The sequence below is a fragment of the Oceanihabitans sp. 2_MG-2023 genome (assembly GCF_030547245.1).
Taxonomy (GTDB): Bacteria; Bacteroidota; Bacteroidia; order Flavobacteriales; family Flavobacteriaceae; genus Oceanihabitans.
The window spans coordinates 288,358-519,043 of record NZ_JAUOQT010000003.1; the positions used below are offsets into that span (position 1 = coordinate 288,358).

At 31.1% G+C, this 230,686-nt stretch carries 203 protein-coding genes, 1 tRNA gene, 1 other RNA gene, 1 pseudogene and 1 riboswitch (2 of these 207 running past the window's edge); of the genes and pseudogenes, 102 read left to right on the forward strand and 104 right to left on the reverse strand.

What is annotated here, in order from left to right:
• The 4 genes in view from Q4512_RS07990 to Q4512_RS08005 are tightly spaced (at most 21 nt apart) and all read left to right on the forward strand, a layout consistent with a single transcriptional unit that may run on beyond the window.
• On the forward strand, positions 1 to 888 hold the 3' portion of the coding sequence (locus tag Q4512_RS07990) for a nitrate/nitrite transporter (RefSeq protein ID WP_303423737.1). It extends 288 nt beyond the left edge of the window; only the last 888 of its 1,176 coding nucleotides appear in the window; its start codon lies off the left edge, out of view; its stop codon occupies positions 886 to 888.
• Positions 889 to 893: 5 nt separating this feature from the next.
• Positions 894 to 1,424, forward strand: coding sequence for a TrmH family RNA methyltransferase (locus tag Q4512_RS07995; RefSeq protein WP_368389413.1), 531 nt, complete (start codon positions 894 to 896; stop codon positions 1,422 to 1,424).
• A gap of 21 nt (positions 1,425 to 1,445) precedes the next feature.
• Positions 1,446 to 2,534 carry an AI-2E family transporter gene (locus Q4512_RS08000; protein ID WP_303423739.1) on the forward strand — a complete coding sequence of 363 codons (1,089 nt, stop codon included), beginning with the start codon at positions 1,446 to 1,448 and terminating at the stop codon, positions 2,532 to 2,534.
• Between the two features lie 7 nt (positions 2,535 to 2,541).
• Positions 2,542 to 3,723, forward strand: coding sequence for a THUMP-like domain-containing protein (locus Q4512_RS08005; RefSeq protein WP_303423740.1), 1,182 nt, complete (start codon positions 2,542 to 2,544; stop codon positions 3,721 to 3,723).
• Between the two features lie 35 nt (positions 3,724 to 3,758).
• On the opposite strand, the gene Q4512_RS08010 is transcribed toward Q4512_RS08005, so the two are convergent.
• The 3 genes from Q4512_RS08010 to Q4512_RS08020 all read right to left on the reverse strand — a co-directional run bounded on the left by Q4512_RS08010 (position 3,759) and on the right by Q4512_RS08020 (position 8,319).
• On the reverse strand, positions 3,759 to 5,018 hold the full coding sequence (locus Q4512_RS08010) for an aminotransferase class I/II-fold pyridoxal phosphate-dependent enzyme (protein WP_303423742.1): 1,260 nt from the start codon (positions 5,016 to 5,018) through the stop codon (positions 3,759 to 3,761).
• A gap of 136 nt (positions 5,019 to 5,154) precedes the next feature.
• Entirely contained in the window at positions 5,155 to 6,195 is a 1,041-nt protein-coding gene (locus Q4512_RS08015) for a PLP-dependent cysteine synthase family protein (RefSeq protein ID WP_303423744.1), read from the reverse strand.
• 63 nt (positions 6,196 to 6,258) lie between these two features.
• Complete coding sequence (locus Q4512_RS08020; protein ID WP_303423746.1) at positions 6,259 to 8,319, reverse strand: S9 family peptidase; 2,061 nt, start codon at positions 8,317 to 8,319, stop codon at positions 6,259 to 6,261.
• Positions 8,320 to 8,401: 82 nt separating this feature from the next.
• Between Q4512_RS08020 and Q4512_RS08025 the strand changes: the two genes are divergently transcribed.
• On the forward strand, positions 8,402 to 8,725 hold the full coding sequence (locus tag Q4512_RS08025) for a YbaB/EbfC family nucleoid-associated protein (protein WP_303423748.1): 324 nt from the start codon (positions 8,402 to 8,404) through the stop codon (positions 8,723 to 8,725).
• Between the two features lie 71 nt (positions 8,726 to 8,796).
• Here the strand turns inward: Q4512_RS08025 and Q4512_RS16395 are convergent, their stop codons facing one another.
• Together Q4512_RS16395 and Q4512_RS08035 are read right to left on the reverse strand one after the other, a co-directional pair.
• Positions 8,797 to 10,473 carry an OmpA family protein gene (locus Q4512_RS16395; protein WP_368389414.1) on the reverse strand — a complete coding sequence of 559 codons (1,677 nt, stop codon included), beginning with the start codon at positions 10,471 to 10,473 and terminating at the stop codon, positions 8,797 to 8,799.
• Between the two features lie 211 nt (positions 10,474 to 10,684).
• Positions 10,685 to 11,704: a low specificity L-threonine aldolase gene (locus tag Q4512_RS08035; RefSeq protein WP_303423750.1), complete on the reverse strand. Its 1,020-nt coding sequence runs from the start codon at positions 11,702 to 11,704 to the stop codon at positions 10,685 to 10,687.
• 91 nt (positions 11,705 to 11,795) lie between these two features.
• Between Q4512_RS08035 and prfB the strand changes: the two genes are divergently transcribed.
• The 4 genes from prfB to Q4512_RS08055 all read left to right on the forward strand — a co-directional run bounded on the left by prfB (position 11,796) and on the right by Q4512_RS08055 (position 16,200).
• A protein-coding gene (gene prfB / locus Q4512_RS08040; RefSeq protein ID WP_303423752.1) for a peptide chain release factor 2 occupies positions 11,796 to 12,906 on the forward strand; the annotation gives its coding sequence in 2 pieces (ribosomal slippage) (positions 11,796 to 11,858 and positions 11,860 to 12,906; 1,110 coding nt in all).
• A gap of 13 nt (positions 12,907 to 12,919) precedes the next feature.
• Entirely contained in the window at positions 12,920 to 13,264 is a 345-nt protein-coding gene (gene arsC / locus Q4512_RS08045) for an arsenate reductase (glutaredoxin) (RefSeq protein ID WP_303423754.1), read from the forward strand.
• A 51-nt stretch (positions 13,265 to 13,315) separates the two neighbouring features.
• Positions 13,316 to 13,678 carry an ArsC/Spx/MgsR family protein gene (locus Q4512_RS08050; protein WP_303423755.1) on the forward strand — a complete coding sequence of 121 codons (363 nt, stop codon included), beginning with the start codon at positions 13,316 to 13,318 and terminating at the stop codon, positions 13,676 to 13,678.
• 113 nt (positions 13,679 to 13,791) lie between these two features.
• Positions 13,792 to 16,200 (forward strand): TonB-dependent receptor domain-containing protein, encoded by a 2,409-nt coding sequence (locus Q4512_RS08055; RefSeq protein WP_303423757.1) that lies wholly within the window; start codon positions 13,792 to 13,794, stop codon positions 16,198 to 16,200.
• Positions 16,201 to 16,362: 162 nt separating this feature from the next.
• Here the strand turns inward: Q4512_RS08055 and Q4512_RS08060 are convergent, their stop codons facing one another.
• Positions 16,363 to 16,536 carry a hypothetical protein gene (locus tag Q4512_RS08060; protein WP_303423758.1) on the reverse strand — a complete coding sequence of 58 codons (174 nt, stop codon included), beginning with the start codon at positions 16,534 to 16,536 and terminating at the stop codon, positions 16,363 to 16,365.
• A gap of 309 nt (positions 16,537 to 16,845) precedes the next feature.
• Between Q4512_RS08060 and fumC the strand changes: the two genes are divergently transcribed.
• From fumC to Q4512_RS08080, 4 genes are all read left to right on the forward strand, one after another.
• Complete coding sequence (gene fumC / locus Q4512_RS08065) at positions 16,846 to 18,243, forward strand: class II fumarate hydratase (protein WP_303423759.1); 1,398 nt, start codon at positions 16,846 to 16,848, stop codon at positions 18,241 to 18,243.
• Positions 18,244 to 18,341: 98 nt separating this feature from the next.
• Entirely contained in the window at positions 18,342 to 19,769 is a 1,428-nt protein-coding gene (locus Q4512_RS08070) for a T9SS type A sorting domain-containing protein (RefSeq protein WP_303423760.1), read from the forward strand.
• 85 nt (positions 19,770 to 19,854) lie between these two features.
• Positions 19,855 to 21,090: an imidazolonepropionase gene (gene hutI / locus Q4512_RS08075; protein WP_303423762.1), complete on the forward strand. Its 1,236-nt coding sequence runs from the start codon at positions 19,855 to 19,857 to the stop codon at positions 21,088 to 21,090.
• Positions 21,074 to 21,643, forward strand: coding sequence for a hypothetical protein (locus tag Q4512_RS08080; protein ID WP_303423764.1), 570 nt, complete (start codon positions 21,074 to 21,076; stop codon positions 21,641 to 21,643). Before hutI ends, Q4512_RS08080 begins: the two co-directional genes overlap by 17 nt.
• 56 nt (positions 21,644 to 21,699) lie before the next feature.
• On the opposite strand, the gene Q4512_RS08085 is transcribed toward Q4512_RS08080, so the two are convergent.
• Complete coding sequence (locus Q4512_RS08085) at positions 21,700 to 22,584, reverse strand: chromosome partitioning protein ParA (RefSeq protein ID WP_303423765.1); 885 nt, start codon at positions 22,582 to 22,584, stop codon at positions 21,700 to 21,702.
• A 131-nt stretch (positions 22,585 to 22,715) separates the two neighbouring features.
• Here Q4512_RS08085 and Q4512_RS08090 point away from each other — a divergent pair, with 131 nt between their 5' ends.
• A complete protein-coding gene (locus Q4512_RS08090; protein WP_303423767.1) occupies positions 22,716 to 23,738 on the forward strand; it encodes a formimidoylglutamase in 1,023 nt (340 codons plus the stop codon).
• Between the two features lie 340 nt (positions 23,739 to 24,078).
• A complete protein-coding gene (locus Q4512_RS08095; RefSeq protein ID WP_303423769.1) occupies positions 24,079 to 24,555 on the forward strand; it encodes a GNAT family N-acetyltransferase in 477 nt (158 codons plus the stop codon).
• A 16-nt stretch (positions 24,556 to 24,571) separates the two neighbouring features.
• Here the strand turns inward: Q4512_RS08095 and Q4512_RS08100 are convergent, their stop codons facing one another.
• The 3 genes from Q4512_RS08100 to aceB all read right to left on the reverse strand — a co-directional run bounded on the left by Q4512_RS08100 (position 24,572) and on the right by aceB (position 29,113).
• Complete coding sequence (locus tag Q4512_RS08100; protein ID WP_303423771.1) at positions 24,572 to 25,747, reverse strand: alanine--glyoxylate aminotransferase family protein; 1,176 nt, start codon at positions 25,745 to 25,747, stop codon at positions 24,572 to 24,574.
• A gap of 58 nt (positions 25,748 to 25,805) precedes the next feature.
• On the reverse strand, positions 25,806 to 27,428 hold the full coding sequence (locus tag Q4512_RS08105; protein ID WP_303423773.1) for an isocitrate lyase: 1,623 nt from the start codon (positions 27,426 to 27,428) through the stop codon (positions 25,806 to 25,808).
• Positions 27,429 to 27,514: 86 nt separating this feature from the next.
• The gene (gene aceB / locus Q4512_RS08110; RefSeq protein WP_303423775.1) at positions 27,515 to 29,113 is read right to left on the reverse strand and encodes a malate synthase A; all 1,599 of its coding nucleotides are present in this window, start codon (positions 29,111 to 29,113) and stop codon (positions 27,515 to 27,517) included.
• 127 nt (positions 29,114 to 29,240) lie between these two features.
• On the opposite strand from aceB, the gene Q4512_RS08115 reads away from it, so the two are divergent.
• Positions 29,241 to 30,716 (forward strand): helix-turn-helix domain-containing protein, encoded by a 1,476-nt coding sequence (locus tag Q4512_RS08115; RefSeq protein ID WP_303423776.1) that lies wholly within the window; start codon positions 29,241 to 29,243, stop codon positions 30,714 to 30,716.
• A 17-nt stretch (positions 30,717 to 30,733) separates the two neighbouring features.
• On the opposite strand, the gene Q4512_RS08120 is transcribed toward Q4512_RS08115, so the two are convergent.
• The 14 genes from Q4512_RS08120 to Q4512_RS08185 form a co-directional block, all read right to left on the reverse strand.
• Positions 30,734 to 31,195 (reverse strand): VOC family protein, encoded by a 462-nt coding sequence (locus Q4512_RS08120; RefSeq protein ID WP_303423778.1) that lies wholly within the window; start codon positions 31,193 to 31,195, stop codon positions 30,734 to 30,736.
• 208 nt (positions 31,196 to 31,403) lie between these two features.
• The gene (locus tag Q4512_RS08125; RefSeq protein ID WP_303423780.1) at positions 31,404 to 32,054 is read right to left on the reverse strand and encodes a peroxiredoxin-like family protein; all 651 of its coding nucleotides are present in this window, start codon (positions 32,052 to 32,054) and stop codon (positions 31,404 to 31,406) included.
• Positions 32,055 to 32,258: 204 nt separating this feature from the next.
• Positions 32,259 to 32,735, reverse strand: a complete 477-nt coding sequence (locus Q4512_RS08130; protein ID WP_303423782.1) for a DinB family protein — start codon at positions 32,733 to 32,735, stop codon at positions 32,259 to 32,261.
• A gap of 170 nt (positions 32,736 to 32,905) precedes the next feature.
• Positions 32,906 to 35,203, reverse strand: a complete 2,298-nt coding sequence (locus Q4512_RS08135) for a S41 family peptidase (RefSeq protein ID WP_303423783.1) — start codon at positions 35,201 to 35,203, stop codon at positions 32,906 to 32,908.
• A 310-nt stretch (positions 35,204 to 35,513) separates the two neighbouring features.
• Positions 35,514 to 37,550 (reverse strand): AAA family ATPase, encoded by a 2,037-nt coding sequence (locus tag Q4512_RS08140; RefSeq protein WP_303423784.1) that lies wholly within the window; start codon positions 37,548 to 37,550, stop codon positions 35,514 to 35,516.
• Positions 37,543 to 38,016, reverse strand: a complete 474-nt coding sequence (locus Q4512_RS08145) for a hypothetical protein (protein WP_303423785.1) — start codon at positions 38,014 to 38,016, stop codon at positions 37,543 to 37,545. Before Q4512_RS08145 ends, Q4512_RS08140 begins: the two co-directional genes overlap by 8 nt.
• The gene (locus Q4512_RS08150; protein WP_303423786.1) at positions 38,017 to 38,946 is read right to left on the reverse strand and encodes a hypothetical protein; all 930 of its coding nucleotides are present in this window, start codon (positions 38,944 to 38,946) and stop codon (positions 38,017 to 38,019) included.
• A 55-nt stretch (positions 38,947 to 39,001) separates the two neighbouring features.
• On the reverse strand, positions 39,002 to 40,714 hold the full coding sequence (locus Q4512_RS08155) for a hypothetical protein (protein ID WP_303423787.1): 1,713 nt from the start codon (positions 40,712 to 40,714) through the stop codon (positions 39,002 to 39,004).
• 94 nt (positions 40,715 to 40,808) lie between these two features.
• Entirely contained in the window at positions 40,809 to 41,354 is a 546-nt protein-coding gene (locus tag Q4512_RS08160; protein WP_303423788.1) for a hypothetical protein, read from the reverse strand.
• A gap of 43 nt (positions 41,355 to 41,397) precedes the next feature.
• Entirely contained in the window at positions 41,398 to 42,633 is a 1,236-nt protein-coding gene (locus tag Q4512_RS08165; RefSeq protein ID WP_303423789.1) for a DUF6638 family protein, read from the reverse strand.
• A gap of 117 nt (positions 42,634 to 42,750) precedes the next feature.
• Positions 42,751 to 43,332: an NUDIX domain-containing protein gene (locus Q4512_RS08170; RefSeq protein WP_303423790.1), complete on the reverse strand. Its 582-nt coding sequence runs from the start codon at positions 43,330 to 43,332 to the stop codon at positions 42,751 to 42,753.
• A gap of 123 nt (positions 43,333 to 43,455) precedes the next feature.
• Positions 43,456 to 45,411, reverse strand: coding sequence for an AAA family ATPase (locus Q4512_RS08175; protein ID WP_303423791.1), 1,956 nt, complete (start codon positions 45,409 to 45,411; stop codon positions 43,456 to 43,458).
• A 244-nt stretch (positions 45,412 to 45,655) separates the two neighbouring features.
• Positions 45,656 to 46,693 (reverse strand): hypothetical protein, encoded by a 1,038-nt coding sequence (locus Q4512_RS08180; protein WP_303423792.1) that lies wholly within the window; start codon positions 46,691 to 46,693, stop codon positions 45,656 to 45,658.
• 205 nt (positions 46,694 to 46,898) lie between these two features.
• Positions 46,899 to 48,245: a microtubule-binding protein gene (locus tag Q4512_RS08185; protein ID WP_303423793.1), complete on the reverse strand. Its 1,347-nt coding sequence runs from the start codon at positions 48,243 to 48,245 to the stop codon at positions 46,899 to 46,901.
• A gap of 172 nt (positions 48,246 to 48,417) precedes the next feature.
• Between Q4512_RS08185 and Q4512_RS08190 the strand changes: the two genes are divergently transcribed.
• The 3 genes from Q4512_RS08190 (at position 48,418) to Q4512_RS08200 (ending at position 49,736) form a co-directional block, all read left to right on the forward strand.
• Complete coding sequence (locus Q4512_RS08190; RefSeq protein ID WP_303423794.1) at positions 48,418 to 49,203, forward strand: MBL fold metallo-hydrolase; 786 nt, start codon at positions 48,418 to 48,420, stop codon at positions 49,201 to 49,203.
• A gap of 80 nt (positions 49,204 to 49,283) precedes the next feature.
• Entirely contained in the window at positions 49,284 to 49,532 is a 249-nt protein-coding gene (locus Q4512_RS08195) for a hypothetical protein (protein ID WP_303423795.1), read from the forward strand.
• Positions 49,533 to 49,736, forward strand: a complete 204-nt coding sequence (locus tag Q4512_RS08200; RefSeq protein WP_303423796.1) for a hypothetical protein — start codon at positions 49,533 to 49,535, stop codon at positions 49,734 to 49,736. It begins immediately after the preceding gene.
• Positions 49,737 to 49,791: 55 nt separating this feature from the next.
• Here the strand turns inward: Q4512_RS08200 and ettA are convergent, their stop codons facing one another.
• The 6 genes from ettA to Q4512_RS08230 all read right to left on the reverse strand — a co-directional run bounded on the left by ettA (position 49,792) and on the right by Q4512_RS08230 (position 53,971).
• Positions 49,792 to 51,483, reverse strand: coding sequence for an energy-dependent translational throttle protein EttA (gene ettA / locus Q4512_RS08205; RefSeq protein WP_303423797.1), 1,692 nt, complete (start codon positions 51,481 to 51,483; stop codon positions 49,792 to 49,794).
• Positions 51,484 to 51,554: 71 nt separating this feature from the next.
• On the reverse strand, positions 51,555 to 51,737 hold the full coding sequence (locus tag Q4512_RS08210) for a CAL67264 family membrane protein (RefSeq protein WP_303423798.1): 183 nt from the start codon (positions 51,735 to 51,737) through the stop codon (positions 51,555 to 51,557).
• Between the two features lie 77 nt (positions 51,738 to 51,814).
• Entirely contained in the window at positions 51,815 to 52,537 is a 723-nt protein-coding gene (locus Q4512_RS08215) for a pirin family protein (protein ID WP_303423799.1), read from the reverse strand.
• Positions 52,538 to 52,553: 16 nt separating this feature from the next.
• Complete coding sequence (locus Q4512_RS08220) at positions 52,554 to 52,991, reverse strand: MarR family winged helix-turn-helix transcriptional regulator (protein WP_303423800.1); 438 nt, start codon at positions 52,989 to 52,991, stop codon at positions 52,554 to 52,556.
• A 2-nt stretch (positions 52,992 to 52,993) separates the two neighbouring features.
• Positions 52,994 to 53,524 carry an NADPH-dependent FMN reductase gene (locus tag Q4512_RS08225; RefSeq protein WP_303423801.1) on the reverse strand — a complete coding sequence of 177 codons (531 nt, stop codon included), beginning with the start codon at positions 53,522 to 53,524 and terminating at the stop codon, positions 52,994 to 52,996.
• A 90-nt stretch (positions 53,525 to 53,614) separates the two neighbouring features.
• Complete coding sequence (locus Q4512_RS08230; protein ID WP_303423802.1) at positions 53,615 to 53,971, reverse strand: DoxX family protein; 357 nt, start codon at positions 53,969 to 53,971, stop codon at positions 53,615 to 53,617.
• A gap of 145 nt (positions 53,972 to 54,116) precedes the next feature.
• Between Q4512_RS08230 and Q4512_RS08235 the strand changes: the two genes are divergently transcribed.
• Positions 54,117 to 55,745, forward strand: coding sequence for an acyl-CoA carboxylase subunit beta (locus tag Q4512_RS08235; protein ID WP_303423803.1), 1,629 nt, complete (start codon positions 54,117 to 54,119; stop codon positions 55,743 to 55,745).
• Positions 55,746 to 55,798: 53 nt separating this feature from the next.
• Here Q4512_RS08235 and Q4512_RS08240 read toward each other — a convergent pair whose 3' ends face one another.
• From Q4512_RS08240 to Q4512_RS08255, 4 genes are all read right to left on the reverse strand, one after another.
• The gene (locus Q4512_RS08240) at positions 55,799 to 57,997 is read right to left on the reverse strand and encodes a von Willebrand factor type A domain-containing protein (RefSeq protein WP_303423804.1); all 2,199 of its coding nucleotides are present in this window, start codon (positions 57,995 to 57,997) and stop codon (positions 55,799 to 55,801) included.
• Between the two features lie 95 nt (positions 57,998 to 58,092).
• Positions 58,093 to 59,166 carry an AMP-binding protein gene (locus Q4512_RS08245; RefSeq protein WP_303423805.1) on the reverse strand — a complete coding sequence of 358 codons (1,074 nt, stop codon included), beginning with the start codon at positions 59,164 to 59,166 and terminating at the stop codon, positions 58,093 to 58,095.
• Positions 59,166 to 60,131, reverse strand: coding sequence for a CPBP family intramembrane glutamic endopeptidase (locus Q4512_RS08250; protein WP_303423806.1), 966 nt, complete (start codon positions 60,129 to 60,131; stop codon positions 59,166 to 59,168). Before Q4512_RS08250 ends, Q4512_RS08245 begins: the two co-directional genes overlap by 1 nt.
• Positions 60,132 to 60,133: 2 nt before the next feature.
• A complete protein-coding gene (locus Q4512_RS08255) occupies positions 60,134 to 61,168 on the reverse strand; it encodes an o-succinylbenzoate synthase (protein ID WP_303423807.1) in 1,035 nt (344 codons plus the stop codon).
• An 81-nt stretch (positions 61,169 to 61,249) separates the two neighbouring features.
• On the opposite strand from Q4512_RS08255, the gene Q4512_RS08260 reads away from it, so the two are divergent.
• Together Q4512_RS08260 and Q4512_RS08265 are read left to right on the forward strand one after the other, a co-directional pair.
• Positions 61,250 to 62,167, forward strand: coding sequence for a sterol desaturase family protein (locus Q4512_RS08260; protein ID WP_303423808.1), 918 nt, complete (start codon positions 61,250 to 61,252; stop codon positions 62,165 to 62,167).
• A gap of 36 nt (positions 62,168 to 62,203) precedes the next feature.
• Positions 62,204 to 62,995: an SDR family oxidoreductase gene (locus Q4512_RS08265; RefSeq protein ID WP_303423809.1), complete on the forward strand. Its 792-nt coding sequence runs from the start codon at positions 62,204 to 62,206 to the stop codon at positions 62,993 to 62,995.
• On the opposite strand, the gene Q4512_RS08270 is transcribed toward Q4512_RS08265, so the two are convergent.
• The 3 genes from Q4512_RS08270 to holA form a co-directional block, all read right to left on the reverse strand.
• The gene (locus Q4512_RS08270; protein WP_303423810.1) at positions 62,996 to 63,760 is read right to left on the reverse strand and encodes a GIN domain-containing protein; all 765 of its coding nucleotides are present in this window, start codon (positions 63,758 to 63,760) and stop codon (positions 62,996 to 62,998) included. It abuts the gene before it with no gap.
• Between the two features lie 71 nt (positions 63,761 to 63,831).
• Positions 63,832 to 64,197, reverse strand: a complete 366-nt coding sequence (locus Q4512_RS08275; protein ID WP_303423811.1) for a cupin domain-containing protein — start codon at positions 64,195 to 64,197, stop codon at positions 63,832 to 63,834.
• A gap of 76 nt (positions 64,198 to 64,273) precedes the next feature.
• Positions 64,274 to 65,278: a DNA polymerase III subunit delta gene (holA, locus tag Q4512_RS08280; protein ID WP_303423812.1), complete on the reverse strand. Its 1,005-nt coding sequence runs from the start codon at positions 65,276 to 65,278 to the stop codon at positions 64,274 to 64,276.
• 123 nt (positions 65,279 to 65,401) lie between these two features.
• Between holA and Q4512_RS08285 the strand changes: the two genes are divergently transcribed.
• The 4 genes from Q4512_RS08285 to Q4512_RS08300 all read left to right on the forward strand — a co-directional run bounded on the left by Q4512_RS08285 (position 65,402) and on the right by Q4512_RS08300 (position 68,216).
• On the forward strand, positions 65,402 to 65,851 hold the full coding sequence (locus Q4512_RS08285; RefSeq protein WP_303423813.1) for a type I restriction enzyme HsdR N-terminal domain-containing protein: 450 nt from the start codon (positions 65,402 to 65,404) through the stop codon (positions 65,849 to 65,851).
• A gap of 51 nt (positions 65,852 to 65,902) precedes the next feature.
• Positions 65,903 to 66,223, forward strand: coding sequence for a hypothetical protein (locus tag Q4512_RS08290; RefSeq protein WP_303423814.1), 321 nt, complete (start codon positions 65,903 to 65,905; stop codon positions 66,221 to 66,223).
• A 49-nt stretch (positions 66,224 to 66,272) separates the two neighbouring features.
• Positions 66,273 to 67,250 (forward strand): glycosyltransferase family 2 protein, encoded by a 978-nt coding sequence (locus Q4512_RS08295; protein WP_303423815.1) that lies wholly within the window; start codon positions 66,273 to 66,275, stop codon positions 67,248 to 67,250.
• 105 nt (positions 67,251 to 67,355) lie between these two features.
• On the forward strand, positions 67,356 to 68,216 hold the full coding sequence (locus Q4512_RS08300; protein ID WP_303423816.1) for an OmpA family protein: 861 nt from the start codon (positions 67,356 to 67,358) through the stop codon (positions 68,214 to 68,216).
• A 152-nt stretch (positions 68,217 to 68,368) separates the two neighbouring features.
• Here Q4512_RS08300 and Q4512_RS08305 read toward each other — a convergent pair whose 3' ends face one another.
• Positions 68,369 to 68,719 (reverse strand): VOC family protein, encoded by a 351-nt coding sequence (locus tag Q4512_RS08305; protein ID WP_303423817.1) that lies wholly within the window; start codon positions 68,717 to 68,719, stop codon positions 68,369 to 68,371.
• Positions 68,720 to 68,817: 98 nt separating this feature from the next.
• Entirely contained in the window at positions 68,818 to 69,438 is a 621-nt protein-coding gene (locus Q4512_RS08310) for an L-threonylcarbamoyladenylate synthase (RefSeq protein ID WP_303423818.1), read from the reverse strand.
• A gap of 29 nt (positions 69,439 to 69,467) precedes the next feature.
• On the opposite strand from Q4512_RS08310, the pseudogene Q4512_RS08315 reads away from it, so the two are divergent.
• Positions 69,468 to 70,352 (forward strand): annotated as a pseudogene (locus Q4512_RS08315) (alpha/beta hydrolase fold domain-containing protein); the annotation flags it as partial.
• A gap of 38 nt (positions 70,353 to 70,390) precedes the next feature.
• Here Q4512_RS08315 and Q4512_RS08320 read toward each other — a convergent pair.
• A complete protein-coding gene (locus Q4512_RS08320; RefSeq protein ID WP_303423819.1) occupies positions 70,391 to 72,733 on the reverse strand; it encodes an ATP-dependent helicase in 2,343 nt (780 codons plus the stop codon).
• A gap of 151 nt (positions 72,734 to 72,884) precedes the next feature.
• Between Q4512_RS08320 and Q4512_RS08325 the strand changes: the two genes are divergently transcribed.
• Complete coding sequence (locus tag Q4512_RS08325) at positions 72,885 to 74,432, forward strand: FMN-binding glutamate synthase family protein (RefSeq protein WP_303423820.1); 1,548 nt, start codon at positions 72,885 to 72,887, stop codon at positions 74,430 to 74,432.
• Positions 74,433 to 74,612: 180 nt separating this feature from the next.
• The gene (locus Q4512_RS08330; RefSeq protein ID WP_303423821.1) at positions 74,613 to 75,641 is read left to right on the forward strand and encodes a T9SS type A sorting domain-containing protein; all 1,029 of its coding nucleotides are present in this window, start codon (positions 74,613 to 74,615) and stop codon (positions 75,639 to 75,641) included.
• Positions 75,642 to 75,718: 77 nt separating this feature from the next.
• Here Q4512_RS08330 and Q4512_RS08335 read toward each other — a convergent pair whose 3' ends face one another.
• From Q4512_RS08335 to Q4512_RS08370, 8 genes are all read right to left on the reverse strand, one after another.
• A complete protein-coding gene (locus Q4512_RS08335; protein WP_303423822.1) occupies positions 75,719 to 76,459 on the reverse strand; it encodes a LytTR family DNA-binding domain-containing protein in 741 nt (246 codons plus the stop codon).
• A 2-nt stretch (positions 76,460 to 76,461) separates the two neighbouring features.
• Positions 76,462 to 79,407, reverse strand: coding sequence for a sensor histidine kinase (locus Q4512_RS08340; protein ID WP_303423823.1), 2,946 nt, complete (start codon positions 79,405 to 79,407; stop codon positions 76,462 to 76,464).
• Positions 79,408 to 79,504: 97 nt separating this feature from the next.
• Positions 79,505 to 79,831: a hypothetical protein gene (locus tag Q4512_RS08345; protein ID WP_303423824.1), complete on the reverse strand. Its 327-nt coding sequence runs from the start codon at positions 79,829 to 79,831 to the stop codon at positions 79,505 to 79,507.
• A gap of 1 nt (position 79,832) precedes the next feature.
• On the reverse strand, positions 79,833 to 80,516 hold the full coding sequence (locus Q4512_RS08350; RefSeq protein WP_303423825.1) for a hypothetical protein: 684 nt from the start codon (positions 80,514 to 80,516) through the stop codon (positions 79,833 to 79,835).
• Positions 80,517 to 80,671: 155 nt separating this feature from the next.
• Positions 80,672 to 81,100, reverse strand: coding sequence for a hypothetical protein (locus Q4512_RS08355; RefSeq protein ID WP_303423826.1), 429 nt, complete (start codon positions 81,098 to 81,100; stop codon positions 80,672 to 80,674).
• A 116-nt stretch (positions 81,101 to 81,216) separates the two neighbouring features.
• Positions 81,217 to 84,024 (reverse strand): T9SS type A sorting domain-containing protein, encoded by a 2,808-nt coding sequence (locus Q4512_RS08360; protein WP_303423827.1) that lies wholly within the window; start codon positions 84,022 to 84,024, stop codon positions 81,217 to 81,219.
• A 274-nt stretch (positions 84,025 to 84,298) separates the two neighbouring features.
• Positions 84,299 to 86,974, reverse strand: coding sequence for a T9SS type A sorting domain-containing protein (locus Q4512_RS08365; RefSeq protein ID WP_303423828.1), 2,676 nt, complete (start codon positions 86,972 to 86,974; stop codon positions 84,299 to 84,301).
• A gap of 214 nt (positions 86,975 to 87,188) precedes the next feature.
• Positions 87,189 to 89,129, reverse strand: a complete 1,941-nt coding sequence (locus tag Q4512_RS08370; protein WP_303423829.1) for a T9SS type A sorting domain-containing protein — start codon at positions 89,127 to 89,129, stop codon at positions 87,189 to 87,191.
• Positions 89,130 to 89,382: 253 nt separating this feature from the next.
• On the opposite strand from Q4512_RS08370, the gene Q4512_RS08375 reads away from it, so the two are divergent.
• Positions 89,383 to 89,904, forward strand: a complete 522-nt coding sequence (locus Q4512_RS08375; RefSeq protein WP_303423830.1) for a hypothetical protein — start codon at positions 89,383 to 89,385, stop codon at positions 89,902 to 89,904.
• On the opposite strand, the gene Q4512_RS08380 is transcribed toward Q4512_RS08375, so the two are convergent.
• Together Q4512_RS08380 and Q4512_RS08385 are read right to left on the reverse strand one after the other, a co-directional pair.
• Complete coding sequence (locus tag Q4512_RS08380; protein ID WP_303423831.1) at positions 89,901 to 90,812, reverse strand: patatin family protein; 912 nt, start codon at positions 90,810 to 90,812, stop codon at positions 89,901 to 89,903. The genes Q4512_RS08375 and Q4512_RS08380 overlap by 4 nt on opposite strands.
• Positions 90,813 to 90,826: 14 nt before the next feature.
• Positions 90,827 to 92,806, reverse strand: coding sequence for a M1 family metallopeptidase (locus tag Q4512_RS08385; RefSeq protein ID WP_303423832.1), 1,980 nt, complete (start codon positions 92,804 to 92,806; stop codon positions 90,827 to 90,829).
• A 137-nt stretch (positions 92,807 to 92,943) separates the two neighbouring features.
• Here Q4512_RS08385 and recG point away from each other — a divergent pair, with 137 nt between their 5' ends.
• On the forward strand, positions 92,944 to 95,046 hold the full coding sequence (recG, locus tag Q4512_RS08390; protein WP_303423833.1) for an ATP-dependent DNA helicase RecG: 2,103 nt from the start codon (positions 92,944 to 92,946) through the stop codon (positions 95,044 to 95,046).
• A 132-nt stretch (positions 95,047 to 95,178) separates the two neighbouring features.
• On the opposite strand, the gene Q4512_RS08395 is transcribed toward recG, so the two are convergent.
• From Q4512_RS08395 to Q4512_RS08405, 3 genes are all read right to left on the reverse strand, one after another.
• Entirely contained in the window at positions 95,179 to 96,399 is a 1,221-nt protein-coding gene (locus tag Q4512_RS08395) for a TlpA disulfide reductase family protein (protein WP_303423834.1), read from the reverse strand.
• Between the two features lie 86 nt (positions 96,400 to 96,485).
• Complete coding sequence (locus Q4512_RS08400; RefSeq protein ID WP_303423835.1) at positions 96,486 to 96,983, reverse strand: hypothetical protein; 498 nt, start codon at positions 96,981 to 96,983, stop codon at positions 96,486 to 96,488.
• Positions 96,970 to 97,143, reverse strand: a complete 174-nt coding sequence (locus Q4512_RS08405; protein ID WP_303423836.1) for a hypothetical protein — start codon at positions 97,141 to 97,143, stop codon at positions 96,970 to 96,972. Before Q4512_RS08405 ends, Q4512_RS08400 begins: the two co-directional genes overlap by 14 nt.
• 140 nt (positions 97,144 to 97,283) lie before the next feature.
• Between Q4512_RS08405 and pheT the strand changes: the two genes are divergently transcribed.
• A complete protein-coding gene (gene pheT, locus Q4512_RS08410) occupies positions 97,284 to 99,710 on the forward strand; it encodes a phenylalanine--tRNA ligase subunit beta (RefSeq protein ID WP_303423837.1) in 2,427 nt (808 codons plus the stop codon).
• Positions 99,711 to 99,723: 13 nt separating this feature from the next.
• Positions 99,724 to 99,915, forward strand: a complete 192-nt coding sequence (locus tag Q4512_RS08415) for a hypothetical protein (RefSeq protein ID WP_303423838.1) — start codon at positions 99,724 to 99,726, stop codon at positions 99,913 to 99,915.
• Positions 99,916 to 100,006: 91 nt separating this feature from the next.
• Here the strand turns inward: Q4512_RS08415 and Q4512_RS08420 are convergent, their stop codons facing one another.
• Entirely contained in the window at positions 100,007 to 100,201 is a 195-nt protein-coding gene (locus tag Q4512_RS08420) for a cold-shock protein (protein WP_303423839.1), read from the reverse strand.
• 190 nt (positions 100,202 to 100,391) lie between these two features.
• Here Q4512_RS08420 and Q4512_RS08425 point away from each other — a divergent pair, with 190 nt between their 5' ends.
• On the forward strand, positions 100,392 to 100,646 hold the full coding sequence (locus tag Q4512_RS08425) for a DUF2007 domain-containing protein (RefSeq protein ID WP_303423840.1): 255 nt from the start codon (positions 100,392 to 100,394) through the stop codon (positions 100,644 to 100,646).
• 106 nt (positions 100,647 to 100,752) lie between these two features.
• On the opposite strand, the gene Q4512_RS08430 is transcribed toward Q4512_RS08425, so the two are convergent.
• Complete coding sequence (locus Q4512_RS08430) at positions 100,753 to 102,369, reverse strand: ABC-F family ATP-binding cassette domain-containing protein (RefSeq protein WP_303423841.1); 1,617 nt, start codon at positions 102,367 to 102,369, stop codon at positions 100,753 to 100,755.
• Between the two features lie 221 nt (positions 102,370 to 102,590).
• Here Q4512_RS08430 and Q4512_RS08435 point away from each other — a divergent pair, with 221 nt between their 5' ends.
• Positions 102,591 to 104,024 carry a redoxin domain-containing protein gene (locus Q4512_RS08435; protein WP_303423842.1) on the forward strand — a complete coding sequence of 478 codons (1,434 nt, stop codon included), beginning with the start codon at positions 102,591 to 102,593 and terminating at the stop codon, positions 104,022 to 104,024.
• 4 nt (positions 104,025 to 104,028) lie between these two features.
• Here Q4512_RS08435 and Q4512_RS08440 read toward each other — a convergent pair whose 3' ends face one another.
• The 3 genes from Q4512_RS08440 to ffs form a co-directional block, all read right to left on the reverse strand.
• Positions 104,029 to 106,461, reverse strand: coding sequence for a T9SS type B sorting domain-containing protein (locus Q4512_RS08440; protein ID WP_303423843.1), 2,433 nt, complete (start codon positions 106,459 to 106,461; stop codon positions 104,029 to 104,031).
• A gap of 36 nt (positions 106,462 to 106,497) precedes the next feature.
• On the reverse strand, positions 106,498 to 107,301 hold the full coding sequence (locus Q4512_RS08445) for an SDR family oxidoreductase (protein WP_303423844.1): 804 nt from the start codon (positions 107,299 to 107,301) through the stop codon (positions 106,498 to 106,500).
• A gap of 124 nt (positions 107,302 to 107,425) precedes the next feature.
• An RNA gene (ffs, locus tag Q4512_RS08450) (signal recognition particle sRNA small type) lies at positions 107,426 to 107,524 on the reverse strand.
• Between the two features lie 88 nt (positions 107,525 to 107,612).
• Between ffs and Q4512_RS08455 the strand changes: the two genes are divergently transcribed.
• The 4 genes from Q4512_RS08455 to Q4512_RS08470 all read left to right on the forward strand — a co-directional run bounded on the left by Q4512_RS08455 (position 107,613) and on the right by Q4512_RS08470 (position 111,279).
• Entirely contained in the window at positions 107,613 to 108,647 is a 1,035-nt protein-coding gene (locus tag Q4512_RS08455; RefSeq protein WP_303423845.1) for a glutaminyl-peptide cyclotransferase, read from the forward strand.
• Position 108,648: 1 nt separating this feature from the next.
• Complete coding sequence (locus Q4512_RS08460; protein ID WP_303423846.1) at positions 108,649 to 109,038, forward strand: thioesterase family protein; 390 nt, start codon at positions 108,649 to 108,651, stop codon at positions 109,036 to 109,038.
• 212 nt (positions 109,039 to 109,250) lie between these two features.
• Complete coding sequence (locus Q4512_RS08465; RefSeq protein ID WP_303423847.1) at positions 109,251 to 109,640, forward strand: thioesterase family protein; 390 nt, start codon at positions 109,251 to 109,253, stop codon at positions 109,638 to 109,640.
• Between the two features lie 85 nt (positions 109,641 to 109,725).
• Complete coding sequence (locus Q4512_RS08470) at positions 109,726 to 111,279, forward strand: hypothetical protein (RefSeq protein WP_303423848.1); 1,554 nt, start codon at positions 109,726 to 109,728, stop codon at positions 111,277 to 111,279.
• A gap of 85 nt (positions 111,280 to 111,364) precedes the next feature.
• On the opposite strand, the gene glyA is transcribed toward Q4512_RS08470, so the two are convergent.
• Positions 111,365 to 112,639 carry a serine hydroxymethyltransferase gene (gene glyA / locus Q4512_RS08475; protein ID WP_303423849.1) on the reverse strand — a complete coding sequence of 425 codons (1,275 nt, stop codon included), beginning with the start codon at positions 112,637 to 112,639 and terminating at the stop codon, positions 111,365 to 111,367.
• Positions 112,640 to 112,870: 231 nt separating this feature from the next.
• On the opposite strand from glyA, the gene fahA reads away from it, so the two are divergent.
• A complete protein-coding gene (gene fahA / locus Q4512_RS08480) occupies positions 112,871 to 114,163 on the forward strand; it encodes a fumarylacetoacetase (protein ID WP_303423850.1) in 1,293 nt (430 codons plus the stop codon).
• 66 nt (positions 114,164 to 114,229) lie between these two features.
• Here fahA and Q4512_RS08485 read toward each other — a convergent pair whose 3' ends face one another.
• Positions 114,230 to 115,075, reverse strand: a complete 846-nt coding sequence (locus Q4512_RS08485) for a DUF2911 domain-containing protein (RefSeq protein ID WP_303423851.1) — start codon at positions 115,073 to 115,075, stop codon at positions 114,230 to 114,232.
• Between the two features lie 285 nt (positions 115,076 to 115,360).
• Between Q4512_RS08485 and Q4512_RS08490 the strand changes: the two genes are divergently transcribed.
• The 13 genes from Q4512_RS08490 (at position 115,361) to Q4512_RS08550 (ending at position 124,157) form a co-directional block, all read left to right on the forward strand.
• A complete protein-coding gene (locus Q4512_RS08490; RefSeq protein WP_303423852.1) occupies positions 115,361 to 116,017 on the forward strand; it encodes a TetR family transcriptional regulator C-terminal domain-containing protein in 657 nt (218 codons plus the stop codon).
• Positions 116,017 to 117,327 carry an AarF/ABC1/UbiB kinase family protein gene (locus Q4512_RS08495; RefSeq protein WP_303423853.1) on the forward strand — a complete coding sequence of 437 codons (1,311 nt, stop codon included), beginning with the start codon at positions 116,017 to 116,019 and terminating at the stop codon, positions 117,325 to 117,327. The genes Q4512_RS08490 and Q4512_RS08495 overlap by 1 nt, the downstream gene beginning before the upstream one ends.
• A 5-nt stretch (positions 117,328 to 117,332) precedes the next feature.
• Entirely contained in the window at positions 117,333 to 118,757 is a 1,425-nt protein-coding gene (locus tag Q4512_RS08500; RefSeq protein WP_303423854.1) for an SDR family oxidoreductase, read from the forward strand.
• On the forward strand, positions 118,754 to 119,026 hold the full coding sequence (locus Q4512_RS08505) for a TIGR03643 family protein (RefSeq protein WP_303423855.1): 273 nt from the start codon (positions 118,754 to 118,756) through the stop codon (positions 119,024 to 119,026). Before Q4512_RS08500 ends, Q4512_RS08505 begins: the two co-directional genes overlap by 4 nt.
• 54 nt (positions 119,027 to 119,080) lie before the next feature.
• A complete protein-coding gene (gene folE / locus Q4512_RS08510; protein ID WP_303423856.1) occupies positions 119,081 to 119,773 on the forward strand; it encodes a GTP cyclohydrolase I FolE in 693 nt (230 codons plus the stop codon).
• Positions 119,774 to 119,776: 3 nt separating this feature from the next.
• Complete coding sequence (locus Q4512_RS08515) at positions 119,777 to 120,001, forward strand: hypothetical protein (RefSeq protein WP_303423857.1); 225 nt, start codon at positions 119,777 to 119,779, stop codon at positions 119,999 to 120,001.
• 2 nt (positions 120,002 to 120,003) lie between these two features.
• Positions 120,004 to 120,687 carry an SDR family NAD(P)-dependent oxidoreductase gene (locus Q4512_RS08520; RefSeq protein WP_303423858.1) on the forward strand — a complete coding sequence of 228 codons (684 nt, stop codon included), beginning with the start codon at positions 120,004 to 120,006 and terminating at the stop codon, positions 120,685 to 120,687.
• A gap of 117 nt (positions 120,688 to 120,804) precedes the next feature.
• Entirely contained in the window at positions 120,805 to 121,323 is a 519-nt protein-coding gene (locus tag Q4512_RS08525) for a glutathione peroxidase (RefSeq protein ID WP_303424034.1), read from the forward strand.
• 4 nt (positions 121,324 to 121,327) lie between these two features.
• Positions 121,328 to 121,498 (forward strand): Lacal_2735 family protein, encoded by a 171-nt coding sequence (locus Q4512_RS08530; protein WP_303423859.1) that lies wholly within the window; start codon positions 121,328 to 121,330, stop codon positions 121,496 to 121,498.
• Position 121,499: 1 nt separating this feature from the next.
• A complete protein-coding gene (locus tag Q4512_RS08535) occupies positions 121,500 to 121,955 on the forward strand; it encodes a TspO/MBR family protein (RefSeq protein ID WP_303423860.1) in 456 nt (151 codons plus the stop codon).
• Entirely contained in the window at positions 121,955 to 122,419 is a 465-nt protein-coding gene (locus Q4512_RS08540; RefSeq protein WP_303423861.1) for an SRPBCC family protein, read from the forward strand. The genes Q4512_RS08535 and Q4512_RS08540 overlap by 1 nt, the downstream gene beginning before the upstream one ends.
• Positions 122,419 to 123,729: a deoxyribodipyrimidine photo-lyase gene (locus Q4512_RS08545; RefSeq protein WP_303423862.1), complete on the forward strand. Its 1,311-nt coding sequence runs from the start codon at positions 122,419 to 122,421 to the stop codon at positions 123,727 to 123,729. The genes Q4512_RS08540 and Q4512_RS08545 overlap by 1 nt, the downstream gene beginning before the upstream one ends.
• 65 nt (positions 123,730 to 123,794) lie before the next feature.
• A complete protein-coding gene (locus Q4512_RS08550; protein ID WP_303423863.1) occupies positions 123,795 to 124,157 on the forward strand; it encodes a SnoaL-like domain-containing protein in 363 nt (120 codons plus the stop codon).
• A gap of 80 nt (positions 124,158 to 124,237) precedes the next feature.
• On the opposite strand, the gene murA is transcribed toward Q4512_RS08550, so the two are convergent.
• The 3 genes from murA to Q4512_RS08565 all read right to left on the reverse strand — a co-directional run bounded on the left by murA (position 124,238) and on the right by Q4512_RS08565 (position 126,573).
• Positions 124,238 to 125,554 (reverse strand): UDP-N-acetylglucosamine 1-carboxyvinyltransferase, encoded by a 1,317-nt coding sequence (gene murA, locus Q4512_RS08555; RefSeq protein WP_303423864.1) that lies wholly within the window; start codon positions 125,552 to 125,554, stop codon positions 124,238 to 124,240.
• A gap of 6 nt (positions 125,555 to 125,560) precedes the next feature.
• Positions 125,561 to 126,214 (reverse strand): DUF4290 domain-containing protein, encoded by a 654-nt coding sequence (locus Q4512_RS08560; RefSeq protein WP_303423865.1) that lies wholly within the window; start codon positions 126,212 to 126,214, stop codon positions 125,561 to 125,563.
• 65 nt (positions 126,215 to 126,279) lie between these two features.
• The gene (locus Q4512_RS08565; protein WP_303423866.1) at positions 126,280 to 126,573 is read right to left on the reverse strand and encodes a DUF493 family protein; all 294 of its coding nucleotides are present in this window, start codon (positions 126,571 to 126,573) and stop codon (positions 126,280 to 126,282) included.
• 91 nt (positions 126,574 to 126,664) lie between these two features.
• Here Q4512_RS08565 and Q4512_RS08570 point away from each other — a divergent pair, with 91 nt between their 5' ends.
• From Q4512_RS08570 to Q4512_RS08590, 5 genes are all read left to right on the forward strand, one after another.
• A complete protein-coding gene (locus tag Q4512_RS08570) occupies positions 126,665 to 127,207 on the forward strand; it encodes an ATP-binding protein (protein WP_303423867.1) in 543 nt (180 codons plus the stop codon).
• Entirely contained in the window at positions 127,207 to 129,108 is a 1,902-nt protein-coding gene (locus Q4512_RS08575) for an ATP-dependent DNA helicase RecQ (protein ID WP_303423868.1), read from the forward strand. The genes Q4512_RS08570 and Q4512_RS08575 overlap by 1 nt, the downstream gene beginning before the upstream one ends.
• Positions 129,108 to 130,055, forward strand: coding sequence for a methionyl-tRNA formyltransferase (gene fmt / locus Q4512_RS08580; protein ID WP_303423869.1), 948 nt, complete (start codon positions 129,108 to 129,110; stop codon positions 130,053 to 130,055). The genes Q4512_RS08575 and fmt overlap by 1 nt, the downstream gene beginning before the upstream one ends.
• Before the next feature lie 187 nt (positions 130,056 to 130,242).
• Positions 130,243 to 130,518, forward strand: a complete 276-nt coding sequence (locus Q4512_RS08585; RefSeq protein WP_303424035.1) for an HU family DNA-binding protein — start codon at positions 130,243 to 130,245, stop codon at positions 130,516 to 130,518.
• 122 nt (positions 130,519 to 130,640) lie between these two features.
• Positions 130,641 to 131,201: a YqgE/AlgH family protein gene (locus tag Q4512_RS08590; RefSeq protein WP_303423870.1), complete on the forward strand. Its 561-nt coding sequence runs from the start codon at positions 130,641 to 130,643 to the stop codon at positions 131,199 to 131,201.
• Here Q4512_RS08590 and Q4512_RS08595 read toward each other — a convergent pair.
• Together Q4512_RS08595 and Q4512_RS08600 are read right to left on the reverse strand one after the other, a co-directional pair.
• Positions 131,194 to 132,039, reverse strand: coding sequence for an aminotransferase class IV (locus Q4512_RS08595; protein ID WP_303423871.1), 846 nt, complete (start codon positions 132,037 to 132,039; stop codon positions 131,194 to 131,196). The two genes, Q4512_RS08590 and Q4512_RS08595, sit on opposite strands and share 8 nt — an antisense overlap.
• Positions 132,040 to 132,096: 57 nt before the next feature.
• Positions 132,097 to 132,483: an START-like domain-containing protein gene (locus tag Q4512_RS08600; protein ID WP_055442267.1), complete on the reverse strand. Its 387-nt coding sequence runs from the start codon at positions 132,481 to 132,483 to the stop codon at positions 132,097 to 132,099.
• A 126-nt stretch (positions 132,484 to 132,609) separates the two neighbouring features.
• Here Q4512_RS08600 and Q4512_RS08605 point away from each other — a divergent pair.
• From Q4512_RS08605 to Q4512_RS08630, 6 genes are all read left to right on the forward strand, one after another.
• Positions 132,610 to 132,683 (forward strand) — tRNA-Met (locus Q4512_RS08605).
• A gap of 190 nt (positions 132,684 to 132,873) precedes the next feature.
• Positions 132,874 to 134,409: a T9SS type A sorting domain-containing protein gene (locus Q4512_RS08610; RefSeq protein ID WP_303423872.1), complete on the forward strand. Its 1,536-nt coding sequence runs from the start codon at positions 132,874 to 132,876 to the stop codon at positions 134,407 to 134,409.
• Positions 134,410 to 134,484: 75 nt separating this feature from the next.
• Positions 134,485 to 138,597 carry a LamG-like jellyroll fold domain-containing protein gene (locus Q4512_RS08615; RefSeq protein WP_303423873.1) on the forward strand — a complete coding sequence of 1,371 codons (4,113 nt, stop codon included), beginning with the start codon at positions 134,485 to 134,487 and terminating at the stop codon, positions 138,595 to 138,597.
• 196 nt (positions 138,598 to 138,793) lie between these two features.
• Complete coding sequence (locus Q4512_RS08620; protein WP_303423874.1) at positions 138,794 to 141,373, forward strand: M14 family zinc carboxypeptidase; 2,580 nt, start codon at positions 138,794 to 138,796, stop codon at positions 141,371 to 141,373.
• 177 nt (positions 141,374 to 141,550) lie between these two features.
• Positions 141,551 to 147,664 carry a choice-of-anchor D domain-containing protein gene (locus Q4512_RS08625; RefSeq protein ID WP_303423875.1) on the forward strand — a complete coding sequence of 2,038 codons (6,114 nt, stop codon included), beginning with the start codon at positions 141,551 to 141,553 and terminating at the stop codon, positions 147,662 to 147,664.
• A gap of 339 nt (positions 147,665 to 148,003) precedes the next feature.
• The gene (locus Q4512_RS08630; RefSeq protein ID WP_303423876.1) at positions 148,004 to 148,858 is read left to right on the forward strand and encodes a T9SS type A sorting domain-containing protein; all 855 of its coding nucleotides are present in this window, start codon (positions 148,004 to 148,006) and stop codon (positions 148,856 to 148,858) included.
• 55 nt (positions 148,859 to 148,913) lie between these two features.
• Here the strand turns inward: Q4512_RS08630 and hisS are convergent, their stop codons facing one another.
• Positions 148,914 to 150,296, reverse strand: a complete 1,383-nt coding sequence (gene hisS, locus Q4512_RS08635) for a histidine--tRNA ligase (RefSeq protein WP_303423877.1) — start codon at positions 150,294 to 150,296, stop codon at positions 148,914 to 148,916.
• A gap of 195 nt (positions 150,297 to 150,491) precedes the next feature.
• On the opposite strand from hisS, the gene Q4512_RS08640 reads away from it, so the two are divergent.
• Complete coding sequence (locus Q4512_RS08640; protein ID WP_303423878.1) at positions 150,492 to 151,733, forward strand: ABC transporter permease; 1,242 nt, start codon at positions 150,492 to 150,494, stop codon at positions 151,731 to 151,733.
• Between the two features lie 26 nt (positions 151,734 to 151,759).
• On the forward strand, positions 151,760 to 152,116 hold the full coding sequence (locus Q4512_RS08645) for a VOC family protein (protein ID WP_303423879.1): 357 nt from the start codon (positions 151,760 to 151,762) through the stop codon (positions 152,114 to 152,116).
• A 13-nt stretch (positions 152,117 to 152,129) separates the two neighbouring features.
• Here the strand turns inward: Q4512_RS08645 and Q4512_RS08650 are convergent, their stop codons facing one another.
• The 5 genes from Q4512_RS08650 to rpsF all read right to left on the reverse strand — a co-directional run bounded on the left by Q4512_RS08650 (position 152,130) and on the right by rpsF (position 154,755).
• A complete protein-coding gene (locus Q4512_RS08650) occupies positions 152,130 to 152,597 on the reverse strand; it encodes a DUF6495 family protein (RefSeq protein ID WP_303423880.1) in 468 nt (155 codons plus the stop codon).
• A gap of 49 nt (positions 152,598 to 152,646) precedes the next feature.
• Complete coding sequence (locus Q4512_RS08655; protein WP_303423881.1) at positions 152,647 to 153,549, reverse strand: glycerophosphodiester phosphodiesterase family protein; 903 nt, start codon at positions 153,547 to 153,549, stop codon at positions 152,647 to 152,649.
• A gap of 109 nt (positions 153,550 to 153,658) precedes the next feature.
• Positions 153,659 to 154,102 (reverse strand): 50S ribosomal protein L9, encoded by a 444-nt coding sequence (rplI, locus tag Q4512_RS08660; RefSeq protein WP_303423882.1) that lies wholly within the window; start codon positions 154,100 to 154,102, stop codon positions 153,659 to 153,661.
• Positions 154,103 to 154,114: 12 nt separating this feature from the next.
• On the reverse strand, positions 154,115 to 154,414 hold the full coding sequence (gene rpsR / locus Q4512_RS08665; RefSeq protein WP_055442298.1) for a 30S ribosomal protein S18: 300 nt from the start codon (positions 154,412 to 154,414) through the stop codon (positions 154,115 to 154,117).
• A 2-nt stretch (positions 154,415 to 154,416) separates the two neighbouring features.
• Positions 154,417 to 154,755, reverse strand: coding sequence for a 30S ribosomal protein S6 (gene rpsF, locus Q4512_RS08670; RefSeq protein WP_303423883.1), 339 nt, complete (start codon positions 154,753 to 154,755; stop codon positions 154,417 to 154,419).
• Positions 154,756 to 154,963: 208 nt separating this feature from the next.
• Between rpsF and Q4512_RS08675 the strand changes: the two genes are divergently transcribed.
• Positions 154,964 to 155,659: a LytTR family DNA-binding domain-containing protein gene (locus tag Q4512_RS08675; protein ID WP_303423884.1), complete on the forward strand. Its 696-nt coding sequence runs from the start codon at positions 154,964 to 154,966 to the stop codon at positions 155,657 to 155,659.
• Positions 155,660 to 155,710: 51 nt separating this feature from the next.
• Here the strand turns inward: Q4512_RS08675 and priA are convergent, their stop codons facing one another.
• Genes priA through Q4512_RS08695 form a run of 4 tightly spaced genes read right to left on the reverse strand, consistent with a single transcriptional unit; the run spans position 155,711 to position 160,725 of the window.
• Entirely contained in the window at positions 155,711 to 158,164 is a 2,454-nt protein-coding gene (gene priA / locus Q4512_RS08680) for a primosomal protein N' (protein WP_303423885.1), read from the reverse strand.
• Positions 158,165 to 158,222: 58 nt separating this feature from the next.
• Positions 158,223 to 159,107: a hypothetical protein gene (locus tag Q4512_RS08685; protein ID WP_303423886.1), complete on the reverse strand. Its 885-nt coding sequence runs from the start codon at positions 159,105 to 159,107 to the stop codon at positions 158,223 to 158,225.
• Between the two features lie 20 nt (positions 159,108 to 159,127).
• Positions 159,128 to 159,559 (reverse strand): hypothetical protein, encoded by a 432-nt coding sequence (locus Q4512_RS08690; RefSeq protein WP_303423887.1) that lies wholly within the window; start codon positions 159,557 to 159,559, stop codon positions 159,128 to 159,130.
• A 29-nt stretch (positions 159,560 to 159,588) separates the two neighbouring features.
• Positions 159,589 to 160,725 (reverse strand): T9SS type A sorting domain-containing protein, encoded by a 1,137-nt coding sequence (locus Q4512_RS08695; protein WP_303423888.1) that lies wholly within the window; start codon positions 160,723 to 160,725, stop codon positions 159,589 to 159,591.
• Positions 160,726 to 160,887: 162 nt separating this feature from the next.
• On the opposite strand from Q4512_RS08695, the gene Q4512_RS08700 reads away from it, so the two are divergent.
• Positions 160,888 to 162,978 carry a tetratricopeptide repeat protein gene (locus Q4512_RS08700; protein WP_303423889.1) on the forward strand — a complete coding sequence of 697 codons (2,091 nt, stop codon included), beginning with the start codon at positions 160,888 to 160,890 and terminating at the stop codon, positions 162,976 to 162,978.
• Complete coding sequence (locus Q4512_RS08705) at positions 162,979 to 163,716, forward strand: LytTR family DNA-binding domain-containing protein (protein WP_303423890.1); 738 nt, start codon at positions 162,979 to 162,981, stop codon at positions 163,714 to 163,716. It abuts the gene before it with no gap.
• Here the strand turns inward: Q4512_RS08705 and Q4512_RS08710 are convergent.
• From Q4512_RS08710 to nadC, 3 genes are all read right to left on the reverse strand, one after another.
• Positions 163,713 to 164,141 (reverse strand): DUF2147 domain-containing protein, encoded by a 429-nt coding sequence (locus Q4512_RS08710; RefSeq protein ID WP_303423891.1) that lies wholly within the window; start codon positions 164,139 to 164,141, stop codon positions 163,713 to 163,715. The genes Q4512_RS08705 and Q4512_RS08710 overlap by 4 nt on opposite strands.
• The gene (locus Q4512_RS08715) at positions 164,134 to 165,081 is read right to left on the reverse strand and encodes a YihY/virulence factor BrkB family protein (RefSeq protein ID WP_303423892.1); all 948 of its coding nucleotides are present in this window, start codon (positions 165,079 to 165,081) and stop codon (positions 164,134 to 164,136) included. The genes Q4512_RS08710 and Q4512_RS08715 overlap by 8 nt, the downstream gene beginning before the upstream one ends.
• Before the next feature lie 85 nt (positions 165,082 to 165,166).
• The gene (nadC, locus tag Q4512_RS08720; RefSeq protein WP_303423893.1) at positions 165,167 to 166,027 is read right to left on the reverse strand and encodes a carboxylating nicotinate-nucleotide diphosphorylase; all 861 of its coding nucleotides are present in this window, start codon (positions 166,025 to 166,027) and stop codon (positions 165,167 to 165,169) included.
• Positions 166,028 to 166,119: 92 nt separating this feature from the next.
• On the opposite strand from nadC, the gene rlmH reads away from it, so the two are divergent.
• Positions 166,120 to 166,593, forward strand: coding sequence for a 23S rRNA (pseudouridine(1915)-N(3))-methyltransferase RlmH (gene rlmH, locus Q4512_RS08725; RefSeq protein ID WP_303423894.1), 474 nt, complete (start codon positions 166,120 to 166,122; stop codon positions 166,591 to 166,593).
• Between the two features lie 23 nt (positions 166,594 to 166,616).
• Here rlmH and hpf read toward each other — a convergent pair whose 3' ends face one another.
• Both hpf and Q4512_RS08735 read right to left on the reverse strand, forming a co-directional pair.
• Positions 166,617 to 166,916, reverse strand: coding sequence for a ribosome hibernation-promoting factor, HPF/YfiA family (gene hpf, locus Q4512_RS08730; protein WP_303423895.1), 300 nt, complete (start codon positions 166,914 to 166,916; stop codon positions 166,617 to 166,619).
• 164 nt (positions 166,917 to 167,080) lie between these two features.
• Positions 167,081 to 167,992 (reverse strand): DUF4421 family protein, encoded by a 912-nt coding sequence (locus Q4512_RS08735; protein WP_303423896.1) that lies wholly within the window; start codon positions 167,990 to 167,992, stop codon positions 167,081 to 167,083.
• 143 nt (positions 167,993 to 168,135) lie between these two features.
• On the opposite strand from Q4512_RS08735, the gene Q4512_RS08740 reads away from it, so the two are divergent.
• Entirely contained in the window at positions 168,136 to 168,714 is a 579-nt protein-coding gene (locus Q4512_RS08740; RefSeq protein ID WP_303423897.1) for a non-canonical purine NTP diphosphatase, read from the forward strand.
• Here the strand turns inward: Q4512_RS08740 and Q4512_RS08745 are convergent.
• Positions 168,711 to 169,754 (reverse strand): NAD(P)/FAD-dependent oxidoreductase, encoded by a 1,044-nt coding sequence (locus tag Q4512_RS08745; protein WP_303423898.1) that lies wholly within the window; start codon positions 169,752 to 169,754, stop codon positions 168,711 to 168,713. The two genes, Q4512_RS08740 and Q4512_RS08745, sit on opposite strands and share 4 nt — an antisense overlap.
• Before the next feature lie 377 nt (positions 169,755 to 170,131).
• On the opposite strand from Q4512_RS08745, the gene Q4512_RS08750 reads away from it, so the two are divergent.
• Positions 170,132 to 171,991, forward strand: coding sequence for a DEAD/DEAH box helicase (locus tag Q4512_RS08750; RefSeq protein WP_303423899.1), 1,860 nt, complete (start codon positions 170,132 to 170,134; stop codon positions 171,989 to 171,991).
• Positions 171,992 to 172,078: 87 nt separating this feature from the next.
• Positions 172,079 to 172,861 carry a carboxypeptidase-like regulatory domain-containing protein gene (locus Q4512_RS08755; protein WP_303423900.1) on the forward strand — a complete coding sequence of 261 codons (783 nt, stop codon included), beginning with the start codon at positions 172,079 to 172,081 and terminating at the stop codon, positions 172,859 to 172,861.
• A 66-nt stretch (positions 172,862 to 172,927) separates the two neighbouring features.
• On the opposite strand, the gene Q4512_RS08760 is transcribed toward Q4512_RS08755, so the two are convergent.
• The gene (locus tag Q4512_RS08760) at positions 172,928 to 173,587 is read right to left on the reverse strand and encodes an RNA methyltransferase (RefSeq protein ID WP_303423901.1); all 660 of its coding nucleotides are present in this window, start codon (positions 173,585 to 173,587) and stop codon (positions 172,928 to 172,930) included.
• Positions 173,588 to 173,669: 82 nt separating this feature from the next.
• On the opposite strand from Q4512_RS08760, the gene Q4512_RS08765 reads away from it, so the two are divergent.
• Entirely contained in the window at positions 173,670 to 174,347 is a 678-nt protein-coding gene (locus tag Q4512_RS08765; RefSeq protein ID WP_303423902.1) for an NAD-dependent deacylase, read from the forward strand.
• A gap of 15 nt (positions 174,348 to 174,362) precedes the next feature.
• Here Q4512_RS08765 and Q4512_RS08770 read toward each other — a convergent pair whose 3' ends face one another.
• Genes Q4512_RS08770 through Q4512_RS08785 form a run of 4 tightly spaced genes read right to left on the reverse strand, consistent with a single transcriptional unit; the run spans position 174,363 to position 178,146 of the window.
• On the reverse strand, positions 174,363 to 174,746 hold the full coding sequence (locus Q4512_RS08770; protein WP_303423903.1) for a VOC family protein: 384 nt from the start codon (positions 174,744 to 174,746) through the stop codon (positions 174,363 to 174,365).
• 40 nt (positions 174,747 to 174,786) lie between these two features.
• On the reverse strand, positions 174,787 to 176,355 hold the full coding sequence (locus tag Q4512_RS08775; RefSeq protein ID WP_303423904.1) for a serine hydrolase: 1,569 nt from the start codon (positions 176,353 to 176,355) through the stop codon (positions 174,787 to 174,789).
• 36 nt (positions 176,356 to 176,391) lie between these two features.
• Positions 176,392 to 177,627 (reverse strand): glycosyltransferase family 4 protein, encoded by a 1,236-nt coding sequence (locus tag Q4512_RS08780; RefSeq protein ID WP_303423905.1) that lies wholly within the window; start codon positions 177,625 to 177,627, stop codon positions 176,392 to 176,394.
• 45 nt (positions 177,628 to 177,672) lie between these two features.
• A complete protein-coding gene (locus Q4512_RS08785; RefSeq protein WP_303423906.1) occupies positions 177,673 to 178,146 on the reverse strand; it encodes a heme-binding domain-containing protein in 474 nt (157 codons plus the stop codon).
• 37 nt (positions 178,147 to 178,183) lie between these two features.
• Between Q4512_RS08785 and Q4512_RS08790 the strand changes: the two genes are divergently transcribed.
• Positions 178,184 to 178,744 carry an adenylosuccinate lyase gene (locus tag Q4512_RS08790; RefSeq protein ID WP_303423907.1) on the forward strand — a complete coding sequence of 187 codons (561 nt, stop codon included), beginning with the start codon at positions 178,184 to 178,186 and terminating at the stop codon, positions 178,742 to 178,744.
• Positions 178,745 to 178,919: 175 nt separating this feature from the next.
• Positions 178,920 to 180,263 (forward strand): adenylosuccinate lyase, encoded by a 1,344-nt coding sequence (purB, locus tag Q4512_RS08795; RefSeq protein ID WP_303423908.1) that lies wholly within the window; start codon positions 178,920 to 178,922, stop codon positions 180,261 to 180,263.
• Between the two features lie 75 nt (positions 180,264 to 180,338).
• On the opposite strand, the gene Q4512_RS08800 is transcribed toward purB, so the two are convergent.
• The 4 genes from Q4512_RS08800 to Q4512_RS08815 form a co-directional block, all read right to left on the reverse strand.
• The gene (locus tag Q4512_RS08800; protein ID WP_303423909.1) at positions 180,339 to 180,881 is read right to left on the reverse strand and encodes a DUF4252 domain-containing protein; all 543 of its coding nucleotides are present in this window, start codon (positions 180,879 to 180,881) and stop codon (positions 180,339 to 180,341) included.
• 13 nt (positions 180,882 to 180,894) lie between these two features.
• Positions 180,895 to 181,455 (reverse strand): DUF4252 domain-containing protein, encoded by a 561-nt coding sequence (locus tag Q4512_RS08805; protein WP_303423910.1) that lies wholly within the window; start codon positions 181,453 to 181,455, stop codon positions 180,895 to 180,897.
• A 131-nt stretch (positions 181,456 to 181,586) separates the two neighbouring features.
• Positions 181,587 to 182,024: a hypothetical protein gene (locus Q4512_RS08810; RefSeq protein ID WP_303423911.1), complete on the reverse strand. Its 438-nt coding sequence runs from the start codon at positions 182,022 to 182,024 to the stop codon at positions 181,587 to 181,589.
• Positions 182,011 to 182,520, reverse strand: a complete 510-nt coding sequence (locus Q4512_RS08815; RefSeq protein ID WP_303423912.1) for an RNA polymerase sigma factor — start codon at positions 182,518 to 182,520, stop codon at positions 182,011 to 182,013. The genes Q4512_RS08810 and Q4512_RS08815 overlap by 14 nt, the downstream gene beginning before the upstream one ends.
• Before the next feature lie 133 nt (positions 182,521 to 182,653).
• Here Q4512_RS08815 and Q4512_RS08820 point away from each other — a divergent pair, with 133 nt between their 5' ends.
• Positions 182,654 to 184,075 carry a S41 family peptidase gene (locus Q4512_RS08820; RefSeq protein ID WP_303423913.1) on the forward strand — a complete coding sequence of 474 codons (1,422 nt, stop codon included), beginning with the start codon at positions 182,654 to 182,656 and terminating at the stop codon, positions 184,073 to 184,075.
• A 65-nt stretch (positions 184,076 to 184,140) separates the two neighbouring features.
• Here Q4512_RS08820 and Q4512_RS08825 read toward each other — a convergent pair whose 3' ends face one another.
• Together Q4512_RS08825 and Q4512_RS08830 are read right to left on the reverse strand one after the other, a co-directional pair.
• The gene (locus tag Q4512_RS08825; protein WP_303423914.1) at positions 184,141 to 185,205 is read right to left on the reverse strand and encodes a YncE family protein; all 1,065 of its coding nucleotides are present in this window, start codon (positions 185,203 to 185,205) and stop codon (positions 184,141 to 184,143) included.
• Positions 185,206 to 185,208: 3 nt separating this feature from the next.
• Positions 185,209 to 187,044 (reverse strand): TonB-dependent siderophore receptor, encoded by a 1,836-nt coding sequence (locus Q4512_RS08830; RefSeq protein WP_303423915.1) that lies wholly within the window; start codon positions 187,042 to 187,044, stop codon positions 185,209 to 185,211.
• Between the two features lie 26 nt (positions 187,045 to 187,070).
• Positions 187,071 to 187,267, reverse strand: a riboswitch (cobalamin riboswitch).
• 192 nt (positions 187,268 to 187,459) lie between these two features.
• On the opposite strand from Q4512_RS08830, the gene Q4512_RS08835 reads away from it, so the two are divergent.
• The 9 genes from Q4512_RS08835 (at position 187,460) to Q4512_RS08875 (ending at position 196,178) form a co-directional block, all read left to right on the forward strand.
• Positions 187,460 to 188,617, forward strand: coding sequence for an ABC transporter substrate-binding protein (locus Q4512_RS08835; RefSeq protein WP_303423916.1), 1,158 nt, complete (start codon positions 187,460 to 187,462; stop codon positions 188,615 to 188,617).
• Positions 188,618 to 189,634, forward strand: coding sequence for an iron ABC transporter permease (locus Q4512_RS08840; RefSeq protein WP_303423917.1), 1,017 nt, complete (start codon positions 188,618 to 188,620; stop codon positions 189,632 to 189,634). It abuts the gene before it with no gap.
• The gene (locus Q4512_RS08845) at positions 189,634 to 190,428 is read left to right on the forward strand and encodes an ABC transporter ATP-binding protein (protein ID WP_303423918.1); all 795 of its coding nucleotides are present in this window, start codon (positions 189,634 to 189,636) and stop codon (positions 190,426 to 190,428) included. The genes Q4512_RS08840 and Q4512_RS08845 overlap by 1 nt, the downstream gene beginning before the upstream one ends.
• A 117-nt stretch (positions 190,429 to 190,545) precedes the next feature.
• Positions 190,546 to 192,273: a M48 family metallopeptidase gene (locus tag Q4512_RS08850; RefSeq protein ID WP_303423919.1), complete on the forward strand. Its 1,728-nt coding sequence runs from the start codon at positions 190,546 to 190,548 to the stop codon at positions 192,271 to 192,273.
• A gap of 81 nt (positions 192,274 to 192,354) precedes the next feature.
• Entirely contained in the window at positions 192,355 to 193,740 is a 1,386-nt protein-coding gene (gene rmuC, locus Q4512_RS08855) for a DNA recombination protein RmuC (RefSeq protein WP_303423920.1), read from the forward strand.
• A gap of 12 nt (positions 193,741 to 193,752) precedes the next feature.
• Complete coding sequence (locus tag Q4512_RS08860) at positions 193,753 to 194,118, forward strand: 6-phosphogluconate dehydrogenase (RefSeq protein ID WP_303423921.1); 366 nt, start codon at positions 193,753 to 193,755, stop codon at positions 194,116 to 194,118.
• Between the two features lies 1 nt (position 194,119).
• Positions 194,120 to 194,683, forward strand: coding sequence for an acyl-CoA thioesterase (locus tag Q4512_RS08865; protein WP_303423922.1), 564 nt, complete (start codon positions 194,120 to 194,122; stop codon positions 194,681 to 194,683).
• A gap of 179 nt (positions 194,684 to 194,862) precedes the next feature.
• A complete protein-coding gene (locus tag Q4512_RS08870; RefSeq protein ID WP_303423923.1) occupies positions 194,863 to 195,477 on the forward strand; it encodes a transcriptional regulator in 615 nt (204 codons plus the stop codon).
• A complete protein-coding gene (locus tag Q4512_RS08875) occupies positions 195,474 to 196,178 on the forward strand; it encodes a DUF3307 domain-containing protein (RefSeq protein WP_303423924.1) in 705 nt (234 codons plus the stop codon). Before Q4512_RS08870 ends, Q4512_RS08875 begins: the two co-directional genes overlap by 4 nt.
• A 55-nt stretch (positions 196,179 to 196,233) precedes the next feature.
• Here the strand turns inward: Q4512_RS08875 and carB are convergent, their stop codons facing one another.
• A complete protein-coding gene (carB, locus tag Q4512_RS08880) occupies positions 196,234 to 199,086 on the reverse strand; it encodes a carbamoyl-phosphate synthase large subunit (protein WP_303423925.1) in 2,853 nt (950 codons plus the stop codon).
• 100 nt (positions 199,087 to 199,186) lie between these two features.
• Positions 199,187 to 199,348, reverse strand: a complete 162-nt coding sequence (gene rpmH, locus Q4512_RS08885; protein ID WP_034059443.1) for a 50S ribosomal protein L34 — start codon at positions 199,346 to 199,348, stop codon at positions 199,187 to 199,189.
• 188 nt (positions 199,349 to 199,536) lie between these two features.
• Here rpmH and Q4512_RS08890 point away from each other — a divergent pair, with 188 nt between their 5' ends.
• Positions 199,537 to 200,115 carry a DUF2892 domain-containing protein gene (locus Q4512_RS08890; protein ID WP_303423926.1) on the forward strand — a complete coding sequence of 193 codons (579 nt, stop codon included), beginning with the start codon at positions 199,537 to 199,539 and terminating at the stop codon, positions 200,113 to 200,115.
• Positions 200,116 to 200,175: 60 nt separating this feature from the next.
• Here the strand turns inward: Q4512_RS08890 and Q4512_RS08895 are convergent, their stop codons facing one another.
• The gene (locus Q4512_RS08895; RefSeq protein ID WP_303423927.1) at positions 200,176 to 201,105 is read right to left on the reverse strand and encodes a lytic transglycosylase domain-containing protein; all 930 of its coding nucleotides are present in this window, start codon (positions 201,103 to 201,105) and stop codon (positions 200,176 to 200,178) included.
• Between the two features lie 55 nt (positions 201,106 to 201,160).
• Positions 201,161 to 201,823 carry an alpha/beta hydrolase gene (locus Q4512_RS08900; RefSeq protein WP_303423928.1) on the reverse strand — a complete coding sequence of 221 codons (663 nt, stop codon included), beginning with the start codon at positions 201,821 to 201,823 and terminating at the stop codon, positions 201,161 to 201,163.
• A gap of 116 nt (positions 201,824 to 201,939) precedes the next feature.
• Here Q4512_RS08900 and Q4512_RS08905 point away from each other — a divergent pair, with 116 nt between their 5' ends.
• Entirely contained in the window at positions 201,940 to 202,236 is a 297-nt protein-coding gene (locus tag Q4512_RS08905) for an N-acetyltransferase (RefSeq protein ID WP_303423929.1), read from the forward strand.
• A 50-nt stretch (positions 202,237 to 202,286) separates the two neighbouring features.
• Here the strand turns inward: Q4512_RS08905 and mtaB are convergent, their stop codons facing one another.
• Both mtaB and Q4512_RS08915 read right to left on the reverse strand, forming a co-directional pair.
• Entirely contained in the window at positions 202,287 to 203,612 is a 1,326-nt protein-coding gene (mtaB, locus tag Q4512_RS08910) for a tRNA (N(6)-L-threonylcarbamoyladenosine(37)-C(2))-methylthiotransferase MtaB (RefSeq protein ID WP_303423930.1), read from the reverse strand.
• A 90-nt stretch (positions 203,613 to 203,702) separates the two neighbouring features.
• Positions 203,703 to 204,563 carry a T9SS type A sorting domain-containing protein gene (locus tag Q4512_RS08915; protein ID WP_303423931.1) on the reverse strand — a complete coding sequence of 287 codons (861 nt, stop codon included), beginning with the start codon at positions 204,561 to 204,563 and terminating at the stop codon, positions 203,703 to 203,705.
• 53 nt (positions 204,564 to 204,616) lie between these two features.
• On the opposite strand from Q4512_RS08915, the gene Q4512_RS08920 reads away from it, so the two are divergent.
• On the forward strand, positions 204,617 to 206,200 hold the full coding sequence (locus Q4512_RS08920; RefSeq protein WP_303423932.1) for an ABC transporter substrate-binding protein: 1,584 nt from the start codon (positions 204,617 to 204,619) through the stop codon (positions 206,198 to 206,200).
• A 3-nt stretch (positions 206,201 to 206,203) separates the two neighbouring features.
• Here Q4512_RS08920 and Q4512_RS08925 read toward each other — a convergent pair whose 3' ends face one another.
• The 4 genes from Q4512_RS08925 to Q4512_RS08940 all read right to left on the reverse strand — a co-directional run bounded on the left by Q4512_RS08925 (position 206,204) and on the right by Q4512_RS08940 (position 209,580).
• Entirely contained in the window at positions 206,204 to 206,926 is a 723-nt protein-coding gene (locus Q4512_RS08925; RefSeq protein WP_303423933.1) for a lysoplasmalogenase family protein, read from the reverse strand.
• A 135-nt stretch (positions 206,927 to 207,061) separates the two neighbouring features.
• A complete protein-coding gene (locus Q4512_RS08930; RefSeq protein WP_303423934.1) occupies positions 207,062 to 207,979 on the reverse strand; it encodes a hypothetical protein in 918 nt (305 codons plus the stop codon).
• Positions 207,980 to 208,000: 21 nt separating this feature from the next.
• Complete coding sequence (locus Q4512_RS08935) at positions 208,001 to 209,179, reverse strand: GlmU family protein (RefSeq protein WP_303423935.1); 1,179 nt, start codon at positions 209,177 to 209,179, stop codon at positions 208,001 to 208,003.
• 149 nt (positions 209,180 to 209,328) lie between these two features.
• Positions 209,329 to 209,580 carry a type B 50S ribosomal protein L31 gene (locus tag Q4512_RS08940; RefSeq protein WP_303423936.1) on the reverse strand — a complete coding sequence of 84 codons (252 nt, stop codon included), beginning with the start codon at positions 209,578 to 209,580 and terminating at the stop codon, positions 209,329 to 209,331.
• Positions 209,581 to 209,832: 252 nt separating this feature from the next.
• Here Q4512_RS08940 and Q4512_RS08945 point away from each other — a divergent pair, with 252 nt between their 5' ends.
• The 7 genes from Q4512_RS08945 (at position 209,833) to Q4512_RS08975 (ending at position 216,765) form a co-directional block, all read left to right on the forward strand.
• Complete coding sequence (locus tag Q4512_RS08945) at positions 209,833 to 210,348, forward strand: DUF4199 domain-containing protein (protein ID WP_303423937.1); 516 nt, start codon at positions 209,833 to 209,835, stop codon at positions 210,346 to 210,348.
• A gap of 3 nt (positions 210,349 to 210,351) precedes the next feature.
• Complete coding sequence (locus Q4512_RS08950; protein ID WP_303423938.1) at positions 210,352 to 211,308, forward strand: glycosyltransferase family 2 protein; 957 nt, start codon at positions 210,352 to 210,354, stop codon at positions 211,306 to 211,308.
• Between the two features lie 51 nt (positions 211,309 to 211,359).
• Positions 211,360 to 213,090 (forward strand): phospho-sugar mutase, encoded by a 1,731-nt coding sequence (locus Q4512_RS08955; protein WP_303423939.1) that lies wholly within the window; start codon positions 211,360 to 211,362, stop codon positions 213,088 to 213,090.
• The gene (locus Q4512_RS08960) at positions 213,090 to 214,916 is read left to right on the forward strand and encodes an ABC transporter ATP-binding protein (RefSeq protein ID WP_303423940.1); all 1,827 of its coding nucleotides are present in this window, start codon (positions 213,090 to 213,092) and stop codon (positions 214,914 to 214,916) included. The genes Q4512_RS08955 and Q4512_RS08960 overlap by 1 nt, the downstream gene beginning before the upstream one ends.
• 313 nt (positions 214,917 to 215,229) lie before the next feature.
• The gene (locus Q4512_RS08965; RefSeq protein ID WP_303423941.1) at positions 215,230 to 215,772 is read left to right on the forward strand and encodes an RNA polymerase sigma factor; all 543 of its coding nucleotides are present in this window, start codon (positions 215,230 to 215,232) and stop codon (positions 215,770 to 215,772) included.
• Positions 215,773 to 215,816: 44 nt separating this feature from the next.
• Positions 215,817 to 216,311 (forward strand): hypothetical protein, encoded by a 495-nt coding sequence (locus tag Q4512_RS08970; protein ID WP_303423942.1) that lies wholly within the window; start codon positions 215,817 to 215,819, stop codon positions 216,309 to 216,311.
• 10 nt (positions 216,312 to 216,321) lie between these two features.
• A complete protein-coding gene (locus Q4512_RS08975) occupies positions 216,322 to 216,765 on the forward strand; it encodes a sensor of ECF-type sigma factor (protein WP_303423943.1) in 444 nt (147 codons plus the stop codon).
• Between the two features lie 66 nt (positions 216,766 to 216,831).
• On the opposite strand, the gene Q4512_RS08980 is transcribed toward Q4512_RS08975, so the two are convergent.
• Positions 216,832 to 217,905: an oxidoreductase gene (locus Q4512_RS08980; RefSeq protein WP_303423944.1), complete on the reverse strand. Its 1,074-nt coding sequence runs from the start codon at positions 217,903 to 217,905 to the stop codon at positions 216,832 to 216,834.
• Positions 217,906 to 218,018: 113 nt separating this feature from the next.
• Positions 218,019 to 220,811, reverse strand: a complete 2,793-nt coding sequence (locus Q4512_RS08985) for a CotH kinase family protein (RefSeq protein WP_303423945.1) — start codon at positions 220,809 to 220,811, stop codon at positions 218,019 to 218,021.
• A 225-nt stretch (positions 220,812 to 221,036) separates the two neighbouring features.
• Here Q4512_RS08985 and Q4512_RS08990 point away from each other — a divergent pair, with 225 nt between their 5' ends.
• The 6 genes from Q4512_RS08990 to Q4512_RS09015 all read left to right on the forward strand — a co-directional run.
• Positions 221,037 to 222,251 (forward strand): RsmB/NOP family class I SAM-dependent RNA methyltransferase, encoded by a 1,215-nt coding sequence (locus tag Q4512_RS08990; RefSeq protein ID WP_303423946.1) that lies wholly within the window; start codon positions 221,037 to 221,039, stop codon positions 222,249 to 222,251.
• A gap of 6 nt (positions 222,252 to 222,257) precedes the next feature.
• Positions 222,258 to 223,385: an endonuclease gene (locus Q4512_RS08995; protein ID WP_303423947.1), complete on the forward strand. Its 1,128-nt coding sequence runs from the start codon at positions 222,258 to 222,260 to the stop codon at positions 223,383 to 223,385.
• A gap of 169 nt (positions 223,386 to 223,554) precedes the next feature.
• Positions 223,555 to 227,226, forward strand: coding sequence for a phosphoribosylformylglycinamidine synthase (gene purL, locus Q4512_RS09000; RefSeq protein ID WP_303423948.1), 3,672 nt, complete (start codon positions 223,555 to 223,557; stop codon positions 227,224 to 227,226).
• A gap of 208 nt (positions 227,227 to 227,434) precedes the next feature.
• Positions 227,435 to 228,235, forward strand: coding sequence for an AraC family transcriptional regulator (locus tag Q4512_RS09005; protein WP_303423949.1), 801 nt, complete (start codon positions 227,435 to 227,437; stop codon positions 228,233 to 228,235).
• Positions 228,236 to 228,489: 254 nt separating this feature from the next.
• Entirely contained in the window at positions 228,490 to 230,262 is a 1,773-nt protein-coding gene (locus Q4512_RS09010; protein WP_303423950.1) for a long-chain fatty acid--CoA ligase, read from the forward strand.
• Between the two features lie 110 nt (positions 230,263 to 230,372).
• Positions 230,373 to 230,686, forward strand: the 5' portion of a protein-coding gene (locus tag Q4512_RS09015; RefSeq protein ID WP_303423951.1) for a MarR family winged helix-turn-helix transcriptional regulator. 142 nt of this gene lie beyond the right edge of the window; only the first 314 of its 456 coding nucleotides appear in the window; the start codon lies at positions 230,373 to 230,375; its stop codon lies beyond the right edge, outside the window.

The window sequence follows — 230,686 nt, forward strand, 5'->3', positions numbered from 1 at the left end:
CTAACTAGTTTGCTTTTTCTTCGATTTTTTACTGGCTTTTTTCTTGCCGGAATTTATCCTGTCGGAATGAAAATAGCCTCCGATTATTATGATAAAGGACTGGGTAAATCTCTTGGTTTTTTAGTTGGCGCATTAGTATTAGGAACTGCATTTCCGCATTTATTAAAAGAAATCACAGGCACTTTTCCTTGGAAATCTGTACTAATTGCAACTTCATCTTTAGCATTATTAGGAGGCTTATTAATGGGATTCCTGGTCCCAAATGGTCCTTATTGCAAACCAAATCTGCAAACAGATTTATCCGTTTGTTTTTCTGTATTTAAAAACAAAAAATTTCGATCTGTAGCTTTTGGTTATTTTGGACATATGTGGGAATTATATGCCTTTTGGACATTTGTTCCCATCCTATTAAAAAAATATAGTACAATACATACAGTAGATTATAATATCCATGTACTATCCTTTATAGTGATTGGAATTGGAGGATTAGCTTGTATAATTGCCGGGTACATTGCGCAAAGAAAAGGAACTCAAAAAATTGCTTTTATAGCTTTATTATTATCTTGTATATGCTGTTTAATTTCACCCTTACTTTTTACTATAGAAAATGAATATTTTTTTATTGGCTTCTTACTTTTTTGGGGAATGGTTGTTATTGCAGATTCCCCTTTATTATCTACACTTGTAGCGCAAAACGCCGAGCCTAAAATTAAAGGAGCTGCACTCACCATTGTAAATTGTATTGGTTTTGCAATTACTATTATTAGCATTCAAATTATTACAAAAATGCTAGAAATAACAGACTCGAATATTATTTTTATCATATTAGCTATTGGTCCTATTTTTGGTTTGCTCCTACTGAAAAAGAAAAATACATTTAAAATATAATATATTTGTCAAAATTATTTTTTGACACCAAGTACATGCAACTAAATCATTACAATACAAACTTTAAAAAACGAACTTTCCCAATTACTATTATTTGCGAAAACGTAACCAATGCACCAAATATTGGTAGCTTGTTTAGAACTGCTGATGCTTTTGGTATTGAAAAAATTGTGTTTTGTGGTGCACATATTCCGTTAGGAAGAAAAATGACAAAAACATCTCGTGCTACAGAAAAAGTAATTCCTTTTGAAGTGAAAGAAAATGCTTCAGAAGTTGTTTTACAATATAAAAAACAAGGATTTCATATTGTAGCTCTAGAAATAACTAGCAATAGTAAGCCAATTCATTCCTACTCCTTTTCCAAAGAAAAACCAATAGCTATAGTTATTGGAGATGAAAATTTTGGTGTGTCTCAAGATATTTTAAACCAATGCGACGCTTTACTTCATATAGATATGTTTGGACAAAATAGCAGTATGAATGTGGTACAAGCAACCACAATTGCCTTATATGAAATGACGAAGCAAATTATATAACTGTTTTTATATATTTACAGTATGACTTCAAACCAAATATCAAATGGCATTTTAAAAGCACTAGCAATCATTCTTGGTGTCTTTTTAATTCTTTATTTTCTATATCAAATTCAGTCTGTAATTGTTTACATAGCAATTGCAGCAGTAATTTCATTAATAGGAAGACCTATTATTTTATTTTTAAGAAGAAAACTAAAATTTAAAAATACGATTGCAGTTATAGTAACTATGGTATTTCTACTAGGTTTACTTTTTGGTTTGGTACTTTTATTTATTCCTTTAATTATAGAACAAGGTCATAATTTAGCGCTTTTAGATATTAATCAATTGCAAGATAATGTGGAAGGTTTATATCGAGAAGCAATTGCATATTTTCAAATAAATAATATTAATGTAGAGCAGTCTATTAAAGACTCAAACCTACTTTCTAAAATTGATTATTCCCTAATTCCAAACTTCTTAAACTCTTTAGTTAGTGGTCTTGGTAGTTTTAGTATTGGTTTATTTTCGGTGTTATTTATCTCTTTCTTCTTTTTAAAAGACAGCAAACTTTTTGAAAACGGAATCCTTACTTTTATTCCAGATGGAAACGAATCTCGTTGGAAAAACTCTTCCGTAAAGATTAAAGATTTACTATCTAGATATTTTATTGGATTGATTTTTCAAATATTAATTCTCTTTATTATTTACACTATTGGGTTGATGATTATTGGAATAGAAAACGCCATTGTTATTGCTTTTATGTGTGCATTGCTAAATTTAATTCCCTACGTTGGACCATTAATTGGTGCTTTTTTAATGCTAACATTAACGATGACGAGTAATCTTGGCGAAAGCTTTCAAGATGTAGTTTTACCTAAAACTTTCTGGGTTTTTATTGTCTTTTTAATTGGTCAATTAATAGATAATTTTGGTAGTCAGCCCATTATATTTTCAAAAAGTGTAAAATCGCATCCTCTAGAAATATTTTTAATTATTTTAATTGCTGGAATACTATTTGGCATTATAGGACTTATAGTTGCAGTACCAGCATACACGGCTATTAAAGTGATTTTAAAAGAGTTTTTATCGGAAAACAAAATAGTTAGAAAACTTACTAAAGGTTTATAGTTTTATTTTGAACAGCCATCTTTTACATAGAGAAATTCAAGAGTTTATAAACACCAATTTAGATACTAATATTACTTCTTTATTATTTAAGGGTATTACTTTTCCATCTATAGAGACAAAAGAAATGATAGAGCAAATAGAAGCTAAAAAGCGCTGTAAAACGAAGCTTCCTAGTTGGTTTTCTACTAAAGAAATATATTATCCTAACAAACTAAATATTGAGCAAACTTCTTCTGAAACTACAGCAAAGCACAAAGCAAGTTTACTAAAAGGAAATACAATAATAGATATTACAGGAGGTTTTGGTGTAGATTGCTACTATTTTTCGAAGCATTTTAAACAAGTATTCCATTGTGAAATTAATGAGCAACTATCGCAAATAGTAGCTCATAATTATAAACAATTACAGGTTGGTAATATTAAAACAATTGCTCAAGATGGTTTATCCTCTTTAAAAAATATGGAAGCTACTTTCGATTGGATTTATATCGATCCATCAAGAAGGCATGACAGTAAAGGTAAGGTCTTCTTTTTAAAAGATTGCTTACCAAATGTACCTGAGCATTTAAATTTGCTATTTAATAAAGCGAGTAATGTATTAATTAAAACTTCTCCTCTATTAGATATTAGTATTGGTTTAAAGGAATTAGAATACGTTAAAACGATCCATATTATTGCAGTAAATAATGAAGTAAAAGAATTGCTTTGGGTTTTAGAAAAAGATTACAAAGGCAATGTTAGTATAGAAACTTGTAATATTAAGAAAAAAAGTAAGCAAATATTTACGTTTTCTTTAAATGAAGAAGTTTCAGCAAACAGCAACTACTGTTTACCATTAGATTATTTATACGAACCTAATGCTGCAATAATGAAATCTGGAGCTTTTCATACTATTGCAAAAAAACTAGATGTTTTAAAATTACATCCAAATTCACATTTATACACAACCGAAACTTTAATAGATTTCCCTGGAAGGGTTTTCAACATTGAAAAAGTAATGCCTTACAACAAAAAAATATTAAAAAAAGAAGGGATTGCGAAAGCAAATATTGCGACTCGAAATTTCCCAGAAAGTGTAGAACAAATCAGAAAAAAACACAAAATTAAAGATGGTGGAGATGTGTATCTCTTTTTCACTACAGATTTAGATAATAATAAAATAGTTATTCAAACAAAAAAGGTTGCGTAAATACGCAACCTTTATATATATATTTTCCTTGTAATTTATTCTCCCATTGCTTTCATTAAAGCAGCAGACATACGTTTATACGTTCCGTTTACCAGTCTTTCTCTAATTGCATCAAAAGCATCTAGCGTTTCTGTAACATCTTGTAAAGTATGTGTTGCAGTAGGAATCATACGTAATAAAATTAATCCTTTTGGTATTACTGGATACACAACAATAGAACAGAAAATGCCATAGTTTTCTCTTAAATCTCTAACCAATGCCATTGCTTCCGGAATACTTCCATTTAAGTACACTGGAGTAACACAACTTTGTGTCGTACCAATATCGAAACCACGTTCTTTAAGACCAGATTGTAAAGCATTAACAATAGTCCATAAATTTTGCTTTAGTTCTGGCATTGTACGTAACATATCTAAACGTTTTAAAGCACCAACTACCAATTGCATTTGCAACGATTTTGCAAACATTTGAGAACGTAAGTTATATTTTAAATAATCGATTATCTCTTTATCTGCAGCAATAAATGCTCCAGTACTTGCCATAGACTTTGCAAAAGTTGCAAAATAGACATCTATATCATCTTGTACACCTTGCTCTTCTCCTGCTCCAGCTCCTGTTTTACCAAGCGTACCAAATCCATGAGCATCATCTACAAATAAACGGAAATTAAATTTTTCTTTTAGAGCAACAATTTCTTTTAATCGCCCTTGCTCACCACGCATTCCAAAAACACCTTCCGAAATAACAAGAATTCCTCCTCCTGTTTGTTCTGCCATTTTAGTGGCTCTTTCCAGGTTTTTTTCTAAACTTTCTACATCGTTGTGTTTGTATGTAAAACGTTTTCCCATATGTAAACGAACACCATCAATAATACATGCATGTGCATCAACATCGTAAACAATAATATCATCTTTAGATACTAAGGCGTCTATAGTAGAAACCATACCTTGGTATCCAAAATTTAATAAGTACGCTGCTTCTTTATTTACAAACTCAGCAAGTTCATTTTGTAATTGTTCGTGTAACTCTGTGTGTCCAGACATCATTCGTGCTCCCATAGGATACGCCGAACCATAGTCGGCAGCTGCTTGCGCATCTACTTTACGAACTTCTGGATGATTTGCTAAACCTAGATAATCATTAATACTCCAAGTAATTACATCTTTTCCTTGAAATTTCATTCGGTTAGAAATAACTCCTTCTAGTTTTGGAAAAACAAAATACCCTTCTGCTTGTGCTGCCCATTTTCCTAATGGCCCTTTATCTTTGTAAATTTTTTCAAATAAATCTTTCATCTGCTATCAATCTTAGTTTAGTTGTACAAAATTAAATATTTCTACTCACTAAACACAATATTTTTATGTACTATTTAACAACAAAAAGATAGAAAGCGTCTGTGTAGAGACTTTCTATCTTTAATTATGTTATATTTTATTTAACGTATTGAATACTTTCGGCAGCGACTTTGTTTTTACTATCAAAGAAGCCTTGATCTGTCATCCATTTATCGCTATAAATTTTACTCATATAACGGGAACCATGATCTGGAAATAATACAACTACTTTCGAATTTTCATGAAACTCACCTGCTTCATCTAATTGCTTTACAGCTTGCATTGCTGCTCCAGAAGTATAGCCTACAAATAAGCCTTCTGTTTTTGCAATTTGTCTTGCTGTATGTGCGCTTTCTTCATCTGTAACTTTTACAAAAGAATCTATTACATCAAAATCTGTTGCTGTAGGAATTAAATTTTTCCCTAATCCTTCAATTCTATAAGGGTAAATTTCTTTTTCATCAAACTCTCTAGTTTCATGGTATTTTTTAATTACCGATCCAAAAGCATCTACTCCTATTACTTTAACATTAGGGTTTTGTTCTTTTAAATATTTTGCTGTACCAGAAATTGTTCCTCCGGTACCACTACAAGCAACTAAGTGAGTGATTTCTCCTTCTGTTTGCTTCCAGATTTCTGGTCCAGTAGAATTATAGTGGGCATCGATATTTAGTTCATTAAAATACTGGTTAATGTATACCGAACCTTTTATTTCGTTATGTAGACGTTTTGCAACTTCATAATAAGACCTAGGGTCGTCTGCACTAACATTTGCTGGACAAACATAAACCTTTGCTCCCATTGTTTTTAGCATATCGATCTTATCTGCTGAAGATTTTGAACTAACAGCCAAAATACAATCGTATCCTTTAATAATACTAACCATAGCTATACTAAATCCTGTGTTACCAGAAGTAGTTTCTATAATAGTATCTCCAGGCTTTAGAATGCCTTTCTTTTCAGCTTGTTCAATAATATATAATGCAACTCTGTCTTTAGATGAGTGTCCTGGATTAAAAGCTTCTACTTTTGCGTAAAATTCACCTTTAAAAGGAGCTGTTATAGTATTTAGTTTAATTAATGGTGTATTACCTACTAAATCTAAAACGTTATCAAATACTTGATTTTTTTGTGCCATAAATACGTTTTATTCTGCTACAAGAAGTAACATAAACTTGGCAAAAATACGTAAAAATTTTTATTATTCATTAATTCCTTCTAAATCTAATAAAAATGCGTACTCTAAAGCCACTTCTTTTAAGCTTTCAAAACGTCCAGATGCACCACCATGACCAGAATCCATGTCAGTATGTAACAATAATTTTTTATTGTCCGTTTTTAACGCTCTAAGTTTTGCTACCCATTTTGCAGGTTCCCAATATTGTACCTGCGAGTCATGCAAACCAGTTGTAACTAACATATTTGGATATTCTTGTGCTTTAACATTATCATAAGGTGAATAGGAAAGCATATACTCATAATATTCTTTATCGTTAGGATTTCCCCATTCGTCATACTCTCCTGTAGTTAACGGAATTGTATCGTCTAACATAGTAGTTACAACATCTACAAAAGGTACTGCCGCTAGAATACCATGATATAGTTCTGGATTTAAATTTGCAATTACTCCCATTAATAAACCACCTGCAGATCCTCCATTTGCATATAAATGTTTATTAGAAGTGTATTTTTCTTCAATTAAAAATTTAGAACAGTCTATAAAATCATAAAAGGTATTCTTCTTTTGTTTTAATTTTCCTGTTTCATACCAATCTCTTCCTAAATATTCACCTCCTCGAATATGTGAGATAGCGAAAATAAAACCTCTATCTAATAAACTTAATCTAATCGTAGAAAAATATGGATCTATTGTAGAACCATACGAACCATAGGCATATTGTAACAATGGATTTGTACCATCTAATTGCAGTCCTTTTTTATAAACAATAGAAATTGGAATTTTTACCCCATCTCTAGCTGTTGCCCAAATTCGTTTAGAAGTATAATTTTCTTTATTAAATGTACCGCCTAAAACTTCCTGTTCTTTTTTTACTTCTTTCGTTTTTGTTTTAAAGTTATAGTCTATAACAGAACTTGGTGTGGTAAGCGCATTATAACTATAGCGTAATACATCACTATCAAAATCTGGATTATTACCCGTATTTGCAGTATATGTTTCGTTATCAAAAGGCAAATAATAATCTTCGTTACCATTCCAACTAATTATTCTAATTTTATTTAGGCCATTCTCTCTTTCACTTACGACTAAATAATCTTTAAAAATTTCGATATCTTCTAATAACACATCTTTTCTATGTGGAATTACATCTTGCCAATTTTCTTTTTCTGTATGATTTTCAGATGTTTTCTGAAGCTTAAAATTAGTTGCTTTATCTTTATTAGAAATTATAAAAAAACGGTCTTTATAATGTGCTATAGCATAATCTAATTCTCTTTCTCTTTTTTGAAAAATTTTAAACTCGTCATCTGGATTGTCTGCATTTAAAATTTGATACTCGGCAGTTAAAGTACTCGAAGAACCTATAATTAGGTACTTTTTAGATTTTGTTTTGTAGACAAAAGTATTGAAGGTTTCGTCTTTTTCGTGAAATACTTCTATGTCTTCTTGAACTTTAGTATGTAATTTATGTTTAAAAACTTTGAAAGAACGCAAGGTTACTTCATCTTTTCTCGTGTAAAACAACGTTTTATTATCGTTAGCCCAAGTAATACCTCCTGTTGTATTTTTTATTTCTTCGGAATAAATTTCACCAGTAATTAAATTTTTAATTTTTATAGTATATTGCCTTCTACTTACTATATCTGTTGAAAAAGCAGCCATAGTATTATCCGGACTAATAGAAACACCTCCTAATTTAAAGTAGTTAAAATCTTTTGCCATTTCATTACAATCAAACAGCAATTCTTCTGTAGCTTCTAAGGTTTTTTTTCTTCGTGTATAAATAGGATAATCTTTACCTTTTTCATATTTAGTAATGTACCAATATCCGTTTAATTTATAAGGTACAGATGAATCATCCTCTTTAATTCTAGCTTTCATTTCTTTAAAAAGATCTGCTTGAAAAGGTTCTGTATGCGCTAAAACTTCTTTAGTATGTTTATTTTCAGCATTTAAATAGTCGATTACTTCTTGGTCTTCTTTATTATTAAGCCAAAAATAATTGTCTATTCGTTCGTGTTTATGCGCTACAAGTTTTTCTTGAATTTGCTTCGCTTTTGGAGGAGTATGTGCTTTTTTCAAATGAAATAATTAATTCTAAAATTATATTCTTCAAAAATAGAAAAATTAAATAGTTTTGTATGAAATTATAAATTATAAAATTATGTTTGGAGACCTTGCAGGAATGATGGGTAAATTAAAAGAAACTCAGAAAAAAGTAGAAGAAACTAAAAAACGTTTAGATACCGTTTTAGTAGATGAACAAAGCAATGATGCCTTATTAAAGGTTACTATAACTGCTAATAGAGTGATAAAATCGATATCCATTGAGGATACTTTATTAGAAGATAAAGAACAGTTAGAAGATTATTTAATTCTTACTTTAAATAAAGCAATAGAAAAAGCAACACGTGTAAATGAGGCAGAAATTGCTGCCGTTGCTAAAGATGGCATGCCGAACATTCCAGGAATGGATATGTTTAAATAGCGTAAGTTTTATGCAAAAAAAAAAAAAAGGAAGCTAAATTAGCTTCCTTTTTTATTATTATGATACAGTAATTATTGTTGGTTAATTACTCTAAATTGAGTTCTTCTGTTTGCTAAGTGCTCTCTTTCAGTACAAGAAACACCATCAGCACATCTATTTACTAATCTAGTTTCACCATATCCATTAGATACAATTCTTGAAGAATTGATTCCTTTAGAGATTAAGTAGTTAGTCACAGCTTGTGCTCTTCTTTCAGATAAAGATCTGTTAGATGAAGCAGAACCTCTAGAATCTGTGTGAGATGCAATCTCTACAGATACACCATCAGCTAAAGTAGGTAATAATTTAGCGTCAATCTCTCTTTTAGCAGATTCCGTTAAAGTTGCAGAACCTAAGTTCCAGTTTATGTTAAGGTCGTTGTACTCTAATAAAGTACATTCAACTTCTTTCCAAGTAGTTAAACCACCTTTTGTTTGTAAAACTTCTTTAGATACCGTTTTAGTAACAGCAGGAACTGTACTTTCAACTATTTTAGAATCTTCAGCTAAAACTGTTTTCTTTAATGTAGCAGTTTGTTGAGGAATATCGATAGCTCTTGTAGTTGGAGGTGTTACCATTACAGTACGCTTCATCGTTTTAGTTACAGCAGGAATAGAAACAACTTTTGTAGTTTCTGGAATGATTACTGTTCTTGTAACTGTTTTAGTTTCTTGAGGAATATCAATTACTCTAGTTGTTGGAGGTGTTACCATTACAACTCTTTTCATTGTTCTTGTTTGTTGAGGAATCTCAATAACTCTTGTTGTTGGAGGAGTTACCATTACTGTTTTCTTCACGTTAGTTGTTACAGCAGGAATATCAATTACTCTAGTTGTAGCTGGTCTAACAACAGTTTTAACAGTATAAGTAGCCATACCACAATCATCGTTAGAAGAAGATGTATCACAATCTGGTGTTCTTACAAAAGAAGCATCAGCAGATAAATCTGTAGTGTTTATTGTAATGTTTTGAGCAGGAACTGCTTTATAACACCAGTATCTACAATCATTAGGATCAGCAGATTGACATTCAGCAGCTGGAGTATCACTCATTTGCCATTTAGCAGTAGCTGGTTTCGTTTCAATAACTTGGTAGTTAGGAGAAAAACTAGCTGGAACTACTCTTAACGAAGTACCATATTCTCTCTTTTTGTATGTTCTTGTTTCCGTACCATATTCAGCAGGAACAACTTCTAAACGTTGAGCAGCTTCTTGGCTTACAACAGTAAAGTCTTGAGTTTCATATACTGCAGGTACAATTTCTAATTTTTGACTAGCTGGTTGTGTTACTACTTCAAAAGTTTGCGTTTCGTAAACAGCAGGAACAACTTCTAAACGTTGAGAAGCTTCTTTTGTTACAACAGTTTCTGTTTGCGTTTCTGTTCTTGAAGGTATTTTCTCTAAACGTTGAGATGCTTCTTGTACAGTTACTTCAAAAGTTTGTGTCTCATATACTGCAGGTACAACTTCTAAACGTTGGCTTGCATTAGCAACAACTACTTCTTCATTAACTGTAGTATAAGTTGCTGGTACAGTACTTAACTTTTTGTATGCTGGTGACACTTGAATAGTTACATCTTGATTTACCCAAACGTCTGGTGTTACACATCGAACGTAGCATTTCCCTGGCTCGGGATTAGTTGGTAAATCTTGTGCAAATGCAGAAATGCAAACAACAAAAGATAAGATTGTTAGTAAGGTTTTTTTCATTTTTAAGTAATTTAAATGGTTAAATATTAATATAGTTCTAGTTTTAGATACTTTAAATTAAGTAACAACTACTAATTTCGTACAAAATTAAAACTTATCAAACTTTTAATTACTTAAAAGATTAAGAAGTCTTTAACATTTCGATAAAGTACCTATATATCCGACGAAACATACAATAAACTTGTAAGTTGCTGGTTTTGAGCAAAACACACTAAAAATCGCTTAACAAGTCTAAAACATAGGCATGCATAGTACTGGAATAGTCTAAATGAGTAACTAATCGGAGTTTATTTTCTCCCATACCTACAAGTTTTACTCCTTTGCTATCTAATTTTGAAATGAAAGCACTAGAATTAATATCTTCTTGTACTTCAAAGATTACGATATTCGTTTCTACAGGTTCTACTTTCTTAACATAACTAGATTTATTTAAAAGATAAGCCAGTTCTTTGGCCTTATAATGATCTACTTCTAATCTTAAGATATTATTACTTAAAGCATACATTCCTGCTGCAGCAAAATAGCCAACTTGTCGCATTCCTCCTCCAAAAATTTTACGTATTCGCATTGCTCCTTCCATTATAGCATCATCTCCAACTAAGACTGAGCCAATTGGGCAACCTAAACCTTTACTTAAACAAACAGAGATAGTATCAAATATTTCCCCATATTGTTCTGTTGTTTCTTTTTTTGCAACTAAAGCATTCCAAATTCTAGCCCCATCTAAATGAAAACCAAGAGTATTTGCATCACAAATCTTTCTAATTTTTTGCAATTCATTAAAATCCCAACAAGCTCCTCCTCCTTTGTTTGCTGTATTTTCTATTGCAACCAGACTAGTTAATGGACTATGGTAAAAATCTGGAGGATTAATATTATTTATTACATCTTGTGCAGTAAACATTCCTCTATTACCATCAATTAGCTTACAAGAGACACCACTATTAAAACTTGCTCCTCCTCCTTCGTAATTATATATGTGTGCATATTTATCGCAAATCACTTGTTCTCCAGGATTTGTATGTAATTTTATTGCTGCTTGATTTGCCATGCTTCCTGAAGGAAAAAATAATGCTTTGCGTTTACCAAACATTTCTGCTATGCGTTCTTCTAAAGCGTTAACTGTTGGGTCTTCTTTATACACATCATCACCAACAGATGCTTTCATCATGGCACTCAACATTTCTGTAGTAGGCTTGGTTACTGTATCACTCCTTAAATCTATTATCATTTGATTTATATTTAAAACTACCGTAAAATTAAATGAAAATATATTTTCTCACACAGTATTAAATTTTATTTTTGTTAAAAATATACTTCATATGATTACTACAGATCAAATTAAAGATCTTAATACCCGTCTTACTGCGCTAAGACAATATCTTTGACTTAGATGCTAAGTTAATTGAAATACAAAACGAAGAAGAACAAACTTTTGACCCTAATTTTTGGAACGACTCTAAAGCTGCTGAATTAATAATGAAATCCATTCGAGAAAAGAAGAAATGGGTTTTAGATTATGATACAGCCAAAACATTAGTTGAAGATTTAGAAGTAATTTATGAATTCTTTAAAGAAGATGAAGCTACTCTTGAAAATGTAGAAACTAGATTTGATAAAGCGACAACTGCGATTGAAGATTTAGAATTTAAAAACATGCTTTCTGAAGAAGGAGACAGTTTAAGTGCTGTACTTCAAATTACTGCTGGTGCTGGAGGAACAGAAAGTTGCGATTGGGCAAGTATGCTTATGCGTATGTATTTAATGTTTGCTGAAAAAAGTGGCTTTAAAGTAAAAGAGCTTAACTACCAAGAAGGAGATGTTGCAGGAATTAAAACTGTTAGCCTAGAAATCGAAGGAGACTTTGCTTTTGGTTGGCTTAAAGGGGAAAATGGTGTGCACAGATTAGTACGTATTTCTCCTTTCGATAGTAATGCAAAACGTCATACTAGTTTCGCTTCTGTATATGTATACCCTTTAGTAGATGATACTATTGAAATTGAAATTAACCCTGCAGACATAGAAATTGTTACAGCAAGATCTAGTGGTGCTGGTGGACAAAATGTAAATAAAGTAGAAACCAAAGTACAATTAACACACAAACCTACAGGCATTCAAATATCCTGTTCTGAAACACGTTCACAACATGATAACCGTGCAAGAGCGCTTCAAATGCTGAAATCGCAATTATACGAAATGGAACTACAAAAGCAATTAGCACAACGCGAAGATATTGAAGCCAGTAAAATGAAGATTGAATGGGGAAGCCAAATACGTAATTATGTAATGCACCCATATAAATTAGTAAAAGATGTTCGTTCTGGTCATGAAACTGGTAATGTAGATGCAGTTATGGATGGAGATATTGGTCGCTTTTTAAAAGCATACCTTATGATGATGGGGCAGCAATCTACAGAAACAAATAATTTATAAAATAAAACACTGAATGATAACGATATACCACAATAATAGATGCAGTAAATCTCGTAGTGGACTAGAAATATTAAAGAATTCTGGCAAAGAATTTAAAATAATTAATTATCTTGAAACCTTTCCGGATAAAGAAGAAATAATACGCATTATTAAACTACTAAATATCGAACCTATAGATTTAGTTAGAAAAAATGAAGTTATTTGGAAAGAAAATTACAAAAACAAAATATTAACAGGCTCGCAAGTCATAGATGCAATGGTTAAACACCCAAAACTAATAGAAAGACCTATTGTTATAAAAGGGAACAAAGCAGTTATTGGCAGACCTCCAGAATTAATACTAGATTTAATAACATAATACCTACATTATAACCCCAAAAAACAAAATCCCCAAATCCCTACCTACATTATGATTTTAATTTATCACAACCCAGAATCAATAGACTCTATTGAATGTCTCAATATTTTAAAAAAAATTAAAAAGAGACATAAAGTTATTAGACACATAGACCATCCTTTAACAGAAAGAAAACTTAAAAGAATTGTAAAACTTTTAAATATTAAACCCATTCATTTAATTAGAACTGAAGCTACTATATGGAAAGATCATTACCAAAAAGTAGTTTCCAATATGGATGATTTTGATGATATTGAATACATTAAAATGATGACCGAATTTCCTAGTCTAATAAAAATACCCATCGTTATTAACGGAGATAAAGCTGCAATTTGTAGACCTCCAGAAAAAATATTAAGTATCCTAGCTAGCTAATTTAAAAAGCTTCAAAATGATTACATTTTGAAGCTTTTTTTTATTTAACATACTTTTAACCAAACCCCTTTAAACCAAACTATATTTTTGCGGTCATAAGCTAAAAACTAATCATGACTAAACAACTTTTTGCATTTATTTGCATTTTATTTTTCTCCTTAAACACTTTTGCTCAAAAAGAAGTAAGAATTACTGGAAGTATTCTTGAGCAAGAAACGCTTCAGCCTTTAGAATATGCAACTGTTGCTTTTTTTAGCAAAAAAGAAAACAGAATGATAACTGGAGGTATTACAGACGAAAAAGGTAACTTCAATATTCCGGTTACTGCTGGTCTTTACGATGTATCTATTGAGTTCATTGGTTTTGGAACTAAAACAATTGCAAATCAAAAACTTTTAAAAGACACTAATTTAGGAGAACTGTTTCTTAGTGAAGATACAGAATCTTTAGGTGAAGTTTTAGTTATTGCAGAACGTACTACTGTTGAAATTAAATTAGATAAAAAAATATACAACGTTGGTAAAGACCTTACTGTTCGTGGTGGTACTGTTAGTGATGTACTAGACAATGTACCTTCCGTTTCTGTAGATGTAGAAGGAAATGTTTCGCTTCGTGGTCAAGAAAATGTGCGTATTTTAATTAACGGAAAACCTTCTGGTTTAGTAGGTTTAAACTCTACAGATGCACTACGTCAATTACCAGCAGAATCTATAGAAAAAGTAGAAGTTATCACTTCTCCTTCAGCTAGATATGATTCCGAAGGAACTGCAGGAATATTAAACATTATTTTAAGACGAAGTAAGTTACAAGGTTTAAATGGTGCTATAACTGCTAATGCTGGCTACAATCCTTCCGCTGGAATATCTGGAAATATAAACTATAGAACCGGAAACGTTAATATATTTAATACTTCTGGATATAGTTATAGAGAAAGTCCAGGTAATTCTTTCACAAACACTACCTATAAAGAATTTGGAAATAGTATTAATGAAACCAAAGACTATGATCGTAAAAGAAAAGGTTTTAATACCAATTTAGGTATTGAATGGTATATTAATGATTCTGCTTCTTTAACTACTTCTGTTTTTTATAGAGACAGTAATAACGAAAGTAATACTACTAATAGTTTATTACAATATGATATTAATAATGTGCTAACTAGTTCAAGTTCTCGTTTTGATCCAGAATTAGAAGATGATAAAACCATACAATATGCGGCTAATTTCACAAAAAACTTTGAAACTAGCGGGCACAAACTTACCTTCGATTTTCAATACGAAGACAGTACAGAAGACGAAAGCTCTCTAGTTGAAGTTAACGATGTATTAAACGAAAAAGTAGGAACTCTTGAAGATCAAGAACGTATCTTATTACAAGGTGATTATGTATTACCTATTGGTGAAAATGCACAATTTGAATTAGGGTATCGTGGTAATTTTAATACTATTTCTACAGATTATGTAGTTGAATTTTTAGATAATACAAATACTTTTTATGTAGACAATGATTTATCTAACATCTTAAACTATAAAGAATATGTAAATGCTGTCTATTCGCAATACGGAAGCAAACATGGTAAGTTTTCTTATTTATTGGGATTACGTTTAGAAAATACTAGAATTACTATCGATCAACCTTCTAGTGGAGATTTTACTAAAAAGGATTATACTGGTTTATTTCCAACGGTAAACTTAAATTACGAATTATCGGATGCAGAAAGCCTAACAATTGGTTACAGTAGACGTTTACGTAGACCGCGTTCTAGATATATAAACCCTTTTCCTTCACGCTCTAGTGTATCTAGCGTTTTTCAAGGAAATCCAGATTTAGACCCTAGTTATTCTGGTACTTTTGATCTTGGATATATAAACCGTTTTGGAAAAGTAACACTTAATACATCTGCTTACTACCAGCATGCTACAGATGTTTTTAATTTTGTGAGCTTTGATACTGGTGAAACCGTAGATGTAGATGGGGAAGAAGTTTCTGTAATACAACGTACTCCAATAAATTTAGCTAGTGAAGACAGATACGGTTTTGAATTTACAGTTATGTACAGACCATCTCGTAAATTTAATACAAGTGCGAACTTTAATGTCTTTAAATCTAAAAGTGAAGGTGTCGATCCTAATGGAGCAGATTTAGGAAATGAAAATACAAGTTGGTTTGCTAGATTAAATACAAAATATACATTACCAGCAGATATAGAATGGCAAACGAGTATGAACTATTCAGGACCTACTGCAGATGCGCAAAACAAAAGAAAAGGTGCCTTTTCAACAAATATGGCATTTAGTAAAGACTTGTTTAATGAAAAAGCATCTATAGCCTTCAGTGTTAGTGATTTATTTAACTCTAGAAAACGTATAATGGATACAGAAACAGATACTTTCTATAGCACTAGTGAATTTCAATGGAGAGAACGTAGTTTCAACTTATCTTTCACGTACAGGTTTAATCAACAAAAGAAAAGAGATCGTGGACAAAGAGGAAATGGTGGTGAAGAGGAATTTGAAGGGTAAATTTAAATTCTAGTTATATAAAGTAATTTTTAAAAAGCTCCTCTCCTATTTTTTATGAAGGAGCTTTTTTAGTTTTTAATAAATTAAAAAAAAACTACAAATAGATCACAAAAAAAAGGGAGACGCTATGCGTTTCCCTTTTTTTTATATTTAATATAAAGCTTATGCGTTACGCTCTGCTTTTTTCTCTTCTCTTTTTTCTTTTAAAAACTCCATTAAAGATCCACCAATCCAGTAAGGAATAACAAAAGTTAATAAAAATATCATTAGCCAAAAACCTATTGTTAAAATGGTTAAGAAAGCTAAAAATCCTAAATATTGGTCAAATTCAAACATAATTGTTGGTGTCTTATTTAATATAATACTGCAAATATAAACCAAAGTGTTTTTTTATGCAATATAAAATGTAGAATTATTAACAGAGTTATCAAAAGAGTTCATTAGCTATAAAAAAACGAATGAAATAGGGTAATGTTTTAATCGTCCGAAATTAAATATTACAATCTCCTTCAAAAAAATACGCAATTAACCAGTCTACAAGCAATTTATAATTATCAACAATATGCTAATAAATTATCAAAAAAAAACATCTGTATTTATGCCATAAATATGTAAATTTGTATTGTTAAAATCAGCATTAAAATTATGGAATATAGAATAGAAAAAGATACAATGGGTAATGTTAACGTTCCTGCAGATAAACTTTGGGGAGCACAAACAGAACGCTCACGTAACAACTTTAAAATTGGTGCTGCTGCATCTATGCCTTTAGAAATTGTTTATGGGTTTGCTTACTTAAAAAAAGCTGCAGCATTTACTAATTGTGAGTTAGGTGCCTTAGACATTGAAAAAAGAGATCTTATTGCTAAAGTATGTGATGAAATTTTAACTGGAATGCATGATGATCAGTTTCCGTTAGTTATATGGCAAACAGGTTCTGGTACGCAAAGTAACATGAACGTAAACGAAGTTATAGCCAATAGAGCACATCAAATTGCTGGAAAAGTTATTGGTGAAGGTGAAAAAACCATTCAACCAAATGACGATGTAAATAAATCACAATCCTCTAATGATACTTTCCCTACAGGAATGCATATTGCTGCTTATAAGAAAATAGTAGAAAACACTATTCCTGGTGTAACACAATTAAGGGATACTCTAAAAAAGAAATCAGAAGATTTTAAAGAAGTTGTAAAAATAGGTAGAACCCATTTAATGGATGCCACTCCGCTTACATTAGGACAAGAATTTTCTGGTTATGTATCGCAATTAGATCATGGTCTAAAAGCTTTAAATAATACTTTAGCACATTTAAGTGAACTTGCTCTTGGAGGTACAGCAGTTGGTACTGGATTAAACACCCCAAAAGGTTACGCAAAACGTGTTAGCGAATTTATTGCTGAATTTACTGGTCTTCCTTTTATCACTGCACCCAATAAATTTGAAGCTCTTGCTGCACATGATGCTTTGGTAGAAACACATGGTGCTTTAAAACAATTAGCTGTTTCTTTAAATAAAATTGCTAACGATATTCGTATGATGGCTTCTGGTCCACGTTCTGGTATTGGTGAAATTATTATACCTGCTAACGAACCAGGAAGTTCTATTATGCCTGGGAAAGTAAACCCTACACAATGTGAGGCTTTAACTATGGTTTGTGCACAAGTAATGGGTAATGATGTTGCTGTTACTGTTGGTGGTACACAAGGTCATTATGAACTAAATGTATTTAAACCTATGATGGCTGCAAACGTATTACAATCTGCACAATTAATAGGTGATGCATGTAGAAGTTTTGAAGAAAATTGTGCTGCTGGTATCGAACCAAACCACGCTGTTATTAAAGAGTTACTTAACAATTCACTAATGTTAGTTACTGCATTAAACACCAAAATCGGATATTATAAAGCTGCCGAAATCGCAAATACAGCTCATAAAAACGGAACTACTCTTAAAACCGAAGCTATTAACCTTGGCTATGTTACTGCCGAAGATTATGATGCTTGGGTAAAACCTGAAAACATGGTTGGTAGTTTGAAATAACGACAAAACGCTTAGTATTTCCGATAAAAAGCATAATCTCGAAATATTTTAATATATTTGTAAACAAATAGTTACAAAAAAAATAAAACCTCAAATACATGAAAAGAAAACTACTTACTGGTTTATCCTTACTTTTAATAAGTTCAATGGCATTGGCTCAAACAACTTTTGAACCGAAAGCTACAATAAATGCTTCTACAGGAGCAAATCCTTACACCATTGATTCTGGCTTACTAGATAACGACGCTTATGTAGATATTGTTATTGGTACTGATGGAGGAAATACTGTAGAATGGTATAAAAACAATGGAGATGGAACTTTTGCTGCTAGTGTTACTTTAGTAGCTACTGGAACTGAAGCCTTATTATATGTTGAAGGTGTGCATATTGCAGATGTTAATGGAGATGGTAATAATGATATTTTAGCAACTAGTTATGGTAATAGTAATTTAGTATGGTTCGCCAATAATGGAGATGGTACTTTTGCAGATGCTGTAACTATTGGAACTTCTCTTATTTCCGGTGCTGGTACAGTTACTACTGGTTATATTGATGCAGATTCAACATTAGATGTAGCTGTTGTTGCATATGGGTCTGGAGATGTATTTTGGTTTGCAAACAATGGCTCGGGAGTATTTACAGGACCTTACACTATTGCCTCTGTACCTACAAGCGGACCTGGGGATATTGAATTAACAGATTATGATAATGATGGAGATTTAGATGCAGTCATTGCATTTTCGGATGCTGGTACTATTGAAGTTTACGACAATAATTTACTACCTAGTGGAGCTGGTGTTGTATCCTTTACAAAATATGACAATACAGTAAGCTCAGGAAATGGATATTTATTTGACATCGATGTTAAAGATGTAAATGATGATGGAATTTTAGACATAATAAAAGCCGATAGCGAGCCTGTTGGCGGCATGGCAGGTGTTGCTTATTACACAAAAGACACAAGCGGTACAGCAACAACTTTCACTGAAACTACTATTACTACAACTACGATACATACTTCTAAAACTGCTGTTAATGATTTTGACAATGACACATATAATGATTTAATAGTCACTAATGGATACACTTCAGGTTTAGATGTTCTTTGGTTTGAAAGTAATACTACTGGTGGTTTTGAAACAGAATTTTCTCTTGATGATTCGCATCAATCCATTTTTGATATTACCGTTAATGATTTTGATAATGATGGCGATTTAGATTTTGCAACCGTAAGTTATTACCAAAGTGATTTAAACTGGTTTGAAAACAAATTAATTACGCTTGATGTAGAAGATAATACTTTACAAGAAATTACAATGTATCCTAATCCAACGAAAAACAATTTATATTTTAAAGGAAACATTAATGGAGATTTAAATGTATCTGTTTACAATGTTTTAGGAAAACGTGTTATTCATAGTGCTGTAAAAACAGGGCAAGCTTTAGATGTTTCTAAACTAAATAATGGGGTTTACATTATTAAATTTAATGACTATAACACAACATACAAGTTTGTAAAACAATAAACTTTTTACTCTTTATAAAATTTAAAGCGTTGGCAAATTGTCAACGCTTTTTTATTTTGCTAAATTTATACTTTAATACAAAGCTATGTCATTACTAATTACCAATATAAAAGAACTAATACAAGTAAGAGATACTAACCTACTAAAGGTTTCTGGAAGCGATATGAAAATACTTCCATCTATTAAAAATGCATATATCTATTTAGAACATGATACTATTGTAGCCTATGGTAGTATGCAGGACTTAACTTCTATTGAAGCAGATCAAATAATAGATGCTACAGGAAAAATCGTTTTACCAACTTGGTGCGACTCGCATACACACATTGTATACGCAGGAAATAGAGAACAAGAATTTGTAGATAGAATTAATGGTCTTAGCTATGAGGACATAGCAAATCGTGGTGGTGGAATTTTAAATTCCGCAGAAAAACTTCAAAACACAAGCGAAGAAGACTTATATCAACAATCTATACAACGAGTACACCAAGTCATGAAACTTGGCACTGGAGCTTTAGAAATTAAATCTGGCTATGGCTTAACTGTCGAAGCCGAATTAAAAATGCTTCGCGTAATTAAACGCATTAAAAAAGAATTTCCAATAAAAATAAAAGCCACTTTTTTAGGTGCACACGCACTTCCTAAAGCATATAAAGAAGATAAAAAAGGCTATCTAGATTTAATTATTAATGAAATGCTTCCTAAAATTGAAAAAGAAGAACTTGCACATTACATAGATGTTTTTTGCGAAAAAGGCTACTTTAGTTTAGAAGATACAGATCGATTACTATCCGCAGGAAAAAAACATGGGCTTATTCCCAAAATTCATGTAAATCAATTTAATGCATTTGGTGGTATTGCACTTGGTGTTAAACACAATGCGCTTTCTGTAGATCATCTCGAAGAATTAAAAACAGAAGATATAAAAGCATTAAAAGACAGCAGCACTATTCCTGTAGCACTTCCCTCCTGTTCCTACTTTTTAAGCATACCTTACACTCCTGCAAGAAAAATTATAGATGCTGGATTGCCTTTAGCTTTAGCTACAGATTACAACCCTGGTTCTACACCAAGTGGAAACATGAATTTTGTAGTAAGCACTGCTTGTATAAAAATGAAAATGACTCCAGAAGAAGCCATAAATGCAACAACTATAAATGGTGCATATGCCATGGGAATTTCTAACCAGTATGGAAGTATAACTAGAGGTAAAAAAGCGAACCTTATTATCACGAAACAAATACCTAGTTATAATTTTTTACCTTATGCTTTTGGAGAAAACCATATAGACTCAGTAATTATAAATGGAACCGTCTTATAATTTTAAATTAAATACTTTAAAACCTGTATCTAAATCCTGTATTGCATTAGGACTAACAGATTTTAATTCGGTTTGTAAGTTTGTAAAGCAATTACCTTACGGAAGAAACACAGACAGAAGCAACTACGAATCTATTTTACAAGAAAACAAAGGAACATGCGCTACAAAACACGCATTTTTAAAGGAAATTGCTATTGAAAATGAAGCAACACATATTCAGTTTTGTTTATGTATTTACAAAATGAATGAAGCCAATACTAAAGGTGTTGATGAAGTGTTATCAAAACTCCATTTAGAGTATATTCCTGAAGCTCACACGTATTTAAAAATGAATAATGAAATCTTCGATTTTACTAGAACTAAAGTAAGTACAACATCTTTTAAAGAAGCTATTTTATTTGAAGAAAAAATCCTTCCGAAGCAAATAGGAAATTATAAGTTAGAGTTTCATAAAAACTATATAAAAAAATGGATTATTTCGAACCATATATCATATTCTTTTGAAGAAATTTGGAGCTTTAGAGAAGCCTGCATCCAAAAACTAAGTAACTAAAAAAAGCCTGAAACTAATAGCTTCAGACTTTAAAAAATGGATTAATTTTTTAGGTACTACTTTAAAGTAAACTCATTACTTGAAATTAATTCTTTGTTATTAAAAACATTCACTACGTATCGCCCTTTTTCAAAATCTGCATCACCTCTAGCATTAACAAATTCGCAAACATCTAAAGAATTATTTTCATAATTAAACTTACTAATAACACTATAATTTAAGCTTTGTTCTTCAAATTGTACTTGTGCATTTTCTCCTAAAATATTATTGTTTGGGTCTATTAATTGCACATAGAATTCTTGATCACCGGCTTGTACCAATCTATTTTTAGCAACAGTATAACAAACTCTAATCTTATCTACACGTCTAGCCCTTTCTGTAGGAATTAGTTTTCCAGAACTTCGCTCTATAACACCATATCCTTTTAAACCAACTGTATTTAAAACTGCAGCAGTCTCTACAACTTCAGCTAAAGCGGTATTTTGTACCAATAAAGAATCTGTAAACATAGTACGCTCTTCTAATCTAACCTTAGTACTATCTAAAGAAGTTGCTAGCAATTGGTTTTCCACTTTTAATCTATCGTTTTCAACCAAAAGCACATCCATCTCTTTTTGCAGTGATAAATACTTTTGTTTGTATTTCCATAAACTACCAACATTTGCTTCAGACACTTTTAATGAGTCCATAAGTCCTTGAATTCGCTCTTTAGCATCAATTAATTTTTCATTAGCAATATCATTTTCACCAATAGCAATATCATATTGTTTTGCCATATTGCTTAAATCATTCATTACTAATTGCTTTTCTTTAGTAAGCTGTAATTCATTTTCTTTTTTCTCTTGGTATAAAGTAGAAGTGTAAAATCCAGTTCCTAAAAATAAAGCTAAAGCAATACCTAAAGCTACTTTTAATCCTATGTTATTCTTCTTTTCTGTCATAATTACTTGTTTTTAAGGTTAAAATTTAGAGCGTAATTTTTGTTTCAAATTTTTTGATTATTTAATATTATAATTCTTGTTTCGTTTAAAAATAATGTACTTTTATTTAATTTAAAAAACAGATTTTAATTATGGACAAATTGGTTTTATTTGATAATACAAAACTAAAAAGCGTACTTAACAAAAGACCCAAAGAATCTAAATTTGGCGAACACATTAAAGTATTAACCTCTGTTTCCAATATATACGAGCAACTTATAAATTTAGATGTTAGCTATGTTTTAATTGGCTTACCTGAAGATGTAGGAGTTTTCGCAAATTACGGAAAACCAGGCACTTCCACTACATTTGATGCCGTAATTAAAATTTTGTTAAATATACAAAGTAACACATATACACATGCCAATAAAGTGCTTGTTTTAGGACATTTAGATTTTGATTTCGAATTAAAAAAACTTAAAAAATTAGATCAAAATAAGAAGAAAGATATTGCCAAAGCAAGAAAAATGGTTGAGACAATAGATCAACAAGTGGCTAACTTAGTGCATACTATTGTTAAATCTGGTAAAAAACCAATTATTATTGGCGGTGGTCATAACAACGCTTATGGTAATATTAAAGGGAGCTCGCTAGCACTAAACACAGCTATAAATGTAGTCAATTTAGATGCGCATACCGATTTTAGAGAAGAAGAAGGAAGACATAGTGGCAATGGGTTTCGTTACGCTTTCGCGGAAGGTTTTTTGCATAATTACTTTATTTTTGGTTTACATGAAAATTATAACGCACAAAGTATTATAAACACTATTAAAAGTGAAAAACGAATAGGTTTTAATACCTATGAAGCTATATCTGTAAGGAAAGAACTGAAATTTAAAACAGAAATAGAACGTGCTTTAAAACATGTGTCTGCAAAGCCTTTTGGTATTGAAATAGATTGTGATGCTATAGCAAACACATCGAGTAGCGCAAAAACTCCTAGTGGATTTTCGGTAAACAAAACTAGAAATTTTGTAAATTATTTTGCTAAACACAAAAATGCAACGTACTTACACATATGCGAAGCTATTGCTACACCAGAAAACGAAGCACAAATTGGTAAATTAATAAGCTATTTAATAACAGATTTTATTCGAGCTAACACAAAAAAATAATGTCAAAACTTGTATTAGAATTCTTTCGGTTAGGACTTACCTTTTTAATTTTTTTATTTATAATAACATTATTATTTATGGAAATAAACCAAGTACAGTCTTCTTGGTTCGCGAAAATTTCCCAAACATTTTCCTTACCTGTTTTTATATTAAGCTTTATTATTCCTGTTTGGATGATTATAGACTTAGTACGCAAAAAGGTTATAGATAAATCTATTTTTAACCTTACATTCTTTATATCTACTATATCTATTTTACTCTTGTTTTTCGCCATAGTTTTTATAAAATAATAGTATAAATATGCACAGTAACTCTAAGATATAGCAATAAAAAAAGAAAAATGAACAAACCGGAAGCATTAGAGATTATAGATTTTAAAAATAAGTATGCTACAGATTTTTATACATTAAATATAGAATGGCTTGAAAATCATTTTGAAATAGAACCTTACGACAAAGAGGTTTTAAGCAAACCAAAAAACTATATTATTAATAAAGGCGGATTTATTTTTTTTGCAAAACTAAACAACCAAATTATTGGTACTGTTGCTTTAATGCCAATACAAGACAAAGGTACTTTCGAGTTAACAAAAATGGCTGTTTCCCCTAAATTTAGAGGACTAAAAATAGGACAAAAACTCATGCAATATTGTCTAGACTTTGCAAAGAAACAAGAATTCAACAGACTACTACTCTACTCTAGTCGGAAATTAGAAAACGCTATTTACATATATAGAAAATATGGCTTTATTGAAATTCCTGTAGAAGATAATTGCGTGTATCAACGTTGTGATATTAAAATGGAATATCCATTATAATTGCGTTTTTTTTAATTTATTCCTCAAATTTTAAAAGTTCGGTTTGAAAAGCATTTAAGCTTTTTCCAGTTTCAAAAGGATAATTCAATGCTAGTAAAGCTCGTTCTAAAGCACTTAATACCGCTATAAGATCATTTGGAGATACCGACCCCATATGACCTACTCTAAAATAGGAAGTTTTAATTTCTGAAAGTAAGCCTCCAGCAATAATGACATTGCTTCTTGCAATTTTAGAACGCAATGCAACACCATCTATTTCTTTAGGATAATAAACCGCTGTTAAACTGTTAGCGGCGATTTCGGTAGATCTTGGCAAGATTTCTAAATGTAAAGACGCTAATCCTTTTCTAAAAGCGTTAGCTAAAACTTGATGTCTTTCTATTCGCTTTTGCACTCCTTCTTTACAAATAATTTTTAAGCTCGTTTCTAAAGCTACAATTAAATTAACTGCTGGTGTGCCAAAATACGAAGGTTTGCGTGCTTCATAAGCTTTCATTATTGGCAACCAATTTTTCCAATTTGCATAGTAATTACAAACAGGTGTCTTTCTGTTTTCCCACACTTGTATTGCTTTTTCCGAAGCCATTAATAAAGCAAGTCCAGGAGGCACTCCAACTGCTTTTTGAGATGCTGTTAAAACAATATCTAATTCCCATTCGTCTTGATGAATCGTTTCAGCCGCAACAGAGCAAACACCATCTAAAATACTTAATACATGATACTTTTTAGCTAACTTCGCTATCGGTTCTGGATCTACTAATACTCCTGTAGAAGTATCGACATGTGTAATTGTTAAAGCTTTATAAGTTTTCGTTTTTAGTTCTTTTTCTATAACTTCAAGAGGCACAACTTCACCAACTGGTGCTTCTAAAATAGTAGTATTTGCGCCATAATGGGTTAAAATATCTTGAAAACGTTTACCAAAATACCCCGTTGAAATCACTAATACATTATCGTCTTTTTCTATAAGATTGGCTATAGCCATATCCATCGCTAATGTTCCTGTTCCAGCAACAATAAAAGGTTGTCCTTTTGGTGATTTCCATACTTCTCGCATGTGTTCTAGACTATTACCAAAAACCTCAATAAAATCTGGAGCAACATGACTTGTTGTTGCCATTGCCATTGCCTGCATCACATCTGGTTCAAATTCTATTGGACCAGGAATCATCAATAATTTTCTACCTTTCATTTGTAATCTTTTTATATAAAATAAAGGCAACATTTTAAAATGTTGCCTTTATTAATAATTATTTATCTAAAACAAGTTCTCTTTTTTGTTCTTCTTTAACTTCAAATTGATTAGAAGTATTATTTTCCCCTCCAGCTTTTAAAGCTTTATCTCCAGCAAAAAATGTTTTGTGATCATCACCAAGGTCCGATCCTGCCATTCTTTGGTGCTTTACACAAGAAACTCCTTTTCTAATTTCTTGACGTTGTACTCCTTTCACATAAGCTAACATACCCTCTTCTCCAAAATAACCTTCGGTTAAATCGTTCATATGTAATGCGGTTGTATGGTAAGTAGGTAGTGTAATTAAGTGGTGAAAAATTCCAGCTTCTCTAGATCCATCTATTTGGAAAGTTTTAATTTTTTGATCTGCTCTAAAGCATAATTCCGAACCATCATATTGCGCATTCATTAAATTATTTCTATCATAAGCTGTCATGTTTTCTCCTTCGGCAAGCATTTCTTCAAATACTTGTTTACGGAAATTTAATGTCCAATTAAAAGATGGAGAATTGTTGTACACTAATTTAGCATTAGGTACAATTTCTTTTACTCTGTTTACCATATGTGCGATTTGTTTAACGTTTGGAGTTGGTGTTTCAATCCAAAGTAAATCTGCTCCATTTTGAAGACTAGTAACACAATCTAAAACCACACGATCTATATTAGTACCATCTTTAAACTTATACAATCCATTTGGAAGTCTTACTGGACGAACCAGTTTACCTTCTCTTTTTAATAATACATCATCTTCTTTAGCTTCATGTATAGCAATTTCTTCAGCTTCTACAAATGCTAAATATTTAGAAGCTAAATCACCAGGTTCTTGACTTACTGGCAATTTTTGAGTTAAACCAGCTCCTTCTGAATCTGTTCTTGCCACAATAATACCATCCTCGATACCTAATTCAAGAAAAGCATATCGAATAGCATTTAATTTAGCAATAAAATCTTCATGCGGAACGGTTACTTTTCCATCTTGATGGCCACATTGTTTTGCATCAGACACTTGATTTTCAATTTGTATGGCGCAAGCACCTGCTTCAACCATCTTTTTTGTTAGTAGATACGTAGCTTCTTCATTTCCAAAACCAGCATCAATATCTGCTATTATAGGTACGATATGTGTTTCAAAATTATCAATTTGATCCTGAACGTCTTCACCATTTTCTAATCTTTTAAACAAATCGTTTAATTCGATAGCATCTGCTTGACGTAAAAAATCATAAATTTCTGCAATAAGACTAGGAACTGCTGTTTTTTCATGCATAGATTGATCAGGTAATGGTCCGAATTCAGAACGTAATGCAGCAACCATCCACCCCGAGAGGTATAAATATCTTTTGCTAGTGGTTTTATGATGTTTTTTAACCGCAATCATTTTTTGTTGCGCTACAAAACCGTGCCAGCAACCTAAGGATTGCGTATAATTTGAAGGATCTGCATCATATGCAGCCATATCTTCTCGCATAATAGCTGCGGTATATTTAGCTATATCTAAACCAGTTTTAAAACGATTTTGAGTCACCATTCTAGCAGCACTTTCTGGTCGTATTGCATTCCAAGTATTACCATACTTAGCTTTTAGGTTTCGTACTGTTTCTAAAGCAGAACTATAGTTGCTTTGTGCTAAATTTTTCATAATTTTGTTTTTAATTATTAAGGTTATTCTATAATTTGATAATTACGTCTCGCAAACTATTGCAGTAGTTGCGAGACATTTTTTTTTTAAATGTATTGGTATGCTGGAAGCGTTAAAAACTCTTCAAATTCTTCTTGTGTTACTAATTTTTCAAATAGCTGAATTGCAATTTCAAACTTGGTGTCTTCAATTTTATCACGACCAATTTCTGTAATAATTTTTTCAACTTCATTGTCAAAAATAGCATCAAATAAGTCTCTAGTAAATGGCCTACCATCTTCTAATTTCACTTCATTTTTTAGCCATTGCCATATTTGTGTTCTAGATATTTCGGCTGTTGCTGCATCTTCCATTAAATTATAAAGGGCAACAGCTCCATGACCTCTTAACCAAGCTTCGGTATACAAGATCCCAACGTTAATATTTTTTCTTATTCCTGTTTCTGAAACAGTTCCTTTTGGCATTGCAACTAAATCTTGTTCGGTAATATGTACATCTTCGCGTAATACATGTAATTGATTAGCTGTTGGCATGTGTTTATTAAACTCCATCATAGCAACTGCTACTAAATCTGGATGCGCTACCCAAGTACCATCATGGCCGTTTTTAACTTCACGTTCTTTGTCTTTGCGCACTTTTTCTAAAGCATTTATATTGGCTTGGTCATTATTTTTAATAGGAATTTGTGCTGCCATTCCTCCAATAGCAAGAATTCCTCTTTTATGGCAACGTTGTATAACAAGCTTTGAATATGCATCCATAAAAGGAGTTGTCATTGTCACTTGATCCCGATTAGGAACCACAAAATTGGAATGATTTCTAAACTTTTTGATATATGAAAAAATGTAATCCCAACGTCCACAATTTAAGCCAACAATATGTTCTTTAAGCTCGTAAATGATTTCATCCAACTGAAAACTTGCCGTAATAGTTTCGACTAAAACGGTTGCTTTAAAAGTTCCCTGTGGTACTTCTAAATAATCTTGAGCAAAAACAAAAACATCATTCCACCAACGCGCTTCTAAATAATGTTCTAATTTTGGAAGATAAAAATATGGAGCAGAACCATTTTCTATTCTAGTTTTTGTGTTATGAAAAACATATAAACCAAAATCTACCAAGCTACCAGAAGCCTCTTCTCCATTAATAAGTATATGCCTTTCATTTAAATGCAACCCTCTTGGCCTTACTAATAAAACCGCTGTTTTACTATTTAACTGATACGATTTTTCCTTTCTAGAATCATATAAAGAAATCGTTTTTTTATTCGCATCTATTAGGTTTTGTTGCCCTTCAATAGTATTAGACCAAGTTGGTGCATTACTATCTTCTAAATCTGCCATAAACGTTTTTGCACCAGAGTTTAAAGCATTAATAATCATTTTTCTATTTACAGGACCAGTAATTTCTACTCTTCGATCTTGCATATCCAAAGGAATTCTAGCAGCAGTCCACTCTGCTTCTCTAATGTTTTTAGTCTCTCTAGGGAATTCTGGAAATTTACCACTATCGAAAACTTTTTGCTCTTGTTCTCGTCTAGTTAACAACTCTAATCGTTTCGCATTAAATTTTTCGTGTAAAGCAGTAATAAACGCTAAGGCATCATCTGTTAATACTTCTGGATAATAGTTTTTTACGTTTTCGGCAAATTCTATTTTTGTTTGTTTTAAAAGTGTGTTTTCCATGTTGTTATGATTTTACTCTACAATATTAAAACAAACTTTTTTAAAAAACAAGCGAACGTTCGCTAAATTTATTATTTCCTCTTTTTTTAAGTTGTTCGCAATATTTTGTATCTTTGATTTAATAATTATGGAAGAAGAATATATAAAGCTCATATTTGGCTTGAAACTCAAGCAAATACGTACAGACAAGAATTTATCGTTATTTGGTTTATCTAAGCTTTCGGGGTTATCTAAATCGTATTTAAATGAAATTGAAAAAGGAAAAAAATATCCGAAACCAGATAAAATTGTAACACTTGCAGAAAAATTAGACATTCCTTATGATCAAATGGTGTCTTTAAAATTAGACAAAAATCTAGCTCCTATTGGAGAGATTTTGCAGTCTAAAATTTTAAAAGAAATTCCGTTAGAAGTATTCGGTATAAAAGAAAGTACTTTAATAGAAATTGTTGCCAATGCACCTGCAAAAGTAAATGCTTTTATTAGTACTATAATTGAAATTGCACAACATTACAACTTTAGCAAAGAAAGTTTTTACCTGGCTTCCCTTCGTTCTTTTCAAGAAGCAAATAACAATTATTTTGACGATTTAGAACAAAGCGTTCTTGCTTTTGCAAAAGCTTATCAAATAGACTTAGACAAACCAATAACCTCAAAAGAGCTCGAAGATATTTTAGTAGAAGAGTTTAATTATACTATTCATAATAAAGAACTAGACAAACACAAAAGCTTAGATAATTTACGTTCTGTTTTTGTACCAAAAAATAAAACACTACTCTTAGCTAGTGAGATAGATGATGCACAACGTACTTTTATTTATGCAAAAGAATTGGCTTATAACTATTTAGAATTAGAAGATAGATTATATACTTTTTCTTGGATTAAATTTGAAAGTTTTGATCAGGTTTTAAATAATTTTTATGCTTCCTATTTTGCTGGAGCATTAATATTACCTAAAGCCTTAATCACCAAAAAACTAAAAGAGGTTTTTGATAAAAAGACTTTTGATACTTCGCTTTTTCTAAAAACAATGGATTGTTTTAATGCTTCCCCAGAATCCTTTTACCAACGTTTAACGAATATTCTTCCAAAAGAATTTAATATTCAGAATTTATTCTTTTTACGATTTACGCACAAATCTGGTAGTGAGAGGTTTCATCTTAAAAAAGAGCTACATTTATCACATCAACATTCACCTCGTGCCAACGAAACCAACGAACATTATTGCAGACGTTGGGTTTCCTTACAAGTTTTAAAAGATAGTAGTAATACTAATGAAAATCATGTGTTTGATATGCAAATATCGAACTACCCAAGTGATAACATGAAATATTTAGTATTATCTTCTGCAACCAAAGATCCTTTTAAAGAAAAGCATTATAGAAGTATTAGTATTGGTTTATTAATTAACAAGCAATTACAACGAAAACTTGGATTTATTGAAGACCAAAAATTAGTTACTCAAGATGTTGGTGTTACTTGCGAAAGTTGTGCTATTCAAAATTGTAATGAAAGAAAAGCGTCTTCCCTTTTATTAGAAAGACGAGATAAAAACAATAAAATTGAAAGTGTTGTTGCTGCTTTAAATAAGAAGTTTAGTTGATTAAAGTTACCATTTTTTTATTGGTTATTTCCTTCTAATGCTTTCCATTTTTCAAAGGAAACGATTCCGTTTTCTGGTTTAGGTTTTCCATCTAAAACACCAATAAACTCTAATACATTTCCGTCTGGGTCGTCAAAATATATTGCTATTGCTGGCATCCATGCAAAAACCATTGGTCTTTCGGTTCCATCATTCAAAAAATTTCGAGGTTTAATATTTCGATTTTTTAAAAATGTAACCGATTCATTTAAAATCCAATCTGGCTCGCAGGTAAATGCAAAGTGTCTGCTTTGTATTTCTTTCTTTGGCTTTTCCCATAGTCCCAACATAGATTGTTTAGGCGCTCCTATCCAAAAAAAAGTGACGCTTCTTTCTGCCTCATAATGACATTGTTCTAATTCCATTTTATTAGAATAAAAATCTATAGAACGCTCCAAATTTTCTACAAATAAATGAGTTTCATAAAGTCCTTTAATCATATCTTTTACTTTTATTCCTTTAATGTACAATAAAACTTTTCTTTTGAAGCTCGAAAGATGGTACTATGTTGTTCGTTTGGCGCATCGAAATACTTCTTTATTAACCTACTACTGGGTCTTTTTTATTTTCATTTAATTCCTTATTAGGTATATAAATCTACTACATATGAACCTGCAAACCAAAGTTTCGATAATTATACAATTTTTTTTATGAAAGTTCTTTCAAAGCATCAATAATAGCATCCGGTTCTGCACGTGTTCTATAATCTACATCTACAAAACTCCATTTTACCATTCCATCGATGTCTAACACAAAAGTTGCTGGAATTGGTAATATGTTTCTATTTCCATTATTTATTGTTTCTAAATCTAAATTACGATCTACTCGCATATGCTCCATTAAAAATTCTGGCACTTCCCAAGCAACACCATATTGCGAAGCAACTTTTGCATCTTGATCTGACAATACCATAAAATCCATTTCACTAATCTCATTTTTGGTTAGCGAACCGTCTGGTACCTGAGGACTAATTGCAACTAATGAAGCTCCAAGCGCATGAATATCGTTTAATCGCGATTGTAAAGCTCTAAGTTGCAAATTGCAATACGGACACCAATCTCCTCGATAAAAGGTGACAACAACAGGACCTTCTTTTAGTATCGTATGAAGTGATATTGATTTTCCTACAGGATTAGGAAGTATGAAATCTGGTGCTTTTTCTCCCACTTTAATAGCATTTTTACCTTCTTGAAAGGTTTTTGCTTTTTCGATAATAGTATCGACACCTTTCATGAATTCAGGCTTCGCATTTCGACCAGCTGCAATTTTTGCGTCGGTTTGTTCTTTTAGGGTTTTCATTATAGTTATTTTAATTACATGTCGTTATATATCTATTTTATTTACATAATAAGTACGAAATAAATAGTACTCTAAGTATGTCCTTTAAAATATTAGAATAATTATAGACAAGGTTTATATATGTGATGTGTTGTTTATTTATTGTAGAATCCTCTTTTTCAAAACTTAAACCGAATAGAAAATCCTACCAAGTTTTCGTGTAAATTATAATATTCCGTGTTTGACAATCATTTTTTCAATTTGAAGCCTGTGTCTTAAAATATGAACAATCGCATGTTCGGTAATAGCTTCTAAATCGTAAGTTGTCCAAGATGTTTTGATTATTGTATTCATTAGTTCCTTATAAGTTAGTTGCCATTTATCTTCAAAAGTTTCAACAGTATATTCAAACATTTCATCAAGTTTAAGGATTCCATGCTCTGTTTTTACAATTTCAATTTTTGGAACTACATAACTATTTCCAAATCTTTTTCTAATATGATTGGCATAACCATATCCAGAATTAATTATATGTAGCACTATATTTCTTATGGATTGAAATTCTATATCCGTTTTTTCATTATATATCTTTTCAAATTTATTATCAGGAATCTGTAAAAGCAAATTCTTTAATTCGTTCAGAGCTTTTTCATATTCATCTGTTAAAGCTCCAATCGCACCTTTTCTATATAATTTTTCCATTTTACTTGAATTACTAACAATGCATTTGAATATGCTTTGTTTTTTAGTTAAGCGACTAATTTAGCAAATTGGAAACGAATCAAAGGATATTACGAAAGGGCTTTATCAAATTGGAGAAAACTAGCAATTGATTTTATACGGTGTTTGCAACTGGCTTTATTACCGATTGTTTATTTCTTCAAAATATAGTTCAATAAAGGAGCATCGTCGTTTATTATATCAAATAGCTGTAATTTAATTTCTTTATCTGGAATTATGCCTTTATCAAATTCCAATTTAGGAACATTGACAGATTCCCTTTCTGTACCTATTTGCAAACCAAGCTTTGTATTTTTTAATGCTGATGTTCCTCTGCCTGGATGCGTGCTGTAAGTGCCTCCCGTTTCTTCTCCTACTATGGTTGCTAACTTATTATGTTTTACAACTGCTAACATTTGGGCTGTTGCAGATGCACAACGACCATCTGTAAGCATATAAATATTTGCATTACTAATATTATCTTTTGTTTTTGGTTTTATTGCTATTGTTCTATTTCGTCTTTTATTCAAATCATTATTTTCATAAAAGTTAATTTCTTTATCAACTATATATGATAGAATATGGTTAGTGCATTCTGAGTTTCCACCTCTATTTCCTCTTAAATCAAAAGCCACTTTACTTATGTTTTCATCTTTTATCTGTTTCATATAAGTATCTATCTTCTCTTTAAAAAAACCTATATTTTCTCTACCTCTTGGGAAATAGTTAAAATTCTTAATCTTTATTATAGCAGTTTTACTTTTGTTATTAATCTCTATGCTTAATCTTGGCTTATTATTTATTTCTACTTTATAATTTGGTGCTGGTTCATCAATAAGAAACGATGTTGTAATTATTTTTTCAGAATTGTAAGGTTTAAATTTTATTTTGTATTCAGAATCAAAACCAAAATAACTGTGATAGTAATATAAAAAATTAACATTCAAATCCCCTCTGTAAAAGCTTTGATTATACGCGTCAGCAGAAATTGTAGATTTTAACGTTTTAAAGATTTCACTTGATGGAATTCCGTTAATTTCCAATATTTCAGAACCTGTATTCATTTCAATATTTTCTACACAATTGTTTACTGCATACATTTTTTCGTTATCAAACCATACAATTAATGGTAACCAATATTTTTGAGGTGTTCTAAAAAAGCGAGTATCTACTATACGTGTATGTAAACAGCCCAAACTTGCAACTATTGGCGATGTTATTTGATAGAATTCGGTAACAGACATAGAATCTTTTAATTTATCTCGTTGACTATTTACAAGCTTTTCATAAGAATCTTTACCAATAAATTCAAACTGTGATGGATGTTCTTTTAATGTTTCCAATAATTGATTCAAATCTTCAACTAACTTATCTTTTCCAATCTGGGTGTTGAAGTTTTTAAGAATTGAGTCCTCAACTTTTTTATTTGGTTTTGTATGGTGTAATTCTGTTTTTAAATGCTGTACAGGATTATCTTTATTATAAATGTATCTTACGCTTATAACTCCATTCCTAATCTGTATTTTGTTATCAATGTCATAATTACTTCGTTCAATCAAATTACCAATGCTATCAAACTTATATTTTGAATAAGCATCATTACTTCTTTTACTGATTTTATAGTTTCCATCTAAACCAACTGTCCCATATTTTAAGCAATTTCCATTTTTGTCATAAGTCGCAAAACCGCCAGCTGTTCCAAGAAATGAACCTACTACAGGTTCATTTTCTGCATTAATAAACTTAAAATTAATGAAGTTTTTATTTTTGTCATAAGTAGCTTTATCTGTGGCAATACCAGTTTCATCATTTATTAATTTCAACTTATTATCTACATTATTCATTGAAAGTAATAATCCTTTATCATTGAATTTGTATAGCACGTTATAAAACTTATAATATGGTCGCATAGTTACAGGTACTCCTTTTTCATCTTTTCTTGTTTCTAATACAGAATTATTATTAATGTGTTTCCAAGTGTATTCAAAAATATTCCAACTATTATTTATAGGCTTATCATTTTTGTCGTAAAACTTTAAACCAACTCTTTTTCCTTTTTTATTATAGGAATACACTTCCTTAAATACACCCATTCCATTCGTTGTTGGTTTATTATTCACATCAAAAAATAAACGTGTTTCTGTATTTTCTGTGTATCTTATTTGAGTTTTTGGTGCTAATGCTCTTTTACCATCAAGAATACCACTTCTATTTAATTCGATGAGACTTTGATTGTATTTGTATTCAACTAGCGTTAAACTATTTAGTGAATCATAGTGTAATTTATAATGATTAACATTTTGGACTTCTCTTTCTGTTAGTGGTATTCTTCCTTCTGTTTTAGAAAATGGGGTTTCACGAAAAACGAGATGTTTAAAATATTTTGTTGTTTGAGCTTCAGTATGTAAGCTACACGATAAAAAAACTATAATTAAAAGGAAATACTTCATAGAATGGAATATTAAGTGAACTACAAATATAACTAAATATTTAGTTTAAACTAAATATTTAGTTATATTGATAATTATTCAATATTATCATCTGCGAATGCTTTGTTTAAGAAAGTATTTTTTTTGTTGCCTTGTCTTAATTTTAAGTTCGGAAGTTTATTTAGCTTGTTGCCAACGGTCTAGTATAAGAATAGTAGCGGATTTGCACACACTAAATTTCGGTTAAACACAGACCTTTTTTTATATTTACTTACTTTCGTTTTAGCGATTAAACCGCTATTATTTTTATACATTGTTGTAGCCAGTGCTTTTACTCAACGGGCTTTATTAATTTTTTATCAATGTAGTTCAAGTGAAACTCAATATCAGATGTTGCTTTTTCAAATGTTTCGTCTGAGTTTTCAAATGAAGCAAATAGTAAAGTTTGAGCATTTTTATATGAAGCTAATTCTTTTAAAAATTTTGTAAAATCATTAATTGACATATCTTGTTGTTTGGGTTCGTCAAACATTAATAAATTTGGATGATTTCCATTTTTAGCAACTGAAGTTTTATATAAACTACAGGTATAAGCCCAAATACTTCTAACAAAATCGCTAGCAGAAGAATCAAATCTAATATTATAATAAAGTTCATCATTTGGCTTTTTTGCTAAAGGCAAGTAATTCTCATCAGAAATTGCAATATCGTTAATTGTTTTACTGCTATAATTAAATACACTTAAAAGTGATTTGAAATTATCAGATAATGATTTTAATTTAGAAATATCATTAGGAGAAAAGGTGTCTTTTTTAAGTTTCTCCTGCTCTTCTAATATTCGTTTCCATTTATTAGAAAGAGACGATAATTCGTCTTTTAGTTCTGCAAAATCCTCTAAATATCTCGAATAAAACTCAATTCTTTTCTTTAAATTTAATCGGTATTCTATGTCCACTATTGAAGGAAGTCTATCGTCAGAAGTTAGTTCTTTTTTTAGTTCTCTTATTTGACTTCTAAGATTGTTCTGTGAGATTCTTTTTTTATTTAAATTACTTTCTTTATTAACAATTTTAGATTCTAAACTTTCAATATTTACTTCTAGCATTTTAATTTGAGCAGATAAGAAGTTTATATTATCTTCTAAACGCATTGGAACTTGTTTCACAGATAAAGGAAGTAAAGAATCATTTATTTCTTGGCTACAAGTTGGACAATTATTTTGCGAAACTTTTAAGTCGATTTCAGCTCCCATTTTTTGAACTTTAAGAGCTCCCTTATTCTTTCTTAAATCTTCAGTTAAGTTTTCTAATTGATAATTAAAATTACTTAATTTTTGCTTGTCAAATGTTAATTCACTTGATAGCATTTCTATGTCAAAACTTAGTTGATTTAATTGTTCTTCATTTTTTACAATTAAATTTTCGTCTCTATTTATTTTATCTTTAACTGTAACTGTTTCACTTAGATTTAAAGTGTCAAATTCTTCAATGATAATATCTAAATAGTTTGAAATAGAATAGTCATTTGTGTCTTTTGAAAGTAGAATATCAATTTCATTGATATTATTAATAATCATTGGAGAGTCAGATAAACCAACAAGTTTACCGCCTCCTTTCTCTGTAAACCTTTCAAAGCTCCTTTTTAAATTTGACCAGTCATTTTCAAGGATTCTCTTTGAAATGCCTAATTCTTGTTTTTTCATTTTATTGCCGTAGACATCCATATCTAGTATGAACTCTACAACCCTAGCTTCTTTATTATTTAACCCATAAATAGGCATTGTTGCAAAAAAATCTGACCACCCTGATTTTTGCTCAATTATAAAACTTGAAGCTACTTGTTGAATATATATTTTACGTAAATCTCCTTTGTTAGTTAAAACTTTTGGGAGATGCCAATTTAAAAATTCTTCAAGATATAAATGAAAACCATAATTCTCATCAGACGCACCTCCATTGTCGTGAATAAACATTGGACGACTTTCTAAAGTTGGATTAACGAATAGACTACCGAAATAAACATCTATTAATTGCGATTTTCTATTGGGACTTTGCACAAACCTTCTTAAAGTAATTATATCTCCGTTTGAATTTTCAATTTCTAGTAAAACGAAAGATTGAAGCACACTGTGAAATGTGCTTTTGGGATATTCTACTTGGTCTTTTAAAACAGATTGCATTGTTTTTTCAAACCTACCACCAATTAATTCTTCAAAACCAAGTGCATATACGATAGCTTGGAATAAGCTACTTTTTCCACTAGTATTATTTCCTCGAATAATATTTAAGCCTTTTTTAAAAGTATGGAAAGTTCCAAAAAGACCGTTATTCGTATTTACATTTATTTTTATGTTGTTTATTTTAAGCATTTTGGTTTTTCCATTTTTTATAAATTGAATCAATTCGATTATCTGTGATTTTTCGTTTGCCTAGAAATTTTAAGAAATCAATTTCTTCGTTTAAATATTCTGGGTCTTCGATTATCTTTTGATAAAAAACCTCTCCCTTTTCCTCTAATTGATATTTCCCATCAGATATTGAGCAAATTCCTTCGTGGACGGAATAGTTTAGAGCTCTATTAAGACTTGGTTCAATACCCCAAGTTTTTGAACTTTCAGTATAATTGCTAAGCACAAATTTTTTAAGGGAGTTTCTATTTTCATCACTTTTTAAAGCCCAGTTTATCAAATGAAGTTTTAAAAGGCTAGATTTAGAACTTTGGCAACATATTTTTAATATTAATACAATTAATCCAATGGTATACGAAGGTCTATATTCTGGAGGAATAGAAATAGGTTTCTTGGAAAATGTAATTCTTTCAGCGTATAATTCCATTTATTCAAAATTTATTGGGCATCTAAATATCCAGTCAGCTAATGCCCAATTTGTTAGTTTAGAAATCATTTGAGGAGCTAAATTTTTAAATGAATTTTGTAATTCACTTTTTAATAAAATTCTAAACTCTTCATATAATACACTAGGTTCTTTAGTGTTAGTGATGCATCTTTCTTCAATCTCTGATTCAATTACACTAGTAATATTTAAAAAATTCTCATAGTCTAAGGGATAATCTTCTTTCCATTTGATTAATATGTTGTTGCCTTCCAAATAATTTTGAACGTTTATATCAACTAATTTATCTAGATTTGAATCAAAGTTTGTAGCACTGCTACTTAATCTATGAGTGTTTTTATTTTGCGAATTTTCTATTAAAGATATTTTAGAGTCTTTCCATTTTAATTTGTCAACAGATTCTATTTGAGTTTCAGGAATGACATCAATTTTGATTTTTGAATTTTCAATAGCAGTATTTAAAAATGGGTGTAAAAAACTAATATCCTCAAATATTACTTCAAAATCATTATTATCAATTATTGATAAATTCCAGCTTTTTACTTCTTCCTTTTTTTGTGAGCAATGCTGAACAATATCATTTTTTGCATAAATAGGAGTAACAAAATACCATTTTTTGATTTTGGTCGTTCCTAGAATATTTTTCAATTGAGTTTCGTATGTTTTGAGCTTTTTTAAATCTTTGGTTATTTTATCTCTATGATTTTCATAAAGGTCATTAGTAGAATAATGTTCATTTGGACAATAACATTGAAAAACCTTTCCTGTTCTTGTGAAGCCTTCAATCCCAAAATCGCCAGGAGTTGCCTTTATTTCTTGATAAGACTCTTCTCTAAAATTATTCTTGAAACATAACTGAGAAACACTTTCCCATTTGTTACCATCAAAAGTTCCGAATTCTGTTTTTATCATTTATTCTGGTTGTTTTTTCGCATTGGCTACAACTCCTTTTATAAGAAACCCTATATTATTTAGTTTCCTCTTTAACCACTTCCTTTAAAGCCTTAATAGAATCTATTTGGCGTTGTAGTTTTTCAATTTGCAATGCTTCTTTATCTACAGCAGGAATTGATTTTATAGAATCTAATATTTTTTGTGCAGTTTCTATTGTTTTTGTTTCTTCTTCAAAATAATAACCAATTCCTTCACTTGCTCTCCATGCTTCGTTTAATTGATCATACACTGTTTTTTCCCATTGACTTGGGTGTTTAGCATCAATCCAAACTACATCTCTGTATTCGCTATCTATTAAGGCTAAATCTGGAGTTGCAGAACCATCAAACTGAGCACTTTCTTCTCGTACAGCAGAAACTGTTCCTAAAAAAAACATTCTTTTTCTACCTGCAATATCTTTAATATAGGGTCTAAACTCTACTGGTTTATTAACAGACCAATCGTATTCTTTTCTAGATTCTATAACTTTTAATGGCATTGCGGAAACACCAGCATATCCTTGTTTTTTTTCTGCATGATTATAATAATAAAGAGCGTCTGTACCATCAGATGGGATAAAAACACTAAAGGTTAAGCTAGTACGCTCGTCTCCTACAGGCTCTAATCCAAACCAATGGTACAAGCCACTGTAAGCACTTACTTTAGTATCTGAAAAATCAAAATCGGTTACAAAAGGCTGCTGATTTTGGTCGTTTGGTAAGTTTGGAATTTTAACAGCAGTTTTCATATTCCATGGCAATGGATCGCTAAATCCGCCTAAAAATTTTAAAGATTCTGCTTGTAAACGAGAAACTTTTTCAGACAATGTATTTTGTTTTGTTAAATATGGATGGCTCTGCATTTCTTCTGGAGAAATATAAGTTCCTTTTCCAATGGTAATACGTTCTATATAATCGTTAAAATCGTGTTCGCCACTATCTACAACCATAACACCTCCAAAAGTAGGATATGGAAATAAGAAACCTTTCCATTTAATTAGGCTTACTACTTCTACCCATTGTCCGGAATCGTTTTTCATATAAAACGTATCGCTTGGTTCAAAATTAAAAAGCATCCAAGGATTAAAACGCTGTACTACTGCGTTGTATGTATTACGACTAAATTTTAAAGATTCGCCAATAGAAAATGTTACTGGAATCCTGTTTTCGCTAGAAAAACGAGGAAAAGGTGTTGTGCTAGATACAGCAAAAACTTCTTCTGTATTATCACTCATACCTTGCCAAACGTACTTTTCGGTTGGCTGTATTGCCATTGTCCATTTATTTAAACCGTCTACTCTAACTAGATGTGGAAGCGAAACATCTTTGGTTTCTCCAACACTTTCATTAGCCATAGAATAAATATTTCGCAGTGGTTGTATACGTTCGTTTTGCGTTAAAGGAAGTTCATTTATTTGAATTTTATTTAGATTATTATACACATTATATGTTTTCATATAATCATACATCTTAAAATGCCAACCTACAAGATATAGTAATCCGAAAAAAAGCATCATCATTACCAAAACGCCAATTCTGCTTCCACCGGATGCAGTATTTCTAAATTTTCGCAAACCTAGAAATAGCACAATTGCACTTAATAGAATTACAAAAATGTACTTTCTTACAAATAATAAAGCTGGTTGATAATCGTCACGTAAAATAAACAATGCGATTATTAGCACAAGTAAACCTATAATTACAATTGTTTTTTGCTTTGCTCCTTTTTTCCAGTAGTTTTTAATCATTGAAAATTTATTTTTTCATTCCCATGAAAATGGGAATCTATTTTTTTTATATTTGATTTTATATTTAAAAGATTCTAGTCTTCGCAGAAACCTACTACATCAACCCTTTGTCTTTCAATCTTTCTCTTGCACTTTTCGTTTCTGCTTTCGCATCTTCTTTTACTTCTTTTACTTCAGATTCTGTTGTATCAAAAGTTCTTTCTCCTTTTTCTTTTAAATCCTCAATAAAATCTTTTCCTTTTTCTATGGTTTCCTGAAAAACATCTTCTATAGAGTCGCTTTTTTCATCGATTACCTCTCCCGATTTGAAAATAAAATTAGCTATATATGTGCCAATTAGCGTACCAACAATACTTGAGAAAAATATAGAAATACCGTAGTAATTGCTAAATATTTTAAATGGAGTTAAAAATTGAAACAATACAGCAATTAATAAAAATGCTCCAGCTACATAAACTAGTCTTGGCAAAAAAGCTTGTTGGTATACAAAGCCTTTTTTATTGGAAGCTTTCATTTGCAAAGCTTTGTTGTTTAGCATCTTATTAATAAAACGATACAAAGCATTTCCATTAGACTCTCTCCAGTAAATAAATATTCCGAAAAGTATTGCTGCTATAAATATGATAACTTCTAAACCCATTTTTTTGTTTTATATGACTGACTACTAAATTAGTCTAATTTCTTTAAATATTGTTACTAATAGTTTCTATTACCCAATCTTTCATTGAGTCACTGTAAGTTTGATATGCTTTATAAAATGCTTCTTTATCATACCAATACAAAAACAATACATCTTTAGGCGAAACATTAATTAGTAGTTTCCAGATTAAATCTTGGTGTTTTGCATTAAGAGAGGAATGTGGCTGATGTAATGCATCATAAAACTTTTGATTAACTAAATCATGAATTTTAAAAGTGTTGCTTCGTTCTATTTTTTCTAAATAAATTTCTACCCCATTTACTCTTTTTAAAGCTGTAGCATCTATAGTATTTAAATATCGTCTAAATAAAACATTATCGTCTAAAACATCTTTAATAGGATGCTTTGTTTCTTTTAATTCTTGATAGAGCATCATTTTTTTAACACGTTGGTATTGTGCTTTCTGAATAACTTTTTCTAAATCACATTCTACAATTACATGATCTCGCAGTTTATCCATGAGTTCTGGTTGCTCGATATGAAAAATAATGACTTCATGAATGGTGTCTTTTATTGCTTCTTTATACGTTTTAAGGTCTTCGAAAACAACAATTTCACTGATAAAATCTCGCAATACATAAACACCTCCAAGTGCTCTGGTATAAAAAGAACTTGTTTTAAAATCTATAGGAGGTAATTCTAAATCTCTATGCCTTAAATCGCCATAGGTTTTTGCGGAGTCAAGAAGTTGTTGCTGTAAATCTTCGTCTATAAAATTATTCCCTTCTTTAAATTTTTCAATAAGTTGAAATTGTTCTTTTTGTACATGATACAATTCGTTTATTAAATGAAAATTAATAGAAACCGTATCGTATTTAAGGACATCTAAGGGTTCGTAAAAAGCATCTATATTTTGATCGAAATCTAAACATATTGCGCAATCTCTTGTAATGTCATTAATTTTAGATTCGTAAGTATTAAAAACAAACTTCATCATTTCCCGATCGAACGTATGATACGGAATGTAAACTGGGTTCCCTTTTTGCAGAGGAGAAATAATAATTCCGTGCGGGTTTGCATCTCCATGATTAAGGTAATGCATGTTCTTTTTTTCTTCAGCAATTTCAGGACTCCAACCAATGCCGTCTATAGAAAAACTGGTAAGTGCTGTTGCATCAAAGCCTAATTTCACTAGGCATTTATTATAACGTTCTACCAATTTACCACTTATTGGTATGAGCTCACTTTGGTATAAATTAGCGTTTTTTAATTTTTGCATCTTGTTTCCGCGAAAGCGGTAATCTTATTCTTAATACTATTTTTCGTTTCTAAATAATCACTCACTCCTGGTTACTATTTTCTCCTTCGTCGAAAATCACTCGAAGTGACAATATATTTAATCAATCCATTGATGTATCTGGGCGTATTGCAATAACATAATTGTTTTTGCATCTATAATTTCCTGATTATTCATCATTTGTATTGCTTCATGAAAAGGGATTTCTAAAACTTCAATTTCCTCGTTTTCAATCGCTAATCCTCCACCTTCATTAATTTTCATTGCATCTGAATATTCTGCAACAAATAAGTACATTTTTTCGGTTACTGCTCCTGGAGAAGTGTAAGCTTCTAAAACCTTAGTTGCTTTTGGTATTTTATAACCAACCTCCTCTTCTACTTCTCTAATAATACATACTTCAGGGGCTTCTTGCTTATCTATTGCTCCTGCACAAACCTCTATAGACATGCCTTCATTTTTATTATTCGCATAAGCAGGCATTCTAAATTGTTTGGTTAAAATTACAGTACGTTTCTCTATGTTATATAATAAAATACAGGCGCCATCTCCTCTATCGTAACTCTCACGAGAGATGCGTTTCCAGCTTCCATCTTTAAATTGATAATCGTAATCGATTTGGTTTAAAGTAGCCCATTCATTAGATAATACCCTGTTTGTTATGTTTTTAAGTTTATTCATAATTTAAATATCTACTAAAAATGCTTCTCTTATTATTTCCTTATTCAACAATCACTTGCTTCTTGATACTATTTTCGCTTTCTCTAAAATCACTCGAAGTGACATGAGTTTTTAGGAAAAGATTTATTTTCCAAACTGCTCTCTAGCTTCTAAATCGATATTCATTTGATTCACTCTTGCATCTACTTTTCGTTTAAAATCGGTATCTGCAATGGTTGCCACATTATCTAAATATCGTACTACTTCTTGTCTTCTTATTTCGGAAAAGTCTAAACCTTTCATATTGGCTCGCATTAATTCTTGCAACATATTAAACTTGGTATCGTAATCTTTTTTGAAATAAATTTCAGGATTGTCAAACCAATCTTCCTCTAAATCAAAATCGGTTAAACGAAGGGAAACTGCACTTTGAATATTACGAACATCACGCGAGGAAAAGAATGGAAAGATCTTTTGAATCTCCATGTATAAATTTGCATAAAACAGGTGATGACTTGTCTTAAAATGTTTTTCTACTTTACTGTAAGCATCCAAAACACGTTCTTCTGTTGGTTTATTAGAAACATTTAATATTTCTCCCATACTTTTTGCTAATCCTTGATCTTGTAAGTAGCTATAATTTTCTGGACCTTGCATATTTACAAAGTCTGGCATCGTTGTATCTAGTTTACGCCACCAAAGATGATCTTGATCTAAAAAGTCATGTTCCGTTCGTGCTCCATCAATTTTAAAACGTCCTTGTACACGAGAAATAACGGCTTTATCTAACATTTCTGGAAGATTGGTAAACAAGCCTACAGAACTATTACCATAATTCACCGCGTAAGCACCTTCAGTATATCGTAAAAACACACCAATAACTTCTTTTACTCCTGCAGAAACACCTTGCGCAGTACGTTCTTGCAAATTATTTTCGGCATCATCAATTGGTGCAAATATTAATTTTGTGGGATCTTGTAAAGGTTTCATCCATTCTACCATTTTTTCGGCAGAACCACCTTGAAAAGTACTAATTAAAGTATCTGGCATTGGGTGAAATAAAAATGGAATATCTAAATTATCGCAATGTTCTTTTAAACGTGTTGCAATTGCAGCAATTAACATACTTTTTCCAGTTCCTGGAATTCCATACCCCATAAAAACTGGCATAAAACCTCCAAGTTCTTGAAACGGATTTTTCTTTGCTTCAAAATCGTAACTGAGCATGCGTTCAGTTAAACGTCTTGCAAAGTGTTTTGCATCTCTGTTACCAACAATTTGTTCGAATTGAATTTTATTAAACTCGATACTTTTTGCTGTACCAGAAAACACATTATCCCAACCAGAAATCGCAAACTCGCTTTTTTCCAATTTATAAGTTCTATCTACTATAGTTTCTGTGTATTCTAAACTGCTTTTACGAAGTTGAATTTCGTCGATTAGTGCTTCAAAATAAACCACTGTAAAATCGATAACATCTTTATCTGATTTCACAATATCTGGATGCGCTAAATACTTGTCATAATAAAACAACTGACATGCTATTCCTTTTAAAGGAGAAAGTAAAGATACTTCTGGAATACCCGCAAATTTTTGTTTCATAACCGATAAATCGTCAGAGGCATGCGGTTTTAAATCGTGTAATATTTTATAAGCAGTAGCAAAAAGCATATATGCGGTTGCAGTATGCCTTTTACTTTCGTATTCTCGTTTTCCGTTAGTATCTAAAGCCGATTTATTTTCGTTTAAAGTAGATAAACCGGATGCATCGTAATAACTATCTTTTATCCAAATTCCTAAAGTAATTCCTTCTTGAACCGCATAGAGTGTATGATTTAAGTGAATTGGTATTGCTACAGATTCGGGTAACAAACGTTTTTTTAAAGCTAAAATAGTTTTAGAAACTGAAGTCACATCAACATGACTACCATTATTTGCTCTAGACAAATACAGTAAAATGGATTCGTCTTTGGCATCATTATCTTTATTTTTTGCACGTTGGCTTTGTTCCCATTGTACCGATTTTATATAGCTAGTAGCTTCATCACGAAGCATATCTAGTTCGTTTTGTTTAATAGGGAAAGTTGTGTTGTGTTCCATTTGTTTTTAGTCTTCAGTATGCAATATTGAGTCCTCCGTATTTACTCTAACGGACATCCTTTGCTATTTTTTATTTAATCCTCAGTCTGCAGTGTGCAGTCAGGTTTAGTTTCTATTTAAATTTTTCATCCTCTAATTAATGGGTTTACCAATTTCTTCGCTTCTAATTAGCAATTCTTTTTGGTATGCTAATAATGTTTTAAATGACATTGCTTCTTTTTTACGTTCTGTAACTGCAAACTACCTACTGAATACTACTTACTTCAATTGGTGCTTTTGCTAGTTTATTCATAATTTCTGGTGTTTTATTGTATAGTAATTGTATGATTCTGTGTGGTGCAAACACGTAACGTTGTCTAAAAACAGTATCCCATTTTTGAAAGGTTTGCTTGCTAAAGAAACTCCCTTCTTTAAATTCGCTTTGCGATTTTAATTCGTCTATTTTAAATGAAATTGCATACGAGTTTAACGGAATCGTTTTTCTTGCAATACCTTCTAGAATTGCATGTGTTACTTGGTTCTCATCTTTTGCAAATATATTGTGTATAGGACCTAAATCTACTCTTTTTATGTGTTTAGGAAATACTTTAGGCAAACGTTTATCGATACCATAAGCCATGGTATCTAAATTCATTTCTCTATCTGCAACCGTTTTAAGCGTTTTGTATATTTCGTCTCTTTCTTTTTGCGGATTACTACCATCGTAATCAAAATACATATAACAAATAAATGGTCTATTGTGTGACACATCGTAAAAACTCCAACTTACCAAGTGTTCTGCTGGTGCATTTTCTGGTGCTTCTATAATTTTACCTTGTACAAAACGATTAAATATATATTCTTTTTTTGCGGATGCATAATACACTATTGAAGAAGCTTGAAATAATTTTCGTTTTGCTATTGGTTCTTTTTTGTGAAGTAAGGTGTTTAAAAACTCTTCTTTTAAAGTTTCTATATTGGTTAGTTTACCTAAATACTCTTCACGAAGCTCTAAATCATTAAACAAATAACGAAACTCTAAATAGTTTGGAAAACCAGAATCTGTTAAATCGACTTTCATGTTTTCTTCATCGTCGTACCTATATTTTACACGCATGGCTTCTACAGAATATAACAACAAATCGCTGTATTGCTTAAATAAGAGAATTTCTTGTTCGTTTAATAGTTGCTTTTGTTGTACTGCAACAATAAGTTCTTTAAGTGCAAAGTCTACCATTTTGTGATAGAAAACATATTGCTCTTTGGAGTCAAGTATTGCGGAGTCTAGAGGTGTTACTATCATTGTTTGGCTATTAGCGTATAGCTTTTTTTGTTTGTTTAAGGTTGCGCAAGTGCGTTAAGGATTGAACGGTTTGTTTGAGCTCCTCGCAGAGAGCGAGTAGTGAAAGCCTGACCTAATTTTGCCATGAAAAGCAAAATTAGGTAACGCTATTCTTATCTTCACGATACTATTTATTCTTTTTTAATAAATCACTAGAAGTAACCTATTAAGACAGCATATCGTCGTCGTTAGTTTCTGGTTTTGGAGCATCTGCTGGTTCATCACCTCCACCATTTGAAGGTGCATTAGGATCTGCAGCATAATAATCTTCAAAAATTTCTTTCATATCGATTCCGTAGCGTTCTGCAAAATTCTTTTGAATGGATTTATCTTTCTCACGAATTTCATTTAAAGCCTCTGCATAACTACCGTAAACGCCTTGCATTACTTTTTCGTGTACCGGAATATTATCCATCATTTCTTGACGTGCTTTAGCAGAAGCAGTATGCATAGATGCTAATGTTTCACCAATATGCTCATCTGTTTTTACTCCTAAATGTTCTAAAATTGCAGCAAATTCTTGGTCTGTTCTCGCCTTTAAAGCCACTACATAACCATCGTAGTATTTAAGACGTTCGTCGGTATCACTTTTTAATTTTGCACGATGCGTTTGTAAATTACTACGTAAAGAAGTTAATACTTTAATAGTTAAATTATGTTTGTGTACAAAACTATCTTTAGAAGCTGCAAGTGTTGTGTAAGCGTTTTTAAGCCCTTCTAACTCTTCTACTTTTTGCTCTAAAGTGGTTACCTTAGATAGTGCATCGGAGTATTCTGTAGATTGTTTATCTGCTACTTCTTCTAGTGCTTGACGTGCTTGTTTTAATAAAGCGTATTGTTCTTCGAGTTTATCTTCTACTTCTTTCTTTTTTTGTAATGCCTTTGTATGGTTGTTAGAAGCTTCTACAATAGCAGTTTTAAGGCTTTCTTCTACTTCTTTAATTTCTACTTCTCGGTCTTTTAAGCGTTTTACAGCTGCTTGACTTTTAAAAGAAAGTTCGTTTAACAAGGTTTGCACATCTGCACTTTCTATACGTTGCTGAAATAATGCTTTTGCTTTATTATCGGCAGCATCACGAGTTTTTTGTGCTTCTTGTAGTTCTAGTTCTGCTTTTTTTATTTTGCTTTTTCTTCCCCAAAGGTTGTTCCAAAACGTATCTGGTTTTGCGTTAGCATCTTCCAGTTCAACTTTTGCACGCTCTAAACGCTTAATAGCATCGTCAATAATTTTTTGTTCTTCGCCATTTAATGCCGAAAAACCTTCGAACATAATACCAACTTCGTCTTGATAATCGGTTAAGTCTTTAATGGCGTCTAATAATGTAGTTCTATCTTTTTCTGCCATATCTACAACATTATCTAATGTTGCATTTAAGATTTTTTGGCGGCTTTCTGGATCGTCTTCTTGTGCCAATTTTGACTTCATTTGGTCAATGGCTTTCCCCCAGTTTACATCTACCTTTTCTGTTTTCTCGTTGGCGTTTGTTTCTAATAAATCAAAATCATCAGACATATTGTATTGCGTGTTTTAAGTTGAACTATATTTGGTTAAGCAATTTCGATAAAAAATATCAGTATCGAAAATGAAATCACTTAAAATATAAGTAGCGAATCATAATATTTTGTTACATTTTTAATTAATTGCTTTTTGATGATTATCTTTAAACTGTAAAAAATTAATACGCATGAAAAACACAATATCCATTTTAATAATTACACTTCTATTTTTTTCTAGCTGTAAAAATAAAAGCAAAGAAAATAATGAGTTAACTACTAATACTGAAATAAAAACGGAAAAAAAAGATATCAAAAAAAGAGAATTAGAAATTACTCCTATAGAACATGCCACTATGGTTTTAACGTATGAAAACACTGTAATTTATACAGACCCTGTTGGTGGTGCCGAAGCTTTTAAAGAACAAAAAAAACCAACCATTGTATTAATTACAGATATTCATGGAGACCATTTAAATGCAGAAACATTAGAAGCTCTAGATTTAAGTAAAGCTACAGTTGTAATGCCAAAAGCTGTTGCGGATAAGTTACCCGAATTAAATTTTTTAGAAAGTGTTATTTTAGATAATGGAAAAACAACAACAGTTAATGGTATTTCTATTGAAGCAATACCTATGTATAATTTACGAGAGGAAGCATTAAAATTTCATAGTAAAGGTAGAGGGAATGGTTATGTAATTACCCTTGGAGAAGAACGTATTTACATTTCTGGTGACACCGAAGATATTCCTGAAATGCGTGCATTAAAAAATATTGATAAAGCTTTTGTTTGTATGAATTTGCCTTATACAATGCCTGTTGAAAGTGCTGCGAGTGCTGTTTTAGATTTTACACCAAAACAAGTTTACCCTTATCACTTTAGAGGAACAGAAGGGTTAAGTGATGTTGCATTGTTTAAAACGATGGTTAACAACAGTAATAAGAATATTGAAGTCGTTCAATTAAATTGGTATTAATATTTTAACAATGAACACTTTAGTTAAAATCTTTTTTATATATTTGAAGAAGATTTTTCCCAAAATCATAATCTAACCCCATGATAATCACCCTTTTTACTATACATTTTCTTGCTTTAATAAGGCAAATGAGTGTGATTACTATTTTAGGAATTTGTGTTGTATTCTTTTCTGTTTTATTAATTCTTGTTTTAAGAAAATCTTACAAACTGAAAGCTGAGAATGAAAAGTTAATGAAAGCTACGGATAATTTGTTAGAAGATGATAATAAAGAATATACGGATTTTACTGAAGGACATATGTATAGCAATACTGCTAAAAAAGAATAAATGCTAACAACTATTTGTACCATTATTTTTGTTGTAACAGTTTTGGTTTTAGGAATCTTCTTAAAAAAAACACTCTATATTCATGAGCATGATGCTTCTATTGAAAAAGAGCTAAAACTGTTTGATGAAAATTTAAAAAAAATAAATGATTTGGATGTAAGTAGTAATTACAAACTAGGATCGAATCATATTTATTCCAAATAAAACATAAAAAAGCCTGCAAATGCAGGCTTTTTTTATGTTTTCAAGAAAATATTTATTATCGTACTAACTTTTTATATTTAATACGTTTTGGCATTAAATCTCCACCAAGACGTTTCTTTTTATTTTCTTCATAATCAGAAAAACTACCTTCAAAGAAATATACTTGAGACTCGCCTTCGAAAGCAAGGATATGCGTACAAATTCTATCTAAAAACCATCTATCGTGACTAATTACTACTGCACAACCAGCGAAGTTCTCTAAACCTTCTTCTAAGGCTCTCAATGTATTTACATCTAAATCATTAGTAGGCTCATCTAAGAGTAATACGTTACCTTCTTCTTTTAATGTCATAGCAAGGTGCAAACGATTACGTTCTCCACCAGAAAGTAATTTTACTTTTTTATTTTGTTCGCCTCCAGAGAAATTGAATCTGCTTAAATAGGCTCTAGAATTCACTTCTTTTCCTCCCATCATTACCAATTCTTGCTCATCACTAAAGTTTTGCCAAATTGTTTTTTCTGGATCAATATTAGAGTGTTTTTGGTCTACGTAGGCAATCTTTGCCGTTTCTCCAACTTTAAACTCTCCTTTATCGGAAGTTTCCTCACCCATTATCATTCGGAAAATAGTTGTTTTACCAGCACCATTAGGACCAATAACACCAACAATTCCTGCTTGTGGCAAATTGAAATTTAAATCTTCATATAGTAATTTATCGTCATAGCCTTTACTTACACCTACAGCTTCGATAACATTGGTACCTAAACGCGGTCCATTTGGAATATATATCTCCAGTTTTTCGTCAAGTTGTTTTTGGTCTTGACTCATTAATTTATCATAATTTTTAAGACGTGCTTTTTGTTTGGTTTGACGCCCTTTTGCTCCTTGACGTACCCAGTCTAACTCACGCTCTAAAGTTTTTTGACGTTTAGAAGCGGTCTTACTTTCTTGGGCCATACGTTTCGATTTTTGGTCTAACCAAGAAGAATAGTTTCCTTTCCATGGAATACCTTCTCCTCTATCTAACTCTAAAATCCAACCAGCAACATTATCTAAAAAGTATCTATCGTGCGTTACTGCAATTACAGTTCCTTTGTATTGTGCCAAATGATGCTCTAACCAGTGTACAGATTCTGCATCTAAATGATTGGTAGGCTCATCTAATAATAATACATCTGGTTCTTGTAAAAGTAAACGACATAAAGCTACACGACGACGCTCACCACCAGAGAGTACACTTATCTTTTTGTCTCCATCTGGCGTACGTAAAGCATCCATTGCGATTTCTAATTTGGTATCTAACTCCCAAGCATTAGCTGCATCAATTTGATCTTGAAGCACTGCTTGACGGTTCATTAACTTTTCCATTTTGTCTGCATCGCTATACACTTCTTCTAATCCAAATTGGTCGTTAATACTATTGTATTCATCAAGAATTGCAACGGTTTCAGCCGCACCTTCTCGCACAATTTCCATAACCGTTTTATCTTCATCTAGCTGTGGTTCTTGTTCTAAATAACCTACAGAATACCCTGGAGAAAAAACAACATCTCCTTGATAATTTTTATCTACTCCAGCAATAATTTTAAGTAAAGTAGATTTACCAGAACCATTAAGACCTAGTATTCCTATTTTTGCTCCATAAAAGAAGCTTAAATAAATATTTTTTAAAACTGGTGTTTGTGCACTTTGGAATGTCTTGGTTAAACCAGACATAGAAAAAATCACTTTTTTATCGTCACTCATTGTTATTATTTAATTATTTTAAAGATACTAAACTCTTCTTTTTAAATTTTAATTTATTCTTTATAGAGTTTTTATACTCTACCTTTTAATGCATTAAAAACCCATGCTATGCAAAAAAAACCAATCCCAACAGTTGCAAAACCCCAACCTGCTACATCATCATAACGATAAGCTCCCATAAGGATTAAAATAACTCCCATTGCCATCATTAAGAAAGTCGCCCAACCTAATACTGTGTTTTTGTTCATTGCCATTTTCTATTTCTATTTTAGTTAGTAAATACAAATATCGCTATTTTGTATAAAAAAAACATCCTAATTGGATGCTTAATTTATATTCTTGGAACTTCAATAAAGAGTATTTCGGAATCCTCTTTAGGTTTTATTTCAAAACGTTCTGTTTCTGAGACTCCAATTGCATCTCTTGCAAGCAAATTTTCTGTGTTTATTTCAATTTCTCCGTGAATATTCATAACATACACCATATGCGCTTTACTCTTTAAGTGGTATGCAAAGTTTTCATCTTTATTAAGTGTTATTCGTGAAATTATAGCATCTTGATGAATTTTTAGACTTCCCTCGAAATCATCATCTATGGAAGATACTAAAACTTGAAGTTTATTTTTTCTTTCATTTTCATCAAAATATTTTTGATCATATCTAGGTGTAACATTTTGTTTATTTGGCATAATCCAGATTTGAAACAAACTTAAATCCTCCTCAACAGAACCATTAATTTCAGAATGTTTTACACCAGTACCTGCTGACATTACTTGTACTTCTCCTGGCAAAACCTCTTGCCATTCTTGATGCATTATATTATCTCTATGTTTAAGGACTCCTTTTAAAGGAATGGTAATAATTTCCATATTATCATGTGGATGCGTACCAAAACCCATTTTTGGAGCAATAACATCATCATTTAAAACACGTAAAGCACCAAAATGTATTTTAGTTTCGTCATAAAAACCAGCAAAACTAAAAGAATGATTTGCTTGCAACCATCCATGATTTGCAAAACCTCTACTTGCTGCCTTATGTAGCACTGCTTTCATTTTAACCTCTTTTTTTTTATCTAATTTTATCTAATAAATCACTTAATTGTATTGCTTCTTCTTCAGATAAGTTTTTAAGTAAATCTTTTCGATTTGCTCTAGAAATATCTTCTAATAAATGCAACCCTTTAGGAGTGATCTTAATATGAACAACTCGTCTATCGCTAGGGCAAGGAATACGTTCGATTAGTTCTTTAGCTGAAAGTTTATCCATTAAACGCGTTGCATTTGGAGACCTTTCGACCATTCGTTCTTTAATGGTTTGTACTTTTAAAGCTTCGCCAGCACCTTTTAATATTCGTAAAATATTGTATTGTTGAGATGATATTTTAAAAGGTTTAAAAAAAGAATTCTGATAACTATTAATCCAATTTGCTGTAAACATAATGTTAAGCATTGCTTTCACTTTATAGCTTGGAAATTTAGAATTAATGTCTTTAGAAATATCTCCCATTATTATACGTTTTCTTTAAACAAGACAACTTTATTTAATAATTCTTCCTGTAAGGTTGGGTTTATAAGCTTACCATCTGAAAAGTTATCATTAAATGAAGGCAATGAAAAATCGGCAATTATATTTCCGCCCATATATGGAAAACGTCCTTTAGCAATTTCTAATACCGTTGCTCCTCCTCTAGCACCTGGAGATGTTGCCATAAGTAACATAGGCTTATCACTCCATAATTTTCCATCAATTCTAGACATCCAATCCAAAATATTTTTAAATACTGTTGCATATGCTCCATTATGTTCTGCAAGAGAAAGTACTACTCCATCTGAAGATTTAATCTTCTCTAATAACACTTTAGCGTTATCTGGCACACCATTTTCTGTTTCATAATCAATTCCGTAGATTGGCAATTCAAAATCATTAAGATCGAGTACTTCTACTTCGCAATTCTCAACTAAATTTGCAGTATATACTGCAAGTTTTTTATTAATTGATTGTTTACTATTACTTCCTGCAAATGCGATAATTTTTTTCATCTCTTTCTATGTATTGGTTTATTTAAGGCACATTTTATTTACTATTAATCCTTTTTAGATAGATCGTTTTTTAAACATGCTTGCTTTAAATTAGTTTTGTATTTTTTTGTTAAAAATATAAGACACAACTAGTAATACCATAGCTACTAAAGCCGTCATTTGTCCGCCATCACTTATCATATAATGTGCAAAAAATGCAAGGATAAATGCAAAGAAGAAACCTGCATAAGCCCATTCTTTTATGGTTTTAAAATTTGGATTCCAAAGCGCAAAAACTCCTAAAAGTTTAGCAACTGCATATGGATAAATAATATAGGTTGGATACCCAAAATTGGTAAACATTAATGCAACATCTTCATGTTTAAAAAAATACATGCTGACTGAAAACAACATGATTAATGTTAATAATCCTGTAGCTACGTAAAAAATAATTTTATCTCTTTTCATAATTTATACTTGTTTTGATGGTGTAAATCTATAAAAAAATATTTTATTTACCTAGGAATATATTTCCATGTAATGTTATTTAACAAAACATTCACTTTTAAACCATCAAGTTGTTTTGTAAATTCGTAGCAAACAAAACTTATTTATGGACATCAACTTCAATAAAAACGAAGATCACAATAAACTTTTAGTTTCCGATTTAACTAAAAGATTAGCAAAAGTTAAACTTGGTGGTGGGCAAAAACGTATAGATAAGCATCATGCGAAAGGAAAAATGACTGCTAGAGAACGTGTAGATTACCTACTAGATCCAAAAGCAAAAGCTATAGAAATTGGTGCATTTGCAGGAGAAGGAATGTATGAAGAACATGGTGGTTGTCCTTCTGGAGGTGTTGTTGTAAAAATAGGATATGTTAAAGGAAAACAGTGTATTGTTGTTGCTAATGATGCTACAGTTAAAGCTGGTGCTTGGTTTCCTATTACTGGAAAAAAGAATTTACGCGCTCAAGAAATTGCCATAGAAAACAAATTACCTATCATTTATTTAGTAGATTCTGCTGGTGTGTATTTACCTATGCAGGATGAGATTTTTCCAGATAAAGAACACTTTGGTCGAATTTTTAGAAATAATGCAGTGATGAGTAGTATGGGAATTACTCAAATTTCTGCTGTTATGGGAAGCTGTGTTGCAGGTGGTGCTTATTTACCAATAATGAGTGATGAAGCTTTAATTGTAGACAAAACAGGAAGTATCTTTCTTGCTGGAAGCTATTTAGTAAAAGCTGCAATTGGTGAAAGTATAGATAATGAAACCCTTGGTGGTGCAACTACACATTGTGAAATTTCTGGTGTTACCGATTATAAAGCAAAAGATGATAAAGATGCTTTAGATACTATTAAACGTTTGATAGATAAGATTGGTGATTATGATAAAGCCGGTTTTAACCGAGCAAAAGCTTTAAAACCTAAAGAAAAACAAGAAGACATTTACGGAATTCTTCCTAAAAGTAGAGCAGACCAATATGACATGTTTGAAATTATAAAGCGATTAGTTGATGATAGTGAATATGACGAATACAAAGCTGGTTATGGCAAAACAATAATTACTGCATATGCCAGAATTGATGGTTGGGCTGTTGGAATTGTTGCCAATCAAAGAAAATTAGTTAAAACCAAAAAAGGCGAAATGCAATTTGGTGGTGTAATTTATAATGATAGCGCAGATAAAGCAACTCGTTTTATTGCAAATTGCAATCAGAAAAAAATCCCATTAGTGTTTTTACAAGATGTTACTGGCTTTATGGTTGGTAGTAAAAGTGAACATGGTGGCATAATAAAAGATGGTGCAAAAATGGTAAACGCAGTTAGTAATAGTGTAGTACCAAAATTCACTATTGTAATTGGAAACTCTTATGGTGCTGGAAATTATGCTATGTGTGGAAAAGCATACGACCCAAGACTAATTGCTGCTTGGCCAAGTGCAGAACTTGCTGTAATGAGTGGAAACTCTGCAGCAAAAGTATTATTACAAATTGAAAAAGCATCTCTATTAAAGAAAGGAGAAGAAATTACACCAGAAAAAGAAGCAGAACTTTTTAATAAAATAAAAGATAGATACGACAATCAAGTCTCTCCATATTATGCAGCGTCACGAATTTGGACAGATGCTGTAATCAATCCGTTAGATACTAGAACATGGATTAGTATGGGAATTGAAGCTGCAAACCACGCCCCTATTGAGAAAAAATTTAATCTGGGTGTTTTACAGGTTTAAAATTAGCATTAATAAAACAAAAGGCATTTGAAAATTTCAAATGCCTTTTGTTTTTACAAACTTTGGTATGTATTAACCAGTCGTATAAATTCGGAACGATAACCAAGCTTATCTTCTCCCCTTCCTGCTTCAGCAAGATCTATAACATCTTTTATATTAGAATTATTATGGTATTGAGAATAACGCATTTGCATTCCAAATAAAGCTACAGCGGATGCAAATTGCATGTCTTGAGAAGCTTCAACAGCGATGTCTTTTTGAATATGTATCATCTCTATACTTTTTTTACTTTCCGGTTTTTTGTATCTAAATTTAACCGTTAATAATTCGTCTTGAAAATTATCAGAAATCTCTTTTTTGGTATACTTTAAATCAGGAACACCCTTTAAGTATTTGCTTTTTGCTCCTACAGGAATCACTTCGTATAAAGCAGTAACGGTATGTCCGCTTCCTAATTCCCCAGCATCTTTTGCATCATCAATAAAATCTTCATCTTCTAATAGTCTATTTTCATAACCAATTAATCTATATGCTTGCACTTTATTAGGATTGAACTCTACTTGAATTTTCACATCTTTCGCAATAGTATAGAGTGTTCCTCCAAATTCTTTTCCAAACACTTTATTAGCTTCTTGCATGGTATCAATAAATGCATGATTTCCGTTTCCTTTATCTGCTAAAGTTTCTAATTTAGAGTCTTTGTAGTTACCATAACCAAAGCCAAGAACAGATAAAAACACACCAGATTTACGTTTTTCTTCAATTAAGATTTGCATGTCTTTATCACTGGATGCGCCAACATTAAAATCGCCATCTGTTGCTAAAATCACTCTATTATTTCCTTTTTCTTTAAGGTTTTTTTCTGCTAATGCATATGCTAATTCAATACCTTCTCCTCCAGCTGTAGAACCTCCAGATTTCAATTTATCTAAAGCAGTTAATATTTTATTTTTATCTTTTCCTGAGGTTGGTTCTAAAGCAATTCCTGTTGCTCCTGCATATACAACTATTGAAACTTTATCTTGCTCACGCAATTGATTCACTAATAATTTAAAAGCCGACTTTAATAATGGTAATTTATTCTGCGAACCCATTGAACCAGAAACATCTATTAAAAACGTGAGGTTACTTGGTGGTAATTCTGCATTATCATATGTCTTAGCTTGTAAACCAATTTTCACTAATTTGGTTTCGCTATTCCAAGGAGTAACTGTTAATTCTGTGTCTATAGAGAACGGATGTTCTCCAGTTGGCTGTGTGTAATTATAATCGAAATAATTCACCATTTCTTCAATTTTAACAGCATCAGCAGGAATATGTTGACCGCTATTTATCATTCTTCTCACATTGCTATAAGATGCTTTATCAACGTCTATAGAAAAAGTTGAAAGTGGTGATGACGTGGTAGTTTCAAAATTATTTTCAATTATTTCCTCATAAACTTCTTGCGTATTATTGGCTATATCTTTTGGTGTATTTTCCAATTCTTTAATTGCTCTTTTAATAGCTTTTGACAGTTTATATTTCCCTGTTTTTGTTTGTACAACAATAACGCCATTCGAACCACGAATACCATACAAAGCTGCTGCATTTGGACCTTTTAATACAGAAATAGATTTTATTTTTTCTTTATTAATTGCTTGAGTATTCAAAATAGAACCATCAATTGGTACACCATCAATTACAAAAAGCGGCTTACTTTCTCTAGTAATTGTAGCGTTTCCTCTTAATATTATTCTAGAGGAACTACCAACGGCATCATTAAACTTTTTCTTTACATGCAAAGGTTTTGAATTGGATAGTCTTTTTACTTTTCGTTTGCCTCTATGCTTCACAGAAACACCACTTACTTTTCCAGATAATGCTGAATTAACAGATGTTGACGTAACTTTAGAAACAGAATAACCTAAAGATTTCGATTCTTTCTTTAATCCTAAAGCGGTCACAACAACTTCGTCAAGTGTATTATCTGGTTTTAACGAAACATTAATTGTATCTGCTTTTCTAACCGTTTTTTCTTCGTTTGAAAAACCTACATAACGAAACAGTAATACGTCTCCTATATGCGCTTTAATAGTGTATTTTCCATCAAAATCGCTAGAAGTTCCAACGGTAGTGCCTTTTATTATTACAGTAGCTCCCGGTAATGGCAAACCATTTACTTCGCTTATTATTCCTGTAATTAATTTTTCTTGTGCATGTAATTGTATTGTTACAAACAACACAAAAACAAATTGTAATACATGTTTCATACATTTTTGGTTTTAAAGTTTAGGTAAAACTATACCTAAGTGCTAGTGTTTAAAACCAGAAATGCGTGAACTGTACGTTTGGGTGAGTAAACCCTTTATTCTAAAGTTTTTAGTGTTTCATGACGAAGAATCTTACCATTATCGCTTTCCATAAATTTTTCTACGGAATAGATTTTCTTAGGAATTTCAAATTTATCTAATCCAGCAAAAACCGATGTATCTACAGTATTGTCTTTACCTTCTACTATTAAAATGATACATTCACCTAAAGTTTCATCCTTTTGTTTACTTATAAAAAAACGATTCTCTATTTTAGATTGTAGCTTTGCTTCTATTTGCTCAGGAAACAGCTTTACTCCTCCAGAATTAATAACGTTATCATATCTACCAAGCCATTCAAAAGTATTTTCTGTATGTAATTTTACAACATCATTTGTTACTATTTTATGATCTAAAAGCGATGGAGCCTCTATTATTAAGCAATTTCTTTCATCTTGAGTAATAATAATATTTGGAAGTGTTTTAAAAACCCCAGCACCCTTCTCTTCGGCTTTACTAAGATTATTTATTTTTTTAACTGCTATATGGGTTATGGTTTCTGTCATACCATAAGTTTCAAAAACGTTTGATTTAGAACTTTGAATTGCTTTTTTTAAACTAGCAGAAACAGCAACTCCACCAACAATTATGTTTTTTATATTATCGCAATATCCTTTGGTTTTTTGAAGCTGTAAAGGAATCATAGCACAAAAATCATAATGCTTATCATAATCAAAAATTGGCTGACTTGTTGGAGCAACTAAATCTAGTTCTAAACCTAAAATCATAGCTCTAATTAGCATCATTTTACCAGCAATATACTCGGTTGGCAAACAATGTAAAGCAACATCTCCTGGTTGTAATTTAAAGAAATCTCCAGTTGCAATAGCAGAGTGTACCATTGCTTGCTTATTTAGTTTTATAGACTTAGGCTTTCCAGTAGAACCGGAAGTATCTACAATAAGATAGTCTTTATTATCTAACCAATCTATTAAAAAATTACCTAGACTTTTTTCATATGCTAAACCTTCTTTAATCAAGCTATAACCTACATCTTTAAGGTCTTCAAAGGTATAGTTATTATTATTCAGTTTAAAACGATTATGTACTTTGGTAAATTCTGGTGTCATTATTCTAATATTTTATAATCTTCTTTTGGTGGCGTAATTACTTTTCCGAAAAGTTTCTCATTCCAATTAGTCCATTTATATTTTTTAGCAAGAATAAAAAGGATAATAGGAAAAACAATAAAAACTGGCATAAATACATCTATAAATCCTGCCGAAGTTGGCTCAGAAATATCTTTAAATAGAGAATCTGTTTGAAAAGCTGTCCAATCTGCAGTTACCAATAAAGCAGTAAATAAATTATTAGCTGCATGAAAACCTAAAGCAAGTTCTATACCATCATCCATAAGCGTCATAACACCTAAAAAGAATCCTGTACCAATATAATATACCATAATTACATAACCTAGTTGCTCTACTTCTGGATTTGCTAAATGCATCAAACCAAAAACAACAGAAGTAAATAGTAATGGAAACCATCTTGTTTTAGTAATAACACCTAATCCTTGCATTAAATAACCTCTAAAAAGGTATTCTTCCATACTAGTTTGTAATGGTATAAACAAGATTGCAATTACCGCAAGTGTTAAAAAAGGCATCAATTCGAAATTCCATACATAGCTTTCTGGCTCCATATAATAATCTAAAAACACAAAGGCAGAAGAAACCGTACCCCAAAGTATAAAAACAAACCAAAACCTATTCCAGTCTATTTTTTTTCTTGCTGTTGTTAATTCTGTAATCGACTGTTTATGAACAACTTTAGAGTTAAAAAACACTCCAATTAAACCAATAGCAAAACTTAATAGCATTAAAAACAAAAATAGGTTACTACCTAAAATTTCGGCCATCCCTGGAATATCTTCAGGGAAATCTCCATTTTTTATTCCTTCAAAACCCAAGGAATAAAAAATACCACCAATTAAAGGAAAAGATCCTAATAATTGCCATACGATACAAATAATGATGAATCCTACTAAATACCTCCACCACTCGTGTAATGATTTAAATGCTTGTTCTATATACATGTTTATAAATTAAATTTCCAATTCTTATTTTGTTGGTATTGCAATGTACCATTTTTTACCTGTAAAGGGCTTTCAAAGTTATTAGTAAACAAAGCTCCAGTTCCCAGCCCTTGTGGTAATGTACTTTTTAAAGTGTAGGTATATTGCGCAATAGCATTTAAACCAACATTACTTTCTAATGCACTTGTAATCCACCAACCAATATTATATTTTTCTGCTAAATCTATCCAATTTTGACTTCCTTTAAATCCGCCAACCAAACTTGGCTTTAAAATAATATATTGTGGCTGTATTGTTTGTAGTAATTCTTCTTTTTTCGTTACATTAAAAACACCAATTAATTCTTCGTCTAAAGCTATTGGTAAAGGGGTTTGATTACAAAGTTTTGCCATTTCTAAAATTTGACCTTGTTTTATTGGTTGTTCTATAGAATGCAAATCTAAATCGGAAAGTATTTTTAATTTTTCTAATGCTTCGGATGGTGAAAAAGCGCCATTTGCATCTACTCGTAATTCAATATCATTTTGCGAATATTCTTTTCGAATAGATTGTAATAACTGAAGCTCTGTTTGAAAATCTATTGCTCCAATCTTCATTTTTATACAACTAAAACCAGCTTCAATTTTATCTTTTATTTGTTGTTTCATAAAAGCTTCGGTTCCCATCCAAATTAATCCGTTAATAGGAATACTATCTTTTTCTTGTGTAAATTCGGAAGGAAAAAGAATAAAAGGGTTTTCATTTTGTAAAGAAATAAAGGCCTGTTCTAATCCAAATTGGATACTTGGAAACGCAATTAATTCTGCAAATAAAATATCTAAACCCAAATGGATATTGGTACAAGTCCATTGTAATTTCTCTTCATAGTCTGGCACATCATCAATACTTAAGCCTCTAAAAACTCCACATTCACCAATACCTTTCTTACCTTTATGTTCTAAAATTAAAAACCAAGTCTCTTTGGTTTTTAAAATCCCACGAGAAGTCCCACTTGCTTGCTTAAAATTTAAAATATGTTTTTTGTAGGCTGCTATCATAATTCGCTCCAAAAATAGACAATAATTTTTGTATTTTGCATACCAAACCACTGCTAGTGATAATAATTTTTTAACAAAAAAATGACAGAGTTTCCCGATATTATTCTTTATGCTATTCCGTTTTTTATAGTTTCTATGCTATTAGAGCTTTATATCACCATAAAAGAAAACATCCAGACTTATGAAACCAAAGATGCTGTTTCGTCTATTGCTATGGGTTTAGGGAATGTTTTTTTAGGCTATTTTAGTAAGGCTTTGGTTTTGATTAGCTTTTTTTATGTGTATGAAAATTTCAGATTATTTACCATCCCTATAGTTTGGTGGAGTTTTATACTTATTTTCTTTGCTGACGATTTTGCGTATTATTGGTTTCATAGGATTTCGCATGAATGCAGAATATTTTGGGCTTCGCATGTGGTGCATCATTCGTCACAACATTATAATTTAAGTACTGCATTAAGACAAACGTGGTCTGGAGGGTTTTACACCTTTATTTTCTGGTTGTGGTTACCAATTTTAGGGTTTCATCCAGGAATGATTATACTACAAATGTCTATTAGTTTATTATACCAATTCTGGATACATACCGAAGCTATTCATAAAATGCCTTCATGGTTTGAAGCTGTTATGAACACACCTTCGCATCACAGAGTACATCATGGAAGTAACCCTTTATATTTAGATAGAAATCATGCTGGCATTCTAATTATTTGGGATAAGCTTTTTGGCACTTTTCAAGCCGAACTAAAAGAAGAAAAGGTTGTTTATGGTTTGGTATCTAATATAAACACCTATAATCCTGTTAAAATTGCTTTTATAGAGTGGATTAACTTATTTAAAGATGCCTTTTCCGGAAAAAAATCATTAAAAAATAGGTTTTTATATTTAATAAAACCTCCGGGTTGGAAACATGATGGTACCGGAAAATTGAGTGGGGATTTAAGAGCTGAATGGATAAAAAAGAGTTTTCAATCACAATCGCAGTTTTCAGAAAAATAAAAAGAGACTAAAAATACTTATATTCACAAGTACAAGATGACATTTAATAATAAAGTAGTATGGATTACTGGCGCTTCCAGCGGAATTGGTAAAAGCTTAGCAATTACACTTTCGCAAGAAAATTGCAAATTGATTCTTTCTTCTAGAAGAAAAGAAGCACTTGAAAAGGTGAAAGCGCTATGTAATAATCCTAAAAACATTACTGTTTTACCTTTAGATTTAGCGGAAACAAATTCTCTTAAAAAAATAACTGAAATGGCTATTTCCAGCTTCGGAAAGATTGATATTCTTATTAATAATGGAGGCATTAGTCAGCGTTCTCCAATAATTGAAACTACTATAGAAGTAGACCGAAAATTAATGGAAGTAGATTATTTAGGCACTGTTGCTTTAAGCAAAGCACTTTTACCACATTTTGTTGCTAATAATTATGGCCATTACGTGGTTGTTTCTAGTTTAATGGGAAAGTTTAGTTCTCCTTTTCGATCTGCTTACTGTGGTGCAAAACATGCTTTACATGGTTTTTTTGATGCTTTACGTTTAGAACATGAAGCAGACAATGTAAAAGTCACTATGATTTGCCCTGGATTTGTTAATACTAATGTCGCTAGAAATGCTTTAACAGCAGATGGAAGCAAACAAGGAGATCAAGATGAAATGACCGAAAAAGGGCTTCCTGTAGCTGTATTTACAAAAAAAATGCTTCAAGCAATCCGTAAAGAAAAGTTTGAAGCATATATTGGTAAAAAGGAAAGATTTGGTATTTATTTAAAACGAATTTCCCCTAAATTATTACATAAACTAGTTTTAAGAAGTAAAGTACGATAGTTAGTTTATTTTAACAATTTCCACTTCCCCTATAGAAAGCCCTTTTTCTAAAGTTGCACCTCCTTTATAGGTAATCGTTGGTTCTCCATAAGAAACTATTTTTAGTTTATCGGAAACATTACATTGGTAACTACCATCGCCATACGCAGTAATTTTAGCAAGTTTACTATTCACTTGTAAAAGATCTACAACAGATTCTCCGTAACCAATAACTTTCTGATTTTCAATGCTTCCGTTTTCTATTTTTAAATGACTTTCACCATAAATGGATACTTTCATTTCTTTTAAAGTAACATCTTTCATAATCACTTGCGATTCACCATAAATATTAAAAGTTATTTTATCTGAAATAATAGCATCCTCAAAATTAAAACGTTCTTCTCCTCTTAAAGAAAATGTTTTTACTTTTTTATAATATACAATCGCTTTTGCAACGGTTCCTTTATAAGCAGCAACGGTTCTATTTTTTGTACTTGTTTCTTTATCTTTTTCGGTTACTGTTTTTGCATCATCAAGATATAACTGAAGTGTTTTCCCTTTAACTTCTACATTTATTTCGTCTAAAGGTTCGGTTAACATTTCTATAACCACTTTTTCAACATCTGCGGTTTTAAAGACTACTTCAATATGTGGACTAACAATAACTTTATCGAAAGTCTTTACTGTAAAAGTTTTAGATTGTGCTTGTATTACAGAAGTTTGAAAGAAAAAAATTGCTGTAAAAACAAGAAATAAATTCGATTTGTAATTTAAAAAAGTATGCATTGGTTTTGTTTTAAAGGTTAAACACAAACTAAAGACCAGTTTTTTTTTAAACTGTTACAGTTTTAAATAAATTACTTGTATTCTATAATTAAATAAACCGAAGTACTATCTCCAACATTTAAAACTTCATGCTGTGTCACTTTATCTTTACTCCAACTAGTTCCTGTTTTTACATGCACCGTTTTAGTACCACTTGTGTCTTTAATTTTAAAAGTCCCTCCTTTTAAAGTATAACCAAAATGTGGTTGGTGTTCGTGTTTTTCATGGCCAACACCTGGAGCAAATGTGCATTTTAAAACACGTACATGTTTGTCTTCATGTATCATTTCACAAACACTTTCTCCTTGCCAACCTGCTTGCAAAGGATCTGGGAGTGTGGTTTTTTGTTTGCAGGAGAATATTAAGAAAATGATTATAAAATAAAAAAAGTGTCTCATATTGTATTGTTTATATTTTAGAAAACACTTCGACAGGCTAATTGTGACATCAAAGTATAAATTATCTTCTTTTAAATTAATTCATAATTCTAACCAATAACTCTTTTAGTAAATCACCTTGAGACACCGAGTTACTGCCAACACCTTTACTTTTTACATCAAACTCACGTAGAGTAGCAATTACCACACTAACTTGTCGCATTGGGTAATTTCTAGCTGCTGTTATATATTCGTTTACAAAATAAGGGTTTACTTTTAATGCAGATGCAACATTTCTTGGGTTTTTATCTGTTAAACCATGTAAATGCAATAGTTGGGAGAAGAAATTAAAAAGCAGTGAAACCGTTACAACCATTGGGTTATCCTTTGGGTTATCGGCAAAATAGTGTGCAATTTTATGTGCTTTTAAAACATTACGTTCCCCAACAGCTTTTCGTAATTCGAAGTTATTATAGTCTTTACTAATACCTATATTTTCTTCAATATGCTCTGGAGAAATTTGTGTGCCTTCTGGTAATACAATCTTAAGTTTATCTAACTCATTACTAATTTTACTCAAATCGGTTCCTAGAAATTCTACTAACATTTGTGATGCCTTTGGAGAAATAGTATAATTTTTTCCAGAAAGTACTCTTCGGATCCAATCTGCTACTTGATTTTCGTATAGTTTTTTACTTTCAAAAACAACTCCTACTTTTTTAATTGCCTTGTACAGTGCCTTACGCTTATCAATTTTTTTATACTTATAATTAAGTACCAAAACGGTTGTAGGTTGCGGATTTGCTGCATAAGCAGCAAGTTGTTCTATAGTTCTAGATAAATCTTGTGCTTCTTTAACAATTACCACTTGACGTTCTGCCATCATTGGGTAACGTTTTGCATTACTTACAATATCATCAATCGTTACATCACGACCATAAAGAACCATTTGGTTAAAACCCTTCTCTTCTTCGGCTAAAACATTCGCTTCAATATAATCGGAAACACTATCTATATAATAGGCTTCTTCTCCCATTAAAAAATAAATAGGTTTTAGATTTCCTTTCTTTATGTCTATTATTAGTTGTTTAACTTCGTCCAAAATATTTGTTCTTAACAATCGATGTATACGCTATTTTCTACTTTTATCGAAGTATCTATAAATCTGCGATAATATTTTCTAAGAAAACCACTCGATGTGACATTATAATTATAAATTTGTGTAGTGCAAAAACTAAATTTCCCTACATATTCGTTTCGTTTCAAAAATAGCGAAAATAAAACGCTAATATATGATGAAATACGCAAAAAATTTGTGGTATTACAACCCGAAGAATGGGTTAGGCAACATTGTGTTCGATATTTAATAGAAGAAAAAGGGTTTCCAAAATCTTTAATCAACGTAGAGAAAGAATTAAAAGTAAACAACTTACGCAAGCGTTATGATATTGTTATTTTTAATCCCGATGGAAGTATACATCTAATTGTAGAATGTAAATCGGCAAAAATAAAAATAGATCAAACTACTTTCGATCAAATTGCGCGTTATAATTTAGCTTTAAATGCTACTTATTTAATGGTTACTAACGGAATTAATCATTATTATTGCGAAATGGATTTTGATGCAGAACGATATCAGTTTTTAAAAGAAATTCCAGATTACTGCTTACAATAAACAGTCGCTCTTAGAACATTAACTCAGATAAATAAAAAACAAGAATTAAAGATGTTAGGATTAGTATTATTATATTGGATTGGAAAATATTTCTACAAATTAGCAGAAGAGTTTAATAAAAACAAATGGGGTTTTGCAATTTTAGGTATTGTTGTTTATTATGCAGGAATAATAATATTTAGCCTTATAATTGGTGTTTCTGTCGAGCTTATTTCTCCTGGATTTCTCGATACTTTTAATGAAACCCTTCTTAGCTTCTTAATGTTACCTTTCGGGATATTAAGTTGTTATTTACTCTATAAGTATTTAGAAAAAATCTGGAAAAAGAATATCCCAAACACAAATCATTTAATAGATCAAATAGGGGAATAGAAGCATTTTAAGATCTTTCTATAAATAGATAAATTAAAAATATTTTTATTTGAAAATCGCAGTAGTTATATTAAACTGGAATGGTAAAGCGCTTTTAGAAAAGTTCTTACCTTCTGTTGTTGCACATTCTAAAGAAGCAACAATTTATGTTGCAGATAATGCATCTACAGACGATTCTGTGCATTTTATAAAGACTACTTATCCAGAAATTAAAATCATACAAAACACTCAAAATGGCGGCTATGCAAAAGGCTACAACCAAGCTTTACAACATGTTGAAGAAGACATATATTGCCTATTAAATAGTGATATTGAGGTTACAAAAAACTGGCTACCTCCTATTCTTGAAGAATTAAAAACCAACCAAGAAACCTCCATCATACAACCCAAGATTTTAGATTATAAAAACAAAACGCATTTCGAATATGCTGGAGCTGCAGGAGGTTTTATTGATAAATATGGCTATCCGTATTGTAGAGGAAGAATTTTTAATACTATTGAAAAAGACACAAACCAATACCCAAATGCATCTATTTTCTGGGCTTCTGGTGCATGTTTTTTTATTAAAAAAGACGTTTTTAGAACCTTAAAAGGTTTTGATGAAAGTTTTTTTGCTCACATGGAAGAAATAGACTTATGCTGGCGAGCATTTAATTTAAATTACAAAACGAAATATATTACAACAACCACTGTGTATCATGTTGGAGGTGCTACTTTACAAAGTGGTAATCCTAAAAAAACCTACTTAAATTTTAGAAATAGTCTATTCACTATCACTAAAAATGCTTCTGGCTCTTTGTTTACCTTAATCTTTACAAGGTTAGTATTAGATGGTTTAGCAGGAATACTATTTTTATTACAATTTAAATTTTCACATATCCTTGCAATATTCAAAGCACATTTTAGTTTTTATATATCTTTACCAAGGTTATTAAAACAACGAAAAACACTCCCGAAAAAAAAAGGGTATTACACTAAAAAATCTATTGTTTTTTCCTATTTCTTAAAAGGTTACAAGACGTTTTAATTGTTTATAAAAATGTTAAAGTTTTTGTTAATGATTGAATTTTGTATCAATCTTTTGTATAATTTTGGTGCGTTAAATTAACATTATTTAATCCATTCATTTATTATGAAAAAAATTGTATTACTAAGTGCAACAGCACTTTTGCTTTTAAGTTCATGCGTATCTAAAAAAGAATTCGCAGCTATGGAAGCCAAACAAAAAACAACACAAGATTTACTAAATACAGCAACCGTTAAATTAAATAGTTGCTTAGAAGACAAATCTGCAGTAAGTGCACGAGTAGCAGCGCTACAAGAGCAACTTGCAAACTTAAAAGACACCAATAAAGATTTAATACAAACGACACAAGGTATGACTGTATTAACTACAAAAGGTGCCGAGAATCTTGAAAAATCTTTAGAAAGCTTAAAAGAAAAGGACCTTAAAATTTCTAGATTACAAGATGCTTTAACTAAAAAAGATAGTGTAACACTAGCTTTAGTTACGAGTTTAAAGAAAGAAGTAGGTTTAAATGACGAAGACATTGAAATTAACGTAGAAAAAAGCGTTGTATTTATCTCTTTATCAGATAAGTTATTATTTAAAACTGGTAGCTACGATATTTCGGATAGAGCAAATGAAATCTTAGGAAAAGTTGCTACAGTAATTAACAGCAAACCAAACTTTGAAGCAATGGTAGAAGGTCACACAGACAATGTACCATATAACAGAGGTGGTGTTTTAGTAGACAACTGGGATTTAAGTGTAAAACGTAGTACTGCTATTGTTAGAGCTTTACAAAGTTTAGGTGTAAATCCAGCACAATTAATTGCGGCAGGACGTGGAGATCACTTACCTTTAGTTCCTAATGATACTGCAGAAAATAAAGCAATAAACCGTAGAACAAAAATTTATATTCTTCCAAAAATCGATCAATTCTATGAAATGATTGAAACAGAAATGAAATCGCTTTCTGAAGAAAATTAAATTTTATAAAAGAATATTTTAAAAGCGCAACTATAACGGTTGTGCTTTTTTTATGGCGTTACCTAAAGGTCAGGCTTTTCGTTATATCTTTTTTATCGTACCTCAAAAAAAGGATGCCACTGCAATCCTTAACGCAAATTAAACAAGCATCATTATTCATAACACCAAACAGCAAGCTCGTTACCAGAAGGATCAAAAAACTGAAATCGTTTTCCGCCAGGAAAAGAAAAAGTATCTACACTAATTTTTCCGTTAGCTGCAATTACATGTTGCTTTATAGCATCTAAATCGTCATGATATAAAACCACTAGAACTCCATTTATAATTTCTGCATCTATTTTTTCAAAACCACCAGCTACTCCACTATTTTCAAAAGCAATATATGTTGGTCCATAATCCGTAAATTCCCAACCAAATACTTTATTGTAAAACACTTTCGTTTTTTCTAAATCTATGGCTTTAAACTCAATATAGTTTATGTGTTTGTTGGTTGGTTTCATCATTTGTTCTTATTGTATTAAAATCACTGCGCTTCTCGATACTATTTGCTCCTCCGTCTCCAATCACCAGAAGTGACATCTTTAAGTTAATAAATTTTGGTTTAAAAAATATCTAAACTTCCTTTTCCTTCTCTTATAATTATAGGGTCACCTTCCGAGAAATCGATAACTGTAGAAGCCTCATTATCCCCATAACCACCATCTATTACTAAATCGACTAAATTCCCCCATTTTTCTAAAATTAATTCTGGATCTGTAGTATACTCTATAATAGTATCTTCATCTCGAATAGAAGTAGAAATTATTGGATTGCCTAGTTCTTTAACAATCTCTAAGGCAATATTATTATTTGGCACACGAATACCAACTGTTTTCTTCTTTTTAAAAGCAACAGGCAAACTTTTAGCTCCTGGAAGAATAAAGGTATAAGGTCCTGGAAGTGCTCGTTTTAAAATTTTAAAGGTAGAAGTGTCAATCTGCTTTACATAATCGCTTAAATTACTTAAATCGTGACATATAAAAGAGAAATTCGCCTTTTCTAGCTTCACTCCTTTTATTCTTGCAATACGTTCTAAAGCCTTTGTATTCGTAATGTCGCAACCTAAACCATATACCGTATCTGTAGGGTAAATGATTAATCCTCCTTTTTTTAAAACACTAACCACTTTCCTAATCATCTTATTATTAGGGTTCTCCTCGTATATTTTTATAAATTCTGCCATAATAACTATCTTTAAAAAACGTTTACAAAGTAATTAAATATTTTATCATGAAAACCATCTCTAAAACTTTATTAGTTATTTCTCTATTGTTTTTTACTGTTTCATGTATAGATACAGACGAAACGCTAGATGCTAACAACGAATCATTAGACTATTATGAAGAATTAAATATTTCTTATGGTACAGATAGTGAGCAAGTTTTTGATTTATATCTTCCTGCAAACCGAACCGAATACACTAAGGTTATGCTATTAATTCATGGTGGTGGTTGGATTGCTGGAGACAAAGCTGATATGAATAATTTTAAAGATTATATGTTGCAAAACTTACCTGAGGTTGCTATTGTAAACATGAATTATAGATTGGCAAACAACTCATTAGAGGCATACCCAATGCAAATAAACGATATAACTACAGTTGTAAATTATTTAAAAAATAAACAAAACGAGTATGTTATTTCTAACGATTTAGGTTTTATTGGTGTAAGTGCAGGAGCTCATTTAGCAATGCTTTGGAGTTATGCTTTTGATGCAGATAACCAAACCAAAATGGTTTGTAGCGTTGTAGGCCCTACTAATTTTACGGATCCAGCGTATTTAAACAATACTGATCCTGATTTACAAGTATTATTAGATGTGTTTGACGAAGGAGATAATATTGAGTTTTTAGAAGAAGTAAGTCCGTATCACCAATTAACTGCTACATCACCTCCTACTATTTTATTCTATGGTGGAGAAGACCCTTTAATACCAACAACACAAGGCACTGCTATGCGAGATATACTGGAAGATTTAGGCGTTATTCATGATTTTACACTCTATGAAAATGAAGGACATGGTTGGACAGGTTTAAACCTATTAGACACTACCTTGAAACTACATACATTTATAGAAACACATCTATTAGAGGAATAGCACCGGCAATCCACAAACATCTAATGTTAATATAAAAACTACCCTATAATTTGAAGCTTAGCAAAACGAAGCAATAATTTTTTAACACCACCGGTTTCAAATTTAATTTCGGCTTTCACATCACCACCAACACCTTCTATTTTCACGACTTCACCTTTTCCAAAACGCGTGTGTTTTACTATATTTCCAACAACCAAATCGCCATTAAACAAATTGGTATTTGCTGAAGGTTCTGTGTTACTTTTAGCAACAGGTTTCAGATTTTTAGGTGTAGATATTTTAAAATTCTCTGGTGCTGCTTTCTTTGCACCTTTTTTCTTAAAAGTAAGTTCTTTCGGTTTTTTAAATCTAATTTTATTAGGTTCTACATCTCCAAAAATATCTGCCGAAAGCATTGGGTTTATTCTACGTTCTTCAATTGGAGTTGTGTTTTCAACAAATTCGTCTTCTATTTCTTCAATAAATCTGCTAGGTTCGGAATCTACTAATTTCCCCCAGCGATAACGCGATAACGCGTAGGTTAAATACGCTTGTTTTTCTGCTCTAGTAAGTGCTACGTAAAAAAGACGTCTCTCTTCCTCTAATTCACTACGTGTATTCATACTCATAGCGCTTGGAAATAAATCTTCTTCTAAACCAACAATAAATACATTATTAAACTCTAATCCTTTTGCTAAGTGAATAGTCATTAATGCCACGTGATCCGCATCCCCTTTATCAGCATCTAAATCTGTAGCAAGAGCTACATCTTCAAGAAATTCTGCTAAAGAATCTCCAGCATCTGCAAGTTCTATTTGTCCTTCTACAAAATCTTTAATACCATTTAAAAGTTCTTGTACGTTATCTAATCGCACAATTCCTTCTGGTGTTCCGTCTTTATTAAATTCTCTAATTAAACCACTAGATTTGGTAACGTGTTCGGCTAAATCAAATGCATTTGCAGTTTGATTCATTACTTGGTAACTTTCAATTAAAGTTACAAAATCGCGCAATTTATTTTTGGTTCCGTTATTTATATTTACATCTACCTTATCTAGGTTTTGCAAAACTTCAAAAATTGTTTTCCCATATCCATTTGCTGCTACTACAAGCCTATCGATAGTGGTTTGCCCAATTCCTCTTGCTGGGTAATTAATTACACGTTTTAAAGCTTCTTCGTCTGCTGGGTTAAGAATTAAACGTAAATATGCGGTTACATCTTTAATTTCTTTACGTTGGTAAAAAGATAAACCACCATAAATTCTATACGGAATATCTCTTTTACGTAAAGCATCTTCAATAGAACGCGATTGCGCGTTGGTACGATATAAAACTGCAAAATCACTATTATACAGTTGCTTATTCATTTTTTCATCCCAAATGGTTCCTGCTACATAGCGTCCTTCGTCTCCATCGGTTAAAGAACGATGTATTTTTACTTTTTCACCTTCGTCATTTGCTGTCCAAACAACTTTATCTAGTTTTGTTTTATTATGTTCGATAACCGAATTTGCAGCACCTACAATATTTTTCGTAGATCGATAATTTTGTTCTAATCGGTACATTTGCACATCTTCATAATCTTTCTGGAAATTCAAGATATTATTAATGTTTGCGCCACGAAAAGCATAAATACTTTGCGCATCATCACCAACCACACATATGTTTTGAAAACGATCTGCAAGTGCTCGAACGATTAAATATTGTGAATGGTTTGTATCCTGATACTCATCTACTAGAATATAACGAAATTTATCTTGATATTGGGCTAAAACATTAGGGAAACGGGTTAGTAATTCGTTGGTTCTTAATAGCAAATCATCAAAATCCATACAACCTGCTTTAAAGCAACGATCTACATATTCTTTATAAATCTCCCCCATTCTTGGTCGCCTTGCCATGGCGTCTGCTTCCATTAATTCTGGATTTTTAAAATATGCTTTTACTGTAATTAAATTGTTTTTATAGGAAGAAATTCTACTATATACTTGTTTGGTTTTATAGATGTCTTTTTCTAAGCCCATTTCTTTAATAATAGAACCTAAAAGACGTTGCGAATCTTGGGTGTCATAAATGGTGAAATTACTTGGAAAGCCTAAATGATGTCCTTCAAAACGGAGAATTTTAGCAAATACGGAGTGAAAGGTTCCCATCCATAAATTTTTAGCCTCAGGACCAACAATGGAAGAAATACGTTCTTTCATTTCTTTAGCGGCCTTATTGGTAAAGGTTAATGCTAATATATTAAACGAGTCTACACCTTGACTCATTAGATATGCAATTCTATAGGTAAGCACTCTAGTTTTACCAGAACCTGCTCCAGCAATTACTATCATTGGACCATCTTTTTGAATGGTTGGTGCTAATTGTGCTTCGTTTAACTGACTTAAATACTTCTCCAAATCTCTTTCATTTAATAAAACGTGAAAATAACCAATCCTTGTGTTTTAACGCCTCCTAATTATTAATAATTATAAACAATTTCAGGATGTTCTCTATATTTTATTTTTTGAATATCTTTACGGCTCTAATAAATAATAAATTTTTAGAAATATGTTAGAATTCTTAGGTCAAATATCTTGGTGGATGTGGGTTTTATTCGTTTTAATAATTATTGCTATTCGTGATGTTTTTCAAACAAAACATACCATTAGCCACAATTTCCCAATAGTAGGACATTTAAGGTATTGGCTAGAAAGCATTGGACCCGAAATGCGACAATACTTTGTAGCAAACAACAGAGAAGAGCTACCTTTTAATAGAATTGAACGTGGTTGGATATATGCTTCGGCAAAAAAAGAAAATAACTACGAAGGATTTGGAACCGATAGAGATATTTATGCGCACCAGCATCTTTTTATAAATAATGCGATGATGCCCTATCAAATAAAAAAGGACCATCCAAATAGTATAGATAAGTCGTTTCTTCCTTGCGCAAAAGTAATGGGGGAATTTAATAAACGTAAACGGCCATATAGACCAGCCTCGGTAATAAATGTTTCAGCTATGAGTTTTGGTTCGCTTTCTGCAAAAGCTATAGAATCATTAAATAAAGGCGTTAAAATTGCTGGTGCTTATCATAATACTGGAGAAGGTGGATTATCTCCATACCACAGTCATGGTGGAGATGTTGTTTTTCATTTTGGAACTGGATATTTTGGAGTACGTGCAGCAGATGGCGGTTTTTCTATGGAAAAAATGATAAAACTTGTAGAAGACAACCCTTTCATTCGTGCCATTGAGGTAAAATTATCACAAGGAGCTAAACCTGGAAAAGGTGGTGTTTTACCAGGAGCAAAAATCACTCCGCAAATAGCAGAAATTCGAGGTGTTGAAGTTGGTAAAGATGTACTTTCTCCTCCAAATCATAAAGCATTTAGTAACGTTCCAGAAATGGTGGATTTCATTGAATTAATTGCTGAAAAAACAGGTTTACCAGTTGGCATAAAAGCAGCTATTGGAAAACTAGAACAATGGGAAGAACTTGCAGATATAATGAAAGCGACAGGAAAAGGTCCAGATTTTATTACTGTTGATGGTGGTGAAGGTGGTACTGGAGCTGCTCCTCCAAGTTTTGCGGATCATGTTTCCTTACCTTGGGTTTATGGTTTTGGCGATTTATATAAATTATTTAAAAATAAAGGTTTAAGTGAACGTATTGTTTTTATAGGAAGTGGCAAATTAGGTTTTCCTGCTAAAGCTGCCATGGCTTTTGCTATGGGAGCAGATTGTATAAATGTTGCTCGTGAAGCCATGATGAGCATTGGTTGCATACAAGCGCAAATTTGCCATACCAATAGATGTCCTGCTGGAATTGCTACTCAAAAAAAATGGACACAAAACGGAATAGATGTTCCTTTAAAATCAGAACGTTTAGCACAATATTTTAAAACCTTTAGAAAAGAATTTATAGAAATAACGCATGCTGCTGGTTACGAACATCCTTGCGAGTTTAAAATGAATGATATTGAAGTAAATGTGGATGACCACAATTTATCTAAAGAATTAAGTGGAACCTATGGCTACGAAAAAACGGTCGTGCCTTTTCATGGTATGCAAAGTTTAAAAGATTGTTTGCATTTAGGAGGAAACAAGGAATAGCGAAACACTTAAAATCTTTAATTAACAAAAGATAAATTAACCGTCGTTTTTTTAATGAATTCGCAATTTAATCCCTAATTAAACAAATAGAAGAAAAACATTAAAACTCTTTCTTATAAAAAGTTTACAACTAATTCTTTTTTATTAATTTTGATTTTAATTCACTAAAAATCAACAAATATGAAGAGAAAAATACTTTTAATTTTATCCTTATCCTTTACAATACTATCCTTTTCACAAAATGATATTTTATTAGTAACGGATAATGATTTTAGCATTAATGATAATTCTACCTTTTACAATTCTATATTAACCACATCTTACACAAGTGTAACTTTACATGATTCTAATACCAATGGAATACCTACTAGTGCAGTAATTGACACTTATGATTTGGTCATTTGGTATACTGGTGATGATAGCTCAAACCTAAATTTTTGGTCTAATGGTAATACAGGAAATACAGTGCTTAGAAGCTATTTAAATAATGGTGGGAAATTATGGATTGTTGGTAGTGACTTATTATTCGGAACGTATCTTGGTGCTCCTGCTACTTTTACTCCTGGTGAGTTTATGTATGATTATGCTTGGTTAGCTTCTTATGACACACAAACTTATGTAGATGATGGCGGTTTAGGAGTTCCTCAAATCGAAAGAAACACTAATGTAAGTACAGATTACCCTAGTCCACTTACTTGGATTTATACCACCTTATATTATATCGATGGAGTAACACCAAGACCAGAAGGCATTAGCGTTTACGAATTTGGTCCAGCCTCTTATCCTAATGCAGGAGAAACAACTATGACGTTTTATGAAGGCAATACTTTTAGTGTTATGTCTACCCTGTTTAACCCTACAAATATTGATGCATCTGTAACAAATGGGATAACACCAAATAATGATTTAGACTTTTTTATTCAGGCAACTCTAGACCATATATTTACTAGTTCTTTATCTGTTAATGAAGAAGACAATAAGCATATTGCATTTAATACGTATCCCAACCCAAGTACAGACTATTTCCATATTACTTTTAACACAGACTCATTATTAAATAAAGAATTTAAAATATATTCTATTTTAGGAAAGCTTGTTTTAAAAGGGAAACTTTCAGATTTCAACACAAAGGTTTCTACTAAAAACTTACCTAGCGGAACTTACTTTTTAAAAGTAGAAGACTTAAGCAAGAAAATTATTAAGTACTAATTTAGTATAACACAAAAAAAAAGCGCTTTAAGATTTTTAAAGCGCTTTTTTTTTGTCATATTATAGATACAAAATGCTTAACTAAACAAACTTAAAAAAGCTTTTTTATTGGTTTTAGATATTGGTACACGGTAGTTATTATCTAATACTATATAGCCTTCATTTTCAAAGTGACGCACTTTCTCAAGGTTTATAATATGGGATTTATGGCATTTAAAAAAATTGGTGTTCAGTAATTTTTCAAACTTACCTAAATTATAGGAACTTATTATTGTAGTGTTATGTATTAAGTGGATTTTAGTATACCCTTCATAGCCTTCTAGATGCAAAACCTCATCTTGTGGTATAAAAGAAATTCCTTTTTGTGTAGGTACAATAATCTTGTTGTTTTTAGAAATACTTTCTTCTAATAAGCTTACAATTTTTAAATTACTTTCACTTTCGTTTTTTAATTTAATAATCTCAAATGCTTTATTTACAGCTGTTACTAAATCCTCATTATCTATCGGTTTTAAAACATAATCTACTGCATTTTTTTTAAAAGCTTTAAGAGCATATGCGTTATAAGCAGTTACAAAAATTACTTGAAAATTAATTTCATTTAGTTTAGAAAGTAATTCAAAGCCATTCATTCTAGGCATTTCAATATCTAAAAATAGAATATTAGGTTCTTGTTGCTGAATTGCTTGTATAGCATCTTCTGGCTTTTGAAATGCACCAGAAATTTGAATTTTAGGAAACAAATTTTCAAGCTTTCGTTGCAATCCTTTTAGGTTTGAAATTTCATCATCTACCAAAATGGCGGTAATACTATTCATTCTTATTTTTTCTTAATTAAAAATACAGATTTATTTCCTTTATCTTTTTTGTGTGGATATACTTCTTCTTCTGTATGACTTATTTCCCACTTTCCTGAATGGTTTAAAAAATGTAATCTATCTTTTAAAACAATAGAAGATTTAACACTTTTATTTTTTCGCTTTTTTGTATTTATAAAACCTACTCCATCATCTATAATTTCTACTTTAAATGATTGTGCGTCGATATAAATAAAATTTAATATTACTATTCCATTTTCCATTTTATTAAAAACACCATGATTTACAGCATTTTCTACTATTGGTTGCAATAGCATGGTTGGTATTTTTGTAGTTTCGGTAACTAAATTAACATCTACATGAATAGTAAAGTTCAGCTTATCTTTAAAACGAAGTTTTTCAATTTCTAAATAGTTATTAAGCAAAGTGATTTCTGTTTCTAATGAGATTTCATTTTCTTTTGATAGTTCAAAAAATTGACGAATAAGCTTTGAGAATTTCACCAAATACGTTTCTGAAGACTCAAAATCATTTTCCCCAATATAATACTGTATTGCAGAAAGAGAATTGAATACAAAATGCGGATTCATTTGAGATCGTAATGCTTTAAGTTGTAATTCGGACAAGCGTTTATCTTCAAATATTTTTTGATTTTTTTTAAATTGAGAACGTCTCACAAAAAACCTAGATATAAAAGCGACTAAAAAAATGCCTAATAACCCTATTAAAATTTTAAACCAAAATGTTTGCCACCATAATGGTTTTATAGTAAAGCTTAGTTGTTTTTTTATGGTCTTTGCAGTAATATATAATGTGTATTCTCCTGGTTGTATGTTATTAAAACTAAAATTATTAGTTGTTGTTGTTACCCAATCTTTATTAATAGGTTCTAATTTGTAATTATAAGTGAAGTCGGCTTCTTTATCTGAAAAATCAATATTAGATATTTTAACATTTAGACTATTATTGCTTTTGTATTTAAATACTGAATTGCTTGCGGAAATATCTTGATTGTTATAACTCGCTTTATCAATATACACATCTACTACTTGCGAAATATTTTCTTGGTGTTTTGGTACAATTGCAATACCATTATTAGTACCTACTATTAGGCTTTCATTATTTACATAAATGGTGTTAATATGGTTTGTTGGTAAACCATCACTAGTGGTATATGTTTTACTTAAATTATAGCTACCATTATCTGCTTCAAATTTTAACACACCAGAGTTCGTTGCTAACCATAATGCATTATCTTCAATAAAAGCTTCTTCAACAATTAAAAATGCTGTTTGTTGCAAAGGTTTTATAGATTGCATATCTGTTATATATGAACCAAAACCGTCTGTATTAATTAATAAATGCGTATCATCAATTACATTTAAGCTTAATATTGATTTTTTTAAGGCTTTGTTTTTAAAAGTAACGGGCACTAACGTGTCCTTTTTTATTTCTTTTAAACCATTGGTAGTAGCAACTAAAAGTTGGTTGTTAAAACGAATAATATCATTACATCCTTTTTGGGTATACTTGTTTTCAATTTTTAAAGGATCAGGATTTAGCCTATGTATTCCAAACGAAAAATTCCCATATAACTTCCCTTTAAAATAGACTAATTTACGTGCAACCTCATTTGAAGCAACCTTTTCATTTAATACCCCTGAAAGATTTATTGTTTCTATTTTTTTATTTACCTCTTTTTGTAAAGCGTGCTTGAATGCATAAAAACTGGTATTTAAAGGCTTAACTTCGCTAGCTCCAAAAATATAATCGTTACTTTCAATAATCTGTTGAAATGATTTTTCTTTTGCATTGTAAGTATAGAACCCTTTTTTATATACACCAACAATCAAATTATTATCTATAATATTAAAGCTTTGTACTTTTTCGTTTAGCAATCTATATTTAACTTCTCTTTTTACATAAGGTAATTTATAAACCCCATTATTAAAAGTAGCTAACCAAACCGTATTTGATTTATCGACAAACCCAAAGTGAGACTGTAAATTTTGAGGAAAATATAACGGATTAGATATTTTAAAATCTTTATCTAGTTTAGCCACATAACCATCTACTGAAATTTGAAACGAATTATTAATACTATTGATTTTTGAATATGTAGTTATGCTATTACCATTACTTTCTTTTATATTATATTGTTTAAACTCTAGTGTATTTAAATTAAGTATGGAATACGAAGCATTACTAGACCAATAAAATAAACTATCATTAATCTGACCTCTTATTCCTATTTTTCCATAAATATTATCCGCTAGAATACTATCTGATTTTACGAAGTCTTCTTTATAAATATTTAGTATTTCTCGATTTCGATTAAAAGACATAAACCGAAAGTCTTTATGCCTAATTTTAACCCAATCTGTTGTACCTTCTATATACTCATTTGACTCTCCATACCATGTACCATCTTTTAAAGTAAATGTTTTTCTAGGTCCAGTAGGATATATGGAATCTCCAACTCGAGAGGTGTATAAAGGATTGATAATCTCATCTTTATTGTTATTAGGAAAAGAGATAACCGTATCATTTTCTATATAACCCAATTTAGTAGATTTAGACATGTACCAAATTTTTCCATCTGGTGTTGGGTAAGCTTCCCAAACATCATTATTAGGCAAACCATTTTTAGTTGTAAAGGTTTTAAAGGTTTCCCCATTATACTTTACCATGCCCTTATCTGTTAAAAACCATATAAACCCTTTAGCATCTTGCGTAATGGTATACACATGATTACTAGGTAAACCATCTTTTGTAGAATAGTTGGTGTATTGTTGCGAAAATGAAATAGTAAATGAGAAAAATAGAAATATTAAGAAAAATTTCTGTTTTGCTATTCTTTCTGACTTAATAAATAAAATAGAAAACTCTGAAAAAAAACGCCATATCAAAAGAGATAAAATTGTGATATGGCTTTTTTTAAGTTTCAATAATCTATTTTTTGATGTATTACAAAAGTAATGGATTTAAATTCTAAATAAGTTATGTTATAAAACAATTACATTTCTATATTTAAAAGTATCGTTATTACTTCTTGTTTGCATTATAAAATCGAAATGCATCCGAAAACTTGAACGTTTGTGTAGCTTTAAATTTTTTATTTAAAATAACTTTCACTTGGCTTAAGGAGTCGTTTAAAAAAACTATTTCCTTAAACGCTACAGGATTATTACTGTAGTTTTTTAAATAGTATTCTACTATTTCCATTCTCTCTTCTTCACTTAACAGTTTAACTACTTCTTTTTTAGTTTCAATTTCTGTTTCGTTTACCAATGCTTCTGTTTTGTTTTCATCTTTACAATTAAAAACAAGTAAGCCAATACAAAGGACTAGATACATAAGTTGTTTTTTCATATTAATCAAATATTACACCTAATGTACCTTCGTAATGCCCTGTAAATGTTTCACCTACAGCATTCACATAAAAATAATCAACATCAATAGTACTTAAAGATGGGTTTGATGAATCTATATTAATTGCATTAATGGTTAATGTAGGAGTAGAACTAAGTGATCCTTGCATATTTGTTGAATCGTCTATTGTAGGATTTCCATACTCCAATCCATTAATAAAATAAGGCGTAGATAAAGATTGAACAGATCCAATATAATCTTCTACGATTACAGTATCTGGTGTGGGATTTAATGTTGTATGGAAAGTATCTCCATTATACGTATTTCCTGCTGTTGGAGCAGAATTTCCTAGACTTGAATTATTATCAGGCCTTAAGCTAAAAAAAACAAAATTACTAAGACTAAATGAAAACACATACTCATTTGCGTCTACTGGTGCGCCTGCACTAACATCTCCATCTGCCATACGTGCATCGAGGAAGAAAAAATTATAATGATCGGGTATTCCATCACCATTATCATCATCTTCATCTATTTCAAAATAAGCATTTGGTGTTTCGTAAAATGTTCCGTTATGTGTAAACCCATCTGTAGGATTAGCTGGATCTGTTTGCGCATCGTCATTATTATCGCAACTAAAAATTGAAATTGCAAGTAGTAGTAATAGTGTTTTTATTGTTTTCATAGTAAATATTTATTTGGTGCTTTAAAAAATAATTTCTAGACCTGATACTAAAATAGATATTTCATAAATAGTTAAGTCTGTTCAGGTATTTAAGATTAATCATTATTATCAAAGTTTTATACACCTTGATATTCTCAATAATTAATTTAGTTTTATTAATGGTATAAATCAATCAATACACAATACTCTGCTTCTAAACCAGACGCAGTAATATCATATCTAAACTCTTCATTTACTGCATTTCCAGCTCTTTGACAAGTAACATTTACATTATAAATAGTACCATTAACACTTAATTGACCACCTCCTGTTCCAGGTGTTACAACTTGTGTTACAAACCAAAAATTTGCAGGATCAATAGTTTTAAATATTTCTACTTCTGGTCCATTAGAAGATGTGTAATAGAAATCTGTGGTTAAATCAGATTCAGGAATTAATGTTTGTGTACTATCTGAGATGTCTAAAAAAGTAAATCCTGCAAAATTACAATCATCTTGATTATCAGCGTCTCCATCATCATTATCGCAGTTAAACAATACTAATGTTAAAAATAGCAGGCAAAGTGTTTTGATCGTTGTTTTCATAATTTTTAATTTGTTTTAAATTTGTTATTCATTTCCCTTATATCAAAACAAGACAGAAATTGTTACCCCTTAATGGATTCTTTTTTTATTATTTAAAAAAAAGTTCATCTATTGTTTTATTGCTTAATAATTTTTTTAGAGGAAACACCTTCCTTCGTTCGTACTTGTAAAAAGTATAAACCATTAGATAGATTAGAAGTGTTTAAAGTATTCTCTCCTTTTTGAAGCTGTCCATTTTTAATAACTTGACCATTTACGGTTATTAAGCTATAACTAGTATCTTCTTGTATGGATACGGTTAGACTATTATTTACAGGATTAGGAAAAGCATTAAAACTACTTTTAAATACTTCAGAAACACTTAAACTACAATTTGGATTAGATACAACTATTCGATAAGGAAGCACACTGTAGTTCGCATTGTTACTTTCTATTTTAACATAAAAAAAGGTGTTCAATGAGGAATAAAAGTATCTTGTTAAAGGACTGGAACTGGTTATAAAAAATGCTGAGCCAGATTGTATTTGATTATTATCGAAAAAAGTTACTTTATACGTTAAGCCTACTGGAATATTATCTATTATAATTTCTGTGTTAATATTTGATTCTAGAGGAAATGTAAAGAAATCCACATCTCCTGGCCCTCCAATATTAGGATTATAAGTATTACAAAATGGAATATTTACAGCTGTTGCAAAATCTTCATTAGGTTCATAACCATCATAACTTGTTGTAGCGCAATCTTCATTAAAACCAGTTTGCACATCTACATTGGTCCAGTTTGTTGTACTCCAAGCAGCATCATCAACCTCAATACACGTTAAATTTGGGTTATTTCCTGCTTCAAAATGAATAATACTAGTATTATTGCCATTTTTAATATTTAAAGAGGTTAACAGGTTGTCTCCCGACCTAAAGTCAATTAAACTAGAAAAACCAGAAGCATTAAAACTTGTTAATTGATTATCATTAATCAACAATTCTGTCAATAGATTTGAATTATTAATAGTTAAACTAGAAATCTGATTTTGACTACATCCTAAATAGGTTAAGTTTGGGTTTTGTGTAACATCTAAAGTAGTTAGTGAATTATTACTACAAAGTAAAGTTGTTAAATTTATATTGGTAGACACATCTAAAGTAGCAATAGAATTGGTATGGCAATACAAAAACTCTAATGCTACAAAATCTTCTATTCCTGTCATATCAACAATACCTTGATCTTCTAGATCTAAAGTGGTTAATGCATCTATATTTGCTGTTGGCACATAATCATCTAAAGGTCCAGAATCATGACCTAATTCTATTAATCGTGTTTCAAAACCATTATCAGGCACGTAGGTTAAAGGAGGAGACACTACAGTTGTAGTATACGTATTAGTCACTACAGCAGGATTAAAATCAAAATAAATATCTGCAGTAGCATCAAAACTATCACCAACAACGACTGTGTTTTTAGGTTTTATTTTATAAAAAATCCAACCATGACTTCCTGGTTCGTTAGTTGTTGCATCGTCTAAGTTTATATTATTAAAAGTATACGTTAGCTCATTTCCATTAACAACAGACGTTGTATAAGCGTGCGAAGCTGAAATTGGCTGAAACGTTGCCCAATCTAAATCTGCATCTAAATCTGTTTTAACCGAAATATTTACAGCAGCTGCTGTTCCTGTATTTTGAAAACGAATTCTATAGGTTAAGTCATCTCCTATTTGAGTTGGAATGATTTCATCTCCTTCCATACACAACACATCGTTAGGATCGTAAGCATTTACAACCACTTGATTTAAGTTTATAGTATTATTAGATGGATCTACATCTGCAATTGGTGTTATATTTCCAGTAAAACTTAAAACGTCTCCTCCGCTTACTGTAGGAGGAGCTAATACGTTAAATGAAAATGTAATATTCCTAAACTCTAAAGAGGTAAGATTTGTATAGTTCCAAGTAATAGAATTACTAGTCACACTTGCAGGTACTACTGATGCCGAATTAGCAACATACGTTAGTTTAGAACTGTCAAAATTTAAAACAATAGTCTCTGCTCCTGTTGTAATATTTCCATTATTTCCATAAATTATGTCATAAGAAGCAACAAATCCTGGTCTAGCTAAATTTTGACTAACCAATTGAGCTTCTACTTCAACTCCCGAAATATTACTTGTAAAACAAAAATCGTTATTTAAATATGACGTAGATGAAGAGTTTATAGTTAAATTAATACCATTTGGTGTGGCAACTATATTTCCGTTATTAACAGGTTCTATTAAAAAATTACCTGTAGTATTTGGTAGTATAAAATTATAAACCCCATTAATGGTAGAAGTATATGCTGTTGCATTATCACTTAAATCTGTAATTTTAATTGGAAAATTATTCAACATATTGGCATTAGAGCAACCAGTTGCATTAACACTACCGCTTACAGTAATAGGGTTATGAACTCCTAATTCTACACCATCTAGAAAAAACTGACTAGAAGGTATTGTTATGCGTAATTGGTAATTTCCAGCAGCCAAATTAGCAAATACTAACGTACTATGTTTAGGACTTGGCCAACCGGTACAAGTACCAGTAACCGTATTTATAGATGTAGCACTTATAACTGCACTATTAGAATCTACTAACTCAAATATAGCAGCAGTTCCTGTATAGATAACTGCATATTCTAATTCCAACTCGTAATCCCCAGATAACCCAACACTAAAAACGGAAGACGTTACAGTGGTTGCAGGATTACCTAAATTATCTACAAACATAGATTGGCATCCACCATTAAACCAAGATTTGGTTGCGGTTGACGAAGCAACAGACCAAAAACCAATATCTAGAGCATCACTAAAACCTCCATTAGGAATTAGAACGTTTTGCGATTGTGTTACACTGGTAATAAAAATTGTAAGTAATAGTAGTAATTTCTTCATAATTGTTAAATTTTAAATTTTAAAAAAAGCTTGGTTTTATTCGCTTTCTATCTCTATATCCAAAAACGATTCAAAATGTTACCCTTTATCTAAAAAAAAAAATCGCCAGCAAAAAAGGCTGTTATTTTACTGACGACTAGGGATATTTAATTAATAGCAACTGCAAAATAGATTGTAATACAAAGACTACATTACTTGATTCCATGAAAAGAGGTTTTGATTTAATGAAAAGAGCTTTTCATGCAACCAACAGATAATTTTATAATAAAATTCGTTATTGCTTCACTATCTTTTTGGTGGTTACACCTTCTACTGTTTCTACTTGTAAAAAGTATAAACCATTAGATAAATTGGAAGTGTTTAAGGTATTCTCTCCTTTTTGAAGTAGTCCTTGTTTAATAACTTGACCATTTACGGTTATTAAGCTATAGCTAGCATCTTCTTGTATGGATACGGTTAGACTATTATTTACAGGATTTGGGAACACGTTAAAACCAACTTGTTCAAACGCTGTATTTGAAAGCGTAGCACATTCTGTTTGGTTATTGACATACGTTGATGTTGCGTCTTTATTCGTCCAGTTTACTGTACTCCAAGCGGCATCATCAACCTCAATACACGTTAAATTTGGATTGTCTGTGCTATCAAAATATATGAAATTTATATTATTTCCGTTTTTTGCATTTAAAGATGTTAATAGGTTATTATCGCATCGTAATGAAACTAAAACCGCATTGTTAGAAACATCTAAATTAGTTAATTGATTATTATTACAAAAAAGCGCCTCTAATATGGGACTTTGCGTAACATTTAGAATAGATAAATTATTAAAGCTACAATCTATAGCAGTTAAAGAAGGTTTTGAACCTAGTGAAAGTGTATTTAAATTATTATCATATACATTTAACACTTCTAACATACTATTACTTGATAAATCCATGCTAATTATTTGATTACTTCTAGCAATAACATGTGTTAAAGAAGGATTGCTAGTAAAATCTATGGTTGTTATATTATTATTGTCAAAATATAAAAATTCTAAGTTACTGTTCATAGAAAAATCTACACTTGCCACCTGATTATTATAAAATCTCAAATCCTCTAAAGCAAGAAAATCTTCAATTCCTGTTAGATCTGAAATGCTCAAACTATTTACATCTAGACTCGTTACCAAATTAATATTAGCAGTAGTAACATAATCATCATTGGTAACACCATTACCCATACTATTTGTTGCGCCAATTGCTACAACATTACCACTAGCATCGTGGGTTTCTAGGTAGTTTTCAAAATTATCATCTGGTACGTAGGTTAAACCTAATGTCGCACAGTTTTCGCTAAAACTAGTTTGCGTATCTACATCTGTCCAATTAGTAGTAGAATATGCAGTATCATCCACCTCAATGCACAATAGGTTTTGGTTTTGGGTAGCAACAAAATCACCTACATTGTAATTATTGCCATTTTTAACATTTAAATTAATTAACCCGTTATCGCTACAGTCTAATTCTACTAAGCCAGAGTGCAATGATAAATCTAAGCTTTGTATCCCATTTTCACTACAATTTAGAATTGCTAATAATGTATTAGAGCTTAAATCTAAATTAACCAGAAAGTTTACGCTAATGTCTAATTCAACTAAAGCAAGGTTTTGACTTAAATCTACATTAGCAAGTGTATTATCTCCACAATTTAAATTTTCTAAAGAAGTAAAATCTTCAATTCCTATTAAGTCTGCAATATTTTGATTGTTTACATCTAGACTCGTTACCAAATTAATATTAGCAGTAGTAACATAATCATCATTGGCAATACCATTACCCATACTATTTGTTGCGCCAATTGCTACAACATTACCACTAGCATCGTGGGTTTCTAGGTAGTTTTCAAAATTATCATCTGGCACGTAGGTTTCTGCATAATGGCAGTTTTCGCTAAAACTTGCCCAAGAATCTACATTTGTCCAGTTTGTTGTACTCCAAGTTGCATCATCTACTTCTATACAGGTTAAGTTTGGGTTATTGAGTGAAGAAAATACAGTAAAATTAGTATTGTTTCCGTTTTTCACATTTAGAACAGTTAATAGATTATTTTCACAATAAAGAAAAGTTAAATTTGTGTTTAAACTCACGTCCAAACTTGTCAATTGATTACCAATTACATTAAGTACATTTAAAGCTAGATTTTGTGTCACGTCTAAACTTGTTATTGGATTATATAAAGTAAATAGATGCGTTAAGTTTCCATTATGTGTAAGGTCTAAACTTGTTAGTTGATTATTACGAAGATTGAGAATAGTAAGGGATGAATTATGAGAGACATCTAATTGGGTTAATTGATTGGCAGAGCATATCAAATCAGTTAAAGCAGTATTTGCAGATACATCTAATTGGGTTAATCGATTATTATCGCAACGTAAATTTGTTAAGGTAGTATTGGTAGAAATATCTAAACTCGTTAATTGATTATCATGACACCATAAAGATTGTAAAGCAGTGTTTGCAGTAGCATCTAATTGGGTTAATTGATTGCCAGAGCATAACAAATTAGTTAAAGCAGTATTTGCAGATACATCTAATTGGGTTAATTGATTGTTATAACACGTTAACCGAGTTAAAGCAGTATTTGCAGATACATCTAATTGGGTTAATTGATTGTTATAACACGTTAACCGAGTTAAAGCTGCAAAGTCTTCAATACCTGTTAAATCTGCAATATTTAGCGAGTTTACATCTAAAGATGTTGTTGTATTAATATTAGCAGTAGTTACATAATCATCATTTGCAACACCATTACCCATACTATTTGTTGCACCAACTGCTACAACATTACCACTAGCATCGTGTGTCTCTAGGTAGTTTTCAAAATTATCGTCTGGCACGTAGGTTTGTTGTGCATATCCAAAAAAGGCACAGCTTAAAAAAAGAAATAAAAGTAATTTTGTTTTCATAATTGTTTAATTAGAATTTGTTGATGTACAGGATAAAAAAAATCGCCAGCAAAAAAGGCTGTTATTTTACTGACGATTAGGGATATTTAATTAATAGCAACTGCAAAATAGATTGTAATACAAAGACTACATTACTTGATTCCACGAAAAGAGGTTTTGATTTAATGAAAAGAGCTTTTCATGCAACCAACAGATAATTTTATAATAAAATTCGTTATTGCTTCACTATCTTTTTGGTGGTTACACCTTCTACTGTTTCTACTTGTAAAAAGTATAAACCATTAGATAAATTGGAAGTGTTTAAGGTATTCTCTCCTTTTTGAAGTAGTCCTTGTTTTACCACTTGACCATTTACAGAAACCATATTATAGGTTCCTTCTATTTCGATGGAAACTGTAATTTTAGTTTTTGTAGGATTCGGAAAAACAGTAAATAAACTTTCGCTAGCATCAATTTCATGTATAGAAAGCGTAGCTTCTATCTGCGTTGTTGCTGTATTTGTTATAATTGGTAAGTTATAATCAAAATAAATATCTGCTTTGTTAGAAATAATATCTCCTATAACAAAGGTGCTTTTAGGCTTTATTCTGTAAAAAACCCAACCATGACTTCCTGGCTCATCCGTTGTACTATCTGCTAGGTTAATGTTGTTAAAAACAAAATTGATTTCATTTCCATTACTAATAATTGTATTATAATTATGGCTTGCTGCTATTGGCTGAAACGTACTCCAATCTAAAAACGCATCTAAAGTATTTTCTACAGTAATATTAATAGCAGATGCGGTTCCTGTATTTTGAAACCTAATAATTACACCCAAATAATCATCAGCTTGAGTTTCAGAAATTAAAGGACCTTCTAGAATTGTTACATCATTAGGATCATATGACCCGATAGTAATTTGATTAAAGGTATAAGTATTATTTGTTGGTGTATCATCTCCAGCTATTGGAGTAATCGAAGCTGTATATTCTAAAATATCACCATTATTTACTGTTGGAGGTGTAAAAATATTAAAAGTAACATCTATTGTTCTTGTTTCAAAAGGCGCAAGATTTATGAAATTCCAACTTAAAGAACTTATTGTTGTTACATCTGGAGTTGAAGTTGCATTTAAATAAGTAACGCTTGAATTATCGTAATTTAAATCCACAACACCGCTTAATATTGTGCTACCTGTATTTGTATATTGCAGTCTATAACTAGATGAAAAACCTGGTCTTGCCTCTGAAGTTGGTATTAGAAAAATACTTAAATCATTCCCTACTATTGCAGAAGTAGCACAAAAATCTTGATTTGAAACTGTCGATGGAACGCCACTAACAAAAGTATTAACATGGTTAATTGGCAAAGATGTTAACCCTTGTGTACAAACCTCTGTAGTAACATTTCCATTACCATTAAAAGCAAAGGCATAATCTCCATTAGAATTGGTAGATGCATAATATGTATTACTGGTACCTGTAGTTTTAATTAGAATATTATCTAATGGTACAGAACCTGATGCACAATTGTTATTTCCGTTATCATAATTTACTGTTCCAGTAATTATACTTGGATCTTGATTTTTAACAAGTTCAATTTTCTTGAATTTAAAAACATCAGCATCATATTCATCAGACCATGGATGTTGAAATGTTTGATCTAAGCTACCTATAACTTCTATATAATAAGACCCCGAATTACTCACATTAAACGTACTAGAGTTGCAATTTTGATCATATAATTCATAATTAGTTTCATACATCAAATCACCATCATCACATGCTGACAAATCAAAATCTTTAATAATATTGTTATTTATATCCTTTAATATTATTGAACTAACTAGTGACCTATCAGAGTAAGAAACCCCCTGACCCATTGGGCCTAATGCAATAAAGTAATGCGCATAGATTAAATCCAGATTATATATTTCGTTAGTTAATAATGAAAAATTTGATGATTTTAGAGTGAAAATCTGGTTTGTAACCCCAGAATTAATAATTCTTAGGTATTCATCAGGCGCAGAACCAATAGTTGCTAGACTTAAATTATTTCCAGTTACAGTCCAATTAAAAATACCCTGAGAAAAATCTCCATTGGGAATTATTACCGTTTGTGCTTGCACTGCATTAAAAATAAATACAGCAAATAATAGTAGTATTTTTTTCATAATAAAAAGGTTATTTTTTAAATTGTATTGTATTAACATTAAAAAAATCGCCAGAAAAAAAGCTGTTATTTTACTGACGATTAATTAATAACTGAATAATAGCAACTGCAAAATAGATTGTAATACAAAGACTACATAAATAGATTCAAGCAATAGTTGTTTTCAATTGACGAAAAGACCGTTTCATTCAACCAACAGATAATTTGCGCTATTATAAAAAACAGCTTATGTTTGTAATTGTATTTTAAAAATTATGGAACAACAACTTATAAACCTTTTAATGTATATTATTCCTGCTTTGGTTACAGGAGCAATAGCTTTTCTATTTTTTAGAGAACATATAGAAAATGAAAAAAACCGAAGAACTTTTTTAATGCATAAAGAATTGCAAAAAGAATCTTTCCCTTTACGTTTGCAAGCATACGAACGATTATCCTTGTTTCTAGAACGTATCGTTCCTGCTAAATTACTTTTAAGGGTACAACCAACATCCTCCAACAAAGAAAACTACGAATCTTTGCTAATTGCATCTATAGAACAAGAGTTTGAACATAATTTAGCACAACAAATATATGTTACCGACGAGTGCTGGAATGTGATTAACGCATCCAAAAATGCAACGATTCAATTAATAAGAAAAGCAGCAACTTTAGAAAAAACAGATTCTGCAAATAAACTTCGTGAAGTAATTTTAACCGAAATAATGGAAGGACATCCTCCTAGCCATGCCGGTTTATCTTATATTAGAGATGAAGTAAGTAAAATGTTTAGTTAATATTTTACTGCAACAGTACTAGATTCTTTTCCATGCTTTTCTTCAGCATATAAAAAACCATCTAACCACCAAGCAGTCATCAGTTTTTTACTAAAAATCAAAGAGTTTTCGGTTAGTTTAGTTGGTGTATAGTATAAGTTTAACTTTACTTGTTTATGCTTTGCAGCCAATTTACCAATAGCAATATCACTTTTTTCTACTTGATCTAATAAATGTCCGAATAGATTTAACATCAATGAAAACGGATTCTTACCAAGTACCTTGTTGTACTCCATATTTTCACTTTCTAAAACAATAGCATCTATTTCTGTTGCGCCTCGTTTTACAGCTTCGCGAATAGGAATTACACAACCAAAAGCACCATCTGCGTACTCAAAACCATTCACTTTAGCCAAAGACATAAATGGAATATAATTACAGGAAATCCAAATCCAATTACAAAATGCATCGTAATCAAAGTCTTTAATCGACTTATACTCTACTCTATTTTTAGATAAATTAGACACAGTAACAACCACATCTTTACCACTCGCTTTAATAGCATTAAACTCCTGCACTGTGAAATTTTTCTGGATATGTCTTTTTAAACTTTTACTCTCTCCAAAAGTTCTTTTCCTTTTTATAAACTGCCAAATAGAATTAATATAGTTTATAGAAACATACTCTCTACCATCTTTTTTATGCTGTACAAAAGGGTTTACACTAAAAATATTATGCTGACTTACATTAGTAAACATATCATACAGTTTACCAATATCATTTACTGCTAAATGTGGAACCAACAGACTACCAGTAGAGGTGCCTAAAAACATATCATACTCTCTTTGTTCGTGCTCTATTAAAAACTGTGCTACTCCTCCTGCAAAAGCGCCTTTACTTCCACCACCAGATATTACTAATGCTCGCATTAATTTATTTTTAGTTAGTTATTTTCTAGTTTAGTTTTATTCTTTTTAGCAAAAGTTTTAGCAAATTTCACCATGCGCCAATTATGATGTTTCTCTGCTTCTTTATAATTGCTAATAATATCTTCATTCATAACTTCTAAAGAATTTAAAAAGGTAAACGCTTGCATCCTAATTTCATAATTAAAAGCTGGAGATGTATATCTGATTAGCTCTTTTAAATGAATTTCCTTTTCATCAAATCCGTATTCGGGAGTTACCAAAGACAAAGCCAACCAAAGCAAGCGTACATTTTTATTAGGCAAACCAATAATTTCTTTGGTTTTATCTAAATAAATATTTCTGTCTTCTGGAAAATTCACCCAAAGATTATATAAAGCTGCCTCTATAGTAACATAAGATTTATCTTCTAGAAGGGATTCGTATTCTTGTTTTAATTCGGAAGGAATTGTAGTCAAACTTTGGGCTATCGCTTGCCTTACTTTTATACTATTTTTAAATACTTCGGAAGTAATTTTATTAGGAACTTGAAAAATAATTTTGCTTTTCGCTTCATCTGAAATACCCGAAGTTAAGTAATAATCACATTTCGCATTTGAAGCTTCACAATCTACCATTAAATATTCGGTAATAAAATCGGATTGCCTTTGTAATGAAGCTTCCACTTCTTCGTAATAAAACGTTTTATCTTTTAACCATTTAGCCACAAAAAGTTCTAAATCAAAATTACTCGACTTTTCAACTTCTTTAATAAAATTAGAAGTCTCTACATTTTTATACGCATATTTTTCTAAATAAGTTCTAACTGCTTCTTTAAAAGCGATATCTCCAACCTTTTCTCGTAGCATGTGCAAAACCAGAGCACCTTTCTTATAAAAAGTAGTACTACTTGATTTTGGGTTAAGTAGCGCGGTGTTTCCTCCAGTTTGCTCTTGTGTTGCTAATTCCTGTGCATATTCGAATAATCTCCAATAATAATAGTCATCACCAAAGACTTGTTTTTCCACGAGTAACGCATAATACGTTGCAAAACCTTCTTGTAACCAATGGTGCGTTCCAGAGGTTTCGGTCACCAAATCACCAAACCATTGATGCGCCAATTCGTGTGCATTTACGTTTACATAATTTTTATCGATAAAAGCTGTTTCGTCTATCATAAAAGCATCCGAAAAAATAGTACAGCTCGTGTTTTCCATACCTGCATACAAAAAATCATGAACAGGAACTTGTTTGTAATTTTGCCAAGGATATGCAACTCCAATTTCATCTTCTAGAAAATCGAACATCTCTTTTGTATATCTATACGTTGGTTCTACTTTTAAAGAATCTTCAGAATAGTAGTACATTTCTAAAGGAATTCCGCTTTTGGAAATTTCTACATGTTTATCATATTTACCAACTACCAAAGCTGCTAAATAGCTTGCCATTGGTTTTTGCATGTCGTATTTCCAGAGCACATAATCGGAACTCGGGTTTTTAAGTATTAATTTCCCATTAGAAACCACTTCATAGTCTTTTGGAGCAGCAAATGTGAGATCAAACTCCATTTTATCATTCATATCATCTATACTTGGCAACCAATTGCTAGTATATTTTCCTTGTCCTTGTGTCCAAATTTGATTTCGTGCTTCATTATCCCAGCCTACAAAATACATGGCTTTTTTAGGTGAAGCAAAAAACAAGAATTGTAATTTATTATCTTCCGAAGGCTTGAATTTATTATAAATAACAAGTTTCTTGCCTTCATTTTTATACTTTACTTTTTTTCCATTTAAAGCTACGTTTTTAAACTTCATATGAACAGCATCTAAATAAATTGAATCTGTTTTTTTTAGGATATCGAAAGTAATTTCATAAGAATCGTAAAGTGTGCTATCAATTTTTATCTGATTAAAAAAAACAACAGCATCTAGCGTTTTAAAATCCACCACTTCTGTTTGTTGTGCCTGAATAACAAAACAAAATAAAGTAGAAATAAAAAATAAGATATGTTTCATAAAACTTTTATTAGCAACCATTAAGCCAAAATACACATAAGTTTTGCAATTTTAAAATTACTAGAAAATTAAAATCGAATATACAACAAGGCTTTTGGAGATTCCTTTTTTCAAAGGAATTGTTTAAATTCGCTTTTATGAGCATAAACTTGCAAACTCCTATTGATTACTTAAAAGGCGTTGGACCAAATCGCGCAGATTTGCTTCGCAAGGAATTGAGCATCCATACCTATCAAGATCTTCTTAATCTATTTCCTAATCGATATATAGACAGAACGCAATATTACAAGATAAACCAACTACAGCGTAATAATGCAGATGTGCAAATAATTGGTAAAATTACTAAGTTCGAAGAAATTGCTCAAAAACGTGGCAAACGATTAGTAGCTACCTTTCAAGACGAAACAGGAACGATGCAATTGGTTTGGTTTAGAGGGCAAAAATGGATTAGAGAAAGCCTAAAACTAAACACAACTTATGTGATTTTTGGAAAAACCAACTGGTTTAATGGCAAATTCAACATGCCACATCCAGACATAGAGCTACAAAAAGAGCATGAAAAAAACTTGCGCTCTGCCATGCAAGCCATATATCCTTCAACCGAAAAACTGTCGAACAAAGGAATTACAAATCGCGTGATGACCAAAATCATGCAACAATTATTTTTAGAAAGTAAAGGAAGATTTGTTGAAACATTACCAGAAAAATTACGCGCTGAATTAAAATTAATTTCAAAACCTGAAGCTATTTTTAATGTGCATTTCCCAAAGACACCAGAGCTACTTTCTAAGGCACAATTTAGACTAAAATTTGAAGAATTATTTTACATACAATTACAGTTAATTTTAAAAAATTTAATTCATAAATCGAAGATAAAAGGTTTTCCTTTTGAAACCGTTGGGAATTATTTTAATTCCTTTTTTAAAGACCATTTACCTTTTGAATTAACCAATGCACAAAAGCGTGTTTTAAAAGAAATACGTCATGATTTAGGAAGCAATGCACAAATGAATCGTCTTTTACAAGGAGATGTTGGCTCCGGAAAGACAATAGTAGCACTAATGTCAATGTTAATAGCACTTGACAATGGTTTTCAAGCATGCTTAATGGCTCCGACTGCAATTTTGTCAGTACAGCACTACAACGGATTAGTAGAGATGTGTAATGATTTGAATATCAGCGTAAAACTATTAACAGGCTCAAGCAATACTTCAGAAAGAAAAATTATTCATGAAGAACTAGAAAATGGCCAATTACAGATTCTAATTGGTACACATGCACTACTTGAAGATAAGGTGAAATTTAAAAATTTAGGGCTAGCAATCATAGATGAACAACACCGATTTGGAGTAGCACAAAGAAGTAAGTTATGGAAAAAAAACACCTCTCCTCCACACATTTTAGTCATGACTGCAACACCTATTCCACGCACCTTAGCAATGTCTGTTTATGGCGACTTAGACATCTCCATAATTGATGAATTACCCGCAGGAAGAAAAGCTATAAAAACAGTCCATAGATATGACGCAAATAGACTAAAAGTATTTCGTTTTATTCGTGATGAAATTGCAAAAGGAAGACAAGTCTATATTGTATATCCATTAATTCAAGAAAGTGAAAAAATGGACTATAAAGATTTAATGGATGGCTATGCAAGTATTGAGAGAGACTTTCCAAAACCAGAATATCAAATCTCTATTGTACATGGTAAAATGAAACCTGCAGATAAAGACTACGAAATGCAACGTTTTATTAAAGGAGAAACGCAAATCATGGTTGCCACAACTGTAATTGAGGTTGGCGTTAATGTACCTAATGCGTCTGTAATGATTATTGAAAGCGCAGAACGCTTTGGTTTGGCTCAATTACACCAATTACGTGGCCGTGTTGGACGTGGATCCGAACAGAGTTATTGTATACTCATGACTAGCCATAAACTTTCTGAAAACAGCAAAACAAGAATACAAACCATGACCAGAACTAGTGATGGTTTCGAAATTGCTGAAGTAGATTTACGTTTACGTGGCCCTGGAGATATCATGGGAACCCAACAAAGTGGTATTTTAAACCTTAAGATTGCAGATATTATCAAAGATAATGACATTTTACAACTAGCGCGCTTTCATGCTAAACAAGTGCTAAGTAAAGATCCTTCATTAGGAGCTGTTGAAAACAAAAACATATTAAACACTTATAGAGAAATGAGTAAGTATAGAAATATATGGAATTATATATCTTAAATTACATACAACCAAATCTATTTTAACCCATTAACATTAATAAATAAAACCCAAAACATAGTAACATTAATACTGCTAGTATTAATTATTTTTCAATCTAATTTCAAAACTAAAATACATAGCTAGCTTTTTTTATTCTAGCAACAACATGTTTACAAAACCTTCAAATTCCTTTTTAAAAGCTGTAAATTTCTCACCAGTAGCAGGACCATTAAATCCGGTATGAATTTTTCTAACTTTTCCTTTTTTATCTATAAAAATGGTGGTTGGATAACTTAGAACATGATTCAACATTGGTAGTTTTTCTTGCGCTTTAGCTTTACTAGAAGTTCCGGTTTGCGCTAATAAAATAGGATATTCTATAGCTATTCGCTCTTGTAATCTTTGTATATTTTTAAACCCAGCCGCTTCCGTTTTCACATATTCGAAGGCTAAAGCAACAATTTCTAATCCTTTATCTTTATTATTTTTGTAATACGTTGAAAAATATTTGCTTTCGTCTAAACAATTAGGACACCAAGTCCCCATGATTTGCACTAATACCACTTTATTTTTAAAGCGTTCATTTTCTAAAGAAATCATATTCCCTTTCGCGTCTGGAAAAGAAAAGGCAATTTTATTATAACCTTCCTTTAGAAAAGTTAAACCGTTAGCGTCTGGTAATTCATAAGTTTCATTTTTTATTGCTTCAAATGGTTCTTCCCAATGTTTTCCAGAATAAAAAGTTCCAATCATAGTAGAATCTGTAACTTTAGCAGTAAACAAAAAAGCATGTGCTCCATCAAAAGTAGATAGTTTCATCATATTTCCATCTACAACACCCTCTAAATATCTATAATCTCCAGTTGTAGTTAAAAAAGTACCTGTAACTTTATTTCCTTTTTGTGAGAATACCCCTTTTGCTATGTATTTTTCAGCTTCATCCTCTGGACTAAAAATAGCTTCCCAATTTCCTGTTACCATACTTGCTGGTTCATTTAATACATTAAATCTAGTTTCTTGCTTTTCTGCTGTAAAAGGCACCACTCTATTTAAGTTTGGCTTAATAAAACTTCCTGTTAGTTTATCGCCCTGGAGTTTTGCTGCCAAATAGCCTTCAAAAACTGGTGCTTTAATAAAAACAGAATCCTGCTTATAGGTGATTTCATCTACTTCAATAATTTCTTCAGCATTAAATATCTGTAAATGAGAAGCATCAATTACTTTAAAATTAAAGGGTAAATGCACCGAATCCTTTATTTGTAATTCTGCTCGATACACGCCTTGTTTCAGGTGGTTTTCAATAGTTTCTTTCGATTTGTTATTGCAAGAGAAAAAAGATATAAGTAAGACTAATAATACTAAATTACGCATGTTTGTTATTGCTTTTTTAACAAAAATAAGATAAATAAAAAAGGTGCTGATAAACAACACCTAATATTATGAATTAATAACTTAAACTACTTCTGATACGTTTTTTTAATCTCCGCTATTTTAAGTTCGTGACTTATTAGTTTTTCTTCCATTTCGGCGAGATTATTTTTTTTAGCTTTTGCTTCGATTTCTGTCATTTCTCCATTAGCTTCTGCTTTTTTAATTCTTTCTCTAAGTATTTTAATGCGTTGTTTTGACTTTTCAACAAATAACACTCTAGATTCTAAGTCCATTTTCTTGTTATCTGCATCTATAACAAGGTTAGAATCATCTTGAATATTATTCTCTTTTTTAAGAATCTTAATTTTTTCAATAATTTGCTCTTGTTGTTCGGGGTTTGCTACTTCGTATTTATCCTCTAATAAAGCTATTTGTTGTTTTGCAAAAACAGAAGATTCACTAGCGCGTTTTTCTTTATAAGCTATTTCTTTTTCACTTAACACCTTTTTATCTTGGGCAAAACTTGCAGAAACACTTAACATAAACACAAAGCCAAATACTAAAATTGTTTTAAAGTTTTTCATTTTTATTTTTTTCTAATTGGTTTAAATCCTTTTCTACTTTTTTTATTTCAAGCTCAAGCGCATCTGCTTCTTTATCTAGGCTATTCAGTACTTCATTAGTGATATCCTCTTCTACAACATCATCCTTTTTCGTTTCTCTACATGAAGTAAAAACTACCATTATTATAATTAAGAACAACTTGAAAAATCTCTTCATTTACAAACACTAGATAAATTGAAAATCTAATTTACAAAATTTATAACAATGCTTGAATGCTAACTGCATTATTTTATCTTTGCAGTTCAATTTAAAGAAGCCAAATGAAAATATCATACAACTGGATAAAGCAGTTTATAAAAACCGACTGGACAGCAGCACAAACCGAAGAACTACTTACAGATTTAGGTTTAGAAGTAGAAGGTATTGCTGCTTACGAATCTGTTAAAGGAGGATTAAAAGGTGTTGTTGTAGGAGAAGTACTAACTTGTGTACAACACCCAAATGCAGACAGATTAAAGGTTACTACTGTTAATATTGGCACAAAGACCCCTGTACAAATTGTTTGTGGCGCACCTAATGTTGCAGCTGGACAAAAAGTTCCTGTTGCTACTATTGGCACTACTTTATATTCGGAAGAAGGAGAAGCATGGACTATTAAAAAAGGAAAAATTCGAGGAGAAGAAAGCCACGGAATGATTTGTGCGGAAGATGAACTTGGTTTAGGGAAATCGCACGATGGCATCATGGTTTTAGCAGAAGATACTGTTGTTGGCACAGCTGCTTCCGAATTATTTAATATTGAAAACGATCAGGTTTTTGAAATTGGCTTAACTCCAAACAGAGCAGATGCAATGAGCCATTACGGAACTGCAAGAGATCTTAAAGCTGGTTTTTTACAAAAAGACATAAATGTAGAGTTAATTACACCTTCTGTAAGTGCTTTTCATGTGGATAACAGAACACTTAAAATAGATGTAGACGTACAAAATAAAGAATTAGCACCAAGATATTGTGGTGTTACTATTTCTGGCTTAAAAGTTGCCGAATCTCCCGATTGGTTAAAACATAGGTTAAAATCTATTGGTTTAACTCCTAAAAATAATGTGGTAGATGTTACCAATTATGTATTACACGAACTAGGGCAACCACTTCACGCTTTTGATGCTGCAAAAATTATTGGAAATAAAATTGAAGTAAAAACGGTTGCTGCTGGCACTAAATTTACAACACTAGACGAAGTAGAAAGAGAATTACATGCAGATGATTTAATGATTTGTGATGCCGAAAAACCCATGTGTATCGCTGGTGTTTTTGGCGGAATCTCTTCTGGAGTTACAGAACACACTACAAGTATCTTTTTAGAAAGCGCTTATTTTAATCCTGTAAGCATTCGTAAAACAGCTAAACGCCACGCTTTAAACACCGATGCTTCCTTTAGATTTGAAAGAGGTATTGATCCAAATATTACAGAATACGCATTAAAACGTGCAGCTTTATTGATTTTAGAGCTTGCAGGAGGTGAAATTACTAGTGATGTAATTGATGCATATCCTAATAAAATTAAAGATTTTGAAGTTCGATTAAGTTTTGAAAATGCAGAAAAATTAATTGGACAAGAAATACCTAAAGAAACAATAAAACGTATATTAAGCTCTTTAGAAATTAAAATAAATAATGTTACAGAAACAGGTTTAGGTTTAACGGTTCCTGCATACAGAAATGATGTACAACGTGAAGCAGATATTATTGAAGAAATTTTACGCGTTTATGGTTATAACAACATAGAATTTACGAATAAATTAAATGCTTCTATTTCTAACTCTTCAAGGTTTGAAGATCATAAACTACAAAATGTTGTTGGTAATCAATTAGCTTCATTAGGTTTTTATGAAATGCTAGCAAATTCGTTAACTACTCCTGAGTATATTAAATTAGATGACCAACTAAAAGAAGAACACAACATAGTAATGTTAAACCCATTAAGTAATGACTTGTCTGTAATGCGACAATCTCTTTTATTTTCTGGATTAGAAGCACTTTCTTACAATATAAATAGAAAACGTAGTACCATTAAGTTTTTTGAATTTGGAAAAACATACCATAACTATAATGAAACTAGAGAAGAGCACAAACATCTTACACTTTTAGTTACCGGAAATAGAACTGCTGAAGCTTGGAATGGCTTAAACAAACCTAATGACTTCTTTTATTTTAAAGGAACTATTACGAGCATACTAGAACGTTTAGGTATTTCCAGATTTAAGGAAACACCAACCAAAGATGCTATTTTTAGCGAAGGATTAACTTTAGGTCTAGGAAAAAACAAGTTAGTAAGTTTTGGGTTGGTTAAAAAGAATGTTTTAAAGCATTTTGGGATTAATCAAGAAGTTTTATTTGCTGATTTTAACTGGGACAATATCCTAGAGGTTGCAAAACACAACAAAATTAAATTTAAAGAAATCCCTAAATACCCAGAAGTACGCAGAGATTTTGCTTTATTATTAGATGATGCTGTTTCTTTTGAATCTATACATACCATTGCAAAACAAACCGAAAAGCAACTTTTAAAAGAAGTGAATCTATTTGATGTTTATGAAGGTAAGAATTTACCAAAAGGCAAGAAAAGTTATGCTGTTAGTTTTACCATACAAGACGAAAACAAAACACTTACAGACAAACAGATTGATAAAATAATGAATAAGCTACAAGCTAATTTTGAAAAACAGCTTGGTGCAGAATTAAGATAAAAATCATAAAAAAATGGAAAATAAAACACCACAAAAAAGCATCTTTAGCTTAATATCTGGACTAATATTTTTTGGTCTTGGTAGCTTCATTACATATAAATACTTTTTTACAGAGGAAGTAATTACAACCTTAAGACTAGTACTTTCCTTTGTTATGATTGGCTTTGGAGTATACAGGTTATACAATTATTTTACTACTAAATAATAGAACTATTAATAATTGTAATGAATGTTTTAATAACAAAAAAGCCTTTTCGTACACGAAAAGGCTTTTGTTTTTAAAAGAATTGTAATGGTTAGTCTATTACTTTAACGTTTATTGCGTTTAACCCTTTTTTACCTTCTGTAAGCTCAAATTCTACAACATCACCTTCTCTAATCTCATCGATTAAACCAGAAATGTGTACAAAATGTTCTTTGTTTGTGTCGTCTTCAACAATAAATCCAAATCCTTTTGAATCATTGAAAAATTTTACTGTACCTCTACCCATTGTAATATATTATTGATTAATTTATAATGACAAATATAGTTTTTAATATGTTATATATCTATTTCCTAGCAATTTTAGTGTCATTTTTTTCGTTAAACAGAATATAACAGGAGGTATTATTAGGATAAAACATTGTGGACTCCCAAAAATTTACTTCTAAATATGCTATTTTTTTTGTAACTTTAAAGGAATGCTAAATCGAATAACTATGGAAGAATCTAATTATGTCAAGCTTTATACAGGTAATTTTATTATTACACAATTAATAGTAGATAAACTTAACACTGCTGGTATTAATGCGATAGTAAAGGACGAATCGGAATCTGGTAGATTAGGTGGTTTTGGTACATTTAATCAAGGTACACAAGAATTATATGTAAATAAAGACGAATTAGCTACTGCTTTACCAATAGTAGAAAGTATTTCTGCAGAGCTTCAAACTTAATTTATATAACTGAATACATTTGCAGATGTCTGCGGTTCGTTTTTCAAGCAAAAAAAATCCTAAAGTAAAAACTTTAGGATTTTTTTTATTTAATTAAGCCTTTTTTTTATTGATACATCTTATCACGTAATTCTTTTATTTTAGAATCTTGCATATACTCATCAAAAGTAGTGTATCTATCTATAACACCATTTGGAGTAAGCTCCACTACTCTATTTGCAACGGTTTGTGCAAACTCATGATCATGTGTAGAAAACAAAACAGTTCCTTTAAAGTTTTTAAGCGAGTTGTTAAAAGCGGTAATACTCTCTAGGTCTAAATGATTTGTTGGCTCATCTAATTGTAAAACATTTGCTCTAACCATCATCATTCTAGATAACATACAACGCACTTTTTCTCCTCCAGAAAGCACATTCGATTTTTTAAGAGCTTCTTCACCACTAAAAATCATTTTACCTAAGAAACCTCTAATAAAAACCTCTTCTCGTTCCTCTTCTGTAGTTGCCCACTGACGTAACCAATCTACCAAAGTTAAATCGTTTTTAAAGAATTCACTATTGTCTAAAGGTAAATAAGATTGTGTAGTTGTAACTCCCCAAGCAAATTTCCCTGCATCTGCTTGTTCCTTACTATTTATAATTTGATAGAAAGCAGTTGTTGCTCTAGAATCTCTAGAAAACACAACTATTTTATCTCCTTTATTTAAATTTAAATCGATGTTTTTAAAAAGTGTTTCTCCTTCAATAGAAGCCGCTAAACCTTCAATATTTAAAATTTGATCTCCTGCTTCTCTATCCCTTTCAAAAATAATCGCTGGATATCGACGACTAGAACGTTTAATATCTTCAATATTTAACTTATCAATCATTTTTTTTCTACTAGTCGCTTGCTTAGACTTTGCAACGTTTGCAGAGAAACGACGAATAAATTCTTCTAGTTCTTTCTTTTTCTCCTCTGCTTTTTTGTTTTGTTGTGCATGTTGTCTTGCTGCTAATTGTGAAGATTCATACCAAAAAGTATAATTACCAGAGAAGTGATTAATTTTCCCAAAATCAATATCTGAAATATGCGTACAAACCGAATCTAAAAAGTGTCTATCATGCGACACTACAATGACACAACTATCATAATTTGCTAGAAAGTTTTCTAACCATGTGATGGTTTCATAATCTAAATCATTGGTTGGCTCATCCATAATTAAAACATCTGGACTTCCAAATAATGCTTGCGCTAATAGAACACGTACTTTTTGTTTCCCATCTAGGTCTTTCATTAAGGTATAATGTGCATCTTCTTTTATACCTAAATTAGAAAGCATTGCGGCTGCATCACTTTCGGCATTCCAACCGTTCATTTCTTCAAATTTAACTTGAAGCTCTCCTATTTTCTCCGCATTCTCATCAGTATAGTCTGCATAAAGTGCATCGATTTCTGTTTTAATTTCATATAAGGGTTTGTTTCCTTTTAAAACAGTATCTAAAACAGTATCGTCATCATGTTTATTATGGTCTTGTTCTAAAACAGACATACGTTTACCTGCTTCTAGGTGTACACTTCCAGAAGTTGGTTCTTGCTTTCCTGCTATTATTTTTAAAAAGGTAGACTTTCCTGCTCCATTGGCACCAATTATACCATAGCAATTTCCGTTATTGAAAGTAGTATTTACTTCATCAAAAAGAATTCGTTTTCCAAATTGTACAGAAAGATTAGAAACTGATAACATATGTATTTTTATTTTTTTGACACCTATGCTTAAGCTTTGGTGAATGAATTTGCAAAAGTAAAAAATTCAAACCATAAGAAGAAACTTCTTATGCTAAAATAATGAGTGCTAAAAGGGAGATTTTTAAGGATTGATTTAACTTTTAACAGTGAATTAACAAGAGGTATAAGTTGCTTACTATACTTTTGTTATAAAGAATTAACTTTGCTTTAAACCTAACTATGAGATTACTTTTTTCAATACTATTAATAACGCTTACCTTTTATTCGTGCAAAAAAGAAGTTGCTAGAGATGAAGGAAAAACTGCTTATATTGGTGGAGAAATAATAAACCCTATTAATAAACAAGTAATCATTAGTAAATCGAACACCATAATTGATACTATTTTATTAGATAGCAAAAACAGATTTTTATATCAAGTAAACGATTTAGAGAGTGGCTTATTTACTTTTAAACTACAAACGCAACATGGTGAAGAATTTCAATTAGCGCTATTAGAACCTAATGATAGTATTATGATTAGGTTAAATACTATAGATTTTGATGAGTCTTTAGTATTTACTGGAAATGGAGCAAAAAAGAATAATTATTTAATTAATATGTTTCTTGAGAATGAAGAAATAAACAAAAACATATTAAACTATTATCAACTAAGCCCCATTGCTTTTGAAAGCAAAATAGATTCAATAAAGAAGCTTAGAAGTACAAAACTAAATTTATTTCTTAAAAAGAATATCGCATCAGGTTTGTTTCATCAAATTGCAAAAGGTAATATAGATTACAACTATTATTTAAACAAAGAAATTTACCCTTTTGCTTATTATGGGGATAATGAAATAAAAAATTTACAGTCGCTACCTAAAAACTTTTATAACTATAGAAAAAATATAGATTATAACAGCAATGCATTAAAAGACTACTTTACCTATAAGACTTTTTTAAGGTATCATTTTAAAAACTTAGCGCTATCGGAACATTTAAAAATCTCTAAAGACAGTATTCTAAAAAGAAATTCATATTGTTATAATTTAGACAAACTAAAACTAATTGATAGTTTGATTACAGACCAAGACATTAAAAATCCACTATTAAGTATTTCATCTATCAATTATATAAATAAGACAAAAAACTTAAAAGAATTGGATAGTTTTTTAAACTATTATTACGAAAAAAGCACCGACGAAAAAGACAAAAACTATATAAAAAAGCTAGTACAATCCTTAAAACAATTAAAGGTTGGGAATAAAATACCAAATTTAACCTTAGTTAATTATAAAGGACAAGAAGTTAATTTGCACAAACTTGTTAGAAAACCTACTGCTTTATATTTTTGGTCTACAGATTACAAATCGCATTTGCAAGAAAGTCACACCAAAGTAAAAGACTTAATGCAAAAATATCCAGAAGTTAACTTTATTTCTATAAATATAGATAGGCCAAACGCAAAATCTATAAGTAAAGTTTTAACCCAATACGGCCTAAGTTTAAAAAACGAATATCAGTTTAAGGACCCTAAAGCAGCAAAAGAAGCATTAGCGATTAATCCAATAATAAAAGTAATGTTATTGGATAAAAAAGGAAAAATAGTAGATCCACATACGAACTTATTTTCAGTGCAATTTGAAGAAGAAGTATTAGGTTTATTAAATCAATAAAACATTATCTTTTAAGAGTAAAATGCGCTGTAAACTCTTTTTTAATATTACTTAATGGCTCTATATATTCTAAGGTAAACCAATAATCTGAAGTTGGCATTTCTTCTCCTTTAAAAGTTCCATCCCAACCAAGACTTGAAGGGCTTAATTGTTTTACTAACTTACCGTATCTATCAAAAATAAAAATCTTTGCAGCAGATTGATTTTCAATGCCTAGAATATTCCATGTATCATTAAACCCATCATTATTTGGTGTAAATACTTTTGGATAGTTAATAATTGCTACTTCGTATGGCAATTGTTCGCAATTATATACATCCCTAACTTTAACGATATGATTTCCTCCTAAAACATTACTAAATACTGAAGAGCTTTGCCAATAACCTTCGTATAAACTAAACTCATACATACCATTTCCTGTAACGGTTACTTCTAAAATGCTGTTTTTAGAAAAAGCATCTGTAAGTACTTCTACAGAAATAGTTTCTGGTGGATAAGAAGAAATAACTTCTGTAGTATCTACATAAGTACAATTAGAAATAATATGGGTAACATGCACTGTATAAAAACCAACAACAGTTGCATTATATGTAGATTGCGTTTCTCCAACAATACTATTAGTAGCTATTACATCTTGACCTTCATACCATTGAAAAAGGTATTCTGTTTCACTTAGATTGGTACTTATTGGTGACGTTTGTAAAGCAGTATTTTCTTCTACTGGAGCTAATACACTATCATTTGCTGCAAGACAAATAAGGTATTGTTCGTCTAATCCAATATCAAATAATGGATGCACAATTAGAGTTACAGGTATCACCTGAAAACATGTATTCGCTAGTGGTTGTACACGTGCAAATATAATTTGTGACCCTGCAGAGCTATTATTAAAACTAGTTGGTGTAGCAATTTGCAATGCATTACCAAGAATAGCATCTACTTCATTTTCATAATAAGCAAAGGAATAGTTAGCTGCTGGCAAACCATTTAAAATATCGGATTCAGCTAGTGTTACATCGAAGGTATTAAAACCATCAGTATCTGTATCACAAACATGTAATGGTAATGGATTAGATACAGTTAACGAATTAAAAACATTAATATTAAAATCTGCAATGCTGTAGCAATAATTGTAAGTCTTATCTTCTACTCTTACATATATCGTTTCTAATTGATATGCATTTTGGTTGGTATAATCGCTTGTTATTGCACCATTGTCATTCTCTGCATCTAATAGAGATGTATGGTAAGTAACATCGTAATTTGTTGTAGACTGAGCACCTAACACTACATTATTAAAAACCTGAAAATCAAAAACGTGAAACCCATCATTATTATCATCACAAATAAATTGGTCTTCCACAATATTTGCAATCGGACTTTGGGTAAACTCTATAATAATTTCATCTTCAGTTGTACAATTTGTTCCATAGGTTACTTCTACTTTATAAATACCATCTGTATTCACATCTAAGGTTTGGTTATTTTCTCCAATAATTTCAACTCCGTTTCTAAACCAGGTATGTGCAGCATCTGTAACTGGAACTTGTGTATCTAAAGTATACAAAGAACTACCACAAGCAGGATTTCCTGAAGCAAAAGTTACATCATCCCCAATATCTAAACCAATATTAAAACTTCCTGCTTCTAAAAAGATAGCAGAATCGTAAGCAGAATCTCCTTGATCGGCAACTACTATTTTTATTTCGTAAACCTGATTCGGTATAACAGTAGCATTTGCTGTTAATACTTTTGTTCGTCCTCCATAATTAGTTCCTACTAAATTATAACCTGCAAAATAATCTATATTTGCTCTGCATGCTCCTGCATTGTTAATATTAGTAACACTAACTGGTGTTCCATCTGGTAAAACTGCTAAATTTGTATAGTCAGTTGTACCGACTTCTCTTAATAAAAATGCAAAACTGTCTGAAAAACTGCATTCTGTACCTCCATCATATTCTTCAGAAGCCATTAAAAATCTAAAATTAAAATCACTAGATGTAGCGGTAAAATTAAACTTAACAAAAGTAGCATCACGTGTATTATTTTGAGTTAGTGCGATTTCTAAATCTAAGTCTCCTGGTAAACCATTACCAAAATCGGGATAAGGATTGTTATTACTTCTTGTATTTCCTGCTGCATAAGCTCTTCCTGTGGTTAGAACAATACCACTCTCAAATGGAAAATTACTATCTGTAGGGGTATTAAAATAGCCATAACTTTTTGTATGTCTATCTAAAGGCATTCCAAACACCTGTTCCGAAAAATCACTAATAACTGCGCAATCACTATCTATTAAGACATCCTCAACTAATTGTTGCAAATCATAAATTGATTCTACAGCATCTACATCATTTATTTCTATAATTTGTGCATAATTAACAAATGTAAAAAACATAAAAACAGAAACTACAAATTTATTTATTTTACTCATTTTTAATGGTTTCATAAAAAGAAGGCTATAGTAACTCTATAATTTATAATGATTTAGCAGCATTTTTTCGTAAACTTTATCTGGTAATATACGCTTTAAAACGATAGAAAACTTTTGCATGAACTCACCAACTTTGTAATGCGTTTTTGGTGTATTTGTATTTATTACTTTATAAACAGCTTTCGCCATAAGAAAAGGATCTTTTCCTTCATCTACATGGGTATCCATTAATTTAAGAGTATTTCCATAAGGTATTTTGTAAGGCGAATTTTCTTGAACAGGAGCATGAAAACGTCCTGATGCAATATTAGTAGCAAAATCGCCAGGAGCAATATTCGTCATTTGTATATTAAAGTCTTTTATTTCCATTCTAAAAGCTTCTGTAATAATTTCTAAAGCCCCTTTACTTGCAGAGTAAATTCCTCTATAAGGAAGCCCCATATAGCCAGCAATAGAGGTAATATTAATAATAAGACCTGATTTTTGTTTTCGCATTTGTGGCAAAACAGCCTTTATAACATTTATTGGTCCAAAAAAATTGGTTTCAAAATTGGCTTTAATTTCTGCTTCTGGTATTTCTTCAATAGGTCCAGTAATACCAACTCCTGCATTATTTATAAGTACATCTAAGCGACCTTCAGTTTCTATTACAGTACGAATAGCAGTTGCAATTGTTTGGGCTTTTGTAACATCTAAAGCTATAATTTTAAAAGCACTTGTTGTATAATTTTTAGGGTTTCTACTCGTACCATAAACGGTATATCCTTTTTCTGTTAAAAACTCTCCAACAGATTTACCAATCCCTGAAGAACCTCCAGTAATTAAAACAACTTTAGACATATTTATATTTTTATAAGGATCAAAAATACAATATTAATGGAGAGATTCCCACTATATAGAGAATACTATAAATTAAAAAATCTTGATTCGCCTAAGCTTTCAAGATTTGAGTTTATGGTACAAAAAAAGGCAAGCTACCTACATCACACTGCTACAACCATTTACCTTTGCTTCGTTCCCGACCTGGAGGATTCAACAGGAGCTAGTTGTGTAGGACTTGCCGAGTGCAAAGATACAACCTTTTAATTTTTTCACAATGTTTTTTTTAACCGAATTTTAATAAATATCTTGCATGAAACTTTTAACACATCATGAGAACATTCAAATTACTCACAATCATATTTTTAGCGTCATTTATTATATCTTGTGGAAGCAATACTACGCAGAAAAAAAATGATTTTTCTATCATTACTAATGCAAAAAACAATGCTTTAAGACTTGGAGAAGCCTTAAATCTGTCCATAAAAAATCCAAAAAACCATAAAATAGAATCTGTAAGTTACACCTTAAACGAAAAACCTATTACAGAAAAAACGACACTTACAAACACCAAACTTGGTGAGCAAACTCTAGAAGCTACTATTACATTTGATGGAGAAACACAAACTATTTCCCAAAAGCTAACCGTTTTAAATAATGCATCTCCAAAAGTTTATACTTATAAAATTATTAATGTGTATCCTCATGATATTACATCGTACACACAAGGATTAGAATTTTTTAATGGCGAATTATATGAAAGCACAGGACAACATGGAGAATCTAAACTTAGAAAAACAAACTATAAGACTGGTGAGGTATTAAAAGATGTAAATTTAGATCAAGCTTATTTTGGAGAAGGCTTAACTATATTAAAAAATAAAGTATATCAACTAACTTGGCAAAGCGGAACTGGTTTTGTGTACGATGTAAATACTTTTGAAAAAACTGGAAGTTTTAAATATAACAATAGCAAAGAAGGTTGGGGAATTTGTAATGACACAAAAACACTTTATAAAAGTGATGGTACCGAAAAAATATGGACCATAAATCCAGAAACACTTACAGAAGCTGGATACATTCAAGCTTACCATAACCAAGGAAAAGTAGTAGGTCTTAATGAATTAGAATGGGTAAACGGAAAAATCTACGCGAATCGCTATCAAAAAAATGGTGTAGCAATTATTAATCCTTTAAATGGTGCTATTGAAGGTGTTATCGATTTTTCGCCATTAAAAAAGAAAGTCACTCAACACAAAGGCTTGGATGTTTTAAATGGAATTGCTTACAACCCAGAAACAAAAACGCTTTTTATTACAGGAAAACGTTGGGATAAACTATTTGAAGTGGAAATAATTAAAGAATAGTTTGCAAACTTTTGAAACTACAATTATTGTAACAAAACAGGATTTAGACAATCTCAATCATGTTAATAATATTCGTTATGTGCAATGGGTAAACGATATAGCTAAACAAAACTGGGAACAAATAGCTCCTACACCTATTAAAAAAGAATATTTCTGGATACTACTTTCACATCATATAGAATATAAACAACCTGCTTTTTTAAACGACGTTTTATTAATAAAAACCTATGTTACGAAGTCTGAAGGAGTAAAATCTACTAGAATTGTAGAAATTTTTAATAAAGATACTTTTAAACTATTAGCTAAATCGGAAACCAATTGGTGTTTTATTAGTAAAAAAACGCAAAAACCAACACGCATAACTACAGCCATAAGTTGTCTATTTTCTTAATATAAGAATCAACAAATAAAACTACCTGAGCATTAGACAATTAACTATTATTGCATAACATCTAGAAAAATGGTTTTATAGCTGATTTAATTTCTAGAAACTATTCACTTCATTACATTTAAATAATTAAACTTTCCAAAAGAGAGTCTTAGATTAATAGCAAATTTTTACGGATTATAATATTAAATTTAATATGCTATTAAATGGACTTAATGAAGACCTTTCAATTTACAGTTACAGTTACACAAGAAGATTTAGACGAGCTTAACCACGTTAATAACATTCGCTATATACAATGGATTCAAGATATAGCAAAAGCACATTGGCAACAAATTGCTCCAGATGCTATTTACAACTCCTATTTTTGGGTGGTTCGCAGACATGTAGTAGATTATAAATCCTCTGCACTCTTAAACGACAGAGTAAACATTACTACCAAATTTATGGACTCGCAAGGTGCTACCGCAAAAAGCATTATAGAAATGCATAATGACAGTACACAAAAACTACTATTACGCGCAGAAACCACTTGGTGTTTAATGGGAAAAGAAACAAAGCGCCCTACTCGAGTGACCAAAGAAATTGATGAAATTTTAAAATAAATACTAAAACATAGTTTCAAAAGTTATATTTTTAGCAATTCAAGTGCATTTAATATTTTTTTGCCTTATAATTCGTTTATTACATATGAAAAAGACGCTATACTTTCTAATCTGTTTTACCTTTCTTTTACTTTGGAGTTCTTGCCGAAAAGACTTTAACTTCTCTTCTAGTAATGGCAATCTTGGTTTTTCTAAAGACACCGTTTATTTAGATACTGTATTTACAAATATTGGATCTAGCACTTACAATTTAAAAGTATACAACAGAAGTAGTGAAGATATTAGCATCTCTTCTGTTAAATTAGCTTTAGGAGAAAGCTCTGAGTATAGATTAAATGTAGATGGTATTGCTGGAAAATCTTTTGAAAATGTAGAAATTCTTGCAAAAGATAGTATGTATATTTTTGTAGAAACTACCATAGATATAAACGATTTACCAAACTTAGAAAATGAATTTCTATACACAGATAAAATAGAATTTGATGCTGGAAGCAACCAACAAACCGTAGATTTGGTAACCCTTGTTCAAGATGCAGTATTTATTTATCCCGATAAAGACAACACTACTGGTGTTATTGAAACCTTAACTTTAGACATTGGAGGACAGGAAGTTGAAACCGAAATTCAAGGCCGATATTTAGAAACTGATGAATTAACTTTTACGAATCAAAAACCATATGTAATTTATGGTTATGCAGCTGTACCAAACAACGAAACTCTAAATATTGAAGCTGGAGCAAGAGTACATTTTCATGCAAATTCTGGACTTTTAGTATCCGAAGGCGCTTCCTTACAAGTAAATGGTGAATTAAGTACAGATCAAGAAATATTAGAAAATCAAGTGATTTTTGAAAGTGACAGGTTAGAGCCTGCTTTTGCTAATGTTCCTGGACAATGGGGAACTATCTGGTTGTTAGACGGAAGTAGAAACAACATCATAAATTATGCAACTATTCTAAATGCTGCTGTTGGTGTTTTAAGTGAAGGAAACCCAGACAGCATTATAGATAATCTTACTATAACGAACTCGCAAATATATAACTCTAGTAACTTTGGTGTTTTAGGAAGAAACACCTCTATTTCTGCCGAAAACTTAGTGATAAATAATGCAGGTCAAACTAGCTTTGCTGCCACTTTAGGAGGAAGATATAACCTTACGCATTGTACTATTGCTAATTATTGGTCTAGTAGTTTTAGACAATTCCCTGCTTTATTAATAAATAATTTTCAAGAAACCGAAGATGCCACCTTTGTAGCCAATTTAACGGAAGCTAATTTTAACAACTGTATTATCTACGGAAATGATAATCCGGAGTTTATAATCGATGAAATTGAAGATGCTGCATTAGTTTTTAACTTTAAATTTACAAACTGCTTGGTTCGATTTAGCGATACCAATAATACGTTTTCTGGTGCTAATTATGATTTTGATGATACTACTAAATATGAAAACATCATTTTTAACCAGGAACCAGACTTTAGAGATTCTAGTGCTAATGATTTAATAATTGGAGATGACTCTGCTGCAAACAATCAAGGAAATACAACTTTTGCTTCACAAGTCCCTTTAGATATCTTAGGAGTAAACAGAACTGCTTCACCAGATTTAGGTGCTTATCAGCATATTACTTTTGAGTAAATAAACAATTTTATCTTTAACATAAAAAAAGCCTACTAAACAGTAGGCTTTTTTATTCCGCGAAAGCGAAAATATGTAAATAGTATTAATCTACAAAAAGCGGTAAATCATGCATCATAGCATTTACTTTACCTGCAATAACTTGTAATTTATCTTCATCCTGATAATTGGATATTACTTCATCAATTAAAGCAACAATACCTTCCATATCTTCTTCTTTTAATCCTCTTGTAGTAATCGCTGGTGTACCAATACGAATTCCAGAAGTTACAAATGGTGATTTATCATCAAAAGGAACCATATTTTTATTTACCGTAATATCTGCTTTTACCAAAGCGTTTTCTGCATCTTTACCTGTAATATTTTTATTACGTAAATCGATAAGCATCATATGGTTATCTGTTCCTCCAGAAATAATATTATAATCTCGTTTTACTAAAGCCTCTGCCATTGCTGCTGCGTTTTTCTTTACTTGTAGCATGTAATGTAAATACGCATCTGTAAGAGCTTCTCCAAAAGCAATTGCTTTTGCAGCAATAATATGCTCTAATGGTCCACCTTGATTTCCAGGAAAAACAGCCGAATTTAAAAGTGAAGACATTTTTTTTAAGTTTCCGTTCTTCAATTTTAAACCAAAAGGGTTATCAAAATCTTCTCCCATCATAATCATCCCTCCTCTTGGGCCACGTAATGTTTTATGCGTTGTAGTGGTTACAATATGGCAATGTGGTAAAGGATCACTTAAAATTCCTTTTGCAATTAATCCTGCTGGATGCGAAATATCTGCTACTAAAATTGCTCCTACAGCATCTGCTATAGCACGAAAACGCTTAAAGTCCATATCACGAGAATACGCCGAAGCACCAGCAATAATTAATTTTGGTTTTTCGCGTTGAGCAACTTCAGCAACATGATCATAATCAATTAAACCTGTTTCTTTTTTAACACCGTAAAAAACTGGATTATATAATTTTCCCGAAAAATTTACAGAAGACCCATGTGTTAAATGCCCTCCATGAGACAAATCGAAACCTAGAATAGTATCTCCCGGATTTAAACAAGCGAAAAATACAGCTGTGTTTGCTTGACTACCAGAATGTGGTTGTACGTTTACATAAGCTGCACCAAATAACGTTTTAGCTCTATCTATTGCTAGTTGTTCTACTTCATCTACAACTTCACAACCTCCATAATATCTTTTCCCAGGATATCCCTCTGCATATTTATTAGTTAATACAGAACCAGCAGCTTCCATTACCTGGTTGCTTACAAAGTTTTCTGATGCTATTAATTCTATACCTTCTAGCTGTCTTTCTTTTTCAGCTTGAATAAGTTCAAAAATTTGTTCGTCGCGTTGCATATAATTCAATTTTAATTTCCTTTGAAGTTGGAAACTTTAGTTATAGTTAAATATTTATCAAAAATAACAATTAGATTATTTAAATACATCAAAAAACATATATTTACTTCAAGATTATACTATTTTTTAAAATAGTATAATAGGAACCTACTTTTGTTATATAAAATTAGCTTTAATTTAAAAAGTTATGTAGGTTTGAATAGATTTAATAATTTATAATTAAAATACGATATGCCAATTTCAGCTAATAATCCAGATAGAATTTCCTGGCTGCATGTAGATAAAAATTCAGATTTTCCAATTCAAAACATTCCTTTTGGTGTTTTTCTTACAAGAGATGACATTATTACTATAGGAACCAGAATTGGTGACACTGCTATAGATTTAGGAGCATTACATCAATTAGGTTACTTTGATGAAATCCCATTAACTGATGATATTTTTCTTCAAGATACTTTAAATGATTTTATTGCCGACGGAAGAAAAACATGGAGAGCTGTACGTAATAGAATTGCACAAATTTTTGATGCAGAAAACGATGCACTTAAAAATAATGTTAAACATAAAGAGATTGTATTGTTTCGTTTAGACGAAATTGAAATGCAACTGCCAGTTCAAATTGGTGATTATACCGATTTTTATTCTAGTATAGAACATGCAACAAATGTTGGTACCATGTTTAGAGATCCTGATAATGCTTTATTACCAAACTGGTTACATATACCTGTTGGATATCATGGCAGAAGTTCTTCTATTATTCCTTCTGGAATTCCTGTGCATAGGCCACAAGGGCAAACCTTACCTGCTGGAGCTACAGAGCCAGTTTTTGGCCCAAGTAAATTAGTTGATTTTGAATTAGAAATGGCCTTTATTACTACCGATGCTAATGATTTAGGAGAACCAATTCCTATTGATGAAGCTGAAGAATATATTTTTGGTCTGGTTTTATTTAATGATTGGTCTGCAAGAGATATACAAAAATGGGAATATGTACCGTTAGGACCATTTTTAGCAAAAAGCTTTGCTTCTAGTATTTCACCTTGGATTGTTACTCTAGATGCTTTAGAACCATATCGAGTAGAAAGTCCGAAACCTCTAAAAAAACAATTATCTTACTTACAATATAAAGGAAAAAAGAGTTTTGATATTAATTTAGAAGTAGCCATACAACCACAAAAAGCAAAAGAAACTGTGGTAAGTAAATCGAACTTTAAATATATGTATTGGAACATGGCCCAACAACTTGCGCATCATACCGTAAATGGTTGCCCAATTAACTCTGGAGATATGATGGGAAGTGGGACAATTTCTGGTCCAACTCCAGATAGTTATGGCTCTATGCTAGAGATTACTTGGAGAGGAGAAAAACCAATTAAAATGCATGATGGTTCTGAACGCAAATTTATAAATGATAACGATACAGTAATTATGCGTGGATATTGTGATAAAGATGGAACGAGAATTGGTTTTGGGGAAGTAAGCAATAAATTACTTCCTGTATTTAATCCGAAGAAAGTAAAATAACCCAAGTATACAAAATAAAAAAAGCGACCTGTTGGTCGCTTTTTTTATTTATTGTAGTGCTATAAATTATTTAGACCACTCTGCAATAGACTCTGTATTCATTTTAACGTAATCTGCATTCCCTGCTTCTTCTGCTAATTTTAAAGAAGCTTTAGCTGCTTTAATTGCTCCTTTTTTATCGCCAGATTTTGCATAAATTAAAGCTTGTCTTCTTAATTGCCAGAATTTAGCATCTCCATTAGACATTTCAATAGCTTTATCAATCCAAACTTTAGCTTTGTTTATATCTTTACCTTCTTGTAAGTAATAATCTGCAGCAGCATAGTAATCTCCTGCTGCTGGACCAGCCATTACTTTTTCAATATTTTTAGATACAGCTACATCTGTTGGCACTGTAAAAGGTATTCCTACGTATGTTTTTTCCCAAATAAACTCTAAAGTAGCTCCACTATTAGATAAGTTATTAAGGTCTATTGTAAAAGTTTCTACGTTAAAAGGAATCTCATGTACCTCTGCAGTAACTCTTGCTGCAACTTTAGATTCATCTAATGTTGCTGGAGCACCTCCACCAGCATATTCTGTATAAAAAATAATTTCCCATTTCGTTGCTTGTGGAATAGTAAATATTGCATAGGTACCTGCTTTAAGTTCTTTACCTCCTATAGTAATAGGATTATTAAATGTTATTTTAGTTCTTAAGTTTGCTCCTGTTCTCCATACTTTTCCGTAAGGAACAAGATCTCCAAAAACAGTTCTTCCTTTTACTCCAGGTCGAGAGTATTCTAAAGTGAAATCTGTTAACCCAACCTTCTGTTCGACCTTGCTAAAAGGACTTGGCTGTGGTGTTTCAATTTGAGCATTTACAGTAAATGAATACGTAAACACTAAAGCGATTAATAAAAGTTTTTTCATTGCATTTAAGTTTTAATAGTTGATAAATTAATTAGCATAAAATTACACATTAACTAAATCTTATCTGTTAACAAAAGCTTAAATAAATGGTTGCTATACCACATAAAATAATATTCTAACAATAAATTTAATCTAAATAAAACGCTGTAAAAGCTTATGAACAAAACAAAAAACAGCATTTCATTTCTTGCTATATAAGCTTTACTTATAACAGTATAATTATTTTGTCTAATTTTAACACAAAAAAGTTAGACAATTTTGTATATTTACATATAATTTAAAATTATGGCTAAAAAGAAAACAATAAAAGACTCAGATATTATTTCAATGTATATGGACTATGTGTTACAGAATAATGAAGAACCAAACTCTATTTATCAATTTGCAAAAGCAAATAGTTTTACAGAAGGAGAGTTCTATTTACACTACCCATCCTTTAATGCAGTAGAAGCATCTATTTATAATGCATTCTTTCAAAATACTATAAAGACTTTAAATAAAAGTAAAGATTACCAATCCTTTAATGCAAGAAATAAACTTTTAAGTTTCTATTATACTTTTTTTGAAAACTTAACAGCAAATAGAAGTTATGTTATGTATTCCCTACACAAAAATAAAAACACGCTTAAGGGATTAAAAACACTTTCAAAACTAAAGCGTAGTTTTTCGCACTTCATAGAATCAATAGATATTGAGACTATAGATATACCGCAAAAGCAAGTACAGCAAATTCAAAAGAAAATAGTAAAAGAATCTGCTTGGTTGCAATTACTATTTACAATGAAATTTTGGATGGAAGACACCTCTATTTCCTTTGAAAAAACGGACGTATTTATTGAAAAATCTGTAAATACAAGTTTTGATGTTAAAAACATAACACCTGTAAAAAGTGTTATGGATTTTGGTAAATTTTTATTTAAAGAAAAAATGCATAACAACTAATGAAAACAATAGATAAAATACCCATTACAAAAATACAACGTGCATCTAAATTAGTGTCTACAGGAGCTAAAGTTGGTGTAAACTATGTGAAATATTATGGCGATAAATTGGTAAACTCAAAAGCAGAAGCCAAAGAACGTCTTAATAAAAACAATGCAGAAGATATTTATGATAGTTTAAAACAACTTAAAGGGAGTGCTTTAAAAGTAGCACAAATGCTAAGCATGGAAAAAAGCTTATTGCCGCAAGCGTATGTTGAAAAATTTTCACTTTCGCAATTTTCTGTACCACCTTTATCTCCAGCACTTGTTATTAAAACATTTAAAAAATATTTTGGCAAATCGCCAAATGAATTATTTGATACTTTCAACGCAACTTCTGTAAATGCTGCTAGCATTGGCCAAGTCCATATAGCAGAAAAAAACGGGAAAAAGCTTGCTGTGAAAATCCAATATCCAGGAGTTGCCGAAAGTATTTCATCCGATTTAGCTATGGTAAAACCTATAGCTATGAGTATGTTTAATATTAAAGGAAAAGACTCAGACAAGTATTTTAGAGAAGTAGAAACAAAACTCATAGAGGAAACCAATTACATTCTTGAAATTAAACAAAGTAAAGAAGTTGCAAAAGCATGTGCACACATACCAAATCTACTGTTTCCAGAATATTATGAAGAGCTGTCATCACAAAGGATTATTACTATGGATTATATGGATGGGATACATCTATCCGAATTTACAGCAATAAATAAAGATAACGATGTAGCAAATCAAGTAGGACAAGCACTTTGGGATTTTTACATGTATCAGATTCATATTTTAAGAAAAGTACATGCAGATCCACATCCTGGAAACTTTTTGGTTTCAGAAGAAGGAAAACTAATTGCTTTAGATTTTGGTTGTATGAAAAGTATTCCCGATTCCTTTTATACGCCATATTTTGAATTAGCAAAGAAAGAAAACATTGAAAATGAAGCTTTATTTCTTTCTAAACTCTACGAACTTGAGATTTTAAAAGAAGAAGATTCAAAAGATGAAGTCTCCTTTTTCACAGAAATGTTTCATAAAATGTTAAGCTTATTTGCTAAGCCTTTACAAGACGAAACTTTCGATTTTTCGGATGCTTATTTCTTTGAAGAAATTGCTGCACTTGGCGAACATTATTCCAAAAACACCGAATTAAGAAAAATGAATGGAAACAGAGGTTCGAAACATTTCATATATATTAATAGAACTTTTTTCGGTTTATATAATTTAATGTTCGATCTAAAGGCTAAAAACATAAAGATTAATAATTTTCATACCCTATAAAATTAATGCATATTCTCGTAACAGGCGCTACTGGATACATTGGCAAAAGACTAATTCCTTTATTGGTAAATGAAGGGCATCATGTTATTTGTGCTGTTAGAGATAAATTACGTGCAGATAAAAGTTACTTAAAAGAAGAACAAATTGATATTATTGAAGTTGATTTTTTAAAACCTGAAACTCTAAAAAATATCCCTAAACACATAGATGCGGCATATTATTTGATACACTCTATGTCGAATACTTCTAGTGATTTTGAGAAATTAGAACAAGAATGTGCTGCAAATTTTAAAACAGCTATAAACAAAACTGAAGCGCAACAAGTTATTTATTTAAGCGGTATTACAAACGACGAAAATTTATCGAAACATCTTAAGTCTCGAAAAAATGTAGAAAACACCTTACAGTCAAACAAATATGCATTAACTGTTTTTAAAGCAGGTATAATAGTTGGCTCAGGAAGTTCATCATTTGAAATCATTAGAGATTTAGTAGAAAAATTACCTTTTATGATTGCTCCAAAATGGTTGCATACAAAAACACAACCATTAGCAGTTCGAGATGTACTTTCATTTTTATTAAAAAGTTTAGGAAACAAAAAAACATATAACAAATCCTTTGACATTTTTGGACCAGAAGTATTAACCTATAAGCAAATGTTGCTGCAGTTTGCTGAGGTAAGAAAGCTAAATAGACACATTTTTACCGTACCTGTAATGACTCCAAAACTGTCTTCTTATTGGCTATACTTTGTAACATCTACATCGTATAAACTAGCATCGAATCTTGTAGATAGTATGGGTGTTGAAATAATAGGAAAGCCAAGTGAAATTAATAGCATTTTAGACGTGCAACCACTAAATTACAAGGAAGCAGTTGCTTTAGCTTTTGAAAAAATTGAACAAAACAGTATCATTTCTAGTTGGAAAGACTCTATAGTAAGTAGTGGAAGATTAAAAAATAATTTTCATAAATATATTAATGTTCCAAAATATGGTTGCTTTCAAGACTATAAAGAACGTGAGGTAAAAAATAATGAAGAAACAATAAATAAAATATGGTCTATTGGCGGAAAAAAAGGTTGGTATTATGGTAATTTGCTCTGGAAAACAAGGGGATATCTAGATAAACTTTTTGGAGGTATTGGTTTAAGAAGAGGTAGAACAAGTCCTACAGATCTAGACGCTGGAGATGCCCTAGACTTTTGGCGTGTTATTTATGCCGATAAAGAAAAGCAAAAACTCTTACTCTTTGCCGAAATGAAACTTCCCGGTGAGGCATGGTTAGAGTTTAAGATTGAAGATAACCTATTAAAACAAACTGCAACTTTTAGACCTCGAGGAATTCTTGGGAGATTATACTGGTACAGTGTTTTACCTTTTCATGGTTTTATTTTTAACGGCATGATAAAAAAACTAACCGCTTCATGAAATTAACTACAGAAAATATAGACAGAGTTATAGAAATGGCCTGGGAAGACAGAACCACTTTTGAAGCTATAAAGTTTCAATTTCAATTAAATGAACAAGAAGTTATTTCGTTAATGCGAAAAGAAATGAAACCTAGTAGTTTTAAAATGTGGCGAAAACGTGTACAAGGAAGAAAAACAAAACATGAAAAACTTCGCTCTTTTGAAAAAGGTAGATTTAAATGTAGCAGACAAAAACAAATAACACACAACACAATTTCTAAACGATAACGTTGCTTTGCTTTAAAAATAGTTTTAAAGACAGCACATAAAAAAGATTTTTAAATGAAAACACAAACTTTAAACAACAAATCAGAAAATCTGTTAAAAGATTTTAGCACGGAAGCTATTGGAGACGAACATTTATTCACCGGCTTACAGACGCCTATGAAAGCAGATGCCTTTAAATTAAGCGATGCAGAAAAAAAAGAACGTATTGCCATTTTATTTGAAGAAATAATGGACGTCATGGGATTAGATCTTACAGACGATTCTTTAAAAGGAACTCCCGATCGTGTTGCTAAAATGTATATTGATGAGATATTTTCTGGACTAAACCCTCAAAACAAACCTAAAATAGCATTGTTTGATAATAAATATCAATACCATCAAATGCTAGTAGAAAAGAATATTACCTTCTACTCCAATTGTGAGCATCACTTTGTTCCAATTATTGGGAAAGCACATGTAGCTTATATTTCTTCAGGAAAAGTGATTGGATTATCGAAACTTAATAGAATTGTACAATACTTTGCAAAAAGACCACAAGTACAAGAGCGTTTAACCAATCAAATCGCCGAAGAATTAAAAGCGATTTTAAATACAGAAGATATAGCTGTTATAATTGACGCTAAACATTTATGCGTTTCTTCCAGAGGAATTAAAGACGATACATCCTCTACAGTTACAACCTATTATGGCGGAGAATTTAATACTCCAAATAAAATCGTCGAATTACAAAACTATTTAAAACAATAAGAAATGGATATTATTAACAAAGCATTAGCGTTTGAAAAACAAAAATTAAACGCACTAACAACAAGCGATAGAGTATTAATTGTTAGAGAAGCCAAAACACTTATTTTAGGTTTAAACGAAATTTATAAAGAAAAAAAAGACGAGAAAATCATGGATATGATGAAACGTCTTACAGAAATTAAACGTAAAGTGGAAAAAAGATTAAAAGGAAGACCTTTAACTGCTTAGTCATGAAAACATATATTATAATTGGTGGTAGCAAAGGAATTGGAAACGCAATACTAGAAACTTTAGCTGTAGATAATAAAGTTATCAATATAAGCAGGTCTACTCCTAACCTAGATCATGAAAATTTATCACATTTCAACTGTGATGTATTAACAGAAGAACTCCCAGAAGTTGAAACTGCAGATGGCTTAATATATTGTCCGGGAAGTATCAATCTTAAACCAATTAATAGATTAAAAATCGATGATTTTAAAGCAGATTTTGAAATAAATGTAATTGGAGCAGTAAAAGCAATTCAAAAGTATTTACCCATTTTAAAAAATGGTATAAAACCATCTATCGTACTATTTAGTACTGTAGCTTCAAAATTAGGAATGCCGTATCATGCAAGCATTGCAACAGCAAAATCTGGTGTAGAAGGTTTAGTAAAATCGCTTGGTGCAGAGTTAGCTCCTGCCATTAGAATTAATGCTATTGCGCCAACTGTAACAGACACCGAATTGGCTTCAAAACTCTTACGAAACGAAAAGATGAAAGAAAACATTACAGAGCGTCACCCATTAAAAAAATATCTAAAACCTAAAGAGGTTGCCGAAATGGCTGCATTTTTACTTTCAGAAAAAGCTTCTGCTATGTCTGGACAAATATTTCAAATGGATTGTGGAATTGTTTCTTTTAAATTATAATCATGAAATTTATATATCTAATATCTTTAAACAAGAGATATTAATAATATGGAAGCTACAAGTAACCGATAAAAACAATAAAATAGATACATGAAATATCTAATAATTACTTTCATAATGTTCAACTTTTTTAATAAAATAAAAGCTCAAAATACACCTTCTACATCTATTTACAATATAGAAATAAACAGCTTAGAAGGAAACGCTATTGATTTATCAGAATATAAAGATAAAATGCTACTTATAGTTAATGTAGCATCAGAATGTGGATTTACAAAACAGTATTCAGATCTTCAAAAATTATATGATGAATATCAGGACACTTTAATGATTATTGGTGTTCCATGCAATCAATTTGGCAATCAAGAATCGGGAACTGCTAGTGAAATTCAGTCTTTTTGTAAGAAAAATTTTGGCGTTACCTTTTTAATGACCGAAAAAATAGACGTCAAAGGAAGTAGCCAACACCCACTTTATAAGTGGCTAACCCAAAAAGAATTAAATGGTAAATCTAACTCTTCTGTAAAATGGAATTTTCAAAAATACTTAATCAACAAAAAAGGGCAATTAGTAGATTCTTATTTTTCTACAACCAATCCTACAAGTAATAAAATTGTAAAACATTTAAACCCGTAATATTATGTTTGGATTATTTAAAAAGAAATCAGAAAAGGAAAAGCTTCAAGAAAAGTACAATAAATTAATGAAAGAATGGCATCAACTTTCAAGTGTTAATAGAGCAGAGAGCGATAAAAAATACGAAGAAGCTAATGCGGTAATAGAACAAATAGAATTATTAAAAAAAGTATAATATGCCATTTTTTAAACGATTAATTGTTTTCTTAATTTTAAACTTTGGAGCACTAGCTTTAGGTCGTTGGCTCATGAATAATGGACCGAAAAGCGAATGGTATACGAGTTTAAACCAAGCACCTTGGACTCCTCCTGGTTGGGTTTTTGGTGTTGCTTGGACAGTAATAATGATTTGTTTTTCTATATATATGGCAAAATTATATTTAAAAACACCAACCCAAAAAGTGATAATGCTTTTTGGCATACAATTTACTCTAAATGTATTATGGAATTTCGTGTTTTTCAATCAGCAACAAATAGCCTTAGGTTTTATCGTAATTCTATTATTAACTATTTTAGTTTGTACTTTCTTTTTTAAGTTTAGAAACATCAAAACAAGGTATCTTTTATTGCCGTACATAATTTGGCTTTTTATAGCTACTTCTCTTAACGCCTATATCCTTATCAATAATTAATGAAAATATATACACTACATAAAAAACAAAAACTTCCAATCTCAGTAGATACTGCTTGGGAGTTTCTTTCCAATCCAAAAAACCTAAAAGTAATCACTCCAGATTATATGAGTTTTAATATTCTTTCTGGAGCAGATAGACCTATGTTTGCTGGGCAAATTATTCAATACATTGTTACTCCTGTTTTAGGAATTAAAACAAAATGGGTTACAGAAATCACACACAAAGTAGATAATCATTATTTTGTAGACGAGCAACGTTTTGGTCCATATGCACTTTGGCACCATAAACACTTTATTAAAGAAATTGAAGGTGGTGTTGAAATGGAAGATATTATAGATTACAAAGTACCTTTTGGAATCCTTGGGCAAATCGTTCATCCTTTTCTAGTAAAACCTAAGCTTAAAGAGATTTTTGAATACAGAAAAGAAAAATTAGAAACCCTTTTTGGAACCTATAAATAATGAAAAAATCTATTAATATATTTTGGCTTCGAAGAGATTTAAGAATAGAAGATAATGCTGGTTTATTTCATGCATTAAAAGCAGGAAAACCGGTATTACTACTTTTTATTTTCGATAAAGAAATACTAGAAAACTTACCAAAACAAGATGCACGTGTTACTTTTATAAATAACACTTTACAAAATATCAATAAAGAATTACAAAGCAAACACAATAGTAGTATTGCTATGTATCATGGCAAACCTTTAGAAATTTATAAAACATTAGAAAAAAAATATTCTATAGATACCGTCTTTACAAATAGAGATTACGAACCCTATGCTAAAGATAGAGACTCAGAAATAAATACTTTTTTAGAAACTAAAAACATAGCCTTTAAAACCTTTAAAGACCACGTTATTTTTGAAAAAGAAGAAATAGTTAAAAAAGATGGTAAACCATATTTAGTGTACACACCTTATATGAAGGTATGGAAAGCTACATTCACTAAAAAAGAGGTAGCATCTTACGATTCTAAAAGTTTACTAAATTATGCATTAAAGAACGCTAATCTTCCAAATTTAAGTTTAAAGGATATTGGGTTTGCAAAATCAACTCAAGAAATAAAACCTTATAACGTTAATGCATCTTTAATACAGAATTACGAAGCAACTAGAAATTTCCCTGCACAAGACAGCACTTCTAGACTTGGACCACATTTACGTTTTGGGACAGTAAGTATAAGAAATATGGTACGTAAAGCAATTTCAGAAGCTAATGAAATATTCTGGCAAGAGTTAATTTGGAGAGAGTTTTTTATTCAAATTCTATGGCATTTTCCACAAACAATAACTTACAGTTTTAAACCACAATATGATCGTATTATTTGGCGAAATAACGAAGAAGAATTTAAACGTTGGTGCGAAGGAAAAACAGGGTACCCATTGGTAGATGCTGGTATGCGGCAATTAAACAAAACAGGTTTTATGCATAATAGAGTTCGTATGTTGGTTGGTAGTTTTTTATGCAAACACCTATTGATTGATTGGCGCTTAGGAGAAGCCTATTTTGCCGAAAAATTACACGATTATGAAATGGCTAGCAATATTGGCAATTGGCAATGGGTTGCAGGTTCTGGTGTAGATGCAGCTCCTTACTTTAGAATTTTTAATCCAACCACACAAATTCAAAAATTTGATAAAAATCTCGAATATATAAAAAAATGGGTTCCAGATTTTCAAGAACTTACCTATCCGAAACCAATTGTCGATCATAGAGAAGCTAGAGAACGTTGTTTAACCACATATAAAACAGCCTTAAACGTACCGTAACTAAATATTAACACCTACTTATTATTAGTTTCCGTATCTTTAAGAAAACAATTAAAACTAAAGATATGAATACTAAAGAGGTTGCCAATAAATGGTGGAACATGTGCAAAGAAGGAAAAAACTTAGATTGCGTAAATGAACTGTATGCCGAAAATGTGGTAAGTAGAGAAATGCCCGGAATGCCAGGAGAAATATTAGAAGGAAAACAGAATATTTGGAACAAAAGCAAAGATTGGCTAGAAAGTGTTGAAGACTTTCACGCTAGCGAAATTAGTGAACCTGTTGTTGCTGGTAACTTTTTTACTGCAAAAATGAGTTTCGATTGCACTTTTAAAGAAAGAGGAAGACAAAAAATGGAAGAGGTTTGTGTGTACGAAGTAAAAGACGGAAAAATTGCCAGTGAGCAATATTTTTATAATATGGAATAAATAAACCAATGTGATTTAAAACAAAAAAGCTTCGAAATTACTTTCGAAGCTTTTTTGTTTTAATAAATATAATTATTGTTTTAGTTTCCTTCAACACGTTCAATCTTTGCGCCAATAGCACGAAGACGTTCATCAATATTTTCATACCCTCTATCAATTTGCTCAATATTATGAATAATAGAGGTTCCTTTTGCAGATAAAGCTGCAATTAACAAAGAAACTCCTGCTCTAATATCTGGAGAAGTCATGGTTGTTGCTTTTAAAGTAGAATTAAAATCATGACCAATAACGGTTGCTCGATGTGGATCACAAAGAATAATTTTTGCTCCCATATCTATCAATTTATCGACAAAAAACAAACGAGATTCAAACATTTTTTGATGTACTAAAGCAGATCCTCTTGCTTGAGTAAGTACGGTTAAAACAATACTCAATAAATCTGGAGTAAATCCTGGCCAAGGCGCATCAGCAATAGTTAAAATAGAACCATCTATATAATTCTGTATTTCATAACCATCTTTATGTGCTGGAATGTAAATATCATCTCCTTGTCTTTCAATAGTAATCCCTATTTTTCTAAAAACATCTGGAATTTGTCCTAAATCATCCCAACTCACATTGGTAATAGTAAGTTCACTTTTAGTCATAGCAGCTAGACCAATCCAACTACCTATTTCAATCATATCTGGAAGCATTCTATGTTCTGTTCCTCCCAATGTTTCAACACCTTCAATGGTCAACATATTAGAACCAACACCAGAAATTTTTGCTCCCATTCTATTCAACATTTTACAAAGCTGTTGCAAATAAGGTTCACAAGCTGCGTTATAAATGGTGGTTGTTCCTTCTGCTAAAACAGCAGCCATAACTATATTTGCGGTTCCAGTAACAGAAGCTTCATCTAGCAACATATAAGTTCCTTTTAGCTTGTCTGCTTCTACACCATAAAAGTGATCTTCGCGATTGTATCTAAATTTTGCGCCAAGATTAATAAAACCTTCAAAGTGTGTATCTAGTCTACGTCTCCCAATTTTATCTCCTCCTGGTTTCGGGATATATCCTTTTCCAAAACGCGCTAATAATGGTCCAACAATCATGATAGAACCTCTTAATCCGCGACCATCTATTTTAAATTGTTCCGACTCTAAATAATTTAGGTTTACTTCATCTGCTTGAAAAGTATAAGAACCTTTTCCTATTTTAGCAACCTTTACTCCTAGTTTTCCTAGTAATTCTATCAGTTTATTGACATCTACAATATCTGGAATATTATTTATAGTTACCAATTCTGGCGTTAATAAAACAGCACATAAAATTTGTAAGGCTTCGTTTTTTGCTCCTTGAGGTTGTATTTTACCTTTTAATTGGTGACCTCCTTCAATTTTAAATGTTCCCATGAAATACTAGTAGCGTTTTCTATTTCGATTTTGGTTGTTATTCTTTTTATAATGCGTTTTCTTAGTATTAGAATTGGTGTATTTCTTTTTACTTCGCATTAAACTGGTAGCGTCTGATAAATCTTCATCAGAACCTTTTAAATTAATTTTACCATCCGACAATTCGAATAAATGATTAAAGATCACATCATCTTCTACGGTATCTTTATTCCAATTTAAAAAACACTTTTTCATGTGATTTGCAATAGTATATACTAATGCTTCTTTCATTTCTCCTTCTTCCCAAGTATTAGCAACATCAATCATCGTTTTTATGTTATTACCATAAAACCTGTATTTTGGAAAATTTTGTGGATATTTTAATGTTTCTGGTCTTGCGTATAATTCTTCTCGAGACGGTTTAGGGTATGGAGAATCTACATCCAATTCAAAATCTGCCATAATAAAAAGCTGATCCCAAAGTTTATGTTGAAAATCTGGTACGTCTCTTAAATGCGGCTGCATGTTTCCCATTACCGCAATAATCGCTTTTGCTAATTTATTACGTTCTTCTTTGGTTTCTCGAGTTTTAGCATGATTAATCATTTTCTGCATATGTCTTCCATACTCAGGAATAATTAAATGCTCACGCTCTGTGTTGTATTCTAAAATATCTATCAAAATTTAAGTGTAGAGTTATATTAATTGCACGTAGTTATTATGCTTGTGCAAAGTACAAAAAATATTTAAAGGCTAATAACTCCTTCTACATTTTCTGCAACTTCTTTATATTTTGCAATTACAGCTTCTGGATCTTGCATTAACACATGTATAGAAACACTGGTGTATTTTCCATTTTTTGACTCAATTGTATTAATAACAGCCCCAATATTGTTAAATAAAGCTTCAATTTCTGCAATTTTATGTAAATCAGATTTTACTATAAATTTATATAAATACTTAGATGGCCAAGTTGCTGTGTCGTACAGTTGGGCCTTTAATTTGGTATAAAACTCTTCTGGATTTTGTTTTTCGCTCATGTTTAAATAGTAAGTTGCAAAGATACAGTTTCCTTTACATTTTTTATTTATAATTTAAATTCCGATTTTTACACCCAAAACCTTGCCAAATTTGAATACTAAAAAAATTGTTATTACTGGAGGACCAGGAACAGGAAAAACTTCTATAATTAATGAACTTACTAAACGTGGTTATCATTGTATGGAAGAAATATCGAGACAGATTACCTTAAAAGCTCGCGAAGATGGTATAGAACAGCTCTTTCTAACAGAACCACTTCTATTTAGCGAACTGCTTTTAAAAGGAAGAAAACAACAATTTGTGGATGCAGATGCATTAACTAATGATTTTGTTTTTTTAGATAGAGGTATTCCTGACGTTTTGGCTTATATGGATTTTATAGGAGACGATTATCCTAAAGAGTTTGAAGATGCCTGTAAAGAAAACCTATACGATCATGTTTTTATTTTAGCGCCTTGGCAAGAAATATTTAGTAGCGATAGCGAACGTTACGAAAATTTTGAGCAAGCTATAGAAATACACAAACACTTATTAAACACCTACAAAACATATAATTACAGTTTACTAGATGTGCCTTTTGGTGCTATTGAAAGTAGAACAGACTTTATTTTAAATGTGGTTAAAGCATTATAATGCAAAATGCTATAAACATATTAGAACGCTACTGGAACTTTACTAGTTTCCGGCCTTTTCAAGAAGACATTATTAATGCGGTAATAGCAGGAGAAGATGTTATGGCACTTATGCCTACTGGAGGAGGAAAATCTTTATGTTTTCAAATTCCCGCTCTTGCTAAAGACGGTATATGTATTGTAATTTCTCCTTTGGTTGCTTTAATGAAAAATCAAGTACAAGCTTTAACAGACAAAGGGATTAAAGCTATTGCGCTTACTAGCGGAATACATTATAAAGAATTAGATGCACTTTTAGACAATTGCATTTATGGTAATTATAAGTTTCTTTATCTTTCGCCAGAACGTTTACAACAAGAATTGGTTCAAGATAGAATACGACAAATGCATGTAAATCTAATTGCTGTAGACGAAGCACATTGTATCTCGCAATGGGGAAATGATTTTAGACCTTCTTATAAAAATATCGAATTACTTAGGCAACTTAAACCAAACGCGAATTGTATTGCACTTACAGCTTCTGCAACACCCAATGTAGTTGAAGATATTGTAAAAGAACTCGATTTTATTAATCCCAAAATATTTAAACAATCTTTTGCAAGAACCAATCTAGCTTATATGGTTTTTCATGAAAATGATAAATTTTACAAAATGGAAAGCATTTTAAAAAAACAAAATGCACCTTCTATAATTTATGTGAGAAATAGAAAAGCAACTCTAGATATTTCTAGTCTTTTAACTAAACAAAATATTAGTGCTACTTATTATCATGGTGGACTTAGTAATGCCGAAAAAGACACAAATCTAAATAATTGGTTAAACAATAAAAAACAAGTAATGGTTGCTACTAATGCTTTTGGGATGGGAATTGACAAACCAGATGTAAAAACAGTTATTCATCTTAACCTTCCAGAGAGTATAGAAAGCTATTTTCAAGAAGCCGGTCGTGCTGGAAGAAATGGAAAAAAAGCATTTGCTGTTATTTTAAAAAACAATAGCGATGAAGCATTAGTTAAAAAGCAATTTTTAGACGCATTGCCTACAGTAGATTTTGTAAAACAAGTATACCGAAAATTATGTAGCTACTTTCAAATATCATATGGTGAAGGTGTAGACACAACGCATCAATTTAATTTTAACCATTTTTGCAAAACGTATAAATTCAATACTATTTTAAGTTATAATGCGCTTCAATTTTTAGACAGAAGTAGTGTTATTAGTTTATCCAAACAATTCAACAGGCAAACGCTTGTACAATTTACTATTAGTAATACTAGTTTATTTTCCTATTTAAAAAATAATAACCACTTAAGTGTCGTTGTAAAATCGATACTAAGAACCTATGGTGGAATTTTTGACCAAGAAATAAAATTAAACACAACATTAATTGCAGATAAAGCTTCGGTTAAAGAAAATATTGTTATTAAAGTATTGAAGCAACTCGAAAAAGATGAAATAATTACATTAAGCGATTCTAAAACAGATGCAGAAATCACATTCATAGAGCCTCGAGAAGACGATAAAACAATTAATGTGATTGCTTCTATACTAAAGCAACAAAATGCCTTAAAACAACAACAAGTAGCTTCTATTTTAAATTATGTTAAAAACGAAGACATATGCAAAAGTATACAACTACTCTCCTATTTTGGTGAAAAAGACATACAGTCTTGCGGAATTTGCTCAGTTTGTATTACCAAAAATAATACTGGAGTTAAAGATATAAAACTATTAAAAAACGCTATTATTAGCTTGCTCGAAAATGGCGATTTATCCTCTAGAGCAATATTAAAAGAATTACCCTTTTCTGAAAAAGCTATCAATGAAATGATCCAATTACTTTTAGAACATCATATTATCACCATTACAAAAACAAACACCTACAAATTAGCACATATATAATGAGAGATTTAAGAATAATATTTATGGGAACGCCAGACTTTGCAGTTGCCACTTTACAAACTTTAGTAGAAAACAAATATAACATTGTTGGTGTTATTACAGCTCCAGACAAACCAGCTGGTCGTGGGAGAAAACTTAACGAATCTGCTGTAAAGCAATTTGCAAAATCTCAAGATTTACATATTATGCAACCAACCAATTTAAAAGCAGAATCTTTTACCGAAGAATTAGCGAGTTTACATGCAAACTTACAAATTGTTGTTGCATTTAGAATGTTACCAAAAGTGGTTTGGCAAATGCCAGAATATGGTACTTTTAACCTACACGCTTCCTTATTACCAAATTATCGTGGTGCTGCTCCAATTAATTGGGCCATTATAAATGGGGAAACAAAAACAGGAATATCTACTTTCTTTATAGATGAAAAAATTGATACTGGTGCTATGATTTTACAAGAAGAAATTAGTATTGACGAAAACGAAAATGCAGGAAGTCTTCATGATAAATTAATGTCCTTAGGAAGCGATTTAGTTATAAAAACAGTATCTCTAATTGCTAAAGGAGATGTAGAAACGACTCCACAACTAGAACATGCCGAAATAAAAACAGCTTACAAACTAAACAAAGACAATTGCAAGATTGATTTTAATGCTTCTTTAGATAATATATACAATAAAATAAGAGGATTAAGTCCATATCCTGCAGCGTGGTGTATTTTAGAAAATAATGAAGAAAGATTAGATATTAAAATTTATGCTGCCGAAAAAGAACTAGAAACACATGATTTAGAAATAGGAAAAGTAATAACAACTAAGAAAGAGATAAAGGTTTCTGTTCAAGAAGGTTACTTAATTATTAAAGAAATTAAGCTTCCAGGTAAACGAAAAATGGAAGCAAAATCACTTTTAAACGGTTATAAATTGGATACAAACGCAAAAATGCTGTAAAGCCTTATGCTTATTGACTTGTTAAAAAATAGCTAAAATCTGCTAGCTTTATTAACAAAAGGTATAAGTTATTAACAAAATAGCGTATTTCCCTTGCTATTACTTGCGTGATTTGAATTTCCGTATAATTTTGTAGAGGATATAACAATAATGTTTAACCAACAATTTATTAATAATTAAAAATAAAATTATGAACAAAACAGATTTAATCGACGCAATGGCAGAACACGCAGGAATTACTAAAGCAGCTTCTAAGAAAGCTTTAGAATGTGCGTTAATAGAAATTGAAGGTGCTTTACAAAAAGGAAATAGAGTTTCTTTAGTAGGATTTGGTTCTTGGTCAGTTTCAAAAAGAGCTGCAAGAGACGGAAGAAACCCTCAAACAGGAGCTACAATAAAAATTAAAGCTAAAAACGTTGTTAAGTTTAAAGCAGGTTCAGATTTATCTAGCGCTGTAAACTAATTCTTTTTTAGAATATTATAAAAGCCTTCTTACTTAAGAAGGCTTTTTTTTTATCTTAAGCCTAATAAATATTGGTTTATTAATAAAATTTTACTAGATTTAATTAGCCAAAATAAATCTTTATGATTTCAACCAAACCAAAAAAAGGCAATTTACTCATAGCAGAGCCTTCTATTATTGGAGACATGTCCTTTAATAGATCCATTGTATTGCTAGCAGATCACAATAAAGAGGGTTCTATTGGTTTTATTTTAAACAAGCCTCTAGAATATACTATACATGATCTTATTCCAGAAATTGAAGCCGAGTTTAAAGTATATAATGGTGGTCCTGTAGAACAGGATAATTTATATTTTATTCATAAAGTACCAGAATTAATACCGAATAGTATTGAGATTTCTTTGGGTATTTTTTGGGGAGGTGACTTTAATAAAGTTGCAGAACTTATTGCAGAGAAAAAATTAAATGAAAAACATATTCGTTTCTTTTTAGGATATTCTGGTTGGGAAGCAAACCAGCTCAAAGAAGAATTAAAATCTAATTCTTGGGTAGTAACAGAAAATATATATAAAAAAGAAATTATAGAAAAAAACTGTGAAGCTTTCTGGAAAGAAAAAATGGTAGAACTTGGTGGTGAATATAGTATTTGGTCTAATGCACCAGAAAACCCTAGCCTTAATTAGATAATCTTATTTTTACATTTAGTTTTTTCACTAAATCTTGAGCTAGTATATTCTTAAATTCTTTTTTTCTGTATTTTGTTATAGACTGTATTCCAGTAATTACGTTGGTAATAAATAATTCATCTGCTTTTTGCAATTCAAAAGGAGAAATAGAAACTTCTTCTAAAGTTAACTCAGGCATTAATGCTATTATATCCATTATTTGTTTACGCATAACCCCTTTTAAGCAACCATCTGCCAATGGAGGTGTTTTAATAGTTCTCCCTTTTACTAAAAACAGGTTTCCATTTAATGCTTCAATAACATTCTTGTTGGTGTTTAATAATAAACAATTATCTAAAGTGTTTTCTTTTGCATAAATACTCCCTACTACATGCAGTGCTTTATTATTTGTTTTTAAGGTAGATAATAAACTAGGTGACACATAATAATCTTTAAATAAATCCACCTCATATTTTTCCTGATTTATAAGATAAAAATCATTTTCAACTGCTGCAGTGCTAATAACATAATCCACCTCGTTATGTTTTGGCAAATATAAGCCCCCAACAACTCGATTTACCATAAACTTAATTCTTGCAGATGCAGTAGCTAAATGATTTGCTTTTAAAGTTTCTAAAATTTGTTCTTCTAAAAACTCCATAGTAAAATGCATAGGAATTTCCATACGCATAATACGCATTGAAGCCATTAACCTAAAATAATGATCTTCAAAGAACATTAGTTTACCATGTGAATATTTTATGGTTTCAAACAATGCATCTCCATAATTAAAGCCTCTATTATTAAACGAAATAATAACTGTTTCGTTAGTAATATTTCCATTAAAATTTATCATAAAAAAAGTCCCGAAAATAAATTCGGGACAAATATAAGTTTAATAATTGTATTCTTTTTAAGCAGAACCTAATACTTGTTTTAAATCTGAGATTTGATTTTCCCATAACATTTTAGATTCTTCAACTTCGTCTTCATCAGCAAAATCTGTAATCATTATAGAAACATCTTTAGTAATTTCGTCTACCTGAATTCTAATTTCAAAATAAGTAGAACTATCTTCATCATCTAACCATTTAAATTTTATACGTTCTCCACTCTTTTTACTTAACAGTTTTGCTTCTTCTTCAGAACCATCCCAAATAAATTTAAAAAATTCGCCGCGTGAATTTACGTTTTCTGCATACCATTCGGATAAACCGGAAGGTGTAGAAATATATTGATATAATAATTGTGGTGATGCGTGTATAGGGAATTCTAATTCGTATTTAACTTTATCGTCCATATAAAAAATAATATTTTGTTCAATATATACATTTAATTATAAAGTTCTAAAATTTATTTTTAAAATATTTCATTTTGTTTGTTTGCGTGCTTGATATTTGTTTTTATATTTGCAAACTCAAATTATGGCGAGGTAGCTCAGTTGGTTAGAGCGTTGGATTCATAACCCAGAGGTCACGAGTTCAAATCTCGTTCTCGCTACTATAAAAGCTCTTATTAACTTAAGAGCTTTTTTTATACCTAATAATTAAAAAAAATGCATTTTATCGGTTTTTTTTGCTTTTCATGGATGGTTTATTGAAAATTTAATTATATTAGCCAAAAGATAAAATTACCTCTCAATTTTGTATTTACATTTAATTACAATTTTGAATTACATAAAGCCCAAATTATGAAACAATTTAACTTAATTATTACAATTATATATAGTATCTTTTTTTATCCTTCTTCAAATGTTTACGCGCAAAACCCTGGACAGTCAGAATTTGATGAAAGTGGAAACAACTATATAGAATATATACATGGTAACCTACCCATAATCATTTCTGCTCCTCATGGAGGCACCATTACTTCTGGTCCTTTACCAAATAGAAGTTGTGGTATCAACGAACCTGACGATAATACCGCAATTTTAATAAGAGCTATACAAGATGAAATTTTTGCGCAAACTGGAGGTTATGCACATGTTATTATTAATAATTTAAATAGACGAAAACTAGACCCTAATCGCGAAGTAAATGAGGCTACTTGTAGTAGTAACACTAATGCGAGCGATACGAATAATGCTTTATTTTATTGGAATGCATGGCATCAATTTATTGATGATGCAAGTAATAGTGTTGAAACAAATTGGGGAAAAGGTTTATATATTGATTTACATGGGCAAAGCCATACTACTCCTAGAATTGAGATTGGCTACAGAATATCACGTGCTAATTTAACAAACAGTACTCCTAACCATTTAAATTCAGTTACAGGGTCTACAATAACAAACTTAGTAGCAGATAATGTTAATAATTACACACAAGAAGAATTAGTTAGAGGAGCAAATAGTTTAGGAGCTTTATTTCATAACGCTCCAGGAACGTATTATGCAGGTCAAAACTACCCTGGTTGTGGAAGAAATGGTACTAACGGCTATAGAGCGACTCCAAGCAATTTTAATGGAGGTAGTGGTAGTTGTTATGATTATGCTCCTAACAATAGCAATTATTTTAGCGGTTTTTATTACAATAATGAACGTCATGGATCTGGACCAGCTACCAGTGATGGAACAGGTGGTGGTGGTACAGTTGATGGTATCATGACAGAAGTAAATAGAAGGGTAAGAGATGTAGGTAGTACACTAGAACCTTTTGCAATAGATTACGCAAATGTGGTATTAAATTATATAGACATTCATTATAATGACTTTACAGTATTTAATTACGGTAATACAACATATGATGTAACAGATGCTGATCCTACTCCTATTATTAATGGTGTTTCTGGAGGACAATTTACAAGTACAGCAGGTTTAGCAATAAACATTAATACTGGAGAAATAGATGCTTCAAATTCTATTGCTGGCATATATTCGATTACGTATGCTTATGGCCCAACATCTACTGCTTTTCCAAATGGATATTATAGTACAAGTAGAAATGTTGAAATTACAGATAGCACTTTAAATATTGACGATATAGAAAGGGAACATTTAATATTTGTATACCCAAACCCAACCAATGATTTCATTCGTTTTAAATCTTCAAAAAATATATCTAATGTAATTGTTTTTAATGCTATAGGACAGACCATTGAAAAATATACTCTTAATAAAAACTCAGGCAGAATAGATTTTTCTAATTACCCTACAGGATTATATATAGTACAATTTATGGATGATAGTATGATAAAAATATTAACCAAACAAATACTAAAAAGGTAACTCCTACTTTAGTATTTTTTTAAACATAAGCGTTTACCTTTTTTAAATTTTAGTCCCAAACTAAAACTTAACCTCATGAAAAAAACAACCTTATTACGTTCTAGACGTGCACTATTATTTGCTGCCTTTTTAGTACTAAATATATCTTTTGCACAAGTAAATGTTGCGCCAGGAAATACACCTGAAAACTTGCAACTATGGATGAAAGGAAATACGGGTACTAGTGCAACAGCAAATGGGCAACAAGTAGAAAATTGGATAGATAATTCGTCAAATACTTTTACTGCAACAAAAGGAGGTTCTAATGCTCCTATTTATGTGCATGAAGCAATAAATTTTAATCCTGCATTAAGATTTGATAGAGAAAACAAAAGGTATTACAAAATCCCTACAGCTTCCGTTTCTGGCACAGGTTTAGATATTACTCCTTCTCCTGCTTCGCCAACAGTTTCAAAAAGATCTGATATGACTATTTTTGCTGCTTTTTTAACAGATGGAAGTGGAGCTGGAACCATGTTATCAAGAGCTAGCAACGATTCTAGAAGTTACCAACTATGGTTAGGAGATAGAGATCGAGTGGTACATTACACATTAGGAAGAACCGAAGGAACTAGCCAATCAGATCCAAATAGTGGTATTAATTATGGTATTACGCATGCTAGAAATGACCCAAAAATTTCATCGGTTACCATAGATATTAATACCGACTTAAGTAATGATCCAAATACAAACAAAATACTTCGATATGTAAATGGATATTTAGACCCTTTAACCACACACACAGATGGAGATGCAGGATTTGGTACTGGAGAAACCACTAATATGGATGTGCTTATTGGCGCTAGAAGAAACAGTAATAATAATGACTCTGAAAATGAATTAACAGGAGATCTCGCAGAAATAATTGTATATAACCGAGCATTAAACGCTACAGAAAGACAAAAAGTAGAAACCTATTTAGCAATTAAATATGGTATTACTTTAGGGTATAATGATGAATATTATAGATATGAAAATACTCCAAATCAAATAACAAACTTTGGCTATTCTGGCACAAGTAACAATTACCTCCTATCTAATAGCTCTATCGCATGGTCAGGAAATGAGAATGCAGGATTTGGTTATAATGTTTTTGGAATAGCAAGAGATGATGATTCTGCATTATTGCAATTAAAATCTAAAAGTGTTCATGTAGAAGAAATCACAAAAAACACCTCCATAATAACAGTAGAAGATGAATCTGGTAGTATTTCAAACGACAAAGATTATTTATTAATAGGGAATAATGGTGCAACAGTACAATTACAAGCTTCATCTGTACCAGAAAGAGTTACTAGTACAATAAACAGAATTTGGAAAGCCCGAGAAAGTAATAACGATGTTGGAACAGTAAAATTAGATTTCGATTTAAGTCAATTTAATATTTCTGAAGCTGCAAATTTAGAGTTAATTGTGTCCAATAACAGTAACTTAACCAATTATAAAAATTATTCAGGAAGCTATAACAACACATCTAAAACAGTTACATTTACTGGTGTAAATTTAAAAGATGCAGAATATTTTACATTAGCAAAACTTCAAGAAATACAAGCTTCGCAACATTTATCCTTTAATGGTACATCACAATTTATAGATTTAGAAAACAACTTAGATTTGGGAAATACTTTTACTATTTCTACTTGGGTTAACAGACAAACAAGCGCTACTTCTATGTCTATTCTATCAAAAAGAGATGCTAGATTTAGTAATGGAGGTTATGATTTACATATAACGGCAAATGGCAAAATAAATATGTCTTGGAAAAACACCCTAACTACTAACATAACATCTAACACTACTATTCCTGTTGGCAAATGGCATCATGTTGCTATAATTTATTCAGGGAACTTATTAAAAATCTATATTGATGGCATAAAAGATAAGACTTCTTCAACCATTGCAAACCCAATAAACAATACCTATGAAGCTGTTATTGGTGCTTCAAATAAGAAGAATCCTATACAATATTATAAAGGGAGTTTAGATGAATTACGTGTCTGGAATATCGCATTATCAGAAAATCAACTACGTTATATCATGAATCAAGAAATTAGAAGTAATGGAGCAATGGTTTCTGGTGTAATTATACCTAGTACAATTTCTAAAAATGAAGTTGAAACACTTTCATGGGCAAACCTCAAAGCCTATTATCCGTTTTCGTATGTTCGCGGAAATTGTGTATTCAATAAATCATCTAATACAACACAAAACGGTAGGCTTTACAATACTCTAACCACTGCAATAAACGCCCAAACTACCCCGCTTCCATATCGCTCTAGCGGAAATGGAAACTGGAATACTGAAAATACTTGGTTAAACGGAAACACTCAAAATATTCCCGGAACAACTTCTATAGTAGACAACACTAAAACTGTCGACTGGAATATTATAGTAACAAATCATAATATTCCTATGGATAATGCGAACTTACCTAATGAAAACAGAGTTTTACTTGGCTTATTGGTAAATTCAAATAAACTAACACTTAATGGTGATAATTTAACTAAAACAGGAAACGGTCTTACCATTTCACATTATTTGAATTTAGATGGAGAAATTGATTTACAAGGAGAGTCTCAACTAATTCAAACAAACGGTAGTGATTTAGACATTAATAGTGCAGGGTTTATTGAAAAAGACCAACAAGGTACTCAAGATTATTTTACATATAATTATTGGTCATCTCCAGTTGGCGTTAGAAATTCAACATCAAACAATAATAGCTACACTTTAAACGATAATATTTTTAAAGATGGTTCAGACCCTAATACTCCAGTAAACATGAATTTTGTTTCTGGTTATAATGGAAATAACGGAAATCCTATAAGTATTGCAAATTATTGGATATGGAAGTTTAGTAACAGAACCTCACAAGATTATGCCTCTTGGCAGCACATTCGTAATACCGGAACATTATTTTCGGGAGAAGGCTTTACCATGAAAGGAGTTACAAATACAAATAATAATGTAAGCTTAGAACAAAACTATGTATTCGAAGGAAAACCAAACAACGGAGAAATTACACTCCCAATAAATGCTGGTAATGATTATCTAGTTGGTAACCCTTATGCTTCTGCAATAGATGCAGAAAAATTCATTTTAGACAATGGACCTTCTATTGCTGGAAACGGAAATACCACAGGTACTCTTTATTTCTGGGAACATTGGGGAGGAGGATCACATAACCTCGCAGATTACCAAGGAGGTTATGCGACATACAATCTTGCTGGCGGCACTCCTTGTGCTTCTTTAGGAACTAATGATCCAGATCTAGCAACTGGAGGTACTCTTACCAAAATACCAGGTCAATATATTCCTGTGGCACAAGGTTTCTTTGTAACTGGTGAAGCAAATGGTACTTTAAAATTTAATAACGGACAACGTGTTTTTCAAAAAGAAAACACTAGTACTTCTGTATTTGTACGAACTGATCAAGCAAACTCCTCTCCTACTGCTAATGCAGATAATGGAGATGATAGAGTTAAAATTAGACTCGGTTTCAACTCTGTAAACACACTACATAGGCAACTACTTCTTACGCAAGACGAAAGAGCAACTAGCAACTATGACTGGGGATTTGATGCTAAAAACATCAATCTACAAATAGACGATATGTACTGGATAATAGAAGGTGAAAAATGCACAATTCAAGGTATAGATCAAATAACCGAAACCACTATAATACCAATTGGTATACATCTTAGAGACGCAGGATTAAACACCATAACTATTGATGCGTTAGTAAATTTTCCTGAAGATTTACAAATATATCTACACGATAAAACCCTTGGTATTTATCACAATTTAAAAGCTAGCAACTATGAAATAGAATTGCCTGCTGGTCTTCATTTAGAACGTTTTGAAATTACATTCACCAATCCATCTTTAAGTATTAATGATGTTGAAATGCAAAACCTAGAAGTATACTTTTCAAATAACACTAAAAATATTATAATTTATAACCCAAAAAATCTACAGATTGAAAATACTTCAATGATAAACTTACTTGGACAAAAAATATATAGTTTTAAAAACACTAATAATAAGAATTATATAGAATACAAAACACAAAAACTTAGTACTGGAACTTATATTATTAACTTAGAAACGGAAATTGGTCAAATATCTAAAAAAGTTATAGTTAAATAATTATCCCCAAAATTTAGTGCTAATAACAGCTAAAATTAATAAAAAAAACCTGTGCAAAAATGTGCAGGTTTTATTATTAAAAATAAAAAATATGCTTTTTATCGGATTTTATTGCGTTTTATAGATGATTTATTAAAAAATTATATATATTAGCGCCATCTTAATTAATAAATCAATTTATCAAACCCCATATCTGATGAAAAAAATTACTTTAGTTTTAGTATTAATACTAACAACAATCGTTTCCGTAAAGGCACAAGTTTCTGAAAAACAAAAAGCAGAGAAATATCTTTCTACGCAAGGTGAATTAACTTTTACTTTTGAAGTAAATGATCCTAAAAAGATAGAAATGTATTCTAGGGATTTTTCTATAATCAATTATAATGCGCAAACTAAAACACTTATTGCTTGGGCAAATGAAAAACAGTTTAGAGCTTTTGAAGCAAAAAATATTCCTTTCACTATTCCTACAGAAGAAAATGAAGTAGAGGAAAGTTTAATATATGATGTTAGACCTTTAGCACAAAGAACAGCTAGTCGTGCAACATTAAACTTTCCTGTAAACTCCTATCCAACTTATGCAGAATACGCTACCCAAATGCAAGATTTTGAAGATGATTATCCTTCTTTAGTACAAAAGTTAAGTATTGGAGCAACTGGTCAAGGAGACAAAGAATTATTATTTGTAAAAATTTCGGATAATGTTACTACAGATGAACAAGAGCCAAAACTTATGCTTACCTCATCTATGCATGGAGACGAAATTGCTGGTTACCCAATGATGCTTTCTCTAATCAATTACATTTTAACTGTTTATAGTAATCCTGCGCATGCAGATCACGCAAGAATTAAAAACTTAGTAGAGAATGCTGAAATTTGGATTAATCCAAGTGCTAATCCAGACGGAACATACCATAATAGTGCTAGTAACACTTCTGTGGTTAATGCTAGAAGAGGAAATGGAAATAATATAGATTTAAATAGAAACTATCCAGATAATGTAGCTGGAGCTCATGATGATGGAGAAGCATACCAAACAGAAACTTTAGCTTTTATGGCTTTGGCAGATGCAAATCACTTTGTGATATCTGCAAACTTTCATGGAGGGACAGAATTAGTTAACTACCCTTTTGATAATGCATACTCAGCGCAATATATACATGCAGACAACGATTGGTTTGAACATATTGGTGTAGAATACGCTACACATTGTCAAACAGATGCAAACTCTGGTACAACTGCTACACCTGCATATAACAATAAATCTTCCTATATGACTGACGACGATGACTGGGATGAGAGCGCTGGTAACCAAGCATGGCATAATGATTACGCACAAAGTCCAGGTGTAACACATGGTGCAGAATGGTATAGAGTATATGGAGGTAGACAGGATTACATGAATTACTACCAACAGTGTAAAGAAGTTACAATAGAATTATCTGATGTTAAAATATTAGCAGAAAGTAGTTTAGATGACTATTGGTACTATAATAGAGATGCTTTATTAGATTTCTTAACACAAGGTACTTATGGGTTTAGAGGTGTAGTTTTAGATGCAAATACGAATAACCCAATAGATGCAACAATTACTATTGTTGGTCATGATACATATAATTCACATACAGTTACCGATATTTCTCATGGAGATTATTATAGACCTATTAAAGCCGGTACTTATGATATTTTAATAGAATCACCTTGCTACCAATCGGTTACTGTAACAAATCAAACTATTGGTGATGGTCAAACTATTTCGCTAGCAGATGTTTTATTAGTACCAAGTAATGCTGTACCAACTGGAATAATAGCATCTAGTGTAGGCGCTACAACCGCAACTATAGAATGGACAGATGATGCAGACAGTTATAACTTACAATATAAAGAAACAAGTGGAGCAACTTGGACAACAGTTTCAGGTCTTACTACAAATACTTATGAAATTACAGGATTAACAGTTGGAGTAGAATACGAAGTACAAATAGCTTCTATTTGTGGCACAAACCCACCTTCAGCTTATTCTTCTTCGATTACTTTTACAACACAAATATTATATTGTGATGCAAATGGAAATGATGACAGTTATGAATACATCAAACAAGTACAAATTGGATCATGGTCTAATACTTCTGGAGATGGTACAGATGGTACGGGTTATTCTGACTTTACTCAAAATACTCCTACCGATTTAGAAGTAGACACACAATACACTATCACTATTACACCAGAATGGACTGGAACTAATTATAATGAAGGTTATGCTGCTTGGATTGATTACAATAGAGATGGTGATTTTACTACAGACGAACGTATTTTTCAAAATGCAGCAACTCAAGACCCTAGTGTTTCTGGTCAATTCACAGTTCCTGATGGTTTAACTGCTGGTACTACTAGAATGCGAATTCTAATGGATGATGCTACTACTCCTAATAATCCATGCGACTCCTTTAATTATGGAGAAGTGGAAGATTACACCGTAAATATTGTTATAGGAACTTTAAGTGCAACTGAAAATATTTTAGAAAACCTTGCTATTTATCCAAACCCTTTTAACAATAGCATAAACATTAAATTACCAAGTAGCTTAGCGAATAACGATATCAATATAGACTTATATGATATTAGCGGAAGACTAATTACTAGCTTAAAAAACAAACAAGCTAGTAATAGCATAATAAACATATCTAATTTAGAGCAACTATCTAACGGAGCATATTTTGTTAGAATTAAAGATATTACTTCTAGTTTAACAGTAATCCGCAAAATTATCAAATAAAAACATCGATTAAATACAAATATTAAAGCCAAAACGTAAATGTTTTGGCTTTTTGCATCTAATTAAAAATCAATGATTTACAAATTTAACATGCATTTCATCGAATATATTTGCATTTTATAGGTGTTTATTGTACGTTTACACCCATAAATTAGTCCCAATCTAAATTACCTATAAATGAGAACTTTTATTAACCACATTAAAAGATATGCTATATGTATTAGCATTTTACTTTTAACGAGTTTTACATATTCGCAAACTACAATTGCATCCTATGATTTTGATTCTGGCTTACAAGGCTGGACAGATGGTGGTTCTGATGCTGGAATATCTTCATGGAATTGTAGTGGTACTAATAGTATATATAGTAAAGACAATACCACTGGTAGCAACCTTATGACCTCGCCGGTACTAGATCTATCTTCGTATACTTCTGTTGATTTTTCTTTTTGTGGACTAAACTCTCGAGTAGACAATGGTGAAGGATTTAATTTACTGTATTTTGATGGTACTAATTGGCTAACACTATACACATATATAAGAGGTACCGATTTTACTCAAACTGGATTTGGAAATAGCTATAACTTAAATTTTGTACTAGATAGCGCATCATATACACTGCCCGCAAATGCGCAATTTAGATTTTCATCTACCGCCAATGATAATAATGAATATAACTTATTTGATGATGTTTTAATAGAAGGCTATGCTCCTTCGGGACCAGAAATAAGTATTACTGGTAATGGTCAAAATATAAATGATGGTGATGCTACCCCAAATGTTACAGATGATACTAACTTTGGAAATATAAACCTAGGTTTTCCTGCTTCGCATACATTTACAATTAATAATCCTGGAAGCTTACCTTTAACTATTGGTACATTAACATTTTCTGGGGCAAATCCTGGTGATTTTACAATTACTTCACCTCCAGCTTCTTCGATAGCTGCATCTGGAAGCACTACTTTTACTGTCGAATTTGATCCTGCTGCGGTTGGAGTACGAACTGCGATACTTACAATTGTAAATAACGATGCAAACGAAAATCCTTTCAATTTTACCCTTCAAGGTACAGGAGAAATCCCATCATATTGTACTTCTAATGGAAACGGTTCAGATGGTTACGATACAGGGACAAGATTAGTTGTTTTTAATACCATCAACAATGCAACTCCTGATGAGGATAATGACTATTCCGATTTTACAGCAATTAACACTACAGTTAATCAAGGAAACACCTATAATTTAACGGTTAATGCCAATACAGATGGAAATTACACAACACAAACGTATGTTTGGATAGATTGGAATCAAGATTTAGATTTTGATGATGCTGGAGAAGAATACAACCTAGGAACCGCAAACAATACTAATAATGGAGCTACTTCATTATCTCCATTAGCCATAACTGTACCAATTGGTGCAACCATAGGAAACACTAGAATGCGAGTTTCTACAAGATACAACAATGCGCCTTCAAATTGTGATACTGGATTTGATGGTGAAGTAGAAGATTATACTATTATTGTTGCATCTGGAACTCCGCAACCAGAAATCAATGTTGTTGGTAATGGTCAAAATATTAATGACGGAGACACAACACCTGCTGCAGCCGACGATACCGATTTTGGAACTGTTAATGTAGTATTTGGTACACAAACCAATACATTTACCATTCAAAATTCAGGATCTGTTGCTCTAAATTTAACTGGTGCATCTCCATATGTTTCTATTTCCGGATTACATCCTGGAGATTTTACACTAAATGCTAATCCTACTACTCCAATTTCTGCTGGTGGAAGTACTACATTTGAAATCACTTTTAATCCTAGCGCAGCTGGACTAAGATCTGCAATAATTACTATAGCAAACGATGATAGCGATGAAGACCCATATACTTTTACAATTCAAGGTAATGGTTTCTCAATAGCGCCTGAAATAAACCTACAAGGTAATGCAACTACTATTCTTGATGGAGATACAACTCCTTCTCCATTAGATGCTACCGATTTTGGAAGTGCTAGTGTTTCTGGAGGAACGCAAGTAAATACGTTCACTATCCAAAATAGTGGATCCCTTAATTTAAATTTAACTGGTGGGGCACCTTACGTTGTTATTGGTGGAGCAAATGCAGCAGATTTTACAGTTACTGCTACTCCTAATGCCTCTATTGCAGCTGGAGGAAGTACCACTTTTGAAATTACTTTCGATCCTAGCGCACTTGGAACGAGAACCGCTACAGTTACTATTGAAAATGATGATAGTGATGAAGATCCATATACGTTTACAATTCAAGGAGCTGGAGCAACTGCTCCTGGTGGAGTAAATTCCGATTTAGCACTGTGGCTTAAAAGTACAGATGGCTTAGGATATACAGATGGACAACCAGTAGCCCTTTGGGTAGATCAAGGTAATGGTGCAGATGCTTCTGTAAATACGGCTGGACAAGAACCAACCTACTACGATAATACTTCAAGAAACATAAACTTTAACCCTGTTGTAGAGTTTGATAATACTTTTTCTACATTTTCTTTAGATAGTGATTATTCCTATGATAACACTTCTACGCAATTTTTAGAAGGTGCTTCTGGTATGTATACACAAGAGATATTCCTTGTAATCATTCCAGACGATACGCCAATAAATAGAAACTTTGGTTTTATGGATGTTTTTTGTGGGGATGCAGATTTTTCAACGAATGCAACAGATGCCACAGGTATTGGTTTTGGTGACTTTACCGGTCGTGTAAGCAATGAATCTATTTGCTTTGCAATAGACACATATACTACTAGTATTCCTGGAGATGGTTATGCGGTAAACGATGGACCAAGCACATCGTATTCTAATGTTGGAATTATTAATGCAAGAAATAATAGCGCAGTAACACAACAAGAATTATACTATAATGCAAATAATATTGAAAGTAACCAAAATGATATTCCTTCATTTGTTAATGTAAATAATTCAAGATATTGGTTAGGTCGTAGTGAAGGATGGGAAGCAACTACAAATGCGAGAATAGCAGAGGTTATTACGTATTCTAACAGAAAAATTGATACAGATTTAACCGTTGAAAGAAATAGAATTCAATCGTATTTAGCTATAAAATACGGAATCACTTTAGGTGTTAATGGTACTACACAAGATTATGTAGATAGTAACGGATCTTTAATTTGGGATCAATCTGAAAATGTTGGTTTTAATTATGACATCGCGGGAATTGGTCGTGATAATGATTCCGACTTAAACCAAAAACAATCCCGAAGTGTAAATAATGCAACCGATGGTTTAGGTAGAACACAGGGTATTCTTACTATGGGATTAACCGATATTTATGACACAAATAATTTAAACCAAACCAATAACTCAACAGACTTAAACGATAAAGAATTTTTAGTTTGGGGTAACAATGGTGCCGATTTAAATTTAGCAGCTTCTACTATTTCTGTAGATATGAGTGCTGGTATTGGCACATTAACTACAAACGTAACTTTTACTGGTATGCAACGTATATGGAAAGTTGTAGAAAATGGTGGTGATATTCCTTCCGTAAAAATATCTATACCGCAAGCTGCAGTGAGAAACATAACGCCTCCTGGTAATTATTATATGTTTATTTCAGATAGTCCTGTTTTTGACCCAACAGCAAGTTACAGATTAATGACTGCTAATGGTGCAAACTTAGAAACAGACTATGATTTTGATGGTACAAAATATATCACTTTTGGATATGCACCTCAAGTTATAGTAGAACGTTCTATCTATTTTGATGGTGCTGTGGATTATATTGACATGGAAGACAAACTAAACCTAAATGCTTCAGCATTTACTATTTCCGCATGGATTAATAGAGATTCTAGAAATGTATCTATACTTTCTAAAAGAGATGCAGCTTATACGGAAGGTTACGATTTTAAAATTCTAAACAATAGAAGATTAGAAATGTCTTGGGGAGCCTCTGGAGCGAACAGTATTAGTTCTTCGATTGCAATCCCAGAAAACGAATGGCATCAAGTTGCAGTTAGTTATGATGGTACAACTGCTAAAATGTACATTGATGGTGTTTTAGATAACACAGAAAGTTTACCAGCTCCTACTACTACCAATCAATACTTTTATATTGGTGCTGCAGGAAAAAACACTCCAACAGCCCATTTTAGAGGGAATATTGATGAAGTACGTATCTGGGATACTGCGTTAACACAAACCCAATTACAATATATTATGAATCAAGAAATAGTTGATAATAGTGCATTTGTAGATGGGAAAATAATGCCAACAACAGTTACAAAAAATGATATTATTTCCATTCCTTGGTCTCAATTAGCAGGGTATTACCCAATGTCTATTTACACATATACCAATACCGAAGACGAATCTGGTAAAGGCAATCAAGGATACTTAAGAAACTTAAATACCGTTGATCACCAAACTGCTCCACTTCCATATAGATCTAATGCTAATGGAGATTGGAATACAAATGCTACTTGGTTAAACGGAAATGTACAAACCATTCCTGGAACTGCTTCTATTGTTGACAATACAATAACTGTGGATTGGAATATTGTAGTTACAAACCATAATGTTACTATGGATAATGCTAGCCTACCTAGCGGTAATAACGAAAACAGATCGATACTAGGTCTATTTGTTAATTCTAATGAACTTACTGTTGCTGGAGATAATACCACAGAAACTGGTAACGCTCTTACTATATCTCATTACTTAAATTTAGATGGTAAAATTGATTTAGAAGGAGAATCGCAACTTATTCAAACAGAAGACAGTGATTTAAATGTAACAAGTGCTGGTACTATAGAAAAAGACCAACAAGGTACCCAAGATTATTATACATACAACTATTGGTCTTCTCCAGTAGGTGTAAGTAATACTACTTCTAATAACAATAGCTATACCCTTAGTAATAATATTTTTAAAGATGGATCTAACCCATTAGCTCCTGTAAACATGAACTTCATTTCAGGCTATAATGGTGCTAATGGTACCCCAATTTCTATTGCAGATTATTGGATTTGGAAATACGCAAACCTAGCAGATGATTACTACAACTGGCAACATGTAAGAAGTACAGGTACTATATTTGCTGGTGAAGGTTTCACAATGAAAGGTGTCGATGATACAAGTGATAATCTGTCCTTAAAACAAAATTACGTGGTAGAAGGAAAACCAAATAATGGCGTAATAACACTACCTATTAATAACAATAACGATTATTTAGTTGGAAATCCTTATGCTTCTGCTATAGATGCGGATCGTTTTATTTTAGACAATACAAATACAACAGGAGCTATATACTACTGGGAGCATTTTGGTGGTGGCACACACAATACCATAGAATATGAAGGAGGTTACGCAGTATATAATCTTTCTGGTGGTGTACAAGCTATTCAATATGACTATGTTACTGGTGGAGTAGATCTTTCTGGAGGAACCGGTACTAAAACACCTGGTAGATATATACCAGTAGCACAAGGTTTCTTTGTTATAGGAAGTAATAACGGCACGATTAATTTTAATAATAACCAAAGAACCTTTACAAAAGAAGGTGTTACTTCTACTTTTATAAGAAGTAGTAATAATAATGAAGAAACCGATAATCGATTAAAACTTAGATTAGGCTTTGAATCTTCTAACACTTATAAAAGACAATTATTAATTACAAGAGATGACCAAGCTACAAATGCAATAGATTTTGGTTATGATGCCGAAAATAAAGATGAACAAAATACAGATATGTTCTGGATGATTAATAATGAAAAGTTTGTTATTCAAGGTACCAATGTTATCGATGAAGCTACAGTGCTTCCAATAGGAATAAAAACAAGTGAAAGTGGTATCAATACTTTTAATATTGATGCACTAATACATTTCCCTGAAGAATTACAAGTATATATTCATGATAAAACATTAAACACTTATCACAACTTAAAAAATAGTGATTTCCAAATAGATTTACCTGCAGGAGAATACTTAGAACGTTTTGAAATCACTTTTAACAACCAATCCTTAAGTATTGCAGAAGTTAATCATGAAAATATAGAAACATATTTTGTAAATGATACAGAAACAATGGTAATAAACAACCCTAAAAGCCTTCAAATCGAGCAAGCAAAAATTATTAATATGCTCGGACAAGAAGTATACCGTTACGATGAAATTACAAATAAAAATTATATAGAACTTAAAACAAAAAATCTTAGTGTTGGTAGTTATATTATAAGCTTAAAAACCGAAATCGGTGAAATTTCTAAAAAAGTTTTAGTTAATTAAATAGACCCCAAATCTACCATAAGGTTAACTAAACTTTGTAAAACCCAAAACATATTGTTTTGGGTTTTTTATGTTTAATAGTATAATATTTCAACCTATCTATATACTATATAACTCACTAAAATTTAATATTACAAACCAATATAATCTAAATTCAACTAGATGCTTCTAAACTATTTATCTCTAAAAAACATGTAGTTAATCCAGAAAATTCGCACATTTTTTCGGTATATCGTTTATTTAAGTTAGTTATAGCTATTATTTTTTTCAAGCTTCAATTGCCCATAAATTTGAATCAGAATTAATACTCAATCCCTCATGAGTTTCAAAATCCTACTTATGAAGACCTTTTCAATTAAAGCAACTATTTTTGCATTTTCATTTCTTCTATTAGCCAATACACTATACGCTCAAAATAACTCGGATAGAGATAATAGAATGAAAATTCGCTTAGGATTTACTTCTTCTAGTAATTTACATAGACAGATATTAGTAACCGTAGACAGTAATGCAACTGCAGGAATTGATTATGGTTACGATGCCGAAAATTTTGAAAATCATATAGATGATATGTATTGGATGATTGACGATCGAAAATTTTTAATTCAAGGCATTAATTCTATCGATGCTTCCACTACACTTGCTTTAGGTTTACACACAGGAATAAATGGAACGAATGTTATTTCTATTGAAAGTATGATTAATGTACCTGAAGATTTAGAAATTGGTGTTTTAGACACAGAAACAAATACCTATTACAACATTAAAGAAACTACAAATTTTTCTGTTGATTTACCTGCAGGTGAATACTTAAACCGTTTTAAGTTGAAATTTGAAAATATTGAAGATGCTAATAATACTACTTCAAATGAAGAAGAAGAAGAAGAAGAAGAAATAGTTGAACAGATAATAAATAATGAAAATAATTTTGATGCTGATTTAATTAAAGAAGATGTTGCTATGGAACTTAGCTATATAAACAGAGTTAAAAGTATATCCATAAAAAACATTGGAAAACAAAACATCAAACATGTCTATGTATACAGTATTAACGGAAAGCTAATAACAATTTTCGACAATATTAGAGCTGTAGACCAAATACTATTAGAAGCATCTCATTTAAATGCTGGAAATTATATTTTATTGCTTACCTCTGATACAGGTAGAATGTCTAAAAAAATAACAGTAAAATAATTAATTTGGTTTTTATTTTTAGTTAAACCTGAACAGAAATGTTCAGGATTTTTTTTTATTTAAGGCTAGCAATCAATCCGGTTAAAGAAAGTTTTAACTGCTCTCCGGTAACCATATTCTTTAATGTATACGTATTAGCATTCATTTCATCTGTACCAACTAAAACTACAAAAGGAATACCACGCTTATTAGCATGATTCATTTGTTTTTTCATGTGTTTTCCGTTAGTTATTTTGTCAGGATATAACTCTGCATTAAGACCATGGTTTCTTAGTTCCTTAATGGCTTTTAAGCAAAATAAAGCTTCCGCATCACCAAAATTTATAAACAGTACATCAATTGTTTTACTAACTGTTTCAGGAAATAAATGCAATTCTTCTAAAACCAAATAAATTCTATCTAGACCAAAGCTTATCCCTACACCACTAACGTCTTTCATTCCAAAAATCCCAGTAAGATCGTCATAGCGTCCGCCACCACCTATAGAACCCATTTTCACGTTTTTTGGTGCAGAAACTTCAAAAATTGCTCCTGTATAATAATTTAAACCACGAGCAAGAGTAACATCCAATTGTAAAATAGCGGTTTCTAGCTGTAAAGCTTTAATTCCTTCATTAATAAATTCTAACTCTTCAATACCTTTTTTTCCTTCTTCGGAAGTATTAAGAATTCCTTTTAAACTTTCTATCTGACTTTCAAAATCGCCAGTAAGACTAAACAAAGGTTGCAATGTATCTATACCACTTTGCGCAATACCTTTACTTCGCATTTCTTCTTTTACCTTCTCCTCTCCTATTTTATCTAGCTTATCTAATGCAACCGTAAAATCGATTAATTTATCACTTGCACCAATAACTTCAGCAATACCAGAAAGTATTTTTCTATTATTAATTTTAATAGTAACACCATCTAATTTTAAAGCTGAAAATACGGCATCATATAATTGTATAAATTCAATTTCTTGAAACAACGAAGTAGAACCAACTACATCTGCATCACATTGGTAAAACTCTCTAAACCTTCCTTTTTGAGGTCTATCGGCTCTCCAAACAGGCTGTATTTGGTAGCGTTTAAACGGAAACTCTATTTCGTTTTGGTGTTGCACAACGTATCTTGCAAAAGGAACCGTGAGGTCGTAACGAAGGGCTTTTTCAGAGATTCTAGAAGTCATTTTTGTAGCATCCTTACTAGTATAAAGCGTATCCTCCACCTTAGATAAATAATCGCCACTATTTAAAATCTTAAAAATAAGTCGATCGCCTTCTTCACCATACTTCCCCATTAAGGTATCACTATTTTCAAAACTTGGAGTTTCAATAGGTTGAAATCCAAAACGTTGGAAATTGGTTTGTATTACATTAAAAATATAGTTGCGTTTTGCTACTTGTTCTGGATTAAAGTCTCTTGTGCCTTTAGGAATGCTTGGTTTTTGTGCCATGTTTACTTCCCACGAAAGTGAGAATCTTATTTTAAAGTATGTAATTCTTTTCTCTTAAAAAAACTACATACTTGGTTAATTCATTTCTACTAGCACAAAAATATCATAAATTTTAAAGAGAGTGATATTTATTTCAGATTTATAGTAACTTTATGGTGATTTAATAGTCTTATAAAAAAACAACCACCACAAACCATGTTTGGATTAGTTAGAGAAAATATAAATATTGCTTTCGATTCTATTAAAAGTCAATTACTACGTACCATTTTAACTGTTTTAATTATCGCCATTGGTATTACTGCACTTGTTGGTATTTTAAGTGCCGTTTCTGCGCTTGAGAATACAATTTCTAGCGATTTTTCTTCCATGGGTTCCAATACCTTTAATTTACAACGTTATGAGTTTACCACGCAACGTAGAGCTCGTGGCGAGGAACGAAAAATTAACCCTATAATTAGCTACAGAAATGTAAAAGAATTTGAAGATAATTATGAATTTCCTGGTACAAAAACTTCGGTTTCTTTTACTGGTACTCGTAGTGCTGAGGTAAAATATGAAAACAAAAAAACCGATCCAGAAGTTACAATTATTGGTGCTAACGAGAATTTTATACAAAACTCTGGTTTAAAATTAGATGCAGGAAGAGAACTCAACTTTTTCGATGTGCAAAATAATAGTAACCTTTGTATTATTGGTAGTGATTTAAATAAAGCTTTATTTGAAAACCTAAACCCAATTGGTAAAACCATTAGTGTTAGAGGTGTAAAATTTACTGTTATTGGCACCTTAGAATCTAAAGGTGCTACTTTTGGAAATAATCAAGATTTACGGGTGATTATACCTGTACAAAATGCACGTTCTATTTTTACTTTACCGAATATTAATTATGATATTAGTATCATGGTCAATAATAAAGAAATGTTAGAAGGCGCACAAGACCAAGCAATACTTACTTTTAGAAATATTCGTGGCTTAAACCCTGTAGAAGAAAACAACTTTGGTATAGAACGTAGTGACGATTTAATTAATAGAATTGGTTCTATAACTGTGTATTTAGAATATGCAGCCTGGATAATTAGTATCATTACCATTTTAGGATCCTCTATAGCACTTATGAATATTCTTTTTGTTTCGGTAACCGAAAGGACTCGAGAAATTGGTGTACGTAAAGCATTAGGCGCAAAAAAGAAAACGATTGCTTTTCAGTTTTTTATGGAAGCCTTAATTATTGGTCAATTAGGTGGTATTATAGGAATTATTTTTGGTGTATTAATAGGCTTATTAGTTGCTAATCTTGCCGATTTTCAATTTACAACACCTTGGTTTGCTATGTTTAGTGCCTTTGCCATTGCCTTCTTGGTAGCAGTGGTTTCTGGTTTAATGCCAGCAATTAAAGCCGCAAAACTAGACCCTATTGAATCTTTGCGTTATGAGTAAAATTTTGTGAATTAAATAATTGAACTATGCTTACCAATATTAATCCGAAATTGCCAATGCGTAACAAAAATGCTACAAAAGCATTTTACATTAATCAATTGGGATTTAAAGTTTTTGGCAGCCCAGATTATGAGGATTATTTAATGCTAGAAAAAGACAAGATCCAAATACACTTCTTTATATTTAAAGAACTAGATATAAAACAAAATTACGGACAAGTTTATATTAGAACAGATAATATTGAGGATTTTTACCTTTCTTTATTAAATACCAATACGCCCATTCACCCAAACGGCATATTACAAAAAAAACCTTGGGGACAAAAGGAATTTTCAATACTCGATCCAGATAATAACCTGCTAACCTTTGGAGAAAGTATTTAGAAACAATAGTAACTTAATTAATCAATTTATTAAAAAACTGGTATAATTCTCCTTTTGTAATGACTCCTCCTTGTTGAATAAGTGTAAACTTATCCATATTCTTATCTTCTGTATATTCTTTTTTTGCTTGTAAAAACTCTACATCTTCATCCATTAAGTTTTCACGTAACCAATTAAAACCTTCTTTAGTCGTTAAATCTAAAGCATTTTTAAGCTGTACTGCAATGACATGCATATTCGCTTCATTTAAAGAAAATAAATGCATTTGCTGTGGCGAAATATGCTCAACATATTTGGCTGTACTTAAAACACCTTCCCAAACCAAATCGCTAAAAACATCTAATTCTTGAACTGCTACTTCCGGTTTGTTTGTTTTAATGTCTTCCCACTCCTCTCCTGTAATAGATTGTGTAGCTAGAAAATTTATAAATTCTTGATGTAATTCTTCAAATTGTTCTTTAGTAAGTCTAGAGTATTTCATAAAAAATTCTTTTTTCATTCCCCAAAAAAGAGGAATCTTTTTTAATGTTTTATTCTGTAATATTTAATGCTTTTGCAACTGCAAAAGGTCTATCTGTCGCAAAGACATCTATTCCTTTTTCTTGCCATACTTTATAGGGTTCATCTCCTTTAGATGCTGCTTGCTTATCTAAATTCCCTAAAGTACCCAAAATAGTTTTAATGCCATAGGATTGTACTTTTTTATAAAAGGCATTTGGAGATAATCGAGTACCTGTAAATGCGAGCATATTTTCGGTAGGTATATTAGTATGCAATAACCAATCTAATTCTTTGTCATTTCTAGCCGAAACAGAAAGTAATAAGTCTGGAGCCAATTTGTGTGCTTTTTCTGCTTGTTCTATACTATACGTAATAATCAAGCAAACATCTTCTGCTTTTTCTGCTCTAATTGCATCTATTACTGTTTCTATTGCTACGCTACGTTTTATATCTATAGTTAGTACTACATTATTAATTTTTGCCCATTTTAAAACAGTATTAAATAATGGAATTTTAAAAGTAGTTACATTTCCAAAATCGTCTTCCAAATAAAAATTTTCTAATTCGGAATAAGTATAGTCGATTAACTTTCCGGTTCCTGTAGACGTTCTATCTAGTGTATTATCGTGTAACAATACTAATTGATTATCTTTTGTTTTTGCTACATCAATCTCAAAAATAGCAGTCGGAATACTTTGGTATACATGCGCTATAGTTTCTATGGCGTTTTCTGGATAGAACTCTATACTTTTTCCGCCACGATGTACACTTATTATTGGGCTTGCATTTGGCTTATATTTAAAGGCTTCAATTAATGCAGACTTTTTAATTGTTTCTTTTTGAGTTTTAACTTGTGTTTTAGTATTTGAAACCTCTTTTTTACAAGAAGTTATAAATACTAAAAACAGTATAAAAGAGAAATGCTTTATCATTATTTTTAACAGCTAAAACAGAATAAACTTCTGTAAAAGCAATACTTTTAGAATTAAAAAAACCGTTTAGATTAGCTCCAAACGGTTTATTATTATGTAATTTAAAATATTAAGCTTGAGCAATTACTTCAAAAGGTAAATCAATAGTTACCTCTCTGTGTAAACGTATAGTTGCGTCATACTTACCTAAACGCTTCACTGTAGTAACAGTAATGAATTTTTTATCAATTTCTTGACCTTCTTTTGCTAATGCTTCTGCTACATTAATATTGTTAATAGATCCAAATAATTTGTCTCCAGTACCAACTTTAGCAGCTATTTTAATTTCTAATGCTTTAAGTGCATCTGCAACTTGGTTAGCATCATCAATAATTTTCTTTTCTTTATAAGCTCTTTGCTTAATGTTTTCAGCTAAAACTTTCTTTGCAGAAGCAGTAGCGATAACCGCGTGACCTGTAGGAATTAAAAAGTTTCTACCATAACCGTTCTTAACCGTTACAACATCGTCTTTAAATCCTAAATTTTCAACGTCTTGTTTTAATATAAGTTCCATGTTATGATAATTTTATTTTAATAAATCTGCCACATAAGGCATTAATGCTAAGTGACGTGCTCTTTTTACAGCAACAGACACTTTTCTTTGATATTTTAATGAAGTTCCTGTTAAACGTCTTGGTAAAATTTTACCTTGTTCGTTTACAAAACCTAATAACCAGTCTGGATTTTTGTAATCTACATACTTGATTCCAGATTTTTGGAAACGACAGTACTTTTTATTCTTGTTCGTTTCTATATTAAGAGGAGTTAAATATCTAATTTCTCCGTCTTTTTTTCCTTTAGATTGTTGTTCTATAGTACTTGCCATGATTATGCTTTTTGTTTTAGTTTAGCTCTTCTTCTTTCTGCCCACGAAATCGCGTGCTTATCTAAAGATACAGTTAAGTAACGCATAAAACGCTCATCACGTCTAAACTCTACTTCTAAAGGGTTAATAACTTCACCATCTACTTGGTACTCGAATAAGTGGTAAAATCCACTTTTTTTGTTTTGAATTGGGTACGCTAATTTCTTTAAGCCCCAATCTTCTTTGGATACCATCTTTGCTCCTTTAGAAACAAGAAAATCTTCGTATTTCTTTACTGTCTCCTTTATCTGAGTATCAGATAAAACGGGATTTAAGATGAAAACAGTTTCATAATGATTCATAAAAATCTAATTTATTTGTTAAAATTGGGTGCAAAAGTAAACCTTTTATTTAAATAGTACAACTAATTATAAAACAAATTTATATTAAAAATGAAACGCTAAAAACGTTAATATTATGTTAAAACAATCATTTTGTCGATGTTTTTTGGTTTTTAACCGAATTATTCGTACTATTGTCGATATCTTAACCGAATAAATTATAAATGTTATGACTTTAAACTGTGTAGTAGTTGATGATTCAGCAATACAACGTCTGTCTATAGTAAAGTTAATAGAAAATCACTCTTCTCTTAATTTAATAGCAGAATATAGTAGCGCACTTGAAACTAAAAATGGTTTAAATACACACAAAGTAGATTTAATATTCTTAGACATAGAAATGCCTGTGCTTAACGGATTTGAATTATTGGATGTATTAAATAATAAACCACAGATTATTTTTGTGACTGGTAAAACAGAATATGCTTTTAAAGCATTTAACTATGATGCAACAGATTATTTGCAAAAACCAATTACAAAAGAGCGCTTTAGTACTGCTGTAGAAAAAGCCCTAGAACAGCATAAATTAAAATTAGATTTTAACGAAGCAGAAGGAGAACACATTTTTGTGAAAAGTAACCTTAAAAAACGTAAAGTTTATATTAAAGACATTAAATGGATTGAAGCTCTTGGGGATTATGTAAAACTAGTTACCGAAGAAACAAGCCTTGTGGTTCTTTCTACTATGAAAGCTTTTGAACATGAACTACCAGAAGGTAAGTTTTTAAGAATTCATAAATCGTATATTGTTAACCTAGACAAAGTAGATCGATTTAACAGTAAAAATGTAGAAGTAGGATCGTATGAAATTCCTTTAAGTAGAAACAAAAAAACCCAACTTGTAGAAGCTTTAAATAACAACTAACCAAGAATTACATATTGCAAATTAAGTCCGACGAAAGTTGGACTTTTTTTATTAGTAATTATCTACATTTAATATTACACGAACAGACCTAAAATCTTTAACAGCATTAAAACTATTGTCTATTTTTAATATTGCTTCTTTTGTTTTTGGTAAAGATTGTTTTTGCGGAATTTTAACAAGAATATTTTTATGAAATTGATTTCTAATTCTAGAAACAGGCGGAAATTCTGGACCTAAAACAAAATCACCAAATACTTGCCTTAAGGATTTTGCATACCAATCGGAAGCCATATTTACACGATTATAATCTTTATGTTTTAAAGTAACTTTTATCTGTCTATATATAGGAGGATATTTAAAATTATAACGCTCATCCATTTGCTCTTGATACATTGCTGCATAATCATTGGTAGAAACCTGCTGTAGTATTTTATGATACGGATTATAGGTTTGTATTAAAACCTTACCCCGTTCTTCTGTTCTTCCTGCTCTACCAGAAACTTGAAGCATCAATTGAAAGCTTCGTTCATGCGCTCTAAAATCTGGAAAATTTAGCATATTATCTGCATTCATAATTCCTACCAATTTCACATTTCTAAAATCAAGACCTTTCGTTAACATTTGTGTACCAACTAAAATATCCACTTCTTGTTGTTCAAAAGCAGTAATAATTTTTTCATAACCATATTTACCTCGCGTAGTATCTAAATCCATTCTTGCTACTTTATGCTTTGGAAACAGCTCCTTCACCTCTACTTCTATTTGTTCTGTACCAAAACCTTTACTATCTATATCTGGACTACCACAAGCCATACATTTTTGTAGCATTGCAGCATGATATCCACAATAATGACAACGTAGCTGATTTCTGTATTGATGATAGGTTAAACTCACATCACAATTAGGACATTGTGGTGCATTACCACAAGTATTACATTCTACAATTGGCGAATATCCTCTTCTATTTTGAAACAGTATAATTTGCTGACCTGCTTTTAATGTTTCCCCCATTTCTTCCAACATTCGATCGCTAAAATGGCCTTTCATTTTTTTACGTTTATGCTTGTCCTTAATGTCTACCAGCTCAATTTCTGGCATCAAAACATTATTAAAACGGGTTGTTAATGCTACAAAACCATACTTGTTTTGCTGTGCATTGAAGGAGCTTTCTAAACTAGGTGTTGCAGATCCTAAAAGTGTTTTAGCTTTAAAAATATTGCCTAAAACAATTGCAGCATCTCGTGCGTGGTATCTTGGTGCTGGATCAAATTGTTTAAAAGATTGCTCATGTTCTTCGTCAACAATTATTAATCCTAAGTTTTTAAAAGGTAAAAATATAGAAGACCTTGCTCCTAAAATGATTTGCGCTTTCGCGGAATTGTTAAGCAAATTATTATAAACCTCTACACGTTCGTGTATGGAATATTTAGAATGAAACACAGCTACTTGTTCTCCAAAATAACTCTGAAGCCTAGAAACTAATTGGGTGGTTAGCGCTATTTCAGGAAGCAAATACAATACTTGTTCTCCTTGAACTAAAGCTTCTTCGATAAGTTTGACATAGATTTCTGTCTTACCAGAAGAAGTCACTCCATGTAACAACGTAACATTATGGGTTTCAAAAGAAGTTTTTACTTCTTCTAAGGCTTTTATTTGGTGTTCATTTAGTTTTTTAGAAGCCTCTTTTTCTTCACCAGAATAATGAATTCTATCGGTTTGAATGTGATACTCTTCCAATATGCCTTTGTCTACTAGTGTCTTTATTATTGTGGAAGATGCTTGGCTAGCTTCACTTAACTCGGCTACTTTAATAGGTTTTTTCGTTTTTGCCGAAAGCATAAACAAAGTCATAATTACTTGTTTTTGTTTTGGTGCTCTATTTAATTCTTCTAATATATTTTGCAATGAAGTTTCCGAAGAAAAATTAGTATGCAACTTTACATATCGTACATATTTTGGCTTATATTTTTCGTAAATCTCTTCTTCTAAATGAATCGCCTCTTTTTCTAAAAGTCTTTTTATTACTGGAAGCACATTCTTTTTATCTAAAATAGAAATTAAGTCTTGGATTTTTAAAGAGGATTGATGGTGTAATGCTTCGTAAACTAGAAATTCATCATCTTTTAAATCTTCGTCTGCAATAACTTTACTTTCATTTTTACAAATAATCGTTTCACTTTCTAACAAAAACGCACTTGGTAAAGCTGCTCGCATTACATCTCCTAAAGTACACATGTAATATTTAGAAATCCATTGCCAAAAGGTTAATTGTTCTGGATTTACAATTGGTGTTTCGTCTAGAATTTGATGAATTTCTTTAGCATCATAAACCAAAGGCTTGTTATTATGTATACTTTGCACGAGTGCTGTGTACATTTTGGTTTTACCAAAAGGTACAGCGACACGCATTCCAACTTGTAGGAAAGAGGCTTCTGCTTCTGTAATGCTATAAGTAAATAACTTTTGTAGCGGAACTGGTAGAATGACGTCTATGAAATAATGCATAGACCAAAGATAATAGGTTTATATAAAAAAAACAGCTTTAAAAAAGAGGCTTTTTTAACTATTCTAATTTAAATAATTTTTTGAGTGATGAAGAATCGCTTTTGGATTTTGTTTGTTTTGCTTCTTGTCTTGTTTTTGTTCGCCTTTCTGTAATTATTTCTGTTGTTTTTGTTGTTGTGCTTTTTGGTTTTGGTCGTCTTCTTTCTGTTTTATTTTTTATTACTGGTTCTGTTTTATTTACTGGTTTTGGTATACTGGACATGCTACCTCCTGCTTTTTTATTGGCAAGTGCTCTTAATTCTGCTATTTGCGAATCCAAATCTCCCATATATATTTTATCATATAGCGCTACTGCTTTGGCGAATTGTTTTTGTTCTTCATAAACCAAAGCCAACAGCATCAATTCATGTCTTGTAGATTTAATGTTACTAGCATTTGGATTTACTTCTAAACTTTTATTTATATCTGCTTCGGCTTCTTTTAAATTTGCTAAATTAAAATGTAATTCTGCACGATGAAAGTATGCATAAGCATTGGGAGACATTGCTACCATTTGATTTTTAGCTTCGAGATCGCTTTCTTTAGCTTGTTCTCTAGCTATTAGTATTTTGCTAGTTCGATTTCTATCTAAATAATCAAAATATACTTTACAAGTATAAATTAGCTCGTATTGAAAAGCTAAGATTAAATCTTTTCTAGCAAGTTGGCCTAAGTAATATCTTTTGTTTAAATCGTCTTCAACAATAGCTGCATCTATTTGATTTGCATATTTAGGCAATGTTTCTTTATAACAGTTTTTATATGCATTTGGTGTGAGGTTTCGTTTTAAACTTTCCGTTTCTAAACATTGACAAATGTCTGCTCGAAAAGCACTTTTATAGGCTTGACCATAGGCGCTATAAACAGTTAAAAAAGCGAGCAAAACGATTATATTTGGTTTCATTTTTTTCTTTTTTACATCTTTTATTTTTCTTCTTCTGTACCAACAAAATAAGTTTTCACCATAGTTAAACAGTATCGTAATACTTTTTTTGACTTATTTAAATTTGCTGTTGCTCTCCCTTTTTTCATAAGATTTGCTCTTCCATTTGCCATATCATCAAAAACTTCTGGGAAAATATCCCAAAGGCTGTCGATATCTTTTTCTGCACGTTCCATTAACTCGTCTTCAATTTCTGCAGGAACCTCAACTCCAGCCTGTGTTAAACTGTCGTAAACAAACACTTTATGATATAGATTAAAAGTGTTATCTACAAATTGATCTACACTAATAATATTCGATTCTCTTTTTGGAGGACTTATTCGTTTCTCTTGCGAGAAGACATCCATTGGTAATAAAAAAACAGCTAGGATTATTAAAACCGTTTTATAGTTTGATTTTTGAAATATTTTCATGATACATTGTTTTGACAGTATGAATAACCTTATCGTTTTATAATCTTTTTAGTAATGATTTGACTTTGATTAGAAATTCTTAAAAGGTAAACCCCAATTTTTAATTGCGAAATATCGATTGTATTGTGTTTATTAAATAATATCTTTTTGTGTACTACTCTTCCGCTTAAATCTAAAATTTCGGCTTCACTATTTGCAGTGTCTGTAATAATATTTAAAATATCGTGTGCAGGAATTGGATATACAGAAAATGTTACCGTTGCATTGTTTTCGATATTCAGCGTATAGCATTCTGGATAAGTTCTTCTATCTCTTGATGCATGTATCCAACTTCCCAACAGGTAGTTGTCTCTTATAAGCTCTGTATAGTATCCTTGACTATTATTGGTATATAGTTCTCTTCTTTCTAAATCGTAAACTATAGTAGATGCATTCCAATTGGAAATTAAAGTTTCTATTAAAAAATCATTACTATCAAAAGTATAAACCTCTTGGTTATCATTTACCCAATCATTGTTTTCCCAATCTTCAAAAGTCTTTGTGTTTAATAAATTATTTACATCATACACAAAAGTAGTTCTGCCATCATTAATCCAAACTTGGTTAGTTTGATCCCATTCACTACCTAGTGTATTTATTAAAAGTGGAACGGCATTATAGGTAAACTCTTGTTTTGTAGCAGCTATCCATGCATTCATATTTAAGTCTCTATTCTCGATTACACTTTCAATAATTAAATTATTAGTATTGTATGTATTGGTTATTCTGCTATCTAATTGCCAAACATTGTCTATCCATAGATAATTAATAATTTCTATTAAGTTATTTCCTGAATAAGCCTGTGTAGATCGTCTATCATTTTCCCAAATTTCGGTATCTCCATTCCATAATTCATTTACCGTCTCCGATATTAGATTATTTGCATTATAACTTGTTGTTAACCTTGCACTATCGACAAAAGTATTTGAACTAAAATCTAAAACTTGCAAAACAGCTATAACCGGAAGGCAATCCTGGTTAAAAGTATAATCTACTGTAGAAAAATGCATCCATTGGTTAGAAAGCCAAATATCGTTTTCCCAAGTTTCTGGAACAGGAGGTGCTGCAATTTGAGCAACACTTAAATTCACATTAAAAAAAATAACAAAAAGTAACTTTAGTTTCATAAAAAAGGGATTCGTTAATAGATATAAAATAACATCTCTTAAACGAGGATTACTAACAAGAACTTATAACTGTGCACTTTGACTTTATTTTCGTACAAATATTATGGTCTTTCCTAAAAATTGAACTAAATTTATCTTGCTATTATTTAATCTTAAAAAACTATGAAATCTAGTGTTTACTATATACTTATGGTATGCTCTTTTATTTGCTATGCACAACAGCAAAAAATAGACTCGCTAGAAATTGCATTTAATAGCATAGAACTAGCAAATCTTGAAAAACTTCAAATAGCAAATCAGCTTTCTAGTCTGCTTCAACAAACCAATCCCGAAAAGGGTTTAAAGTTTTCTAAGCAAGCAATCATTCTAGCAAAAAGCCTTCATTTAAATGAAAAAGAAGCAATTGCCTATAAAAACAAAGCGCTTAACTTGGTGGCTTTATCTAAAGATTCTTTAGCAATTGAAGCCTATAATAAAGTCATTGCCATTCAAACAGAACGAAAAGACTGGAATCAAGTCGCTCGTATTAATTATAATAAAGGATTAATCTATTTTGGACAATCGGATTATATCCAAGCAAATGCGCAAAATTTTAAAGCTTTAGACGTTTTTGAAAAAGAAAAAGACAGTTTCTTAATGGCAGTTGTATGGAATAGTATTGGCATAAATCAAATGTATCAATCGCTTTATCCTGAAGCTATAGACACTTATTTAAAAGCTTCTAAAATTCATGAACAAACGAATACCACTAATACAGATCGCTATGCTGGAATTCTTACCAATATTGGATTATTATACTATAGATTAGAAAAAAATGACGAAGCCTTAAAATATTACACTAAAAGTCTGGAAACCAACAAGAAATTAGATTCTAAAATTGGTACAGCAAACGCACTTACTAACATTGGCAATGTATATGATGATATGAAACAGCCTGAAAAAGCGATAACCTATTACAAAGAATCACTAGCAATAATGCATAGCATAAATAACAAATACGGCATTGCAAGTGCACTAACAAATACAGGAATTGCGTATATAAACTTAAAAGAATATAACAAAGCACTAACCTATTTAAAGGATACGAAAGAGTTATTTGAAGCATTAGATAATAGTAACAATTTAGCGATAGTTTATGAAAGTATTGGCACTGCATATTTTAAAAGCGCATTGCAAAACGAAAACAAAAAAGAATTCTATTTAAAAGCTAAAAATAATTTTGAAAACGCACTGGTATATTCAAAAAAAATCCCAAGTATAGAGCGACAAGCAAGTGCTTTAGAGAAGCTCGCTCAAGCAAATGCGTCACTTAAAAATTATAAAGCTGCATATACTAATCAAACCGAAGCTAAAAAACTAAAAGATAGTTTTATGTCTTCCGAAAAAAAAGAAGAAATAGCAAAGTTAGAAGCAAAATATGAATACGAAAAAAAAGAAGCAAACCTAACAGCAATTCACGATAAAAAACAAGCTATAAAAGAAGCAGAAGTATCGCGTTATAAATTTATAAAAAACACTTCTATTTTTGTTGGAAGCAGCTTGGCAATTGGTTTAATTGCTGGTTTTATACTTTATAAAAAAAAACAAGAAGCCAATGCTATTGTTAAAGAAACTGCATTTAATTTAAAAGTATCTAACACAGAATTAAAAGCCTTACGAGCGCAAATGAATCCGCATTTTATTTTTAATTCTTTAAATTCCATTAATGCATATATTGCTAAAAATGATATTGAAAATGCAACTAACTATTTAACTAAATTTTCCAAATTAATGCGGGAAACTTTAGAAAAATCGACACAAAAAGAAATTTCTTTAGTCGAAGATATTACTATATTAAAAACCTATTTGGATATTGAAAACAAACGTGCAAATAATGGTTTTATTTATAGCATAAATATAGATGAAGCCATTGATGCAGAAAACACCTTAATACCACCAATGATTTTACAACCTTTTGTAGAAAATAGTATTATTCATGGATTAAGGAAAAGTACAGAAAAAGGAGAAATCCATATTAACTACATTAAAGAAAAAGATATGCTTATTTGTACTGTCGAAGATAATGGCATAGGTAGAGCAGCATCTGCAATTACCAAAACTAATTTCGACAAACATTCCTTAGGTATGCGCATTACCAAAAGTAGAATTGAAATCATTAATAAAATAAAGAATACCAATGGAGATTTGCATATTATAGACAAACCAAATGGCACTAAAATTGAAGTAAAACTACCACTAACACTAGCCTTTTAAATGATTAAAACTCTTATAGTAGATGACGAACAACATTGTATTGACAGTCTTATCAGATTAGTAAAAAAATATGCAACAAACTTAAAAATTATAGCTACTTGTACAACAGTTGAAGATGCTTTAGAAAAAACAAAAACACTACAACCAGATTTGGTTTTTTTAGATATTGAGATTCATAACAAAACAGGTTTTGATTATTTAGAAGCCTTAGGGAACTATAATTTTAATGTCATTTTTACAACAGCATTTAATAATCATGCCTTAAAAGCTTTTAAATATAGTGTTGCAGATTACCTATTAAAACCTATGGATAAAGAGGATTTTATTGAAGCAATGCAAAGGTTTGAGAAAAGAATACAACCTTCAAACTCTGAGGATGAAATTAAAAATATACTTTATAACTTACAAAAAGAAGACAAACAAAAAACCTTACGAATACCTACTTCTAACGGATTTGAAATACTAGCAATTAAAGATATAATTCACTGCAAAGCAGATACTAGTTATACCTTTATTTATACAAAAACAGAGAAAATATTAGTCTCTAAACCCATAAAACATTTTGAAGAACTATTAACAGACGCTAACTTTTTTAGAATACATAATTCACATCTTATTAATATAGATCACGTTAAGAAATACACCAAAGGAAAAGGTGGTTATGTAACCATGTCTAACCAAGAAACCATAGATGTTTCGGTTAGAAGAAAGGAAGCTTTTTTGAAGCTTTTCAATTAGCTCTCTACTCTTAACCAATATTGAGTTGCATATAAAAAAGAAATATAGCCTCTTACTTGAAGTACATTAGGATTATCGGTATCTAAAGCAATTCTGCATTTATACTTCTTTCCTTGTTCTGGGTCGAAAATACTTCCGTTTTTATAATAGCTTCCGTCTTTAGTAAGATTTTTAATAAGTTCGAAACCTAAAACGGGTTGGTTATAATCTTCCCCTTCACACTTGGTACAAAGTGCATCTTTATCTAACGGGTTAATGATATCTATTATTTTTCCGAAGACTTTTCCGTCTCTTTCATAAATTTCGACAATCGATTTTGCTTCACCAGAAACCGCATCTATAGTTTTCCACTTTCCAAAGATATCTTGTGCGTTTCCAATAAAAGGAAAGAAAAAAAGCGCAATAAACACGACACATCTATGCATTGTTATTAATTTTTCGCAACCTATTTAATGAAGCATTTAACTCATAACCTAATAACAATATATTAGCATTTAACCACAAGTAAAACATTAAGATTAAAATAGCGCCAATAGAACCATACAGCTCATTATATTGTGCGAAATTGTTTATATAAATACCAAAAAGGTAGGACGTTAAAACAAACAATAAAGTGGTTAATATGGCGCCTACTGAAAAGAATTTAGAGTCTTTTCCTTCTCTTGTACCAAAGTAGTACAAGGTTGCAGTTGCTAAATAGGTCATTATTAAAAAGAAAAGGTACTTAGAAGCAACAATCCAGAATACATTAGAATCTACTTCTGTTAGTCCCTCTGCGTTTAGCTTATCAAAAAGAGGTTGTAACAAATATATTTCTACGTAACCAAAGATAATTACGGTTAAAATCACCATGATTGCTAAGATTAGAGCAACACCTAAAGCATACAAATATTGCTTAATCACATTACGTGTTAATTGTACGTGATACGAGTTTTCAAAACCAGAAAACAGTGCATTTACACCATTTGCCATTAAAAATATAGAAAGTAAAAACACCGAAGACAGCAAACCTCCACGGCCTGTATTTATGTTTTCGTAAATATTATCGTCAAAAAACTCGGAAGTATTTGGTGGTAAAAAAGAATTTAGAAAGGAAAGAAACTCTATTCTAAAATCGTCAATCGGTATATACGGTATCACGATAAGTACAAATAACAAAAAAGGAAAAATAGCCATAAAAAAACTAAATGCAATAGCACTTGCTCTTGTAGCAAGCGTTCCTCTTGCTATACCAATAACATAAAGTTCTAATAAATCGTAAATAGATAAGCCCTCAAAACCAGGAAGTTTTATTTGCTTTAGTAGCTTTACCAATATATTTACTACTGGTATTTTTTCTAATTTATCTTCTATTTTCTTGGTCATTAATTTAGACTAGCGCATTTAAGGAACTATTGAATTACTTACTTTAAACTGTGACTGTGACTGTGACTGTGACTGTGACTGAAAACTATTTTACTGCCTTTAAACTCAAATCCATATTATATACAGAATGTGTTAAAGCTCCAGAAGAAATATAATCTACACCACAAAGTGCGTATTCTCTAACGGTTTTTTCGTTAATTCCACCAGAGCTTTCTGTAAGGCATGTATCCCCAATTAATTTTACAGCTTTTTTGGTATCTTCGTAATTAAAGTTGTCAATTAAAATTCGGTATACACCATCACTTTTCAAAATTTCTTCAATTTCATTTAAATCTCTAGCTTCTACTATAATTTTTAAGTCTCTATTGGTTTCTTTTAAATAGTTTTTTGTTTTATTTATAGCTTTAGTAAGTCCGCCAGCAAAATCAATATGATTATCTTTTAACATAATCATATCATACAATGCAAATCTGTGGTTCTCTCCTCCTCCAATTTTAACAGCCCATTTTTCAAGAGCACGAATTCCAGGTGTTGTTTTTCTGGTATCTAAAATTTTAGTTCCAGTACCCTCTAATAAATCTACAAATTTTCTTGTTTTTGTAGCAATAGCACTCATACGTTGCATAGCATTAAGCACTAAACGTTCGGCTTTTAAAATCGATTGTGAAGCGCCTTCTACATAAAAAACAATATCTCCATACTTTACTTTACTACCGTCTTCTATAAGTGTTTCCACTTTCATGTCTTTATCTACGTAAGCAAAAACCTGCTTAGCGAACTCTATTCCTGCAATAACGCCTTCATCTTTTACTAAAAGCTTTGCTTTACCCTTTGCAGTTGCAGGAATGCAAGCAAGAGAACTATGGTCTCCATCACCAACGTCTTCTCTAATGGCATTAGCTATTATTAATTCTATCTCTGTATCCAATTGCGCTTTACTTATCATAAAAAATTTCTTTGTGCTAAAATAAGAAATTGATTTATGAATTACGATTAAAAAAAATTGAAATCATAAATCTGAAATTGTAATTTTGCAACATGCAAATTAAACTCCTTGCCATTGGCAAAACAGACAATAAGCAATTACAAAGCTTAATAGAGGATTATACCAAACGACTTGGTTTTTATATTAAGTTTCAATTAGAGATTATTCCAGATTTAAAAAAAGTTAAAAACTTAAGCGAAGATCAACAAAAACAAAAAGAAGGCGAGCTCATTTTAGGAAAACTAAACACTACAGATGTATTAATTTTACTAGATGAAAATGGGAAACAATTAGATTCTGTTGCTTTTTCAAATTATTTACAAAAACACATGAATTCTGGAATCAAGCAATTGGTTTTTGTTATTGGTGGACCTTACGGATTTAGTCCTGAGGTATACCAAAAAGCACAAGGAAAAATCTCCTTATCTAAAATGACATTTTCCCATCAAATGGTTCGATTATTTGTAATAGAACAATTATATAGAGGGTTCACTATTTTAAAGAATGAGCCTTATCATCATAGGTAAACCCTCTAGATATATTACATCGCTTAATGTGCTGTAAAAGTTTCTTTTCGTTTTTTAAGTTGCTTTTCTAAATCTTTAATGGTGTTTTTTACTGCATCTTCATAGTTTTCTTCGTCTGATGTTGCAAAAATACGCGGTCCAGGAGCACTTAATTCTATCTTACAAATTTTTCCGTTTTTCTTTGCATTTTGCTCTACTTCAAAATGCACCTCTGCTTTAATTATCCATTCGTATTTGTTAGCTAATTTTTCTAATTTTTCCGTTACATAAGCATTCATTGTCTCACTTGTAGACATATGCACATATTGAATATTTATTGTCATAATCTTGTAGTTTAATTATTAATAAATATAAATTTAATCAAGATTTCAGAATCTAAAAATGATTAATATCATACTTTAATTAGTCTTTATTATTCCTTTCTATTTATACTATGACAATGTTTCTTTTAATAAATGGTATGCCTATAAAAAATAAAGTAGTAGTATTATTTTTTAGCTTTTAACTTATAGCCAATAGCTAATTTTGCGTTAGTTAAATTGAAAAAATAATTATTATCCTTATCAAAATCAGTAGTATAAAAACCGTTTCCGTAGGTTAAACTAGCATAATAACGTTTATAACTATAACCCAAACCAATATGAAAATCTATTTTATATAACATTGGGTTAGATGGCCTATAACTATCCTCTTGAAGGGTAATCTTCTTGTTAATTAAAGCAACTCCTGGCATAAAATTAAAAGTAGCAGTAATATTTTCTGGAAGTTTAAAATACGAAACAAAACCCGCTAAAAGACCAAGTGCTCGACCATTATACCTTTTAATATTTGCCTCTTCATTAAAATATGCACGTGTTTCTTCGTTAAAAATAGTAGGATCCGCAGAAAAATAATCATACACTCCAAAAACACCAAGCCCTCCAGTTATGTAAATATCTTTATTTTTCTTTTGAGGCAAGCCTGCTTTTAATTGCGAGTAGGAAAAGGCAACATCATCTAAAGTATATAAATAATTAAGCCCAAAGGTTACAGAACGAATATCGCTTCTAAAAACTGTAGGTACATCAAAATCATTTTTAACATTAAAGCCTTTATAGGTTTGTATATATGCATTTACGTAATGCTGTTTTTCTAATATGGTTGTCACTTGTAAATCAAACCTTTTCGTTTCGGCTTTGTTTGGATTCTTAATATTGAAAGCCAAATCGATTATAAATTTTTCACTAGCAATACCAAAACCTAAACCGTATCGATTATTAGGTACAAATTTAGATTTGGAATCTTCATCTTTTATGGTGAATTTTTTGACTTTAAAATTAGAAAAAATACGAACCGAATAATTTTCTAAATTTCTATCTATTAACAATGAGTCTACCTCTTCTATAGTTTGCGCATTCATTGAAAATAAATGGAAACAAAAAATAAAGAGGAAAGAGAAACTAAATTTTAAATAATTTTTAAAAATATTTTGTTCTAACAAAGGAGGATTAATTGGATTCATATATTTTTACAAAAGCTAAAATACATTAATTACCATAAACTATGCAACTTGTTTTCGCCACCAATAATTTAAATAAATTAAAAGAAGTACAATCTTTAATTCCGCAACACATAAAACTTTTAAGTTTAAAAGATATTGGTTGTTTTGAAGACGTACCAGAAACACAAAATACTATTGAAGGTAACGCCATACAAAAAGCAGAGTACATTAAAGAACATTATGGCTACGATTGTTTTGCAGACGATACGGGATTAGAAGTTACAGTTTTACATAACGAACCAGGAGTTTTTTCGGCGCGTTATGCAGGAGCACAACGCGATGCTAACGATAACATGAACTTACTTTTAGCAAACCTAAAAGAAAAAGACAATAGACAAGCACAATTTAAAACGGTTGTTGCTTTGCATTTAAACGGAAAGTTAGAAACGTTTACAGGAATTTGTAAAGGAGAAATAACCACAGAAAAACATGGAGAAAAAGGTTTTGGATACGACCCTATTTTTAAAGCAGAAGGCTATACAAAAACCTTTGCCGAAATTTCTTTAGAGGAAAAAAATAAAATTGGCCATCGTGGAAAAGCGGTTAAACTACTTGTTACTTATTTAAAAGAAATAAATTAATCTTGTTTGCTTATTATACTAGCCAAATAACTAGCATCTTTGGAAACACCTCCCAAAGTTGCAGATCCGCGAGTAAACATCCAAGGTAAACCAATAAAAAACAGCCCGTCTATATTACTTACTCCTCTATAATTTTTCGGGTAGCTATTCTCGTCTAATTCTAATCCTTCAATCCACTTAAAATTAGGACGATAACCTGTAGCCCAAATAATATTTTTAATGCTAGAAACTTTAGAGTCTTCAAAAATAATTTCTTCTTGTAATGCATCTTTAGTTCTTCCTTTAGCAATGACATTTTCTCTAGAAAGTATTTCTTTTACGTCTGTACCAATAACAGGTTGTGAAGAAGCACTAATTTTCTTTCCAATCCAACTGTATTTATTATAACTTAAAAAGCCTACGAGTGTAAACCACCACCATAATGTTTTACCTAAAATTTGTTGTGGTAAAGATCTCACTGCTGTATCTCCAGAAAAATAAACCGTTCTAGAAGTGTTTTTAGAAATTTCATTTAAAATTTGATATCCCGAATCTCCTCCTCCTACAACCAATGCATCTCCTTCTTGTAATTGGTGTATTCCTTTATAATAATTACTATGCATTTGAAGGACACTTTTAGCGATTTTGGTATTACATGGTGGTGTATATGGAATATGAAATGGTCCTGTGGCAACAATAACATTTTTAGCCTGTAATTCGCCTTCTTTATAAGTTACAAAAAAACCTTTTTCTGTTTTACGTACCGAAGTAACTAAGGTATTAAGTTGCACTGGTATTTTAAAGGTTTCTACATAGTTTTTAAAATAATTACTCACTTCTACTTTAGTAGGATAATGCCCTTTGGCTGCATCAAACTTTAAACAAGGAAGATGATTGTACTCGGTAGGTGTAAATAATTTTAGAGAGTCCCAACGGTTTAACCAAGAAGCACCAATTTCATTTTCGCCATCTAAAACAAGAAAATTCTTATTTTGTAGTTGTAAATGATATGCCATAGACAATCCTGCTTGTGCGCCACCAATGATAATATAATCTAACATTTATTTTCTTTAGTAATTATGGCACTAAGGTAAAAACTTTTACAGGAAGACCTAAGACTGTACAGTATAAGATTGTAAAAATCACTCCTATTAATGATAAATAAGAAACGAAAGAAGATGTTGCGTTAACGATGGAGCAATTGTTGGAGCTCTTTTTTATTTTTTCATAAAAAAAGCGACTTGCGAGAGCGTGTTAAAACGCCCAAAAATTGAATATCGAAAATAATATCGTACCTTTGCACCTTGAAAACGCGAAATGCGTTAAAATGGACTCCTCAGAGAGAGGATGTGTTACTAGAAGTTTTAGGTTAAGTATGTTCAATGCACTTCTATTTGTAACACCAAAATAGATTGACATTGAAATACATAAAACAAGAATGAGCACATTCCAAGATTTAGGTCTTAACGAAGAACTATTACAAGGTATTACAGATTTAGGGTTTGAAACACCATCTGAAGTACAAGAAAAAGCAATCCCAATTTTATTAAACGAAGAGACAGATTTAGTTGCATTAGCACAAACTGGAACTGGTAAAACTGCAGCATTTGGTTTCCCTATGCTACAAAAAATTGATGTAAACAGTCGTACCACACAAGGGTTAATACTTTCTCCTACTCGTGAGCTTTGTTTGCAAATTGCAAATGAGATGAAAGCTTACGGTAAATACTGTAAAGGTTTAAATGTAGTTGCCATTTATGGTGGATCTAGCATTACAGACCAAGCAAGAGCTGTAAAAAGAGGTGCACAAGTTATTGTGGCTACTCCTGGTAGAATGAAAGATATGATTAACAGACGCTTGGTAGATATTTCTAAAATAGAATATTCTGTTTTAGATGAAGCCGATGAGATGTTAAACATGGGTTTTAAAGAAGATATTACCGATATTCTTTCTGGTACACCAGAAGATAAAAACACTTGGTTATTCTCTGCGACTATGCCAAAAGAAGTTGCAGCAATTGCTAGAAACTTTATGAATAGCCCACAAGAAATTACGGTTGGACATAAAAACGAAAGCACATCTAACGTATCGCACGAATATTATTTAGTAAATGCTCGTGATCGTTACCAAGCTTTAAAACGTTTAGCAGATGCAAATCCAGATATTTTTTCGGTAATTTTTTGTAGAACAAAAAGAGATACGCAAAAAGTTGCAGAAAACTTAATAGAAGATGGGTATAGTGCTGGAGCATTACATGGGGATTTATCTCAAAATCAACGTGATATTGTGATGAAGCAATTTAGATCTCGTCAAATACAAATGCTTGTAGCTACAGATGTTGCTGCTCGTGGTATTGATGTAGACGATATTACACACGTAATTAATTACCAATTAAGTGATGAGGTAGAAACCTATACGCACCGAAGCGGAAGAACTGGACGTGCTGGAAAAACGGGTGTTTCTATGGTAATTGTTTCTAAAAGTGAAATACGCAGATTAAAAAGTATCGAGCGTATTATTAATAAGAAATTTGAATTAAAGGAAATTCCGAACGGAATGGAAATTTGCGAAGTACAATTAATGTCTTTAGCAAATAAGATTCACAATACAGAAATCAATCATGAAATTGATAAGTATTTAGAAGATATTAATGGGTTATTTGAAGAAACAACAAAAGAAGAACTTATTAAAAAATTCTTCTCTGTAGAGTTTACTCGTTTCTTTAACTACTACCAAAAATCTAAAAACCTAAACGTTACAGCTTCTGCTAATGATCGTGAAGGTGGAAGAAGCAATAATAGTGGAAATGATTCTAGATACTTTATTAATGTTGGTGAAAAAGATGGTTTTGATTGGATGAAGTTAAAAGATTTCTTAAAAGAAATTTTAGAACTTGGTAGAGACGACGTATTTAAAGTAGATGTAAAAGAAAGTTTCTCTTTCTTCAATACCGAAAAAGTACACCAAGAAAAAATACTTGCCTTTTTTACAGATTATAAGCATGAAGGTCGCTTTGTAAATGTTGAAGTAAGCGAAAACCGTGGTGGAGGCGGAAGAAATCGCGGTGGCGGAAGACGTCGTGATGGAGGAAATGACAGAAGACGAGGTGGATCGGATAGACCAAGAGGTGAAAGACGTAGTTCTGGAAGAAGAAATGATTCTGGTGGAGATTCTAGAAGAAGCGATTCGAACCGAGGAGATAGACGTAGTTCTGAAACTTCTTCAAGAAGATCATCGGATAGAGATAAATCGGAATTTAAAACAACACACTCTAGACCAAGACGCTCAAGACGTTAAACCTTTTTGTTAATTTTAAGTCAAAGTTTAAAAGGTATTATGTATTTATAAATATGTTTGTACCTTTATAAAACGATAACCACAAATATGAAGAACGGCTTTACTTTATTTATTTTACTATTAACCTTTACTTTTAGTCAAGCACAAGACTTGCCAACTAAAGTGATAGGTGTAGTAATTAATGCTGCAGATGACACCACTCTAGAAAGTGTAAATATTGTAAATCTTACACAAGTCGTTGGAACAACTACAGATGAAAAAGGCGGCTTTGAACTAAAAGCGAAAGCGAATGATACATTGCATTTTTCTTATTTAGGTTTTAAATCTATAAAAGTTAGAGTAACAAATGACTGGTTAAAGTACGGAAGTGCTAATATTGCATTAACAGAACTAGCACTAGCATTAGAAGAAGTTGTTGTAACACAGTTCAAATTAACGGGGTATTTAGAAGTTGACATTAAAAATGTTCCAGTAAATAATAATTACCGATATGCTATTTCTGGTTTATCTAGTACTGGTTATGAAGCTGGAAACAATTCGCCAAGTGCTGTTACCAAAGTATTAGGTGCTATTTTTAATCCTGCAGACTTTTTATATAGAATGTTTGGAAGGCAACCTAATGAAATGCGTAAGTTGAAAAAGATGAAGCAGGACGACGAAATACGAAAACTTCTTGCTACTCGTTTTGACAGAGAAATGCTTATTGCATTATTACAAGTAGATCGTGTAGATTTAGATGAAATTATAAGTCAGTGTAACTACTCTAAAGAATTTATTAATACAGCTAACGATCTACAAGTATTAGATGCTATTAGTGAATGTTATGAAGAATACAAGGTTTTAAACAGAAATAGGTCTGGAAAATTTTAAATACTTAATATAGTACTATTTATAAAAGCGTAATCCAATTGGGTTACGCTTTTTTTTTATCTAAAATTACTTACTCTCATCATAATAACGAGCTATAATTTGGTCATAGCTTTTAATCGTTTTTTTAACCCAATCTAATCGTTTTGCATTTTGTTCCTCTTGGCTAAGTTGCCAAGCAATATCACTACGTCTTAGTTTTGCTGTTACCTCTTGTAAAACAATCGCAGCACTAACCGATATATTTAAACTTTCGGTAAAACCTACCATTGGTATTTTTAAATAGCAATCTGCTGTATCTAAAACCTCTTGACTTAACCCTTCCGTCTCTCTTCCAAAGAAAAAACAAGACTTTTTAGTAAAGTCAAAATCTTGCAATTCACAATCTTCTGTATGTGGTGTTGTGGCTACAATTTGATACCCTTGCGATTTTACAGCAGCAATACAATCTTTAATAGAATGAAACCTATTTAGGTCTACCCATTTCTGTGCTCCCATTGCTATTTCTCTATCGATACTTTTGGTATTTACCTCTTCTACAATATTAAGTTCTTGTATTCCAAAAACATCGCAACTACGCATAACCGCACTCGTATTGTGCAATTGGTATACATCTTCGGTAGCAACCGTAAAATGCTTGGTTCGCTGTTTTATTACTTTATTAAAACGTGTTCTTCGGTTTTCGGTTAAATAGGTTTCTAAGTATTCTAGGAGTTTTATATCTGTCATTTTTCTTACTAAAAGTCAAATTTAATTAAAAAAGAATGGATTACCACTTTCGTAGGAATGACAAAAAAAGTAATTTTATAAAATGAAGAACATGATAGTATTAACTGGAGCAGGAATAAGTGCCGAAAGCGGTATTAAAACCTTTAGAGATGCAGATGGTTTATGGGAAGGACATGATGTAATGGAAGTTGCTTCTCCTCAAGGATTTGCAAACAACCCAGCTTTGGTTTTAGACTTTTACAACCAACGAAGAAAACAACTTTTAGAAGTACAACCAAACCAAGCACATTATGATTTGGCTACTATAGAAAAAGATTACAACGTTACAATAATTACACAAAATGTAGACGATTTACACGAACGTGCTGGAAGTTCTAACGTTATACACTTGCATGGTGAATTATTAAAAGCTCGTAGTGTTAATAATGAAACCAACATTCAAGAATGGAAAAAAGATTTATTACTTGGTGATCTCGATACCAAAGGACATCAAATGCGACCACATATTGTTTGGTTTGGTGAAGCAGTACCAAAGTTTGAAAAAGCTGTAGAAATTTGCCAAACAGCAGATATTTTAATGATTATTGGTACTAGTATGCAAGTATATCCTGCTGCAAGTTTAATGCATTATGTACCAGAAAACACTGCTACTTACTTTGTTGACCCTAAACCTGCAGTGTCTAGTAATAAAAACCTAACGGTTATTGCTAAACCTGCAACTGTTGGTGTAAAGGAAGTAATACGTTTATTGAAGGATTAGATCTTTTCTAAAATTCTAAATAGCATTATTTACTTCAATCCAATACTTATCTGGATCTTGAAAATACACTTGTTGAATACCGTCTTTTCTTACATAATCTTTATTTACAGTACCCAGCCAATCACTATATGCTACATCTAGAGCTTTTAAATGCTGCACAAAAGAATTTAAATCTGTAATCGCTAATGCAAAATGAACTGCTTTATTGGTTTTCACTTCCAAGTTTGGCCTAGGAATTAAGTGCAATTGTTTTCCTGCACCAAAAGCAAGCCATCTCGTTTTAGAATTAGAAGCTGTATTTTCAATTTCTTTAAACTTAAAGACCTTCTGATAAAACGCAATAGATTCGTCTACATTTTTTACAGATAGTGCTATATGATTGAATGAAAAAGTAAACATGGTTTTATAGTTTAATATTTTATTCTACTCTTCTACTCTTCTACTCTTCTACTCGGTTTAAATCTAAATCATGAAAATCGAAACTAAAATCAATATTTGGAGAAATACCTTTGAGTTTCATATTTTTTGCTTTTCCGTTTTCATCTAAAGAAAATGTTACAAAAGCATCTGCATTCATATCTTGATATTCCCATTTAACGGCAAAGGTTTCTGCTTCATAAAATTGTAAAGGTCCATTTAGTTTTGGAGATCTATGAAATTGTAACCATAGTTGGTCTTTTTTCATAAAAACTTCACAAGTACCAAACCAATTATCTTTATAAACCCCAATATACTTTTGAGTATCTATAGGGTTACTTGCATTGTTTTTAACTGTTTCCCATACTTTATCTGTAACAGCATCTCCTTTTTTTTCTTTAGATTTTAAGTAATCAGAATATTTATCTATCCATTTAAAATCGTCTAATTTTAAATACTTATCTAAAATAGTTTGAGAAACAGAAGAAAATAATCCTGCTCCATCATCACTTGTATTGGTTAAAATAACAATTCCTAAATTCATATCTGGAATTAAAACCGTTTCCGATAGCATTCCTGGCAAACCTCCTGTATGCTCTACTTTCATGTTCCCTAATACATCGGAAACAAACCAACCTAAACCATAACCTGAAAAATGCGAATTATATCTCGGGTTTTTATTGACTCCCATAACCGTGTGTATTTTCCACATTTCGTCATGATTGGTAGCCGAAAAAAGTTCTTTATCTAGATTCTCCCCGTATTTTCCAGCATGTAATTGTAATAACATCCATTGGCATAAATCGTCTACATTAGAAAAGATACCTCCTGCTGCACCATTCATCATTTCTTCAAAGGTTGGAATTATTTTTATCTCTCCTGTTTCAGTAGTGTGTGAAGCAGATAAGTTAGAAGTATCTTTTATTTCTGCTAAAGAAGCATAGGTATTATCCATTCCTAAAGGCTCCAGAATACGTGTTTTAGTAAAAGCTTCCCAAGTCATACCACTTTTTCTAGCAATTAATTCGCCTGCAACAAGATATAGCAAGTTATCATAATCCCATTTGGTTCTAAAAGCTGAAGACGCTTTAAAATGTTGAAAACTGGCTAATAAATCTTGCATAGTAAAATCGGTTCCATCCGGAAAAAACATTAAATCTCCAATTCCTAAAGGTAAACCACTACGATGCGTTACTAAATCTAGAATACTAAAATTTTCTTCTACATAATTATTATACATCGTGAATTCTGGAATATGCGCTTTCACTTTATCTTCCCAATTTATTTTACCTTCTTCTACCAAAATGGCTAATCCAGCAGTTGTAAATGCTTTACTATTGGAAGCTATTGCGAATTGCGTATGCTTGTTTACTGGTTCTTTAGTATTTATAGATTTTACACCATAGCCTTTGCTATGAATTACCTTGCCATCTTTAACAACTGCAACTGCAGTTCCAGCGACATGAAACTTAGTCATGGCATAATGAACAATAGAATCGATTTGTTGCGAAGATACTTGAGCATGTGTACTATTAGTCACTAAGAATAAAGTGAAAAGCATGCTTATAATAATTATTTTTAATGGTTTCATATGTTTTATGATTAATAGCTTCTTTTAAATATACAATTATTTCTTATTTTTTTCGGCAATCCACTTACTCATAAATTTGGTGCTCTGCAACGTATGATGCATTAGCATTTGTCCTGTAAAGTTATTTTGCCTGTGCTTACTTAGTTGTGGTATTATTTTTTCAAGAAGTTTTACAAACTCTTTTTCAATTTCAACTTTATTAAATCGATTATTAAGTACTTGAAATCCGTTTTGTTGTTTTTCTTTCCAGAGTATTTCCTCTTTATAAATCGCAACCGCTTTCTCTGCAAACTCGAGCGGTGTATTAGTAATAAACCCGTTAGGTTCTAAATTACCATACATACCTTCTGCTCCAATAGTTGTTGTTACGCAAGGTGTTCCGTTTTGCATGGCTTCTACTAGTTTTCCTTTTAATCCTGCGCCAAATCGAATTGCTGCTAAACAGACTTTAGCGTCTTGCATGGCTTGGTTTGCGTCTTTAACGAAGCCTTTTATTAAAAAGCCTTGTTTTTTATTATGCAACTGATTTACTTTTTGACTTGCATAAGATCCATAAATATGCATTTCTGCTTTTGGTAATTGTTTACGTATTAAAGGCCAAAGGCTTTCTTTTAAATATAAAACGGCATTATAATTAGGTTCATGTATAAAATTCCCTATAGTTATAAAATGTTCTCGTTTTTGAAAAGTTGGTAATCTCTCGATAGCTTCCAAAGCAACACCATCTAACATAAATGGCAAATAATGCAATAAAGTTTCAGCTATTTTAAAACGGTTTTTTAAAATTTCTATCTCTGCTTCCGAAATAATTAAACTTAGATCGCATCTATAAATACTAGCAATTTCACGTTTTGTAGTATCGTTAAACAAATAGGAATCATCAAAAACTTGCTTCTCTTTAAAGGCTTGTTGTCTTCCTTTTCGTAAAAAGTGTAAATCTTCTGTATCGAGTATTCGAAGTGCCATTGGGCAATTTTCGGCAACTCGCCATCCAAATTGTTCTTCCATCATAAAGCGATCAAACAACACAACATTTGGATTTAGGTTTTCTATAAAAACATCAAAACTCGTATTATTTAATTCGATAGAAACTTGCTCAACTCCTATAGATGTTAAGTTAAAAGCATTGTCACTTTTAGCACAAGGACTAGCAAATGTAATTTGATATGCTTGATTTTGAAACACCTCAATGATTTGCATCATTCGACTTCCTGCTGCAGAGCTTTTTGGTTCTGGCCAGACAAAACCAATTATTAAGAGTTTTTTTACCACAAATACACAAATGTTTTTTTATACGTACTGTATATTATTTACTAACTACTCTGGTTTTGGAGTTAGACTATATTTTACGCGTACATTTTTTGCCCAATTAATAACAGACTCCATTTGTGCGTCGGTAAGTTTTGCTTCAGTATGTGTCCAGGTATAAGAAGGTAAAGGCATTTCCTTTTCTTCTACCATTTCTATAAGTTCTTCAAATTTATGATCTTTTCGTTTTACCGAATTTGCTTCCCAACCAGAAACATTAAAATGTTTTTTTCCATCATTAACATGACTTGCTAGCCAATAATTTACGGGAGTTATTTTGTTATACCAAGGGTATTTAGTTACATCACTATGGCAATCATAACAACTCGTTTTTAAAATAAGTTTTACATCTTCTGGTGGATTTGTATCTGCTTCAAAAGCGATAATAGAAGTAAGTTCTCCTTCGTTTCTTTCAGGTCCGAAAAATTGAGCAATCACAAATACAACAAGTAAAAGCAATAGTATCTTTTTTATCCTCTTCATTTTTATTAGTTTTATTTTTTAAAAATAAGAAAACCTTTTGACTACTGCGCAACTTTATCAAGAATTAAATTATGTAAATCACTCTCGTGAAAAACGCTTGTATTATGCTAATTTGGTAATTAAAAATCCTAGTTTAATCGAGAAGCTTTTAGAAATTCTTTTTATGGTAGACGATAAAATTTCGCCACGAGCAGCTTGGGTTTTTGAGTTTATGTGCAATGAGCATTTGGAAGAAGCGATTCCGTATCTAGATTATTTTACAAAAAATATGCATAAAGTGCATCAAGATTCAGCCGTTAGACCTGTTGCTAAAGTATGTGAGTATTTAGTAAAAGCATATTATTCTAAAAAGGAAAACAGGATTAAAACGGAATTACTTCCGAGACATCGAGAAAAAATTATAGAAGTCTGTTTTGATTATATGATTAATGACGAAAAGATTGCACCTAAAGCTTACTCTATGAATTCGCTGTATTTACTTGGTAAAGATTACGATTGGATTCACCCAGAACTTGTTTTAATTTTAGAGCGTGATTTCCAGATGCAAAGTTCTGGTTTTAAGGCGAGAGCCAAACATATTCTCAAGAAACTGAAATAGAAGCTGAAAATAGGGCTTAAAAAATCATTTCATGCACTTTCCTTAGATTGAAGAAGGGTAGATTTTATTTAATTACAACAAAACAAATTTAAAACCTTCAAAAATCATAATTCGAAATTCGTAATTCGCAATACAAAAACCTATATTTGAAACTTCTTAAAAAACAACACACACTATGTCTTTAAACACACTAAATGCCATTTCACCAATTGATGGACGATACAGAAATAAGGTGGATGAATTAGGTAAATATTTTTCGGAAGAAGCACTTATTAAATATCGTGTTTTAGTAGAAATTGAATACTTTATTGCACTTTGCGAAATTCCTTTACCACAACTAGAATCTGTAAACAAATCGATTTTTGAAGATTTAAGAGCTATTTACAGTGAATTTTCGACCGAAGATGCATTAGCAATTAAAGATATTGAAAAAGTTACCAATCATGATGTTAAAGCTGTTGAATATTTTATAAAAGAAAAATTTGACCAACTAGGTTTACAAGATTATAAAGAGTTTATTCACTTTGGGCTTACTTCTCAAGATATCAACAATACTGCAATTCCGTTAAGCATTAAAGATGCCATGAACGATGTATATGTTCCAGAATATTTTGTAATTCTTAACCGTTTAAAAGAGTTAGTAAAAGATTGGTCGCATGTTTCTATGCTAGCAAGAACACATGGTCAACCAGCTTCGCCTACAAGATTAGGAAAAGAAATAGAAGTATTTGTAGTTCGTTTAGAAGAACAATTTAATTTATTAAATGATATACCAAGTGCAGCTAAGTTTGGTGGAGCAACTGGAAACTTTAATGCACATAAAGTAGCATACCCAAATATAGATTGGAAAGCATTTGGAAGCACATTTGTTGCAGAAAAACTAGGTTTGCAACATTCTTTTCCAACCACACAAATTGAGCATTACGACCATATGGCTGCTTTATTTGATACTTTAAAAAGAATAAATACCATCCTTATAGATTTAGATAGAGATATTTGGACTTATGTTTCGATGGATTATTTTAAGCAAAAAATTAAAGCTGGAGAAGTTGGTAGTAGCGCCATGCCACATAAAGTAAATCCTATCGATTTTGAAAACTCGGAAGGAAACCTAGGAATAGCGAATGCTATTTTCGAGCATTTATCTGCAAAATTACCAATCTCAAGATTACAACGTGATTTAACAGATAGTACCGTTTTACGTAATGTTGGTGTACCTTTTGGACATACTTTAATTGCTTTTAAAAGTACTTTAAAAGGATTAAATAAATTGCTATTGAATGAAGCAAAATTTGCGGAAGATTTAGAAAACAATTGGGCTGTTGTAGCAGAGGCAATTCAAACTATTTTAAGAAGAGAAGCATATCCAAATCCATATGAAGCTTTAAAAGGTTTAACAAGAACTAACGAGAAAATAACAAAACAATCTATCGCAAATTTTATTGATACTTTAGAAGTATCTAAAGAAATTAAAGAAGAATTAAAAGTGATTTCGCCTAGTAATTATACAGGAATATAATCTCTTATATTACATATAAAAAAGGCTTACCAAATATTTGGTAAGCCTTTTTTTATTGAAAATTAACTAAAATTATTATTTAAAAAAATTCATAATTCCTTTTAGTTGCTCATCGTCTACTTTTCCTTTATTCATTGATTCTGCCAGTCGTACCAGTTTTGCAGGACTCATATCGTCGCCCAAAATACGTAAAACACCAAAGCCATATTCTTTAGAGCTTCCAAATACAATAAATTCATCTGCTAAATCATTATCTCCAATATATTTTACAGATAATTTAGAACCAAACATATTAAAATCTCCTAGTTCTATATATCTTTCATCTGCTAAAATAGAAGCAACTTTGGCCATTTCTACTTTATAAGTATTTTGATTGCTAGAGTCTAATTTAAATCCTAAAAAATTTAGTTTATCGATAGAGTTATATGCTTCTTTTTCATCTTCACTAAGGTCTGCATTTTCAAAATCTACAATACTAGTAGGTATATCTACAGTTGTAAAACTTGCTGATTCTTGATTATCTACAAAGTAAGTTTGTAAAGATTCTTTATTGTTACAACTTACTAACAAGGTTATTGTTAGTAAGCTGCACAAGATTGTTTTGATTGATGGTTTCATGTGTATATATTATTTATTTTTTATCTTCTAAATGTTCTCCTCCAGGAATATTCATTTTTTTGGTAAGTTTAGAAACTTGTTTTAAGTCTATATCTCCTGTTAAAGATACAATTACGGTTTCAAATTTACGTTGCGTACCATTTACAGAAACGTCAGATCCTTCCATGTGTTTACTAATTCCGTTTACAAAAATTAAAAGCTCTTTTACGTGATCTTCATCTTTTCCTTCTTTGATATAGAATTTAATAACAGTTCCATCATCTTTAACTTCCATTAATTCTTCTAAACTACTTGCTTTAGAGGTTACCCAAGAAGTTAAATCTGCAGAAATTGCACCTTTTTCGGTAATTATAGTTTTTAAACTAGTAATACTATTTACCATTTCAAGATATTCATTTGCTTCAGGATCATCGGAATCGATATCCATTTTTGCTAACATTTGAAACATTTTAGGTTTAATATTTACATAGGTTACATCTGCATTGTCGCTATATTTGGAAAATATATCTTGAGCCATAGATGTTAAAGGCATCATTAATAAAGCCATTGCGACTAAAATTACATTCTTTTTCATTTTACTTATTTTATTTATTTGTGTATTCATTTTTGTAGTATTTATTTGTTATTAATTGTAAAAATGTGTTCGCCTATTCTTCCTCTTTTAGATTTGTTTTAAAATAAGATAGATGGCTAGGTACATGTTTTCTATTTTTTAAAAATTAGACTAGTAGTATTATCTACTTCTGCTAAATAATTGATACTTGAAGCTCCTTTATTGAACTGCGTAGAGATCATTTCTAAAGATTTTTTCACTTCTAGGTATGCCATTTCAGGATCATCATAAGTACCTAAATCTTCTGCAGAAGTTAGAGGTGATTTAAAATAAAATCCTAACATAAGAACTGCTACTGCTGCAACCGAAATCCATTTATACAAATTGTTTTTGTTAGTTTTTAATGGAACGTCTTTTGTAAACTGCTCTTCTTGACTTACAGAAAAATAGGCAAACATTGGTTTATACATTTCTAAATGTGGCGCTACAGTCTCTTGTTTAAAATAGTTTTTTAACTGCTGCTCTTCTATTAGCGATGTTTCGCCATTGTCGTACTTTTCTAGTAATTCTTCTATATTATCTAACACCATAATTGTGTGTTTTTGTTAATTTTTCTCTTATTGTTTTTCTTGCTCTAGACAATGCAACTCGCACTGCTGTATTATTCATATCAAGCATCTTGCCAATTTCGTCAAAATCATACTGCTCAATATCCCTTAATTGCACTACCAGCTTTTGTTGTTCTGGTAAATCTTCCATTATTTTAGCAACCCAATCTACACTATCACTAAATTCTAATTGTTTTTGTAAAGATGTATTGTTGTCTTGGTAATTACTATGTACTAACTTTAAATTTTGTGCTTGTTTCGATTTTAACTTATCTAAACAAAAATTTTTCGTCATGGTCATAGAAAATGCTTCTACGTTTTTATACTCTTGCATTTTTGTTTTATTCTTCCACAATTTCAAAAGCACTTCTTGTGTTGCATCTTCTGCTTCTTCTCTAGACACTAGCAATCGTTTTGCTAAACGAAACACCTTATCTTTAAAAGGCATTACAATATGTAAAAACTCAGTTTGTGTCATTTTTTTGGTTTTGGTTAAAACTGCTTGGTAAGGGCTGTTTGTATTACGACGAACAACTTTACATTTTGTTACAATAAATTTTTATTTGCAGGTAAAATAAGTACTTTTAAAAAAAAAAGAAAACTTTATTGCTATGATACGTTTAAAAAAAATTATACTTCTATGCTTTGCTGCTACTTTATGTACAGCTTGTTTTGAAGATTTAGATGACAACCCTGTAACCGCTTCCGAAATTAAAGATTTTGTTTGGAAAGGAATGAATTACGCCTATTTATATAAAGAAAATAAACCGGACTTAGCTGATAATCGATTTTCTAGTGATGCCGATTATTCTAGCTATTTAAACTCTTTTGAAACTCCTGAGGCATTATTTGAAAATCTAATTTACGACAGACAAAACACCGATAGATTTAGTTGGATTACAGATGATTATATTGCCTTAGAAGAAAGTTTTGATGGCGTAAGAACAAGCAATGGTTTAGAATTTGACTTTTACTATGAACCAGGAAGTAACACCGAAGTTTTTGGAATAATTAAACTGGTTTTAAACAATAGTCCTGCGGAATCTCAAGGATTGCAACGCGGACAAATATTTAATGCTGTAGATGATGTAGCCTTAACCGAAAATAACCTAGGCACTTTATTAAACCAAGATAGTTATACCTTAAATTTAGCAACGTATAATGATAATAACACGCCAAATGATGATAGTGATGACAGTATTGAAGCGACCAACGAAACAGCAACTTTAACTAAAGTGGCTTTTACAGAAAATCCAGTATATAAAACGGAAATATTAGAAGTTAACAACCAAAACGTTGGTTATTTAATGTACAATGGTTTTACAGCCGATTTTAACAATCAATTAAACAATGCTTTTGCTACACTACTTAGTAATAATGTGCAACATCTGGTTTTAGATTTACGATATAATCCTGGTGGATCTGTAAATACTGCAACACTTTTAGGAAGTATGATTACTGGACAATTTAATGGAGAAACTTTTGCTAAGCTAATTTATAACACCGATTTACAAAGTAGTAATACCGAATATCGATTCACAAATTCTTTTGATGGCAATAGTATTAACAGTCTTAATTTACAAAAGGTATATATTCTTACTACTGGAGCATCTGCTTCTGCAAGCGAAATGGTTATTAATAGCTTAAAAGCGTATTCGCAATTAGAAGTGATACAAATTGGTTTACAAACTACAGGGAAATCGCAAGCATCCATTACGCTATATGATTCACCAGACTTTGGACGAAGTGGAGCAAGCCCTTTACATAACTATGCTTTACAACCTTTAGTAGCAAAAACTGTTAACAAATTAGATGTAAGTGTACCTAACGAAGGATTAATACCAACTATAGAAATAAACGAAGATCCAAGTAACTATGGTATTCTAGGAGATGCTAGTGAACCTTTACTAGCTGCAGCATTACTACATATTTTACAAAACGGAAGGTTTGCACAAACCAAAACAAATAATTTTAATAAGATTAAAAATAAAGTGGATTACAACCCTTTTGAAAACGGTATGTATTTAGATTAAAATATATGTAAACTAAAAAAAAGCCACTCTACGGAGTGGCTTTTTTTTTATATAATTAAGTAATATTAATTAAAATGAAAACTATTTGGTCCTACTCCTACTGTTATTGTATTTAATAAAGAACCGCTTAAAGAGTATTCATATACATTACTGTTAGAGTTAAAATCTCCTCCATCGGAAATATAGATTTTATTATCTTCTACATTAAACCCATACATAACACCATATGTAGATGTAGAATTATACGTTAATAAAGCGATATCAGAAATAGTAGTACTACTCATAGAAGCACTATAAACCGAAGCGTCTACCGTAAAGTAAAAAGTATCGTCTTCTATTACTAAGTTTTTAGCTGCAACTAATGAAGCTGGAAGATCTATTGTACTTTCAATAGCATTCGTAGCTGTATTGATTTTAAAAATTTTTCCATTAGATCCATAATCATAAGATAATAAGAATAAATCATCATCTTCTTCTATTATGGAATTTGGAGAGTTTCCTACCCCCAAATCAATACTAGTTAATACTTGTGTATTTGTATTTAAAATAGTTACCGCATTTCCACTTCCATAATATCCATTAGAAATATACACATAATCATCATCTGAAGTAATTTTTTCTGAATAATCACCAACAATTATAGTTGTCGTAGAATAATCATTAAGGTCGATAACAGTAAGAAAATCATCTGCTCCTGTGTTCCATTCTGCAGAGTTAGTGACATAAGCTTTTCCGTTTTCAACAGTACCAAATCTAGGTGCAGAAAAATTAGAATTAATAGTTGCTATGTATTCAAAAGTATAACGATCAACAACCGTTACTTGATTTGCAGATCCAGAAATAATAAATGCTCTAGTATCATCAAAAAAGATATCTTGTAAGTAAGAACCAATTTCATCTGCTGTTGGATTTACTAGTCTAAACACATCTTCTACAACAATACCATCATCACCTACAAAAGTAACAGATGCTGTTGCAGGATTACCATTTCCTTCATTCAACACAAAATAACCATTATCATATGCTCCTAAGCTTGAAGAACCGCTATCATCATTATCATCATTACTACATGAAGTTATTAATACACTTAAAAGAAGCGTAAAAGCTAAAAATTTGAATTGTTTTTTCATTGTTTAAAAATTATAGTTAAAGTAAAAATTATAGTTAATTCCAGGCATGTAGCGACTTGCTACACTCTGATAGTTTATATTATAAAGGTTTTTAATTTGTGCTCCTAAAGTAAATTGTTTCTCTTTTCCAAAGGCATAAGAAAGCCCAATATTAGAAACAAAATAAGCATCTAATATGTATTTAGGATCGTCGTCTTGTAAAGTAAGAACATCGCCCACATAAAGTGTTTGGTAATAAAAAGAAGCGCGATTACGTTGATAATTAAAAGTAGCTGTTGCCTTGTGTTTTGGCACATAAATTAACTGTAAATCTGTTTCTTTATTTTTTGAAACAGTATACGCATACGTTCCTCCTAAAGTAAACTGATGTTCTTTTAAATGATATTTTAAATCTAATGTAGATTCTAAACCATAGGTTTCTACATGGTCTGTATTTATAGGTTGCCAGTTACTTCCTGAAGGGAGCCAACGAATCATGTCTTTTATATCATTATAAAAACCTGTTGCAGAAAAAGAGACGTGTTTAAAATCTAATTGATTTCCTATTTCTATTTGCTTAGAAGTTTCTGGTTTTAAATTGGTATTACCACTTCCTTCCCAATACAAATCATTATAAGTAGGAATTCTAAAATTCTTAGAACCATTTACATTTACCGTATAATACTTCCCAAATTTATATTGCAATCCTAGGCTATACAGCAATGGGCTATCATAATTACTAGTAACTTCTTTTCTTAGTGTGGCTTCGTAAAAAAAGGATTTAATTTGTTGTTTGTATAATAAACTAAAACTAGAAATGGTTCGTTCGTTTTCACCTATATCAGAACCTTTACCTAAAGTATTTGTAATATCTACAACCCCTTGCAGCATGGCATCTTTAAATACACGATAACTTAAATCGTATTTACCTATAAGGGTTTTTGCTTCACCAAAAGAGAATGTTTCAAAATTACTATTCGCAAAATATTTATACTTTTCGGAAAGATATACTAGTTTTAAAGTAGATATAAATTTTCCATATATACCATTCCATTCTAGCATATTTCTAGAATTTAAATCTTGGTATTTTGTAGGTGTTTCTGAAGCGAATATAAACGAAAATTCACGTTCGCCATCGTATAGATAAGTATACAACTTCAGAATATTCTTCGCATTTATTTTATATCCAAAATTTGCAGATATACTCTGATTGTAAAACGCACCATTAAGATTGGTTTTATCACTATCTACATAATCGTAATCATTGTCTGAACTCGACCTGCTAAGTGCAACATCGACGCTAAATTTTTTAGAAGAAAATGCAGACTTAACACCAAAATCTAAAGTATTAAAACTCCCGTAATTGGTATAAACAAAATTGTTAAAGCCTTCATTAAAAGCGATATTATTATTTAAGTGAATAGAACCGCCAATAGCACCACTTCCATACAGCACACTCCCTCCACCACTTCTAATACTTACTGCATCAAAATTGCGAATATTAATAGTATTAAAATCAGTCTGTCCATTAAATTGCGAATTGATATTAACCCCATTCCACACTACTGCAGTTTGCTGTGCTGTGGTACCTCGAAATGATGGTGAGGAAACCATACCTAAGCCATTTTCTTTAAAATAAATAGCCGAATTATTATTTAACAACTGGGTTAAAGAAGGAGCGCTTCTATTTAATAATGTATCTTTTAATGTAGCAACTTTTTGTGTGTTAGAAAAAGTTTTTAGGTGCCTATCAGACTTTAAAACTACTTCATCTAAATGTTGCAGAGAGTCAAGCTTTGTTTGCGAAAAACAGTGAAAGCTATAAACAATACCAATTAAAAATAGAATACCTTTTTTCATAATCTTGAAATCTTTCTCCCGAAGATTTGTTGAATGCTGAAATTGGCAGGTCTCCTGACTTACGTCTTCATGTTGGTCTTCCCAGAAATTATTTCCAGTGACTTGAAGTTTAACATGAAGCTTTATAGCTTACAGTTGCGGGAACAGTTCTAGATTTTAACTAGATTCCCTTTTAATCGACTTTGCATCATTGCGAAGTCAAACCAAAATTCTCGGCAAAAATAGATTCTTTTTTAAATGCAAACTAATTTAAACTCACTTTTTCTTATTCATTTTATAAATAAGATAAATAAAGCCAATTAAAAAATGTCCAATTATAATCCCCCCTACTATATATATTGTTACATTTGAACCATCTCTCATTACTAAAATTTTATATAAATTTACACGAATTTAATCAGTTTAAATGTCACTAATGTTACAAAACAAAAAAATCACTTTCCTTCTATTTTGTAGTATACTATTCTTTATTTCTTGCAAAAAGGAAGCAAAACTAATTCCGGAAAACAAACAAGATATTGCCTATTCCGATTTTAATTATGCACAAGGATTTTACATTACACATAACGAAAATTTTAAAATATTAACGATAAAAAACCCTTGGCCTAAAGCCGAAAAAGAATACAAATATGCATTAGTACCGAAACACCTAGCTGCTAAAGTCACTTTAAATAAAGATGCATTTGATGGTATAATTACAATTCCTATTGAAAAAATTGTAGTAACATCTACTACACATATTCCTGCTTTAGAATTGCTAGGTGTTGCACAAACACTGGCTGGTTTTCCTGGTAGTGATTATATTTCTTCTGAAGAAACAAGAGAAAACATTGACAATGGATTGGTTAGAGAATTAGGTAAAAATGAAGGTATCAATACCGAAGTTTTATTAGACGTTAACCCAGATGTTGTTGTTGGTTTTGGAATTGATGGAAACAACAAAACTTTCGAAACCATTAAAAAATCTGGAATCCCTGTAATTTACAATGGTGACTGGGTAGAAAAATCACCTTTAGCAAAAGCGGAATGGATAAAGTTTTTTGGTGTACTCTATAACAAACAAAAAGAAGCAGATTCTATTTTTAATACTATTGAAAAAGACTATTTAGAAGCCAAAACATTAGCTGCTAAAGTAAAAAAGCAACCAACCGTTTTATGTGGAGCTATGCACAAAGATGTTTGGTATTTACCAAATGGTACAAGTCCGGAAGCGCAAATTTTAAAAGATGCTAATGTAAATTATTTATGGAGCGAAACCACTGGAAGTGGAAGCTTAGCCCTTAACTTTGAAAGCGTTTATGAAAAAGCGAAACAAGCCGAATTATGGTTAAGCCCGTCATATTATTCCAGTTTAGAAGCTCTTGAAAAAGCGAGTAAACATTACACAAAATTTGATGCTTTCACCAATAAGAATATTTTTTCATTTGTTAATAATACAGGTAAAACTGGAGGTGTTACCTATTATGAATTAGGAACTGCTAGACCAGATTTAGTATTAAAAGATATTATAAAAATCTGTCATCCAGAAGTATTACAAGATTACAAACCTTACTTTTTTAAACCATTAGAATAATTGCCGGAAACAAAAACATATAAACTCCCTTTTTTACTATTAAGTATTCTCTTAATTATATGCTTTTTTGCAAATATTAGTTTGGGTTCTGTGTCTATACCGTTTAAAACTATTTTTGAAAGTTTAACAGGCACAACAGATAATTATATTATACAAGCTTATAGATTGCCCAAGGCGTTCACTGCTATTTTAGTTGGTTCTGGCTTAGGCATTTCAGGGCTATTAATGCAAACTTTATTTAGAAACCCGCTTGCTGGTCCTTTCGTACTAGGTATTACCTCAGGAGCCAGCTTAGGTGTTGCTTTAATTATTATGGGAGCTTCCGTTTTTGGAGGTGTTTTTGCAACTTTACTAATCTCCAAATGGAGTATCGTTATAGCTGCAAGTTTAGGTAGTTTTTTAGTTTTATTAATTGTTTTAATTGTATCTGCAAAAGTGCGAGATACTATGGCAATACTTATTATTGGACTCATGTTTGGAAGCATAACTGCCGCAATTGTAAGTGTACTCTCCTATTTTAGTTCTGCCGAACAATTACAACAATACATTTTTTGGGGATTTGGAAGTCTAGGTAATTTATCTTGGCAAGAACTTGGTGTTTTTTTCATTATTTATTCCTTTGGAATACTTATAAGCATCCTTTCTATAAAAGGATTAAACACATTATTACTTGGTGAAAATTACGCAAAAAGTCTAGGATTAAACATTAAACAAAGTCGTTTAATAATTATTATCGCAACTAGTTTATTGGCAGGAACCATAACAGCCTTTGCGGGACCAATTGCATTTATAGGTTTGGCTATTCCTCACTTAACACGACAAATCTTTAACACGGCTAATCATAAAATATTATTACCAGCAGTGTTTTTATTTGGAGCAATTATTATGCTTATTTGTGATAGTATTGCTCAAATACCCAATAGTGATTATACATTACCAATTAACGCAATTACTAGTTTAATTGGTGCTCCTGTTGTTATTTGGTTATTAGTAAGAAAAAGAAAGATGCTTTTTTAATGGAAAATAAAAACCAACATACCATTCTAAAAACCAAAAATCTAACCATTGGTTATACTTCAAAAAAAGAAGAAAACACAATTGCTACAAACATAAATATTGTCTTAAAAAAAGGAGAATTAATTGGTTTAGTTGGTGGAAACGGTATTGGTAAATCTACCTTATTAAGAACAATTTCTCAAGTACAACCCAAATTATCTGGGTCTATTTTTTTAAATGAAAAGCCTTTAGAAAACTATACCAATTTAGACTTAGCAAAAAGTATGAGTTTGGTTTTAACCGAAAGTATTTCTTCTAAAAACTTATCTGTTTTCGAGCTCATTGCTTTAGGTAGACAACCTTACACCAATTGGGTTGGTAATTTATCTAATACCGATATTACAATCGTTAACAACGCCATTTCACAAACAAATATTGAAGATTTAAAACATAAAAAATGTTTCGAACTTAGTGATGGGCAGCTTCAAAAAGTAATGATTGCTCGTGCTTTGGCTCAAGATACAGATTTGATAATTCTAGACGAGCCAACTACTCATTTAGATATGTACCACAAAGTATATATTTTAAAACTGCTTCAAAAATTGGTAAAAGAAACAGGTAAAACTATATTATTTTCTTCGCATGAAATAGATTTAGCTATACAGTTATGTGACACTATGATTGTAATGAATAAAACCGAAGTAACTTCAAATTCGCCTTGTCTTTTAATTCAGCAAGGAACATTTAGCACATTATTCCCAGAAGATTTGATTTCTTTCGATGCAACTACTGGTACTTTTAGAGTGAAAAAATAATTTTATTAAAACTATCAAATAAATTAACTATATTTATGCTGCTCATTTTCAGACACTTAAATCTATTTATTAAAATTTATCCTATTTATTTTAATGGTATTCTAAATTATAGAAACCATGAAAACGAAATTAAATCTATTCTTATTTTCACTGCTTACAGTGACTATAATGCCTTTATTCTTTTTAAATAAAGAAGAAGAAATCGACTACTCTAAAAAATACGGTATGGATGTTATTACATGCATCCCTGCAAAATTTTTATTGGAAGCGGTAGATACGACTAAACAAATTTCTCCGCTATTTGAAAATCTTGGAAATCATGCGTACAAAGTCAGCACAAAAAATGAATTAGCACAACAATTTTTCAACCAAGGCTTACGACTTACATATGCATTTAATCATGCGGAAGCACATCGTTCTTTTATGGAAGCTTCCAGATTAGACCCAAATTTAGCAATGGCATTCTGGGGTCAAGCCTATACTCTTGGTCCAAACATTAACGATCCTTTACCAGACGATGATCGTAAAAACAAATACAACGAAGCTATAAGCAAAGCGAAACAATTAGCTACAAACGCAACTAAAAAAGAGCAAGATATCATTGGAGCATTAACCCATCGATATTCTAAAGATTTGACTGCAGATACTCCAGAATTAAATGTAGCCTATATGCATGCAATGTCTAAACTTTTGGATACATATCCAGAAGATACCAATATCAACACCTTATTTGCAGCTTCAGTTATGAATACGGTACCTTGGAATTATTGGGACAAAGACGGTAATCCTTCACCAAATATTGATAAAGCAAAAGCAGCACTTGAAAAAGCGATGGTTTTAGACGCCAATAATCCTGGTGCGCATCATTATTATATTCATATGGTAGAACTACCAAAACCAGATTTAGCAATTCCAAGCGCAGAAAAACTAGCATTATTAATGCCTGCAGCTGGACATATTGTACATATGCCATCGCATATTTATATACGAGTTGGTAGATATAAAGATGCTGTAGAATCTAACCAAAAGGCCATTTTAGCAGATGAAGATTATATATCGCAATGTTTATCTCAAGGCATGTATCCTTTAGGGTATTATCCCCATAATATTCACTTTTTATGGTCGGCAGCAACATTATTAGGAAACAGTGAAATTGCTATAGATGCCGCTAAAAAAACAGCAGAAAAAGTTCCTACTGGCGAATTAAAAGAACTTCATTTTTTACAAAATTTTGCGGCTACACCACTCCTTGCTTATACGCGATTTGGAAAATGGAATGACATTTTAACTATTCCGAAACCAAATGATGAACTCAAACATTTAAAAATGATTTGGCATTATGCACGTGGGATAGCCTTTATTAGAAAAAACAATATTAAAGATGCGCAAGAAGAATTAGACGCAATTGCTAGTTTCCTTAAAGATCCAGAAATGGAAACCATAATTGCCACAGGTTTCGATAATGGTACCACAATTTCTAAATTGGCATTTCAAGTAGTTGCTGGCGAATTAGAAGCCTTAAAAGGAAACTATGACTCTGCCATTACCCATTTGGAAAGCGCTGTAAAAATGGAAGACAATTTAATATATAACGAACCATCGGCATGGTATATTCCTCCAAGACAGAATTTAGGTGCTGTTTTACTTCAAGCAAATAAATACAAGGAAGCAGAGTTGGTTTTTAAAGAAGATTTAAAAAATTTAAGACAAAATGGTTGGTCGTTAATGGGTTTATATCAATCCTTAAAAGCACAAGGAAAATTGGATGAAGCAAACAAAATAAAGCTAGAGTTTGATACTGCTTGGAAGGATGCTGATATTGAAATTTCTACATCTATTTTATAAATAACCGACTGTTAAATCATTTCTTATTCATTCGTTTTATTTCTGAATAAAAATTTATCTTTGGGTAAACTTCAATTTTAAATGAACGACAGTATTATTCTTATTATTTCTATAGTTATTGCTGCTGCATTTGGTGCATATTTAGGCATGCTATTCACTAAACTTAAAAGTAAAAGCGAAAGGAGTACATTAGAAGAACGCAATAATAACTTACAACAACAGTTAAACGATTTTAAACAGTTTCATAGTACCGAAAACGAAAAACAAAACACCACGTTTACTGCGCAGTTAAAGGAACTTAGAGAAACTATTTCTAAAATTGAAACGGAGCGTGAAAGCATCCGTCGTGAAAAAGATTTCTTAAATCAAGAATTAGCAAGAAAGAATACCGAGTTTGAAAACCTTCAGAAACTAAATTTAAAAAGAGATGAAGAACTAGAAGAACAACAAAAAATGCTTCGTACCGATTTTGAAAATCTTGCCAATAAAATATTAGATGCGAAATCGGAAAAATTCACTCTTCAGAATAAAGAAAACATCCAACAAATTTTAAATCCATTACAAGAAAAAATTCAAATTTTCGAAAAGAAAGTAGACGATACACAAAAAGAAAGCATTAGTATGCATTCTGCTTTAAAAGAACAATTATTAGGTTTAAAAGATTTAAACCAGCAAATGACAAAAGAAGCAACAAACCTTACTAGAGCTTTAAAAGGAGATAGTAAAATGCAAGGGAATTGGGGCGAATTGGTACTAGAACGTGTATTAGAAAAATCTGGACTAGAAAAAGACAGAGAATATTTTGTGCAACAAAACTTTACTAGAGAAGACGGTTCGCGTGTGCTTCCGGATATTGTTTTGCATTTACCAGATAACAAAAAGATGATTATTGATAGTAAAGTATCTTTAACCGATTATGAACGTTATGTAAATGCAGAAGACGAAGAACGAGAAACATTTTTAAAAGCACATATCCATTCAATTAGAAGACACGTAGATCAGCTTTCTGAAAAAAAATATGAAGATTTATACGATATTGAATCTCCAGATTTCGTGTTACTTTTTATACCTATAGAGCCTGCTTTTGCTGTAGCTATTAATGCCGATAATTCTCTATATAATAAAGCATTTGAAAAAAATATTGTAATTGTTACTCCAGCAACCCTTTTAGCTACATTACGAACTGTTGATAGTATGTGGAATAACGAAAAACAACAACAAAATGCCATTGAAATTGCTAGACAAGCTGGTGCTTTATACGATAAATTTCATGGTTTAGTTACCGATTTAACAGGTGTTGGCAAAAAAATTGATGCAGCAAAAACAGATTATTCGGCTGCAATGAATAAACTAGTAGAAGGAAAAGGAAACCTAGTTACTAGTGTCGAAAAAATTAAAAAATTAGGAGCAAAAGCTAAAAAAACACTACCAGAAACTATTATTAAAAGAGCTGCTGCAGACGATTAACTTGTAAACACTATGATAAAATTTTTAATAAAAGCATTTATTACCATTGCATTACTATTTGTAGCCTATTTCTGCTTCCTTTATTTTGTAACCTATAGCGAAGGCGTTAGAGCTGGAGAACTAGTAAAGTTTAGTAGTAAAGGTGTACTATTTAAAACTTGGGAAGGCGAAATTAGCCAAGGAGTTTCGGAATCGCAATTTTTTAAGTTTTCGGTGGAAGATAAAAACGAAAAAGTAATTCAAGATTTAAATAATTTACAAGGCAAGTTTGTAAAACTAAGCTATTTTGAACGTTACAAAACCTTCTTTTGGCTTGGAGATACCAAATATTTTATAACCAAAGTGGAAGAAGATACTTCACGAAATAATAGATACTAATATGAAACAAAAATTTAAAACAGTCGATTCTTCTCGTATTAGCATTTCATTACTAATGCAACCCTCGCACTCCAATTTTGGAGGAAAAATTCATGGTGGTTATATTTTAAGCTTAATGGATGAAATTGCTTTTGCATGTGGCTCTAAACACTCGGAAACCTATTGTGTTACTGCTTCTGTAAATACAGTAGATTTTTTAAGCCCTGTAGAAATTGGAGATTTAGTAACCATGAAAGCTTCTGTTAATTTTGTTGGAAGAACTTCTATGGTTATTGGTATTCGTGTAGAAGCAGAAAACATAAGAACTGGAGAAACCAAACATTGTAATTCTTCTTATTTTACAATGGTTGCAAAAGATGACAATGGTAAATCTGTTGTTGTTCCTGGGCTAATTTTAAATGACAAAACAGAAGTTGTACGCTTTTTAAAAGCTATAAACCGTAACGAAAACCACAAAGCAAGACAAGAAGAATTTAACCATGTAGATTTTTCTTTAGACAACTATTTAAGTGATCTAAAAGATCACCGTGTACGCATTGATTTACCAGACCACTTTTCTAAATAACCTTTTTTTTGCTATTGAAAAGAGTAAAACTACATTATTCCCAAATAAAAAAATATGTTTGATTATTCCATAAAAAAGGAATATATTTGATTATCACTCAATAAAGCGATAATTTTAATTATCACATAATAAGATGATAAATCATGTTATCTCTTAAAAGAGAACAAAAATCAAAACAAATGACAAGTATACTTACAGGGGATATTATCAAATCCCGCGGACAAAAAAATCCAGAGATTTGGCTTAGTCAATTAAAAGAGAGTCTATCGTATTTAGAACCAAACAATAAACACTGGGAAATTTATCGTGGAGACAGTTTTCAAATAGAAATTAAAGATGCTTTTAAAAGTTTTGAAGCTGCTATTTATATAAAAGCAGCAATTAAAATGATAAAAGGATTAGACGTTAGATTGGCTATTGGCATTGGCGAAAAAACATATCAAGGTAACGATGTAACAGAATCTAATGGCGAAGCCTTTATTTTTTCTGGGGAAACTTTTGAGACTTTAAAAAAGGAAAAACAAAATTTAAAAATTAAAACAAAATCGGAAATACTTAATAAGGAGTTGAATCTATATTTTAAACTAGCACTAATTAGTATGGATCATTGGACAGTCAATTCGGCAGAAATTGTTAAATTAACTTTAGAAAACCCGAAAGCATTACAAGAAGATTTAGGAAAAACAATTGGCATTAACCAAAACGCTATTAGCACTAGGCAAAAACGTGCCAATTTGGAAGAAATTTTAGCATTAAATGGCATGTTTAAGAAAAAAATAAACAGTTTAATATGATACTACTTATTAAACTTTTATTGGCTCACTTTATTGGTGATTTCTTTTTGCAACCAGAAAAATGGGTAAAAGATAAAGAAGTAAAAAAACTAAAATCTCCAAAATTATATTTGCACATATTGATACATGTGCTATTACTTTTTATACTTCTTTGGGATTTTACACTTTGGTCAATCGTACTAATTATTGGTATTTCGCACTTTATTATTGATGCAACTAAACTTAGCATTCAAAAGAAGAAAACAAAACGATTACTTTTCTTTATTGACCAAGTTCTACATATTATGGTAATATTAATTACCTATTTTGTTTATACCAATTCAAAAATAGATTTTAAAGTACTTCTTTTAGAAGAAAACCTTCTTTTAATAACCTGTTTGGCATTTTTAACGCAACCAGTTGCTATACTAATGAAAATCCTTTTTACAAAATGGGATATTTCAAAACTTACAAAAGGGAATGAATCTTTAAAAGATGCAGGAAAATATATTGGTATTTTAGAACGTATTTTAGTGTTCACCTTTATTGTAGCAGACCATTGGGAAGCTGTTGGTTTTTTAATCACAGCAAAATCTGTATTTAGATTTGGGGATCTTAAAGAGTCTAAACACCGAAAACTTACTGAGTATATATTAATTGGTACGTTAATTAGCTTTGGTATTGCTATATTAACTGGGCTCGTTTTTAAAATAGCCTTATAACAAAAAAGAGAAGCTGCTAAACAACTTCTCTTTTTTGTTATAAACTACAATATTATTATTTACTTAAGTACATTTTACGTCTAGAGTATAAATTATAGAATTCGTCTTCTTTTAAACTATCTATAAATAGAATACTCTCTCCAGTACTTTTCATTTCTGGTCCAAGCTTTTTATTTACATTATGAAACTTATTAAAGGAGAATACAGGTTGTTTAATAGCATAACCTTTAAGTTCTGGTTTAAAATCGAAATCTGTAACCTTCTTCTCTCCTAACATCACTTTGGTTGCAAAATTTACATAAGGTTCTCCATAAGCTTTAGATATAAAAGGAACAGTACGTGAAGCTCTAGGATTTGCTTCAATTATGTACACAATATCATCTTTAATAGCAAACTGAATATTAATTAAACCAACGGTATTTAATGCTAATGCTATCTTTTTAGTGTGGTCTTTAATTTGTTGCATAACAAATTCACCTAAATTAAAAGGTGGTAATGTAGCGTTACTATCACCAGAATGAATTCCACAAGGTTCTATATGTTCCATAATACCAATAATATAAACATTTTCTCCATCACAAATCGCATCTGCTTCAGCTTCTATTGCTCCATCTAAATAGTGATCAAGAAGCAATTGATTTCCTGGCATTCTTCGTAACAAATCTACAACATGCTTTTCAAGTTCTTGTTTGTTAATTACAATCTTCATGCCTTGTCCACCAAGAACATAAGACGGTCTTACCAATATTGGAAAATCTAGAACATCTGCAATTGCTGCTGCTTCATCTGCTGTGGTTGCAATATCAAATTGAGGAAAAGGAATATTGTTTTCTTTTAAAAGATTAGAAAAATGCCCTCTATCTTCTGCTAAATCTAAAGATTGGAAACTAGTTCCTAAAATTTTAATTCCGTATCTATCTAACTTTTCAGCTAACTTTAAAGCGGTTTGCCCACCAAGTTGTACAATAACACCTTCTGGTTTTTCGTGCTTAATGATGTCGTAGATATGTTCCCAAAATACAGGTTCAAAATATAGTTTATCTGCTGTATCAAAATCGGTAGAAACCGTTTCTGGATTACAGTTAATCATGATGGTTTCGTAACCACATTCCGCGGCAGCTAAAACACCATGTACACAACAATAATCGAACTCAATACCTTGACCAATTCTATTTGGACCAGAACCAAGAACTATAATTTTCTTTTTATTGGAAACGATACTTTCATTATCTGCAAAACGTTTTCCATCAGCAGTTTCTACATCATTCTCGAAAGTAGAATAATAATAAGGTGTCTTTGCTTTAAATTCTGCAGCACAAGTATCCACCAATTTATATACTCTATTTACACCTAATTCTTCACGTTTATTATACACTTGACTTTCTAAACAACCAAGCATGTGCGCAATTTGTCTGTCTCCATAGCCTTTTTGTTTAGCTTCTAGTAACAAATCTTTTTGAATAGTATCAATTTTAAAAGTAGAAATTTCTTTTTGAAGCATATGTAATTCTTCATATTGCTTTAAGAACCACATATCGATTTTAGTAATCTCATGAATTCTACTTAATGGAATTCCCATTTGAATGGCATCATAAATAACAAAAACACGATCCCAACTTGCATATTTCAACTTGCTAATTATTTGATCGTAATCTTTATATCCTTTTCCGTCTGCACCTAAACCATTACGTTTAATCTCTAGGGATTGTGTTGCTTTATGTAATGCTTCTTGAAAAGAACGACCAATTCCCATGACTTCACCAACAGACTTCATTTGCAGTCCTAGAGTTCTATCGCTTCCTTCGAATTTATCGAAGTTCCAACGTGGAATTTTTACAATCACATAGTCTAAAGTAGGCTCAAATAAAGCAGAAGTAGATTTTGTAATTTGATTTTGCAATTCGTCTAAATGATAACCAATAGCTAATTTAGCTGCAATTTTTGCTATAGGATAACCAGTTGCTTTACTCGCTAATGCGGAAGAACGCGAAACACGCGGATTAATTTCGATGGCTATTATGTCTTCGTTTTCATCTGGGCTTACAGCAAATTGCACATTACAACCACCAGCAAAATCACCAATACTACGCATCATATGAATTGCCATATCTCGCATTTTTTGGTACGTTTTATCGCTTAATGTCATTGCTGGAGCAACTGTTATAGAGTCTCCAGTATGAATACCAATAGGGTCCATGTTTTCTATAGAACAAATAATGACTACATTATCGTTAGCATCTCTTAAAAGTTCTAATTCATATTCTTTCCAACCTATTAACGCTTTATCAATCATTACCTCGTGAATTGGAGAAATTTCTAGTCCACGTGTTAATAACTCATCAAAATCTTCTTCTTTATGTACAAAGGAAGCACCAGCACCACCTAATGTAAAAGAAGCTCTAATAATTAAAGGGAAGCCAAACTCTTGTGCTATTTCTTTTCCTTTTAAATAGGAAGTTGCAGTAGCTTGAGGTGCCATTGGCACTCCTATTTTAAGCATTAGTTCTCTAAATTTCTCTCTATCCTCGGTAATATTAATGGCATCAATATCTACACCAATAATTTCTACACCAAAATCTTCCCAAATACCTTTTTCATCTGCTTCAATACATAAATTTAAAGCGGTCTGTCCTCCCATTGTAGGCAATACTGCATCAATTTGAGGGTGTTCTTTTAATATTTGAACTAAAGACTTCGTAGTTAAAGGCAACAAGTATACATGATCTGCCATAGATGGATCTGTCATGATAGTTGCAGGATTAGAATTAATTAAAACGGTTTCTATACCATCTTCTCTTAATGAGCGTAAGGCTTGCGTTCCTGAATAGTCAAACTCACAGGCTTGCCCAATAACAATTGGTCCAGAACCAATAATTAAAATAGATTTTAGTTGCGTGTTTTTTGGCATCGTATTAATTTATAGTGTGTTGCAAAAATAATATTTATTAGATATAAAAAAAGGCGTTACACCTAAGTAACGCCTTTATAATATTAACAATTGTTAATCATTATTTTTTATGTCTTGTTTCCGTTGATACAGACAATTTCTTTCTTCCTTTAGCTCTTCTACGTGCAAGTACTTTTCTTCCGTTAGCAGAAGCCATTCTTTCTCTAAAACCGTGTTTGTTTCTTCTTTTTCTTTTTGACGGTTGAAACGTTCTTTTTGGCATTGTCTTATCTTTTTAAATCTTCTTAATAATAAATTTTAGTCAGTATTGAGTTTCCTCAAATCTGCGCGCAAATATACAAAGCCTTTTTTATTTAACAAACCTAAATTTAAATATTTTTTTTGAATTTTATAAAGCAGTGTTTTACATAAAAATTTAGTTTCTTTGTAATCCAAAAATTTCAGTAAAAAATGTACAACAAAAATTTTAAATTAATTATTGCTGCAGCCATAGTAGGAGTAGCTATTTGGCAGTTTATAGAAGGCTATATTGGTAATGGTATTATGTTTATTTTATTATCCTTAATCTTTATATTCTTATACTTTAAAAACGAATTTATTTTATTAGCTTTTTTAAAATTACGTAAGCAAGATTTTGAAGGAGCCAATAAATGGTTAGATAAAATTAAAAACCCGGAAGCTGCTTTGGTTACAAAACAGCAAGGTTATTTTAATTATCTTAAAGGTATTATGGTTAGCCAAACCGATATGAATGAAGCAGAAAAACGTTTTAAAAAAGCGATTACTTTGGGTTTATCTATGGATCATGATTTAGCGATGGCAAAATTAAATTTAGCAGGAATTGCTTTTACAAAAAGAAGAAAGCAAGAAGCGCAAATGCTTTTAAAAGAAGCAGAAAAACTAGATAAGCGTGATATGCTTAAAGACCAGATTAAAATGATGAAAGATAATATGAAGCGTGCACAAGCACCAAATCAACATTATGGTCAAGGTGGTTCTATGCGATCTCAAAAGAGAAGAAGTAGATAGTTAGAAATACTTTTAAAATAATTTATAAAAAAAAGCCTTGAAAATTTCAAGGCTTTTTTTTTATGGTTGTGATTGATAATATCCTTCATGCGGAATATCAATTAAATATTTTTTTCTTGATGCATTATTTAATTTTGATTCCCGTAACCAAGGATTATGTATTTTAAGAATTTTATAGTTAATACCAAATCCTTTTGCAAAGTTTGCAAAATCTGTTACTACAGTATCTACCTCTACTTTATAGGTTGGTATATAACCATATAAATCTTTATCCCTAAAATTAAAACCATATTTATCTGGATGGCTTAATATTTCTTTTAAAGCTATAATTCTAAATACATAACGACCGGTTTCTTCCCCCAAAAGTAAATCATAATAACTAGAAACGTCTTGTGCTTTTAGTCTTCTTGCCATTCCTGCCATTCCTGCATTATATCCAGAAGCAGCAAGTGTCCAAGAGCCTAATTTTTCTTTAGACTTTTTTAAGTACTCACAAGCAACCTCGGTTGCTAATTCAATATTATAGCGTTCGTCTACATTATCATTAACCTCTAAGCCATACTCTCTTCCTGTGCCTTTCATAATTTGCCAAACACCACTTGCTCCTGCATGCGATCTTGCATTGGTTAGTCCACTCTCTATTACGGCAAGGTATTTAAAATCGTCTGGAATACCATGTTTTGCAAGTATAGGCTCTATAATAGGAAAATATTTTCGTGCACGTTTAAACATTAAAAAACCATTAGATTGCCAGTAGGTATTTACTAACAACTCTCTATCCATACGCTCTAGAATATCTGGATTATGTAAAGGCACTTGCTCACCGGCAAACTCTAAATAACTTGGCACTTGTAAGGCATAAACGTTATAATCGTTAATTATTTTCTTTTCAAAATTTTCATCTGTTGGTGCATCTTGTAAAGCAAAAACAAACATTGTACATAAACCTAACAGCCCAAAAAGAGCCAGTGTATTTTTAATCCATTTCATAGTCCTTAATTTTTTTATAAAGTTAAAAAATAAATAGCAAAATTTACGCCAGAAATTACTGTAATATTAATTGTGGCAAATTTTCATTAAACCACTTATATTTATTAATGATCATAATATGTGTTCCTCCTTTAATAGTTATACAGTCGCAAACATGCCTATGTGGAAAAACTTGATCTTTTTCTCCATGAATATGGATGGCTCCTGGTATTGGTTTATCTTGTTCCCAACAAACTACTTGCTCAATAGCCCAATCTAAATACTGCTTATTATTAACAGACATATATTTTTTATACAATTCAATACGTTTAGTAATACTTTTACCAAATGTATATTTTGTTAATGCATCTATATTACCTGCCAAACTAGTTGGCAACATTTTATATGCTTTAGTAAGCTTTGCTATTTTCATTCGATTTGGTAGTTCGTGCATAGTCTTAACAGAAGATACAACAATTAACTTACGTAAGTTAATATGCTTGCTCATTTCTTGAACTAAGATACCTCCAAAAGATACTCCTAATAAAACAATATTATCTTGTTTTATATGTAGCGTCATACGTTTTGCATACTCACTTATAGATTCGTTTTTGTAAGGGATCATCCATTCTAACCAATGTATTTGAAACTTATCTTTTGGTAATTTTATATTTTCAAAGATAGTAGGATTAGCAGCCATTCCCGGCATTAAATAAACATGTATAAGTTCTTGATCCATTAGTTTTTAAGTTCTTAATAACTTTAAATAACCGATTAATTTTCGTAAATTTACTGCACAAAACTATGAAAAAAGTTTTGACTCCTTAATTTTCCATTGAATTAAAAAAATTAATTATGATTGATGCAGCTGAATTAATTGACAATGCCTTTTTACGTCAATTTGAATTAAAAATTGAAGACCAATTAGCAATAATTGAATACTCGCTTCAAGAACGAAAAATATTTTTAACCAAACTTATTATTCCTGAAAACATATTTACTGAAGATTTTCAAAACGATTTTATTATACTTGCTTTAAATCATATAGAAGAAAGAAATTTAAGTGTTGTACCAACAAGTCCTGAAATAGCTAAGTTTATTCGAAAAAACAGAAAATACAAAAGTATGTTACCTGTAGGTTTAAGAATATAGTAGGAATAGAATTAATGTTAAAAAAGAGGCTACTAAAGTTTCCTTTTATTTTAAGCCATAATATTTTCGTAGGCAAACCTAACTATGCCATCTTCATCAATGTTAGTAAGTTTTACATCGTGAAGTGTATTTACTAATTCTGGATTCCAAGGAGCTTTTACTTTTACATAATTTTCGGTAAAACCATGTATATATCCTTCTTTGTTTTCACTTTCAAATAAAACAGTTCTAGAACTTCCTATTTGACTTTCGTAATATGCTCTTCTTTTCTTTACCGATAATCCTCGAAGCATCTTACTACGTTTAGCTCTTACATTTTTAGGGATTTCTCCTTGCATTGTTGCAGCAACTGTATTATCTCTTTCTGAATATGTAAAAACATGTAAATACGATATATCTAGTTCATTTAAAAAATTATATGTTTCTAGAAATATTTCATCTGTTTCTCCTGGAAAACCAACTATTACATCTACACCAATGCAAGCGTGAGGCATAACTTGCTTTATTTTACTAACACGATCTACATAGAGTTCTTTCATGTATCGTCTTCGCATTAACTTTAAAATAGCATTACTACCACTTTGCAAAGGAATATGAAAATGCGGTACAAAAATCCTGCTTTTAGAAACAAAATCTATGGTTTCATTTTTTAATAAATTTGGTTCGATAGATGATATTCGTAAACGTTCAATACCTGCTACCTGATCTAATGCTTGTACTAGTTCAAAAAAAGTATGTTCGTGTTTTTTATTTCCAAACTCCCCTTTTCCATAGTCGCCAATATTAACACCTGTAAGAACGATTTCTTTGATACCTTTCTCTGAAATTTCCTTTGCATTTTTTAATACGTTAGCAAGTTCATCACTTCTAGAAATACCTCTTGCTAAAGGGATTGTACAATAGGTACATTTATAGTCACAACCATCTTGTACTTTTAAAAAAGCTCGGGTTCGATCACCAATAGAATAGCTACCAACATAAAAATCTGCTTCTTCAATTTCGCAGGAATGCACTTCGCCAAAATCGTTTTTGGAAAGGTCGTTTATGTAATCTGTGATTTTAAATTTCTCGGTAGCACCAAGAACTAAATCTACACCATGAACATCTGCTAATTCTTGAGGTTTTAATTGTGCATAACAACCAACAGCAGCAACAAAAGCATCTGGATTTGCTTTTTGTGCTTGCTTTACAATGGTTTTAAACCTTTTGTCAGCATTTTCTGTAACAGAACATGTATTTATAACATAAATATCTGCTTCTTCCTTAAAATCTACACGTTCAAATCCTTCTTCTGTAAAGTTTCTAGCGATGGTAGATGTTTCTGAAAAATTAAGTTTACAACCTAAAGTATAAAATGCGACTTTTTTTTGTGCCATGAATTGAATAATAAAACAATGCAAAATTACATAAAAAGAGCGTTTTAACTAGTAAAACGCTCTTTTTTATAAGGAAAGAAAAATCAACTTTTAACTTCTAATTACTTTTTTAGTTATACTACCAAGATCTGTATCTACTTTTAACATATAAATACCAGATTCTAGATTAGTTAAATCTAAAGTAGTTGTTGCATTTGTTTTTATTACTTGTTTACCAATAACATTATATAATTCGATACTTTTAATAGCAACAGCATTAGAAACATTTAAATTTAGAATATTACTCGTTGGATTAGGATAAATAGAAATACTATTATCTAAAGAAAACTCTTCTACACTTAGAATGTTACCTATTACATTCATAACATATTGATTATCTGAAAAACCAATGGCTGTTGCAGGTGTAGGTGTTGTTATTCCACATGCAGTAGCTTTTAAATAACTATCATCATTTTCGCCTCCAGTATTGATCCCTGGAAAAAAAGTTTCGTTTATATTTGTTCCACTATCTCCTGCTAAAACTTCGAAAGCAATGGTAGCAGTTGTTGAAGGAATTGTTGCTGTTAATGCTACACTAATTAAACTTAAATCATCTGCAGAAGATGATATATGTGTTGCAGTACCAAGTAATGTTAAAGTAGCAGTATTCAAATCATCTGAAGTTGCAGCGTAAATATTACAAGTAATTAATTTACCATCATCTGCAGTTCCTTGACCATATTCTACAGAAGAAATTTCAAAATCTTCAGTAACACTAAAATCTGCTAGATTGTAAGCTCTAAAAAAAGAATTTTCTCTATATTCTCCTGTTCCTGTTGGCGGTTGACTCCAACAACCTACTCCTCCAGCTGTTACACTTATCGCGTCGTTAGATTGAGTTAATGTAATTTGACCATTTATAGACCAAACAAAGAAACCAATCATAAAAAAAAGAATGTAATTTTTTTTCATATTATAATATTTTGGATTAACATTGATTAAATATAACACTTTACTACTTTTAAATGAAATATTACTATCTAATTTTGCTACTTCTAGTTAGTTGCGGTTCTAAAAACAAAGAAAAGGGTAATGTATTTAGATATAATGAACATAAAAACATTGGTTCTTTAGATCCTGCTTTTGCAAAAGACAACGCAGATATTTGGGCAACTAATCAACTTTTTAATGGTTTGGTACAAATGGATGATGCATTAAACGTGGAGCCATGTATTGCTAAAAGCTGGACTGTTTCTAAAGATGCTCTCACCTACTCCTTTTTACTTAGAGATGATGTGTATTTTCATAAACATAAGCTTTTTGGAAAAGATTCTACTAGAAAAGTAATTGCTAGTGATTTTGAGTACAGCTTAAACCGATTGACAGATAAAAAAGTAGCTTCATCTGGAAGTTGGGTGTTAAATAAAGTGGCACATTTTAAAGCGATAAACGATTCTGTTTTTCAAATGCAGTTAAAACAACCTTTTCCTGCTTTTTTAGGATTACTTACCATGAAATATTGCTCTGTAGTACCTAAAGAAATCGTAGAACATTATGGAAGTGATTTTAGAGCAAATCCAATAGGAACTGGTCCATTTGTATTTAAACGATGGGAAGAAAATATAAAACTAGTTTATAGAAAGAATACTAATTATTTTGAAAAGGACACCAACGGAAATAACTTACCTTATTTAGAAGCTATAGCTATCACTTTTTTACCAGATAAACAAAGTGAGTTTTTACAATTCGCTCAAGGAAACATTGATTTTGTTTCTGGATTAGACGCTTCTTATAAAGATGAAATATTAACTGCTACTGGAAATCTTCGGGATATGTATATTAATGCTGTAAACATGATTCGTGGTCCCTACTTAAACACAGAATATCTTGGTTTTTATATGGAAAGTGATGCAAATGAAATACAATCGAAATTACTTAGACAAGCTGTAAATTATGGTTTTGACAGAGAAAAAATGATGACCTATTTAAGAAACGGTATTGGTATTCCTGCTAATGGAGGCTTTATACCAAAAGGGCTTCCTGGCTATAATGTAACCATAGGTTATAATTACCAACCCGAAAAAGCTAGAGATTTAGTAGTACAATACATTAATAAAACAGGAAATAAAAATCCAGAAATAACACTTACTACAACTAGTAATTATTTAAGTTTTTGTGAATATATACAAAGGGAATTAAAAAAAACAGGATTAAATATTATTGTCGATGTGGTTCCTGCTTCTGCTTTAAAAGAAGCAAAGGCTAATGGAAAAACAGATATGTTTAGAGCGAGTTGGGTTGCCGATTATCCAGATGCAGAAAATTATCTTTCTTTATTTTACAGTAAGAATTTTGCACCAAATGGACCTAACTATACTCATTTTAAAAAGGAACAATTTGATATTTGGTATACAGAAGCTTTTACAGAAACAAACACTATTAAAAGAGAAAATTTATATACAAAAATGGATTCTCTAATCATGCAAGAATCACCTGTTATTACTATGTTTTATGATGAAGTTATTCGTTTTACAAGAAAAAATGTATATGATTTAGGCATAAACCCTATTAACATGCTAGACTTAAAGCGTGTTAAGAAAATAGATTAACTATTAGATTTCTAAAATGTTATCTTCATATAGGTTCTTGTTTTTTTTTATTATTTTTTCGGAAACGATGCCTGTTACTATTAAATACTGTGAAATGCCATAGAGTAAAATAACTGTTACTTTTTCATAAAAAATTCCTTCAGAGTAAAATACATGTAAAACAGAAATGGAATCTGAAAAAACAGAAAACAATACTCCTAATCCAACTATTAGATAACTTTTTCTATCTACTTCTGATTTTCTTAGATAAGCAAATTGCAATACTAACATCGCTACAAATAGATAAAATAATACTGGAAAAAAATATCCTTCTAATTTATCATACACAATATTTAATATAATTAGAATATAAATAAAACAGAAACTCAATATAGGAAATAGCTTTATTAGTTTAAAGTCATTTTGATTTGAAAATTTAAATGCAAAAAACAGCTTTCCTAGTACAAAACTAAACATTCCTAAAGTAAATAAAACACTAATATTCTTGAATATAAAAAGGATATCTCCAACCAAAAAAAGAGATAAAGCGATAATCATAAATAAAAACTTATTTTTAGACTTCTCCTTATGATTAATGATATAATAGACTAGAAGAGATATCATTAAAAAAGGTTTTGTAATTAACCTAAATGAAATTGTATCTATATTTAATTTCAATATTATATCTAATAATAGAATAGAAAAATACAGTACTGAAAATATGCGTTTATTCTTAAAAATAAACATAATTATATATTGGGAGTTAAATTTTGAGGGAATTTAGTTTTAAGCAAATTAAGAAAAAAAATGCATGTTTTACAATGTAAAAAAAATAAAACTTAAATAAAAAAAATGTATTAGATGAAGCTATTCTCAAAATAATTATTCCTTGATAAAATAATACAAATCATCTCCACCTTTGCCTTTAGGTCTTGTAGAAGTAAAATAACCAGTTTTTAAATCATCCTTAATCATAAAACTATAATCATCGAACCTAGAATTTATTGGTCCATCAAGTAATTGCGCTTCACTATAAGTACCATCTTCTAGCATTTCGCTTTTATAAATATCCAATTGCCCTTTTCCTTTTGGTCTATTCGAAGAAAAATATAATGTATTATCTTTTGCTATAAATGGAAAAAGCTCTTTTTTTCTAGTGTTTACCTTAGGCCCTACATTTTCTGGTTTTCCAAAAACATTATTTTCATGTATGGCAACTCTAAAAATATCTGTCCCTCCTAAAGTCCCACGCATTGTAGAAACAAAATACATAAACTTACCATCTGGACTAATTGTAGGATGACCATAAGAAGAGTTTGGTTTACAAAAGCTTGGCACTTTAAAGTTTGTCCAACCAATACCTTCTATGTATTCTCCTATTTCGATTCTTAATCTGGAAGCTTTCTGAGATAAATTTGCTTTTCTTTCTTTATTATATACATTGGTAGTAATAACTATATATTTTTTATCTGAAGTATAAAAAGTCGAAGCAGACATATTAAAAGCTGCATCACTTAACTTATTAGGTAAAGGTAAAACATTAATAATATCACCATTATTACCAATTTCTCCTTGATATAAAGTTACTAACGGAGTATCATTAAGCATTTGTTGCTTTCCTCTTTTGTTTAATAAATTAGATGTGAAAACTATTTTATTACCCTCTAAATAAGATACTCCAAAATGAGTATTTTCATCATTAACGTTAAGATTAACAATTTTAATCGTATCCTTTTGCGCATACCCTTTAAAACAAATGCAAAAAAGCATTAAAAAACAAAACCAAAATATATTTTTCATAAATTATAAAAAAATCAAAAACTAATAATTACTTCGCCACTTTTGGGTATCGTTAAAAACATGTTCTAAAATTGCTTCATCCGTTTCGGTAAAATCAATGTTTCTTCTAGACATAACTACTTTAGCAACTTCAAAAGCTTTTTTAGTTAAATATGTTGTAAAACCACTATTTCCTCCCCAAGAAAAGCTTGGCACAAAATTTCTTGGAAAACCGCTTCCAAAGATATTAGCACAAACTCCAACAACTGTGCCAGTATTAAACATGGTATTTATACCACATTTACTGTGATCCCCCATCATCAATCCGCAAAACTGCAAACCAGTTTTAGCAAAACCTTCCGTTTCGAAACTCCATAATCGCACTTCTGCATAATTATTTTTCAAATTCGAATTATTGCTATCTGCTCCTAGATTACACCATTCGCCTAGTACCGAATTTCCTAAAAAACCATCATGTCCTTTATTAGAATAACCAAAAAGGACAGAGTTATTCACTTCACCACCTACTTTACTGTGTGGTCCAACTGTTGTTGGTCCATAGATTTTTGCTCCTAATTTAACGGTAGCATGATTGCATAGCGCAAAAGGACCACGAATAAGGCTTCCTTCCATAATCTCTGCATCTTCTCCAATATAAATTGGACCAGAACTAGCATTTAAAGTTGCAAATTCTAGTTTTGCGCCTTCTTCAATAAAAATATTTTCTGCAGCAATTATACTATTAGAACTAGGTATTGGCTGCGATTTTCTTCCGTTGGTTAAAAGCTCAAAATCTTCTTGAATTGCTTCTCCATTTTTAGAAAAAATATCCCAAGTATTTTCAATTTTTAAAACTTCTTGATCATACTCAATTGCTTCGTAAGTACTTAAATCTATATCTTCTTGTGCTTCTTTTGTAAAAAAAGCAATAACTTCTTCGCCATTAAAAATGGCTTGGTTTTCTTCTAAGTTTTTAATCAACTCAACCAACTCATAATCTGGAAGATAGGATGCATTTATCATTATATTTTTTTCCATTTCTACCATTGGGTATTTTTCAGATAAATAATCTTCAGTAATTGTAGTAGTGGTAGATCCTAAATGTTTTTCCCATTTTTCTCTAATGGTTAAAATACCTATGCGAATATCGGCAACTGGTCTAGTATAGGTAAATGGCAATAGTTGGTTTCGAGAAGGGCCATCAAAAAGAATATAATTCATGATAAAACGGAAAGTTAAATGTTAAATGATAAAAGTTCTTTACTCTTATTAAATCTATTTTTTGATTAATTCAAAAGTAATCTAAATATTAAAAACAAAAAAGCCTTTCAATATTTTGAAAGGCTTTAATTAAATATTTATAAGCTAAATTATTTTTTAAACTTAGCATATTTAGTTTTAAACTTATCAATACGACCAGCAGTATCTACTAATTTAGATTTACCAGTATAAAATGGATGAGATGTTCTAGAAATCTCCATTTTTATTAATGGATATTCAACACCATCAACTTCTAATGTTTCTGACGTATTTGCTGTAGATTTAGTTAAAAAAACATCTTCATTTGACATGTCTTTAAATGCTACTAATCTATAATTTTCTGGATGTATTCCTTTTTTCATCGCTAAATGCTTTATTATCTTAACTATTTTCGAGGTGCAAATTTAAGTAAATTTTACTAATGCACAATACTTTTTTTAAAAATTATTTAATTAAAATATTCCATTGTAAAAATAATGGCTGCAACAAAGATACTATTAATACTTTCTTTTGCTTAATTTTATTAAGATTTTCACTTTCGTGGGAATAAAATGTAACGTTTTGTTATATTTGTTTACTAACTTTCTATAAACTAAAAAATCAAAAAACATATTATGGAAACACAAAATGAATCAGTAGGGAGTTTTGCTAAAAATTACGGATTAGTACTAGGGTTAATTTTAATATTAATTGCAGTAATAATGTATGTAACAGGCTTGCAACTGGAAGGAGTACAATGGCCAATGTACATTTACTACGTTATTTTTCCTGCCATAATTATTTATGCAATTAGTCAATATAAAAAAAGTAACGCTAATATTTTAAGCTTAGGGCAAGCTATTAAAGTTGGTTTATTAATTGCTGTAATAAGCGCACTAATATTTGCTGTTTACGGACTAATTTTTAACTATTTAATAGATCCAGAATTTCAAGGTTTAGCAATGGAAGCAACAAGAGATAAACTTTTAGAAAATCCGAATTTAACGGAAGAACTAGTAGATCAACAAATGGTAATGATTGAAAAATTCTCCAACCCTTTATTAGGAAGTGCCTTTTGGATTGCTTTAAGTGCATTTTTTGGCTTAATTTATTCTCTAATTGGTGGGCTAGTAATGAAAAAAGAAGCATAATACATGAACATATCAGTAGTCATACCACTACTTAACGAACAAGAATCTTTAACAGAATTACATGATTGGATTGCAAAAGTTATGCAATCCAATCATTTTTCTTATGAAATCATTTTTATAGATGATGGTAGTACAGATGATTCTTGGAAAATTATTTCACAACTATCACAAAAAGATACTAATGTAAAAGGCATTAGATTCTTGAAAAATTTTGGGAAATCACAAGCATTACATGCTGGTTTTGAAAAAGCAGAAGGTAGCGTTGTTATTACAATGGATGCCGATTTACAGGACAATCCTAATGAAATACCAGAACTATATAACATGATAGTTAAAGATGGGTTCGATCTCGTTTCTGGATGGAAAAAGAAGCGTTATGATTCTGTAATTTCTAAAAATTTACCATCTAAACTATTTAATTGGGCTGCTAGAAAAACTTCAGGAGTTTCTCTTCATGATTTTAATTGTGGTTTAAAAGCATATCATAATAATGTAGTAAAAAACATTGATGTAAACGGTGAAATGCATCGCTATATCCCGGTACTTTCAAAAAATGCTGGTTTTACAAAAATTGGCGAAAAAATAGTGCAACATCAAGCTAGAAAATATGGCGAAACCAAATTTGGTATGGATCGATTTATTCATGGTTTTCTAGATTTAATTACTATTTGGTTTTTATCCAGATTTGGAAAAAGACCAATGCATCTCTTTGGTGCTTTAGGTTTTTTAATGTTTGCTATTGGATTTGCTTTTGCTATATATTTAGGCATAGACAAACTATATTTAAATCCTACAGGAAGACTAATCACCGAAAGACCTCAGTTTTACATTTCTTTGGTCACCATGATTATTGGCACACAATTTTTTGTAGCTGGCTTTTTAGGAGAAATTATTTTAAGAACAAAATCAGATAAAAAAAGATACTTAATTAAAGAGGAAATTAATTTAACGGCTATTTAATCTTTAACTTTTAGTATTTCCGTATTTTTACACAAACAATTACTTTATAATATGATACACATAGAACCAGAATTATTAAACAGAGTAAACAAATGGTTAACACCTGCATTTGATGCGGATACTCAAACATATATTAAAGACTTAATTGCTACCAATCCAAAAGAACTTAAAGAAGCTTTTTATAAAGATTTAGAATTTGGTACAGGAGGAATGCGTGGCATCATGGGGATTGGCACCAACAGAATTAACAAATTTACGCTAGGTAGAAATACACAAGGTATAAGTAACTACCTACACCAAGCATTTCCTGGAGAAAAACTTAAAGTTGCAATAGCCTTCGATTGTAGACACAACAGTAAAACACTTGCAAAAGTCGTAGCGGATGTTTTTTCGGCTAATAATATTGAAGTATTTTTATTTGAAGACTTACGTCCTACTCCAGAACTTTCCTTTGCATTAAAACACTTAAATTGTCATAGTGGTATTGTATTAACAGCATCTCATAACCCACCAGAATACAATGGTTATAAAGTATATTGGCAAGATGGAGGACAACTAGTTCCGCCACAAGACTCCGAAATAATTAAAGAAATTAATAATCTAGATTATGCGGAAATTAAATTTAAAGCAAACGAAGAGCTAATAAAATATATTGGTAAAGAAGTCGATGATGTATTTATTGATGCATCCATTAAAAATGGAAGCTTTGAAACTTCCGCGAAAGCGAAAGACGATTTAAACATTGTATTTACATCCTTACACGGTACTTCTATCACACTTTTTCCAGACACATTAGAAAGAGCAGGGTATAAAAACGTTCATGTTGTGGAAGAACAACGGGTACCAAATGGTGATTTCCCAACCGTTAAATCTCCAAATCCAGAAGAACCTGAAGCTTTAAAAATGGCTTTAGAATTAGCAGACAAAACAAATGCCGATATTGTAATTGGTACAGATCCAGACGCAGATAGACTTGGTGTTGCTGTTAGAGATTTAGACGGTAAAATGATTATTCTAAACGGAAATCAAACTATGGTTTTAATGACCGATTTCCTACTAAAACAATGGAAAGACAGTAACAAATTAAATGGTAAAGAGTTTATTGCTACAACCATCGTTTCTACACCAATGGTTGCTGCATTAGCAAAATCTTACAATACAGATTGTAAAATTGTTTTAACTGGCTTTAAGTGGATCGCTAAAATGATTAAAGACTTCCCAAACCAAGATTTTATTGGTGGTGGTGAAGAAAGCTTTGGCTATATGGTAGGTGATTTTGTTAGAGATAAAGATGCAAATACATCCTCTTTATTGGCTATAGAAATTGCAGCACAAGCAAAAGCTAATGGAAGCTCATTATACCAAGAATTAATTAAATTATATGTAAAACATGGTATGTATAAAGAACATTTAATCTCTTTAACTAAAAAAGGAATAGAAGGTGCGCAAGAAATTAAACAAATGATGATTGATGCGCGCGAAAATCCTTTAAAAGAAGTAAATGGATCTAAAGTTACTAAAATTGAAGATTACCAATTATCTACAACTAAAGATGTAATCTCTGGTAAAGAAACAACCATCGACGTTCCTAAATCTAATGTATTAATATATTATACAGAAGATGGAAGTAAAATAGCATTAAGACCAAGTGGAACTGAGCCTAAAATTAAATTCTATATTAGTGTAAACACTAGCCTAGACAATGTGTCAGCATTTGAGGCTACGGAACAAAAATTGAAAAATAAGATAGAAGCAATCATTAAAGATTTGCAACTTAATTAATGGATTATTTAAAAAAGATCTCTCAATTTATAATTCCGTATAAAAAATACGGTTACCTCAATATTTTCTTTAATGTACTCTACGCATTATTTAGCACCTTAGCAATGGTGTCTTTAATGCCAATGATAAATGTATTATTTGGGGAAACTAAAAAATTAAACACCAAACCTGTTTATCAAGGAATTACAGAAATTAAATCCTATGGAGAAGATTATTTAAATTATTTTGTAACAACAACGAACGAAAACGAAGGACCTCAACAAACTTTGTTATATATGATTATTTTAATCATAAGTTTGTTTTTACTCAAGAATATCTTCAATTATCTCGCCCTATTTTTTATAACATTTTTAAGAAATGGTGTTTTAAAAGATTTAAGAGATTCTATTTACAATAAAGTACTAACCTTACCTATTTCTTATTATTCTGAAAAGAAAAAAGGAGATATTATAGCTCGTATTTCTGGTGATGTTAATGAGGTAAAAAACTCCTTGTTAGCTGTTCTAGAACTAATAGTAAAAGAGCCATTAACCATTGTATTTGCAATTGTAACCATGTTTACCATTTCTATGAAACTCACCATTTTTGTGTTTGTTTTTATTCCTGTTGCTGGATTAATAATTTCTAGAATAGGAAAAAGCTTAAAGAAAAAATCTGGAAGAGTTCAACAAGAACAGGGTGTGTTTTTATCTACATTAGAAGAGACATTAAGTGGCTTAAAAGTAATAAAAGGTTTTAATGCCGAAGATCGCTTCAATACTAAATTTCAAGAATCTACGAATAGATTCTATAATTATTCAAATACCTTATTAAACCGACAAAATTTAGCTTCACCTGCAAGTGAATTTTTAGGTATCGCAACTATTGCTGCATTATTATGGTATGGAGGAAGCATGGTTTTAATAGACAAGAGCCTTTCCGGTGGAGCTTTTATTACCTACATGGCTCTAGCATACCAAATTTTAACACCTGCAAAAGCAATTAGCAAAGCTAGTTATAAAGTAAAAGCTGGTAATGCTGCAGCAGATCGTGTATTAGAAATCATTGAAACACCTTCCCTTCTTGAAGACAAACCAAAAGCCATTATTAAAACCGATTTCACAAAAGCTATAACTATTAATAATATTTCCTTTAAATATGAAGAAGATTTAGTGCTTAAAAACTTTACCGTTAACGTACCAAAAGGAAAGACGATTGCTCTTGTTGGACAATCTGGAAGTGGTAAATCGACCATTGCTAATCTTGTTACTCGTTTTTATGATGTAAACGAAGGAAACATATCTATAGATGGAGAAGACATTAGAAACCTTACCAAAAAATCTTTAAGAAGCTTAATTGGTTTAGTAACGCAAGATTCTATCTTATTTAATGAAACCGTAAAAAACAATATATTAATAGGAAACCCAAATGCTTCAGAGGATGAAGTTATTGAAGCTTTAAAAATTGCAAATGCATGGGAATTTGTTAAAAACCTACCTAAAGGCATAGAAACCAATATAGGTGATTCTGGCGGAAAACTCTCTGGCGGACAAAAACAACGTTTAAGTATAGCACGAGCAGTTTTAAAGAATCCGCCAATTATGATTCTAGATGAAGCAACTTCTGCTTTAGACACAGAAAGCGAACGTTTAGTGCAAGTGGCATTAGAAAACATGATGAAAAACAGAACCTCCATTGTAATAGCACATAGACTTTCTACCATTCAAAATGCGGATCAAATTTTAGTGATGCAAAAAGGAGAAATAGCAGAACAAGGAACACATAAAGAATTAATGAATAAAAACGGCGTTTATAATAAGCTTGTAGAAATGCAAAGCTTTGAGTAGAATTAAAATATTTAAATAAAAAAAGCTAGAATTTCTTCTAGCTTTTTTTTTGTTTATGTTAGACTTGGGGCGACTAACATTAAGTAGGTTTGATGGTGTAAATATATAGTAAATAAATATACAAACCAAAAAAAAATGCATTTCAACTTGTAAATCACGCGTTTTATCGATGATTTAAACTGTATCACATTGATTTTCAATAACATGTAAAAATAAAAAAAATCAAGTATTTTTCAGTTAATTAAAAAATTTGTGTCGATTTTAAACTTTTTGTAAATTAATAAGTCTAATAAATGATAACTAATCTAATGCTGTGCTAAACGAAACCGTTTTTTTACAACAATTAAAATCTAAAACCTCTAAAGAACAAGCTTTTAAAGAGTTGGTTTCGCAATACAAAGAGCGTTTATACTGGCATATTCGTCATATAGTAAAATCTCATGATGATACAGATGACGTACTACAAAATACGTTTATTAAAGTTTTTAAAAATATAGATAATTTTAAAGGAGACAGTAAAATTTACTCCTGGATGTATAGAATAGCGACTAATGAAGCTATAACACATATAAATAAAAACGCAAAAAGATTACAGATTACTAACGAAGAAACACAAACGCTAGCGATTAATAATTTACAGTCAGATGTTTATTTTGAAGGCAATGAAATACAATTAAAATTACAGCAAGCCATTGCAACACTTCCCGAAAAACAAAGACTAGTATTTAATATGAAATATTTTCAAGATTTAAAATACAGTGAAATGTCCGAAATTTTAGAAACCAGTGAAGGTGCCTTAAAAGCATCCTACCATATCGCTGTTAAAAAAATTGAAAACTATTTAACTAATAAATAAGTAACAATTAAACCTTTATAAAAAAAAAGAGTCTAAAAATTGTGATGAATAAAGATTTAAAAAGCATACAAGAATCCGGTTTTAAAGTTCCAAAAAATTATTTGGAAAACTTTGAAGCGTCTATATTAAGTCAAGCGAAGTTGAAAGAGAAAGTTACTAAATCTGGATTCACGATACCAAAAGGTTATTTAAAAAATGTAGAAGATACTATTTTAACAAAGGTTCATAAGGAAGAATCTGTAAAAGTAATCCCGTTATTTAGTAAAAGAAATATCATATATATATCTAGTATTGCAGCTGTAATTGCACTACTATTTAACCTTTCGAATATAAACACAAAAGCAACTTATGACTCTTTATCTCTTGAAACAGTAGAGAACTACATACTTAATGAAGATTATAGCACCGATGATTTAGCATCTTTATTTACCAACGTTGACCTTTTAGAAGAAGATTTTAATACTATTAGTTTTTCTGACGAAGCAATGCAAGAATACCTAAATAACAACCTAGAAATAAACGACTTATATACAGAATAAAACAATAGCAATGAAAAAATCAATTATTACATTATTTATATTATTTCTTTCTGTTACTACTTTTTCACAAAACGACAGAAAAGAAAGAGAAGATAAAATAAAAGCTTTAAAAGTGGCTTATATTACAGAAAACTTAAATTTATCAACCACCGAAGCTGAGAAATTTTGGCCAGTGTATAATACGTACGAAGAGCAAATTCAAAATATAAGAAGTGAATATCACAGTAAGAAAAGAGATATTAATTTTGAAACTTTATCTGAAAATGAAGCACAGAAGTTATTAGATGAAATGGAAGCATTAAACTTAAAACGAAATAACATTAACGATAAATATAAGTTGGCATTAAGAAAAGTACTTTCTGCAAAAAAAACCTTACTATTAAAAAATACTGAAGATAACTTTAAACGAAAAATGTTTAATGAATACAAAAAAAGAAACGATTCAAAAAACTAGAACTTTTCTTTTTAATACATTTAAACAGCCAATTGCAACATACATTGGCTGTTTTTTTGTGTACATCTATTCTTTAAAACTTAATTTACTAATACGTCCTGCTCCTGCTGCATAGGCAATACTGTCATTTAAAAAACGGAGCGTATAAAAACCTTCATCACTTAAATGTTTCCAAGTATTTCCTGCATCGTTACTAATATCGATTCCTTTAAAACCAACTGCTACTAATACTCTAGCACTACTATTTGGCATGTACTGTACACAACTTCTGTACCCCGGACTTTTATTTGGAGCTACTAACTGCCATGTTTTTCCTCCATCTTGAGTTCTTATTTTATTAGCAGAGCTATCTGCTGCTTTGGTATAATCACCTCCAATAGCAAAACCGTTATCTTCATCATAAAAAGCAACAGAATAAATTCCTGTAGTTTCCAAACCTTGTATTATAGGCGTTTCAAAAACTTCCCAAGTCTTTCCTTTATCTGGTGAGAATAAAATTCTGCTTGCCTTTCCTCCTGTTGCAACCCAAGTTTTGTTTCCAACTATCGCTATGTTTGTATCACTTGCTGCAAAAGCTGCTTCTCCTACTTTAGCCTTTGGTAAATCGTTACAAGATATTTTACTCCAAGTATTGCCTCCATCACGTGTAATAATAATACTCATACAATCATCTGTAGGATCACCAATGGCAATACCTTCTTGGTCGTTCCAGAAATCTAAGGCATCATAAAATACTTTTGGGTGATTTTCTTGATAAACTAACTCTCCTTCATTATACAATCTTGCTGGACTTGCTATAGATAATGAGAATGTTTTATCCGCTTGAAAAGCAATAGATCTAAAGTTGTTTTTTATAGAATCCTCTAATTCTGAAAAATAATTAGCTTCTTCGAAATTATTCATATCCTCTAAAATACTTCTATAAATTTCTCCATTAGAAGTCGCTGCAACTACATTACCTTCATTAATATCGATAGCCCTAACATTTAAACTAGCATCTTGCAAAAGAGTTTCCATTTCTACCTTCGAAAAATTTTCAAGTATTGGTTTGGATACAGGTTCGTATTTATTTTTTATACCACAACCTCCAATTCCTATTACTAAAATAGTGAATACAATAAAACATATTGCTTTTTTCATAAATATCAATTTTCTATAAAAATAGAAAAGCTTTATGACATAATCATAAAGCCTTTCCTGCTATTAATCAAAATATAACATCTATTTTAGGATAAAGACGCTAAGCGGTACTTCTAATTTTTCATGATTTTTAAAATACTACTATTATTAATATGTATTAAATACATTCCTTTTGAAAAATTAGAAAAGTCTACTACTAGCGTATTCGCATTTACATACTTATTTTCTAGTAATAATTGACCTTGAATATTATATACTTCAATATTTTCAATAGTATAAGCACCATTAACTATCGTTACTATATTATTTGTAGGATTTGGGTAATACTTTAAATGATTACTAAAATCTACTTCATCTATAGATAAAGATTCATTATTAGCGTTGTAAGTTGGTAATTGAATAGCAAAATCACCTGTACCGTTTGGTATTCTTGCATACCCCATATCATCGGTTTGCTCACCAAAAGTAATATTCTCTATTATGGTACCATCTGTATACGATAAAATGGCACTTTCGCCTCCAGACGAAAACTTAATATCTGCATGTAAACCGTCTTGATCTAAATCTTTATCACACCAAACAATTAAATAACTATCTGGCGCTATTGTTAAACCAGTAGGAAATGCCCAAACCAATAAATCATTCGGATCATCTGATAAATACAAATTATCTAAACTTAAGGTTTCTGAGCTATTATTATATAACTCTAACCAATCCTCATATTCCCCATCTTGATCTGTAACGGTAGTTTCATTAGATGCCATAATCTCATTAATTACTAAATCTCCAGGGGTTAATGTAGGGTAACTGGTATCTACTGTTTCATTATTTGCTGCATACGTTGGTTCTTGAATAATAAATTCTCCTGTTCCGTTTGGTACTCTTGCATAGCCCATATCATCGGTTTGCGATCCAAATGTAATATTCTCTATTACAGTTCCATCTGCATAAGATAATATAGCACTTTCTCCACCAGATGAAAACTTTAAATCTGCATGTAAACCATCTTGATCATCATCTTTATCACACCAAACAATTAAGTAACTATCTGGTGCTATTGTTAAACCGGAAGGAAATTGCCACACTAACAAATCCTCTGGATCATCCGATAAATACAGATTGTCTAAGCTTAAGGTTTCCGAACTATTATTATACAATTCTAACCAATCATCATATTCGCCATCTTGATCTGTAACGGTTGCCACATTAGATGCCATAATTTCATTAATTACTAAATCTCCAGGTGTTAATGTTAAATAAGTTGCTTCAATAGAGTGAAACTCATATTCGGCTCTTGCTGGTGAAAAAGCTCCAATATTATTATTTTCAGCATATATATAATATTGCATGTAATCTGTATCTATTGTTACAGCAACACCATAGTTGTTATCTCCTGAAGCACCATCGTTATGTGCGCCATCATCATACATCAAAACTTTTGTAAATGGCATCGTTTCATCTGTTCTATAGCCTAAATAAACGGCATCCGTATTTGTATCTGTAACAGAACCCGTAATTGTTATAGTATCTCCTATTAAAGGTGCAGAATCTGAAGGTATAACACTACTAATAGTAGGTTGTGTATTTGTAAAATCTGTTTCGGTTAATAAATAACTACTTCTTGCTGCCATTAAATTTGTTAATCCTGGAGCAGTATTTCCGCCTACATTATAATCCGTATTAATATTACCAGTAAATTGTGCATCTGTATAAAACTTATTAGTATCAGCTGCAACTGCAGTTGCAATAATTGCTTGATAGTCGTTTGCTAATGTTAAGTAGTTCGAATTACTAATGTTCTCTGTTAAAATAGTTTTGTAATGTGCTAAATACATTCTTTTATATTTTGGCACTTCCATTAGCTTAGAAAACAAAGGAAAGTTAGCATCGTTTTCATGTAATAGATGATCTAATTCTGCTTTCTCTGTGGTAGAATTCAAAGTTCCTGTCTGTCCTGGTCCTCCCGGTCCACCTGGCCCTCCCGGTCCACTAGATGTTTCCCCTGTCATGCTAAAAACTCCAAAAGACATATTTAAATCCCATATTACAGAATTAAATTGTTCATTATCATCTTTGTATAAATAATAGTTCTGTTTAAACTGACCGATATAACTATCTAGGTTTACCAATACATTATCTAGTGCTAACATCCATAACGCCATATCTACATCTATCACATTTTCAATATTTGTAATATCACTATCTAATATACTTGTTAATTCTATTAAATCATTCCAATGTGCTTCTGCTATTGTAGGATCTGTATCATCATCCGACTTAATCTCATATGCATCATCATAACTTGAAGAATTAGTCCCTAAGTATTCTAAGTTAGGTAAACTTGTAGATTGTGGCCCTGCTCCATCCGGTGGACTACAACTAAAAAAAGCATTGTCTTTAGAACCAAAATGCTTGTCTACAAATGTTTTAGTAATTGCCTCTGTATTAGTATATAAACCAATCAAGGTACCATTTACATAAACGTTTGCATAATTCGCTTGCGGGGCATCCATATATTGGTTTATAATATTATAAGCCACTGTTTCTCTAACAAAAGATGGATCAAAAATCACATTTGCTAACTTAATATCTTTATAGCCTTGGTAATCTTGATCGATATAAGTATCCAATTCGATATGGAATGGATTCTTTGTTTGATTGGCACTATAAGAGCTATTCCCTTTATATTTAACACCAACTTGATTAAAAACAGTGCCATTAATAGTAACAGAGGTAGCTTCTGTGTAATTATTATCTCCTGCCTTTTCTGCATCTAATAAAGCATCCCAATTGCTTTCTGCAAATTCTATTTCTATAGTTTGAATAGTATTTATATCATATAAATCTTGCGCAAAAGAAGTCATAGATATTAACAAAAATAATGTGAGAGTAATTATACGTTTCATGTATTTAAATTTTAGTTATTTATCTTTAGATGCGTAAAAGAAAAAAAACTTGCGCTACTTTATTTATTTTTTTGTTTTACATTACCAACTATAAAATGTGAAAATTAATATCTATAAATAATAAAGAAATAATTATAATTGTTTCTAAAATCATACCTTTGCATGTTCTAAAAGTTTAGCTTATAGATTCCTAAATTTTAAGACTAAACAACTGAATAGATATTTATGAGATTACACAGAAATTTATGCTTTGCAACTGTTGATGGTTTATTACTAATTTTTAATGAAGGTAAGTATGCAGATAAAGTAGTACAACAATTACTAAAACGTGATAAACGCTGGGGAAGTCGTGACAGAGGTTTTGTTGCTGAAACTACTTACGATATTGTACGATGGAAACGTCTGTACGCTGAAATTGCTGAAGTAAAAGAACCTTTTTCTCGTGATGACGTTTGGCGATTAGTTGCTGTTTGGGGAACCTTAAAAGGGATAAAACTACCAGATTGGAAGTATTTTGAAAATACTCCACAACGAAAAATAAAAGGTAGATTTGATGAATTTTCAAAAATTAGAAAAATTGCCGCTTCCGTTCCTGATTGGATGGACGAAATTGCTACTAAAGAATTAGGTGAAAACGTCTGGACTAAAGAAATTACTGCTTTAAACCAACAAGCAGACGTTGTTTTACGTGTTAATACTTTAAAAATTACTAAAGAAAAACTGCAAGAAGAACTTTCAGATTTAGATATTGAAACTGATGAAGTTAAAAATCATCCTGATGCTTTAAAACTAAGAGAAAGAGCAAATGTTTTTACAACAGAAGCTTTTAAAAAAGGTTTTTTTGAAGTGCAAGATGGTTCTTCACAAAAAGTTGCCGAATTTCTAGATGTAAAACCAGGCATGAAAGTTGTAGATACTTGTGCTGGCGCTGGAGGTAAAACATTACACCTTGCTGCACTTATGGAAAATAAAGGGCAAATTGTTGCAATGGATATTTATGAAAATAAATTAAAAGAATTAAAACGTAGAGCAAAAAGAGCTGGAGCACACAACATAGAGATGCGTGTAATAGATTCAACCAAACCTATTAAGAAATTATATGATAAAGCAGACAGAGTATTAATAGATGCTCCTTGCTCTGGTTTAGGGGTACTACGTAGAAATCCAGATGCCAAATGGAAATTGCAACCCGAATTTTTAGAAAAAATTAGAAAAACACAAGCTGAAATTTTAAGCTCGTATTCAAGAATGGTAAAACCCGGAGGAAAAATAGTTTATGCTACTTGCTCTATATTACCTTCCGAAAACCAAGATCAAGTTAAAGCTTTTTTAACATCAGAATCGGGAAAAGATTTTACCTTTGTTAAAGAGAAAAAAATATTATCCTACGAATCTGGGTTTGATGGATTTTACATGGCATTATTAGAAAAGAAAAAATAAATTATAATGAAACAATTTTACACCGTACTATTACTATTATTAACAGTTACCGTTTCTGCGCAAATACCTTCAAATTATTACGACAATGCTACCGGAACTGGCTACACTTTAAAAACACAATTAAAAACTATTATTACGAATGGTCATATAGATCATGGTTACTCTAATAGCTTGTATATTGCGTATCAAACATCCGATAACGATTCGTATTACGAAAACGATAATACCGTTTTAGATATGTATTCCGAAAATCCTTCTGCTACAGACCCATATAACTTTGCACATGATACAGATGGTAGTTCTGCTACAGGACAAGCTTGTGGAAATTATTCTGTTGAAAGTGATTGTTATAATAGAGAACATATTTTTCCTCAAGGTTTTTTTGACTCTAAAAACCCTATGCGTGGAGATATTCATCATGTAATACCAACAGATGGAAGAGTTAATGGTTTTCGAAATAATTACCCTTTTGGTAAAGTAGGTACAAGTTTAGTTAGTCAAAGCAACATATCTAACCCAACACAAAACGGATCTAAATTAGGTAATTGTATTTCTCCTGGTTATTCTGGAACCGTTTTTGAACCTATTGATGAGTTTAAAGGAGATATCGCTAGAATGTTACTATATTTTGCGGTTAGATATGAAGATAACTGGAATGATTCAGGTTGGTCATCCCATACAGTTGCTAACAATATGCTTAATGGTACAAGTGATCAGTTTTATGAAACTTGGTATATAAACTTACTATATTCTTGGCACCTTCAAGATGGCGTAAGTCAAAAAGAAATAGATAGAAATAATGCTGCATATGCGTATCAAGGCAATGCAAACCCATTTATAAATCATCCAGAATATGTGCAAGCCATTTGGTCAAGTATTCTTTCTGTAGATGAATTTGAAACTGTAGATACTATTAAAATGTACCCAAATCCTACCAACGGAAACACAGTTACTATACAAACGAACAAAAATATTTCGGTAGAAGTTTACGATGTTTTAGGCAAAAAAATAAAACAACAAAACATTACTTCAAGCCAAAACAAATTAAATATTTCAGGGTTATCTAAAGGAGTTTATTTAGTAAGATTTATTTCTTCTACAGGTAGTACGACAAAAAAATTAGTTAAACAATAAACATATATTTAACCACAGATTTAAAAAAAAACGATTCTAATTTTAGAGTCGTTTTTTTTTGTTCAAAACATAGTGAATAACTAAAAAATTAAGCAATTATTTTAGTCGAAAAATAGAACTAAAAAACTTAAATTTGTCTCTTTAAAAACAACACTCAAACCTCTATATAATGATTCATTTCTTCGGAAACCAAAACAGTAAAGTCTTTGCTGTTCAAGCAACAAAAGAATTATCAACCCAAACCATTTCAAAATTGACTTGGTTATTTGGCAACCAGCCAAAAATAGAACAAGCATCTTTAGATGCTTTTTTTGTTGGTCCTCGTGCAGCCATGATAACTCCTTGGAGTACCAATGCTGTCGAAATCACTCAAAATATGGGCATTTCAGATATTATTAGAATTGAAGAATTTAAGGCTGTAGCTGAAGATTTTAAAGACTTCGATCCTATGATTTCTGAAAAATACAAAAACCTTCACCAAGCATCATTTACCATTAATATTGAACCAGAAACTATTCTTAACATTAAAGATATTGCTGCTTTTAACCAACAAGAAGGCTTAGCCCTAAATGACGAAGAAGTGGCATATTTAGAAGGTGTATCACAAAAAATAGGAAGACCACTAACCGATTCTGAAGTATTCGGATTTTCACAAGTAAACTCAGAACATTGTCGTCATAAAATATTTAACGGAACATTCATCATTGATGGCGAAGAAAAACCAACGTCACTATTCAAATTAATTAAAGAAACTTCAAAACAATTTCCAAACGATATTGTTTCCGCTTATAAAGACAATGTAGCTTTTGTAAAAGGACCAACAGTTGAACAATTTGCTCCTAAAACTGCAGATAAACCAGATTTTTACACAACGCAAAATTTTAATTCTGTCATTTCGCTTAAAGCAGAAACACACAATTTCCCTACAACCGTAGAGCCTTTTAATGGGGCAGCTACTGGTTCTGGTGGTGAAATTAGAGATAGACTTGCTGGTGGAAAAGGTTCTTTGCCTTTAGCAGGAACTGCTGTATACATGACTTCGTATTCTAGATTAGAAAACGAAAGACCTTGGGAACTAAAAATGGAAGAACGCCCTTGGCTATACCAAACACCAATGGATATTTTAATAAAAGCTTCTAATGGTGCTTCCGATTTTGGTAATAAATTCGGTCAACCACTTATTTGCGGGTCCGTTTTAACCTTCGAACATGAAGAAGATGCTAGAAAACTTGGTTTCGACAAAGTAATCATGCAAGCTGGAGGAATTGGTTATGGCAAAGCAGAACAAGCTTTAAAAGACACACCAAAAGTAGGCGATAAAATAGTTATTCTTGGTGGCGAAAATTATAGAATAGGAATGGGAGGAGCTGCAGTTTCTAGTGCAGATACCGGAGAATTTGCATCTGGCATCGAACTAAACGCTGTACAACGTTCTAATCCTGAAATGCAAAAACGTGCTGCAAATGCCGTTCGTGGTATGGTAGAAAGCGAAGATAATTTTATTGTTTCTATTCACGATCACGGTGCTGGAGGACACTTAAATTGCTTATCCGAATTAGTTGAAGATACCGGTGGAAAAATCGATTTAGATAAATTACCTGTTGGTGATCCAACACTTTCAGCAAAAGAAATTATTGGTAACGAATCTCAAGAAAGAATGGGATTAGTTATTGCCGAAAAACATATAGATACATTAAGTAAAATTGCAGAACGAGAACGCTCTCCAATGTATACTGTCGGAGATGTCACAGGTAATAACAGATTTACTTTCGAGTCTAAAACTAAAGGAGACAAGCCAATGGATTTAGCACTAGAAGACATGTTTGGTAGTTCGCCAAAAACCATAATGACAGATAAAACGGTAAATAGAAACTATGAGGCTGTTACTTATAATTCCGATAATATTTTAAACTATTTAGATCAAGTATTACAACTAGAAGCTGTTGCTTGTAAAGATTGGCTAACCAACAAAGTAGACCGTTGTGTTGGTGGTAAAGTTGCAAAACAACAATGCGCAGGACCTTTACAATTACCACTTAACAATTGTGGTGTAATGGCATTAGATTATAAAGGAAAAGAAGGTATTGCAACCTCGGTTGGACATGCTCCTATTTCTGGATTAATTTCTCCAACAGCAGGAAGTAGAAATGCGATTACAGAATCGCTTACCAATATAATTTGGGCACCTTTAAAAGATGGACTTCAATCTATCTCATTATCTGCAAACTGGATGTGGCCATGTAAAAATGAAGGGGAAGACGCTAGACTTTATGAAGCTGTAGAAGCAATTTCAGAATTTGCTATCGATTTAGGAATCAATGTTCCTACGGGAAAAGATTCGCTTTCTATGAAACAGAAATACCCAACAGAAGAAGTTATTTCTCCTGGAACGGTAATTATTTCGGCTGCTGGAAACTGTAACGATATAACTAAAGTTGTAGAACCAGTTTTAAACAAAAATGCTGGAAATATTTACTACATCAACATTTCACAAGATACTTTTAAACTAGGAGGAAGTTCTTTTGCGCAAGTATTAAACAAAATAGGAAAAGAAACACCTACCATTAAAGATGCTGCACAATTAAAAAATACGTTTAACATCATACAACAATTAATTAAAGACGATAAAATTGTTGCAGGACACGATGTTGCCTCTGGTGGATTAATTACAACTCTATTAGAATTATGTTTTGCAGATACAAATCTTGGTGCAGAATTAGACCTATCTGATTTAGCGGAAAAAGATTCGATTAAACTACTTTTTTCTGAAAATGCAGGAATTGTTTTTCAATCTTCGGATGCTTCCGTAGAAAAAATATTATCGGATGCAAACATTGCTTTTTTCAACATAGGAAAAGTAACAAAAAGCGACACTCTAAGCATTATTAACCATGAAGAGGTTTTCACTTTAACTGTTTCTAGATTAAGAGATGTTTGGTATAAAACCTCTTTCCTACTCGATCAAAAACAAACCGCGAATGGTTTAGCTGAAGACAGATATAACAATTATAAAAATCAAGCTTTACAATATACATTCCCTAAACATTTCACAGGAAAACTAACTGACGTCATTGCGAACAACGGGAAGCAACCTCGTCCTAAAGCAGCAATTATTCGTGAAAAAGGATCAAACTCTGAAAGGGAAATGGCAAATGCTATGTATTTAGCAGGTTTTGATGTAAAAGATGTACACATGACCGATTTAATTTCTGGTCGTGAAACCTTAGAAGATATACAATTTATTGGTGCAGTTGGTGGCTTCTCAAATAGTGATGTTTTGGGTTCTGCCAAAGGTTGGGCTGGAGCATTTATGTATAACGAAAAAGCAAATACAGCTTTAAAAAACTTCTTTAAAAGAGAAGACACTTTATCTGTTGGTATTTGTAATGGTTGTCAACTTTGGATGGAATTAGAACTCATTAATCCAGAGCATGATACACATGGTAAAATGACGTATAACGATTCGCATAAACATGAAAGCTCCTTTACTTCCGTAAAAATTCAGGAGAATAATTCCGTAATGCTTTCCTCTTTAGCAGGAAGTACTTTAGGGGTTTGGATTTCGCATGGCGAAGGAAAATTTAATCTTCCGCTTGACGAAAACAAATATCATATTGTAGCTAAATACGGCTATGAAGGTTATCCTAATAATCCGAATGGATCCCATTTTAACACAGCAATGCTTTGTGACACAACAGGAAGACATTTAGTAACAATGCCACATATTGAGCGTTCAACATTTCAATGGAATTGGGCTAATTACCCAGAAAACAGAAAAGATGAAGTGTCTCCTTGGCTGGAAGCATTTGTTAATGCTAGACAATGGATTGAGAAAAAATAGCTTATTTATTTTGTAGAAAAAAAACTATAGTTTCGATATTATACAACAACAACAAATTAAAAATAATTAATTTTGTAAATATTATGCACCTAACATATTTAAAGCGTAATAATATTACTATTAACCACTTACCATAAAAATATTTAACCCTAAAAATTAAAATTCCGTTTAAAAATTTAACAACAAAGCTATTTAGAATCCCTCTTAAATGCAATTAAATTATTTTGAAAACGAGAATACCTCTCCATTAGTGGAAGAGTATTTTGAACTTTTATTTGAAAAATCGATACCATTTCAATCCGCCATTTTACCAAGTGGAAATACAACTATAACTTATATTTTTGCTACTGGACAAAAAGCTGTTGTAAAAAACAAAGAAATACCATTACATAAATTAACCTTAAGTGGTTTATTTTATCAATCTTATAAATTTGTTGTTAACGAAGTTGGCGCTTCTTTTGGTATCTCTTTGCACCCAACTGCATTATATAAACTATTAACGATAGATGTATATAAAATTAAAAACAAACATATACCGCTTCATGAAATAAATGCTTCTTTTGCAGAAAAACTAAATAATATATTTCAAAATTACGAAACACCTAAAATAGCAGTTCAACAGATAGAAAATTTATTACATACAGTTCCTTTAACCATTAATCAAAATACGATACTAATAGATAAAGCTATTGATTTAATAAAAGAAAGTGAAGGATTAATAAATATAGACCAGATATTATTTAAAATAAAAATTTCTCAAAAAACCTTAGAAACACAGTTCAAGAAAATTGTTGGTATTACACCTGGAAAATACATTCGATCTTTTAGATTTATTAAGCTTTTAAAAAAATATGAAAATAATGAGATAAACCTTAAAGATCTTATATATATGTATAATTACTACGATTCTTCTCATTTCAATAAAGATTTTAAACTTTTTATGAATGAATCCCCTACTTCCTTTTTTAAAAAAGACAACGATTTTTTAAAAAAAATATTAAAAAATTAAACTTTACGTTAATTTACAATTTAAAACACATCATATATTCTAATTTTACATGGAATAAGCGAATCATTCTAATATTTAGTACTTAGTTAGTTATTTAGGGATAACATAATATTTTACTACGAATGATAAAGAATCATCGATTCTGTCGGCCAATTTTTAAAGGAACTATAATTTTATAGTTCCTTTTTAATTTAAGTTATTTGAAAACAAGTATTAATTTCATACTTTGCAACTCTTCAAACTAAATTTTCCTAATGACAGAAATTACTAGACTTTTTGATTTTCCATATTATCAACTCGAAAAATATAACTTAGATGCAGCTTTAGTAACTAAGAAAAACGGCGAGTGGGTTAAAACTTCTACCAAAGAATATTTAGATAAAGCAAACGCTATAAGTCGCGCTTTATTAAAAATGGGAATCCAAAAAGACGATAAAATCGCTCTCATTTCTTCAACAAATAGAACAGAATGGAATATCATGGATATTGGAATCCTGCAAACAGGTGCACAGAATATCCCTATTTATCCTACTATTTCTGCCGAGGATTATGAATATGTATTAAACCATAGTGAAGCTATTTTCTGTTTTGTTTCAGATAAAGAAGTATTAGAAAAAGTACGTAAAGTACAAGCTAATACAAAAGTAAAAGAAGTGTATTCTTTTAATGAAATTGAAGGTTGTAAGCATTATTCCGAATTATTTGAACTAGGTAAAGACGAAAGCTCACAAAAAGACGTAGAAGCTAGAAAAAATGCTGTATTACCTTCCGATTTAGCAACCATTATTTACACTTCTGGTACTACAGGAAAACCAAAAGGTGTAATGCTTTCACATAACAACATTACCAGCAATGCGTTAGATGCTTCGCATCGATTACCTTTTATGGCTAATCAAGAAAATAGAGTATTAAGCTTTTTACCAATCTGTCATGTATTTGAACGTGTATTAATATACCTATATCAATATGCAGGAGCTACCATTTACTTTGCTGAAGGAATAGATAAAATAGGAGAAAACGCTAAAGAAATAAAACCAAATCTAATGAGTGTTGTACCACGACTATTAGAAAAAGTTTACGATAAAATTATGGCTAAAGCCGAAGATTTATCTGGTATAAAAAAAGCCCTTTTTCATTGGGCTGTTAGACTTGGAGAACAATGGGAGCCTTATGGAGCAAATGGATCTTGGTACGAGTTTAAATTAAAAATAGCAAACAAACTTATTTTTAGTAAATGGCGTGAAGCACTTGGTGGCGAATTAAACACTATGGTATCCGGTTCTGCTGCTCTACAAGTACGACTATCTAGAGTTTTCTCTGCTGCAGGAATGCAAGTTATGCAAGGTTATGGACTTACCGAAACCTCACCTGTAGTTTCAGTAGAAATGTATCGAGACCAGTTTTTTAGATTAGGAACCGTTGGTAAACCCATTATTAATGTAGAAGTTAAAATTGCTGAGGATGGAGAAATCTTAATTAAAGGTCCAAATGTAATGCTTGGTTACTATAAAGATCCTGTAAAAACAGCAGAAGTAATGACTGGTGATTATTTTCACACTGGAGACAAAGGTGAAATAGACCCAGATGGTTTCTTAAAAATTACCGGAAGAAAAAAAGAAATGTTTAAAACTTCTGGTGGTAAATATGTTATTCCTACACTCTTAGAAAATGAATTAAAACAATCTCGTTTTATTGAACAAATAATGGTCGTAGGTGAAGGAGAAAAAATGCCAGCAGCTATCATTCAACCAAATTTTGAATATATTAAAGATTGGATTGAAAGAGAACACAAAAAGATTACTACAACTAATGAAGCTATTGCAACATCTCCCGAAATAATTGATGAAATTCAAAAAGAAATATCAGTCTGTAATAATCATTTTGGTAAATGGGAACAAATTAAACGCTTTGAGCTAACTCCCGAAGTTTGGACAATAGATTCAGGACACTTAACGCCTACCATGAAAATGAAAAGAACTATAATTAAAAAGATTCATCAAGATCTCTACGATAAAATTTACAGATAAATAATAAAAGCTCCTAATTACAGGAGCTTTTTACATTATACACAATATTTTCATAATTTATTATGCACGCATAGTATATTTTTGTATATTTGGAAATCAAAAATTTCTAAATGAAAGATGCAACAATAGATTATATACTAAGAACTACCTGGTTAGCTGTAACTAAAATGTATAATGAAGAAGCTGCAAAGTTTGAAAGTACAATGGCAACTGGTTTTGCATTATTAAGTATAGATCCTGAAAATGGTACTCCATCTACCTCTTTAGGTCCAAAAATGGGAATGGAAGCTACTAGCCTATCGCGTACTTTAAAAAACATGGAAGAAAGAGGTTTAATAGAACGTAAACCAAACCCTGAAGATGGTCGTGGTGTGCTAATTTTTTTAACCGAATTTGGAAGAAAAAAAAGAAGTTACTCCAAAGA

Coding starts and splice junctions, on each gene's coding strand:
- Q4512_RS08535 (WP_303423860.1), top strand. CDS start 121,500: ATGCCATTTTTTAAACGATTAATTGTTTTCTTAATTTTAAACTTTGGA.
- Q4512_RS16395 (WP_368389414.1), bottom strand. CDS start 10,473: ATGAAAAAAACCTTACTAACAATCTTATCTTTTGTTGTTTGCATTTCT.
- priA (WP_303423885.1), bottom strand. CDS start 158,164: ATGCATTATTTCATAGACGTCATTCTACCAGTTCCGCTACAAAAGTTA.
- Q4512_RS08905 (WP_303423929.1), top strand. CDS start 201,940: ATGATTGATGCAGCTGAATTAATTGACAATGCCTTTTTACGTCAATTT.
- Q4512_RS08190 (WP_303423794.1), top strand. CDS start 48,418: ATGAAAAACACAATATCCATTTTAATAATTACACTTCTATTTTTTTCT.
- mtaB (WP_303423930.1), bottom strand. CDS start 203,612: ATGGCACAAAAAAAAGTCGCATTTTATACTTTAGGTTGTAAACTTAAT.
- Q4512_RS08505 (WP_303423855.1), top strand. CDS start 118,754: ATGAAATTAACTACAGAAAATATAGACAGAGTTATAGAAATGGCCTGG.
- Q4512_RS08920 (WP_303423932.1), top strand. CDS start 204,617: ATGAAATATTACTATCTAATTTTGCTACTTCTAGTTAGTTGCGGTTCT.
- Q4512_RS08645 (WP_303423879.1), top strand. CDS start 151,760: ATGCTTACCAATATTAATCCGAAATTGCCAATGCGTAACAAAAATGCT.
- Q4512_RS08845 (WP_303423918.1), top strand. CDS start 189,634: ATGGAAAATAAAAACCAACATACCATTCTAAAAACCAAAAATCTAACC.
- Q4512_RS08400 (WP_303423835.1), bottom strand. CDS start 96,983: ATGAAAAACTTTAAAACAATTTTAGTATTTGGCTTTGTGTTTATGTTA.
- Q4512_RS08590 (WP_303423870.1), top strand. CDS start 130,641: ATGATTTCAACCAAACCAAAAAAAGGCAATTTACTCATAGCAGAGCCT.
- Q4512_RS08870 (WP_303423923.1), top strand. CDS start 194,863: ATGACAAGTATACTTACAGGGGATATTATCAAATCCCGCGGACAAAAA.
- hutI (WP_303423762.1), top strand. CDS start 19,855: ATGTCATTACTAATTACCAATATAAAAGAACTAATACAAGTAAGAGAT.
- Q4512_RS08230 (WP_303423802.1), bottom strand. CDS start 53,971: ATGAAAAGAGATAAAATTATTTTTTACGTAGCTACAGGATTATTAACA.
- Q4512_RS08775 (WP_303423904.1), bottom strand. CDS start 176,355: ATGAAACCATTAAAAATAATTATTATAAGCATGCTTTTCACTTTATTC.
- Q4512_RS08150 (WP_303423786.1), bottom strand. CDS start 38,946: ATGATAAAAACAGAATTCGGAACTTTTGATGGTAACAAATGGGAAAGT.
- Q4512_RS08010 (WP_303423742.1), bottom strand. CDS start 5,018: ATGAAAGATTTATTTGAAAAAATTTACAAAGATAAAGGGCCATTAGGA.
- Q4512_RS08105 (WP_303423773.1), bottom strand. CDS start 27,428: ATGAAAAATTTAGCACAAAGCAACTATAGTTCTGCTTTAGAAACAGTA.
- Q4512_RS08970 (WP_303423942.1), top strand. CDS start 215,817: ATGAATAAAGATTTAAAAAGCATACAAGAATCCGGTTTTAAAGTTCCA.
- hisS (WP_303423877.1), bottom strand. CDS start 150,296: ATGGCACAAAAACCAAGCATTCCTAAAGGCACAAGAGACTTTAATCCA.
- Q4512_RS08655 (WP_303423881.1), bottom strand. CDS start 153,549: ATGATAAAGCATTTCTCTTTTATACTGTTTTTAGTATTTATAACTTCT.
- Q4512_RS08085 (WP_303423765.1), bottom strand. CDS start 22,584: ATGACAGAAAAGAAGAATAACATAGGATTAAAAGTAGCTTTAGGTATT.
- Q4512_RS08985 (WP_303423945.1), bottom strand. CDS start 220,811: ATGAAACGTATAATTACTCTCACATTATTTTTGTTAATATCTATGACT.
- Q4512_RS08155 (WP_303423787.1), bottom strand. CDS start 40,714: ATGATTAAAAACTACTGGAAAAAAGGAGCAAAGCAAAAAACAATTGTA.
- Q4512_RS08270 (WP_303423810.1), bottom strand. CDS start 63,760: ATGCATACTTTTTTAAATTACAAATCGAATTTATTTCTTGTTTTTACA.
- Q4512_RS08810 (WP_303423911.1), bottom strand. CDS start 182,024: ATGGTGTTAGATAATATAGAAGAATTACTAGAAAAGTACGACAATGGC.
- Q4512_RS08805 (WP_303423910.1), bottom strand. CDS start 181,455: ATGAAAAAGAATGTAATTTTAGTCGCAATGGCTTTATTAATGATGCCT.
- Q4512_RS08550 (WP_303423863.1), top strand. CDS start 123,795: ATGAATACTAAAGAGGTTGCCAATAAATGGTGGAACATGTGCAAAGAA.
- Q4512_RS08420 (WP_303423839.1), bottom strand. CDS start 100,201: ATGGGTAGAGGTACAGTAAAATTTTTCAATGATTCAAAAGGATTTGGA.
- Q4512_RS08900 (WP_303423928.1), bottom strand. CDS start 201,823: ATGGATCAAGAACTTATACATGTTTATTTAATGCCGGGAATGGCTGCT.
- Q4512_RS08685 (WP_303423886.1), bottom strand. CDS start 159,107: ATGAAACCAAATATAATCGTTTTGCTCGCTTTTTTAACTGTTTATAGC.
- Q4512_RS08175 (WP_303423791.1), bottom strand. CDS start 45,411: ATGGAACACAACACAACTTTCCCTATTAAACAAAACGAACTAGATATG.
- Q4512_RS08275 (WP_303423811.1), bottom strand. CDS start 64,197: ATGAGACACTTTTTTTATTTTATAATCATTTTCTTAATATTCTCCTGC.
- pheT (WP_303423837.1), top strand. CDS start 97,284: ATGAAAATATCATACAACTGGATAAAGCAGTTTATAAAAACCGACTGG.
- Q4512_RS08215 (WP_303423799.1), bottom strand. CDS start 52,537: ATGAAAGCAGTGCTACATAAGGCAGCAAGTAGAGGTTTTGCAAATCAT.
- Q4512_RS08305 (WP_303423817.1), bottom strand. CDS start 68,719: ATGATGAAACCAACCAACAAACACATAAACTATATTGAGTTTAAAGCC.
- Q4512_RS08755 (WP_303423900.1), top strand. CDS start 172,079: ATGAAGAACGGCTTTACTTTATTTATTTTACTATTAACCTTTACTTTT.
- Q4512_RS08835 (WP_303423916.1), top strand. CDS start 187,460: ATGTTACAAAACAAAAAAATCACTTTCCTTCTATTTTGTAGTATACTA.
- Q4512_RS08440 (WP_303423843.1), bottom strand. CDS start 106,461: ATGAGTAAAATAAATAAATTTGTAGTTTCTGTTTTTATGTTTTTTACA.
- Q4512_RS08170 (WP_303423790.1), bottom strand. CDS start 43,332: ATGAATAAACTTAAAAACATAACAAACAGGGTATTATCTAATGAATGG.
- Q4512_RS08145 (WP_303423785.1), bottom strand. CDS start 38,016: ATGGAATTATACGCTGAAAGAATTACATTTTCCAAGAAACCTATTTCT.
- Q4512_RS08250 (WP_303423806.1), bottom strand. CDS start 60,131: ATGTATATAGAACAAGCATTTAAATCATTACACGAGTGGTGGAGGTAT.
- Q4512_RS08225 (WP_303423801.1), bottom strand. CDS start 53,524: ATGAAAAAAATTATCGCATTTGCAGGAAGTAATAGTAAACAATCAATT.
- Q4512_RS08945 (WP_303423937.1), top strand. CDS start 209,833: ATGGAAACACAAAATGAATCAGTAGGGAGTTTTGCTAAAAATTACGGA.
- Q4512_RS08430 (WP_303423841.1), bottom strand. CDS start 102,369: ATGTTATCAGTTTCTAATCTTTCTGTACAATTTGGAAAACGAATTCTT.
- Q4512_RS08950 (WP_303423938.1), top strand. CDS start 210,352: ATGAACATATCAGTAGTCATACCACTACTTAACGAACAAGAATCTTTA.
- Q4512_RS08025 (WP_303423748.1), top strand. CDS start 8,402: ATGTTTGGAGACCTTGCAGGAATGATGGGTAAATTAAAAGAAACTCAG.
- Q4512_RS08530 (WP_303423859.1), top strand. CDS start 121,328: ATGTTTGGATTATTTAAAAAGAAATCAGAAAAGGAAAAGCTTCAAGAA.
- Q4512_RS08405 (WP_303423836.1), bottom strand. CDS start 97,143: ATGGTAGTTTTTACTTCATGTAGAGAAACGAAAAAGGATGATGTTGTA.
- Q4512_RS08990 (WP_303423946.1), top strand. CDS start 221,037: ATGAGATTACACAGAAATTTATGCTTTGCAACTGTTGATGGTTTATTA.
- Q4512_RS08360 (WP_303423827.1), bottom strand. CDS start 84,024: ATGAAGAAATTACTACTATTACTTACAATTTTTATTACCAGTGTAACA.
- Q4512_RS08380 (WP_303423831.1), bottom strand. CDS start 90,812: ATGCGAGCATTAGTAATATCTGGTGGTGGAAGTAAAGGCGCTTTTGCA.
- rlmH (WP_303423894.1), top strand. CDS start 166,120: ATGCAAATTAAACTCCTTGCCATTGGCAAAACAGACAATAAGCAATTA.
- Q4512_RS08425 (WP_303423840.1), top strand. CDS start 100,392: ATGCTAAATCGAATAACTATGGAAGAATCTAATTATGTCAAGCTTTAT.
- Q4512_RS08160 (WP_303423788.1), bottom strand. CDS start 41,354: ATGGGTTTAGAAGTTATCATATTTATAGCAGCAATACTTTTCGGAATA.
- Q4512_RS08350 (WP_303423825.1), bottom strand. CDS start 80,516: ATGAAAACAATAAAAACACTATTACTACTACTTGCAATTTCAATTTTT.
- Q4512_RS08265 (WP_303423809.1), top strand. CDS start 62,204: ATGACATTTAATAATAAAGTAGTATGGATTACTGGCGCTTCCAGCGGA.
- Q4512_RS08980 (WP_303423944.1), bottom strand. CDS start 217,905: ATGAAAAAAGCAATATGTTTTATTGTATTCACTATTTTAGTAATAGGA.
- Q4512_RS08630 (WP_303423876.1), top strand. CDS start 148,004: ATGAAGACCTTTTCAATTAAAGCAACTATTTTTGCATTTTCATTTCTT.
- recG (WP_303423833.1), top strand. CDS start 92,944: ATGAGCATAAACTTGCAAACTCCTATTGATTACTTAAAAGGCGTTGGA.
- Q4512_RS08415 (WP_303423838.1), top strand. CDS start 99,724: ATGGAAAATAAAACACCACAAAAAAGCATCTTTAGCTTAATATCTGGA.
- Q4512_RS08565 (WP_303423866.1), bottom strand. CDS start 126,573: ATGAGCGAAAAACAAAATCCAGAAGAGTTTTATACCAAATTAAAGGCC.
- Q4512_RS08575 (WP_303423868.1), top strand. CDS start 127,207: ATGCAAAATGCTATAAACATATTAGAACGCTACTGGAACTTTACTAGT.
- Q4512_RS08370 (WP_303423829.1), bottom strand. CDS start 89,129: ATGAAAAAAATACTACTATTATTTGCTGTATTTATTTTTAATGCAGTG.
- Q4512_RS08465 (WP_303423847.1), top strand. CDS start 109,251: ATGAAGACCTTTCAATTTACAGTTACAGTTACACAAGAAGATTTAGAC.
- Q4512_RS08220 (WP_303423800.1), bottom strand. CDS start 52,991: ATGGGAGATATTTCTAAAGACATTAATTCTAAATTTCCAAGCTATAAA.
- rpsF (WP_303423883.1), bottom strand. CDS start 154,755: ATGAATCATTATGAAACTGTTTTCATCTTAAATCCCGTTTTATCTGAT.
- Q4512_RS08815 (WP_303423912.1), bottom strand. CDS start 182,520: ATGACACAAACTGAGTTTTTACATATTGTAATGCCTTTTAAAGATAAG.
- Q4512_RS08500 (WP_303423854.1), top strand. CDS start 117,333: ATGCATATTCTCGTAACAGGCGCTACTGGATACATTGGCAAAAGACTA.
- Q4512_RS08695 (WP_303423888.1), bottom strand. CDS start 160,725: ATGAAACTAAAGTTACTTTTTGTTATTTTTTTTAATGTGAATTTAAGT.
- Q4512_RS08245 (WP_303423805.1), bottom strand. CDS start 59,166: ATGACACCAGAATTTACCAAAGTACATAATCGTTTTAAACTGAATAAT.
- rmuC (WP_303423920.1), top strand. CDS start 192,355: ATGAACGACAGTATTATTCTTATTATTTCTATAGTTATTGCTGCTGCA.
- Q4512_RS08850 (WP_303423919.1), top strand. CDS start 190,546: ATGAAAACGAAATTAAATCTATTCTTATTTTCACTGCTTACAGTGACT.
- Q4512_RS08455 (WP_303423845.1), top strand. CDS start 107,613: ATGAGAACATTCAAATTACTCACAATCATATTTTTAGCGTCATTTATT.
- Q4512_RS08395 (WP_303423834.1), bottom strand. CDS start 96,399: ATGCGTAATTTAGTATTATTAGTCTTACTTATATCTTTTTTCTCTTGC.
- fmt (WP_303423869.1), top strand. CDS start 129,108: ATGAGAGATTTAAGAATAATATTTATGGGAACGCCAGACTTTGCAGTT.
- Q4512_RS08235 (WP_303423803.1), top strand. CDS start 54,117: ATGGACATCAACTTCAATAAAAACGAAGATCACAATAAACTTTTAGTT.
- Q4512_RS08690 (WP_303423887.1), bottom strand. CDS start 159,559: ATGAAAATATTTCAAAAATCAAACTATAAAACGGTTTTAATAATCCTA.
- Q4512_RS08750 (WP_303423899.1), top strand. CDS start 170,132: ATGAGCACATTCCAAGATTTAGGTCTTAACGAAGAACTATTACAAGGT.
- aceB (WP_303423775.1), bottom strand. CDS start 29,113: ATGGAAAACACACTTTTAAAACAAACAAAAATAGAATTTGCCGAAAAC.
- Q4512_RS08860 (WP_303423921.1), top strand. CDS start 193,753: ATGATAAAATTTTTAATAAAAGCATTTATTACCATTGCATTACTATTT.
- Q4512_RS08705 (WP_303423890.1), top strand. CDS start 162,979: ATGATTAAAACTCTTATAGTAGATGACGAACAACATTGTATTGACAGT.
- rpsR (WP_055442298.1), bottom strand. CDS start 154,414: ATGGCAAGTACTATAGAACAACAATCTAAAGGAAAAAAAGACGGAGAA.
- rplI (WP_303423882.1), bottom strand. CDS start 154,102: ATGGAACTTATATTAAAACAAGACGTTGAAAATTTAGGATTTAAAGAC.
- Q4512_RS08070 (WP_303423760.1), top strand. CDS start 18,342: ATGAAAAGAAAACTACTTACTGGTTTATCCTTACTTTTAATAAGTTCA.
- Q4512_RS08710 (WP_303423891.1), bottom strand. CDS start 164,141: ATGCATAGATGTGTCGTGTTTATTGCGCTTTTTTTCTTTCCTTTTATT.
- Q4512_RS09010 (WP_303423950.1), top strand. CDS start 228,490: ATGACAGAAATTACTAGACTTTTTGATTTTCCATATTATCAACTCGAA.
- Q4512_RS08290 (WP_303423814.1), top strand. CDS start 65,903: ATGTTAGGATTAGTATTATTATATTGGATTGGAAAATATTTCTACAAA.
- Q4512_RS08485 (WP_303423851.1), bottom strand. CDS start 115,075: ATGAAAAAACTTTTATTAATCGCTTTAGTGTTTACGTATTCATTTACT.
- ettA (WP_303423797.1), bottom strand. CDS start 51,483: ATGAGTGACGATAAAAAAGTGATTTTTTCTATGTCTGGTTTAACCAAG.
- purB (WP_303423908.1), top strand. CDS start 178,920: ATGTCTTTAAACACACTAAATGCCATTTCACCAATTGATGGACGATAC.
- Q4512_RS08115 (WP_303423776.1), top strand. CDS start 29,241: ATGGAAGAAGAATATATAAAGCTCATATTTGGCTTGAAACTCAAGCAA.
- Q4512_RS08770 (WP_303423903.1), bottom strand. CDS start 174,746: ATGTTTACTTTTTCATTCAATCATATAGCACTATCTGTAAAAAATGTA.
- Q4512_RS08050 (WP_303423755.1), top strand. CDS start 13,316: ATGATTTTAATTTATCACAACCCAGAATCAATAGACTCTATTGAATGT.
- glyA (WP_303423849.1), bottom strand. CDS start 112,639: ATGCAACGCGACGAACAAATTTTTGAACTTATTCAAGCTGAAAAAGAA.
- Q4512_RS08035 (WP_303423750.1), bottom strand. CDS start 11,704: ATGATAATAGATTTAAGGAGTGATACAGTAACCAAGCCTACTACAGAA.
- Q4512_RS08800 (WP_303423909.1), bottom strand. CDS start 180,881: ATGAAACCATCAATCAAAACAATCTTGTGCAGCTTACTAACAATAACC.
- Q4512_RS08180 (WP_303423792.1), bottom strand. CDS start 46,693: ATGATAGTAACACCTCTAGACTCCGCAATACTTGACTCCAAAGAGCAA.
- Q4512_RS08735 (WP_303423896.1), bottom strand. CDS start 167,992: ATGAATGCGCAAACTATAGAAGAGGTAGACTCATTGTTAATAGATAGA.
- Q4512_RS08520 (WP_303423858.1), top strand. CDS start 120,004: ATGAAAACATATATTATAATTGGTGGTAGCAAAGGAATTGGAAACGCA.
- Q4512_RS08760 (WP_303423901.1), bottom strand. CDS start 173,587: ATGACAGATATAAAACTCCTAGAATACTTAGAAACCTATTTAACCGAA.
- Q4512_RS08435 (WP_303423842.1), top strand. CDS start 102,591: ATGAGATTACTTTTTTCAATACTATTAATAACGCTTACCTTTTATTCG.
- Q4512_RS08610 (WP_303423872.1), top strand. CDS start 132,874: ATGAAACAATTTAACTTAATTATTACAATTATATATAGTATCTTTTTT.
- Q4512_RS08625 (WP_303423875.1), top strand. CDS start 141,551: ATGAGAACTTTTATTAACCACATTAAAAGATATGCTATATGTATTAGC.
- folE (WP_303423856.1), top strand. CDS start 119,081: ATGAAAACACAAACTTTAAACAACAAATCAGAAAATCTGTTAAAAGAT.
- Q4512_RS08700 (WP_303423889.1), top strand. CDS start 160,888: ATGAAATCTAGTGTTTACTATATACTTATGGTATGCTCTTTTATTTGC.
- Q4512_RS08255 (WP_303423807.1), bottom strand. CDS start 61,168: ATGATAGCAGCCTACAAAAAACATATTTTAAATTTTAAGCAAGCAAGT.
- Q4512_RS08135 (WP_303423783.1), bottom strand. CDS start 35,203: ATGAAGTATTTCCTTTTAATTATAGTTTTTTTATCGTGTAGCTTACAT.
- Q4512_RS08330 (WP_303423821.1), top strand. CDS start 74,613: ATGAAGAGAAAAATACTTTTAATTTTATCCTTATCCTTTACAATACTA.
- Q4512_RS08310 (WP_303423818.1), bottom strand. CDS start 69,438: ATGGCAGAATTTATAAAAATATACGAGGAGAACCCTAATAATAAGATG.
- Q4512_RS08745 (WP_303423898.1), bottom strand. CDS start 169,754: ATGTTAGATTATATTATCATTGGTGGCGCACAAGCAGGATTGTCTATG.
- Q4512_RS08200 (WP_303423796.1), top strand. CDS start 49,533: ATGCTAACAACTATTTGTACCATTATTTTTGTTGTAACAGTTTTGGTT.
- Q4512_RS08930 (WP_303423934.1), bottom strand. CDS start 207,979: ATGAAAAATATATTTTGGTTTTGTTTTTTAATGCTTTTTTGCATTTGT.
- fumC (WP_303423759.1), top strand. CDS start 16,846: ATGGAATATAGAATAGAAAAAGATACAATGGGTAATGTTAACGTTCCT.
- Q4512_RS08055 (WP_303423757.1), top strand. CDS start 13,792: ATGACTAAACAACTTTTTGCATTTATTTGCATTTTATTTTTCTCCTTA.
- Q4512_RS08325 (WP_303423820.1), top strand. CDS start 72,885: ATGTTAGAATTCTTAGGTCAAATATCTTGGTGGATGTGGGTTTTATTC.
- Q4512_RS08130 (WP_303423782.1), bottom strand. CDS start 32,735: ATGGAAAAATTATATAGAAAAGGTGCGATTGGAGCTTTAACAGATGAA.
- Q4512_RS08300 (WP_303423816.1), top strand. CDS start 67,356: ATGAAAAAAATTGTATTACTAAGTGCAACAGCACTTTTGCTTTTAAGT.
- Q4512_RS08375 (WP_303423830.1), top strand. CDS start 89,383: ATGGAACAACAACTTATAAACCTTTTAATGTATATTATTCCTGCTTTG.
- Q4512_RS08185 (WP_303423793.1), bottom strand. CDS start 48,245: ATGTCTGATGATTTTGATTTATTAGAAACAAACGCCAACGAGAAAACA.
- Q4512_RS08640 (WP_303423878.1), top strand. CDS start 150,492: ATGTTTGGATTAGTTAGAGAAAATATAAATATTGCTTTCGATTCTATT.
- Q4512_RS08955 (WP_303423939.1), top strand. CDS start 211,360: ATGATACACATAGAACCAGAATTATTAAACAGAGTAAACAAATGGTTA.
- murA (WP_303423864.1), bottom strand. CDS start 125,554: ATGGGAACATTTAAAATTGAAGGAGGTCACCAATTAAAAGGTAAAATA.
- Q4512_RS08960 (WP_303423940.1), top strand. CDS start 213,090: ATGGATTATTTAAAAAAGATCTCTCAATTTATAATTCCGTATAAAAAA.
- Q4512_RS08345 (WP_303423824.1), bottom strand. CDS start 79,831: ATGAAAAAACAACTTATGTATCTAGTCCTTTGTATTGGCTTACTTGTT.
- Q4512_RS08495 (WP_303423853.1), top strand. CDS start 116,017: ATGAAAACAATAGATAAAATACCCATTACAAAAATACAACGTGCATCT.
- Q4512_RS08195 (WP_303423795.1), top strand. CDS start 49,284: ATGATAATCACCCTTTTTACTATACATTTTCTTGCTTTAATAAGGCAA.
- Q4512_RS08785 (WP_303423906.1), bottom strand. CDS start 178,146: ATGAAGAGGATAAAAAAGATACTATTGCTTTTACTTGTTGTATTTGTG.
- Q4512_RS08540 (WP_303423861.1), top strand. CDS start 121,955: ATGAAAATATATACACTACATAAAAAACAAAAACTTCCAATCTCAGTA.
- Q4512_RS08545 (WP_303423862.1), top strand. CDS start 122,419: ATGAAAAAATCTATTAATATATTTTGGCTTCGAAGAGATTTAAGAATA.
- Q4512_RS08935 (WP_303423935.1), bottom strand. CDS start 209,179: ATGAATTATATTCTTTTTGATGGCCCTTCTCGAAACCAACTATTGCCA.
- Q4512_RS08595 (WP_303423871.1), bottom strand. CDS start 132,039: ATGATAAATTTTAATGGAAATATTACTAACGAAACAGTTATTATTTCG.
- Q4512_RS08600 (WP_055442267.1), bottom strand. CDS start 132,483: ATGGACGATAAAGTTAAATACGAATTAGAATTCCCTATACACGCATCA.
- hpf (WP_303423895.1), bottom strand. CDS start 166,916: ATGACAATAAATATTCAATATGTGCATATGTCTACAAGTGAGACAATG.
- Q4512_RS08210 (WP_303423798.1), bottom strand. CDS start 51,737: ATGGCAATGAACAAAAACACAGTATTAGGTTGGGCGACTTTCTTAATG.
- Q4512_RS08335 (WP_303423822.1), bottom strand. CDS start 76,459: ATGAATAGTATTACCGCCATTTTGGTAGATGATGAAATTTCAAACCTA.
- arsC (WP_303423754.1), top strand. CDS start 12,920: ATGATAACGATATACCACAATAATAGATGCAGTAAATCTCGTAGTGGA.
- Q4512_RS08675 (WP_303423884.1), top strand. CDS start 154,964: ATGACTTTAAACTGTGTAGTAGTTGATGATTCAGCAATACAACGTCTG.
- fahA (WP_303423850.1), top strand. CDS start 112,871: ATGCCAATTTCAGCTAATAATCCAGATAGAATTTCCTGGCTGCATGTA.
- Q4512_RS08995 (WP_303423947.1), top strand. CDS start 222,258: ATGAAACAATTTTACACCGTACTATTACTATTATTAACAGTTACCGTT.
- Q4512_RS08365 (WP_303423828.1), bottom strand. CDS start 86,974: ATGAAAACAAAATTACTTTTATTTCTTTTTTTAAGCTGTGCCTTTTTT.
- Q4512_RS08525 (WP_303424034.1), top strand. CDS start 120,805: ATGTTCAACTTTTTTAATAAAATAAAAGCTCAAAATACACCTTCTACA.
- Q4512_RS08890 (WP_303423926.1), top strand. CDS start 199,537: ATGTACAACAAAAATTTTAAATTAATTATTGCTGCAGCCATAGTAGGA.
- Q4512_RS08975 (WP_303423943.1), top strand. CDS start 216,322: ATGAAAAAATCAATTATTACATTATTTATATTATTTCTTTCTGTTACT.
- Q4512_RS08620 (WP_303423874.1), top strand. CDS start 138,794: ATGAAAAAAATTACTTTAGTTTTAGTATTAATACTAACAACAATCGTT.
- Q4512_RS08765 (WP_303423902.1), top strand. CDS start 173,670: ATGAAGAACATGATAGTATTAACTGGAGCAGGAATAAGTGCCGAAAGC.
- Q4512_RS08820 (WP_303423913.1), top strand. CDS start 182,654: ATGATACGTTTAAAAAAAATTATACTTCTATGCTTTGCTGCTACTTTA.
- nadC (WP_303423893.1), bottom strand. CDS start 166,027: ATGATAAGTAAAGCGCAATTGGATACAGAGATAGAATTAATAATAGCT.
- Q4512_RS08915 (WP_303423931.1), bottom strand. CDS start 204,563: ATGAAAAAAAATTACATTCTTTTTTTTATGATTGGTTTCTTTGTTTGG.
- Q4512_RS08125 (WP_303423780.1), bottom strand. CDS start 32,054: ATGAAAACCCTAAAAGAACAAACCGACGCAAAAATTGCAGCTGGTCGA.
- Q4512_RS08445 (WP_303423844.1), bottom strand. CDS start 107,301: ATGTCTAAAGTTGTTTTAATTACTGGAGGTTCTTCAGGGATTGGTAAA.
- Q4512_RS08260 (WP_303423808.1), top strand. CDS start 61,250: ATGACAGAGTTTCCCGATATTATTCTTTATGCTATTCCGTTTTTTATA.
- Q4512_RS08830 (WP_303423915.1), bottom strand. CDS start 187,044: ATGAAAAAAGGTATTCTATTTTTAATTGGTATTGTTTATAGCTTTCAC.
- Q4512_RS08925 (WP_303423933.1), bottom strand. CDS start 206,926: ATGTTTATTTTTAAGAATAAACGCATATTTTCAGTACTGTATTTTTCT.
- Q4512_RS08940 (WP_303423936.1), bottom strand. CDS start 209,580: ATGAAAAAAGGAATACATCCAGAAAATTATAGATTAGTAGCATTTAAA.
- Q4512_RS08715 (WP_303423892.1), bottom strand. CDS start 165,081: ATGACCAAGAAAATAGAAGATAAATTAGAAAAAATACCAGTAGTAAAT.
- Q4512_RS08165 (WP_303423789.1), bottom strand. CDS start 42,633: ATGCAAAAATTAAAAAACGCTAATTTATACCAAAGTGAGCTCATACCA.
- Q4512_RS08875 (WP_303423924.1), top strand. CDS start 195,474: ATGATACTACTTATTAAACTTTTATTGGCTCACTTTATTGGTGATTTC.
- Q4512_RS08650 (WP_303423880.1), bottom strand. CDS start 152,597: ATGAAATACTCTAGACTTACTAAAGAACAATTTGAAGAATTACATCAA.
- Q4512_RS08385 (WP_303423832.1), bottom strand. CDS start 92,806: ATGAAACATATCTTATTTTTTATTTCTACTTTATTTTGTTTTGTTATT.
- Q4512_RS09005 (WP_303423949.1), top strand. CDS start 227,435: ATGCAATTAAATTATTTTGAAAACGAGAATACCTCTCCATTAGTGGAA.
- Q4512_RS08895 (WP_303423927.1), bottom strand. CDS start 201,105: ATGAAATGGATTAAAAATACACTGGCTCTTTTTGGGCTGTTAGGTTTA.
- Q4512_RS08140 (WP_303423784.1), bottom strand. CDS start 37,550: ATGCTTAAAATAAACAACATAAAAATAAATGTAAATACGAATAACGGT.
- Q4512_RS08355 (WP_303423826.1), bottom strand. CDS start 81,100: ATGAAAACAACGATCAAAACACTTTGCCTGCTATTTTTAACATTAGTA.
- carB (WP_303423925.1), bottom strand. CDS start 199,086: ATGCCAAAAAACACGCAACTAAAATCTATTTTAATTATTGGTTCTGGA.
- Q4512_RS08515 (WP_303423857.1), top strand. CDS start 119,777: ATGGATATTATTAACAAAGCATTAGCGTTTGAAAAACAAAAATTAAAC.
- Q4512_RS08080 (WP_303423764.1), top strand. CDS start 21,074: ATGGAACCGTCTTATAATTTTAAATTAAATACTTTAAAACCTGTATCT.
- Q4512_RS08100 (WP_303423771.1), bottom strand. CDS start 25,747: ATGAAAGGTAGAAAATTATTGATGATTCCTGGTCCAATAGAATTTGAA.
- Q4512_RS08095 (WP_303423769.1), top strand. CDS start 24,079: ATGAACAAACCGGAAGCATTAGAGATTATAGATTTTAAAAATAAGTAT.
- Q4512_RS08865 (WP_303423922.1), top strand. CDS start 194,120: ATGAAACAAAAATTTAAAACAGTCGATTCTTCTCGTATTAGCATTTCA.
- Q4512_RS08090 (WP_303423767.1), top strand. CDS start 22,716: ATGGACAAATTGGTTTTATTTGATAATACAAAACTAAAAAGCGTACTT.
- Q4512_RS08615 (WP_303423873.1), top strand. CDS start 134,485: ATGAAAAAAACAACCTTATTACGTTCTAGACGTGCACTATTATTTGCT.
- Q4512_RS08120 (WP_303423778.1), bottom strand. CDS start 31,195: ATGATTAAAGGACTTTATGAAACTCATTTATTTGTAGAAAATTTGGAG.
- Q4512_RS08000 (WP_303423739.1), top strand. CDS start 1,446: ATGACTTCAAACCAAATATCAAATGGCATTTTAAAAGCACTAGCAATC.
- Q4512_RS08825 (WP_303423914.1), bottom strand. CDS start 185,205: ATGAAAAAACAATTCAAATTTTTAGCTTTTACGCTTCTTTTAAGTGTA.
- Q4512_RS08740 (WP_303423897.1), top strand. CDS start 168,136: ATGCAACTTGTTTTCGCCACCAATAATTTAAATAAATTAAAAGAAGTA.
- Q4512_RS08060 (WP_303423758.1), bottom strand. CDS start 16,536: ATGTTTGAATTTGACCAATATTTAGGATTTTTAGCTTTCTTAACCATT.
- Q4512_RS08015 (WP_303423744.1), bottom strand. CDS start 6,195: ATGGCACAAAAAAATCAAGTATTTGATAACGTTTTAGATTTAGTAGGT.
- Q4512_RS08240 (WP_303423804.1), bottom strand. CDS start 57,997: ATGAAACATGTATTACAATTTGTTTTTGTGTTGTTTGTAACAATACAA.
- Q4512_RS08490 (WP_303423852.1), top strand. CDS start 115,361: ATGGCTAAAAAGAAAACAATAAAAGACTCAGATATTATTTCAATGTAT.
- rpmH (WP_034059443.1), bottom strand. CDS start 199,348: ATGCCAAAAAGAACGTTTCAACCGTCAAAAAGAAAAAGAAGAAACAAA.
- purL (WP_303423948.1), top strand. CDS start 223,555: ATGATTCATTTCTTCGGAAACCAAAACAGTAAAGTCTTTGCTGTTCAA.
- Q4512_RS08470 (WP_303423848.1), top strand. CDS start 109,726: ATGAAAAAGACGCTATACTTTCTAATCTGTTTTACCTTTCTTTTACTT.